The organism is Roseomonas sp. AR75 (assembly GCF_005222815.1).
Taxonomy (GTDB): domain Bacteria; phylum Pseudomonadota; class Alphaproteobacteria; order Acetobacterales; family Acetobacteraceae; genus Falsiroseomonas.
On sequence record NZ_STGB01000004.1, the window covers coordinates 718234 to 938840 of the forward strand.

Below are 220607 nucleotides of genomic sequence, written 5' to 3' on the forward strand. Positions count from 1 at the left end.
CATCACCGGAAGGCCGGCGAGGTAGTGCTCCATGATGGCGCTCAGCACCCGCGGGCGGAGCGCCTGCCAGTCGGCGTCCTCGGTCTTGGTGACCGTGACGAAGTCGTTGCCCAGGAAGACCCGGGCGACCTCGCCCACGCCGAAGACGCGCGCGGCAAGCGCGCTGCGGCCCTCGGCTTCGGCCGCCATGGTGAAGTCGGCGGTGCCGCGGCCGCCCATGACATCGCGCCCGGGCAGGAACTTCAGCGTGGCCGGGTTGGGCGTGCCTTCCGTCTCGATGAACATCGTCTTTGGTGATCCGCGTGCTGGTTCTGGATACCAGACCTATGTGGTCCTTTATGACCCTCCACGCAATCTCGGCGTCCCATCGTCCCATGCGGGCCAGGGGCGCGTGGCACTCCGGCGGACGGCCTCAGAGACCGTTTGAGAATGCCGGCGGCTGAGGGGCCGCAGGGGATTTTTCGTTCCTGCAAGGCGGACGGTGCGGCCGATGCTGGTTGCATCGGCAAGCCGGCCAACGCCGCAGGGGCGGAAAAGACCCGCGGAACCGACCCGTCCGGTGTTCTCAAACGGTCTCTCAGGTCAGCCGGTCCAGCTCCTCGTCGGTGATGGCGCCGGGCACGATCGTCATCGGCACGCTCAGCTTGGCGGCGTAGCGCCCGGCGAGTGCGGAGATCAGCGGGCCGGGGCCGGAGCCGCCGGGCGCCGCGGCCAGCACCAGGATCGAGATGCGCGGATCCTCCTCCAGCAGGGCCAGCAGCTCGTCGCGCGGGTCGCCTTCGCGGATCAGCAGGATGGGGATGCCGCCGGTGATCTCGTTCACCTCCGCGGCGAGGCCGGAGAGCAGCTTCTCGGCCTCCTGGCGGCGTTCCTCGGCCAGCATGGCGCCGACGCCGGCCCATTCCACCTGGCCCGCGGGCTCGATCACCCGCAGCAGGGCGACCCGGCCGCCGCTCTTCAACGCGCGCAGGCAGGCGTAGCGAAGCGCCACGCGCCGCTCCGTGCTGTCGTCCACCACGACGAGGAAGACGCGATCCCGCCGTGCCTGTGCCGCTGCTGCCTCGCTCATCAACCCCTCCGGAACAGCACGCTGCCGAGCCATCCCGCGAAGGCCGCAAGCAGGATGGCGGAGAGGGCATACAGCACCGGCAGGTCGCGCGCGACATAGGCGATGCTGGCTGCCGTGCCGACGCGCTCGACCTGCAGCGAAAGCTCCTGCCGCGCCACCACGCGCCCTTCGCGCGCGAGCATGATCTGCACGCGATAGACCCCGGTGGCGACCGTGGAGGGCACCGGCAGGCGCGCATGGAACAGCCGCCCGCCCGAAACGTCGATCGGCCGCGTCTGGTCCACCCAGAGGCCCTGGCGCTGCTTCAGCTCGCGCAGCGCACGGCGGAATTGCGGGCCGGTGGATCCGATCTGCGGCAGTTGCAGCAGGTCCAGGCCGAGCCGCAGGTCGGTGCGTTCCGTCGGGCCGAACATCAGCTCCACCGGCTGCGTCGCCGCCAGCGCCCAATAGGAGGGGATGCCGTTGAAGCGCGCGGAGGGGCCGTTGATCCAGAAGCCCAGCACGTCGATCTTCTGCCGCACGACGAGCGAGGTCGGCGGGCCCGTGACGAGCACCACGATCTCGTCGCCATCGCCGCCGATCAGCCGATCCGTCGCGCCGAAGACCAGGATCTCGCCGCCGGTGAAGGCGGTGGTCACCTCGATCCGCCGCGTCGAGAGCTCCGCGGCGAGGGAGGGCGTCGCGCCCGGCTGCGCCTTGAGCGGCGCGGCGGCGAGCAGCCCCGCCAGCAACAGGACCAATGGCAGCAGGACGCGCAGCGCGCGCCTCACGGCGCGGGTCCGATGACGAAGAGCTGCGCGGGCACGCGCAGCAGGTCCCACAACAGCGCGCCGGCCACGGACAGCACCAGCGCGCCGAGCAGCGCGCGCGTCTCCTCGCCGCGCAGCTTCGTGCCCATCTGGGCGCCGAACTGCGCACCGATGACGCCGCCGGCGAGCAGCAGCAGGGTCAGCACGATGTCCACGCTGCCGACCTGCACCGCCTGCAGGAAGGTCACGTTGGCGGTGACGAAGACGACCTGGAACAGCGAGGTGCCGATCACCACCGAGGTCGGCATGCCCAGCAGGTAGATCATCGCCGGCACCAGCATGAAGCCGCCGCCCACGCCCATCACGGCGGAGAGCACGCCGATGGCGAAGCCGATCGCCAGAGGCGGGATGACGGAGATGTAGAGCCGCGACTTGCGGAACCGCATCTTCAGCGGCAGGCCGTGGATCCACAGATGCTCGTGCAGCCGCGCCGGCCGCGCCTTGCGTCGCCGCAGGATGGCGCCGAGGCTCTCGCGCACCATCAGCGCGCCGACCGTGCCGAGCACGACGACGTAGAAAATGGCGACCGCCAGGTCGACCTGGCCCGCACGGCGGAGCCAGGCAAAGAGCTGCACGCCCGCCGCGGAGCCGACGAAGCCGCCGATCAGCAGCACCACGCCCATGCGCACATCCACATTGCCGCGGCGCCATTGCGCCATCAGGCCGGAGACGGAGGCGCCGAGGGTCTGGTTCGCACCCGAACCGACCGCGACGGGGGCCGGGATGCCGATCAGGATGAGCAGCGGCGTCAGCAGGAAGCCGCCGCCGACGCCGAACAGGCCCGAGAGCCAGCCCACGCCGAAGCCGATGCCGAGCAGGAGCAGGGCATCCACCGACATCTCGGCGATCGGCAGATACACCTGCATCGCGTCGGGTGGTCTTCCACGGTGGCGTGGCTGGAATGCGGCGGGATGCACCCGAATCGCGCGCGCCGCAACCCGTGGACCGGAATTTCTCGCGTGCGCAGGAACGGTTTCGCGGCCGGCCTACGCCGTATCGGCAACGCGTCGCTGCAGCGCCAGGCCGAGCAGGCCGATCGCGAACAGCCCGAGCGAGGAAGGCGCGGGAACGAAGATGACATAGCCGGACCACTGCACCTCGCTCACCATGGTCCAAGGCGCCGCGGGATCCTGCACGAAGCGGAGCGTGGCGTAGGGCCCGCGATTGTCGAAGCCGCTTATCTCGACCGGGCCGAAGCTGCCCGGGGAAGGCGGCACGAAGGGAAGCGGCACGCCATCGACGAGGATCTCGCGCGGCGCGCCGACGCCGCCGACGCCGCTGTTGTCGAGCCAGATCGTCACCCCCTGGATGTGCAGCCAGCAGCGGCAGGTCGGCATCAGGAAGACGAAGCGGATTTCGGGATTTGTCGCCGATCCCAGCCGCCACCCGACATGCGGGCCAAGCCCTGCGCTGTCGGAGACCAGGAACCAGGGCTGCTGCGCGACCACGCCGTCGGTAAGCTTGCCCCTGCCGAACCGCAACGGCGCGGCATCGCGCGTCACATCGCCCACGCCGTCATAGATCGCGTCCCAGTAGTTCCAGGTGCCGCCCGCGGCGACGCCGTCGCCATTCGGCATGTCGTAGTAGCCGATGGGATAGGCGGTGAAGGCCACGCCGGCGGCGGCCGGCATGGCCAGAAGGGCCGCCGCCATCGCCGCGGCGCCGATGATCGCGATGCGCCCCATGGCTTGCCGATCCTTTGTCGCCGCGAGAGGGTGCACCGCGCCCTTTCATCATGCAAACAATTGCATATTCGATCGCCAAGCTGTGAACTTCTCCGGTCCAACTGCGTTGCCCCGCCGTCTTTCCGCCTCTGGGGCAAGGAGAACTCCCGCATGCAAGCCCGTGTCGCGACCGCCGAGCATCCCGGCGTCGCCGCTGTCGCGCGCCCTGAAGGGGAGCCGAGCTTCCCGCCACGGGTATCCTGGGGTGCCGTCTTCGCCGGCGGCGTCGCCGCGGTCGGGATCGGCGCCATGCTCAACGTTCTCGGCCTGGCGATCGGCGCGACCACGATCGATCCGGCGACGCCGGGCGAGACGCCTTCCGCCGACACGCTGGCGCTGGCCGCGGGCGGCTGGCTGCTGCTGGCCAACCTGATCGCGCTGGCCGGCGGCGGCTGGGTGGCGGCGCGGCTCTCCGGCACGGCGGACGAGACGGACGGCATGCTGCATGGCTTCGCGGTCTGGGCGGTGGCGTTCCTGGTCTCCTTCGTGCTGCTGGGCAATGTCGTGGCGGGCACGGCGAGCACGGCGGTGCGCGGTGCCTCGGCGGTGGTCGGCGGCGCGGCGCAGGGCCTGGGCCAGGCGGCCGGCCAGGCCGCGCAGGCGGTGGCGCCGCAGTTGCAGGGCGGGCTCGACCCGCAGGCGCTGGCGGAGCGGCTGCAGCAGTCGCTGCAGGAAGGCGGCGAGCCCGGCGCGATGAGCGCCGACGCGCGCCGCGCCGAGATCGCGCGCATCCTGGGCGAGCGCGCGCGGCAGGGCAGCTTCGAGGAGGGCGCGCGCGAACGCCTGGTGCAGCTCGCCGCCGCCGAGTTCGGCATTGCGCCCGAGGCAGCCGAGGAGCGCATCCGTGCGCTGGAAGCGCGCGCCCAGCAACTCGCCACCGAGGCCGAGGCCCAGGCGCGGCAGGCGGCCGAGACCGCCTCCAACGCCGCGGCAACGGGCGCCTACTGGATCTTCGCGGCGATGCTGCTGGGTGCGGCCGCTGCGGCGGTGGGCGGGCGGATCGGGACGCGGCGGACGACCCACGTCCCGGCGTACTGATCCGGCCCTCTCATTCCCGGCGCACGAAGGTCCGACCTGCGGCCGGCGCAGCCGGCCGAGGCCGCGAATGCGGCCCGCCGCAAGTGCGTCATGCGAACAGCATGCCTTCGGCATGGCGAGCCAAGCGCAGCGCCGGCGATCGAGGGCATGAAGGTGAAACCTTCATGCGCCCGATTTCAGTCCCGGTGCGACAGGTAGTGCGCCAGGGCGAGGATCTCGGCATCGGGCATTCCCGCCACGGCGCCGTTCATCTGCGGATCGGCGCCGACCCGGTTGCCGTCGCGGTATTCCTTCAGCGTTCGCGCGAGGAAGTCCTCGCGCTGGTCGGTGATGCGCGGCACCTGCTCCCGCCCGGCCAGGCTCGGCAGGTGGCAGACCGCGCAGTTGCGCGGGCCGATCAGCGCCTCGCCGGCCGCGAACAGCGCGGGGTCGCGCGGGCGGCGATCCTCCGCCGGCCCGGGCGGCAGGCTGGCGAAATAGGCGGCAAGGTCCTCGATGTCCTTGTCGGGCATGTTCTGGGCGAAGGCCTGCATCGCCGGCACCTGGCGGATGCCCTCGCGGAACAGGATCATCTGGATCGTGATGTAGCCCGGCTGCTGGCCGGCGAGGGAGGGGATGTCCTCCATCCGGCTGCGGCCATCGGTGCCGTGGCAGTTCGTGCAGTGCAGCCGGGCCGCGAGATCTTCGCCGCGGCGCGCATCCTGCGCCGCCGCGGCCGTGGAAAGGGCGGCGGCAACCACGGCCGCCGCCAGCACGCGCACTGGCCTCACTGGCGATAGGTGATGCGGTAGATCGCACCCATCTGCTCGCCGGCGACGAGCAGCGAGCCGTCGCGCATCACATGCACGTCCACCGGACGGTCCAGGAAGCGCTGGTTCGCGTCGTCGCGCAGGCCGGTCAGGAAGTCCTCGATGAACATCACGTTGCCCTGCGGGTCGAGATGCGCGACCACCACGTCGAAGCCGGAAAGCTGCTCGCGGTTCCAGGAGCCGCGGCGGGCGATGAAGATCTGGTTGCGATACCGCTCGGGGAACATCGTGCCGGTGTAGAAGCGCAGGCCGAGCGCGGCGGTGTGCGGGCCCAGTAGCGCGGCAGGCTGGACGAAGCCGCTGCAGAGATGCCCTGCATTGTGCTGCGGATCGGCCGCGCCGGCGGAGCAGAACGGGAAGCCGTGGTCCTCGCCGCTCTGGCGCACGCGATGCAGCGTGTCCTGCGGCCAGTTGTTGCCGGCCCAGTCGCGGCCGTTGTTGGTGGCGTAGAGCTCCCGCGTGACGGGGTGGTGCGTCATGCCCACGCTGTTGCGGATGCCCCGCGCCTCGATGCGCCGGCCGCTGCCATCCGGATTGAACGAGACGAGAAGGGCGAACTTGTCGCGGTCGGTCTGGCACACGTTGCAGTTGACGCCGACATTCGTATAGATCCGGCCGTCCGGCCCCAGCGTCGCGAATTTCCAGTGGTGGTTGCCGCCATGCTCCTGCTCCGTGGGCAGCGCGAAGGCGGCGGTGAGGTCCACGGGCTGCGGCACGTTGTCGAGGTTCGCCTCGATGTTGTCGTAGCGCAGCACGCGATTGACCGCGAGCACGTAGAGGCTGTTGCCCACCATCACCAGGCCGTTCGGTTGGGGGAGGCCCTGTGCGATCACGCGCGTCCGGGTGGTGCCGTCGGGGTTGCGGCTGACCGCATAGACGCGGCCGATGGCGCGGGTGCCGGCGAAGATCGTGCCGTTCGGCCCCTCGGTCATCATGCGCACCCCGGGCATGCCATGCGCATAGACCTCGGCGGTGAACCCCGCCGGCAGGCGCAGCGCGCCGACCGGCACCTGGTCGAGCGGCGTTACGGTCAGGCGCGGGGCATGCGGCGCCAGGGTGGAGCCTTCCGGCCGGCCGACGGCCCAGCCGGGCACCGGGGCGGCAGGGGCCTGCGCGTAGGCGGGCAGGGCGGTGGCGGCAGCCAGCAGGCCGGCCGCAAGGGTGTGGCGGATCATGGAAGCGTCTCTCCCGCATGCGCCGCGTGTTGCCCGCGGCGAGCGGCGGGAGCATGTCGGATGGGCGAGCGCCGCGCAACGGGCGGTTGTCGCGCGACGGTCACAGCGTCGCGCATGACAGCGGCACGGCGCTCATGCAGGATCGCGCCATGCCCGCCTTACGCCGCCGCACCCTTCTCTCCGCCGCGCTCGCGCTGCCGGCGCTCCGCCCCGCACGGGGCGAGACCGCCAGCCGCGTCAGCCTGCTGCACCTCAACGACTTCCACAGCCGGCACGAGGGCGGGCAGGCGAGCGGGGCGAATTGCCGGCCGGACGCCGCCTGCCTCGGCGGCAGCGCGCGGCTTGTCGCTGCCATGAAGGCCAGCCGCGCGGCGGCGGAGGCGGCGGGGCGCGCCACGCTGGCGCTCGATGCCGGCGACCAGTTCATGGGCAGCCTGTTCTACACCTATCACCGCGGCCTGGCGGAGGCGGCGATCCAACAAGCCTGGGGCTGCGAGGCCATGGCGCTGGGCAACCACGAATTCGACAACGGGCCGGCGAATGCGGCGCGCTACATCCGCGCGCTCGGCGTGCCGGTGCTGTCCGCGAATGTGGACACCGCGGCGGAGCCCGCGCTGGATGGGCTGGTGCGGCCCCTTGCCGCCTTCGTGCGCGGCGGCGCGCGCATCGTGGTGATCGGGCTGACCACGGAGGAGACGCCGTTCACGGCCTCTCCCGGACCGAAGCTGCGCTTCCGCGACTCGGAGGAAGCGGCGGAACGGGCCATCGCCGCCGCGCGCGCGGAAGGGCCGGCGACGGTCGTGTTGCTCTCGCATCGTGGCCTGCCGGCCGACATGCGGCTTGCGGAGCGGCTGCCCGGCGTGGACGTGATCGTCGGCGGGCATTCGCACACGGTCCTGGCGAACCGCCCCGACGCCGCGGGGCCGGCGCCGACGCTGGTGGAGGGGCGGGATCGCACGGTGCGTATCGTGCAGGCCGGCGCGTTCGGGCGCTTCGTCGGCCGGCTCGACCTCGACCTGGATGCGGCGGGGCGCGTTGTCGCGCATCGCGGCGAGGCGGAGGAGATCACGCCGACGATGCCGGAGGATGCCGGCGCCGCCGCGCTGGTCGCGCGCTTCGCCGCGCCGCTGGCGGAACTGCGCGCGCGGCCGGTGGCGCAGTCGGCGGCCGAACTCGACAACGCCGCATGCCGCACGGGCGAATGCGCGCTGGGCAACCTGATCGCGGAGGCGATGCTGGCGGCAGCGCCCGGCGCGGATATCGCGCTGCAGAATGGCGGCGGCATCCGCACGCGCCTGCCGGGGGGGACCATCACCTATGGCGACGTGCTGGCGGTGCTGCCCTTCGGCAACACGCTGGCCACTGCCACCATCCGCGGCGCGACGCTGCTGGCGGCGCTGGAGAACGGGCTCTCGCAGCCCGGCGCCGGGCGCTTCCCGCAGATCGCGGGGTTGCGGATCGAGGCCGACCTGAAGGCGCCGGCGGGTAGCCGGCTGGTCTCGGCCGAGGTGCTGCGCGGCGAGCGCGCCGGACGGGTGGACCCGGAGCGCGCTTATCGGCTGGTGACCAACAACTTCCTGCGCCTGGGCGGCGACGGTTATGCGATGTTGCGCGACGCGGCACTCGAATCCTACGACACGGGCCCGCTGCTGGAGGAGGTGTTCGCCGCGCATCTCGCCACGCAGCAGCCCGTTGCGCCGCGCACGGACGGCCGGATCGGGCTGCGATGAGCGAAGACGTCCGGATCGTCGCGCCGGCCGCGGCGCGCAACCGCGATCCCATCCTGACGGTGCTGCGGCGCGTGCTGCCCGAGTCGGGCCTGGTGCTGGAAGTGGCGAGCGGCAGCGGCGAGCATTGCGCGCATTTCGCCGCCGCGCTGCCGGGACTGCTGTTCCAGCCGAGCGATCCCTCGGCGGAGGCGCTGGCAAGCTGCGATGCCTGGTGCGCTGGGCTGCCGAACGTACGGCCGGCGCTGGCGCTGGATGCGGCGGCGGAGGGTTGGCCCGTGGATCGCGCCGATGCCGTGCTGAACATCAACATGGTCCACATCTCGCCCTGGGCCGCGACGCTGGGGCTGCTGCGCGGCGCGGCGCGTCTGCTGCCCACCGGCGCGAAGCTGGTGCTCTACGGTCCCTGGATCAGGCCGGGGGTCGAGACGGCGCCGAGCAACCTGCAGTTCGACGCAAGCCTGCGCGCGCGGAATCCGGAATGGGGCCTGCGGCGGCTCGATGATGTTTCGGCCGTCGCGGCGGCGGCGTTCGACGCGCCGGAGGTGATCGAGATGCCGGCGAACAACGTGATGCTGGTGCTGCGGAGACGGTAGCGCTGTTCCCTCCCCCCGCACGCCAAGACCCTCCCCCGCACGCGGGGGAGGGTCGGGGTGGGTTGGGAAGTGCTCCGGCTACCCCTGCCGCGCGGCGAGCATCTGCTTGATCTCGCCAATCGCCTGCGCCGGGTTCAGCCCCTTCGGGCAGGTGCGGGCGCAGTTCATGATGGTGTGGCAGCGATAGAGCTTGAACGGATCCTCCAGCGCATCCAGCCGCTCGCCCGTGGCCTCGTCGCGGCTGTCGGCGATCCAGCGATAGGCCTGCAGCAGCACCGCGGGGCCGAGATAGCGGTCGCCGTTCCACCAGTAGGACGGGCAGGCGGTGGTGCAGCAGAAGCACAGGATGCACTCCCACAGCCCGTCGAGCTTCGAGCGCTCCTCCTTCGACTGCAGCCGCTCGCCATCTGGCGGGGGCGGCGTGTCGGATTTCAGCCAGGGCTCCACGCTGCGAAGCTGCGCGTAGATCTGGCTGAGGTCGGGCACCAGGTCCTTCACCACCGGCATGTGCGGCAGCGGGCTGATCTTCACGTCGCCCTTCACATCCTCGATCGGCTTGAGGCAGGCGAGGGTGTTCAGCCCGTCGATGTTCATCGAGCAGGAGCCGCAGATGCCCTCCCGGCAGGAGCGGCGGAAGGTGAGGGAGGAATCGACCTCGTTCTTGATCTTGATCAGCGCGTCCAGGACCATCGGGCCGCACTGGTCGAGATCGATCTCATAGGTGTCGGTTCGCGGGTTGTCGCCGGAATCCGGATCCCAGCGGTAGATCTTGAACGCCTTGACGTTCTTCGCGCCGGCAGGGGCGGGATGGCGCCTGCCCTCGGTGATCGTGCTGTTCTTGGGAAGTGTGAAGGTGGCCATGGGTCGCCTCAGTACACCCGCGCCTTGGGCGGGAAGACCTGAACTTCGTTCGTCAGGGTGCGCATCTTCACCCCGCGGTAGTCGAGGCGCACGTTGCCGTCGCCATCGCACCAGGCGAGCGTATGCTTCATCCAGTTCTCGTCGTCGCGCTCGGGGAAGTCCTCCTGCGCGTGGGCGCCGCGGCTCTCCTTGCGGGCGTCGGCGCTGACGATCGTCGTCATCGCGTTGCCCAGCAGGTTGTCCAGCTCCAGCGCCTCCATCAGGTCGCTGTTCCAGATCAGGCCGCGATCGGCAACCTTCAGGTCGCTCATCCCGCCCCAGATCCTGCGCATCTTCTCCACGCCTTCCTTCAGGCTGGCGCTGTCGCGGAACACCGCGGCGTGGGTCTGCATCGCACGCTGCATCTGCACGCGCAGTTCGCTGGTCGGCGTGCCGCCCTTGGCGTTGCGGATGCGGTCGAACCGGTCGAGGTCGCGCTCCCCGGCATTGGCCGGCAGCGGCGCCTGGCTCGCACCCGGCTTGATCGTCTCGGCGGCACGATGCGCCGCGGCGCGGCCGAACACCACCAGGTCGAGCAGCGAGTTGGTGCCGAGCCGGTTCGCGCCATGCACGGAGACACAGGCCGCCTCGCCCACCGCCATCAGGCCGGGCACCACCGCGTCCTCGTTGTCCCTGGTGGGGCGCAGGACTTCCGTGTGGATGTTCGTGGGGATGCCGCCCATGTTGTAGTGGACGGTCGGCAGGATCGGGATCGGCTCCTTCGTCACGTCCACGCCGGCGAAGATCTTGGCGGTCTCGCTGATGCCGGGCAGGCGCTCATGCAGCAGCTCGGCGCCGAGATGCTCGAGATGCAGCAGGATGTGGTCCTTATGCTGGCCGACGCCGCGGCCTTCGCGGATCTCCACGCTCATCGCGCGGCTGACCACGTCGCGGCTGGCCAGGTCCTTGGCGGTCGGCGCGTAGCGCTCCATGAAGCGCTCGCCCTCGGAATTGGTGAGGTAGCCGCCCTCGCCGCGCGCGCCTTCGGTGATCAGGCAGCCCGCGCCATAGATGCCGGTCGGGTGGAACTGCACGAATTCCTGGTCCTGCAGCGGCAGGCCCGCGCGCAGCACCATCGCATTGCCGTCGCCCGTGCAGGTGTGCGCCGAGGTGCAGGACAGGTAGGCGCGACCATAGCCGCCCGTCGCCATCACGACGGTCTGCGCGCGGAAGCGGTGGATCGATCCGTCTTCCAGGCACCAGGCGGTCACGCCACGGCAGACGCCCTCGTCGTCCATGATGAGGTCGAGGGCGAAATACTCCACGAAGAACTCGCAGCCATGCTTCAGGCTCTGCTGGTAGAGCGTGTGCAGGATGGCGTGGCCGGTGCGGTCGGCGGCGGCGCAGGCGCGCATCGCCGGCGTCTTGCCGTAATGCTGCATGTGGCCGCCGAAGGGCCGCTGGTAGATCTTGCCGTCCTCGGTGCGGCTGAACGGCACGCCGTAATGCTCGAGCTCGATGACGGCCGGGATCGCCTCGCGGCACATGTATTCGATAGCGTCCTGGTCGCCGAGCCAGTCCGACCCCTTCACGGTGTCGTACATGTGCCAGCGCCAATCGTCCTCGCCCATGTTGCCGAGCGCGGCGCCGACGCCGCCCTGGGCCGCCACGGTGTGGCTGCGCGTGGGGAAGACCTTCGTGATGCAGGCCGTTTTCAGGCCGGCCGCGCCCATGCCGAAGGTGGCGCGCAGCCCCGCGCCGCCGGCGCCCACCACCACGACGTCATAGGTGTGGTCGACGATCCGATAGGCCCCGCGCGAGGGTTTGGAGATGGCGTTCATCCTGCCGTCCGTTCGTGTCGCCGGCGCCGGAATGGGCGTCGGCAGGTCATGCGAATAGCTGGTGCCTCAGACCGCGATGCGAAGCACCGCGAGCGCCGCGGCGATGGCGAGCAGCCAGGAAAGCCCCTTGGTCGCCAGGACCAGCCCGATCTTGAGCCCTTCCTGGTGCGCGTAGTCCTCGATGATCACCTGCAGCCCGGCGGCGATGTGGTGGAAGGTGAGCCCGATCAGCGCCAGCAGCAGCACGGCGTTCAGCGGCTGCCCGATCCAGAGCATCGCCTCCGCATGGCTCATGCCGGCCGATGTCGCCAGCGAGAGGATGAACCAGATCGTCAGCGGCAGCAGCGCGATGGAGGTGACGCGCTGCATCCACCAGTGATGCGCGCCGGACTTGGCCGAGCCCATGCCGCGGACGCGGCCGAGCGGGCTGCGGAGCGTGGCCTGGCGCGGCGGCTGGCCTGATGTGGTGTGCGACATGCTCAGCCCCTCACCAGGAAATCAGCAGCATCAGCCAGGTGAGGCCCGTCAGCACGCCGGTGCCCAGCAGCACGGCGCGCCCGGTCTTGTAGACCGTCGGGATGTCGTATCCCCAGCCCGCGTCCCAGGCGAGGTGGCGGATGCCCGCCAGCGTGTGGAACCATGCCGCTGCCGTGACGCCCATCAGGAACAGGACGCCCAGGAAGGAACTGAGGAACCACTGCACATTCGCAAAGGCGAGGGGGCCGGAGGCGGCGGCCACCAGCCACCACACCATCACCACCGCGCCGGCGGTCCAGATCATCCCTGTGATGCGATGCGAGATCGAGAGCGCGCTGGTCATCTGCAGCATGTCATAGGCCTGCAGGTGCGGCGACAGCGGCCTGCGCACGAGCGTGCCATCCGACCGGCGACCGATCATGGTCGCCTCCCGGGAATCCTGCATGGTGGACATACGCTAACGCTCCCCATGACGCGCCGGTAACATCGTCTCGGCGCGCACCTTCCTCGCAGTTACCTTTATGGTGCAGCGCGCCAGAGCGTCAACGCAGGGTGGGGACATGGTCTGCACGGCTTTTTGTGCATGCCCCGGGCGATAGGAATGTTATCCTTCGCTCATGCCCGCTCTCAGGCCGATTCGCACAAGCCGTCGCCCGCGTCCCACGCCCTGCACGGTGCAGCGGTTCCTCGACGTGGTGCACAAGCTGCTCACCGCCGCCGCGGCCCTCGCGATGCTGATCAGGGTGCTGCTCGGCTGAGCGGCGGCATGGCCCGGCGGCCGGGGGTCGGCCGCCGGGCGAGGCGCCTCATCGGCGGGAGCGACCGAGTCCGATCCATTGCAGCACCGCGAAGGCCGCGACCGCGAGCGCCTGCGCCGCCACGAAGGCGGTGCCGAGGCCGGTCGGCGCCACCCAGCCCGAGGCGAGCAGCAGCAGGCTGTCCACGACCCAGACGGCGTTGAGCGCGATCACCGTCCAGACCGCCCAGGCCGGCAGGCTCGGGCGTCCCGCCATCCAGACGAGCGCCGCGATATAGGGCAGGCAGACCAGCCCCGCGCCGCGCAGCAGCCCCGCCGGCAAGCCAAGCGATCCGGCGAGCGCGGGGGCGGCGAGCAGGAGCGGCAGCGCCAGCGCGGCGCTGCCCGCGGCATCGAGCCGCAGGGCGAAGCGCAGCAGCGGCGAGGGGATGAGCGCGGCGGGGCGCTCGGCGAGGGTGGCGTCCATGTCCAGAAGAATCCTCCGGCGCGGGCGGCTGCCGGGATGGCCTGCCTTCCTGGCCCGCCGCGGCAGGATGGGCAGCGGCCTGTCGCGGAGCGATGACCTCGGAGGTAATCGAAACCGCGCGCCATCGGCGGCATGATCCGGCCATGGCGACGATGACGCGCGAGGTCGGTGGGCTGATCCGCGAATGGCGGCGGCGAAGGCGGCTCAGCCAGCTCGACCTGGCGAGCGAGGCGGCGATCTCGCAGCGCCATCTGAGCTTCCTCGAATCCGGCCGGTCGCGGCCGAGCCGGGACATGCTGCTGCATCTCGCCGAGCAGCTCGACGTGCCGCTGCGCGAGCGCAACCTGCTGCTGGTCGCGGCCGGCTTCGCGCCGCACTACCCCGAGCGCGGCTATGACGACCCCGCCATGGCCGCCGCGCGAGCGATGGTCGCGCGCGTGCTGGCGGCGCAGGAGCCCTTTCCGGCGCTGGCGGTGGATCGGCACTGGACCCTGGTGGATGCCAACCGCGCCCTCGCCCCGCTGCTGGCTGACGTGGCGCCGTGGCTGCTCCGCCCGCCCGTGAACGTGCTGCGGCTGGCGCTGCACCCGGAGGGCGTCGCGCCGCGCATCGCCAACCTGCCGGAGGTCCGTGCCCACATGCTGGACCGCCTGCGCCGCCAGGCCGAGCAGACCGCCGATACCGCGCTGGTTGCCTTGCTGGCGGAGCTGCGGGCGCTTCCGGGCGGTGCGCCGCCTCGCGTGGACCACGCCGCGGGCGCGGTCGCCATCCCGCTGCGCCTGCGCACGGAAGCGGGCGAGCTTTCCTTCATCAGCACGATCACGGTGTTCGGGACACCGATGGACGTCACGCTCTCCGAACTCGCGATCGAGACCTTCCTGCCGGCCGACGCGGCGACGGCGGAGGCGCTGCGGCGGGCCGCTACTCCACCAGCTTGAGGCGCACCAGTTCTTCCGCCACCTGCACCGCGTTCAGCGCGGCGCCCTTGCGCAGGGTGTCGGTCACGCACCAGAACGCCAGGCCGTGCGGCACGGTCAGGTCGCGGCGCAGGCGGCTGACATAGACCGCGTCCTCTCCGGCGACCTCGGACGGCGTCACGTAGCCGGCCTCCTCGCGCCGATCCAGCAGGATGATGCCGGGCGCCTCGCGCAGCGCGGCCCAGGCCTGCTTCTCCTCGACCGGGCGATCGAAGGCGACGGTCACGCTCGCGGCATCGCCGATGAAGACCGGCACGCGCACGCTGGTGACGATCGCTGCCAGATCGGGGTCGATCAGCTTGCGCAACTCCGCCGCCGCGCCGCGCTCCTCGGTGGTGTAGCCATCATCGCCGATGTCGCCGACCTGCGGGATCAGGTTGAAGGCGATCGTCTTCGGGAACTGCTCGGCCGGCGGCGCCTCGTTCACATAGACGCCGCGGGTCTGCGCCCAGAGCTCGTCCATCGCCTCCTTCCCCGCGCCGGCAACCGCGTGGAAACCGGTGATCACGGCGCGCCGGGCCTTGCCGATGGCGTGCAGCGGCTTCAGTGCCACCGCGACGGTTGCGGCCAGCGCGGAGGGGCAGGCCACGATCCGGCGCTTGCGGGCGCGCGTCAGCGTCGCGGCATTGGCTTCCGGCACCACCAGCGGCACATCCGGCTCCAGCCGGAAGCGGGGGGAGAGGTCGATCACCATCGCGCCGGCTTCGGCGGCGCGCTGCGCCTCCGCCGCGCTGGCCGCCTCGCCGGCGGCGAAGAAGACCAGGTCCGTGTCGCGGAAATCATGCCCTTCCAGGCCGCGCACCCGCAGCACCTGCTCCTCGCCATAGGAGACTTCCTGCCCGCCGCCGCGCCCCGGCGAGAGGGCGGCGACCTCGGCTGCCGGGAATGCGCGCTCCGCGAGGGTGCGAAGAATCTCGCGCCCGACCTGGCCGGTGGCACCGACCACCGCGACCTTGATGCCCATCTGCCCTGTCCGATGCTGTCCCCGCGCAGGTAGGCGCAAGCGGGTCCCAGGGCAACCGGACGCAGCGAGTTGCTACATCGCGCGCACCGCGTGCAGGAAGCCCGCGGCCTTCTCGCGCAGCGTCGCCGCCTGGCCGGCCAGCGCGCTGCTGTCCTCATGCATGGCGCCCGCTGACTGGCCGGTGCTCTCCGCCGCGGCGCGCACGCCGGCGATGCGGCCGGCGACCACCTGCGTCGCTTCCGCCACCTGCGCGGCGCTGCGCGCGATCTCCTGCGTCGCGGCGCCCTGTTCCTCCACGGCGGCGGCGATGGCGGTGGCGATCTCGCTGGTGCGCTCCACGGTTGCGCCGATGCCGCGGATTGCGCCCACCGCCTGGTTGGTGGCGGCCTGCATCTCCGCGATCTGGCGGCCGATCTCCTCGGTCGCCTTCGCGGTCTGCCCGGCCAGCGACTTCACCTCGCTCGCGACCACGGCGAAGCCCTTGCCGGCTTCCCCGGCGCGCGCCGCCTCGATCGTGGCGTTCAGGGCCAGCAGGTTGGTCTGGCCGGCGATGTCGCCGATCAGGCGGACCACGTCGCCGATGCGCGCGGCCGCCTCCGACAGGCCCTGCACGGTGCCATCCGTCGCGCGCGCCTCCGCCACCGCGCGGCCCGCCACCTCCGCGGCTTCGCCCACGCGGCGGGCGATCTCCGTCACGCTCGCCGCCATCTGCTCCGCCGCCGCGGCAACGGACTGCACGTCGCCATGCGCGCGGTCGCCGGCCTGCGCCACGGCCGAGGCCTCCTCGCCCGAGGTCGCCGCACTCGCCGTCAGCGCGCGCGAGGAGGCCTGCAGCCGCTCGGCGGATGCGGCGACGGCTTCCACCACCTGCCCGACCTCGCGTTCGAAGGTGTCGGCCAGCCGCGCCTTCTCCGTCATCGGCGTCCAGCTCAGCATGGTGCCGGCATAGCCGCCGGCCGCATCGCGGATTGCGGAGGCGCGCAACTCCACGACCTCCTCGCCGAAATGCAGGTGGCTGCTGTGCGGCAGGCGCTCCGGCTCGGACAGGATGGCGCGGACGCGCTGCGGATCGCGATGGAAGATGTCCATGCTGCTGCCCGCCACCGCATCCGGCGGCACCGGCAGATGCGATCCCAGGCGTTCCATCAGGCGGCGCGCTTCGGCATTGAGGTAGGTGATGCGGAAATCGTCGCGCGGATCGGCGCTCATCACGCCGCTCGGCATCTGTTCGAGCATCTGGCTCTGCGCGAAGGCCTGACGGACCGTTCCGCGCAGCGATTCCAGCGCCTCGGCGATGATGCCGATCTCGTCGCGGCGACCACGATCCGGCACGGCGACCTCCGCATCGCCCGCCGCGATCGCCCGCATCGCCCCGGCCAGCCGGCGCAGCGGGGCGCCGACCCAGCGGGCCATCAGCACGGAGGAGAGCAGCAGCAGGCCCGCGACGGCCAGCCCGGCCCAGAGCGTCGCATTGCGCATCTCCTCCGCCGCCGCGATCAGGCCTTCGCGTCGCGCCGCGGTGATCTGCGCCCCGCCTTCCGCCAGGGATTGCAGCCTGGCGAACAGGGCAGCGCGGGCGGGCTGCACGCGCTCCTCGCGGATCTTCGCCACGGCCTCGCCGGCGTTCAGCACTTCCTCGGCCGCCTGGGCGAGGGTGATGGCGCCTTCGGCGAGCCGGCCGAAATCGTCCCGCAGGCGCTGCGGCCCCGCGGTGATGCCGGCAAGCCCGCGGCCATGCACGCGCACCTGAGCGATGCCGCGCCGCACCCGGCGCACCTGGGTCGCGTCGCCGGTCGCCAGAAGCTGCTGCACGCCCAGCCGCACGTCGTTGACCGCGCCATGCACCGTCATCACGCGCTGACGCACCTCCTCGAGCGCTTCTGGCGGCAGGTCGAAGGCGAGGCTGCCATTGACCATCTCGAAGGCGGATTCATACGTCGCCGCCTGGCCGAACAGCCTGGCGTCGCGTGCCTCCACCAGCCGCGCGCGCTCCTCGGCGAGGGCGGTGAGCGCCGCCCGATATGCGGCGCCGGCTTCGCGCAGGGCGCTCGCCTGGCGCGACATGTCGCCGCTGCCATAGCCGGCGATGCCGGCCTCCACCCCGGCCAGCCCCTCATCCAGCCGCTGCAGCATGCGGTCGCGGGCGGCGTCCTGGCCGGCCGCATCGGGGGTCATCAGCAGGTCGAGTTCGAGCGCCGCGACCTCCCGCAGCGCCGTGGCGCCTGCCTCGATCCGCTCAAGCACGCGCTCCGTGCGGGCCTGGGCGTGCTGCGAGTCCACCACCGCCTTGCTCTGCACCCAGACCAGCACGACGAGTCCGGACAGAAGCAGGACCGCAAGCAGGGCGGAGAGACCCAGCTTGCGCGCGACCGGCAGGTTGAGCAGCAGCGACATGGCGAGCGTCCTGGAAGGGGTCGATCCCCTTCTGCCTATCCGCCTCGCCTTGACAGGCCGTGAATCCCTCGGCTGCGGCGAAGGGCCTGGCCCTTCGCCGCAGCCTGTGCGTCAGGCCGCGACCAGCCGGTCCGGCACCTGCTGTCCCACCTCGCGCAGATAGCGCGCGGCACCGGGGTGGAAGGGCAGGAAGGTGTTCTTCGTCCAGTTCTCCGCCACCGTGTCCACCCCCGCGGCGATCGCCGCCTTCAGGCGGGCGTTCTGGCCGAGCACCGACTTGGCGATCTCATAGACGAGGTCGTCCGGCAGGCTCTTATGCGCGATGGCGAAGTTGTACATGCCCACGATCTTCAGCGGCCGCGTCTGCTTGCGGTAGGTGCCCATCGGCAGCGTGCCCGCCGCAAGCTCCGGGAACTTCGCCGTGAGCTTGGCAATCTCGGCGTCGGTGAAGTCGAGGAAGTTGACGTCGGCCTGCACTTCGAGCTCGCTGAAGGCCGGCACCGGCACGCCGGAGGCGAAGGCGAAGGCGTCGAGCAGCCGGTCCTGCAACTGCCCCGCCATGTCCGAGGCCGAGCCGTAGCGGATCGCCGAAGGCGTCGCGCCGATCTCGTTCAGGATCAGCGGGTAGTAGGTGCCCGGCGTGCCGCCGCGCGGGCCGACGCCGACATTCTTGCCCGCGAGCTGGGCATGGCCGGTGATGCCGGAGCTTTTCAGCGCGATGCCGTGGAAGGGCGTGTCGTACATCGGGAAGATTGCCCGGATGTCCTGGAACTTGTTGCCCTGCGTCCAGGCGCCCGTGCCGTTCCAGGCCTGCAGGGCGACGCCCATCGTCACCATGCCCAGCTCCACCTCCTTGCGCTGGACCAGGATGATGTTCTGGTTCGGGCCCTGCGTGGTGCGGTAAGAGATCTGCACGCCGGTCGCTTCCTGGGCGAGCTGGCCCCAGGCCGGGCCATACAGCGCATAGGTGCCGCCCGGCGCAGCGGTGCCCATGTTGAGCGCCCGCGGCCAGGCGGGGTTCTTCGGCTGCGCGGCAGCGGGGCGGAGGCCCAGAAGGGCGGGTGCGGCTGCGCCCATGGCTCCGATGATGATGCGACGATGCATGAATTTCCTCCCTGGCGGCTCGTTGCAGCCTGCTGCGTTACCCAATGGCAACCTGCTTCGCAACCCGCTGCCGGCTGAAAGGGGCTTGCGCGGACTCGGCCGGTTGCCACATCGCTGTCGTCGCATGTTGCACATCATCAAGCTTTGCGTCGGCGTGAAGGAAGTGGCGGAGCTTGCCGAGTGGCAGGCGAAGCGCAGCCGCCTCGATCCGCCGCTGCGCCACCAGACCCGCATGATGCCGAAGCGCGTGGCGGAGATCCTGGATGGCGGCTCGCTGTATTGGGTGATCGGCGGCTTCGTGCGGGTACGCCAGCGCATCCTGGATGTGCGCGAGGAGAGCTGGGACGACGGCACGGCCTGCTGCGGCCTGGTGCTGCACAAGGAACTGGTTCCCGTGGAACTCAGGCCTCAGAAGCCGTTCCAGGGCTGGCGCTATCTCGACCCCCCCGCGGCACCGGCCGACCTGCCGCGCGGCGCGGTCGCGGCGGCAGGGCTGGAGAAGCTGCCGCCGGCGCTGCGCAAGGAGCTGGCGGCGCTCTGCCTGATCTGAGCGGAACGGTCTAGGCTGCCCCCAACCAACCCAGGGGATCCGCCGATGTCATCGCCACAGCATGCCGCCCTGTTCGACCTGACCGGTCGCGTCGCGCTCGTCACCGGCGGCTCGCGCGGGCTCGGTGCCGCGATGGCCGTGGGCTTCGCCCGGGCGGGCGCCGAGGTCATCCTGAACGGCCGCGACCAGGCCGCGCTGGACCGCCAGGCGGAAGCGATGCGGGCCGAGGGGCTGAAGGTCCGCACGGCGGTGTTCGACGTCTGCGACCGCGCCGCGATGGATGCCGTGGTGCCCGGCCTCGGGCCGATCGACATCCTGATGCACAATGCCGGGCACCAGCATCGCGGCCCGGTCGAGGAGCTGAGCGACGAGGGCTGGTACGGCGTGCTGGACACGCACCTGACCGCGCTGTTCCGCCTGTCCCGGCTGCTGGTGCCGGGGATGAAGCAGCGGCGGCGGGGCAAGATCCTGGCGATCGGTAGTCTGGCGAGCGACCTCGGCCGCGGCACCATCACGCCCTATGCCGCGGCGAAGGGCGGGCTGAAGATGTTCATCCGGGCCCTCGCGGTGGAGCTCGGGCCGCACAACGTGCAGTGCAATGCGATCGGGCCCGGCTGGTTCGACACCGAGATCAACAAGCCGCTGCTGAACAACCCGGAATGGCTCGCCACGGTGAAGCGCCGCTGCCCCGCCGGGCGCTATGCGCAGCCGGAGGAGATCACGGGCACGGCGGTGTTCCTCGCCTCGCCGGCCAGCGACTTCGTCTCCGGCCAGCTCATCTTCGTGGATGGCGGCGTCACCGCGAACATGATGTAGCCGCTACGGCGACAGCGCCGCCGCGACCAGGGCGGCGTTGTCCGGCGCCGTGCTGCCATCGGGCAGTTCCGCTACATCCTCCAGCCCGATGCGCAGCATCAGCCCGAGTGCGGCGCCGCGGCGGGCCAGCGGCCAGGCGCTGCGGCCGGAGCCGTGCAATTGCTGCTCCGGGCCGGCGGTGCCAAGGCGCGCGAGGATCGCCTCGGCCAGGCCAAGCGCGGCATCGGGCGGCATGTCGTCGATCTCGACCAGCACGCGGCGGCATGAGGGCAGCAGGCCGAGGGCGAGCAGGCGCTCGGCGTCGGCAAGGGTGGCAAGCCCGGCCTCCACGCCAATGCCGGCTGCGTGCAGCGCGGCGATCACCGCAGGCGCGTCCGCTTCCGAGAGGTTCACCGAGGCCTCGTCCGGCCGCGCGGCGTCCGGCAGGGCGGCCCAGCCGCGGATGCAGGCGCGCCTTCTTGCATCGTCACCGGTGATCCATGCGCCGGTGCTGACGGATATGTGAAGCGCGGGGGCGGCGTTGCGCACCGCGGCGACGGCCGCGCCGATATCGGCGGGGTCCAGCGTCTCGGCGCCCGAGGCATCACGCGGGTGCAGGTGCAGCGCGACGGCACCGGCGTCCGCGCAGGCTGCCGCGTCGGCCGCCAGGGCGGCGGGTGTCAGCGGCAGGCGTGGGTGGAAGCCTTGCGGCCTTGCGCCGTTGAGGCAGGCCTGGATGCGGCGCGCGTCGGTCATGGCGGCGGGATAGCATCCATTGGCGAGGTCGCGCGGCCCCCGCCCCATCCCTCCCCCCGCCCTGCGGGGGAGGGAGAAGCGGACAGCCTTGCGCCGTGCTCCCGCAAGCGACCATATCGGCCGCATGGATCTCGATTTCACCGAGGACGAGCTGCGGCGCTACTCCCGCCACATCCTGCTGGCGGAAGTCGGCGCGATCGGGCAGGCGAAGCTGCGCGCCGCGCGCGTGCTGATCGTCGGCGCCGGCGGGCTCGGCTCGCCGCTGGCGCTGTACCTCGCCGCGGCCGGTGTCGGCACGCTCGGGCTGGTGGATCACGACACGCTCGAACTCTCGAACCTGCAGCGCCAGGTCGCGCATGTCACCGCGCGGATCGGCCGCAACAAGGCCGAGAGCGCCGCGGAAACGCTGGCCGCGCTGAACCCCGACACCAGGGTCGAGATCCACGCCCGCCGCATGGACGCCGAGGCCGCGCGCGACCTGATCCCGCGCTACGACATCGTCTGCGACGGCACCGACAACTTCGCCACGCGCTTCCTGCTGGGCGATGCCTGCCACCTGCTCGGCAAGCCGCTGGTCTCCGCCGCGGTGCTGCGCTTCGAGGGGCAGCTTTCGGTATTCCAGGGCCATCGCGGCGCACCGCACCCCTGCCATCGCTGCCTGCACCCGGAACCGCCACCGGAGGGCCTGGTGCCCACCTGCTCGGAAGCCGGCGTGCTGGGCGCGGTCACAGGCGTCATGGGCACGTTACAGGCGACCGAGGTACTGAAGCTCATTCTCGGCATCGGCGAGACGCTGACCGGGCGGCTGTTGCTGTGGGACGCGCTGGACGCACGGTTCCGCACCGTGAAGCTCGCCCGCGACCCGGCCTGTGCGTTGTGCGGCGAGGCGGCCACGATCCGCGACCTTTCCGCGCATGAGCACGCGCCGGCGCCGGCCTGCGTGACGTGAGCGCGTCCGATCGCCGCAGGGCGCAGCGGCCGGAGGCCGCGAGCACCGGAGGCGTGAATCGGCCGCGCCAGGCGCCCCCGCTGGGCATCCTGCTGATCTCCGGCGGCCACGAACGCGCGCATTACGCGCTGGTGCTGGCCACCGGCGGCGCGGCGATCGGGCGCGAGGTCGTGCTCTTCGCCACCAACGCCGGCTGCCGCCTGTTCGACGCCGCCCGCCCGCTGGAATCCGACCCGCGCGAGGCGCGGCTGGCGGAACGCGGCGTCGCGGGCATCGCCACCCTGCTGGACGCGGCGCAGGAGCTTGGCGTGACGCGCATCGCCTGCGAGGCCGGCTTGCGCGCCGAGGCGATGGCGCCCGAGTCGCTGCAGCCGGGCGTCGAGCTTGCCGGCGTGGTCACCTTTCTCGGCGCCGTCCGGGCCGGGCAGATCGTCAGTCTCTGAGCCCGTCTTGACCCGGCGCGCAAAACTGTCGGAGGGAACGGGGATGCGCGTGTTCCTTCCGTTGCTGGTGGCGCTGCTGACGCTGCACGCCGGCACGGCGTCGCCGCAGACGGTGGCCCCCGGCAGCCTCCCGCCGCCGCGCCCGCTGAATGCGCCGCCCGCCGCCCCGGCGCCGAGCCCCCCGCCGGCCCAGAGCGCCCCGGCCTCGCGGCCGGCTGCCTCCGTACCGGCACAGCCCACCGCCCGCCCGGCGCCGCCGCGCGCGAGCCAGCCGGCCGCGTCGTCGCGCAGCCAATCCGGTTCGGCAACGCAAGGCCGGGCGGCGCGGCCCGCCCCGCCTCCCACTGTCGGCAACCGCACGCCGCCGCAGAACCGCCGCCCCGGCGCGGCGGCCGGCGCCGCTGCGGGGGCTGCGGCCGGGGCTGCCGCCGCCGGCGCCGCCAGCGCCGCGAACCGCCCGCCCGAGCCGCCCGCCGCGGCCACGCCCGCGCCGCCGCCGCCGCCGAGCGTCGGGCCGGTGAGCGGCTTCCCGCTGCCGCGGTTCGCCTCGCTGCGGTCGGACCAGGTGAATATGCGGGTCGGGCCGAACACGACCTTCCCGATCGAATGGACCTTCCAGCGCCGCGACCTGCCGGTGATGATCATCGGCGAGTTCCAGGTCTGGCGTCGAATCCGCGATGCCGAGGGCGCGGAAGGCTGGGTCCATCAATCCACCCTGCAGGGCCGCCGCACCGTGTTGGTGCGTCCGCCGGCGAATGCGCGGGAGGTGACGCTGCATCGCGACGCCTCCGCCGAGTCCGGCGCGGCCGCCCGGCTGCGCCCCGGCGTGATCGCCCGCGTGCGCGAATGCGAGGCTTCGAGCGCCTGGTGCGAGGTGCAGGTCGCCGGTCATCGCGGCTATCTCCGCCGCGGCGATGTCTGGGGCCTCATGCCGGACGAGGAGGTGAAGTAGGCCGCGATTGAGCGCGACGCCCGCCCGCCTTAACCTGCCGCGCCATGGACGAGACGCCCCCGCCCGCCACCCATGACCTCGGCGGCGCGCCGCGCTTCCGCTGCACGCCGGTGGACCCGGATGACGAGGCGCCGCCCGACGCCTTCGGCAAGCGGGTGGACGCGATCCGCCAGCTCCTTGCCCGCAAGGGCCTGCTGACGGTGGACGAGATGCGCCGCGGCATCGAGGCGCTGCCCGAGGCCGAGTATCACGCCCTCGGCTATTACGAGCGCTGGCTGCGCTCGATCAGCGGCATCATGGCGGAGAAGGGCGTGGTTGCGGCGGAGGAGCTTCGGCCATGACCTTCCAGCCCGGCCAGCCTGTGCGCGTGAAGCGCGATTTCCCCGAATTGCGCGGCCCCTGCCACATCCGCACGCCGCACTACCTGCGCGGCCTGGGGGGCACCATCGAGCGGCCGCTCGGCAGCTTCGCCAACCCGGAGGACCTGGCCTATTCGCGCCCGGCGGCGAAGGTGCCGCTGTACCATGTGCGCTTCGACCAGCCCGCGCTGTTCAACGAGGGCGCCAAGGGCGACACGCTGCTCGTGGAAATTTTCGAGCACTGGCTCGAACCGCGGGAGGCGAATTGATGGCAGCGCCACCGAACGCAGAAAGCATCGCCCTGCTGGAACGCTTCGTCGCCGCCCTCGCGGCACGCGGCATCGTCAGCGAGGAGGAGATCGCGTCGCAGATCGAGCGCACCGACCGCGCCAGCCCCGAGATCGGTGCCCGCATGGTCGCCCGCGCCTGGACCGATCCCACCTATCACGCGCTGCTGCTGCGCGACGGCACGGAGGCGGCGGAGCAGATGGGCGTCTCCATGGCCGGCGCGCCGCCGCTTGGCGTGCTCGCCGACACCGACCGCGTGCATCACCTGGTCGTCTGCACGCTGTGCTCCTGCTATCCGCGCATGGTGCTCGGCTATCCGCCGCATTGGTACAAGTCGGCCGCGTATCGTGCGCGCGCGGTGCGCGACCCGCGCGGCGTGCTGGCCGAATGGGGCACGGTGCTGCCGCAGGGTGTCGAGGTGCGCGTGGTCGATTCCACCGCCGACTATCGCTGGATGGTGCTGCCGCAGCGCCCCGCCGGGACCGAGGGCTGGGACGAGGCGCGGCTCGCCGCCATCGTCACGCGCGACCATCTGGTGGGCGTCTCGCTGCCGGCGGCGGCCTAGCGCGGTGAAGGGCATCGTCGTCTGCCCGCAGCCGCGCGCGGCGGATGTCGGCGCGGACATTCTGCGGCGCGGCGGCACCGCCTTCGACGCGGCGCTCGCCACGGCCTTCTGCCAGATGCTGCAGGACCCCTTCATGTGCGGCCTCGGCGGCATGGGCACGCTGCAGTACCGGGATGCGCGCAGCGGCCGCCAGGGCATGATCGACTTCCACGCGCGCGCCGGCGCGAAGGTCACGCCCGACATGTGGGCGGCCGACAGCAAGGGCCGCTCCGCCATCTCCGGCTACGCGCTGTTCGAGGATCATCGCGCGGAACTCGGCTACACCGCGATCATGACGCCCGGCACCGTCGCCGGCCTGGCGCGGTTTCACGCCACGCTGTGTTCCTGGGATTGGGCCGATCTGCTGGCGCCGGCGATCCGCATGGCGAAGGAGGGCATCACCGTCACGCCCTTCTTCGCCGATTTTCTTGTTCGCCCGCCGCAGCCCGGCCTGCCCACCGGGATGCAGCGCGTGACCAAGACGCCGGCCTGCGCCGCGCTGTATCTGAAGGACGGCGCGCTGCACCAGGTGGGCGACGTCATCCGCCATCCGCAGATGGCCGACACGCTGGACCGGCTCGCGGCGAAGGGCGCCGCCGACTTCTACACCGGGGAGATCGCCGGGCGCATCGCAGAGGACTTCGCAAGCCACGGCGCCTTTGTCACGGCCAGCGACCTCGCTTCCTACCACCCGGTGGAATCGCCGCCGGTGATCGGCAGCTATCGCGGCTTCGAGATCGCCTCCAATCCGCCGCCGGGATCGGGCGCGGTGCTGATCGCGATGCTCAACATCCTCGAGAATTTCGACTTCGTCGGCGTGCATCCCGGCAGCGTGCGGCACCTGGATCTTGTCGCGCGCGCCATGGCGGCGGCGCATGAGGATCGCGAGCATTGGCTCGGCGATCCCGCCTTCGTGGAGGTGCCGGTGGAGACGATGATCTCCAAGGCCCGCGCCGCGGAGTGGGCGCGAAAGATCCGGGATGGCTGGCTGCCCGGCGGCCGGATCGGCGCGCCGCCCTCCTGCACCACGCATCTCTCCGTCTGGGATGCGGCGGGCAATTGCGTCTCCCTCACGCACACCCTCGGCACCGGCGCGGGCGTGGTGACCGAAGGCCTTGGCTTCAACTGGAACAACGCCATGAAGCTGTTCGACATGCGGCCCGGCCGCGCGAACAGCATGGCGCCGGGCAAGGCGCGCACCACCGGCATGGTGCCCACCATCGTATCCAAGGATGGCGAGCCCTGGATGGTGGTGGGCGCGCCCGGCGGCAGCGTCATCATCTCCTCCGTACTCACCACCATCGTCAACGCCATCGACTTCGGCATGACGGCGGTGGAGGCGGTCTCCTTCCCGCGCATCCATTGCGAGGGCGGCCCGGTCTTCTGCGAGGCGCGCGTGCAGGGCGACGTGGTGGAGGGGTTGCGCGCGCTTGGCCACGAGGTGCGGCACTCGCCCATCTCCTACGATCCCACGATGAGCCGCGCGCATGCCATCCTGCTGCGCGACGGCAAGCCTTCGGGTGCTGCCGATCCGCGCGGCGGCGGGGGCGTTGCCATCGCCTGGTGACGGGCGGCGCCCGGCGCAGGTCCGGGCGCAACGTTGGGCCTTCCCGGCCGTTGGCGCCGAGGCGCGACGCGCCAAGCTGAACAAAGCCGGGAGTTCATGCGTGTCCGACTTCATCGTCTCGCCCACGCTACAGGCCTGGGCGCCGAGAATGCTGAGCGTGCTGCGCATTGTCGCCGCGCTGATCTTCTTCCTGCATGGATCGCAGAAGCTGCTGGGCTTTCCGCCGATGGCGAATGGTGGCCCGGGTCCCGAGGTCTTCACCCTCTCCTGGATTGCCGGCGCGCTCGAACTGGTGCTGGGCGCGCTGCTGATCCTGGGGTTGTTCACGCGGCCTGCGGCCTTCGTGGCCTCGGGCGAGATGGCCTTCGCCTACTTCCTGGGACATGCCCCGCGCGACCTGTTCCCGACCCTGAACGGCGGCGACGCGGCAATCCTCTACTGCTTCGTCTTCCTCTACATCGCCGTCGCCGGGCCGGGTCCGTGGAGCCTGGACGCCGCGCTGCGCCGCCGGGGCTGACGCTGCGTCAGAGACGGCGGAGCAGCTCGGCGTGGTCGCGCGGGCGCATCTCCGCTGCGCCGCGCGACGGTGCGAAGGCCTGCCCCGCCAGCGCCGCGATGCGGAACTCCCGTGGGGAGCAGCCGAATTCACGCCGGAAGATGCGGCTGAAGGAGGAGTGGTCGAAGAAACCCACATCCTCCGCGATGCTCGCGATCTCTCGCGTGTCGGCGGCATCGCCGAGCGCGCGGGCGGCGGCGCGCAGGCGCTCCGTCTGGATGTAATGCGCCACGCCGCCCTGCGGCTCGAACAGCCGATAGAGCTGGGAGCGGGAGACGCCGGCAAGCTTCGCCAGGCGGTCGGGTCCGAGCATCGCGGACCGCAGGTGCTGGCGGATCAGGGCCTTGATGCGGGAGATCAGCACCTGCTCCAGCGGTGCCCGCGCCGCCGCCATCGTGCCGGCCCCCGGCGCGATGGATGCGGCGATCATCGCGCGCGTGGACTCCACGACGCGTGGCAGTTCCGCGGCGCCGAGCGCCGGCATCTCGGCGGCGAGCTGCAGGATATAGGCGGCGAGCAGCCGCCCCATGGCGCTGTCGAGCGGCGCGTCGCGCGAGGCATGCAGCGCCGCGCCGAGTTCCGGCAGCACCTCGCGCGGCACGAAGAGGCAGAGCCAATCGATGTCGGAGCGGTCGGAGACGAAGACGTCATCCAGCGACCCCACGCTGACCGCCCCGGCCGACAGCATCAGGCAGGTGTCGCCGCTGCGGATGCGCCGCTCGCCGCGCCGCGCGACGCTGATCATCCAGTGGTCCAGCCCGTTGCGCCGCGACTGGGCGAGGCTGCGCGACAGCCGCGCCGCCGGCGCCTGCATCGTCGCGAGCGCCAGCGGTCCGAAACGCCACACCTCGCGCCGCGCGGGAAAGCCCGCCGCCGCATCCCGCAGCGGCGCAGTGTCCACCGTGCCGGCGCTGGACTCGTGCCAGGCGGCGAATTGCTCGGCCGGTGGCAAATCCAGGGTCGAGAAGGCGAGCGGCGCGCGGCGTGCCGCAGGCAGTACGTCGCCGGCGTTGCCCAGCCTCACCCGCTCGGCGGTATCGTCGAGGCGCGGCGAGGACAACCGGTGAGCTCCGCAATTCAGTTTCGCGGACGACCCTAGCCGCCTTCGGGCATGGAAAGCCAATCAAGCCGTGCGCAAATGGTCATTGGTAGGGGGCGAAGGCCGCCGCTGCCGCCGCCTGCCCGCCATTGCCGCGCAGTGCCAGGCCCAGCAGCAGCCTTGCCTTGGCCCCGGTGAGGCAACCGGCCGCGATCAGGCCGTGCCGCAGCAGGGCCGGGCGGGCGCCGCCCACCTCTCCGCCCGGCGCGACCATGACCTCGTCGCGGCTGCGCGCGGCGAGCACCACGGGCATGCGCGCCGCCAGCGTCGCGAGGCGCGGCACCGCCTCCTGCGGCACATGGCCCGCGCCCAGGCCCTCGATGACGGCCCCGGCGTAGCCGAGCATCGGAAGGGACGCGAGCCGCACGCCGTCATCGCCCATCGCCCAGCCCATCAGCGCCACGGGACGCGGCGGGCCACCATAGGAGGGCAGCACGGGCAGCCGCGCCGCGCGCACCCAGAAACGCGGCCGGTCGTCGAGCAAGGCGCCGATCGGTCCGAAGAGTTCGGAGCGTAGCCAGGCGGCGGCGCCGCTGCCGACATCCCGCACGAAGCGGGCCGCATGGATGCGGCCCTGCGCCACCACGAGCGTGCCGAGGTCGCGCGCTTCCTCCGATGCGGCGACGCGCGCCGCGGCCAGCAGGCTGCCGGCGATCGGTGCGCCAGACAGGGCGGTGCCGCGCGGGATGGGCGTGACCACCACCGGCTTCGGCCCGCCCACCAGCAGGTCGAGGAGGAAGGCGGATTCCTCGATGGTCTCGGCGCCCTGCACCACGATCGCGCCATCGCAGCCCGCCGCCAGCGCATCCTCGATCCGCTGCGCGACATCCACCAGATGGTCAGGGGAGAGCGAGGCGCCGGGCAGGTCCGGCAGCGCATGGAGCATGATGTCCACCGCGCCGGACAGTTCGGGCAGGGCAGTCACGCCCTCCGCGCAGGGCGCAGGGGCGTTCGCGCCCGGCCCGGCCGCCGAGGCAGCCTCGTCGCGCCCGAGCCAGACGAGCAGAAGCCGCTTGCGGCCCAAGCTTCTGTCCAAGGCTGGCGCCACCCTTCCTCCGGACGTTGCCGTTCCGATCAGGCTATCCGGGCGAGCCGGCGCGGCGATGCGCCGGGAATCCTCCGAGTGTTCGCTGCGTTCCGCCCGGGACGCCGCGCGCCGATTCCCACGTTGCGGTCTCCTTCCAAGCCTGGGATGCTGAGCGGCGAGCCATCGGGCAGCCATGGACCGGAGCACGGCGTGCAAAGGAGCGTTGCCACGCGGCATCTCGGCGCCAGTCCGGATGGGGAGTCCTTCGCCATCGGGAAGGTCGGCTGCGCGCCGGGCATGCTGCTCGACGACAGCGCCGCCGAGCGCGAGCGCTGGGTGCTCGGGGCCATGGCGCTGCATCGCGTCGTGGCGCGCCGCGCCCGCTACGACCGCACGCCGGACCAGATCCGCGGGGACCTGCTCGACCACGCCGTCTTCTGCCTGGCGACGCGCGGCAGCCACGCGCTGCGGGCATCAGGCTTCGACGGCGCGGTGCCACTCGGCGTGCCGGCGCTGCTGTCCCTGGCCGAGCCTTTCCAGGGCGCGCTGCACGACGCGGAGTTCCTCTGCCTTGTCGTCCCGCGCGACAGCGTCGCCGATCTCGGCCCCGCCCTGGACCGGTGCCGGCCGGGACCGCTCGATTCCGTTTCCGGCCGGCTGCTGGGACGGTTCCTGGATCAACTTGCCGCCGAACTCCCGACCATGCGGCAGGCCGAGATGCCCCGCGCGGTGGAGGCGATCCGCGCCCTGCTGGGCGCCGCCCTGGCCGCCGGCGCCACGGCCGAGCCGGTGGACAAGGCCCTGGTGCAGGCCGCGCGACTGTCCCGCCTGCGCGGCCTCATCCATGAGCATCTCCGCTCGCCGGAACTGACGGCGGAGCTGCTGTGCCGCCTGTCGGGCATGTCGCGCTCTCAGCTCTACCGCCTGTTCGAGCCGGTCGGCGGCGTCGCGCGGGAGATCCAGCGTGAAAGGCTGCGCCGGGTGCACCGCGCCATTGCCGATCCGCAGGACCGCCGCGCCATCCAGGACATCGCGCAGGAATTCGGCTTCGCCGAGCCGACCACCTTCAGCCGCGCGTTCCGCCGCGAGTTCGGCTACGCACCGGGCGCCGCGCGGCCGCAGGCGCCGGGGGTGCGATAGGCCGGCCAACCGCCAGCAACGCATGCCCCGCCGATCCCGCCCATCATGCTGTATTGCACATCGTATGGCACCGATACGCAGGGGCAGGACTGGAATGGCAGGACGCCGGGAGCTGATCTCCGTCGTCGCGGGCGGGCTTGCGCTGCCCATGCCTTCGGTCCGCGCGTCGGGCGTTGCGGCGCGCCGGCTGCGCTTCGTGCCGCAGGCGGATCTCGCGGTGCTCGATCCCGTCGTGACCACCGCCTATGTCACGCGCAACCACGCGCTGATGGTCTACGACACGCTGTACGGCCTGGACGCCGCGCTGCGGCCGGTGCCGCAGATGGCAGAGGGCCATCGTGTCGAGGATGACGGCCGGCGCTGGACCTTCCGGCTGCGCGAAGGGCTGCGCTTCCACGACGGCGAGCCGGTGCGCGCGCGCGATTGCGTCGCCTCCATCCAGCGCTGGTGGCAGCGCGATCCGCTCGGGCGGCTGATGGCCGCGCGGGTGGAGGAGATCGCGGCGACGGACGACCGCAGCTTCGTCATCCGCCTCTCGCGCCCCTTCGGCCCGATGCTCGACGCACTGGGCAAGCTCGCCTCGCCGATCTGCGCCATCATGCCGGAACGCCTGGCACGGACGGATCCGGCGCGTGCCGTGACGGAGGTGGTCGGCTCCGGCCCCTTCCGCTTCCGCGCGGAGGAGCGCGTGCCGGGCGCGCTGGCGGTCTATGAGCGGTTCGAGGACTATGTCCCGCGCGCCGATGGCACGCCCGAATGGACCGCGGGGCCGAAGCGCGTCCATCTCGACCGCGTCGAATGGCACACGCTGCCGGACCCCGCCACGGCCGCTGCCGCCTTGCAGCGCGGGGAGATGGACTGGTGGGAGCAGCCCGCCTTCGACCTGCTGCCGCTGCTCCGCCGGCGCGACGACATCGCCGTGGTGACCACGGAGCTGCTCGGCTCGATCAGCCTGTGCCGCTTCAACCACCTGCATCCGCCCTTCGACAATCCCGCGCTGCGCCGCGCGTTGCTGCATGCGGTGAATCAGGCCGATTTCATGACTGCGGTGGCGGGCGCCGAGCCCGGCGCCTGGCGCGACGGCGTCGGCATCTGGCCGCCGGGTTCGCCGCTGGCGAGCGAGGCCGGCATGGAAGCGATCACCGGTCCGCACGACCTGGAACGCTCTCGGCGGGAGATCCGCGAATCCGGCTATCGCGGCGAGCGCATCGTGGCGCTGGTCTCGACCGACTTCCCGACCGGGAAGGCGGCCGGCGAGGTCGGCACCGACCTGTTCCGCCGGCTCGGCCTGAACGTGGACCATGTCGCGGCGGATTGGGGCACGGTGGTGCAGCGCCGCGCCAGCCGGGAGCCGGTGGAACGCGGCGGCTGGTCCTGCTTCTACAGCGGCTTCGCCACGCTCGACCTGCTCGATCCCGGCCTGCACCAGCCATTGCGCGGCAGCGGGCAGGATGGCTGGTTCGGCTGGCCCACGATCCCGCGCATGGAGACGCTCGCCGCTGCCTGGATCGACGCGCCCGATCTGGCCGCGCAGCGGGCGATCGCGGCCGAGATGCAGCGCCTCGCCTTCGAGGAGGTGCCCTATCTGCCGCTCGGCCAGTATTTCCAGCCGACCGCCTATCGCCGCCGCCTCACCGGCGTGCTGCGCGGCCCGCCGCTGTTCTGGAATCTGCGCCAGGCGGCGTAGGCGACAGGTCCCGGCCTACACGCCTTCGAGTTCCGCGATCGCGATGCCGCTCTCGCCGGCGACCGCGTAGAGCAGGAAGACGCGGCCGCCTTCCTCGAAGATGGCGGGGTCGCGAAGCTGATTGACCGGGTGATTGATGGCACCGCGCCAGGAGCCCGCGACCGGCAGCGCCGCACCTTCCCATTCCGTCTCCGGGCGCAGCAGCAGTTCGGGCGGTCCGGCGCGCCACTCGCGCCAGTCGCCGCGGAGGTCCACGCGGGACAGCAGCAGGCTTTCGGGCGCATCGCCCACGCGGCTCCAGATCACCCAGAGCGTGTCGCCGCGCGGCAGCAGCGCGACATGGCGCTGGTTCGGATCGCCGAACAGGTCCGGGCCGGGCTCGAAGGGGCCGAAGGGATCGGCGGCGCGGTACAACACGCCCGGCATGGCGAGCGCATAGGTCGCGCCGCCATGCGCGAAGACGCGGAAATAGGACGGGCCGAGCAGCGGCGCGCGCGGCGTGAAGACCAGCCCGTCCGGCGAGGTCGCGACGCGCGTGCGCTGCTCGCGCCAGGCCGAGAGGCCGTGGAAATACATCACGATGCGCCGGTTCTCCTGGTCCACATGGACATCCGGGGAGGCGATGTGCGGCGTCGTCGCGTCCTCCTCCGGATCCGGCACGCCGGCCGTTCCGGGCGGTGCCTCGTTCGGGCGCGGCGGGCGTTGCGAAGGCGTCGCCGGGCGGGGCGGCGGCGCGGTCGGGAACAGCGAGTCGGCCAGCGCCAGCGCGCCCGGATCGTGGATGCGCCACGGGCCTTCCGGCGCATCGGCGAAGGCGAGGCGGATGTGGTCGCCCTTGTGGTCGGCGAAATAGAGGTAGTAGCGGCCGAGCGGCGCCTTCACCCAATCCGGCACGCGGATCAGGCTCGGCCCCTGGATGTTGGTGCCGATGCGCGCGCCCATGCCCGGACGGATGATCGGGGCGTCGCCGAGGCGGCGGATGCGGCAGGGGATCGGCATCGCTCAGCCGGCCCTGAGGCCGAGCTCGCGCACCAGCGCGCCGAAGCGGGCGTTGTCGGAGCGGATCCGCGCCGCCGTCTCCTCCCGCGACAGCACCAGCGCGTCGGAGCCCTGCGGCAGGCGCCGCGCGAAGTCGGGATCGGCGACGAGGGCGGCGACATCGGCGGCGATGCGCGCCGCGATCTCCTCCGGCAGGCCGCGCGGGCCATGCACGGACTGCCAGGCGCTCGGCAGGTCGAGGCCGGGCGAGGCCTCCGCCAGGGCCGGCACCTCGGGCAGTTGCGGCAGGCGTTCGGCGCCGGTGGCGAAGAGGGCGCGGAGCCGCCCTGCCTCGATATGCGGCAGCGTCACCGTGATGCCGTCCAGCGCCATCTGCACGCGGCCGGCAACGAGGTCCGCGGTGGCCGCGCCGGCCGTGCGGTAAGGCACGTGATGCGCGGGGAAGGCCAGGGCGCGCGCCAGCATTTCCATGTTCAGGTGCGGGATGGTGCCGATGCCGGGCGACGAGAAGAACAGCGGATCGCCGCTGCGCTGCCGCGCCAGCGCGACCAGCTCCGCGAGGGTGTTCACCGGCAGCGAGGGATGCACCACCAGCGCGGAACGCGAGACCGTCACCGCGCCGAGCGGTGCGAGGTCGGTCAGCGGATCATAAGGTGCGGCCTGGATGTGCGGCGTGATGGCGAGGGCCGCGATGGCGATCAGCCCGATCGTGTAGCCGTCGGGCGCCGCGCGCGCGATCTGCGCCACGCCGATCGCGCCGCCCGCGCCCGGCAGGTTCTCCACCACCAGCCTCTGGCCCCAGCGCGCGGCAAGCGCATCGGCCAGCACGCGCGCCACCTGGTCGGCCTGGTTGCCAGCGCCATAGGGCACCACGAAGCGGACCGGGCGCGAGGGCCAGGCCTGGGCGCGCGCGACGGAGGGCGCGGCGAGCAGCGCGCCGAGCGAGAGAACGGCGCGGCGACCTGGCCGGGCGATGCGCGACGGGGGCATGGCGTTGCTTCCTTCCTCGGACGGCGGGGAAGCAGAGCAGATCGGCGCGTGCGAATCACGCCCCGGCTATTCGGCCCCCGGCTATTCGGCCGCGCGCGCCATGGCGCCGCTCAGCACCGAGGAAAGCTGCGCCAGGCTGTAGGGCTTGGACAGGCGTGGCGGTGCGCCGGGTTCCTCCTGCCCGCCGCCGGCATAGCCGGTGGCCAGGATCACCGGCAGGCCCGGATGGTCCACGCGCAGCCGTGCCGCCAGGGCCGCGCCCGTCATCCCCGGCATGGCGTGGTCCGTCAGCACCGCAGTGACGTCGCGGCGCGCATCGAGCAGCGCGAGCGCCGCCTCGCCGCTCTCGGCCGGCACGGGTTCGTAGCCCAGCTCCTCCAGCATCGCGGCAGTGCTCTCCAGCACCAGTGGCTCGTCGTCCACTACCAGCACCGCGCCGCGGCCGCGCAGCGTCGCCTCGGCGGCGTGGAGCGGCTCCGGCGCCACGGGCACGCGGCTTGTCGCGGGCAGCCAGAGCGTCGCGGTGGTGCCGTGCCCCGGCGCGCTATCCAGCACCAGCGCGCCCCCCGACTGGGCGGCGAGGCCATGCACCATCGAGAGGCCGAGGCCGGTCCCCTGCCCGGCGGCCTTGGTGGTGAAGAAGGGCTCCACGGCGCGCGCCAGCGTCGCCTCGTCCATGCCGCTGCCGGTGTCGCTGACCGCCACCGTCAGCCAGCGCCCGGCGGGCAGCCGGCCCGGCGCCGGCCCATCCACCAGCGCGAGCCTGATGCGCACCTTGCCGCCCTCGGGCATGGCATCGCGCGCATTCACCGCCAGGTTCACCAGCGCGAGTTCCAGCGCATGCGGGTCCACCAGGGCCGGCGGAAGGTCCTCCGGCGCGTCCAGTTCCAGCGCGACCAGCGGGCCAGCGGAGCGGCGCAGCAGCGCCTCCACGCCCATCAGCAGGTCTTGCAGGTCCACCGGCATCGGCTTCAGGTCCTGCCGGCGCGCGAATGCCAGCAGCCGCTGCGTCAGCGTCGCGCCGCGCTCCGCCGCCTGCACCGCGGAATCGAGCTGGCGCAGCAATTCCGGCGCGGTCACCTCCGCCCGCCGTCGCGCGATGCCGAGATTGCCGAGCACGGCCATCAGCAGGTTGTTGAAGTCATGCGCCACGCCGCCGGTGAGCTGGCCGAGCGTATCCATCTTCTGCGCCTCGTGCAGCAGCGCCTGCGCCGCCTTCAGCGCGGAGATGTCGCGCGCTTCCGCCACCAGCAGGGAGACCTGGCCGTCCTCGCCGCGCACCGGCGTGACGGAGAAGTCCACTGCCACATCCTGGCCCTCGGCGTTGCGCATCGAGGTCTCGCAGCGCGCGAAGCGGCCGGATGCAGCGTCCTCGATGGCGTCGCAGAGCTGGGCCTGGGTCGCCGCGTCCTGTGGCCACCAGGGCGCCGCCCAATAGGGCCGGCCGATCACCTGGCCCGCCGTGACGCCGCCGAGACGCAGCATTGCCGCATTGGCCTCCAGCACCGTGCCGTCGGGCGAGAGCAGGCCGATGAACTGGAAGGTCGCGTTGAACAGGCCGCGGAAGCGCGCCTCGCCCTCGCGCAGCCGGGCATTCGCTTCGGCCAGCGCGCCGGTGCGCTCCGCGACGCGGCGTTCCAGCGTCAGCCGCGCCTCCTCCATCGCCTGCTGCGCGCGGCGCTCGGCGGTGACGTCGCGGGCGATGCCGAGCAGGCGGCGCGGCCTGCCCTCTCCGGCGGGGCGCGCCTCGGCCTTCACGCCGATCCAGCGCGGCGGCCGGGCGCCGGCGAGGCGGAATTCCGCATCGAGCGGCGCGCCGCGTCGCACGGCGTCGGCGACCGCAGCCACCACGGTGCCGCGGTCGTCGGGATGCATGGCCCGCAGCAGCGCGCGCACGGGAACGCTGCGGAAGCCGCGCACCTCGGCGCCGGGCAGGCCCCATTCGCCGAACACCTCGCCCGCCAGCGCGATGCGGGACGTCTCGAGGTCGAGGTCCCAGAGCCCGATGCCGCCGGATTGCTGCGCGAGCCGGAGCCGCGCCTCGCCTTCCTGCAGCGAGGCCAGCAGATGCAGGCGGTCCGACAGCGCCTCGGCCAGCGCCGTGCCGCGCTCGACCGTGGTGCGGATCGCATCCGCCTCGCGCCGGCCGGCACGCAGCGCCGCGATGCCCAGGCTGCCGGCAAGCAGGAAGGAGAGGCAGAACAACAGGCCATTGCGCGTCAGCCGGTGCCGGAAGGGCGCCAGCACGTCGTCCAGCGAGATCCCGACCACCGCCACGGCAGGCACCGTGACGGAAGCGCGCCAGGCGACGAGCCGGTCCACGCCATCGGCGCCGGTCTCCTGGTCGTGCCCCGACTCGCCCGTGCGCGGCTCCTCCGGCGGCACGGGCGGGCTCGGCGGAAGCGGCCAGCGCAGCAGCACAGCGCCATCCGCGCGCAGCAGCCGGACCTGCGCGGCGGGCCCCAGCGAAAGGCGCTCGATCACGCGGCTGAACTCGCTGACATGGATCGCCGCATGCACGGCGCCGATGAACACGCCTTGCGCATACAGCGGGCGCATCCAGCCGAAGTTCCAGACCCGCGTTTCCGGCGAGAGATCCAGCCGGGCCAGGTGCTCGCCCGCGCCGGCAGCCACCGCCAGGAAGCATTCCTCGCGCGAGAGGTCGAGCGGGGGCGGATCGGGGCGCAGCGAGGTCGCGACCAGCTCGCCCCGCGCATCGGTCACCCAGATGGCGCCGATCTCCTGCGCCAGCGCGTCCAGCGCGGCCAGATCGGGCCAGCTCCGGTCGCGCAGCGCCTCCAGCCCGTTGCGGTCGACCAGCTCCGCGACATTGGCCGTGGTGAGCTCGGCGATGCGCAAGGCGCTCTCGGCGGTTTCCGCCAGCAGCGTCGCGGCATTCTCCGCCACGGTGCGGCCCTGCGCGAGCGTCGCGTCGCGATCGGCGATGCTGGCGGCGGTGAAGAGGCCGGTGGCGATCAGCGCGAAGGCGACCAACGCCAGGCGCAGCCGCTGCCATGCCGGCCCCGTGCTCTCCACGCCGTGTCGGGCGCCGGCCATCCCGCTCCCTTCGCAGTCGATCCCCCGGGGACTATCTAACCCGAACTCGGCGAACGAAACATCTGGCTGCGCGCGGCGCGCGGGGGAGAGGAAGGCATGGCGGGATCGGCGACGCCGGCGGCCGGCACGCCGGAGACGGCCTGGCAGGCCGTGCGGGCGCTGGCGGCGCGGCCCGATGGGGCGGCGGTGCGGGCCCGGCTGGATGCCGACCCCGGCCGCTTCGCCCGGTTCAGCCATCGCGGCGCGGGGCTGCTGCTGGATCTTTCCCGCACCGCGCTGACCGAGGCGGTGCTCGACGCGCTGCTCGGCTTCGCCCGCGCCCGCGGCGTGCTGGCGTTCCGCGATGCGATGGCGCGGGGCGAGGCGGTGAACGTGACGGAAGGCCGGGCGGCGCTGCACATGGCGCTGCGCGGGCCGCCGGGCGCCTTCACGGCGGATGGCGAGGATGCCTCGGCGGCGGTGCATGCGACGCTGGCGGCGATGCGCGGCTTCACCGAGGCGGTGCATGCCGGCCGCATCGTCGCGACCGACGGCGCGCCCTTCACCGATGTGCTGAACATCGGCATCGGCGGCTCCGACCTCGGCCCCGCGATGGTGACGCGGGCGCTGTGGCGGCCGGGCGCGGCGCTGCGCGCGCACTACCTCTCCAACGTGGATGCGCATGCCTGGGACGAGCTGCGCGCGCGCCTGGATCCCCGGCGCACGCTGGTGCTGGTGGCCTCCAAGACCTTCACCACGCAGGAGACCATGACCAATGCGCGGCTGGTCCGCGCCTGGCTGGCGGAGGCGCTGGGCGAGGACAGGGCGGGCGCGCAGATGGCGGCGCTCTCCACCAACCTTGTGGCGACTGCGGCCTTCGGCATCCCGGCGGAGCGCGTCTTCGGCTTCCGCGACTGGGTCGGCGGGCGTTTCTCGCTGTGGTCGGCGGTCGGCCTTTCCGTCGCGCTGGCCTGCGGCTGGGATGGGTTCGCCCGGCTGCTTGCAGGCGCGCGCGCGATGGACGCGCATTTCCTGGAGGCGCCGGAGGCGGAGAACCTGCCGCTGCTGCTGGCCGCGACCGAGATCTGGCACGTCGATGCGCTCGGCTACCCCGCGCGCGCGGTGCTGCCCTATGACGAGCGCCTGGCCCGGCTGCCGGCGCATCTGCAGCAGCTCGAGATGGAATCGCTCGGCAAGCGCGTGACGTTGGCGGGCGCGCCCGTGGCGATGCCGACCGGGCCGGTGGTGTTCGGCGAGCCCGGCACGAATGCGCAGCATTCCTTCATGCAGCTGATCCACCAGGGTACCACGCCCGTCCCGGTGGATTTCGTGCTGGTCGCGCGGCCGGACCATGGCCATGCGGAAAGCCATCGCATCCTGCTGGCCAATGCGCTGGCCCAGGCCGAGGCCTTGGCCCGCGGCCGCAGCGAGGCGGAGGCGCGGGCGGAGATGAAGAAATCCGGCCTGCCGGTGGCGGAGGTGGACCGGCTTGCGCCGCACCGGACCTTCCCCGGCGACCGCCCCAGCATCTCCATCCTGCTGCCGGCGCTGACGCCGGAGTCGCTGGGCGCGCTGGTGGCGCTCTACGAGCACAAAGTCGCCTGCCTCGGCGCCTTCTGGAGCATCAACCCCTTCGACCAATGGGGCGTCGAGCTGGGCAAGCAGCTTGCCGGCGGCATCCTGCCTGTGCTGTCGGGCAATGCCGGGGCATCGGATGCCGCCACGGCGGCGATGATCGCGGAGATCCGGCAGCGATGGCGCTGACGCAGAAACCCTATCGCACCAATGTCGGCGCGCTGCTGTTCAACGCGGCGGGGCTGGTGCTCGTGGCGCGCCGCGCCGACCTGCCGAACGCGGAGGGCGCGGCCGGCGGTTGGCAGTTGCCGCAGGGCGGCGTCGATGAAGGGGAGGATCTGCGCGTCGCCGTGCTGCGCGAACTGGCGGAGGAGGTCGGCACCGCCCGGGCGGAGATCCTGGAGGAGTATCCGGGCTGGCTGACCTACGACTTCCCGCTCGACCTGGCGGCGCGCGGCTTCCGCATCGCGCAGCGCTATCGCGGCCAGCGGCAGAAATGGTTCGCGCTGCGCTTCACCGGCGTGGATGCCGACATCCGGCTGGACGCAGACCAGCATCCGGAATTCGACGCCTGGCGCTGGGCGCGGCTGGCGGAACTGCCAGGCCTGGCCGTGGCCTTCAAGCGCGACATCTATGCGGAGCTGGCGCGCGCCTTCGCCCATCTCGCCGCGCGCGACTGAGCGCGCGCGGCGTCGTCTTCAGTCCGTCATGCGCACGCTGGCGAGCTGCGCAGCGACCTGGGTGAACACGGTCTGCAGCTGCGAGGCGGTCGGGCTTTCCAGGTAGTGGTCGGGCGTCGTCGCGCAGTTGCGCAGCATGGTGCGATGCGCGGAATTCACCTGGAAGCCGATGACGTAGACGGTGATGTTCACGCCCGGCGCCTTCATGGCGTTGCAGACCGCCGTGAATCGCTGGTCCAGCCGCGTATCCGCGTTCGACTGCGTCACCGGGCTGATGCGCGCACTGGGGAACATGGCGTTGTAATCGGAGACATGACCATAGGCATTGTAGTTCAGCTCCGTGCCTGAGGCGGTGGAGCACACGCCACGGCTGCTGGATCCGCAGCTTGCGCCATAGGGATCCTGCCAGTTGTTGTCGCCATCGGTCAGGATCACCACGACCTTGCGCATGTTCGGCGTGTTGTAGGGAAGCGGCAGCGTCGGGGTGTTCGGGATGCCGCTGTTCGGATCCTGCCAATAGCCCTGCCAGTTCGGGCTGAGCGTGTACCACGCACCCTGCAGGCCGACGGCGGTGGTGGTGCCGCCGCTCTTGATCGGCGCCAGGATGCGGGACAGGGCGGTGTTCACGGCCGTGCGGCTGGCGGTCAGCGGCTGGATGGGGCTCATCGCGCAGAGCAGGTTCGGCCCGACCGCTTCCGCATGCGGCATGCCCTGGTCGCGGAGATAGTCGTACATGTAGTTGCCGTTGAGCTGCGACTGGGTGGGCGCCCCGTTGGTATTCGGCCAGTCGTTGTCGCCATGGCAGAAGCGGTTGTTGTTGTTGCTGCCCGAATAGGCGTTGGTCGAGACGCAGCGGCCGGAGCCGACCGTGCCCACCTTGCGGTAGGTGCTCTCCCAGAAATACGGCCGGAAGCGCGCGGCGCCGGTGGGTGCGGCATCGGTGGTGTCGTGCCCGTTGCGCCGCGCCTCCACGCAGCCGCTCCAGTTGCCGAGATCCCAGCCGGAGGGCATGCCGCTGGTGTCGAGCATCGCGGAGTTGCCCGTGCCGATGTTGATGGTGCGCGCGAAGGGCACGACGGAGACGAACAGGTTCTGCTGCGTGTCGCGGCCGCCATAGAGGACGTCGAGCATGGTGTGGATGGCAGCGCGCGCGGCATCCAGCTTGGTGCCGCCCATGCCGTTGCCTGCCGCCTCGCGCATGGAGGAGGTGTGGTCCACCACCAGCGCCAGCTCGATCCCGCTGCCGCCGCGCTGCACCGTCGCGCGCTCGATTCGGACGACATTGCTTTCGGACAGCACGCCGAAGAGGGTGGTGCCGATCGTGGCGCTGGCAGAGACGCTGAGCGAGGCCGCGTCCCCCGGCGTGATCGTCGGCTCCGAGATGGTGGCGCCGAGATAGCCGCGCGAGCCGTCGAGCTGGGTGAAATGCGACCAGAAGACCGAGGTCGCCTGCGCGTCCCGGCTTGGGTCGGTCATGCGGCGCGCCGCGGTCAGCGCGGCGGCGTCCACCGCCGTTCGCAGCCGGGTCTCCACCAGCCAGATGCGCGTGCTGTCGACGGCCAGACCGGCCGCGCCGATCAGCGTCGCCATCATCATGGCGGTCAGGGCCGCGGTCGTGCCGCGCTTGTCCATCGCCGGTCTCCCTCAGCCGGTGCAGTCGGGCTGGTTGCTGGTCTGCGGCGTGAGCTGGAGCGAGGCGGCATCGGGGGCGCGCGTCACGAAATAGGTCACGCCGCGAAGGGTCTGCTGCGTCCAGGGGGCCATGAAGATGGCGCCGAGCGACCAGGGGTCCTGCGGCAGGTAGACCTCCGTGACGAACAGCGTGGTGCCCTGCGGCACGGTGAAGCCGCCGGGCAGCGTGGCCGGGCCTGGCCCGGAGCCGACGGCGCTGGCCTGCGTGCTGACGCCGCTGCGGTGCTGCCACACGACCTCGCTCGCGCCGTCGCGCAGCGCGACCGCCGTCAGGATGATCGCGCCGCTCGCATTCGCGCCGGTGATGTTGCCGAGATTGCCGACGATGCGCTGCGCGTAGCTCCAGAACTGGTCCGTGTCGCCCGGGCTGGAGATGCGGTTGCACTGGGTGACGAGCTGGCCGACCTGAAGCGCCGCGGAATCGAGGCGCATCTGCGCGCGCATGAAGTTCACCAGGTCGGTCGCGCCGAGGGCGAGCAGCAACAGGCCCGGCATCAGCAGGCCGAACTCGACGCTGGCGCTGCCGCGCCGATCGAGGCTAGCAGACGGCATTGTCGAAGGCCTCGTTCTTCACCACGACGGCGGCGTGATGCACGAGCTGCGCCGGCCCGCCGAGGATGTTGAGCCACGCGCCGGTGAGGAAGGGCTCCGTGTAGGTCACGTTGTAGGTGACCACCTGGCCGCCGGTGCCGTCGCCGGGCGTGGCCGTGCCGTTCAGGTCGGAAGGGCTGTCCACGGCGGCCGTCGTCACCAGGATCCGCTCGGGCGTCAGGATGCTGCCGGTGGCGTTGGCGACCAGCCAGCGGATGGTCTGCGAACGGCAGGTGATGTCGGCTGGGGTGTTGGGGCGCGTCGCCTGGCCGGTGATGCCGAAGCGGCTGGCGCGCAGTGTCGCGCGATCCAGCGCCGCGGCGACGGTGGACTGCCAGGTCACTTCCACCAGGCCGATGATCACGGCGAGGATCGCCAGGAATATGAAGCTGAACTCGGCGGCGACCATGCCGCCGCGATCACGCTTCGCATCCGATGCCACCCGGGAGGCTCGCGCCTGCAGTGTGCGAGGCCGCTTCATGCGCCGATCCGATCTCCATGCGGGCTTGCCCGCAACGAAGACGGGTAGACGCTGCCGGAATAATCCTCAAATCAGGTTTTGTCGGACTTGGTATGATTCTGTCTGAACCGCTGCGGCGGGCGCGCCGTGCTCACCGGGGATTCACGGTCCATTCCGCCGTCGGCGCGGGCGGCGACGGCTCAATCCACCATCCGGATGCTTGCGAGCTGGGCGCCGACCTGGCGGAACACCGCCTGCAGTTCGGCCGCCGTCGGGCTCTGGAAGTAGTGGTCGCGGCTGGTTGCGCAGTCACGCAGCAGGTCCTGATGGCCCGAGGCGACCTCGAACCCAACGACATAGACGGTGATGTTCACGCCAGGCGCCTTCATCGCCTCGCAGACCGCGCTGAACCGCTGGTCGAGCCGGGTATCCGCATTGGCGGACGTCACCGGTTCGATCCGCGCGCTGGGAAAGGCTGCATTGTAGTCGGCGACGCGGCCATAGGCGTTGTAGTTCAGCTCCGTCTGGCCGGGCGTCGGCGTGGAGCAGACGCTGTCATTGGCAGAGCCGCAGCTTGCGCCATAGGGCGCCTGCCAGTTGTTGTCGCCATCGGTCAGGATCACGACGACCTTGCGCATGTTGGGCGTGTTGTAGGGCAGCGGCAGGGTCGGCGTGTTCGGGATGCCGCTGTTCGGATCCTGCCAGTGGCCACGCCAGTTCGGGCTGAGCGTGTACCACGCACCCTGCAGGCCCACGGCGGTGGTGGTGCCGCCGCTTTTGATCGGCGCCTCGATCGCGGCGAGCGCGGCATTCACCGCGGTGCGGCTCGCGGTCAGCGGCTGGATCGGCGTCAGCGCGCAGAGCAGGTTCGGGCCCGCGGACTGCGCCGCGGTCATGCCGGCATTCCGCAGGTATGCATACATGGCGTTGTCATTCAGCTGGCTCGCGGTCGGCGCGCCGAAGGTGTTCGGCCAGTCATTGTCGCCGTGGCAATGGCTCACGCTGCTGCTGCCGCCGCTGGAATACGCGTTGCCGGGCAGGCAGCGGCCGGCGGCGACGGTGCCGACGCGGCGATAGGTGCTCTGCCAGAAATAGGGCCGGAAGCGCGCGGCGCCGGTGGGCGCGGCATCGGTGGTGTCGTGACCGTTGCGCCGCGCCTCGACACAGCCGCTCCAGTTCGCGAGGTTCCAGCCGGCGGGCATTCCGGCGGTGTCGAGCATCGCGGAATTGCCGGTGCCGATGTTGATGGTGCGGGAGAAGGGCACGACGGAGACATACAGGTTCTGCTGCGTGTCGCTGCCGGCATAGAGCACGTCCAGCATCGCGTGGATGGCCGTGCGCGCCGCGTCCAGCTTGGTCGTCGCGCCGCCGCTGCCACTGCCGCTGCCACTGCTTCCGCCGCCGCGCCCGCTGCTGCCGCTGCTGCCGGAGGCGGATTCGCGCATCGAGGCGGTCTGGTCCACCACGATCGCCAGTTCGAGCCCTTGCCCGCCGCGCTGCACCGTCGCGCTGCCGGTGCGCTGCATCGTGCCATCCGACAGGAAGCGGAACAACGAAGTCGGCACGGAGGCGGTGGCATCCACGCGGATGCGCGACGCCTGCGCCGGATCGGGCGTGATCACCGGCCCTTCGATCGTGGCGCCGAGATAGCCGAGCGCGCCGTTGCGCTGCGTGAAGTGCGACCAGAACACCGCGGTGGCCTCCGCGTCGCGCGAGGCATCGGTGATGCGGCGCGCGGCTGTCAGCGCGGCGGCATCCACCGCGGTGCGCAGCTTCTGCTCGACCAGCCAGAGCCGCGTGGAATCCACCGCCAGGCCGGCGGCGCCGATCATGCCCGTCATCATCATCGCGGTGAGCACCGCGGTCGTGCCGCGGCGGTCGCCGAGGATCCCGCCGGCGGTGCGGCGGCCGCGCAGCAGGCGCCAGGGGCTGCGCGCGCCGGCGACGCGCCAGATGCCGCCGGCATCCGCGGAATCCACCACCGCGGCGTCGCGCCGCAGGCGGGACTGCGGCACCAGATGCATGGGGCGGAACAGGCCCGCTCCGCCCCGGATGGCCGCGGGACCCTTAGCAGATCGCATTGTCGAAGGCCTCGTTCTTCACGACGATCGTCGCGTGGTGGACCAGGTGCTCGGGACCGCCGATCAGCCGCAGCCAGACGCCGCTCATGAACGGCTCGGTGTAGGTGACCTCGTAGGTGACGACCTGGCGGCCGGTGCCGGCGCCGGCGGTGGGCGTGCCGCCCATGCCCGAGGCGCTGCCATAGGCATTGGTGGTGACCTGCAGCCGCGCGGGATCGAGCAGGCGGTTCGCCGTGTTGGTGATGATCCAGGGGATGGTCTGCGACCGGCAGGTGAGCTCCGCCGGTGCACCCGCGCGCGTGGCCTGGCCAGTGACGCCGAAGCGGCTGGCCTTGGACACGGCCCGGTCGAGGGCGGAGGCGATGGAGAGCTGCCAGCCGACCTCCACGATCCCGACCGCCACCATCAGGAAGGCGGGCAGCAGCACCGCGAACTCGACGCCGGAGGTGCCGCGGCGGCAGCGCCGCACCTTGTGCAGCGTCGTGCCGGGTTTGGGCTTCTGTCGCGACAGGATGGAACGCATCGGGCGACAACCTCACGGATTGAACCAAATCACGAGCGAATAATAAAAAATGAGGCGACAATGTCAAGTTCCTTAGAGGGTTTTACATTGTCCATAAGTGTCAGTCTTGGTTTGTATGCGGGCCTGTGTCAGATCAGGAAAAGTAACGCACTGTTCGTTACGATCTATACAATGTGTTAGATCACCTGACATTGCTCACAATGGCTGACAAATGCCACACGGCATAGTTGTATTCCGGTCGGCATGTCAGGTTGTGCAGGGCGCGTTGAGCGGCAGCCACGCAGGCGCATGGCGCCGAGCCGCATCAAATGCTGCCGAACGATATCGCGGCGCGAGACGCGTCGCGCCGGATCAGCCTGTGCCGGCTCCCGTGGGACGCAGCGTCAGGCGCATCCGCTGTTCCAGCACCTCAGCGCCCCAGCCGCTGTCCCTCGCCGCATGCTCCTCGCGGAAGCCTGCCGTTTCGTAGAGCCGGCGCGCGGCATCCAGCCCGGCGAAGGTGGTCAGCCAGACCGAGGCGAAGCCGCGGCTACGGCAGAATCCGAGGGCAGCGTCGAGCAGCTCCCTGCCGGTTCCACCACGCAGCGCCGCGTCCAGGAAGAACCAGCGGAGCCGTGCCTGTGGCCGGGCACGCCCGTCGATGGCGATGCCGCCGAGAACCCCGGCCTCGCGGCGCACCAGCCAGCAGCGGCAATCCGCATGCGGCAGTGCCGCGGCGAAGGCGCCGATCTCCGCCTCGAGCTGCGCGCGGAAGGCGGAACCGAAGCCCCAGTGCCGCGCATACCAGTCGGCCTGCAGGCGGACCATGGTCGCGATGTCGTCCGGGGAGAGCGTCTCCGCCGGCTGCATGCGCTCAGAAGCGGCGCAGCAGCCGGTCGATGTATTCCAGCTCGTCCTGCGGCCGCTCGCGCTCGGCGCCGCGCTTGCGCAGCTCCTCCTGCAGGCGGCGGGTGCGCAGCAGCTCCGCCTCGTCCGGCACGCGGGTGTCGCTGCCGGCGTCCTGCGCGCCCGGCGCCTCCCGCGTGCGGCGGCCCAGCGGGTCGCGGCCGTCGCCCTGGTCCTGCGCCTGGTCCTGGCCTTCGCCCTGGCCCTGGCCCTGGCCCATCATCTCGCCGCCTTCCTCGCCCTCGCCTTCGCCCTCGCCTTCCTGCTGGCCGAACTGGCGCTGCATCTGCTGCGCCATCTGGCGGGCGCCTTCCACCAGCTCGCGGATCGCGCGCTGCTGGGCGTCGCGCGCATCCTCGCCCTGCAGAAGCGCCTCCTGCGCCTCCCGCATGGCCTGGTCGGCACGGCCGAGCTGGGGCGGCACCTCGCCGGTGAGGTCGCCGAATTGCTGCATCACCTCACCCAGCGCGCGGCGCAGCGCGCGCTGGGTGCGCGCCTCGCGCTGCGCCTCGGCCTGCGCCTGCTGCTCGGCCTCGGCGCGCTGCTGCTGCTGTTGCTGCTGCTGCTCGGGCGTCTGGCGGTTCCAGGGCGTGCGACGCTGCTGCTGCTCCGCGCGGCGCTCGGCCTCCCGGCGCTGCGTCTCCGCCTCGGCGCGGCGGTGGCCGCTGTCGAGCATGCGGGCCTCGCGCTGCACCATGTCCTGCACCACGCCCATCTGCTGCTCGCCGCGCTGGCGCTGCTGGCGGCGGCGTTCCTGCTGCTCGTTGCGGGCGGAGCGGCCTTCCTCCAGCGCGCGCAGCATCTCCTCGAGCTCGGCGAGCTCGCGCTCGGCCTCCTCCGGGCGGTCCTGGCGGTTGGCCTCGCGCATGCGGTCGGTGCGGCGATCGAGGTCACGGCGATCCATCAGCCGGTTCTGCGGATCATAGGGCATCGCCTCCGCATTCTCCTGCTGAAGGCGCTCGGCGAGCGCCTCCAGGTGGCGGCGGATGGCGTCGCGCAATTCCTGGATGCGCCGCTCGGTCTCGCTGCGCTGCTCGGCGTTGCGCTCGGTGCGCTCGCCGTTGCGCTGCTCCTCCATCTGGCGCTGCGCTTCCTGAAGGGCTTGGCGCAGCTCCTCGCGCGCCTGCTGCAACGCGCGCGCGGTGCGCTCGGCGCGGCCTTCCTCCAGCGCCAGCGCCGTCTCCCACATGATCTCCTGCGCTTCGGAAACGGCTTCGGGCCGGCGGTCGCGGGTCAGCCGGTGGCGCGCGGCGCGCAGTGCGAGATAGGTGGTCGTGTCATGCTCGAAGGCCTCCGGCGCGGCTGCCAGGCGGTCGAGCGCGACCCGTGCCTCGCGCCGCGCGTTGGGCTCGAGCGAGAGCGCCTTGCGCAGCGCGATCAGCGCCTGCGCGACGGGATGGGTGAAGCTGCGCTCCGGCAGTGTCAGCGCGGCGGCGGCGGAGACGCCGTCCTGCTCGGCGCCGTCGCGGGCGCGCAGCACGATCTCCACGTCCAGCCCGGCCCAGGGATGGGCGGAGAGATCCGGGCCGGAGACGCCGCGCGCCTGGCGCGCCTGCGCGGGCAGCGGGATCTCCACGACATGCGGCGGGGCGTCCGGCCGCGCCTTCAGGCGGATCTCGGCAACCAGCGCCACGGCGCCCCAATCATCCTCCACCTCCCAGGGCAGGCGGATGCCGAGGCCGCGCGTGGCGCGGCCCGGCGCTTCGGTGAAGCGCGTGCGGGGCGGCTGGTCGGCCTGCACGGTCAGCGTCCAGGCCGCGACCTCCGTCGCATCGCGCCGGATCACCAGGCGCGCGCCCTGGTCGAGCATCGCTTCGGCGCCGAAGGATCGATTGTCGAGCGCGCGGAAGGCCGTGGCCGACTGGCCGATCTGCAACGCGGGCACGCCGCCCGTGCCGCCGGACAGCGCCACCTGCAGCCGGCTGCCGGCGGGCACCGAGACCTCGCCGCCGGCGGGGTCGAGGAAGATCGGCGCCGCGGCGGTGTAGGCCGGCGGCGTGATCCAGGCTTCCAGCCGCATGGCCGGCGGGGCGGCGGGCATCGCCACCTCGCCGGCAAAGGCGCGGCGCAACCGTTCCGGCGCCTCCGGCCCCGCGATGATCAGCGCGGCGAACAGAGACAGGCCGAGCGCCGCGCGCAACGCAACCGGGTCGCGCTTTGCCAGGCCCGGCCGCGGCAGGCCCACCTGCAGCCGGCGCACGGAGGACAGCACGCGGTCGCGATGCACCGCCCAGACCGCCTGCGCCACCGGGTCGTCCGTCGCGGGCCTGTCGGTCAGCGCGGCGAGCGGGCGGTGCTCCAGGCCGGAGTCCCGTTCCAGCCGCCGGTCTGCCGGATCGTTGCCGGGCCAGCGGAAGCCGCGCAGCCCCTGGCGCAGCGCGAAGCCCGCCGCGACCGCGAAGCCGAGGGCGACCAGCATGCGCAGCCAGCCCGGCAGCAGCAGCGGCAGGCCGAGCAGCGCATAGGTGAGGAAAAGGCCGACCACGCCGAGCGCGGGCCAGATGGCGGGCCAGATCGCCTCCCAGGCCAGGGCGAGGCGGGCAAGAAGCCGTCGCCGTGCAAGCGGCGCGAGGGAGGGGGGCGTCGTCACGTGGCGTACCAGGCGGGAAGGCGCTGGCCGGCCAGCAGCGCGTCGAGCGATTGGCGTTCGCGCACCACCGCGAAGCGGGCGCCATCCACCAGGACCTCGGCCGCCAGGGGCCGCGCATTGTAGGTGCTGCTCATCGCGGCTCCGTACGCTCCCGCATCGAGGAACGCGACGAGGCTAGCCGGTTCCAGGGCGGGAAGGCCACGGTTTCGCGCGAAGGTGTCGCCGGTCTCGCAGACGGGACCGACGATGTCGCAGGGGGAGAGCGGCGCGACCAGATCGGTCGCCGAAACTGGCAGGATGCCGTGCCAGGCCTCGTACATCGCGGGCCGCACCAGGTCGTTCATCGCGGCGTCGAGGATCACGAAGCGGCGGCTGCCGTTGCGCTTCGACAGGATCACGGACGCCAGCAGCACGCCGGCCGGCCCGGCGATCCAGCGCCCCGGCTCGACCATCAGCTTCACGCCGAGATTGCCGAGCGTCGCCTTGATGGCGCCGGCGAGCGCGGCGGGGCTGGGGGCGGGCTCGTCGCGATAGGGGATGCCGAGGCCGCCGCCGCAATCCACCCGCTCCACCGGCAGACCCTGGGCGCGCAGCGTGCGCACGAGGTCGGCGAGGGCGCGATAGGCGGTGGAATAGGCGCTCATCCCCGCGGTGATCTGGCTGCCGATATGGGTGGCGATGCCGACCGGGCGGACGCCGGGCGTCTGCGCCATGCTGGCATAGAGCGCGGGCGCATCGGCCATGGCGACGCCGAACTTGTTCTCGCTTTTCCCTGTGGTGATCTTGGCGTGGGTGCGCGGGTCCACATCCGGGTTGACGCGGATCGCGACATCGACGGTGCGGCCAAGCGCGGTCGCCGCGGCGGAGATCATGGCGATCTCCTCGACGCTCTCCGCATTGATCTGGCCGACGCCCTGGCCGATGGCGAAGCGCAACTCGGCCATCGTCTTGCCGACGCCGGAGAAGACGACGTGATCCGGCACGATGCCGGCGGCGAGCGCGAGGCGCAGCTCGCCTTCGGAGACGATGTCGGCGCCCGCGCCTTCGCGCGCGAGGGTGCGGAGCACGGCCAGGTTGGGGTTGGCCTTGACGGCGAAATGGACCTCGCAGTCGAGCGCGGCGTCGCGCAGCGCATCCCGCAGTGCGCCGAAGCGGCGGCGCAGGGAGCCGGCGGAGTAGACCCAGGTGGGTGTGCCGACCTCGGCCGCGATCCGGGCGAGCGGCACCTCCTCGATCGTCAGCCCGTCCTGGGCGTTCGCGGTGAGGTGCGGGCGGCCGGCCAGAAGCTCGGCGAAGGAGGGATCGGCGTCGTCGGCGGAGAGCGCGGGGGCGGGGGCGGCCATGACCTCAGAATGGGGCTGGCTCGGCAGTTGGGGAAGATGAGAGGCGCCCCTTCTCCCTCCCCCGCAGTGCGGGGGAGGGCAGGGACGGGGGCAAGACCGGACTACAGCTGCCTCAGGCCTTCCGCTCGCGGTTCGCCATGAAGCGCTCGAACTCCTCCTGGTCCTTCGCGCGGCGGAGCTGCTTCACGAACTCCGAGAACTCCGTGGCCTGCGCGTCGAGCTGGCGGCGCTCCTCCTCGAGCCGGGCCAGGACGTTCTGGCGGTACTCGTCGAAGGCGACATTGCCGGTGCTGCCGAGGCCCGGCACATGCTCGCGCACGCGCTCACGCATGCGGTCCTTCCAGGGGCTCATCCACGCGGCGAAGGGCGCAGCATTGCAGGACATGGCGGGTCTCCAGAAGAAGAAGAAGGCGAGCAGGGCGAGGCCGACCGGCCACCACAGGATGAATCCCAGAATCATCACCGGCAGGCGCCAGCCGCGCAGCGGATGGCCGCCCCAGGGCGCCCAGCGGGCGGCTCGGGCCTCCCGGCGCGCCTGCTTGAGCTGCTGCTTGTGCCAGCGCCAGGCCAGGTCGGGCGGCAGGTCGGCAGGCACCGCGGAGGAAGCGGCGGTCATCGTTGGTCGGCTCCTTTGCGTGTCTATGTGACGCACATTCACATACGAGACCGGCCGGGTGATGTCAAAGGCGTTTACATTACGACACACGCAGCAGCCGGCTGACGGCGTCCTCCAGCACCGCCTCGGGCGGCGGCGCGCCGGAGCCGGGCGGCGGCATGCCCGCGCGTTCCAGCCCCGCCAGCCCGTGCGAAATCGCCCAGACCTCCAGCGCCAGCAGGCGGGCGCGGGCAGGGTCGCCGCCATCCGGCAGCACGCGGGCGATGGCACCGACCAGGGCGGCAAAGGGGCCGTCCTGGTCGGAGTCGCTGGGCGGGGCGTTGGGATCGCGCCAGGCGAACATGACGCCGTAGTAGCCGGGCTCCTCGCGCGCGAAGGCGAGATAGGCGTGGCCCATGGCCATCAGCCCCTCCCGCACGCCGCGGCCGATGGCGGCGTCCTTCAGCCGGGCGCCGAAGGCCTCGAAGCCGCGCTTGCAGAGTTCCGCCAGAAGCGCGTCCTTGTCGCGGAAGTGTCGGTAGGGGGCGGAGGGCGAGACGCCGGCGAGCCTCGCCGCCTCGACCAGGGTGAAGCCATGCGGGCCGCGCTCCGCGGCAAGCTGCCGGGCGGCCTCGATCAGGGCTTCCTTGAGGTTGCCGTGGTGATAGCCGCGGCGGCAGAAGCCGAAGGGCTCGGCGCCCTCCGGCCTCTCCTCGGTGCGGCGCGCCCAGGGGTTCCGCGATGTGTGCCAGCGTGACATTGGGGCGATATGGCACGCCCCGCGCGGATTCCCTACGGCCTCGCTTTCGCCGGCCGCGTCAGCGCGCCGGATAGACCCGCGGGAAGGTGATCTGGTCGGGGGGGCCAGGGGCGCGGATGTCGCCGGTGCGGCCGCAGGCGGCGAGCAGCAGCGCGAGCGCGCCGAGCGTCAGGATGCGCCTCATGCCAGCTTCTCCTTCCACGCCGCCGCCATCGCCGCGACATTCGCCGGCGCGGTGCCGCCATAGCTGGTGCGGGAGCGGACGGAGGCGCCGACGCTCAGCACGTCGAACACGCCCTGGGTGATGCGCGGCTCCACCGCCTGCATCTCCGCCAGCGTCAGGCCGGAAAGGTCCACGCCCTTCCCTTCCGCCATCGCCACCAGCTTCCCCGTCACGTGATGCGCGTCCCGAAAGGGCATCCGCAACTCGCGCACCAGCCAGTCGGCGAGGTCCGTCGCGGTGGAGAAGCCGGCGCCTGCCGCCGCCTCCAGCCGCGCCGTCTGCGGCTGCATGTCCCGCACCATGCCGCCGATGGCCGCCAGCGCCAGCGCCAGGTTCTCGGCGGCGTCGAAGACCGGTTCCTTGTCCTCCTGCATGTCCTTGAAATAGGTGAGCGCCAGGCCCTTCATCACCGTCAGCATGGCGACGAGGTTGCCGATCATCCGCCCGGTCTTGCCGCGCACCAGCTCCGCCGCGTCCGGGTTTCTTTTCTGTGGCATGATGGAGCTGCCGGTGGTGAAGGCATCCGTCAGCTTGACGAAGCCGAAATAGGGGTTGGTCCAGATCACGATCTCCTCCGCGAAGCGGCTGAGATGCGTGGCGCACATCGCGCAGGCGAACAGGAATTCCGCGGCGAAGTCGCGGCTGGCGACCGCATCCAGGCTGTTGCGCATCGGCCCGTCGAAGCCGAGCGCCTGCGCGGTCATGTGGCGGTCGATCGGGAAGCCGGTGCCGCAGAGCGCGGCGGCGCCGAGCGGGCTTTCGTTCAGCCGGGCGCGGCAATCGGCGAGGCGTCCGCGATCCCGGGAAAGCATCTCGACATAGGCCAGCAGATGGTGGCCGAAGGTGGTGGGCTGGGCGGGCTGCAGATGGGTGAAGCCGGGCATCACCGTGCCGGCATGCTCGGCCGCGCGGTCCACCAGCGCGCGCATCACCGCCGCGACCTGCGCGTCCAACCCGTCGATGGCGTCGCGTACCCAGAGGCGCACATCCAGCGCCACCTGGTCGTTGCGGCTGCGGCCGGTGTGCAGGCGCTTGCCGGCCTCCCCGATGCGCTCGGTCAGCCGTGCCTCGATATTCATGTGGATATCTTCCAGCGCCTCGGACCAGGCGAAGCCGCCGGCCTCGATCTCCTTGGCGATGTCGGCGAGGCCCTGCCGGATCGCGGCCTCGTCCTCGCTTGAGATGATGCCGACATGCGACAACATCTTCGCGTGGGCGAGGCTGCCGAAAATGTCCTGGCGCCACATCTTGCGGTCGAAGCCGATGCTGGCATTGATCTCCCGCATGATGGCGCCGGGGCCCTCGGCATAGCGCCCGCCCCAGAGGGTGTTCGATTGGGAGTTTTGCGTCGTGTTCGTCTCGTCGCCCACGGAGGGTCCCGTCCTGTGCTGATGCGCCGCAAGCTGTTCGCCGCGTTGGGCGGGACGCTGGCCACGGCCGCCACGGCGCGTCAAGCCGCGGCCGCCGCGGGTCCGGAGAAGCTGCGGGAGACGCCGGAAGGCCGGCCTTTGCCGGAGAACCTGGTGTTCCAGGATGCGGATGGCCGCGAGACGCGCTTCGACGCCTTCCGCGGCAAGGGTCTCGTGGTGAATTTCTGGGCCACCTGGTGCCCGCCCTGCGTCGCGGAGATGCCGGCGCTGGACCGCGCCCAGGCCGCCCTGTCGCCGCAGGGGATCGAGGTGCTGGCGCTGTCCTCGGACCGCGCCGGCCGCGGGGTGGTGGAGCCCTTCTACCGGCGCACGGAATTGCAGCACCTGAAGATGTGGTTCGACGCGCGCGGCGCCACGGGTCGTGCCCTGGGCATCCGTGGCCTGCCGACCACCCTCATCCTCGACCGCGGCGGGCGGGAGGTCGCGCGGCTGGAAGGCGAGGCCGCCTGGGACTCGCCCGCGATGCTCGCCGCGATCCGCCGCCTGGTCGGCGGCGCCGCGCCTGCTTCCACCACCAGCAGCACCTGACAGGACACGACCATGCCGGATGACGCGATGCCCGCCACGGGCTTCGAGGCGAAGCTCGACAGGCTCGCCGCCCTGGCCGTGCGCGTGGGGCTGAACCTGCGCCCCGGCCAGGAAGTGGTGATGACGGCGCCGATCGAGGCGATGCCGCTCGTGCGCCGCATCGTGGAGCACGCCTACAAGGCCGGCGCCACGCTGGTGACGCCGCTGGTCTCCGACGACGCGGTGGCGCTGGCGCGTTACCGCCACGCGCATCCGCCGGAAGCCTTCGACGTCGCGCCGGGCTGGCTGTTCAACGCCATGGCCGAGGCCTTCCGAGGCGGCGCCGCGAGGCTGGCGGTGGTTGGCGACGACCCGACGCTGCTCTCGGCCGAGGACCCGGAGAAGGTGGCGCGCGCCAACAAGGCCCGCAGCATCGCGTATCGCCCGGCGCTGGAACTGATCACCAGCTTCTCGATCAACTGGAACCTGGTGCCGGCCGCGACGCCGGGCTGGGCGCGCCAGGTTTTTCCGTCCTTGCCCGATGACCAGGCGGTCGATCGGCTGTGGGATGCGATCTTCGCGGCCTGCCGCGTGGACGTGGCCGATCCCGTCGCCGAATGGGCGCGGCACAACGCGACCCTGCATGCGCGCACGGCCTTCCTCAACGGCAAGGATTTTTCCGCGCTGCATTTCCGCGGCCCTGGCACCGACCTGCGCGTGGGTCTCGCGGACGGGCATCTCTGGGCGGGCGGGGCGGAGCCGGCGAAGAACGGCATCACCTGCAACCCGAACATCCCGACGGAGGAAGTCTTCACCACGCCGCACCGCCTGCGCGTGGACGGCACGGTGCGCTCGACCAAGCCGCTCGCCTACCAGGGCACGCTGATCGAAGACATCGCCGTGCGCTTCGAAGGCGGCCGCATTGTCGAGGCCAACGCGTCGAAGGGCGCGGAGGTGCTGCGCAAGGTGCTGACCACGGACGAGGGCGCGGCGCGGCTGGGCGAGGTGGCGCTGGTGCCGCATTCCTCGCCGATCTCGAAGTCGGGCCTGCTGTTCCGCAACACGCTGTTCGACGAGAACGCCGCCAGCCACATCGCGCTCGGCCAGGCCTACACCACCTGCCTGCGCGACGCCGCCGGCGTGCCGATGGAGAGGCTTGCGGAGCGCGGCGCGAACGCCTCGCTGATCCATATCGACTGGATGATCGGCAGCGGCCAGGTGGACCTGGACGGCATCACGAAGGATGGCGCGGCGCAGCCACTGATGCGCAAGGGCGAGTTCGTCGCGGGGCCGGTGTAGCGCGGACGGCGCTCAGGCGCGCCCGCTCGCTTCCCGATCGGGCACGGGGTTGGGCGCGACGAACAGGCCGAGGCACCAGCCGATGTAGAAGCGCAGGTCGTCGCCCGCGGCCTCGGTGGAGTAGAAATCCAGGCTCGGCCCGCCGAGCCGGATGATGATCGCATCCGCGACCCAGGCAAGCACGAGCCAGCCGAAGGTGATCATCGCCGTCAGCCGCGCCAGCGCCGGGATCGTCTCCCGGTCCCAGCGGCGCAGCACACGGCGGGTGCCGAGAACCGCCAGCAGGCAGCAGGGGATCGCGCTGGTCGTCACCACCTGCCACCCCCACTCGTAGAGGATGCCGGCGGCGACGATCCAGACACAGGTCAGCACGGTGGCCGGCACCGCCAGGCGCGGCCAGGTGCCGGCGACGAACCAGGCGGCCGTGACCGCCGCGGGGATCGAGGCCCATTGCAGCGCCTGGTCCACCGCCCCCGACAGCCGTTCCAGCTTCTCCGCGTCGCCGCCATGCGCCGTGCCGACATAGGCGGCGATCGCCTCATGCAGGCAGACCACGAAGAAGCCGAAGCCAACCGAGACCAGCGCGCCGAGCAGCACGCCGCGACCTTCCTCGTGCGGCAGGCGCCACCGCGCCGCCTTCACGCGTTCCATCAGCGGCTCCACGAAGAAGGCGAAGAGCACGCCGATGAACAGGGCGGAGGCCGCCTGGGCATAGCCGAAATGGCCCTGCAGCAGCACGAAGCCCTGCCAGATCAGCTCCGGCGCAAAGGAGCAGACCGAGACCCACAGCGTGAAGGCCGCATATTCGAAGCCACGGACCAGGCGCATGGCTCCCCCCGGCTTCCGAACGGCGTCCACGCGCGACGCCGGATCAGTCGGCGAACTGGCCCGTGGCTTCCAGCAGCGGCTTCCAGCGCGCGATCTCCGCCTGCCAGAACGCCTTCGCGCCCTCGGGCGTGGTGCGCTCACCGCTGGCCGGCAGGCTGCCGAGCTCGACCATGCGCTGGCGCACCGCCTGGTCCTGCAGCATGGCAAGCAGCGCCTGGTTCAGCCGGTCGATGATCGGGCGCGGCGTGCCGGCCGGGGCGAACAGCATGTTCCAGCCGGACATGCGCATGGCCGGCAGCCCCGCCTCCGCCGTGGTCGGGATGTCCGGCAGGGCGGAGACGCGGGAATCCGTGGTGATCGCATAGCCGCGGATCGCGCCGGCGCGGATCTGCCCGGAATTGTTCGTCGTCTGGTCGCAGCCGAGGTCGAGCCGGCCCGCCAGCAGGTCGTTCATCGCCGGCCCGGTGCCGCGATAGGGCACCAGAGTCACGGCCGTGCCGATGGATTGCTGCAGCAGCAGGCTGCAGAGATGGCTGGTGCCGCCGACGCCGGAATTGCCGAGGTTCAGGTTCCGCCCCTCACGCCGCACCACCGCGACCAGCTCCGCCAGCGTCTCCGCCGGGAAGCCCGGGCGCGCGATGATGGACATCGGCACCTCGTTCACCATGCCGATCGGCTCCATCGCCGTGGGATTGAAGCTCAGGCGGCGATAGAGGGTGGGGATCGTCGCCTGCGCGAGGCTGCCGAACAGGATCGTGTAGCCATCCGGCCGCGCGGCGGCGACGCGCCCCTGGCCGATCGAGCCGCCGGCGCCGGAGACGTTCTCCACCACCACGTTCTGGCCGAGATTGGCGCCGAGCGCCGGCGCGATCAGCCGCGCGACAGTGTCGGCCGGTCCGCCCGGCGCGAAGCCGACCACCATGCTGATCGGGCGCGTGGGATAGGCCGGCGCCTGCGCGAGCGCCGCGGCCGTGCTGCCAAGCGCGAGGGCCATGCCCAGAACGCTGCGTCGGACGATCCCGGACATCACACTCTCCCTTTCGTATCAGCCCAGATACGGTCTGCATGGCGCACGCCGCAAGGGCGCCGCGCCACCGCGTCATTCCATGGGGATGTTGTGCGCGCGGATGACGGCGCCGTACTGCGTCACCGTCTCCGCCATCAGCGCGGCGAGCGCCTCCGGCGTGGAGGAGACGGCGCCGGCGCCGGTGCCTTCCACCGCCGTGCGGTATTCGGGGGAGGCCACGGCCTCCACCACCAGCCGGTTCACGCGCTCCACCACCGCGCGCGGGATCCCCGCGCCGCCGCAGATGCCAAGCCAGCCATAGGCCACCAGGTCCATCCCCTGCTCGACCAGCGTGGGGTAGTCCGGCCCGACGGACAGCCGTTCGGGGCTCGTCATGCCGATCACCCGCACCTGCCCGGCCTGCGCCAGCGGCATGGTGTTGACCAGCGGCCCGACGAAGAATTGCAGCCGCCCCGCGATCAGGTCCTGCAGTACCGGCGGCGTGCCGCGATAGGGCACCTCCACCATGCGGATGCCGGCCTTGCCTTCGAACATGCGGGCCACGAGGTTCGGCATCGAGGCCGCGCCGACATGGCCAAAGGAAAGCCCCTCCGGCCGCGCCTTTGCCAGTGCGACGAAGGCCGCAAGGTCCTGCGCCGGCAGGTCCTTCGGCACGACGATGGCGTAGTAGGCGCGGGTGATCTGCGAGATCGGCGCAAGTTCGCTCAGCGCATACGGACGGCTCGCGCTCATCGAGTTCAGCGCGTCGATATAGGTGCAGACCAGCAGCGTGTGGCCGTCGCGCGGCTGCGACAGCACATGGTCCATCGCGATGCGTCCGCCCGCGCCGGTGCGGTTCTCCACCACCACCGGCTGCGGAAGCTGCGTGCGCATGCGCTCGGCGATGATGCGGGCGGGGATGTCGGTGGGACCGCCCGCGGGAAAGCCGACGACGAGGCGCACGGGCCGGCTCGGCCAGGTGTCCTGTGCGACGGCGGGCAGGCCCGCCAGCAACAGCCCCGCCGCGATCGTCAGGCCCGTCCAGGTCATCCGCGCCATCCCGCTTCCTCCTCCTGCCGCTGCAAGGCGGCGACGCTCAGGTCTCGGCGCCGCCATTCACCTGGAGCATCTGGCCGTTCACATAGGCGCCGCCCTCGCTGACCAGCATGCTGACCACCGTCGCGATCTCCGCCGGCGTGCCCATGCGGCCGAGCGGCACCTTCGCGACATAGCCCTGCCGGTCGTTGGGTGCGCCCGGCACGTCGTCATCCGCGGCGATGGGACCGGGCGAGATGGCGTTCACCGTGATGCCCTTCGGCCCGAATTCCTTGCCCATCGACTTGGTCAGTCCCCAGAGCCCGTGCTTGGCGACGGAGACCGGCGCGCGGCCGGAATAGCCGTGGATCGCGTTCATGCCGGTGAAGTTGACGATGCGGCCCCAGCCGCGCTCGATCATCGCCGGCAGGCACGCCTTGGACAGCCAGATCGCGGCCTCCATGTCCACCGCCAGCACGCGGCGCCAATCGGCGACGTCATTCTCCAGGAAGGGCTTGCGCGGGCGCAGCGCCGCGTTGTTGACCAGCACGTCCACCGCGCTGAAGGCCGCGATCGCCTCGCCCGCGATGCGCGCGCATTCCTCGGGGCTGCCGACATCGCCCATGACGACCTCGGCCCGCACGCCGAAGCCGCGCGCCTCGGCGGCGACGGACTCCGCCGCGGCGCGGTTCGTGGAGCCGTTGATCACCACGTTGAATCCGTCCTGCGCCAGGCGAAGGGCGACGGCGCGGCCGATATTGCGGCCCGCGCCGGTGATCAGCGCGGTCTTGCGAGCGGACATGTCTTGTTCTCCGGCGTTCAGGCAGCGCGGCGCAGGAACTCCGCGCAACGCTCGCCCACCATCAGGGCGGCGGGCTGGATATTCGGGGACGGGATCAAGGGGAAGACGCTGGCATCGGCGACGCGCAGCCCCTCCACCCCACGCACCCGCAATTCGGGATCGAGCACGGCGCGGTCGTCGCTGCCCATGCGCGCGGTGCCGCAGGGATGGAACACCGTGTTCGCGGTGGCGCGGATGTTCCGCTCCAGCGCCGCGTCGTCCACGCCATCGGGGCCGGGGCGCAGCTCCTCCTCGATCAGGTCGCGCAGCGGCGATTGCTGCGCGATGCGCCGGCAGACCGCGGCGGCGCCGAGCATGACGCGGAGGTCGTTGGGATGGTCCAGATAGTTCGGACGGATCACCGGCGCATCGGCGGGGTCTGGGCTGCGCAGCGTCAGCGTGCCGCGGCTGTCCGGGCGACAGGCGCCGTAGTTCAGCATCAGCCCGGGGAAGGGCGTGAGGCCCTGGCGGTAGTCGAAGGTGGCGAAGTTGATGAAGAGAAGCTGCGCCTCGGCTTCCTCGGCGCCGGGCGTGACGCGGATGAAGGCGCTGGCCTCGCCGGCGCCGATCGCCATGGGCCCCGATTTGCGCAGCAGCCAGTCGAGCCCCATCGCCGCCTGCTTCATGCGGCTGGCGAGAATCTCGTTCAGCGTGCCGCACGGCTTCACGCGCCAGATGAACTTCGCGATCAGGTGGTCCTGCAGGTTGCGCCCGACATCGGGGCTGTGCGCGACGACGGGAATGCCCAGCGCGCCCAGCGCATCGCCCTCGCCGATGCCGGAGAGCATCAGCAGCTTCGGCGTCTCCAGCGCGCCGCAGGAGACCACAACGCTGCGCCGTGCCCGGAACTCGCCCTGCGCCGTCGCGACGCCGATGCAGCGCTTTCCTTCGAAGAGCAGCCGATGCACCTGGATTCCGGTGCGGACCTCGAGGTTCGGCCGCTTCATCGCCGGCCGCAGATAGGTCCGCGCGGAGGAGGAGCGGAAGCGGCCATCCACGTTGAGCTGCACCGGGCCGACGCCCTCGATGCTGCCGCCGTCGTTCACGTCCTTCACGCGGCGCAGGCCCGCGGCGACGGCGGCATCCACGAAGGCCTGCGTCGCCGGCGCCAGTCGGCGCGGCTCCATCACCCGGATCGGGCCGCGGTCGCCGCGCTCCGGCGAGGGCGGGCCGAGCCAGGTCTCCATGCGGCGGAAGGCCGGCGCGCAATCCTCATAGGACCAGCCGCGCGCCCCGGCCTGCGCCCAGCGGTCGTAGTCGTGCGGGCTGCCGCGCAGGAAGACCAGGCCGTTGACGCTGCCGGAGCCGCCGAGCACGCGGCCGCGCGGCCAGTGGATAGCGCGATCGTTCAGCGCAGCCTCGGGTTCGGTGTTGAACTTCGGGTCGTAGATCTGGCTGCCGAACAGCTTCGCGTAGCCGGCGGGCAGGCCGACCCAGGGGCTGGCATCCGGCGGGCCGGCTTCCAGCAGCAGCACGCGCGTGCCCGCTTCCTCCGACATCCGCGCGGCGACGACGCAGCCCGCGGACCCACCCCCGACGACGACGATGTCCGCTTCGACCGGCTGCATGCGCTTCCTCTTCAACCCCGCCAGCCTTGCGCCCGTCGGCGCGGCTGTCCAGCGGTCAGATCCGCCGGATCGGCACGCGTTCCGTGCGCAGCCAGTCGGGCCAGCCGACCAGCTCCTCGATCGCGACGATCACCGCGACGAGGATCAGCGTGACCACGGCGATCCGGACCCAGCGGCGCGAGGGCGGGTTGCGGTGCCACTGCGCCAGCCGGATGAGGATGCGGGTCAGCGGGTCCACGTCGCCGCGGGCTCAGTTCGGCTCCACCACGCCAAGGCGCCGGGCTACCTGGCGGATGCCTTCCCAGGTGTCGGGCTGCAGCGGCACGCCGTTCGCCAGCCTGTCCGCGCGCGTCGCGGCTTCCTTGTCGCCGGGCGCGAGCACCGGCTCATCGGGCTTCGCGCGATTCGCCGCCAGCACCCAGTCCACATAGGCGCGGCCGGTGGCGTGGAACTCGGCCTCCGTGCCGAAATGGCTCGGCGAGACGTAGAAGCTCAGCATGCCGTTGGCGATGCGCGTGCGTGCCGTGATCGGCCCGCTGGTGCCGCCGCCGGTCAGCGCGCCGCCCAGCATCTCGCACATGAAGGCCAGGCCCGATCCCTTGTGCTCGCCGAAGGCGCGGATCGCGCCGCTGCCCTTCGTCACGTCGCGCGGGCCGACCTTGTCGTAGGGGCCGTAGAGCGTGTGCGGGTCGCCGGAGAGGCTGCCATCCGGCTCGATCAGCGCATCCGCCGGCAGCGCCTTGCCGCCATTCGAGGCGACCATGACCTTGCCCTCGGCGACCAGCGAGGTGGCGAAATCCAGCACCAGCGGGCGGCCGGGCAGCGGCACGCCGACGCTGAAGGGCGCGGTCGAGAAGCGGCGATCCGTCGCGCCGAAGGGCGCGACCAGCACGCTGCCCGCCACATTGACGAAGTGCACCGAGATCAGCCCGGCGCGGATCGCCGTCTCGGCATAGTCGCCGACGCGGCCGATATGGCCGGCATTGCGCAGCCCGACCACCGCGATGCCGTGCTGCTGCGCGCGCGCGATGCCGAGTTCCACCGCCTGCGGCGCGACCGTCTGGCCGAAGCCGAACTTGCCGTCGAGCAGGGCGAAGCAGCCGCCATCGGTGACGACCTCCGCCGCCTGGCCCTTCAGCACGTAGCCGGCCTCGCACCATTCGACGTAGCGCGGCACGCGCGCGACGCCGTGGCTGTCATGGCCGGCAAGATTGGCGCCAAGCAGATGGGTGGAGATGCGGCCGGCTTCCGCCGCATCGCATCCTATGGCGCGGAAGATGGCGGCGACGAAGCCATCGAGCTTCGCGGCCTCGACGAGGACCTGGTCAACGGGCATGGCGTGTTCCGTGTGAACTGACGGGCCGCAGCATCAGGCCCAGGGCCGGGCGCGGCAAGACGGCGGGGTCAGCGCGACGGCGCGGCGACGCTTCCGGCGGGGTGGCTCTGTGCGACGCCGCCCTGGGCCGCGAGCTGCCGCAGGGCGCGCAACTGGCGTTCCGCCTCCAGCGCGGCCGCGGCAAGCTCCGCGTACCCGTCCTCGGCGTGGCGCAGCAGATGGTCCACCGCGGCGGCGGTCGGCGCGATGAGCAGGACGCGCGCATCCTCCGGCGCGGGGCGGCGGGTCACAAGGCCGCGCAATTCCGCACGGTCCAGCGCGCGGGTCACGGTGGCAGGGCTGATCACGCCGCTGGCGAGCGCCGCGAGGTCCTTGTGGGTGAGCCGCTGGCCGTGGAACGAGGCGTTCAGCGCCTCCGCGACGCACCAGGCCACCTCGCGGGACCGCACGCTCGGCTGGCCGGCAACGCGGATGGCGACCATGCCGCGGCGCTGGGCGAGGGCATACATCTCGCTCAGCGCGGCGGCCCGGATCATCCGCTCGGCGGTCGGGGGGCCGATATCAGGCGGTGGAGGCGGGGGCTTTCGCACCCGCCGAGATTACGTCGCAACGCGACCGGATCAAAGCTCCAGCCCATAGTATTTTCTGGCTTCGTCCAGCAGCATCTGCCGTGCCTCGCGCAGCAGCAGGAAGGACTGCTCCAGCCCGTGATCCGCGGCCTCCTCCGCCACGCTGCTGAGGATCAGGGCCAGGCTGCGGAGCTTGCCCTCGATTTCCGGGGTGAGGACCTGCCGCGCGGGCATCTTGCTGATCATTGGCTGAATCCGGTCGTGCGAAAATGAGCGCGCGACCTAGACCCATCGGACCGGCACCGCCACGAGTTTCGGGTTCAGTCTGAAACCGAGGCGGATCGCGGCTTTCCGGCGCAGGAACCCCGTCCATAAGACGTTAATTGCGCAATGTGATGTCCAAAAACGGACCCGGACGGACATGATCCATCCGGGCGCGATCGGGCCTGTCGGGGCTGGGCGGCGCTACAGGACGCGGCCGCTCTGCGGGTCGATCAGGTGCATATGGTTGAGATCCGCGGCCACCTGCATCGGGCGGCCAGGTTCGGCCGGCGTGGTCGGGTCGATGCGGCTGCAGACCTCGGCGCCCTGCAGCCAGAGATGCACCAGCGTCTCCATGCCCATCGGCTCGATCACCTCGGGCGTCAGTTCGAAGGTCGCGATGTTGTCGCGGTCGAGGTTCTTCGGTTCGGTGAGATGTTCCGGGCGGATCCCGAAGATCATCTCCTTCCCCGCGGCGGCGCCGTAGCGGGCGGTGCGGTCGGCGGGCACCGGCAGCACGATGCCGTTCGGCAGGTTGAGCCGGAGCGCGCCGGAGCCGTTCTCGACCCGGGCGGGGATGAAGTTCATCGCGGGGCTGCCGATGAAGCCCGCGACGAAGCGCGTGGCCGGGCGGTGATAGAGTTCCTGCGGCGGGCCGACCTGCTCGATGATGCCGTGGTTCATCACCACCACGCGGTCGGCGAGCGTCATCGCCTCCACCTGGTCGTGGGTGACGTAGACCGTGGTGGTCTTCACGGTCTGGTGGACCTTCTTGATCTCGGTGCGCATCTGCACGCGCAGCTTGGCATCCAGGTTGGACAGCGGTTCGTCGAACAGGAACACCTTGGGGTCGCGCACGATCGCCCGGCCCATCGCCACGCGCTGGCGCTGGCCGCCGGACAGCGCCTTCGGCTTGCGCTCCAGCAGCGGCGTGATGTCGAGGATGCGCGCGGCATTGTCGACGCGGCGCTTGATCTCGTCCTTCGGGAACTTCCGCAGCGTGAGGCCGAAGGCCATGTTCTCGAACACGCTCATATGCGGATAGAGCGCGTAGTTCTGGAACACCATGGCGATGTCGCGGTCGCGCGGCGGAATGTCGTTCACCACCGTGCCGCCGATCGCGATCTCGCCGGAGGTGATCTCCTCCAGCCCCGCGACCATGCGCAGCGTGGTGGACTTGCCGCAGCCGGAGGGGCCGACCAGCACGACGAATTCGTGGTCGGCGATCTCGAGATCGATGCCCTTCACCGCCTGTACGCCGCCTTCATAGGCCTTGACGACGTTGCGGATGGAGACCTGCGCCATTGCGTTATCCCTTGGTCGCGCCGGCGGTGAGGCCGGCGATGTAGTAGTCCATGAGGAAGGCGTAGACGAGCAGCGGCGGCGCGGCGGCCATCAGCGCGCCGGCCATGATCTTCCCCCACTGGAAGGTGTCGCCGCGGATCAGGTCCGAGACGATGCCGACCGTCAGCACCATGTTCTCCGAGCTGACCAGGAAGGCCATCGGATACAGGAACTGCGCCCAGGAGACGGTGAATGCGAAGATCGTCGCCGCCAGGATTCCCGGCAGCGCCACGGGGATGAAGATCTTCCACAGCATCTGGAAGTGGTTGGCGCCGTCGATCAGCGCCGCCTCGTCCAGTTCCTTCGGTATGGAGGCGAAGTAGCCGATCATGATCCAGGTGCAGAAGGGCACCGTCAGCGTCGGATAGATCAGGATCATCGCGAGCAGGTTGTTGTAGAGGCCCATGCCGCCGATGATCTGGAACAGCGGGATGAACAGCAGCGTCTCCGGCACCAGGTAGGTGAGGAAGACGCCGGTGGCGAGCGCCGCGCTGCCCCAGAACCGCATGCGCGCCAGCGCGAAGGCCGCGAGCGTGCTGATCACCATGGTGATCGCAACCACCGCGATCGTCACGATCACCGAGTTGCGGAAGTGCAGCACGTAGTTGCCGTTGGTCAGCAGGTCCCGGTAGTTCTCCAGCGTGGGCGAGCGCACGATCCAGGGATTGCCCTGCAGGTCGGCGATCTCCGCGCTGCTCTTCAGGCTGGTGATCAGCATGTGGAAGGGCGGGAACATGAAGAACACCACGAACACCGCCAGCGCGATGTAGGCGCCGATCAGCGCCCAGCGCCGTTCCCGCTTGATGCTGCCTGCCTTGTGATAGAGGCCAAGGGCGGCGTTCTCGCCGCCCGCGATGCTCGCCCCACTCATCCCGCCATCTCCCTGGACCGGCGCGTCACGCCGCGCAGCACGAACACCGCGAAGATCGCGAGGATCGGGAACATGAAGAGCGACACCGCGGAGCCGAGCGGCAGGTCGCCGGACTGGATGCCCACCTGGAAGGCGTAGGTGCCGAAGATGTGCGTCTTGTCCTGCGGGCCGCCATTGGTGAGGATCCGCACGATGTCGAAATTGGCGAAGGTGACGATCAGGCTGAACAGCACGGTGATGGCGATGATGTTCTTCATCATCGGCACGGTCACGTGGATCAGCTTCTGCCACCCTGTCGCGCCGTCGATCGCCGCGGCCTCATAGAGCTGGTCGGGCACCGACTTCAGCGCGGCGAGATACATGATCATGAAGAAGGGCGCGCCGTACCAGACGTTGACCAGGATGACGGAGAACCGCGCCCAGCTCGGCTCACCGAGCCAGGCCACCGGCGGCACGCCGATCGCGGTGATCACCCAGTTCAGCGCCGAGTAGGAGGGATCGAACAGCCACCACCAGGCCAGCGTCGAGATCGCCGGCGGGATGACCCAGGGCACCAGCAGCATGCCGCGCCATTTCCGCTGGCCCTTGGCCGGCAGCGCGTGCAGCACATGCGCCAGGATGAAGCCGATCAGCGCCTTGGCGATCACTGCGCCGACGGCGAACAGCACGCTCTGCCAGATGACGCCCTGGAAGGTCTCGCGGCTGAGCAGGAAGGTGTAGTTCTCGAGGCCGATGAAGCGCGTCATGCGCTTGTTCAGCATGGAGAGGTAGAGCGCGTAGAAGAACGGATAGGCCACCAGCCCGCCGATCACCACCAGCAGGGGCAGCGTCATCACGAAGGCGAGCGTCGACTTCCGCCGCGCGATCTTCTGCAGCGTTCCCGTCCGCGGCGGAGCGACCGCGGCGGGGACGCCGGGCGCCGTCACGACATTTCCATCGGCCACGCGATTGCCTCCCTGGCCGTTCTTGGTTGGTGCCGCGCGGCCTGCGGGCACCGTCCCCGCGGTGCCGGCCAGGGCCGGTACCGCGGGCGTCAGCCGCAGGCCGCGCGGGAAGCGGTCAGCCGCGCTTGAAGCCTTCGACTTCCTGCGTGGCCCAGGTCAGCACGCGGTCCATCGACTCGTTGTTCTGGACCAGGCGCGCGATCATCTTCGCCTGGATGCCCTGGTTGTAGATCTGCACCGCGATCTCCGCCGGGGCCGGGGCGATCGCGACGCTCGGCGTCGCCTTGTGATGCGCGCGCACCGGGTAGTTGTAGACGGTGCCCGTCGGCGGATCGACCGTGCGCCAGGTGGTGATGTCGTCGAACATGCTGGCGAAGGCGGGGATGTCGTAGCCCGAGGAGGCGTCGACCATCTTCTGCACCTGCTCGATCTGCGTCAGATGCTCGAGCAGCGCCTTGCCGGCCGACTTGTTGCGGCTGAAGCTCCACATGCCGAAGAAATACGGCAGGTGCGGCACCGGATGCCCCGCGGGTCCCATCGGCGAGGGGAAGTGCCAGACATTGCGCGCGACGTCCGGCGCGTCGCGCTTCGCCACCGCCCAGGCCGAGGGCGGGTTGAAGATCAGCGCCGAGCGGCCGGAAATCAGCGCGCGGTTGTTCGTGGCGTCGTCGGCCGCGAACATCTCGTTCGGGATGTGCTGGAACAGCCGCTTCGAGTAGTCCAGCGCCTGGCGGAGCTTGTCGTTGTTGCGGATGGTGATGTTGCCGTTGGCATCCACCAGGTGCGCGCCGAAGCCCGCGAACATCGCGCCGATCCAGTCGGTGGCGTCGGTGAAGGTGCCGGCCGGCAGGGCGAAGGGGAAGCCTGCCTTGTTGCACTTGTCGGCCGCCGTCAGGAAGGTCTCCCAGTTCCACTGGTCGGCGCCGGGGCCGAGGCGGTTCTCGGCCGGGTACATCGCCTGCACGTCGATGCCCGCATGCTGCTTCATCAGGTCGATACGCGCGGCGGAGCCCTTGAACTGGCTGCCCGTGGTCTGCGGCACGGCGTACCAGCGGCCGCCGATCTTCGCGAGGTATTCGGACGCCGCGTTCACCTGGCCGTATTTCTGCGTCAGCCGGCCCATGACGTCGTCCATGGGCTCCAGCATGTCCTTGTTCGCGTGGATCTCCCAGGTCGGGAAGGACAGGATGTCGTGGCCCTGGCGCGCCTGGCGCTCCGCCGCGATGGTGATCAGGTTCTTGTTGCCGACGGAGGTGATGAAGTCGAGCACGATCTCGACGCGGTTCTGCCGGCCCCATTCCATCACGATGTTGCGGAAGGCCTCGTTCGCGGCTGCGCCGACCCAGTGGTCCCAGATGCCCAGAGCCAGGCGGCCACCCGACGACTGACCGAGCACCGTCGGTGCTGCCAGGGTCGAGGCCGCCACGCCGGCGACGCCGGCCTGCAATACGCCACGCCTGCCAATTCCCTTGGCCATCCCCGTTCCTCCTTGAAATAGCGACCGGCCTTTTCTGGCCGTGCCTGGTTGCAGCACGGGAAAGGTAGTCGCGGCCAGCCGAACACTGCAAGTCCAGCGCGAATGAAGCTTTGTCAGGACATGCGGAGCCCGCGGAGTCACGATCGCGGGAAGGGTCTGCGGGAGCAGGGGTGTCGCCCAATCTGCAGGCAATCGGCCGTGCGGCCGTGGCTGGACAGAGAGCTTCGACCATGAAACGAATCGTCAGCGCCATCTTCGACACGCGGGCGGAGGCGGAAAGGGCGCGGGCGGGGCTGCGCGCGCTCGGGGTGCCGGCCGGCGCTATCGCGCTCCACACAAGGGCGGACCATGACGCGACGCCCGCGAGTGCGGCCGCGCCCGGCAGCGAACCCTGGCTGCCCGATCTGCTCGACCTGTTCTTCCGTCCCGAGCCCGGCTTCGCGCAGCATCACGCGGCGCTGGAGCGCGGCGGCGTGGCCCTGACCGCGCGCGTGGAGCGTGATGTGGCGGATGCGGCCGCGCGCGCCCTTGACCAGGCCGGCGGACGCTACACGCGGAACGCGACGCTGCCGGTCGTGCCGACCTCGTAGCCGCCCAGCCGCTTGGCGCGCGCGCGGAAGCCCTCGGTGCGCACGAAGGCGAGCAGGGTCTGAAGCGGCGGCTCGAACCAGTCGCGCGGCCGTGCCACCAGGTCGAAGCGCTCCATGATGAGCGGCACGAAGACCAGGCCGCGCAGCGTCGCCTCGGCGCGGATGCCGAAGCCGACATCGGCGCGGCCGTCTGCAACCGCCGCGGCGACCTCGTCCTCGCTCGCTGCCGGCTTCGCCATGAAGCGCAGCGCATCCAGCCGCAGCCCGGCTTCGTTCAGCAGATGCAGCAAAAGAAGGTGGCTGCCGGCGCGGGTCTGCCGGCCGGCAACGAGCACGCCCGGCCGGGCGATGTCCGCCAGGCACTGCATGCCGCGGGGATTGCCGGGGGGCAGGATCAGCCCCTGCTCGCGGCTGGCCCAGACGAGGCCCACGAGCGGTTCGCCCGGCAGTTCCGCACGGCAGGCCGCCTCGTTGAAGCCGCCGGTGTCGGGGTCTGGTACATGCACCGCCGCCGCCAGCGCCTCCCGTGCCGCCAGCGCCGCGAGGCCATCCAGGCTGCCGCCGGTGCGCAGCGCCAGGCCGCAGCCGGATTGCCGCACTGCCCAGTCCAGCAGCGGATCGTGGCTGCCGGCCAGGATCGGCGGCGGCGCCTGACGGCCTTCCGGCGCCTCGGCCTGGCGGGTCAGCCACAGCATGAGTTCGGTCCGCGGGAACAGCCATTTGCCGCCGAGTTGCACGGAAGGCAGCCGCCGGCCGCGGGCGAGGTCATACAGGGCACGCTCCGACAGGCGCAGCAGCGTCGCGGCTTCCTTCAGCGTCAGGATCTCATGCAATGCGGCAAACCTTGGCAAATGATGGCAGATTTCACGAGGACGTCTGATCCGGCATGATGTACGACGACAGATGCCGGGACCAGGGCCAAGAAGCGGATGAACGATCTGGGATCAGCGATGATGCTGGCCGCCGGCCTGATCGCCACGGGCGACCAGGCGCTGCTGCAGATCGTCGGCCTGTCGCTGCGCGTGTCCCTGACCGCGGTTGCGGCCGCCGCGGCGGTGGGCTTGCCGCTCGGCGCGCTGTTGGCGGTGACGCGCTTCCCCGGCCGGCAGGGCATCGTGGTGGCGCTGAACGCGCTGATGGGCCTGCCGCCGGTGGTGGCGGGCCTGCTGATCTATCTGCTGCTGTCGCGCAGCGGGCCGCTCGGTGCCATGGGGCTGCTGTTCACCCCCGGCGCCATGATCATCGCCCAGGCCGTGCTGATCGCGCCGATCATCGCCGCGCTGACCCGGCAGACCCTGGAAATGCTGTGGGAGGAATATGCCGAGCAGCTTCGCTCCTTCGGCGCCGGTGTCGGCCGGGCTGTGCCGACGCTGCTCTGGGATGGCCGCTTCGCGCTGCTGACGGTGCTGCTCGCCGGCTTCGGCCGGGCGAGTGCCGAGGTCGGCGCGGTGATGATCGTCGGCGGCAACATCGAGGGCTTCACCCGCGTGATGACCACCGCCATCGCGCTGGAAACCAGCAAGGGAGACCTGCCGCTGGCCCTTGCGCTCGGCGTGATCCTGATGGCGATCGTGCTGGCGGTGAATGCGCTGGCGCAGGCGGTGCGCGACCTCGCCGACTGGCGCGGGGCCTGAGCAATGCGGCAGGAGGCAACCGCGCTGCCGCTGCGCGTGGACGGGCTGCGCTTCGCCGCGGGCGGCGTCGAGATCCTGCGCGGCCTGGATTTTGCGCTCGTTGCCGGCGCGCCGACCGTGATCATGGGGCCGAACGGCGCCGGAAAATCCGTGCTGCTGCGCCTGCTGCATGGTCTGCTGGAGCCGACCGGCGGCACGCTGCACTGGTCGTTGCCGCGCGACGAGGCGCGAAGGCGGCAGGCGATGGTGTTCCAGCGCCCGGTGATGCTGCGGCGGAGCGTGTTGGCCAATGCGCTCTATCCGCTGCGCCTCGCCGGCGCGCCCCGGGCGGAGCAGGCGGCGCGCGACGCGCTGGAGCGCGTGGGGCTCGCCGCGCTGGCGGATCGGCCTGCGCGAAAGCTTTCGGGCGGCGAGCAGCAGCGACTGGCGCTGGCGCGCGCCTGGGCGCTGCGTCCGGAGATCCTGTTCCTGGACGAACCGACCGCGGCCCTTGATCCCGCGGCGACGCGGCAGGTGGAGGAGATCATCGGCGCCATAGCCGCCTCCGGCACGAAGATCGTCATGACGACGCATCACCTGGGTCAGGCGCGGCGGATCGCGGGCGAGGCCATGCTGCTGCTGGACGGGCGGCTGAACGCGCAGGCGCCGGCCGCGTCGTTCTTCGATGCGCCGCCGACGCCGGAAGCCGCCGCCTTCCTGCGCGGGGACCTGCTTTGGTGAGGGGAGACACGCGATGCGCCGCATCCTGCCGCTGCTGGCGGCCCTGCTCATGACGACGCCCGCGGCCGCGCAGGACCCGCTGCGCCTGCTCGCCGCGGGATCGCTGCGCGCCGCGCTGGAGGAAGTCGCGCAGGCCTTCCGCGAGGCGGGCGGCGGCGCGGTGACGACGGTGTTCGCGCCTTCCGGCCTGCTGCGCGACCGGATCGCGGGCGGCGAGGCGGCGGATGTCTTCGCCTCGGCCAACATGGCGCATCCGCTGGCGCTGGCGCGGGCACGCGGCCTGCCGGTGGTGCTGTTCGCACGCAACCGGCTCTGCGCCCTGGCGCGTCCGCACCTGGTGCTGACGCCCGACACGCTGCTGGAGGCGATGCTCAATCCCACCGTGCGGCTCGGCATCTCCACGCCGCGCGCCGATCCTTCGGGCGACTATGCCGTGGCAAGCTTCGCGCGCGCGAATGCGCTCCTGCCCGGTGCCGAGGAGGCGCTGCTGGCCAAGGCGCTGCGCCTGACGGGCGGCCCGGACAGCCCGGCGCCGCCGGCCGGGCGGAACCTCTACGCCTGGGTGCTGGAGAACCAGGCCGACCTGTTCCTGACCTATTGCACCAACGCCGTGGCCGCCGCGTCCGAATCTCCCGGCGCGCGCATCGTGCCGCTGCCGGAGGCGCTGGCGGTGGGCGCCGACTACGGCCTGGTGGTGCTGGGCGATCGCCCGGCGGCGGCACGGCTGGGCCTGTTCATTCTCTCGCCGCAAGGGCAGATCGTCCTCGCCCGCCACGGCTTCGAAGCGCCGACCCTGCCGAAGGAACCCCTGCCATGAAGCTGTCCGCCCGCAACGTGCTGCCCGGCACCGTCGTCGAGGTGATCAAGGGCCAGACCACCGCGCATGTCCGCATCAAGCTCTCGGGCGGCGAGGTGGTGACCTCCGCCATCACCAACGAGGCGGTGGACGCGCTGGGGCTGAAGGTCGGCGAGAAGGCCTATGCCGTGGTGAAGGCCTCCGACGTGATGGTGGGCAAGGATTGATGCGCCGCCGCGCGCTGCTCGCCGCGCCCGCGGTCCTGCTCGCCGAGGAAGCGCGGGTGGCACGCGAGGTGGCGGATGCCACCGGCCGGCGCATCGCCGTGCCGGACCGCGTGACGCGCGTGTTCCCGGCCGGACCGCCGGCGGCCATCCTGACCTACACGCTGGCGCCGGAGGTGCTGGCGGGCTGGCCCGCACGGCCGCCGCGGCAGCATGAGGCGATCTTCATGGAGCCGCGCGCCGCGGCGCTGCCGGAGATCGGGCGGCTGACCGGGCGCGACAACACCGCGAACCTGGAGGCCGTGCTGGCCGCGCGCCCGGACCTGGTGCTGGACTACGGCTCCGTCGCGCCCGTGTACGTGCAGCTCGCAGAGCGCGTGCAGGCGCAGACCGGCGTCCCGACTCTGCTGCTGGATGGCGGGCTGGCGAAGATCCCGGAGACCTATCTGCAACTCGGCGCGATCCTGGGGCGCGAGCCCGCCGGCGAGGAACGCGCCAACATCGCCGACATGATCCTGACCGAAGCGCGGCAGGCTGCTGCAAGGCTTGAGGCGCGGGGACGCCCGCGCGTGTTCTACGCGCGCGGCCCGCGCGGCACGCAGACCGGCCTGCGCGGCTCGATCAACACCGAGATCATCGAATTCGCCGGCGCGGAGAACGTCGCGGCGGGACCACCGGGCGCGCGGGGCCTCGCACAGATCTCGCCGGAGCAGGTGCTGGTCTGGGACCCGGACTGGGTGATCTCGATCGACCCGGCCTTCATCCGGCATGCCAAGTCCGACCCGATCTGGAGAACCCTGCGCGCGGTGCGCGAGGGACGCATCGTGCAGGCGCCGAACACGCCCTTCGGCTGGGTCGATTTCCCGCCCGCGGTGAACCGCCTGCTCGGGCTGATGTGGCTGCCGGCGCTGTTCGGCGTGGAGCCCGGCGACACGCTCGCCGCGCGCGTCGAGGCCTTCCATGCGCTGTTCTACCATCGGCGCCCGACCGCGGCGCAGGTGAAGGAACTGCTGGCGAGCGCCTTCCCGACCGCATGAGGGGCGTGCTCGCCTGGGGGCTGGCGTTGGGGGCGCTGCTGCTGGCGGTGCTGGGCGCGCTCTCGGTCGGCCGCTTCCCGATCTCGGCGGGCGATTTTCTGCGCCTGCTGGGAGGCGGCGGCGCGGGCGTGGATCCCGCGGCCGCGGCGGTGTTCTGGAACATCCGTGCGCCGCGCGTCGCGGGCGCGATGCTGGTGGGCGCGGCGCTGGCCGGCGCCGGCGCGGCCTTCCAGGCAATGTTCCGCAACCCGCTCGCCTCGCCCGACCTGCTCGGCGTCTCGGCCGGCGCGTCGCTCGGCGCGGTGCTCGGCATCTTCCTCGGCCTGCCGGTAGCGGGCGTGCAGGGCGCGGCCTTCGCGGGCGGGCTGGCGGCGGTGGCGGGCGTGGCGGCGCTGGCGCGGAGCGTGCGCGCGGAAGGCGGCGATCCGCTGCTGGTGCTGGTGCTGGCCGGCATCGCGCTGGGCGCGCTGGTCGGTGCGATGATCAGCCTGCTGAAGGTCTTCGCCGATCCCTACAACGAATTGCCGGCGATCACCTTCTGGCTGCTCGGCACGCTGTCGGGCGCGAATGCGGGCGACGTGCTGGCGGCGGGAGGGCCGGCGCTGGCCGGCGTGGCGCTGCTGGTTGCGCTGCGCTGGCGGCTGAACCTGCTGACCCTGTCGGAGGACGAGGCGCGCGCGCTCGGCGTGGCGACCGGGCCATTGCGCGCCGCGGCAATCGGCGGCGCGACGCTGGCGACGGCGGCGGTGACGGCGCTGGCCGGGGCGGTGGGCTGGATCGGGCTGGTCGTGCCGCATGCGGCGCGGCTGCTCGGCGGGCCGGAGTTGTCGCGGCTGATCCCGCTCTCGATGCTGTTGGGCGCGGCCTTCCTGCTGGCCGTGGACACGCTGGCGCGCAACGCGGCGCGCACCGAGGTGCCGCTCGGCATCCTGACGGCGATGCTGGGGACGCCGCTGTTCATCTGGCTGCTGGCGACGGCGAGCCGGCGGGGGGCGGGATGAGCCCGCTCGCCTGCGAGGGCCTCGCCATCGGCCATGGTCGGCGCGTGGTAGCGCGGGACGTGACGCTGGCGCTGGAACGCGGGACGGTCACGGTGCTGCTCGGGCCGAATGGCGGCGGCAAGACGACGCTGCTGCGGACGCTGCTCGGGCTGATCCGGCCGCTCGCCGGGCGGGTGACGCTGGATGGCGTGGACCTTGCCGCGCTGTCGCGCACCGAGGTCGCGCGACGCATCGCCTATGTGCCACAGGCCGCACCGGGCGGCTTCGCCTATCGCGTGCTGGATGCCGTCGCGATGGGGCGTGCCGCGCATCTGCCGCTGCTCGCCGCACCTGGCCCGCGCGACTTCGAGGCGGCGCGCGCGGCGCTGGCGAGGCTCGGGATGGAGTCCTTCGCCGAGCGCAAGGTCACGCAGCTCTCCGGCGGTGAGCGCCAGAAGGTGCTGATCGCGCGCGCGCTGGCGCAGGCGGCGCCGGTGCTGGTCATGGACGAGCCGGCGGCGAGCCTCGACTTCGGCAACCAGGCGCTCCTGCTGCGCGAGGCGCGGCGGCTGGCGGAAGGCGGCCATGCGGTGCTGATGACCACGCACCATCCCGACCACGCCTTCCTCGTCGCCGATCGCGTCGCGCTGCTGCACGAGGGCGGGTTGGACGGCCCTGCCCCGCCGGCCGAGCTCATCACGGAAGCTCGGCTGCGCGCCATCTACGGCGTGCCGGCGGCCATCGGCACGCTGGCGACGCCGGCCGGCGCGCGGGTGGTCTGCGCGCCGCTGCTGGGGGATGGTTGACCCGCCCCGCAAGGCAGCCGAACCATGCGCGGCATGGAGACTCAGGATTTCGACGCGATCGTCATCGGCGCCGGCATGGCCGGGGCCACCACGGCGGCGCATCTCGCCACGAGCCATCGCGTGGCCTTGCTGGAAGCCGAGGAGAGCGCGGGCTATCACTCCACCGGCCGTTCCGCCGCGCTGTGGATCGGCAATTACGGCGGGCCGGATGCGCGCGCGCTGACGCTGGCCTCCCGCGCCTTCTTCGAGAACCCCTGGCCCGGCTTCGCCGCCGCGCCGCTGCTGGCGCCGCGCCCGGTGATCAACCTGGCGCCGGAGAGCCAGCGCGCGCATCTGGAAGCGATGATCGCGGAGGGCACGGGCATCGAGCCCATCCCGGTCGAAGAGGTGGCGCGCATGGTGCCCGCGCTGCGGCGCGGTTACGCCGTCGCCGCCTCCATCGAGCGCGACGCCTTCGAGATCGACGTCGCCAACCTCCACCAAGGCTTTTTGAACGTTGTCCGCAAGTCCGGAGGCGTGCTCGCGCTGCGCAATCGCGCAGGGCGGATCGAGCGGCGCAGCGGCGCGTGGGAGGCGGAGACGTCCTCCGGCGCTGTGTTCCGCGCGCCGGTGGTGGTGGACGCCGCCGGCGCCTGGGGCGACGAGGTCGCGGCGATCGCGGGCGTCGGGCGCATCGGACTGCAGCCGAAGCGACGCACCGCGCTGATCGTCGATCCCGGTCAATACGACTGCACGACCTGGCCGCTGCTCGGCGACGCCGACCACACCTGGTACGTGCGCGCGGAGGCACGGCGAAAGCTGATGGTCTCGCCCGCCGACGAGACGGACATGGACCCGCACGACGTGCAGCCGGACGAACTCGACATCGCCATCGCCGTCGAGCGCATGCAGGAAGCGCTGGACATCCCCGTGAACCGCATCGAGCATCGCTGGGCAGGACTGCGCAGCTTCACGCCGGACCGCTCGCTGGCGATCGGGGCGGATGCCGGGGCGCCGGGCTTTTTCTGGATGATCGGCCAGGGCGGCTTCGGCATCCAGACCTCGCCGGCGGCCGGCGCGCTGATCGCTTCGCTGGTGCGCGGCGACGATCCAGGTCCGCTGGCGCCTGTCGTGCCGATGGTGGATCCCAACCGCTTCCGGAGAACCCGCGCATGACGCTGCCGAGCCATGACGATGTGCGCGAAGCCGCCGCGCGCATCGCGCCGCACATCATCCGCACGCCGATGCTGCGCCACCGCCTGCTGGACGAGATCGCAGGCGGCACCATCCTGGTGAAGCCGGAGCCGCTGCAGCGCACCGGCAGCTTCAAGCTGCGCGGTGCGACGAACGCCGCGCTGAAGCTCGACCCCGCGCTGCGCGCCGCCGGCGTCGTCACGCATTCCTCGGGCAATCACGGCCAGGCGACGGCCTGCGCCGCGGCGATGCTGGGCATGCCCGCGCTGATCGCGATGCCGATGGATGCGCCCGCGATCAAGGTGGAGAGCACGAAACGCTGGGGTGCGGAGATCACCTTCTTCGACCGCAAGACCACCGACCGCGAGACGCTGGCGCAGAGGCTCGCGGCCGAGCGCGGCGGCACCGTGCTGCCGCCTTTCGACCACCCCGACGTCATCGCAGGCCAGGGCACGTTGGCGCTTGAATTGTTCGAGGATGCCGCCGCGGCGGGGTTCACGCTGGACGCGCTGGCTGTCTGCACCGGCGGTGGCGGGCTGATCGCCGGCTGCGCGCTGGCCGCGGAGGGCGCCTCGCCCGGCACGCAGGTCTGGGCGGTGGAGCCGGAGGGCTGGGACGACACGAAGCGGAGCCTGGAAGCCGGCGCGCGCATCGCCAATGACGGGCAGGGCGAGACGATCTGCGACGCGCTGCTCTCGCTGCGGCCGGGCGAGATCACCTTCGCGGTAAACCGCCCGCGCCTGACCGGCGGCGTTGTCGTCACGCGCGCCGAGGTGTTCCGCGCGATGCGCTTCGCCTTCGAGCACCTGAAGATCGTGGCCGAGCCAGGCGGCGCGGTGGCGCTGGCCGCGGTGCTGGCCGGCAGACTGGATACGAAAGACCGTACGGTCGGCGTGGTCGTCAGTGGCGGCAACGTGGACCCGGCGGTCTTCGCCGAGGCGCTCGCCGCCTGAACACCGCACAATGTCCGACCGACGGAGTTCTGTGCGGATTTGTAAGGACGGTACGATTACAACCATTGCTCGATTGAACACACGCGCAGATTTTTGAACCTTGGGCCCGCGCGGATCGAAGGGCGCGCGAGGCGAGGCAGGGCATGCGTGACAGGCGTTGGTCGAAGTCGTACCCCGCACAGGGGCTGGGTTTGACGGGCGAGGAGATCGAGACGGTACTGCGGATGTATCGACTCCCGCCGGAAGAACTCGGGGCCGATGACCTCTCGGCCGGCTCGGCACCCTTCGAGAGGCTGCTACTCGAGGAACACCACAGGTTGCATATCTGGGCGCTCGGCGTTCTGGACGCCGAGCGTACCGGGCCAGTGATGCGGTAGCCGCACTCCGCTACCGCAGATCTGACGACGGCGGCGGGGCATCACCCCGCCGCCGTCCGCTTTTTCAGGGACCGGCCATCCCTCCGCGCTCGCTGCACGCCCAGCCATGGCCGTGCACCAGTCCGTCGTCATGCGCTTCCTCGATGATGCGCGTGGCCTCGCGCGGCGCCAGGCCGCGCAGGATGTCGCCGACCGAGGGCGGCGGCTCCGTCGCCCAGCCGTGCGAATGCACCAGGCCGTCATCGTGCTGGTCGTGGTTCATGGCGTCGTTCCTTCTGCCGGACGTGGTCAGTGGGCGTGCTCGAACTGCGCGGCCTCGGTGGAGGTCGCGAGCGCGGTGGTGCTGGCGGTGCCGCCGGAGGCCGCAGTCGCCACCGCATCGAAATAGCCGACGCCGACCTCGCGCTGGTGGCGCACGGCGGTGAAGCCCTCGGCCTCGGCGCCGAATTCCGCCTGCTGCAACTCGGAGTAGGCGCCCATGCCGCGCTCGGCATAGCCGCGCGCCAGCTTGAACATGCTGAGGTTCAGGCTGTGGAAGCCGGCCAACGTGACGAACTGGAACTTGTAGCCCATCGCGCCGAGCTCGCGCTGGAACCGCGTGGCGGCGTCCACGCCCATCTTGCGCTGCCAGTTGAAGCTGGGCGAGCAGTTGTAGGCGAGCATCTTGCCCGGGAAGTCGCGCTGGACCGCCTCGGCGAAGTCGCGCGCATCCCGCAGGTCGGGGTCCGACGTCTCCCACCACAGCAGGTCGGCATAGGGCGCATAAGCCAGGCTGCGGGCGATGGCGTATTGCTTGCCCATGCCGGGCCGGATGCGGAAGAAGCCCTCGGACGTGCGCTCACCCGTCAGGAATCGGCGGTCGCGCTCGTCCACGTCGGCCGTGAGGAGCTGCGCGCTTTCCGCATCGGTGCGGCACAGAAGCACGGTCGGCACGCCCTCCACGTCGGCGGCGAGCCGCGCGGCGTTCAGCGTGCGGATGTGCTGCTGGATCGGCACCAGCACCTTGCCGCCGAGATGGCCGCACTTCTTCTCCGACGAGAGCTGGTCCTCGAAATGCACGCCGGCGGCGCCGGCCTCGATCATGTGGCGCATCAGCTCGAAGGCGTTGAGCGCACCGCCGAAGCCGGCCTCCGCATCGGCCACGATCGGCGCCATCCAGTGGGTCTGGTCGCCCTTGCCTTCCTGCACCGCGATCTGGTCGCAGCGGCGCAGCGCGTTGTTGATGCGGCGCACGACGTTGGGCACGGAATCGACGGGGTAGAGCGACTGGTCCGGATACATCTCGCCGCCGGTGTTCGCATCCGCCGCGACCTGCCAGCCGGAGAGGTAGATCGCCTTCAGCCCGGCCTTCACCTGCTGCACCGCCTGCATGCCGGTGAGCGCGCCGAGCGTGTTCAAGAAGGGCTCGGTCTTGAGCAGCTGCCACAGGCGGCGCGCGCCCATGTCGGCCAGCGTGTGCTGCACGCGGAAACTGCCCGCGAGGCGCGCGACGTCCTCCGGCGTGTAGTCGCGGCGGATGCCGTCGAAGCGGCCCGGCATGGGCGCGCCGCCGCCGAAACCGGCACCATCGGGGGCAAGAAGGGGAGAAGGCGTGTGACGGGTCATTGGTGCTCCTTGCCGCGCTTCCTCGTCCGCGGCTCTCGTCAATAATTCACATTGCGCTGCCGAAGTTCAGGGGGAATCCTGGGTGCGGAGCGGCAAGCCTGTGACGGTTTTCACAGACGCCGGCCGCGAAACTGTAAAGGATGACACATGGCGCGACCCCTGATCGGCCGCACCGTCCGTCGCCTGCGCATGGAACGCGGCCTGACGCAGCAGGCGCTGGCGGCCCGTCTCGGCATCTCCGCCAGCTACCTGAACCTGATCGAGCATGACCAGCGCAGCGTCACCGCCAGCATCCTGATGAAGCTGGGCGAGACGCTCTCCGTGGATCTCGCCGCGCTCTCGGGCAACCGCGAGCGCCAGGCCGAGGCCGGTCTGCGGGAGGTGCTGTCGGACCCGCTGCTCGGCCTGGACGAGGTGCCGGAGATGGAGGTTGCGACGCTCGCCGCCTCCGCGCCGAACGCCGCGCGCGCGATGCTGGCGCTCTATCGCGCCTGGCGCGTTGCGAAGGAGGACGCGTCGGGCATCGCACTGCCGACCGGCCGGCGCATTCTGCTGCCGACCGAGGAAGCGCGCGACTTCTTCCACGACCATGCCAACCACTTCCCCGCGCTGGAGACGGTGGCCGAGCGCCTGGGAACGGAGCTGCGCGCCACGCCGGCGGAGATGAACCACGCCATCGCCGAGCGGCTGCGGCACACCCATGGCGTGACCGTCGCGGTGGGTCCGCTGGAAGGCTCGCTGCGGCGTTACGACCCGGCGCTGCGGCGGCTCGACCTCTCGGAATCGCTGCCGCGGGAAAGCCGCGGCTTCCAGATGGCCTTCCAGCTCATGCTGCTGGAAGCGCGCGAGGCGGTCGAGGCGGTGGTCGCGCCCGCGGAACCCTCCACGCCCGAAGCCGCCGCGATCATCCGGCTGGGGTTGCTGAACTACGCGGCGGCGGCGCTGCTGATGCCCTATGCGCCGTTCCTGCACGCCGCGCGCGCGCTGCGGCACGAGGTGGAGGCGCTGGCGGCGCGCTTCGGCGTTTCCTTCGAGCAGGCGGCGCACCGCCTCTCCACCCTGCAACGGGACGGCGCGCGGGGCGTGCCGTTCTTCTTCCTGCGGCTCGACCCCGCCGGCAACGTGGACAAGCGCTTCAGCGCCGCGGGGTTTCCCTTCGCGCGCTTCGGCGGGTCCTGCCCGAAATGGATCGTGCACCGCGCCTTCGCCTATCCCGGCGAGACGCAGGTGCAGGTGGCGCAGTTGCCCGATGGCGCCACCTTCCTGACCTTCGCCCGCGCCATCGCCGCGCCGACCACCCGCTGGGGCGAGCCGGCGCCGATGCATGTGGTGGCGATGGGCTGCGACATCGCGCGTGCGGACGAGCTGGCCTATGCCGATGCGCTGGACATCCCGCGCGCGGCGGTCGGCATCGGCCTGTCCTGCCGGCTCTGCGACCGCACGGATTGCCGCAGCCGCGCCTTCCCGCCGCTGGAACACCGGCTGACGCTGGACCCGAACGAGGACAGTGCCGCGCCCTGGCGCTTCGAGAAGGCGAAGCCGCGCGGGTGATCGGCGCGGCATTTGCCGCCCCTTAACCCGCTTCCCCCGATACCTCCGCCGCAGGCGTTTGGCGCGGGCGGATGGCAAAGGGCGGTAACGGGGCGACGATCGTCCTGAAGAAGGTCGAGGAAGGCGGGCACGGGCACCATGGCGGCGCCTGGAAGGTGGCCTATGCCGACTTTGTCACCGCCATGATGGCGTTCTTCCTGCTGATGTGGCTGCTGAACGCCACCACCGAGGAACAGCGCGCCGGCATCGCCGACTACTTCGCACCCACCAATGTGATGGGCCGCACCAGCACGGGCTCGGGCGAGCCCTTCGGTGGTCGCACGCCGCATGCCTCGGAGCAGATGACGCAGGACACCGGTGCGGTGCGCGTGGAACGCGGGCCGCTGCCGGTGCTGCCGGATGTCGAGACCGAGGATGACAGCGCCGTGGTCGCCCGTCCCGTGCCGATGCGCGCCGGGCCGGAGGGCGAGGACGAGGAGAACGACCCCCGCCGCGTCCGCACCGCGCGCGCCGATGCCGCGCCGGGCGACCAGGACCCGCGCGAGCGCCTCGCCGAAGGCACCGGCGAGGCCACGGATCCGCGCACCCTGTCGGATGCCGAGCTCCGCGCCGAGCACGAACGCCGCGAGCGCGCCGCCTTCGAACGTGCCGCCGAAGAGATCCGGCGCGTCGTGGAATCGGACCCGGCGCTGGCCGATCTCGGCCGGCAATTGCTGATCGAGCAGGCGCCGGAAGGGCTGCGCATCCAGCTTCTCGATGCCGAGCGCCAGCCGATGTTCGCACTGGGCGGCGCGGCGCCCAACGAGCGTGCGCGGGCGCTGATCGCGCGCGTCGCGCAGGTGGCGGCGCGGTTGAACAACGCCATCGCCATCACCGGCCACACCGACGCCACGCCGTTCCGCGGCGGTGGCGAGCGGTCCAACTGGGATCTCTCGGCGGAGCGCGCCAACGCCACGCGCCGCCTGCTGACCGAGGCCGGCGTGCCCGATGCGCGCATCCAGTCCGTGGCTGGCCAGGCGGAGCGCCAGCCGCTGCTGCCGGATCGGCCCAACGATGCCGCCAACCGCCGGGTCGCGATCACGCTGCTGCGCGGCGCGCCTGAAGGCAGGGAGGCCGCGGCCGCCGTCGTCCCGCGCCAGCAGGCCGAGGCGCCGCGCCGGAGGGAGACCGCGACGCCATGATGGCCATCGGCGGCTTCGTCTTCCTGCTGGTGATGGTGTTCGGGGGCTACCTGATCGCCGGCGGCAAGTTCGCCATCATCTTCTCGACCCTCGCCTTCGAATTCATGATGATCGGCGGCGCGGCGGTCGGCGCCTTCATCATGTCGAACTCGATGCACGACGTGAAGCACACGCTCGGCGGCTTCGGGAAGATCATGAAGGGGGCGAAGTACCACAAGTCAGACTATGTAGAGATCCTGTCGCTGCTCTACTGGTTCGTGCGGCTGGCGCAGCAGAAGGGCGCGATGGCGCTGGAAGCGCATATCGAGCGGCCGCAGGAATCCGCCGCCTTCCAGAAATTCCCGAAGATCGCAGCGGACCACCACGTCGTCTCGCTGATCTGCGACTACCTGCGCATGGTCGGCATGAATGCGGACGACCCGCACCAGATCGAGGACGTGATGGCGCGGGAGCTGAAGAAGCTGAAGGAGGAGGAGCTGCACCCCTCCCACGCGCTGCAGAACATGGCCGATGCGCTGCCGGCGCTCGGCATCGTCGCGGCGGTGCTCGGCGTCATCAAGACAATGGGCTCCATCGACCAGCCGCCGGCGGTGCTGGGCAAGATGATCGGCGGCGCGCTGGTCGGCACCTTCCTCGGCGTGCTGCTGGCCTATGGGCTGATGGGTCCGCTGGCGACGCGGCTGAAGGGCATCGTCGAGGAGGAGCAGAAGTATTTCGAGGTGATCCGCGCCGTGCTGGTCGCGCATCTGCACGGCAATGCGCCGCAGGTGGCGGTGGAGACCGGCCGCAAGATGGCGCCGAGCCATTCCATGCCGACCTTCCAGGAGCTTGAGGAGCAGTTGCAGAACCTGGCGATCGGCGGCTGAGCCGGGCGGCGCAGGCATGCTTGACGCTGCGGCGCGCCGGCGGCACGGGTCGCGCATGACCGATGCCCCGCTCGACCCCGACAACGCCCCCTTCCACGACCTGCTCGGGCTGGAACTCGTCGAATGGCGCGATGGCTTCGCCCGCGTCGCCTGCACCGCGGGGCCGCAGCACGCCAACCGATCCGGCATCACGCATGGCGGGGTGATGCTCTCGCTGATCGACCAGGCGGCGGCCTATGCGGGGTTGTGGTGCAGCGTGCCCGGCAACATCCGCCGCGCCGTCACGCTCGACCTCGATTGCCGCTTCACCGGGCAGGTTTCGGGCGGGCGGCTGGTCGCGGAAGGCCGCGTGGTCACGCGCGGGCGCAACATCTTCTTCTGCCGGACGGAGGTCTTCGACGCTTCCGGCGCGATGGTGGCCTTCGGTGCCTCCACGCATCGCTGGCGGGCCGGCAGCGAAGGGGTGGAAGGTCAGCCCCGCGGCAGGGACTGACGCGCCGGCCCGCGCCACAGCGCGCGGCAGAGTGCCAGCACCGGCGCGGCGCTCGCGGCCGGAAGCCCGGCTTCCTCCCAGCCCGGCGGCACGGCCGGCAGGCCCGCCGCGGCGGCCAGCGGCCACAGCCGGGCGCCGAGCCGCGCCACCATGGCCTGGTCGGCCATGGTGCGGCCGAGCGAGGCGGCTTCGATTTCCTCGGCCACCGGGCCGATCGCCACGCGCACCGCCTCCCCGATCGGGGAGAGGGCGTTGCGCGGGATTTCGATGGGGGTGCGCGTCCAGGCTTCCGGCGGCACAAGCGCCGGTTCCAGCGGCACCGCCAGCAGCCGCGTGAAGCGCATCGGCCGGTTCAGCCGCAGATCCTTCAGCCGCGGCCGCGCGGCCTGCAACAGCGCATCCGCCACACCGCGTTCCTGCAGCGAATCCAGCATGCCGACGATGCGGCCCAGCTTGTCGGGCGGCGCGGCGGCCAGCGCCAGGCGCATCGCGTGATCCGGCTCCTGCGGCATGGCGGCAACGTGGCGCCGGAGCGGTGGAGAAAGGGTTAGCGGCCGCGGAACACCGGCTTGCGCTTCTCCAGAAAGGCGCGCGTCGCCTCGCGGAAGTCCTCGGTGTAGGCGAAGTCGCTGACGGCGCCGAGCTCCGCCTCGGTCAGCGGCAGGGGGCCGCGCAGGCGCTGCAGCATCGCCTTGTGGTAGCGGTTCGACAGCGGTGCGCCCTGCACGATGCGCCGCGCCAGCGCCATCGCCTCGGCCTTCACCTGATCATCGGGCACCAGGCGGGTGAGCAAGCCCTTCTGGAAGGCCTCCTCCCCGGTGAAGACGCGACCTTCGATCAGCAATTCGCAGGTGACCGCATAGCCCACGGATTGCAGCAACGGGTCCAGCTCGCCCGGATGGTAGAAGATCGAGAGATTGCGCGCTGGGATGGACATGCGCGTGCCGGGCCCGCCGACGCGGAAATCGGACATGGTGGCGATGCCGCAGCCGCCGCCCATCGTGTAGCCGCGGCAGGCCGCGACCACCGGATGCACGCACCGCCGGATGGACTGGAATGAGCGCGAGATCTCGCGGCCATACACCGCTTCCCGCTCCGGCGTGCCGCGTTCCTGCTCGAAGGCGCCGATGTCGGCGCCGGCGCTGAAGGCATCCTCGCCCGCGCCCTGGATGAGCACGCAGCGCACGCTGTCGTCGGCGGAGGCGGCCTCCATCGCCTCGGCCAGCGCGATCCACATCGGCAGGTCGAGGGCGTTGCGCTTGGCGGGGCGGTCGATGGTGACGACGGCGACCTCGCCGTCACGCTCGGAGCGGATCATCGGATGCGGCATGGCGGCAGCGTGTTAGCCGACAGGCGCGCGGCCCGCCAGGACCCTTGGGGGAAGAATGCCTGGCTTTCCACCGTTCGGCCGCAGCGCCCCTGTTCCGCCGGAACCGCACCGCTGCCCGGCCGTTGCGGCCTGCGACAGCCAGGAGGGACATCGAATGGTCCAGACGCGCACCGACCAGGAAGCCCGCGACAAGGTCTGGGAGCTGATCCGCGAAGTGAAGGTTGCCATGCTCGTGACGATGGACGAGGACGGCCATATGCGCGGCCGCCCGATGCGCGCCGTCGAGGCAAAGCAGTTCACCGGCACGCTGTGGTTCTTCACCGCGCAGCCCAGCCCGAAGGCCGAGGAGATCGGGCACGATTCGCGCGTGCTGCTGGCCTATTCCGACCCCTCCGCGCAGAACTACGTCGCGATTTCCGGCACCGCCCAGGTCGTGCGCGATCCCGCCAAGCAGAAGGAGCTGTGGTCGGAGCCGCTGCGCACCTGGTTTCCCGGCGGGGCGGAGGATCCGGAAGCGGCGCTGCTGAAGGTGGAGGCGGAAGGCGCCGAATACTGGGATTCGCCATCCTCCACCTTCGTGCATGCCTACGGCTATGTGAAGTCGCGGCTGACCGGCGAGCCGCCGCAGATGGGCGACAACGACAAGGTGGCGTTCAAGCGGCCGGCCTGAGCCGGGCTGCCGCCCGCCCTGCTCAATACTCGTCGTCGGGGATGTTGAGCAGGGCGCCGCAGGCCTTGCAGTGCACAGCGTCCGGCTCGTGCCGGCCGAGGCCGCAGGCATGGCAGCGGAAGCGCACCTTGTTCGGCCGGAACAGCGCCTGTGCCAGGCGCAGGAACAGCGTGACGCCGGCCAGCATGATCACCACCGAGATCAGCCGGCCGGTCGTGCCCGGCAGGGTGATGTCGCCGAAGCCGGTCGTGGTCAGCGCCGTCACGGTGAAATAGAGCGCGTCCGCCCAGTTGGTGATGTCCGGGTTGCTCCAATGCTGCGTCGCATGGACGATGCCGGTCATCACGATGATGAAGACCAGCAGGTCGGCGGCGGCGACGAAGGCTTCCTGGTTGCGGCGGAACACCGGCAGATCGGCGCGCAGATGCGCCACCAGCCGCGCCGAGCGCAGCAGTCGCAGCGTGCGCAGGCTGCGCAGGAACCCCCATCCCGCGAAGAACGGCGCCAGCAGGAAGGAGATCACGGCGAGCAGGTCCGCGATGCCCGCGGGGTGCAGCAGTTCCTTGCGGGCGGAAGGCGAACTGCGCAGCCGGACCACCAGCTCGCCCGCCAGCACCAGCCCGAAGGCGATGTCGATGGCGAAGACGACGTTGTTCTCCGGCAGGAAGGATTCCGCGATCACCCAGCCGAGCGCGACCAGGTCCAGTGCCAGCAGGCCATAGGCCGAGCGCGCGCCTGGCCGCCCGCCCGCGCGGAAGAAGGCGCCGATCCCGTCGGACGCCTCCTCCGGCTGTTTGCCCGGCTCAGCGGGTCGGTTTCGGCGGGTTCGTCGCGTAGTCGTAGAAGCCACGGCCGCTCTTCCGGCCGAGCCAGCCGGCCTCCACATACTTCCGAAGGAGCGGCGCGGGGCGGTATTTCGAATCGCCAAGCCCCGCCTGCATCACCTCCATCACGGCCAGGCACACATCCAGGCCGACGAAGTCGCCGAGTTCCAGCGGGCCCATCGGGTGGTTGCAGCCGAGCTTCATGCCGGCGTCGATGGACACCACGTCGCCGACGCCTTCCTGCAGCGCGAAGACCGCCTCGTTGATCATCGGCACCAGGATGCGGTTGACGATGAAGGCCGGGTAGTCGGCGGCATAGGCCACCGTCTTGCCCATCCGTTCCGCAAGCTGCGCCACCGTCTGCACCGTGGTGTCCTCGGTCGCGAGGCCGCGGATCACCTCGACCAGCTTCATCATCGGCACGGGATTGAAGAAATGCATGCCGACGAAGCGGCCCGGGCGGTCCGTGGCGGTGGCCAGCCGGGTGATCGGGATGGAGGAGGTGTTGGTGGCGACCAGCGCATCGGCCTTCAGATGCGGCGTCAGCGTGGCGAAGATCTTGCGCTTGATGTCCTCGCGCTCGGTCGCGGCCTCGATCACCAGGTCGCAAGTGTCGAACGCGGCGTAGTCGGTGGTGGTGGCGATGCGGCCGAGTGCCGCGTCCTTGTCGGCCGCTGTCAGCGTGCCCTTCTGAACCTGGCGGTCCATGTTCTTCGTGATGGTGGCGCGCGCCTTGGCCAGCGCCTCCTCCGCCACGTCCAGCATGACGACGGAAAGGCCGGATTGCGCGGCGACATGGGCGATGCCGTTGCCCATGGCGCCGGCGCCGATCACGCCGAGTTTTTCGATCATGGGTTCTATTTCCCCTCAGCGCCGGGCGAGCGGCTTCCCCCCACCCCGACCCTCCCCGGTGAACGGGAGAGGGAGCGATCGGCGCCGGGGGGATCCGCGCAAACTACTTCTTGTCGAGCTCGCTCTCGAGCTCCGGGATCACCTTGAACACGTCGCCGACAAGGCCGTAGTCGGCCACCTGAAAGATCGGCGCCTCCTCGTCCTTGTTCACGGCGACGATCACCTTGCTGTCCTTCATGCCCGCCAGGTGCTGGATCGCGCCGGAGATTCCGAAGGCGATGTAGAGCTCGGGCGCGACGATCTTGCCGGTCTGGCCGACCTGCATGTCGTTCGGCGCATAGCCCGCATCCACCGCGGCGCGGCTTGCGCCGATGGCGGCGCCGAGGCGGTCCGCCACGCCTTCCAGGATCTTGAAGTTGTCGGACGAGCCCATCGCGCGGCCACCCGAGACGACCACGCGCGCCGCGGTCAGCTCCGGCCGCTCGAGCTTGGCGATCTCCGCGCCGACGAAGCGGGAGACGCCCGGATCGGCCGCCGCCGGCGCGTCCTCCACGGAAGCCGACCCGCCCTCGGCGGGGACGGGATCGAAGCTCGCCGCGCGCACCGTCAGCACCTTCGTCGCGTCGGAGGTCTTCACCGTGGCCAGCGCGTTGCCGGCATAGATGAAGCGGCGGAAGGTGTCGGCGCCCTCGACGCCCGCGACGTCGCTGATCACCTGCATGTCGAGCAGGGCGGCGACGCGCGGCATGATGTTCTTGCCCATCGCCGAGCCCGGCGCGAGCAGGTGCGAATAGCCCGGCGCCAGCGCGACGATCAGGGCCGCGACCGGCTCGGCCAGCGCGGCCTCAAGGCCTTCGCCCTTCGCGACCAGCACCTTGGCGACGCCCGGCAGCTTCGCGGCCGCCTCGGCGCCCTCGGCGCCCAGCACCAGCAGATGCACATCGCCGCCGATCTTCTGCGCGGCCGCCACCGCGCTGCGGGTGGGCTGGGAGACGGAAGCGCCGGAACGGTCGGCGAGAACAAGCACGGCCATCGTCAGATCACCTTCGCCTCGTTGCGGAGCTTCTGGACCAGCTCCTGCACGGAGCCCACCTTCACGCCCGCCTGGCGCTTCGGCGGCTCCTCCACCTTCAGCACGGTCAGGCGGGGCGTGACGTCCACGCCCAGGTCGCCCGGCTTCACCGTCTCGATCGGCTTCTTGCGCGCCTTCATGATGTTGGGCAGCGAGGCATAGCGCGGCTCGTTCAGGCGCAGGTCGGCGGTGACGATGGCCGGCAAGGTCAGCGCCACCGTCTCCAGCCCGCCATCCACCTCGCGCGTCACCTTCGCGCTGCCATCGGCGATCTCGACCTTGCTGGCGAAGGTGCCCTGGCCCCAGCCCAGCAGGGCCGCCAGCATCTGGCCGGTGGCGTTCATGTCGTCGTCGATGGCCTGCTTGCCCATCAGCACGATCTGCGGCGATTCCTTCGCCACCAGCGCCTTCAGGATCTTCGCGACGGCGAGGGGTTCGACCGTCCCCTCGGCCTCCACCAGGATGCCGCGGTCGGCACCCATCGCCAGCGCGGTGCGGATCTGCTCGGCCGCGGCGGCGGGGCCCACGGAGACGGCGACGATTTCGGTCGCCACGCCCTTCTCCTTCAGGCGGACGGCTTCCTCGACCGCGATCTCGTCGAAGGGGTTCATGGACATCTTGACGTTCGCCGTCTCGACGCCCGTCCCGTCCGACTTCACCCGAACCTTCACGTTGTAGTCCACCACCCGCTTCACGGGGACGAGGATCTTCATCGGTCAACGGATCCCTTGGTCATGCGGGCAGGAGCCACCGGCGTGCCGGGCCTGCCGCCGGCCGCAGGGGCGGCCGCGAAACGGCCGGACCATAGGTCCGGGAACCCGGCCGGGCAAGGCAGGGTGGCCTCAGCCGCGCATCGCCAGCAGCAGCAGGGCAAACAGGATGATGGTGAGGAACTGCAGCCCCACCCGCCATCGCATCAGCAGGTTGGACCGGGCGCCGCCGCCATGCTCGCTGCGCACCAGGCCGGCCATGCCAGCGAGCATCACACCGAGCGTGGCCAGCATGGAGACCACGACAAGAGCCTTGAGGACCGTCACCATGCCCGAAAGATGGCAGGTTCGCGCCGGGCGGCAACCCGCGCTCAGCGCCGGGGCGAGGTGGCGATGGCGAAGGCCCCGCCCAGCGTGGCGACCACGCAGAGCAGGAAGCCCGCCGAATAGCCCCCGGTCAGGGCCACCAATCCCGTGAAGGCGGGCGGCGCCACCAGCATGGTCACGCCGAAGGCGAAGGACAGCGCCGCGGTGGCGGCACCCACCTGGCCGGGCGGCGCGATCCGTGCGGCCTCGGCCAGCATCACCCCGTTCCAGCCGACCGCCGTCGCCCCCATCACGATGCCTGCCAGCACCACCGGCAGCACCGGCCAGCCGGGGCCGGACGCCGCCAGCACCAGCCCCGCCATCGCGGCCAGCAGGCCGCAGGCCAGCAGCACCGGGCGCGCCCCGTGGCGGTCGGCGAGCAGCGCCCAGGCGATGCGGCCCACCACCCCCGCAGCCTGGGCCAGCGCCAGCCGCAGCCCGGCCTCGGCCAGCGGCGTGCCGAGCGTCGCGACCTGGAACACGACGAAGAAGGTCAGGAAGCAGAACTGGGCCACCCCGAAGCCGCAGGACATCAGCGTCAGATGCCGCAGCGCGGCGTCCCGCCGCAGCATCCAGACCGAGCCCGATGCCTCCCGCGCCAGGGCCCCCAGGCCGCCCGCGCCGGCGCCCCGGTCGCGCCCGGAATCCAGCCCGGCGCGCAGCGGTTGCAGGCAGGCCGCGACGAGGAAGGCGGCGGTCGCGATGGTCAGCACGCCGGCCCGCCAGCCGCCGATCGCGGCGGCCGCCGGCGCGACGGCGGCCACCATCATGGCGCCGGCCGGCACCCCCGCCTGCTTCAGGCTGAATACCAGGGCGCGGCGCCGCGGCGGGGTGCGCGCGGCGATCAGGTGGCTGCTGCCGGGCGTGATCGGGCCGTGGCCCATCCCCGCCACGAAGGCGGACAGTGCCAGCGCCCAGGGCTGCCCGATCGTGGCCAGCGCGATGCCGCAGCCCACCACCAGCAGACCGCACTGCAGCACCCGGACGCCGCCATGGCGCCGTACAAGCGGTCCGGTCAGCGGCGCGGAGACCAGCGTCCCGGCATAGGCCAGCGCGGTATGGAAGCCGGCCAGACTCGCCGGGAGGCCGGTCTCGGCAGCAATGGCGGGCGCCAGCACCGGCACGGTCAGGAAGGCGCCCATGCCGGCCAGATGGACTGACAGCAGCGCCAACATCAGCGTGAGGAGGGAGGGGCCGCCGGCTTGCACGGCCTTGATCCTGTGGCCGGTCTTGCTGCGCTGCAACAGGGAGTCCCGCGCGCCAGGGTTGACCCGGTGGGGCTGGCGCGGTTCACCCCGGCGTTGATGGCCCTCCTCCGCTTCCTGCTGCTCCTGCTGGCCGTATCGGCCGCGCCGGCGCTTGCCCAGGTCCCGACGCCGGAGGCGGCGAATGCTGCCGACCCGGCCGCGCCGGCTGCCCCTGCCGCGTCGCGGCCGTCCGACCTCGACCGGCTGATCGAGGTGCTGCGCGACGATGCGCGGCGGGCGGAGTTCCTTCGCGCGCTGGATGCGGCGCGGGCCGCGCCGGCAGCGGCCGCGCAGGACGGGACCGCCCCGGCCGCCGCCGCCCCGGCCGCTCCGCCCGCCGCTGCCGAGCAGCCCGCGCCGGCGGTGGATCCCGCGATCCTTGCGCCCAATACGCTGGGCGCGCAGTTGCTGATGGGCGCGCAGCAGCGGCTCCAGGCACTGACGGAGAGCCTGGTCGCGACCGCGGAGGCGCTGACGGATATCCAGGGCGTGGCGGTCTGGGCGTCCGGCATGGTGCGCGACCCCGTCACCCAGGCCCGGATCCTCGACGCCGCGTGGAAGCTGGCGCTGGTGTTCGGCCTCGGCCTCCTCGCCGAATGGTTGATGGGTCGCGCGCTGCGCCGCTGGTCCGACCGGCTGGACGCCATGGCGCCGGAATCCGGCAATGTCTGGACCTGGATGCGCCGCATCCCGCTGGTGATGGCGCGCTTCGTGCTGGACCTCATCCCGGTCGCCGCCTTCGTGGTCGTCTCCTACGGGATGATCGGCTATGTGCGGCCGCTGCCGACGACCGAGCTCGTGCTGCTCACCGCCAACAACGCCTACATGGCGCTGCGCGTGATCATGGCCGGGTCGCGGATGCTGTTCTCGCCGGCATCCACGCATCTGCGGCTGGTGCAGGTGCAGGACGAGACCGCCGCCTACATCACCATCTGGGTGCGGCGGGTCGTGGTGGTCGCGCTGCTCGGCTACGCCATTGCCGAATCCGGGCTGCTCTTCGGCCTGCCCTGGAGCGCCTATGACGCGATCCTGCGGGTCTCGCTGCTGATCGTCTCGATCCTGCTGCTCATCGTCATCCTGCAGAATCGCCAGCCCGTGGCGGATGCGCTGCGCGCCAAGCCGTTGAACGAGGGCGAGACGGCGGATCGCACCCGGCGACTGCTGCGCGGCCTGCGCGACCGGCTGGCCGAGGTCTGGCACCTTCTGGCGATCCTGTGGCTGTTCGCGCTCTGGGGTGTCTGGGCGCTCGAGATCCGCGACGGCTTCGAGCGGCTGATCCGCGGTTCCGTCCTGACCGTCGTGATCCTGGGGCTGGCGAAGCTGGCGGATGTGCTGGTGCGCCGCCTGGTGACCCGCGGATTCCGCATCGGACCCGACATGGCGCGGCGCTATCCGGGGCTGGAGGCGCGGGCGAACCGCTACCTGCCGATGCTCAAGGGTTTCGCGAGCGGCTTCATCGGCTGCGTCGCGCTGCTCTTCCTGCTGGAGGCCTGGGGCCTGGAGGCGTTCTCCTGGTTCGGGCGCGGCCAGCTCGGCGCGCGGCTGCTGGGCTCGCTGGTGTCCATGACGCTGACCATCGTGGTGGCGGTGGCGATCTGGGAATTCTCCAACGCCGCGATCCAGCGCCACCTGACGAAGCTGTCGCGCGATGCGCAGGCGGCGCGATCGGCCCGCGTGCGCACGCTGCTGCCGATGCTGCGCACGCTGCTCTCGGCCACCATCATCGTCTTCGTCGCGCTGAACATCCTGACCGAGATCGGGGTGAACGTCGCGCCGCTGATCGCGGGCGCCGGCGTGATCGGCCTCGCGATCGGCTTCGGTTCGCAGACCCTGGTGCGCGACGTCATCACCGGCATCTTCCTGCTGTTCGAGGATGCGGTCGCGGTGGGCGACGTGGTGCAGCTTTCCGGCCTGTCGGGCGTGGTGGAGCAGCTCTCGATCCGCTCCATCAAGCTGCGCGCGATGGATGGCAGCGTGCACATCATCCCCTTCAGCGCCGTCACCACGGTGACGAACATGACGCGGGACTTCGGCTTCGCCGTGCTCGACGTCAGCGTCGCCTATGGCGAGGACACCGACCGCGTCACCGAGGTGCTGCGCGAAATCGCGACGGAGATCCGCACCGACGCGAGGCTCGGTCCGCAGATCCGCGACGACCTGGAGGTGCTGGGCGTGGAGCGCCTGGCGGATTCCGGCGTGGTGATCCGCGCGCGGATCAAGACCGATCCCTCCGCCCGCTGGAGCGTGGGGCGCGAGTTCAACCGGCGGATCAAGCAGCGCTTCGACAAGCTCGGCATCGAGATCCCCTATCCGCACCAGAAGCTGGTGATCGAGGGCGGCAAGCATCCGGCGACGGAGGACTTTCCCGAGACGCCGGGCCGCGCTAAGGAAGACGGGTGATGCATTTCCGGATCCTCACGGGTCGAATTAGCGGCCCGGCCGCCTGACACGCAGCGCCCTGCGGGGTGCGGCCGAACGCGGCCGGGTGCCTGCCAGTCCCGTCACACAGATCCGGAACCCCCGCCATGTCCGATGCCTTCGAGGAGCCGCTTGTCGCGGCCCGCTTCACCGTCACCGCCGAGGCCTCGCCCGGCCTGCTCTCCCGCGTGCTGGAGCCCTTCGCCAAGCGCGACCTGACGCCCGACAGCGTGCGCGCCACACGCGACGGGGAGGCGATGCGCGCGGAGGTCGCGCTCACCGCCATGCCGCTCGGCATGGTGCATCTCGTGGCCGGCAATCTGGGCCAGATCATCGGGGTGCGGCGGGTGGAGGCGATGGAAGGCCGGGTGGTGCGCCTAGCCGCCTGAGGCGGCGCGTCACGCCACGATGACCACGCGCTGACCGCCCGCCCGCGCAGGGCGCGGCAGCACCGGCGGCCTCCGAGCCTTGCGGGAGCCGCCGATTGGCTTTCGGGCGTTTTCATTCTGGGCGCGATCGCGCTGATGCTGCACGCCGCGCTTGGGCGGTGACATTGAATCGCGGACATGCCGAGGCCATCTGCATGGCATGTCGTACCTCCTCGCAATCGTGCTGCCGCCGCTGGCGATCCTGCTGCAGGGGCGCCCGTTCCAGGCGGTGTTCAACGGCCTGCTCTGGCTCGGCGGGCTGCTCTTCATCCTGCTGCCCTTCGTGGCCGGCCAGGCCGCCTGGCTGATCGCCGTGATCTGGGCTGTCGCGGTGGTCTATAACCGCCGCCAGGATGCGCGTGACCGCCGCCTCATCAATGAGGCGCTGCGCCAGCGCGGATAGGCTCGGCAGGCACAGGAAGGGCTGCCAGCGGCAGGATCGCCGGGCAACCGGACGCCGCCGGCAGCACCTCCGCCTCCACGGCATAGACCTCCGCCAGGGTGGCGGCCGTCAGCACCGCGGCCGGCGTACCGATGGCCGCCAGCCGACCTGCCGCGAGCAGCGCGACCCGGTCGGCGAAGCGCGCGGCCAGGTTGAGGTCGTGCAGCGCCACCAGCACGCCCGCGCCCTCCTCCGCCGCCAGGCGCCGCAGCAGCGCGAGCAGCGCAAGCTGGTTGCGCAGGTCCAGCGCGCTCGTCGGCTCGTCCAGCAGCAGCAGCCCCGGCTCTCCGCAGAGACGCTGCGCGAGGAAGACAAGCTGCCTTTGCCCGCCCGACAGTTCCGAGAGCAGCCGCGGCGCAAGCTGCGCGATGCCGAGCCGGTCCAGCGCCGCCGCGGCGCGCGCCACCTCCTCCGCCGGCACACGCAGGCCGAGCCGGCGCAGCCGCCCGAGCAGCACGGTCTCCAGCACCGTCAGCGCGCTGCGCGCGGCGTTGTCCTGCGGCATGAAGCCGAGCCGCGTGCCCGGCTGCAGCGCCACGCTGCCCGCATGCCGCTGCAGCCCCGCCACCGCGCGCATCAGCGTGGACTTGCCGGATCCGTTCGGGCCGAGCAGCGCCACCACCTCCCCCGCGGCGACGGAGAAGGAGACGTCCGCGAGCGCCGGATGCGCGCCGTAGCGGACGCCGACGCCCGCCAGCGCCAGGCGCGGGGTCATGCCAAGCTGGCCACCCAGCTTCCGTCGAGCGGCACGGGCAGCCAGTCGCGGTGCCACCGCGCCAACTCGGCGACGGGATCGAGGTTGCCGAACAGGTCGGGATGGATCTGGCGTGCGATGAACTGCATGCCGATGAAGTCCATCAGGCTGCGCGCAAGGCCCGATTCCGCGACCGCGATGCGCCTGTCGCGCACTGCCGGCAGCCCTGCCCAGCCCGGCCGCGCCATGTAGGGACGCAGCGAGCCCTGCGCCTCGGCCTCGCTTACGCCGTAGCCGGCGCGCGCGGAGCCGGGACGGTTCGCCCAGGTTGCGCCGACGATCAGCACCTGCTCCGGCGCGGCCGCCAGCACCGCTTCCGCGGGGAGCGGCGCGAAGCCCGGCGGGATGCGGCCCTCGGCTATGTTCAGGCCGCCGACGAACTGCACCATCCGGCCCCACATCGTGCCGGCGTAGCTGTTGCCGATTGTGCCGGGCCCGCCGCTGCCGATCTCGACATAGACGGACGGGCGGCGCGTGGCGCGCGCGGCGCGGACGAGCAGGTCCTGCAGCCGCGCGTCGTACAGCGCGGCCAGCGCCTCCGCCCGTTCGCCCTGCCCGGTGGCGGCGCCGAGCGCGAGCGTGCTGGTGCGATGCAGCTCCGCCGTCTGCGCGTTGTAGTCGACGGCCAGGATGGCGACACCCGCGGCTTCCAGCTTCGCCATCACGTCGGGCTGCGCGCGCATGCCGAAGCTGTGGATCACGAACAGGTCGGGCCGCAGCGCCAGGATGCGCTCGGCCGAGAGGCTCTGGTTCTCCGCCGCGCCGATGTCGGGCAGGCTCTCGAGCCCCGGGATTACAGGCAGGTAGTGGCGCCACACCGCGGGGCGGTTGATCGCCCATTGCCGGCGGTTGAAGCCGACCACGCGGTCCCAGGCACCGGGGCCGGCGACCGCGGTGTACTCCTCGAAGTTGAAGCCGAGCACGATACGCTCGGCGGGGCGCGCCAGGCTCACGCGGCGTCCGGCCGCATCGGTGAGGGCGATGGCGGCGCGCGCGGGCAGCCCCGGCGCAGCGAGCGCGGCGGCCAGCAGAAAACGGCGGGCGATGCGCATGGCGTTGGTCTCCTCCTGTGTCACCAATGTCGCCGCCGCGAGGCCAAGATCAGCCAGGCGAAGAAGGGCACGCCGATCAGCGCGGTGACGATGCCGATGGGGAACAGCGCGCCGGGCGAGACGGTCTTGCTCGCGACCGAGGCGGCGGAGAGCAGCACCGCGCCGGCCAGCGCCGCGCCGGGCAGCAGCACGCGCTGGTCCTCGCCGAGAAGCATGCGCGCGACATGCGGCGCGACCAGGCCCACGAAGCCGATGGTGCCGACGAAGGCCACCGCGACGCCGGTCGCGACCGAGACGAAGACGAAGCCGCGCAGCCGCACCGCGCGCACCTTGACGCCGAGCGCCGCGGCGCGCTCGTCGCCGAGGCGCATCGCCGTCAGCGCCCAGGCATCGCGCAGCATCAGCGGCGTCGCCACCGCCAGCACCGCGGCGACGAGGCCGAGCTTCGGCCAGGTGGCGCGCTGCAGGCTGCCGAACAGCCAGAACACCACCTGCTGCAGCGCCTCCGGCGAGGCGACGAATTGCAGCAGGGCGAGCAGCGCCTGGAACAGGAACATCAGCGCGATGCCGGCAAGCACCAGCGTCTCCGCCGTCGCGCCGCGCAGGCCGCCGAGCGCCCACACCGCCATGCAGGCCAGCCCCGCGAACAGGAATGCGGAAGCCGGCACGGCATAGGCTTCCGCGATCGGCAGCCCGGCGCCCAGCACGATCACCAGCGCCGCGCCGAATCCGGCGCCGGCGGAGACGCCGAGCGTGTAGCTCGATGCCAGCGGATTGTTCAGGATGGTCTGCATCACTGCGCCGGTGAGGCCCAGCGCGGCGCCGACGAGCAGCGCCATCAGCGCAACCGGCAGGCGGATCGTCCAGACGATGGCATCCACCATCGGATCGCGCACGGTGCCGAACAGCGAGGCGGCGACCACGCCCGGGCGCAGCATCGCCGGCCCCGTCGCGATGTCCGCGATCAGCGTGACGCCGAGCGCGAGCAGCCCCGCCGCGAGCATGGCGGTGCGGCGCGCCGCGAGGCGGCCCCAGGCGGCCTGCGCCTCCGCGGCGGTGGCGGCAAAAGCGGGCGCCCCGGCGTTCACGCGGCGCGCGCCCCGGTGGTGCGGGAATCGTTGGCGGCATCCTGCGCGCGCCGCGCCGGTTCGCGATGCTGCACATCGGTCTGCGCCGCCCACCAGGTCAGGGCGATGATCGCCACGAAGGCGAGCGGGATCAGCGCGAGCACCGCCCAGAACAGCACCCAGGGCGTCCAGTAGTAGGCCAGCAGCACCAGCGCCATGGCGATGTTCGCGATGCTCAGCAGGATGGTGTGGGCCGCGTCGTCCTCGCGCCCCGGCCTGGCTTCGGCGTGCGGCGCGGCGCGGATCTCGCCCGGTTCCACCGGAGCGCGTGCGACGAGACGGGCGAAGCCCGCCATCACCAGCGTGCCCGCCAGCGCGAGGCTGGGCTCAAGGAAGCCTTCTCCGCGTTCGATCAGCCAGGCGATGCCGGCGCCGCCCACCAGCAGGATCGCCAACGGCAGCAGCGCGGCAAGACGCGCGGCGACGCCGAAGCGCGAGGGCGCGCCCATGGAATCGCCGAGCTGGCGCAGGTTCTGGATCCAGAACAGCCCGGCCAGCGGCAGCGACGCGGCGAGCAGCACGGCGCCCACGCCCACGGGCATGCCGGCCAGCCCACCGCCGGGGCCGAGCAGCGCCATCCCACCCCACAGGACGAAGGGCGTCAGCATGAAGATGGCGATGGCGAAGGGAACCCAGCGGCTCATCGTGCGGCGTGCTCCTCCTGCGGCGCCGTCCAGGGATCGGACCAGCGCGGATCGGTGGTGACGGCGTGGTCCGTCAGGCTCTCGAGGAAGGCGATCAGGTCGGCCCGCTCGCGCGGCGAGAGCCTGAAGCCTGCCAGCAAGGGTGAGGTGTGCGGCCCGCGTCGGCGTCCGCCGCGCTCGTAGTGGCGGATCACCGCGTCCAGCGTCGCCATGCTGCCGTCATGCATGTAGGGCGCGGTCAGCGTCACGTTGCGTAGCGAGGGCGTGCGGAACGCGCCCATCTGGCGCGGATCGCCGGTTTGTTCGCCGATGCCGCCGCTGCGCGCCACGCCGGTGTCGTGGAAGCCGCGCTCCGGCGCCATCAGGCCGGCGTGCATGACGTTGTCGCTGAACAGCAAGCCGCCATGGCAGTGGTAGCATTCCAATCGCTCACCGAAGAACAGCCGCTCGCCGCGTTTCGCCGCGGCGCTGATGGCGCTGGGCTCGCCGCCCCAGCGGTAGCGGTCATAGGGGCTGTCGAAGGCGGCGATGGAACGCTGGAAGGCCGCCAGCGCGCGCGTCACCGTCTCCAGCGTGATCGCGCCGGCGCGGTCGGGAAACGTCGCGGCAAAGAGCGGCGGATAGCGCGGCTCGGCAGCCAGGCGCGCGAAGAGCATCTCCTCCCGCCCGGACATGCCCATCTCCACGGGATGGTCGCCGAAGATCGGGATCAGCGCATGCGTCTCGAGCCGCGTCTGGCCCGGATTGGCCCAGGTCAGCACCGGTGCCCAGGCAAGGTTCACCAGGCTCATCGGGTTCTTCTGCCCGGGAGATCCGTCCACGCCGGGCATGGTCGCGCGATCAACGGTGAAGGCGCGCGCCTGCTCGTGGCAGGTCGCGCAGGACATGGTGCCGTCGCGCGACAGGCGCGCGTCGTGGAACAGATGCCGGCCGAGCTCGACCTCCGCCGCGGTCAGCGCGCGGTCGAGCGCGGGCGGCGGCACCCAGGCCGGCACGCGCCATTCCCACAGCGTGGTGGTGGCGGTGCCGGCCCAGGTGGCGCACAGCAGTGAGGCCGCCGCGAGGATGGCCGCGATACGCATCAGCGCGCCGCCTGACGCACCGGTTGGCTGCGGAAGAAGCGCTGCTCGCCGGCCGGCACATCCATGTAGGGCAGGCCGAGCGCGGGCAGCACGGTGCGGCATTCCGGATCGTTCAGGAAGGACATGCAGCCGGGCGGCGTGCCCTGCGTGTTGCGCGCGATGTCCACCTGCGCGAGTACCGGCGCGACATCCGCGATCACCGGCATGCTCAGCGGATCGAAGCCGGTCAGCGTGACGACCGGGCGGTTCGGGTTGCGGCAGTCGCGCCCGGGCTGGGTCGGCGCGGCAGCCGCGCATTGGGTGCTGCCGAGATGCAGCGCGAAGCCGCCTTCGCCCGCCGCGCCGCCATGCGAAGCAGAGCCCGGCGCCGCCGGCATCGTGCCGCCGACCTGAAGGTCCACCTTCACGAATTTGTAGCCGTTCTGCCAGTTCCAGAACATCGCCGTCAGGTTGAAGGGGCTCGGCGCGACCGTGGCGTCCTGGTGGTTGTGGCGTTCGGGAACGCCCAGGGTGAAGCGGATGCCGGTGTAGCTGCCGGCCGGCACCGTGCCGCGCACCGCCTCGTTCACCGGGGCGTTGCCGCCCTGCGCGCAGGGGCCCTGGCCGTTCTCGAAATCCAGCAGCGCGACGCCGTCGCGCTGCCAGGGGCTTTCGCTCATCGCCAGCTTCGCGGCGCTGCCATCGGCGCGCAGCAGCTCCACGTCATGCACGTAGAAGCGGTAATCCATCGGCGTCGCGGTGGCGCGCGTGCTGCCGAGGCCGGGATAGCTCTGGCCGCAGGCGAAGGCGGCGCCGTTCACCTGGGCGGCGAAGCGGATCGCCACCTCCTGCTGCGCCAGCGCGGGCGTCGCGCCGAGCATCAGGATGGCGAGCGCGGAGGTACGGATCATGGCGGTCCTCCGTCTCGCTCAGTGATGATGGCTGCCGCTGGCGCCGGCAGATTCGATGGCGAGCATCACGTTCACCTCGCCCGCGCGCTCGAAGCGCAGCGTCAGCGGCACTTCCTGGCCCTGGCGCAGCGGCTCGTTCAGGCCGATCAGCATCACATGCAGCCCGCCGGGCCGCAGCCGCACGGTCTGCCCGGCCGGCACGGGAATGTCGGCGACCGGGCGCATGCGCATCACGTCGCCGTCGCGCACATGGGTGTGCAACTCCACCACGCGGGCGATCGGCGTGCTGGCGGAGAGCAGCTTGTCCGCCTGCCCGCCGGTGTTGCGGATGGTCATGAAGCCGGCGCCATTGCCGTTGGCGCCGGCGGCGCGGGTCCAGGGATGGCCGATGCGCAGGTCGCCGGCGGTGTAGTCATGCGCGAACGCTGGCGCGGCGATGGTGGCAAGGCTCGCGCCGAGCAGCGTACGGCGGGTCAGGGTGGACATGGCGTCTTCCTTTTCTGGTGATGGGTTCAGAGGGTGCTGGCGGGGCGCGCGCCGCGCGCCTCGATTCGGCCGGCGAGGCGCGCGATCTCCACGGCCTGCCGCGCGCCGGCGACCGGGTCGCCGACATCGCAGGCATCCCCCGCGGCCAGGATCGCCGCGGCAATGGCCCGTGCTTCGTCGGCGGTCGCCTGCGGCAGCGCGGCGCGCGCGATCGCTGCCGCGGGATCCACCGCGGCGCGGCAGATCGCCGTGATCTCGGCTTCCATCGCTTCCGGGTCGCAGGCGCGCGCCAGTGGCGGCGCGGCGACCAACAGGGCTGCGAGCACGATGGCGCGGTGCATGGCGGTCATCCTTTCGTAGCGTCGGGTGGCTCGGGGTGCGCGGACGTGGCTCAGCCGCGCCAGGGCAGCATCCAGGTGCCGGAGAAGGGCACCGGCAGGTAGCGCGCGTGGTATTCCGCCAGCGCCGCCACCGGATCGGCATCCTCGAAGGCGCCGGGCCAGAGCCGCTTGGCGATGTAGAGCGTCGCGGTGTCGTCGAAGAGCGTGCGGCACAGGCCGTGTTCCACGGCGTGCAGCTCGTTGTTGCGGATCGCCGCGAGGCCCTGCCAGGCCGGGCGCTGCGCATAGGGCGCGAGCGAAGCGCGCGTGACCTCCGGCGGCATGTCGTAGCCGGTCTTCACCGCTTGTGGCCGGTTCACCCAGGAGGAGCCGGCGATGAAGACGAAGTCCGGGTTCGCCGCCAGCACCGTCTCCGCCGCCAGCGGGCCCCAGGGTCCCGCCAGCTTGCCGTCGGCGATGTTGTCCGCGCCGATGGTGGTGGCGAGCTTGCCCCACATCGTGCCGGAATAGCTGTTGCCGATCGTGCCGGCGCCGGCCTGGCCCAGCTCGAAATGCACCTTCGGCTTCGTCGCGCCGCGCACGCGCGCGATGCGCTCCTGCATGCCTTCCATGTTCCGGCGGTAGCGCTCGGCCAGTGCCTCGGCGCGGTCCGGCGTGCCCATCGCGGCGCCCAGCGCGCGGGTGGAGGCGACGTGCCGTTCGATGGTCTGGGCGTTGTAGTCGATGACGAGGATCGGGATGCCCGCGCCCTCGATCTGCGCACGCGCCGTCTCCGCCGCGACCCAGGACCAGTATGGCATCACCAGCAGATCGGGCCGCAGCGCGATCACCTTCTCGGCGGCGAAGGTGCCCTCATCGGTGCTGCCGACATCGGGCATCGCGCCGAGGTTCGGGATCAGCGGGCGGTAGCGGCTGAAGATCGCCGGGCGCCAGCCTTCCCAGACGTAGCGGTTCATGCCGACCACGCGCTGCCAGCCCTCCAGGCCAGCGACGGCGGTGAATTCCTCGTAGTTGAACATCACCACGACGCGCCGCGGCGCGGCGGCAATGGGCACCTCTCGGCCCAGCGCATCGGTCACGCGGCGGGCCTGGGCGAAGGCGGGAAGCGGGATCGTGGCGGCCAGCGCCGCGCCAAGCAGGCGGCGGCGCGTGGCGCGCGCAGTGAAGGCGGATGACATGCGCAACATCTCCTGGACGAACGGACACACCCCGCGCCGAAGCCGGCGCGGGGCGAGGACGGGACGTCAGGAGAGGGCGGGTGGTCCGGTTGGCCGATAGGGCGGCGCGCGCGCCGGCGGCGGCGGCGCGGCGACGATCCGCAGTTCCGGCACCGGCGCCGGAAGCACCTGCGGCAGGGGAAGCTCCGGCGGCGCCGCGAGCACGAATTGCGCGGGCGCCAGGCAGGCCGGGCAGGTGACCGGCCCGTCGGCGTGATCGTGATCCGTCGTGCCGTCGTGATGGCCGAGATCGACGGAAACCAGCCCGTCCGCGGTGCAGATCAGCACCTCGAAGCTCGCCGAGGCGCGCGCCAGCACAAGGCAATGCGCCATCGCAAGGCTGCTCTGCAGGCAGAGCGCCAGTGCGATCAGCAGCCGCAGGATGGGGCGGTTCAGCGCCATGGGCGGACCGGTCGTGGCACGACCGGCCGTTCCGGGCAAGGGCTGTCGCGGGTCAGCCCAGCTTGGGCCGCGTCTTCACCACGCTCGGGCGGGCGTTCATCTTCTCCCACCAGGCGGAGAGCTTGGGCCTGGCGGCGAAGGCGGCGCCGCCTTCCTTCGTCATGCGCAGATAGTCCACGACGGGCACCAGGTGCAGGTCGGCCAGCGTGACCGCGCCGCCGCAGAGCAGGTCGCCCGCGGCGAGCCCCTCCAGCACGTCCAGCGCCTTCTTCGCGCCGGCCAGCCCTTCGGCGGCGATCTCGGCATTCGGCGTGCCGCCCTGCATCGGCACGACCACCTCCTGCCAGACCAGCTTCCCGAGCATCATGGGATAGGCGTAGCTGTCCACGATGCCGCAGATCTGCGTCATGCGCGCGCGCGCCTTCACGTCAGCGGGCTGCAGCGCCGGGCCGGGAAATGCCTCGTCGATGTAGCGGGTGATGGCCAGCGTCTCGAACAGCGCGAAGCCGTCATGCTCGAAGGCCGGCACCTTGCCCCAGGGCTGCCGCGCCAGATGCTCGGGCGCCTGCCCCTTGCCGGTGAACAGGTCCACGTCCTGCTGCTGGTAGGCGACGCCCTTCTCCTCCAGCGCGAGCAGCGCGGTGCGGGCATAGGTGGAATAGCCGGGGCCATACAGGATCACGGGCATGGAGATGTCCTCTGCAGGGAGGCCGGCGCGGCCCCCACCCAACCCTCCCCCGCACCGCGGGGGAGGGCAAGGTCACAGGAAGCCCACCGGGTCCACGTCGATCTGCACCCGGACGGAATTCGGCAGTTCGACGCGGGACATCCAGTCGCGCAGCAGCGGCTGCACCGGCACGTCGCGCCGCGCCTTCAGCAGCAGGCGGCGGCGGTGCCGCCCGCGCAGCAGGGCCAGGGGCGCCGGCGCCGGACCCAGCACCTCCACCCCGTCGCCGCGCGGCGCGGCCAGCCCCAGGTCGCGCGCGGCGCGGTCCGCCTCGCGCTCGTCCTCGGCGCTGACGATCAGCGCGGCGAGCCTGCCGAAGGGCGGCCAGTGGCCGGGGCGGCGACCCGCCGCTTCCTCCGCCATGAAAGCGGCGACGTCGCCCGAGACCAGCGCGCGCATCACCGGGTGATCGGGCGAGAAGGTCTGCAGCAGCACCTTGCCCGGCGCCTCCGCGCGGCCGGCGCGACCCGAGACCTGGTGCAGCACCTGCAGCGTGCGTTCGGCGGCGCGCAGGTCGCCGCCGGCGAGACCCAGATCGGCATCGACCACGCCGACCAGCGTGAGGTGCGGGAAGTGCCAGCCCTTGGCGACGATCTGCGTGCCGATGATCAGGTCCACCTGGCGCGTCGCGATCGCCTCCGCCGCCGCGGCCGCGGCCGCCGGGCCGGGGATGGTGTCGGACGCCATGACGATGCGCCGCGCATCGGGGAACAGAAGCTGCACCTCCTCCAGCACGCGCTCCACGCCGGGGCCGACCGGCGTCAGGCTGCCCAGCGCCTTGCATTCCGGGCATTGCGCCGGGATCGGCTCGGCATGGCCGCAATGGTGGCATTGCAGGCGGCGCTGCGCGCGATGCTCCACCAGCCAGGCGGTGCAGTTCGGGCAGCGCATGCGGTGGCCGCAGGCGCGGCAGAGCGTCAGCGGCGCGTAGCCGCGGCGGTTGAGGAACAGCATGGCCTGCTCGCCGCGCGCCAGCGTGTCCTGCACGGCTTCGATCAGCGGCGGCGAGAGGAACCGCCCGCGCTCGGGCGGGTGCTTGCGCAGGTCGATCGCCTCCACCGCCGGCAGCCCGGCGCTGCCGTGGCGCTCGGCCAGGTGCAGGTGCTCGTAGCGCCCGGTCTCCGCGTTGTTCAGCGTCTCGAGCGAGGGCGTGGCGGAGACCAGCACGCAGGCAGCCTGCGCAAAGCGCGCCCGCACCACCGCCATGTCGCGCGCGTGGTAGATCACGCCGTCTTCCTGCTTGAAGGCGGTCTCGTGCTCCTCGTCGACGATGATCAGGCCGAGGTCGGGATAGGGCAGGAACAGCGCCGACCGCGCGCCCACCAGCACCGGCGCCGCGCCCTCCGCCACCGCGCGCCAGGTGTCGCGCCGCGTGCGGGACGACAATTCGGAATGCCACAGCGCCGGGTCCACGCCGAAGCGCCGCCGGAAGCGCTCCAGCCACTGCGCACTCAAGGCAATCTCCGGCAGCAGCACCAACGCCTGCCGCCCCTGCCGCAGGCATTCGGCCACGGCATCGAGATACACCTCGGTCTTGCCGGAGCCGGTGACGCCCGTGAGCAGCGTCACGCCGAACGTCTTCGCCGCGACCTTCGCGCGGAGCGCCGTCGCCGCCTCCGCCTGGTCGGGCGCGAGCCTCGGGCCGGGATGATCGGGGTCGGGCAGCGGGAAGGCGGCGCCCTTGGGCAAGAGTCCCGGCACCAGCAATCCGGCATCGGCCAGCCCGCGCACGACGCCGGGCGAGACGCCGGCGGCCTCTGCCAGGTCGGTGCCGCCGCGCACCTCGCCGGGCTGCAGATGATGCAGCACGCGCTGCCGCGCCGGGGTTAGGCGGACGCCGTCCCGCAGCGCGTCCGGCGCCAATTGCCAGCCGGCCTTGTTCGGCGCGGGCTCCAGGGCGGCCGGCGCGCTCATCGCCATGCGCAGCACGGCGCCAGGCGCCGTGACGGTGTAGGCGGCGACCCAGTCCACGAAGCGGCGCAGGCTCTCGCCCATCGGCGGCGCGTCCAGCACGCCGCGCACATCCTTCAGGCGATGCGCCGGCAGCGCGGGATCGGGTTCCCCGTCCCAGGCGACGCCAACCACCTCCCGACCCCCGAGCGGCACCACCACGAAACTGCCGGCCGGTGCCTCCATCCCCGGCGGCAACCGGTAGTCATAGGCGCCGGCGGTCAGGGGCAACGGCAGCAGCACGCGAATCCGTGGCGCGGCGGCAACGCCCGGTGGTTGGTTCGATGCCAGCGACTTCCGCCTCGGCTCACGCATCCTGTATGCTTGCCTCACTCCAAGCGGGGAAGGTCGTCCCAGGCGGGGACGCATTCCGGGGAAGATATAGGATGAAATTCTTCGTGGACACCGCCGAGGTGTCCGAGATCCGCACCCTCGCCGAGGCCGGGCTGGTGGATGGTGTCACCACCAACCCCAGCCTCATCGCCAAGTCCGGCCGGAAGATGGCCGAGGTGATCGCGGAGATCTGCGCGATCACCCCGGGGCCCGTCAGTGCCGAGGTCACCGCGACGGATTTCGAGACGATGCTGGCCGAGGGCCGGTATCTGCGGGGCATTGCCGGCAATGTGGCGGTGAAGGTGCCGCTGACGGAAGCCGGGCTGCGCACCTGTCGCGCCTTGGCGAATGAGGGCACGCCGGTCAACGTCACGCTCTGCTTCTCCGCGGCGCAGGCACTGCTGGCGGCCAAGGCGGGGGCTGCCTTCATCTCGCCCTTCGTCGGGCGGCTGGACGACATCTCCACCGACGGGATGGGGCTGATCGCGGACATCGTGCAGATCTACCGCAACTATCCGCATCTGAAGACCGAGGTGCTGGTGGCGTCCGTCCGCCACCCGATGCACCTGGTCCAGGCGGCGAAGCTCGGCGCGCATGTGGCCACCCTGCCGCCCGCGGTGATCCGCCAGCTTCTGAAGCATCCGCTGACCGACAGCGGCCTGTCGGCCTTCCTGGCCGACTGGAAGAAGACAGGACAATCCATCCTGTGAAGAACGCGGCCGCGCCCCTCCTCGACCAAGACCCGTTGGCCGAGGAGGTCGCGGCCTTCCTCGTTGCGAATCCGGATTTCCTGGCCCGTCGGCCGGAGCTCTACCGCGCGCTGACGCCGCCGCGGCGTGTGCATGGCGAGAACTTGGCCGACCACATGGCCGCCATGGTCAGCGTGGAACGCGCCCGGTATCGCGCGCTGGAGGCCGAAATCCAGGCGGCGGTGGCGGAGGGCCGGGCCGGCAACGGGCTTGCGCTGCGCGTGCGGCTGGCGGTGCTCGCGCTGATGCGCGCGCGCGACGTGCCCGACACCGTCACCCAGGAATGGCCGCCCGCGCTGCGGCTCGAGACTTGCACGCTGCTCGCCGAGCCGCGGCCGCTGCGCGCGATCTTCAACGGGCGGGCGGAGACGGCGGTGCCGCGCCACGGCGTGCGCCCGCTGCCGGAAGGCACGGTCGCGCGGCTGATCGGCCCCGGCCGTGATGCGCGGGTGCGCATCGAGGTGACGGATGCCGAGCTGCTGCATGCCGAGGCCGCGCCGCTGGTCAGTCGCGATGCGCTGGTGAAGGTGCCGCTGTGGTGCGGCACGCCCTGCATGCTGGCGCTCGGCGCGCGCGACGGCATCGCGCTGCCCACGCGGCAATCGGTGCAGACGCTGGCCTTCCTCGGACGCGCCGTGGCCGCCGCGCTGGCGCGGTGATGGACGGCGCCGCCGCCGTCGCCGAGTGGCTCGACATCCTCGCGCGCGAGCGGCGCGCGAGTGGAAACACGATCGAGGCATACCGGTCGGACCTCGGCCTGTTCCTCGGCTTCTTGGCGCGTCATCTCGGCGAGGAACCGGACCGCGCCGCGCTGGGTGCGCTGCGCCCGGCCGAGTTGCGGGCCTTCCTGGCGGAACGTGCGGGGCAGGGCGATTCGAATGCGACCCGGGCGCGGCGCCTTGCCGCGATCCGGGGCTTCCTGCGCCACCTCGCCCGTCGGCATGGCGGCGACACCGCGGCGCTCGCCGGCCTGCGCGGGCCGCGGGCCAAGGCACCGGTGCCGCGGGCGCTGACGCCAGAGGCGGCGAAGGAGGTCGCGCGCGGCATCGGCGCCGTGCACGACCCCGAGCGTGCGATGCAGCCGGCGATGCAGGCCGCGCGCGACGTGGCGCTGTTCACGCTGCTCTATGGCTGCGGGCTGCGCATCGCGGAGGCGCTGGCGCTGGATGTGCGCGACGCGCCGCTGCCGGGCGCGGAGGGCGGTCTGCGCGTGCGCGGCAAGGGCGGCAAGGAGCGGATTGTGCCGGTGCTGCCCACGGTGCGCCAGGCCGTCGCCGCCTGGCTGGCGCAGCACCCCGAGCCGCTTCCGGACCAGCCGCTGTTCCTGGGCGCGCGGGGGGCGCGACTCGACCCCGCCGTGGCGCAGCGCGCCCTGCGCACCTATCGCCGGCTGGCCGGCCTGCCGGAGCACGCGACGCCGCATGCGCTGCGCCATTCCTTCGCCACCCATCTGCTGGGCGGCGGCGCCGACCTGCGCGCGATCCAGGAATTGCTGGGCCATGCGAGTCTCTCCACCACCCAGCGCTACACGCGCGTGGACGCTGCAGCGCTGCTGGAGACGTGGCGGCAGGCGCATCCCAGGGCCGATTGAGGCGTGGAGTGCGGCAGGCGGGCCGCAATCCCGCATTTTCCGGCACTTTCTGGCGCTCTGGACAGTTGCGGCCGTCCTTTTGCTCTCTTATCGAGGAGCCGCGCCCTGCGGGACTCGGGGCGGTGCCGGCCGGGGGCCGGCCTTCCGGTCCGGGCGTGCAACCATTGAGAGGAAACCAGATGGCGAAGCAGGCGAGCAGCAAGGCCCCGGCCCCGAAGGCCGCTCCTCCGGCGGCCAAGGCCAAGGCTGCGGGTCCCAGCACGGTGACGGTGAAGCAGATCGCGGCCGAACTGGCCGAGAAGCACGACATGCCGAAGCGGCAGGTCGAAGCCCTGGTCAACGACCTCGGCGATGCCTTCGCCACGCACCTGAAGAAGGGCAACAAGATCCGCTATTCCGGCATCGGCGTGCTGGAAGTGCGCTCCCGCGCCGCGCGCACGGGCCGCAACCCGGCCACGGGCGCGGAGATCCAGATCCCGGCCTCGAAGAAGATCGCCTTCCGCCCGGCGAAGGAGCTGAAGGAAGCCATCTGAGTCTCGCCGCCTCCATCCCGCGCGGCGCGCCGCGTGGGATGGCAGGTCTGGTTGAATGGCGGAATCGCGCGGCGGGCTATTCCCGCGCGCGCCGCAATGCCGTCAGCGCTTCGCTTCGCACCGGCTCCGGCATGCCATGCATGGCGCCGGCGAGGCCGCGCAGCGCGGCCCTGAGACCGTGAAGCTGGTCCAGCAGGTCCAGCACCACCCCCACACCGGCATCATTCACGCCCATCTCCTCCCGCAGGTCGCGGATCAAGCAGGCGCGGGCGACGTCGAGTTCGGTGTAGCCGCCGGCGTCGCGCCGGATGATCCAGCCCTCGGCCACCCAGGCTTCCAGCGTCCCGGCATCGAGCCGGGCCTGGCGCAGCATCTCCTCCGTCTCCGCCATGGTCAGCGCTCCATGCCCGCGCGGGGGTCCTGTTCCTTGCCCGCCTGCCAGCCCTCGGCAAAGGCCTGCAGCGCGGCGTCCGGCGCATCCGGCAGCACGATGCGCAGCGTGACATAGGCATCGCCGCGCGTGCCATCCGCCTTCGGCACGCCGCGGCCCTTCAAGCGCAGCACGGTGCCGGTGTTGGAGCCCTTCGGAACGTTCACCATCACCGCGCCCGCCGGCGTCGGCACCTCGATCCGGCCGCCCAGAACCGCCTCCGGCAGGGTCACCGGCAGGTCGAGCAGGATGTCGTCGTCCTTGCGCGTGTAGTGGCGGTGCGCGCCGACCTGGATCTCCACCAGCAGGTCGCCCGAAGGCCCACCGCCGAGGCCGGGCGCGCCCTTGCCACGCAGCCGCAGCACCTGCCCGTCGCGGGTGCCGGGCGGGACGGTGACGTCCACCGTCTCGCCTTCCGGCAGCGTCACGCGCTTCTTGGCGCCGTTCACGGCCTCCAGGAAATCGAGCGTCAGGCGGCCATGCAGGTCGCCGCCGCGCATGCGGAAGCTGGCGCTGCCGGCGCCGCGCCCGCCGCGGCCGGCACGCCGGCCGAACAGTTCCGAAAGAATCTCGTCGGCATCGGCCATGTCGGCGAAGCCGGCATCGGAGGCATAGCCCTGCGGCCCGGCGCCTTCCGCGAAGTCGCGGTAGTAGCGCGGCTGGGGCTTTTCCTGGCCGGAGGCGTCGATCTCGCCGCGGTCGAAGCGGGCGCGCTTCTCGGGGTCGGAGAGCAGGTCGTTCGCCGCGCCGATGCGCTTGAACGCCTCCTCGGCGGCCTTGTCGCCGGGGTTCAGGTCGGGATGGTGCTTCCGCGCCAGCGTGCGGTAGGCGCGCCGGATCTCGTCCTGCGTCGCGTCCCGCTTCACGCCGAGCGCGGCGTAGGGGTCGTCGGTCATCTCCACATCCTCGCTCGGAGCAACATGGACGGTTCACGGGCCCCGGATGGGCGCCCGTCGTTTCAACCCGTCAAGTGGGCCGCTGGCGGGGTGGGAACAAGGGCGCCGCCGGCTGGCATCGCAGGTTGGCGGCGCGCAGGGCGCGCCGAGGCCGCGACGGGTTCCCGCCAGCGTTGCTGCGCAACGCGTGCGGGGTCCCGGAACGCGGCCCGCCGCCGGTGCGGCGAAGGCAAGCCGGCGGATGCCGGCGCCCCCAGTCTGCGGGCAATCGACTACGGCGCCGCCAACAACAGGCGGTTCAGCGGCTCCATTGCCTTCACCAGTGCCGCGCGGTCGCGCGCGACCTGCTCGGCGGAGGCGCCGGCGGCCGCCACGTCGGCGACGATCTCCCCCCAGCTCCGCCTTCCATCCACGCGCTGCAGGATCGCACCGGCCAGTCGCGGCAGCGGCACCATGGCGCGCAGCCCATCCCAGGTGACCGGCAGCACGCCATCCGACCGCAGCCCCTTCGCCAGCGCCGCGCCATCCAGCTCCCGCAGCACCGGCACGGCGGCATCGTCTTCCCAGGGCGGCACCGCCACCGGGTCCTCGGCGCGGACGCAATAGGCGATGTGGATGCCCATGTTGCCGCAGATCGCCTCGGTCAGCGCGGCGCGCTGGATCGGGTCCAGCGCCGCCGTGCGGGCGCGCAGCCTGGGGTCGGCCAGCCAGGTGTCCGGGTCGTAGCGCAGCGGCTCCACCAGGCAGGCGATGCGCAGCCCGGCGCCGGCGATCAGCGCGGCGAGCCGGGGCACGGTGAAGGCGACGTCGCGCGGGTTCAGCAGCAGGTCGTACAGGCCCGCATCGCCGCCCTTGATGTGGTCCTCGATCAGCGGGTTGCGGCGCAGCCAGGCCGTCTCCGGCACCTGCTTCCACAGCCGCTTCGCGACGTCGAGGCGCTGTGGCGGAGGATCGGCGGTCGGCGCAAGAAGACGCAGCGCGTCCTGCAGCATGTAGACGCCTGTGCGGCCATGCGGGGCATAGACCATCAGCCCGATGCCGCCGCCCGGCGCCAGCACCGAGACCAGCGCCGCCAGCCCCTCGGCCGGGTCCGGCAGGTGGTGCAGCACGCCGCAGCAGTCGATGTAGTCGAAGGGGCCGAGGCCCGAGCGCGACAGGTCCAGGATCGAGCCTTCCTGGAACAGGATGTTGTCCAGCCCGCGCGCCTCGGCCCGCGCCGTGGCCACCTTGCGCGCATGGGCGGAGCGGTCGAGCCAGGTGACGCGCCCCGGCCGGCCGAGCGAGGTCATCTGCTGCGCCAGCATGATCGTCCCGTCGCCGGAGCCGCCCCCGGCCATCAGCGCGTTGAGCGGGCGGGAAGCCGGGCGCCGTGCGCCGAAGATCCAGTGGTCCACCTCTCGCAGGTGTGAGGGGCTGCCGACGACGAGCCGCTTCGCCTCATCCCGCGGGTCGCGGGCGGGGTAGGGGTACGCCTCGTACTGGGCGGCGAGCTGGAGGTCGGTGCGGTCGGCCATCGCGCCGTGCATAGGCGCGCGGCGCGGCGCGCGGAAGGCGCAAGGTTGTCGCCCCGTGATGCTCGCCGTATCTACCCTGGCATGCTCCGGAACCGTCGCACCCTCGCCGTCCCGGCCTTTGTCGCCGCCCTCCTCCTCGCCGTCCCGGCCGATGCGCAGCAGCGACAGCGACCGGCGCGGCTCGGCGCCTTCCAGGACTGGACCGCGGCAACCCATCAGGAGAGCGGGCAGAAGGTGTGCTACGCCTTCACCCGTGCCTCCCGGAGCGAGGGCGCGCCGCCCAACCGCAGCACGGTCACGCTGACGGTCACGCACCGCCCCGGCGGGCGCGACCAGGTGGCGGTCTCGGTCGGCTATGCGCTGGCACGTGGCGCAGAATCCGTGCTGGCGGTGGGCAGCCAGGAGTTCCGCTCCTACGGCGTGGTCCAGACCAGCGCCTTCTTCCAGGACAGCGACCAGCTCATCCCCGCCTTCAAGGCGGGGCGGGAGGCGTTGACCCGCACGCCGGGTCCGGGCGGCCGCGGCAACGTGACGGACACTTTCTCGCTCAGCGGCTTCACCGCCGCCTATGACGCCATCTCCCGCGAATGCCCGCCGCAGGCCCGGCCGCGCCGGTGAGCCAGGGCGCGCCCCTCGCGGACCTGACGGAGCAGGAGCGCGCGCGCATCCTGGCCAAGGCCGCGCTGTTCGCCCCGCCGGCGGCGACCCTGCCCGATGGCCGCCGCGACCTGGTGGGCCTCTCGCGCGAGGAACTGGCGGCGGAGATGGTCGCGATCGGCGAGAAGCCGTTCCGCGCCAGCCAGCTCTGGCATTGGATCTACCACCAGGGCGAGACCGATTTCTTTCGCATGCCGACCATCGCCAAGCCGATGCAGGCCAAGCTCGCGGAGCGCTTCGTGGTCGGAAGGCCAGAAGTCGCAACCGAGCAGACCAGCGAGGACACGACGCGCAAGTGGCTGTTCCGCTTCCGCGACGGACAGCAGGTGGAGACGGTCTACATCCCCGACCTGAACGAGGATCGCGGCGCGGTCTGCATCTCCACGCAGGTCGGCTGCACGCTCTCCTGCCGCTTCTGCCACACCGGCACGCAGAAGCTGGTGCGCAACCTCGGCGCCGCGGAGATCGTCGGCCAGTTCATGGCGGCGCGCGACAGCTACGGCGAATGGCCGAGCCCGAAGGACGGCACGCCGCGGCTGCTGTCCAACATCGTCGTCATGGGCATGGGCGAGCCGCTCTACAACTACGAGAACACGGCCAAGGCCCTGAAGATCGTGATGGATCACGAGGGCATCGGCCTGTCGCGCCGCCGCATCACGCTGAGCACCTCCGGCGTCGTGCCGATGATGGACCGCTGCGGCGCGGAGCTGAACGTCAACCTCGCCGTCTCGCTGCATGCCGTGACGGACGAACTGCGCGACGAGATCGTCCCGCTGAACCGCAAGTATCCGATCGCCGAGCTGATTGCCGCCTGCCGTCGCTACCCGGGCGCCACCAACGCGCGGCGCATCACCTTCGAATACGTGATGCTGCGCGGCGTGAACGACAGCGAGGCCGAGGCGCGCGAGTTGGTGCGGCTGATCAAGGGCATCCCGGCCAAGGTGAACCTGATCCCGTTCAACCCCTGGCCCGGCAGCCCGTATCTCACCAGCAAGCCCGAGCAGGTGCGGCGCTTCGCGGAGATCGTGGCCGCGGCCGGCTATTCCAGCCCGATCCGGCGCCCGCGCGGCCGCGACATCCTGGCCGCCTGCGGCCAGCTCAAGACCGAGAGCGAGCGCGCGCGCCGCAAGGCCGACGCCGCGTGAGCGGCACGGTCCAGGCCGTCGCCGCCAGCCCGACCCACGGATTCTCCAAGACCCTTCTTCCGCGCATCCGCCTGATTGCCGGGCTCGGCGTGGAAGGCGATGCGCATGCCGGCGTCACGGTGAAGCACCGCTCCCGCGTCGCGCGCGATCCGACGCAGCCGAACCTGCGCCAGCTTCACCTGATCGCGGAGGAGACGCTGGCCGAGCTTGTGGGCGCCGGCTTCCAAGTGGCGCCCGGTGACCTCGGGGAGAATGTGACGACGCGCGGCATCGATCTGCTGGCCTTGCCGCGCGGCGCGAGGCTGCGCCTGGGCCAGGACGCGGTGGCGGAACTCACGGGCCTGCGCAATCCCTGCCACCAGCTCGACGATTTCCAGCCGGGGCTGATGCGCGCGCTGATCGGGCGCGATGCCGACGGCACGCTTCTGCTGAAGGCCGGCGTCATGGCGCTGGTGATCGCGGGCGGCGCGGTGACGCCGGGCGACGCCATCGCCCTCGAACTGCCCGCGGGGCCACACGAACGCCTGCAGCGTGTCTGAGCGTCCGCCCGCTTTGTCCCCACCGGTCTGGCTGATGGCGATGGCGGCCTTCACCGTGGGCTGCGGCATGCGCATCCTCGACCCGCTGCTGCCGATGCTGGCGGGCGAGTTCGGCGTGGGCATCGGCGCGGTGGCGCCGCTGATCGGCGGCTTCGCCATGGCCTATGGGCTGGGCCAGATCGCGGCGGGGCCGATCGGCGATTCGCTCGGCAAGATGCGCGTCGCGGCGGTGGCGATGGCGCTGTACGCAGCGAGCCTGCTCGGCGCGACGCTGGCGCCCGACCTGCTTGCGTTGCTGGTGATGCGGGTGCTGTCGGGGCTGTTCGCCGCGGCGACCATCCCGCTGTTCATGGCGCATATCGGCGACAGCGTCGCCTATGAGCACCGCCAGGCGACGCTCGGGCGCTTCCTGACGGGCATGGTGATGGCGACGCTGCTGGCCGGGCCGATTTCCGGCACGGTGGCGGAGTTCTCGGGCTGGCGCGCCTCCTTCCTGGTGCTGGGCGGGATCGGCGCGGTGATCGCGGCGCTGTTCCTGCTGCTGCTCGGTCCCGCCTGGCGGCAGCGCGGACGTGGCGGCGCGCCAGCGCTCGGCGGCTTCATCCGCCTGCTGCAAAGGCCCGCCGGGCGGAAGCTGATGGCCGTGACGGCGCTGGACGGGATGTTGCTGTTCGGCGGCGCGGTGCCCTTCATCGCCTCCCTGCTGATCGAGCGCTTCGGGATGAGCGCGGCGACGGCAGGGCTGACGGTGGCCGGCTTCGGGCTCGGCGCCTTCGTCTACACCCGCGCCGCGGGCGGGCTGGTGAAGCGCCTGGGCGAGCGGGGCATGGTGCTGTGGGGCGGCGTCGGGCTCGGCGCCGCGCTGACGGCGATGGCGCTGGCGCCGCACTGGTCGGTGGTGGCGTTCGCGCAGGCGCTGCTCGGGCTGCTGTTCTTCATGTTCCACGGCGTGCTGCAGGCGCGGGCGACGGAAGCCCTGCCGGAGGCGCGGGGCACGGCGGTCGCCTGCTTCGCCATGGCGCTGTTCCTCGGCCAGGCGCTGGGCGCGGTGGTGTTCGGCACGATCATCTCGCTCGCCGGCTTCACGCCCGGCTTCCTGCTGGCCGCGGCGGGCACCATCGCGCTCGCGGTGCTGATCCGTCAGCGCGTGCTGCCGCCGGGCTGAGCCGTCGCCCTTGCCGCCTCCGCCTGCCGTCGAGACGCGGGTGGCGTCTCGCCGGCCGGCCAGCCTTCGCGCTGGCGTCGACGGTCCCCGTCGCCCTCCTCGGTCTGGTCGTGCAGCAGCACCATGCGGGTGGGATAGGCGAGGTCCATCTGCGCCTCCCGCAGCGCCGCGCGGACCGTGCTGATGACGCGGCCCTGCGCGGCGACGACCTGGCTGCGCTTTGAATCGGTCCACCAGCGCACCCGGATCACCACGCCGGACTCGCCGAACTCCCAGGCCCGCGCATCCGGTGCCGGGTCTTGCTTGACGCCCTCGACGCGTTCCAGCGCGTGCAGCACCGCCTGGCACGCTGCTTCGGGATCGTCGCCATAGCCGATCAGCACGTCGCACTGGCTGCGGCGCACGGGGAAGCGCGTTCGGACGGTGATGCTGCGCGTGTAGAGGTTGCTGTTGGGGATCACCACGCGCTGCCCGTCATAGGTGCGGATCAGCGTCGCCCGTGCCTCGACATGCTCGACCGTGCCCTCGTAGTCGCCGGAGACGATCTGGTCGCCGACGCGGAAGGGCTGCGCGTAGAGGATCATCAGCCCGGAGAACCAGTTCTGCAGGATGTCGCGGAACGCCAGCCCGACGGCGAGCGAGCCGATGCCGAGCGTCGCCAGCAGGTCGGCCGGCGTGACCGACGGGAAGATGATGGTCGCGACGACCAGGAATCCCGCCAGGATCACCGCCCAGCGCGCCGCCCCGCCGAGCAGGAAGCCGAGATCGACGCGCTTGCGCCGGGCGAAGGCGAAGCTCACCGCCCGGCCGGCGGCGAGGCCGACGAGCCAGAACACCAGCAGCACGGCCAGGCCTATGCCGATGTTCGGCAGCAGCCAGAAGAAGCCCTCCACCATGCCCTGGAGCTTGGTCGTGGCGAGTTCCTCGGGATCCTGCATCGTGCCTCGCGCCTGGGGAGAGGCAGAGAACGCCCGGAGCATGGCAGGGTTGAGGGCAGGGCCGCGAACGAGGTTTGCGGCGCTTCGCGCCCGGGGCAGGATGGCGCGCCACCGCTGCGCGCGGCCTTCCGGGAGACGCCGATGGATCACGTTTCGGATATGCTGCAGGCCGGCCGGGTCGCGGCGGCATGATGCGGCGCGACCTGTTGCTGGCGGCGCCCGCCGCCTCCGCCCTCGCCGCGCCAGCACTGGGGCAGTCCGGCAAGCCGGCGCTCGACCTGTTCCTGCGCATGCAGGTGGAGCAGCACCGCGCCGTGGGCATTGCCGCCCAGGTGGTCCACCGCGACGGCACGCTGGTCTTCGCCGGCGCCGCTGGAAGGCGCGATCCCGATGCGCCGGACCCGATACGGCCCGACACGCTGTTCCGCCTGGCCTCCATGACCAAGCCGATCACGGCGGTCGCGGTGCTCATGCTGGTCGAGGAGGGGCGCATCGGGCTGGAGGATCCGGCCGACCGATTCCTGCCCGAATTCGGCACGCCGCGCGTGCAGACCACGCCGGGGCAGGACGAGCCCGCTTCGCGCGTGCCGACGATCCGCGACCTGCTGCGCCATGTCTCCGGCCTGTCCTATCGCTTCATGAACGTCCCCGGCATCGTCGAGGACTATGCGCGGCGCGGCGTGGATGACGGGCTCGCCGCGCCCGACCTGACCATGGCGGAGAACATGCGGCGGCTGTCCGGCGCGCCGTTGCAGGCGCAGCCCGGCACGCGCTGGGGCTATGGGCTTTCCTTCGATGTCCTTGGCGCCGTCATCGAGCGCGTGGCCGGCGTGCCCTTCGACCGCTTCGTGATCGAGCGCATCGGCCGGCCGCTCGGCATGGACTCACTGGTCTTCCATGTGCCGGAGAGCGAGCGCGGCCGCATGGCGCGGGCGATGATGATGGCCGAAGGCAGCGGCATCCGGCCGATCGCGCGCGGCGACGGCGTGCCCTTCGCGATCACGGGCGGGCGCATCATCAGCGACCCCGAGCGGGCCTTCTCCGCCACCGCCTATCCCTCCGGCGGCGGCGGCGCGACGGCGACGCTCGGCGACTACCTCCGCTTCGCGCGCATGCTGCTGAATGGCGGCGCGCTGGATGGCGTGCGGCTGCTGCGGGAGGAGACGGTGGCGGCGATGGGCGCGCCGCAGACCGGCGACCTGCCGATCAACCTGGCCGGTCCCGGCTTCTCCTTTGGCTATGGCGTGGCGGTGCTGGTGGATCGCGAGGCCGCGAAGTCGCCACAACCCAACGGCGCCTTCGGCTGGAGCGGGGTGTATGGCACCGGCGTCTCCATCGATCCCGCCAGTGGGCTCGCCTTCGTGCTGATGACGCAGACCGCGGTGGAGGGAATGCTGATCGCCGACGAATTCGTCCGCGCCTTCTACACGCAGGGCGGCGCGCGATGACGGACAGCCAGATCGGCGCCATCCGTGCGCTGCTGACCTCCCGCCCTCGCCCGACCGATCTGGCGGAGCGGCGGGCGCGCGTGGACTGGCTCGGCCAGCAGGATCCGCTGCCGGCGGATGTGCATGTGGAGCCGGTGGAGGCGAACGGCGTCGCGGCGGAATGGACCTGGACGCCCGGCGCCGATCCCTCCCGCGTGGTGATGTTCCTGCATGGCGGCGGCTACGTCTCGGGCTCCATCGCCAGCCATCGCGGCACCGTCTCGCAGATGGGGCGGGAGGCGCGGGCGCGCACGCTGGCGCTGGGCTACCGGCTGGCGCCCGAGCATCCCTTCCCCGCCGCGCTGGAGGATGCGCTGGCCGCCTATCGCTTTCTGCTCGCGCAGGGGTTTCGTGCGGAGAACATCGCCATTGGCGGGGAGAGCGCCGGTGGCGGGCTGGCGCTGGCGGCGCTGGCGGCGCTGCGCGACGCCGGCGATCCCCTGCCGGGCTGCGCCTGGTGCGCCTCGCCCTGGGTGGACCTGGAGATGACCGGGGCGACGATGGCGACGAAGGACGCCGAGGACCCGCTGATCCACAAGGCGTATCTGGAGGATCTGGCACGGCAGTACCTGGCCGGCGCCGATCCGCGCGATCCCCGCGCCTCCTCGCTGCATGCCGATCTGCGCGGCCTGCCGCCCTTGCTGATCCAGGTCGGCTCGGCGGAGACGCTGCTGGACGACGCGGTGCGATTGGCAGGCGCGGCGGGGGCCGCGGGCGTGGAGGTCACGCTTCGGGTGTGGCCGGACATGATCCATGCCTGGCATCTTTACTGGCAGCGCCTCGGCGCGGCGCATCGCTCACTGGCGGAGGCGGGGGCGTTCATCCGGGCGAAGCTGCGCTGACCCCCACCCCAACCCCGCTCCGCGAGGGAGGGTGGCTGAGCGCAGCGAAGCCGGGTGGGAGCGCGACCGGCCTTCCAGACTTGCCGCGTTCAGCGAATCCCCAACCTGGCCAGCCGCGTCGCCCGATCCGCGTTCAGCGCCCGCTCCGGCATCTCGCCGCGCGTCAGCGCCGCCACCTGGCGCACCGTGTCCATCGCCTGGTGCTCCGCCGCTTCGGGCGTCAGGCCGCCGACATGGGGCGTCGCCACCACATTCGCGCGCGCGGCCAGCGCCGGGTTCGGACGCTGGTCCGGCGCGCTGCCGACATCCATGGCGAAGCCCGCGACATGGCCGCTGTCCATCGCTGCCGCCAGCGCGTCCTCATCCACCAGCTCGCCGCGCGAGAGATTCACCAGCAGCACGCCACGCTTCATCGCGGCCAGCGAGCGCGCATTCACGATGTGCCGCGTCGCCGGGATCGAGACCGCGAGCGGCATCACCACGTCGCTCTCCGCCCAGACCTTCTCCAAAGGCACGGATTCCACGCCGGCATCGTCCACGGGCGCGTGCGGATCATGCGCGATCACGCGCATGCGCATCGCGAGCGCGATGGCGGCGATGCGCCGCGCGATGCGGCCATAGCCGACCAGCCCCAGCGTGCGGCCTTCGAGCTGCCGCCCCATGCGCGGCTCGATCAGCCGCCCGGCGTGATAGGCTTCCGCGTATTCCGAGACGTTGCGCGCGAGATCCACCATCATGCCGATCGCGAGTTCCGAGACGCTCGCGCCGAAGCCCGGCGTCGCCTGCGTCACCAGCACGCCCTGCGCGGAGGCGGCGGGGATGTCGATGGTGGAGACATCCACCGCCACGCGCAGGAAGGCGACGAGGTCGGGTGCGTTCGCGAAGGTCTCGGCCGTGCCCGGCGTCGCGCGGTCCGCGACGATGGCCTGGCAGCCGGCAGCGGCCTGCGCCAGCGCGGCGCCGGAGAGCGGCGTGTCGCCTTCGTGCAGCACCACCTCAGCCACCTGGCGCAGCGCGGCCAGCGCGCGGTCGGGGTAGTAGTTCACGCGCATCTCGGGTGTGTGGGTCAGCAGCACGCGCATCTCGTTTCCTCCGGCGGTCCCGGCTAGCCTAGACCCTATGGACAGCGACGCCATTCCCTTCACGCGCGGCACCGAGCGGCCGAAGCTGGTCGTTCCGCCCGGTGCGACGGATTGCCATCACCATGTCTACGACGCGGCCGCATCCGTGGCTCCGGGCGCGAAGGCGCACGGCACGGCGACGCTCGCCGACCATGCGCGGCTGATGGCGCGGCTTGGGCTGCAGCGGCACGTGCTGATCCAGCCTTCGACCTACGGCTTCGACAACTCCCTGCATCTCGCAGCGCTGGAGCAGGCGGGGGAGAATGCACGCATGGTCGCGGTGGTGCCGCCCGATGCAGCGCTGGCCGATCTGCGCGCGATGGCCGCGCGCGGGGTGCGCGGCGCCCGCGCCAACCTCGTCTCCGGCCCGCCGCTGACCGCGGCCGATGTCGCGCCGCTGGCCAAACGCCTGGCCGAAGTCGGCTGGCACCTGCAGGTCTTCCTGACCGCAGACATGATCGCGGGCCTCGGCACCGTGCTGCGCGACGCGCCCTGCGACGTGGTGTTCGACCACTTCGCGCTGCTGCCGATCCGCGACTGGGCGGCGCATCCGGCCTGGGGCGTGGTGATGGACCGGCTGCAGGCCGGCACCGGCTGGGTGAAGCTGTCCTCGCCCTACGCGCTGGACCAGGCCTCTCCCTTCGCGGTGCGGGAACTGGCCCGCGCATTGGTGACGGCCGCGCCGGAGCGGATGCTCTGGGGCACCAACTGGCCGCATCCCAACGCGACCACCATTCCCGACGACGCCGCACTGCTCGACGCACTACCCGACTGGGCGCCGGATGCGGGAATACGAACGAAGATACTGACGGAAAACCCGGCGCGCCTCTACGGCTTCAGCCCAGCGCCCACCAGCTGAGCAGCAGGCCGGCAAGGCCGGTCAGCAGCGCCGGCAGCAGCCCGCCGCGGAACAGGCGCCAGCCCAGCGCACCGGCCAGCACGCCGGCGAGGCGTGCGGACCACGGAACCGTCCCCAACAGCCCCGTCGGCATCGCGATCGCCAACACCACGAAGGCGGCGAGCGTCGCGACCGAGACCGCGGCCGCCCAGGCGATCACGGGATGGTCGGGCCGCAGCACGCCGCCCAGCAGCAGCCCCGCGCCGCGCAGCGCCAGCATCGCGGCGACCGTCAGCGCCAGCGCAAGGTCGGCGCCACTCACCGGTGTTCGTCCCGCGCGCCCTTGGCGCGACGCTGCCACAGGAAGGCGGCGGTGCCGCCGCAGAGCCCGGCCGCCAGCAGCCCCCAGGCGGGGCCGAGCCACAGTGCCAGCGGCGCCGCCACCACCCCGCCGATGACCGCCGGGCGCACGCCGGGCCGCGCCAGGTCGGCGGCCAGCAGCAGGCCGAAATAGAGCGGGTTGGTGAACAGCAGCGCGGCACGCAGGTGAGGCGGCAGGTGCGGCGCCAGCCAGTGTCCCGCCGCCGTGGCCGCGAGCGCGGCGCTCCAGGAGGCGATGGCGAAGCCCAGGAACCAGGCCAGGCGCTGGGCTTCGGGCAGGCCCGGGAGCCGTCGCATCGCCGGCGCCCAGGGCGTGATCGCGATGAAGGGCAGCGCCAGAACCCGCCTCCAGCCGCGGCCCAGCAGCGGCGCGATCGCCACCGACATCGGCAGGAAGCGCGCATTGGCGGCGCTCGCGGCGACGACCGCCGGCAGCACCGCCCCGCCCGGCCCCGCGGCCAGGCCCAGCAGCACGATCTGCCCGGCCATGCCATAGACGGTCGCGGTGCACAGCAGCGCCCAGGCAATGGGCAGACCCGCCTCGGCGACCGCGGCGCCGAAGGCGAGGAAGGTGGCGCCCATGGCCAGCGCCGGGGCGCCGAGGGCCTCGGTCAGCCCGACGCGGAAGGGCGACATGGCGTCGCCCCGGCCCGCGTGGCGAGGATCAGGTCTCTTCCTCGCGATCGCTCTCGACCTCGATCTCGTCGCCGAGAGTCTCGTCCGCGTCCTCGAGCTCCTCGGCGTCCTCGATCGCCTCGTCGCCCTCCTCGGCGTCCACTTCCAGCGCTTCGTCGGCGTCCGCCTCCGCGGCGACCGGGCGCTTCTTGACCCGCTCGTCCGGCGGGGCCGGCGCACGCTTCAGCTTCGGCTGCTCCGCCGGCTGCTCGGTGCCGCATTTGGGACAGATCGCGGGCGCGCGCGTCATGTCGTAGAACTTGGTGCCGCAGGCGACGCAGATGCGCTTCAGTCCGAGTTCGGGCTTGGCCATGAATTGCTCTCGCAAAAGGCCCCGCAGCACGCAGGGATCGTTCGGCGCTGCGTGCTGCGGGGCTGAAAAATGACCCGCGCGATTGCCACTTTGCGCCCCCCATGTCAAACGCGCCCCCGATGCACGAAGCCGCCATCGCCCGCCCCATGGCCGCCAGGGCACCCGGCCGGCCGCTTTCGGGCGAGGCAGCCATCCCCGGCGACAAGTCCATGTCGCACCGTGCGCTGATGCTCGGCGCGCTGGCGGTCGGGACCACCGAGATCACCGGTTTGCTGGAGGGCGAGGACGTATTGCGCACCGCCGCCGCGATGCGCGCCCTCGGTGCCGCGGTGGAACGCCGCGATGCAGGGCATTGGCGCGTGGCGGGACGCGGCATCGGCGGCCTGTCGGAACCTTCGGACGTGCTGGACATGGGCAATTCGGGGACGGCGGCGCGGCTGCTCTGCGGGTTGCTCGCCGGGCATCCGGTCTTCGCGGTGATGACCGGCGACGCCAGCCTGCGCAGCCGTCCGATGCGCCGCGTCACGGAACCGCTCTCCGCCACGGGCGCGCGCTTCGCCACCCGCGCCGGGGGCAGGCTGCCCTTGGCCGTGGAAGGCGCCGCCGACCCGCTGCCGCTGGACTACGTCGTGCCGTTGCCCTCGGCGCAGGTGAAGTCGGCCTGCCTGCTCGCCGGCCTCTGTGCGCGCGGGATCACGCGGGTGACGGAGCCGGAGCCGACGCGCGACCACACGGAGACCATGCTGCGTCATTTCGGCGCATCGGTGACCGTGACGCCGCACGGTGCGGGTCGCGTGATCGAGCTGGTCGGCCAGCCGGAACTGGTCGCGGCGGCCTTGGCGGTGCCGGCCGATCCGTCCTCCGCCGCCTTTGCCGTCACCGCCGCGCTGCTGGTTCCGGGGTCGGAGATCCTGCTGCGTGGCGTCGGCATCAATCCGCTGCGCACCGGACTGTTCGTCACCCTGGCCGAGATGGGCGCCGGGATCACGATGGAGAACGAGCGGATCGCTGGCGGGGAGCGGGTCGCCGACCTTCGCGTGAAGGCTGCCGGGCTGCGCGGGGTGGACGTCCCGGCGGATCGGGCGCCGGCGATGATCGACGAAGTCCCGATCCTCGGCATCGCGGCGGCCGCGGCCTCAGGCACCACGCGGATCCGCGGGCTGCGGGAATTGCGCGTGAAGGAAACGGACCGGCTCGCCGCCACGGCGGCGATGCTGCAGGCGAATGGCGTGCGCGTGGCGATCGAGGGCGACGACCTGGTCGTGCACGGCGCGGGCGGCCCGCCGCCCGGTGGCGGCCACGTCGCCACGCGCATGGACCACCGCATCGCGATGAGCGCGCTGGTGCTGGGCATGGCCGCGCGGCATCCCGTGACGGTGGACGACGCCGCCTTCCTCGAAACCTCCTTTCCAGGATTTGCGGATGTGATGAACGGGCTTGCCGGCGGGAAGGCGCTGACCTTCGCATGACGCCGCCGCTCGTCGTCGCGGTGGATGGGCCGGCTGCGGCAGGGAAGGGCACCCTGGCCCGGAAGCTCGCGGCCGCGCTGGGACTGCCCTATCTCGACACCGGCCTGCTGTATCGCGCCGTCGGCCGACGCGTGCTGGATGCGGGCGGCGACCCGCGCGATCCCGCGGCGGCCGTGGCCGCGGCGCGCAGCTTGTCCGCCGCCGATCTCGACCGCGGCGATCTGCGCGGGCCGCAAGCCGACATGGCCGCCTCCGCCGTCGCGACCATTCCCGAAGTGCGCGCCGCCCTGCTCGACTGGCAGCGCGACTTCGGCCGCACGCATGGCGCGGTGATGGACGGGCGCGACATCGGCACCGTGATCTTCCCCGATGCTCCGGCGAAGCTCTTCGTCACCGCGAGCCCCGAGGCGCGGGCGAAGCGTCGCTGGCTGGAGCTGCAGGGCAAGGGCGTGCAGCGCACGCTCGCCGACGTGGAGGCCGAGATGCGCGCCCGCGACGCGCAGGATGCCGGCCGCAGCACCGCGCCGATGAAGCCGGCGGAGGATGCGGTCATTCTCGACACCACGGCGCTCGACGCCGAACACGCCTTCCGGATGGCGCTGGATGTCGTGCGCGCACGGATGGGAGCATGACCATGCAGGAGCTGCCTGCCCGTATCGAGCTGCATCCGGTGCAGACGCTGACGCTCACCGACGCGCAGTTCCTGCGCGGGGAGGCCGATGGCGCGCCGACCACGCTCGCGGTGATGCTGTCCTTCGCGCAAGGTGGCGGGAGGCAGCCTTGCGTGCTGCTGATGCACGGCTCCGGCGGGAACGGGCCGTCCATTCCGCTCTGGGTGCGGCAGATCAACGCGATGGGTTCGGCCGCCTGCGTGCTGGATGGCTTCAGCGGGCGTGGGCTTGCCAGCGTCTCGCAGGACCAGGCGCGGCTCGGCCGGCTGGCCTTCTGCCTCGACATCTATCGCGCGCTGGCGCTGCTGGCGGCGCATCCGCTGCTCGACCCCGCGCGCATCGCCGTGCTCGGCTTCTCCCGCGGCGGGCAGGGCGCTCTCTACGCGGCGATGGCGCGCTTCCACCGCATGTGGAACGCGGATGGCCCGCGCCCGGTCGGCACGCTCGCCTTCTATCCGGATTGCGCGACGCGCTACCTGGAGGATACGGCGATGATCCCAGGCCCGATCCGCGTCTTCCACGGCACGCCGGACGACATGAACCCGCTCTCCCGCGCGCGGGAGCATGTGGAGCGGCTGGCGGCGGCCGGGCATGACGCGGCGCTGCTGGAGTATCCGGGTGGCCATCACGGCTTCGACAACCCGTTGTCCGGTGCGGCTGCCCGCGGCCCGGCGCAGAGCGTGCGCGACTGCCGCATCGAGGAGCGCGAACCCGGCCTGCTGGTGAATGCCGCGACCGGCGCGCCCTTCACCTATGACGATCCCTGCGTCGCGCGCGTGGCGCATGTCGGCGGCAACGCCGAGGCCGGCGCCGCCGCGCGCCGCGATGCGCTGGATTTCCTGCGCGGCCTGTTGGCCCTGGGCTGACGCCCGGCGTCAGCCCGCGCGCAGCACCGTCACGCCCGCGGCGGCATGCGGCAGCGGGCAACCCGTCGCTTGCCGATAGGCGGCGGCGAAGGCGTCCCGTTCCAGCGCCTCGCATTCGTCCAGCCAGCGCAGCAGGCGCCGTTCGGCGCGCGCGCTGCTGCCGGTCTTGCGGCGGAAGGCGCGCCAGAGGATCAGCGCATTGACCGCCCAGGCGTCATAGGCGTGGGCGTGGATCCGGCGGCGGATGGCGGGCGGCAGCGCATCGAAGGCGGCCCAGTCGTCGCCGGGCCAGCGGCGCCACATCCGCTCCCGCTCGGTCACGTCATTGGCGACGATGACCGTGTCCGTTCGCGGCGACGGGATCAATGGCGCTCTCCGGTCAGCGAGACCAGCCGGATGTCGAAGGGCGCGCCGCCCGTCTCGATCACGCGCCGCAGAACGAGCGTCCCGGCATCGTGCAGGCGGATGGCACCCGCGGCCGGGTCGCTCACCGCGACGAGGTCGCCGGCGGCGGAAAGCCGCGCCCGTGCGACGGCGGAGCCGCCTTCCAGGCTGTAGCGGCCGGTGGCCTGCACCTGCGCCTTCGGCGTGCCGTCCAGCGTGGAGAAGGCGTGCAGCACGCCGTCCTCGGTGATCACGTAGCCCGTATCGGCCTGCGCCGGGTTCAGCGCGAAATGGAGCCGGCGCGCGGGCAGCGGCACCACGCGCATCGTCCCCGCGTCGGCGTCGATCACCACCATCGCGTCCGGCCCGAAGTCGCCGAGCAGCAGCCGCCAATCCTCGCCCCCCTCGAGGTTGCGCACCATGCGCGACCCGGCGCCCGCGGGATTGGCCAGTTTGCGGAAGGCGCCGCTGCCCATGTCGAGCAGCAGGACGCCATCGGCGCAACCGAAGGCGATCACCGGGCCGGTGCGCGCCGCGCCGTGCAGCATGGGACAATCGGCGCTGCGTGCCTGCTCGGCGCCGGCGAGGTCGCGCAGGCTGATCCCGTTCGGCCGCGCGCCGGCGGCCGGGGCTTCGCTGATCGCAACGCGCGGGCCGGCGGAGCCGGCGAAGGGGAAGGCGACGCCGTGATGCGGATGCGCGGCGGTGAGGCGCGTCGGGGACGCCTCCTGCCCGAGCTCGATCACCATGGCCGCGCCGTCGCCGTCGAAATATGCGGCGAGGAAGCCGTCGCCGCTGACGATATGGGAAGGGCGCGGCCCGCGCAGCTCGACCGGCAGGCGGGCGGGTGCGGCGACATGCAGGTCGGCGTGGTCGCCATGGCCATCCCGTTCCAGCCCGGTCTCCAGCAGCGTGACCCGGCCGAGCCGCGCTTCGGTGAGCGCGACCTGGCCGGCATGCAGCCCCTCATGCAGGCGGGCGGGCTCGGCGGTTTCGACGCGCAGCAGCGGCGCGCCCGCCTCGTCCAGCACGCTGACCTGCGGCGCGGCGTGGTCTGCCACCACCAGCCGGGTGGCCGTGACGGTCTGGGCCGCGGCCGGCGCAGCGAGGAGAAGCAGGGCGGCAAGGGGTCGCATCATCGGAAGACCTGCGAAGGGCGGTATGATTGACTGTTATCATATAACATAACGTAAACCAGGTCGGCGCGACAAGATGGTGGCCCAGCGCCGCTGCATCGCCTTGCATCTGAAGTTATGTTATCACATAACATCGCACATGCGCAGCATCCTCGCCCCCCGCCCAGCATGCCGGGCCTGACGCTCGAAGCCTTCCCGGCTGCTGGGCGCGATCCCCTGCCGTGTGCTCGGCACCGGGCGATTCGATTTCGCGCAGGCCAGCCAGGCGGCAGGCTGGGCGCAGGCGCTTTCCGGCCAGCACCTTCCGGAGAGCGAGGCGTTCGGCATCGGCAGCTTCGTCTGGCGCGCGCGTCGCCCGCTGCATCCGGCGCGCTTCAAGACGCTGATCGAGAGCGAACTGCCCCGGCGTGGTGCGGGCCAAGGGCTTCTTCTGGCTCGCCACGCGGCTGCCCTGGGCCGGATCCTGGCAGCTTGCCGGCAGCGTGGGCCGGCATGAGGCGGCGGGCTTCTGGTGGGCCGCGCAGCCGGAATCGCGCTGGCCGCAGGACCCGGAATGGCGCCGCACCGTCCTGGCGAACTGGGAGGAACCCTTCGGCGACCGCCGCCAGGCGATCGTCGTCATCGGGATCGGCATGGACGAGCCCCGGCTGCGCCGTCGCTTCGACGCCTGCCTGCTGACCGAGGCCGAGATGCGCGGCGGGCCGAAGGCCTGGGCGAAGCTGCCGGACCCCTTCCCGCGCTGGGCGGCGGGCTGAGCGCGCCTACCAGGTCCGGATGGGCGGCGACTTCACCTCCACCGTCACCGTCTCCTCCAGCGCCTCCATGTGGTGCACGACGCCGGGCCGGTGCTGGAACGCGTCGCCCGGGCCGGCCTCCCAGCTTTGCTCCCCGATGGTCACGCGCATGCGGCCGCGCACCACATAGACGATGCTGTCATGATCGGCATGGGAATGCGGGCGGGAGCCGCCGCCGGCGGCGAAGGTGGTCTCCACCAGCACCATGCTGGGCGTCGCCGCCAGCAGGCGCAGCAGCACCGGCCCGGGCAGCGGGCGGCCCTCCACCTCCGTGATGCGGGTGGTCTCGGCCTCGGCCGAGGCGATGAAGGGCTGGTCGAGCGGCGGCACCAGGCGGCTGGCGGACATCGGCGGCACTCCGGTTCGGGCGGTGCAGCATGCCTCCTGGGCAAGGAACAGCGCCAGCCGGGAGCCGCTTGCGCCACGTTGCGGCCCGATTCCGCTTGACTCCGTTAAGCTTTCGGGCGTAACCGCGCCCCCGAACCGCGTGCCGCAGGGCATCGCGGTGCTCCTGCGCAGGCGACGGGGGAGCGATCCGGGCGACGGCTTCGTCGCCGCCCGTGTCGCGGTCGCCATCCTCGGGGGCCGGTACCGGCGGACCGTCACCCCGCCTTCAGACGAAGGGCCGCCCGGATCCACAGGGGACCGATGCGGTCAGGTCGTGCCCGTGGGCGAGGCCCGCGGGGGCGCATACCCCTTGGCCCAGACCGGGCCTGACCCAGGAACCACCCACCGCATGGCAAGTGCCACCACCCTCGCCCGCGAAGCTGCCAGCTTTGGCGCGGAAGAGGATTTCGCCGCCCTCCTCGACGCCACGCTCGGCGACAACACCGGCTTCGCCGGTTCGGTCATCACCGGCAAGGTCATCCGCGTGGATGACGACTTCGCGGTCGTGGATGTCGGCCTCAAGAGCGAGGGCCGCGTCCCCCTCAAGGAATTCGCGCCCCAGGGCGCCAAGCCGGACGTCAAGCCCGGCGACGTGATCGAGCTCTTCGTCGAGCGCTATGAGGACCGCGACGGCTCCATCGTCCTCAGCCGCGAGAAGGCCCGCCGGGAAGAGGCGTGGACCAACCTCGAGAAGTCCTTCACCGCGCAGCAGCGCGTGAACGGCGTGATCTTCGGCCGCGTCAAGGGCGGCTTCACCGTGGATCTCGGCGGCGCGGTCGCGTTCCTGCCGGGCAGCCAGGTGGACATCCGCCCCGTCCGCGACGTGACGCCGCTGATGGGCAGCCCGCAGCCCTTCCAGATCCTCAAGATGGACCGCGCCCGCGGCAACATCGTCGTCAGCCGCCGCGCCGTGCTGGAAGAGACCCGCGCCGAGCAGCGCGCCGAACTCGTCCAGGGCCTGAAGGAAGGCATGGTGCTCGACGGCGTGGTGAAGAACATCACCGACTACGGCGCCTTCGTGGACCTCGGAGGCGTGGACGGCCTGCTGCACGTGACGGACATCGCCTGGCGCCGGATCAACCACCCGAGCGAGGCGCTGACCATCGGCCAGCAGGTCAAGGTGCAGGTCATCCGCTTCAACCCCGAGACGCAGCGCATCAGCCTCGGCATGAAGCAGCTGATGGCCGACCCGTGGGAGAATGTCGCGACCAAGTATCCGGTCGGCGGCAAGTTCTCCGGCCGCGTCACGAACATCACCGATTACGGCGCCTTCGTGGAGCTGGAGCCGGGCGTCGAGGGCCTCGTGCATGTCAGCGAGATGTCCTGGACGAAGAAGAACGTGCATCCCGGCAAGATCGTCGCGACCAGCCAGGAAGTGGACGTCGTCATCCTCGACGTCGATGGGCCCAAGCGCCGCATCTCCCTCGGCCTCAAGCAGGCCGTGGGCAATCCCTGGGATGTCTTCGCCGAGCAGAACCCGCCCGGCGCCGTCATCGAGGGCGAGATCCGCAACATCACCGAGTTCGGCCTGTTCATCGGCCTCGGCCCGGATCTCGACGGCATGGTGCACATGTCCGACCTCAGCTGGGACGAGCCCGGCGAGGTCGCCATGCAGGCCTACAAGAAGGGCGACATGGTCAAGGCCAAGGTGCTGGACGTCGATGTCGAGAAGGAGCGCATCTCCCTCGGCATCAAGCAGCTCCAGGCCGACCCGGCCGCCGAGGTTCTCGACCGCATCCGCAAGGGCGAGGTCGTGACCTGCATCGTGACCAAGGTCGAGGCCAATGGCATCGAGGTGAAGGTGGACGACGTGCTGACGGGCTTCATCCGTCGCGCCGAGCTCGCCCGCGACCGCCAGGACCAGCGCCCCGAGCGCTTCGCCGTGGGCGAGAAGGTGGATGCGAAGGTCACCGCCGTGGACCGCGCCGGCCGCCGCCTGGCCCTGACCATCAAGGGCAAGGAAGTCGAGGAAGAGCGCCAGGCGATGCAGGAGTACGGGTCGTCCGACTCCGGCGCCTCGCTCGGCGACATCCTGGGCGCCGCGATCCGCCGCCGGAATCAGGGCGGGGACGAGTGATCCCGACGGGCCGCGTCACGCGGCCCGTCAACAAACTTGCCGAGCCCCGGGCAGCAGCGCTGCCCGGGGCTTCTCATTTGCGCCGCGTCAGGCGCTTGGCCGCAAGCGGCCGGAAGGGCATATCCGCGCCATGCCGCTCGATGCAGACCTCCTCTACGACCGCCGCCGGCTGAAGCGGCGGCTCGCGCTCTGGCGCGGCTTCGCCGTGCTGGCCGTCGCGGGGCTCATCGCCCTCGTCGTGGCGCTGCGGCACGATCCCACGGGCCTGCTGCCCGGAGGCGCGCATGTCGCACGGCTCAAGGTGGACGGCTTCATCGGCGACGATCGCCGCCTGGCCGAGGCACTGGAGCGCACGCGTCGCGACGAGTCGGTACGTGCCGTGATCGTCGCCATCGACAGCCCCGGCGGCAGCGTCGCCGGCGGGGAGGCGCTCTACGCCAATCTCGCCCGAATCGCCGAGCGCAAGCCGGTCGTCGCCGTGATGAGCGGCACCGCCGCGTCCGCCGGCTACATGGCCGCGCTGCCCGCGCAGCGGATCTTCGCGCGCGAGGCCACGGTCACCGGTTCGATCGGCGTGCTGCTGCAATCCTTCGATGTTTCGGAGCTGATGAACCAGCTTGGCGTGCGCGCCGAGACCATCGCGTCCGGCCCCTTCAAGGCGCAGCCCAGCCCGTTCCGCCCGCTGACCGAGGAAGGGCGCGATCAGTTGCAGCGGGTGGTGCGCGACCTGCACGACCAGTTCGTCGCCAAGGTGGTGGCAGGCCGCCACATGCCGGTCGAACGCGTTCGGGAGCTTGCCGATGGCCGCATCTTCACCGGGCGGGAAGCCGTCGGTCTCGGCCTGGTCGATGCGATCGGCGGCGAGGCGGAGGCGCGCGCCTGGCTTGCGGAGACGCGCGCGGTTCCCGCTTCGTTGCCGGTGCGCGACATCGAGACGCGCGGATTCGCCGAACGCACCTTCGGTGCCGTGCTCGGCGAGGCGATCCGCGCGACGATTGCGGAATGGCTTGTCGTTGACCGCGTGCGCGCGCTTTGGCAGCCTGCCTTCCGGTAGGGGAAGAGGCTCGCCTTCACCGATGACGCGATCGGAACTGATCGCCCAGCTCGCGGCATCCAACCCGCATCTGCGGCAACCCGATGTCGAGCTGATCGTATCCACGATCTTCGACGAGATCACCGAGGCGCTGGCCCGCGGTGATCGCGTGGAGCTGCGCGGATTTGGCGCCTTCTCCATCAAGCGGCGCGATCCGCGCACCGGGCGCAACCCGCGCACCGGATCGGCGGTGGAGGTGTCCGCGAAGTCGGTGCCCTACTTCAAGCCGGGCAAGGAGCTGCGCGAGCGCGTCAATGGCGGCCCGCTGCAGACCCCCGCGCGCAAGCCCCGCACCCCCACGCCGGTCGGCTGACGCTTCCCGATCGCCCCGGCCCGGCGTAGAGGGGGGGCAGCCTTTGCCTGCCCCTTTCCGCCCGGAGGAATGTCATGCGCTGGGTGCTGTTCGTGCCGCTGGTCATCCTGCTCGCGCTCTTCGCGCTGTCGAACCAGCAAGAGGTGCAGATCCGGCTCTGGCCCTTCGACGTGATCGCGGTCTCCACCTTCGGCATGGCGACGCTGCTGATCGCAGCGGTCGCCTTCCTGGTCGGCGCGCTGGTGGCCTGGAGCGCGGCGCTGCCGGCGCGGCGCCGGGCAGCGCGGCTGGAACAGGCCGCGAAGCTGATGGAGGCGGAACTCGCCGCCTACCACGCGCGGGACGAGCAGGTGCGGCGCGACGCCGCGATGGGACGGGTGCCGGAAGCGTCGCTGGTGCCGGCCTCGGCCATGCTTCCCGCGCCCGCACGCCGATGAGCGCGGCCCTTCGGTGCGGCCTCTGCGTCGCGCTCGACGCGCCGGACCTTGCGACGGCAGAGGCCTGGGCGCGCGCCACGGCGCCGCATGCCGCCCTGCTGAAGGTCGGGCTGGAGCTGTTCTCGGCCGAAGGCGGCGCGGCGGTTCGTGCGATCGGGCGCCATGCGCCGGTCTTCCTCGACCTCAAGCTGCATGACATCCCCAACACCGTCGCCGGAGCGGTGCGCGCGCTGACGCCGCTGCGCCCGGCCTGGCTGACCATCCATGCCGCCGGCGGCCCGCAGATGATCGCCGCGGCGCGGGAGGCGGCCGAGAAGGCCGGCGGGGCCGACCGCATCCGGCTGCTCGCCGTGACGGTGCTGACCAGCATCGACGCGGCGACGCTCGCCGAGACCGGCATCTCCGGCGGTCCGGTGCAGCAGGTGCTGCGGCTCGGCCGGCTGGCGATGGAAGCCGGCGCGGATGGGCTGGTCTGCAGCCCGCGCGAGGTCGCACCGCTGCGCGATGCGCTGGGCGAGGCGCCGGTGCTGGTGGTGCCGGGGGTTCGCCCCGCCGGCAGCGCCGCCGACGACCAGGCCCGCGTCGCGACGCCGGAGGAGATGGCGGAAGCCGGCGCGGACTTCATCGTGGTGGGGCGACCGATCACGAAGGCCGCCGATCCCGGCGCGGCCGCGGCGTCGATCGGCGCCGCGCTTCGCGCGTGACCACCGCGGTCAAGATCTGCGGCATCAACGATCCCGCGGCGATGCGGGCGGCGGTCGCGGCGGGCGCGGATTTCGTGGGCTTCGTGTTCTTCCCGCCGTCGCCGCGCGCGGTGACGCCGGCCGAGGCAGCCGCGCTGGCAATGGAGGGCCCGGCGAAGGTCGGCCTCTTCGTGGATCCGACGGATGAGGCCATTGCGGCGGTGCTCGCGGCGCTGCCATTGGACCTGATCCAGTTGCATGGTGAGGAGACGCCAGCGCGTTGCGCGGCCGTCAAGGCGCGCTTCGGACTGCCGGTAATGAAGGCGCTGGGCATCGCGTCTCGCGCCGATCTCGCCCTGCTGGCCGACTACGCCCCTGCGGTGGATCGCTTCCTGCTGGACGCGAAGGCGCCCCCCGGTGCGACGCTGCCCGGCGGCAATGCCGCACCCTTCGACTGGTCGCTGCTGACCGGCGCCGCGGTGCCGCGCCCGTGGCTGCTGGCGGGCGGGCTGACGCCGGAGAATGTCACCGAGGCAGTCCGCATCGCCGGCGCGCCGGGCGTGGATGTCTCCTCCGGCGTCGAGCGCGCGCGCGGCGTCAAGGATCCGGCACGCATCGCGGCCTTTGTCGCGGCGGCACGCGGTGAGGTGGCATAGCGCGGCGCATTGCACGCATGGCCGGTGTACCGGTCACGCAGTCGTCACGTGCGGAACGATGGACGCACACTTCCTATACAGTCAGTGACGCAGCGCGACCGCCGACATTCCGCCGGTGGTGCCTCGGAATCGGCGGGCCGAACGACATTGAGTATCGCGGAGGGGACGCCGGAAGCCACGCGACGGGAGGGTGTGCTGCCGCCGCCGCCGGGCGGCGCGCACCCGCTGCCGCGCCTGCGCAGCTACCTGATCGCGCTGGTGCTCGCGGTGCTGTTGCCGGCGATGGCCTTCGCCGCCGCCGCGTCCTGGGCTGCGCTGCGCCGACAGGATGCGGCGGCCGAGGCCAGGCTGCTCGACACCGCGCGGGCGCTCGCCGCGGCGGTGGATTCGCAGATCGCCGGGCAGATCGCCGCGCTGGAGGTCCTGGCCGCCGCGCCGGCGGAGGACCCGCTTGCGGATCCCGACGCCTTCCGCGCCCGTGCCGCGACCACCGCCGCGATCTTCGGCGGCTGGGTCGCCGTGTACACGCGCGGCGGCGGCCAGGTGCTGAACACCCAGCGGCCGCCGGGGGCGCCGCTGCCCGGACATGGCGGTGCATCGGGACCCGGGGGCGGCGGCGTCGCCATCGAGCAGGCCTTTGCCACTGGCCGTCCCGTGGTCACCGGGGTCGCGGTCGGGCGGGTCTCGCGCCGCCTTGCCGCCTACATCTTCGTGCCGGTGCGGCATGAGGGCGTCATCCGGCACGTCCTGGGCATGCCGCTGCTGCCGGAGCGCCTTGCGCGCATCCTGGCCGGCCAGGCCGCGGCGGGGCGCGGCGCGGCCGCGCTGACGGACAGCAACGGCGTCTTCGTCGCCCGTTCGCGCGACCAGGATCAGGTCATCGGCCAGCGTCGGCCGCAGCGCAGCGAGCCGCTTCCGGGCGACAGCGGCGTGCTGCGCGGCCGCAGCCTGCCGGATGGCAGCCGGATCCGCACCGCCTATCACAGCCTCGCGACCGCGCCGGGCTGGCACGCCTGGGTGAACGAGCCCGAGGCGTCCTTCCAGGAGGCAAGGCGCGGCCCGATGCTGGCGCTGGCCGGCGGCGGGCTGCTCGCGCTGGTGATCGGCATGGCCAGCGCCGCAGCGCTCAGCCGGCGGTTGCTGCGCCCGGTGGAATCGCTCGCGGCCTGGGCAGGCGAGGTGGCGGAGGAGCCGGGTCGGGGCCGTGCCCTGCCGCCGCCGGTCCCTGCCACGACCCAGGAATTCGAGCGCCTGCGCGCGGCCATCACGGCGGCCGAAGCGGCGCTGCGGCGCGTACAGAGGATCGGCCGCGTCGGCGGCTTCGAGGTGGATCTTCGCCCGGGACACCGCCTGCGCTCGCTCCGCTCGGCCGAGTATGTCGGCATCCACGGCGCCTCGGGGCCGGAGGAGACGCACCAGGACTGGGTGCGCCGCCTGCACCCGGAAGACCGCGAACGCGCCGAACGGGCCTTCTTCGCCGCCGTGGCAGACGGTGCCGGCAGCGACTACGAGCAGGAATACCGAATCCTGGGGCCTCAGGGCGGCGTCCGCTGGATCTATGCCCGCGGCGAGATCGAGCGCGACCCGCAGGGCCGCGCGATCCGCATGGTGGGCGCGCATGTTGACGTCACCGCGCTGAAGAGCGCCGAGGCGGCGCTGCGCGACAGCGAGGAACGGCTTCGCCTGGCGCTGGAGGCGGCGCAGCTCGGCGCCTGGGAGGTGGACCTCGCCAGCGGCAAGGCGCGGCGGACGCCCCGCGCCCTCGCGATCTTCGGCTTCGGGCCAGAGGCGCGGACGGACACCTACCCGTCCTGGCGCGACCGCGTGCATCCGGCGGATCGCAAGCGCCTGGCGGAGGCGGTGGATGCGCTGCGGCTCGGGGAGGCGGAGACCTATCGCCTGGAATACCGGTTCCAGCGCCCGGACGGGCAGTGGATCTGGGTGGAGAGCCATGGCCGCGCGGTGGGAAGGGATCCGCTGACCGGCCTGCCGACCCGGCTGATCGGCACCACCCAGGACATCACCGACCGCAAGCAGGCCGAGGAGCGCCAGGAGGTCCTGGTGCATGAGCTGGACCACCGGGCCAAGAACACGCTGGCCGTGGTGCAGGCGGCGCTTCGGCTGACCCCGCGCGGCAACGCCACGACCTTCGCGCGCGCGGTGGAGGGGCGGGTCAATGCGCTGGCCCGGCTGCACACGCTCCTCGCGCGCAACCGATGGGCCGGCGCCACGCTGCGGGACGTTGCGGAGGACGCGCTCGCGCCCTTCCTTGGGCCGGGATCCCCGGCGGTCACCGTGCAGTTCGACGGCCCCGAGCTGATGCTCGGGTCCGCTGCCGTACAGGCGCTGTCCATGACCCTGCACGAGCTGGCGAGCAACGCCGCCCGCCATGGGGCGCTGGCCAAGGCGGGGGGGCGTGTGGCCGTGGCCTGGGACTTGTCCGACACGGCGACGCTGCACCTCGCCTGGCGGGAGGAGGGCGGGGCGCAGCAGGATGCGTCGGCGGAAGGGCAGGGCTTCGGCTCCGCTTTGATCACCGCCACCGTCACGCGCCAGCTTGGCGGGCGGATCGAGACCGTCTGGGACAGCGCGGGTCTGCGCTGGGAGGCCTGGCTGCCGCTGGATCGCCTGGTCCCGGGGGAGCAGGGCGGGCCGCCGGCCTGGTGGACCATCCCCGCCGGCACGGGCGGCCCCGCCGAGCCCGCGGCACAGGGGTGATTTCACCGCGGCGCATCCTTCTGTAAGACCGGGGCCGAACGAGGACGACGCCCGGTGAACAAGCCCCTCCCCAATTCCCTGCGCCAGGGTCCCGATACGCGTGGCCGCTTCGGTGATTTCGGCGGCCGCTTCGTGGCCGAGACGCTGATGCCGCTGATCCTCGAGGTCGAGAAGGCCTATGAGGCCGCCAAGAAGGACCGCGCCTTCCAGGATGAATGGCGCCGCCTGCTGACGCATTACGTCGGCCGCCCCAGCCCGCTCTGGTTCGCCGAGCGCCTGACCGCGCATCTGCGCAAGGACGCGCTGCCGGGGAAGGGTGCGAAGGTCTATTTCAAGCGCGACGAGCTGAACCACACTGGCGCGCACAAGATCAACGCGGTGCTCGGCCAGATCCTGCTGGCGAAGAAGATGGGCAAGACGCGGATCATCGCGGAGACCGGCGCCGGCCAGCACGGCGTCGCCACCGCCACCGCCTGCGCGCTGATGGACCTGCCCTGCGTGGTCTACATGGGCGCGACCGATGTGGAGCGGCAGCAGCCGAACGTCTTCCGCATGAAGCTTCTGGGGGCGGAGGTGCGCCCCGTCACCTCCGGCGCGGCGACGCTGAAGGACGCGATGAACGAGGGCCTGCGCGACTGGGTCGCGAATGTCCATGACACCTACTACTGCATCGGCACCGTGGCCGGGCCGCACCCCTATCCGCAGATGGTGCGCGACTTCCAGTCCGTGATCGGCGAGGAGGCGAAGGAGCAGATGCGCGCCGCCGAAGGCAGGCTGCCGGATGTGCTCGTTGCGGCGGTGGGCGGCGGGTCCAACGCGATGGGCCTGTTCTTCCCCTTCCTCGACCACAAGGACGTCGCGATGGTCGGCGTCGAGGCCGCCGGGCGCGGGCTGGATACGCCGGAGCATGCGGCGGCGCTGTCGCGCGGGCGGCCGGGCGTGCTGCACGGCAACCGCACCTACCTGCTGCAGGATGGCGACGGGCAGATCACCGAGGCGCATTCGATCAGCGCCGGGCTGGACTATCCCGGCGTCGGTCCCGAGCATTCCTGGCTGCATGAGATCGGCCGCGTGCAATACGTCGCGGCGACGGATGACGAGGCCCTGGCGGCGTTCCAGCTCTGCTCCCGCCAGGAAGGCATCATCCCCGCGCTGGAGCCGGCGCATGCGCTGGCGCATGTGCTGAAGATGGCGCCGGAGATGCCGCGCGATTCGATCATCCTGATGAATCTCTGCGGCCGCGGCGACAAGGACATCTTCACCGTGGCGCGGCACCTGGGCGAGACCATCTGACATGAGCCGGATCGCTACCCGCTTCGCCGCGCTGAAGGCCGAGGGCCGCGGCGCGCTGGTCACCTTCCTCACCGGCTTCGACCCGGACCGCGCGACCTCGCTGACGATCCTGCAGGGCCTGCCCGCGGCCGGCGCCGACGTGATCGAGATCGGCGTGCCCTTCACCGATCCGATGGCCGACGGTCCATCGATCCAGAAGGCCGGTCAGCGCGGGCTGAAGGCCGGCGCCACCGTGCCCGGCATCCTCGACCTGGTGCGCGAGCTGCGCGCAACCGAGCAGGACACGCCCATCGTGCTGATGGGCTACTACAACCCGATCCTGACCTATGGCGTCGAAGCCTTCTGCAAGGCCGCGGCCGAAGCCGGGGTCGACGGCCTGATCATCGTGGACGTCCCGCCCGAGGAGGCCGACGAAGTCGAGCCGCATGCGCGCGCGAACGGGCTCGACCTGATCCGGCTGATCGCCCCGACGACCGACGAGGCGCGGCTGCCCAAGGTGCTCGGCGCGACCACGGGCTTCATCTACTACGTCTCGATCACCGGCATCACCGGCACGCGCAGCGCGGACTATGCCTCGCTCGCGCCCGCCATCGCCGCGCTGAAGCGCCACACCGACCTGCCTGTCGCGATCGGCTTCGGCATCCGCTCGCCCGAGCAGGCGGCGATCGCCGCGCGCACCGCGGATGGCGCTGTGGTCGGAACGGCGCTCGTGGACACGCTCGCCGCCACGCTGGACGCCGAAGGCCGTGCCACGGCGGAGACGGCGCCCAGGGTGCTGGCGCAGGTCAGCGGCCTGGCGCAGGCGATCCGCGCGGCACGGAAGGTCGCCGCCTAACCCAGTCGCTCCACCGTCGGGGCATGCCGCTCGCCCGCGAACCAGCGGGCGAGGGCGGCGGCGAAGGCGGGCTCGTCCGGCGCCACGGCGTTGAACAGCGTGGCGCAGGCGTGGAACTTCATGTCGTCGGGGCTGCCGAGGATATCGCGCAGGCTGCGTCGCTCCACCCGGTTCACCAGCCCCGTACAGTCGATCAGGCGCGGCCCCAGGACGGGATGCCGCAGATAGGCCTCGGCCTCGGCGCGGGAGGCGATGCCGTAGCGCTGCGCCATGGGGCTGTGGCCCAGACCGCGAAGCTGCGGGAAGACGAACCACATCCAATGGGTGCGCTTGCGTCCCTCGGCCAGTTCGCGGGTGACCGTCGCCATCACCGGCGCCTGCGCGGCGACGAAGCGGTCCAGATCGAATGGGTCCGACAAGGCTGCCTCTCCTGCAGCATCCCTCGCGACGCTGCCGTATCGGTTGTCACCGCAGCGGTGTAGCGTGGCGCCCAACGTGCCGCATCTCGCAGAGGTTGCGATCTCGAGCCTCCCCCTCGGCGCCGGCAAGCGCTTGCCATCGGTGGCGCCCGGCTGATGGCGACCGGCACCGCCCACCCCACTGACCCAGACATCCGCACAGCCCAGGTCGCGGAGGTCTACGGCCAGGTGCCGCTGGCGGTCGGCGTCACCATCGTCAATGCCGTGCTGCTGGCGGTGCTGATGCGCGCCGCAGGGCCTGCCCCGGGGGCGGTCACCTGGGTCGGCGGCGTCGTCGCCTTCGGTCTTCTGCGCCTGCTGGTCTGGCAGGCCTGGCGGCGGGCGACTCCGGAAGGACGGGCACGGCGGCGCTGGGCGCTGGCGAGCGTCCTCAGCGCCGCGGCGGCGGGGCTGCTCTGGGGCGGCGGGGCGGTGCTGCTCTGGCCGGACGCACCCGGCGATCGGCTGTTCTGGGTCTTCGTGGTCGGCGGCATGTGCACCGGCGCCGCGGCGCTGCATTTCGCGCATCTGCCGACGGCCCTGTCCTTCATCCTGCCCGCCGGCCTGCCGATCGCGGCGCTCTTCGCACGCGATGGCGGTGACCGCGGGCTGGTCGGCGCGGCGATGATCCTGCTCTACCTGGCGACGCTCGCGCTGGTCAGCGCCCAGTCCAACCTGCACTGGAAGGAGCAGGCGCGGCTGCGGCTGGATCTGCGCCGGCGGGAAGCGGAACTCGACGCCGCGAACGAGAAGCTGCGGCGGGAGATCGCAGAGCACCGCGCCACCGCCGACAGCCTGCATCACGCCCAGAAGCTGGAGGCACTCGGCCAGCTCACCGGCGGCATCGCGCATGACTTCAACAATCTGCTGATGGTCGTGCTGGGCAGCCTCTCCCTGCTGCGCAAACGCGTGCCGGAGGAGGACGCGCGGGCGCGTCGGCTGATCGAGAACGCCGTGCAGGGCGCCGAGCGCGGGGCGGCGCTGACGCAGCGTCTTCTCGCCTTCGGCCGCCGCCAGACCCTGCGGCCGGAGCCCGTTGCCTTCGTCGATCTGCTGGGCGGCATGGGGGACCTGCTGGAACGCTCCATCGGGCCGGGCCACCGGCTGGAGGTCACGCTGCCGCCGGACCTGCCGCCGGCACTGGTGGATCGCAGCCAGCTCGAGCTTGCGCTGCTCAACCTCGTGCTGAATGCGCGCGACGCGATGCCCTCGGGCGGGCCGATCGGTATCACCGCGCGGCCCGACGCGAGCGACGCCGGTGAGGGCCGTGTCGTGCTGGTCGTGTCGGACCAGGGCGTGGGTATGGATGAGGCGACCCTCGCCCGCGCGACGGAGCCGTTCTTCACCACGAAGGGTGTCGGGAAGGGCACCGGGCTCGGCCTGTCCATGGTGCATGGGCTGGCGGAGCAATCGGGCGGACGGCTCGTGCTGATGAGCGTCGAGGGCGCCGGCACCGTGGCCGAGCTGTGGCTGCCGCGCGCCGAGGGCGAAGCGCGTGTTGCGGCCCCGTTGGCGGAGGCCGGCGCCGCCGCTGTGCCGCGCCGTCGGGTGCTGCTGGTGGATGACGACCGGCTGGTGCTGGCCAGCACCGCCGCGATGCTGGAGGACATCGGCCATGCGGTGGTGGAGGCTGATTCCGGCCCGGCAGCCCTGACGAAGCTGGAGGGCCAGCAGGTGGACCTGGTGCTGGCCGACTATGGCATGCCCGGCATGACCGGCATCGCGCTCGCCGCCGAGATCAGGCGGCGCTGGCCGGCGCTGCCGGTGATCCTTGCCACGGGCTATGGCGAGTTGCCGGCCGGCGCGCCTTCCGACCTCGCCACGCTGTCGAAGCCGTTCAGCCAGCAGGCGCTGGGCGCCGCCATCGCGGCGGCGCTGCGCGGGGCGGTCTGAGCCCGCCCCCTATCAGGCCGCGGCTATCAGGCCGTGGCGCGGCGCTTCGCGCCGACCAGGGCGGCCAGGCCGAAGCCGAACAGCGCCAGGGCGCCGGGCGCGGGCACCGGCACGCCCGGCACCGGCGAGGGCGGCGGTGTCAGGTCAGGCGTGAAGGGGCGGCTGTGCAGCTCGCCATTGCCGCCATAGGAATTGGCAAAGAGCGTGCCCTCGATCGGGGTCGCATTCCGCACATGCGCGTTCGGCGCCAGCACCGTGCCGCCCCATTGGCGGTTGAAGGTCAGGCTGGTCGCGTCCACGAAGTTCCAGATCACCTTGTTCGCGACATTCACCGCGTTGTTGTAGTTGGCGTTGCCGGTGTAGCTCGTGCCCGTCACGTTGAAGACGATGCCGTCGCGTCCGTTCAGGTCCACCTGGAAGCTGACCAGGTTGGCCAGGTCGGCGGTGGTGATGCTGAACACCGCCAGGCCCGCGCCTGCCGAGGCCTGGATCGGCGCATTGTTCGGGAAGCCGGGCCAGCTCGTCGGCAGGTAGCTGTTCGCGCTCATTGCGGCCAGGTTCTGCGACAGATCCATCAGCGGCTGGACGAAGGTGGTGTTGAAGTCGGGGAGCGCCGGCACCGGGCTGCCGATGGTCACCGTGCCGCCATTGGCGTTGATGTGGCCGGCATTGGCGCCGGCGATCGCCGCCGAGCCGCCATTGACGTTGATGTTGCCGGTGTTGGCGCCGCCGATGGTCAGGCTGCCGCCGCCATTCATGTTGATGTGGGCGGTGTTCGAGCCCGCGATCGCCGCGCCACCGCCATTGTTCAGGTTCAGATTGCCGTGGCCCACGGTGCCGTAGACCGTCAGGCCGCGGAAGGACGAGGCCTCCGCCGCGCCGGGGTTGTTGAAGAAGGTCGCGCCCTTCGTGACGTTGCCGCCCACGACGGTGCGGCCCTCGACATCGGAGGTCGTAGCGAAGTTGTTGCGGATCACGGCGTTGAACTGGCCGAGGATGTCGGACGCGGTCAGCGGGGCGGCGGAGGCGGGGACGGCGAGCAGGGCCACCGCCATGCCGAGGGCAGCGCGAAGCAGCATGGAATTTCCTGGAGAAGCGTGAGGGGATCTGGACAGGGCTCGTATGCCATATCCATCCAATACGCGCAACCAGAGGTTATTTTTGAGATGGTTTTGTAGCGTCTTGCTGCCCTGCTCCACACGCATGGCGCGTTGTTCGCGCCTTTCACCGGCGCCGCCTTGCACCCGGCCCTCACTCCCGCCTAGACGGACGCGCCGTGCTTGGCGTCGCGCATCCGGCGCAGCCGGGCGGGGCAGGAACGCGCCGCAGGATCGCGGCAGGGATTGCGATGAACTGGATCACCGACTGGGCGCTGCCGAAGATCAAGGGTCTGATCGGCGGGCCGCGCGAAGTGCCGGACAACCTCTGGCACAAATGCCCCGCCTGCGAGCAGATGATCTTCCACCGCGACCTCGAGCGGAACCTGCATGTCTGCCCGAGCTGCGGGCACCACATGCGGCTGTCGGCGCAGGGCCGGATGAAGGCGACGCTCGATGAGGGCTGGTCGCGCATCGAGCTGCCGAAGGCACCGGCCGATCCGCTGCGCTTCCGCGACCAGCGCCGCTATTCCGAACGACTGAAGGACGCCCAGGCGAAGACCGCGATGGACGACGCGGTGGTCGTGGCGCAGGGCACCATCGAGGGCCGGCGCGTGGTCGTCGCGGCCTTCGAGTTCTCCTTCCTCGGCGGCTCCATGGGTGCTGGCGTTGGCGAGGCGCTGGTGACGGCGGCCAAGCTCGCCGTGCTGCAGGACGCGCCGCTGATCGTCTTCACCGCCTCCGGCGGCGCGCGCATGCAGGAAGGCACGATCAGCCTGATGCAGATGCCGCGCACCGTCATCGCGACGCGGCTGGTGAAGGAAGCCGGGCTGCCCTTCATCGTCGTGCTCTGCGACCCGACCACGGGCGGCGTCACGGCGAGCTTCGCGATGCTCGGCGACATCCAGATCGCCGAGCCCGGCGCGCTGATCGGCTTCGCCGGCGCGCGGGTGATCGAGCAGACCGTGCGGGAGAAGCTGCCGGAAGGCTTCCAGCGCGCCGAATACCTGCTGGAGCACGGCATCCTCGACATGGTGGTGAAGCGCCACGACATGCGCGCGACGCTGGCGCGCCTGATCTCCCTGCTGCGGGAGAAGCTGCCGCCGCCCCTGCCCGAGCCGGAGCCGGAACTGCCGGCGCTGCCCGCGCCCGAACCCGCCGAGGCCACGGAGCCGAAGCCGGCCTGATGGGTGTTCCCGCTTCCCGCTCGGAAGCCATCATCGAGCGCCTGCACGCGCTGCATCCGAAGCTGATCGACCTCAGCCTCGGCCGCATGCAGCGCTGCCTGGATGCGCTGGGCAATCCCGAACGCCGACTGCCGCCGGTGATCCATGTGGCGGGCACCAATGGCAAGGGCTCGACCTGCGCCTTCCTGCGCGCCGTCGCGGAAGCCGCGGGGCAGCGCGTGCATGTCTATACCTCGCCGCATCTGGTCCGCTTCCACGAGCGCATCCGGCTGGCGGGCGAGCTGGTCAGCGAACAGGCGCTGTCCGACGCGCTGGAACATGTCGAGCGCGTCAATGCGGGCGCGCCGATCACGGTGTTCGAGATCACCACCGCCGTCGCGCTGCACCTGTTCGCGACGGTGCCGGCCGACCTGCTGGTGCTGGAAGTCGGCCTGGGCGGCCGCTTCGACGCGACCAACGTGATCGAAGCGCCGGTCGCCGCCGCGATCACCTCGATCTCCATGGACCACATGGATTTCCTGGGCGACACGCTGGAAAAAATCGCGTTCGAGAAGGCCGGGATCATCAAGCCGGGCGTGCACTGCGCCACCGGGTTGCAGGAGCCGGAGGCGCTGGCCGTGATCGCGGAGGTCGCCAAGACGCAGGGCGCCCCGCTGCTGGCGCGCGGGCGGGATTGGCAGGTCGAGGCGACGGCGGGCGGGCTGTGCTGGCAGGATGGGCGCGGCGCCGTCGCGCTGCCGCGCCCGGCCCTGCCCGGCCCACATCAGGCGGACAATGCCGGCATCGCGCTGGCGGCCCTGCGCGCCTGGGATCCGCCCTGGCTGACGGAAGCCGCGATGCAGGCGGGCCTGGCGCGCGCCGAATGGCCGGCCCGCATGCAGCGCCTGACGGGCCGCCTCGCCGCGCTGCTACCGAGCGGTTGGGAACTGTGGCTGGATGGTGGGCACAATGCCGGCGCCGGCGTCGCCATCGCCGCGCATCTGGCGGATAACTTCGCGGACCGGCCGGCCCATCTGCTGGTGGGGATGAAGGGCGGCAAGCAATCCGCGGAGTTCCTGGCCTCGATCCTCCCGCATGCCGCGACGCTGTGGGCGGTGCAGGAGCCGGGGCAGCATCTCGCCATGCCGGTCGAGGCGATCATCGCCGCGAGCCACGGCGCCGCGCGCGCCGGCGGCACGGTCGCGCAGGCGCTCCGCGCGCTGCCGAAGGACGGTCCGCCGGCGCGCGTGCTGATCTGCGGGAGCCTCTACCTGGCCGGCGAGGTGCTGAAGCTGGACGCGGCTTGACCTCCATCAGGTCGCGCCGGGGCTGAAGCGGCTATGCTATTGGCGGAATGGAGGTGCCCATGACGCTGACCGTCGCAGATCTCTTTGCCCGTCGCGCTGCCGAAGCCGCGCGCAAGCGGGCCGAGGCCGAAGCCGCCGCCGAGACCGCCCGGGCCGAACGCGCCGCCTATGCCGAGAAGGTGATGAGCTACAAGCTCACCGAGGAGGACGAGGCGCGCGCCATGGCGAAGATCGCCAGGGCCTTCGAGGATGGCGAGCGCGAGGTGATGCTGGCGCATTTCCCCTCCTCGCTCTGCGGGGACAGCGGGCGCCGCATCAACAACCAGCTCGAAGGCTGGCAGGAAACGCTGCCGGGCGCCTTCCACGACGTCTATCGCTGGTGGGAGACCAAGCTGAAGCCCGGCGGCTTCGGTTTCGCCGCCCGCGTCATCAGCTATCCGAACGGCATGCCCGGCGAGGTCGGCATCTTCGTGACCTGGCCGAAGGACCTGGAGGCGTAGGCGAGACCGCGCCGGGCGGACGGCTACGGCGCCAGCCGACGCATGCGGCCGTCGCGCAGGCGGATACGGCGGTCGAAGAGCAGCCTTTCCTCGGCAGAGGGGAAGGCAGGCCGCGAGGGCGATCGGCAGCCGGCGCGTCGTGCGCCGCAGATGGTGGCGCGGCGGGCCAGCGGAAGGCGCCGGCCGCGCCGTGCGGCGCCGCCTCAGCCGAGCTGGCTGGCGACCCAGTCCTTCAGCGCGCTCTTCGGCAGGGCGCCGACCTTCGTGCCTACGGGCTTGCCGTCCTTGAACAGGATCATCGTGGGGATGCCGCGCACCGCATAGTCGTTCGGCGTCATCGGGTTGTCGTCGATGTTGACCTTCGCGATGGTCAGCTTGCCCTCATACTCCTTGGCGATCTCGTCGAGGATCGGGGCCACCATCCTGCAGGGGCCGCACCACTCGGCCCAGAAATCCACCAGCACCGGGCCGGAGGATTCGAGCACGTCCTGCCTGAAGCTGTCGTCGGTCACAGCCTTGGTGAGTTCGCTCATCATCTGTCTCCATCGGCCGGCCCAGGGGGGAGTGTCCGGGGGGTGTCTCGGGACGACCAGGCTCGCGGCAAGATCGTGGCGGGATCACGCCCGGTCAAGCAAGCGCCGTCGCAGGCGGCCGCAGGGCCTCATGCGCCAGGAGCATGGCTATCCAAAAGGTCGCCGGGCAAACGCATGAGTCGCGCGCCGTAGGTCCAGACCAGGGCGCAGTCCACCGCGCGGCCCGGAAAGGCCAGGCGCAGCACGGCGCGGTAGGCGGCCATCTGCCGGAGATAGATCGGCGGGACCGCGTCAAGGGTGCGCGGGGGCGGGCGGTTGGTCTTGTAGTCCAGAACCAGGACGCGGTCCGCCGCGACCAGCAGGCGGTCCACCTGGCCGCTGACCAGCCGTTGGCCGAGCCGCCCGGCGATGGGCGCCTCCGCCAGGCTGCCGGGACCGAGGGCTGCGGCGAGGTCGGGCTCGGCGAGCAGTGCCAGAACTTCCGCCAGGGTTTCCGCCTGTTCGGCCTGGCTCAGCCCGTGGCCCGGGCGGGCGAGGAAGGCGCGCGCGGCGGCCGGCCTTGTCGCCGGGTCCTGCTCCGGCAGGTGCTGCAGCAGGGCATGCACCAGGCGGCCGCGGCGGAAGCGCCGGCCGGTGGGATCGGTGCTGCCATGCGGCGCGGCGGCGGGCGTCTCGTCCTCGGCCGGCACGGCGGAGGGGGCCAGCACCGCGGCGCCCGCCTCGGCCGGGGCGGGGACCAGCGCCCAGGCCGGGAGGTCGGCGGCGGCGGGTGGTGGGGCATCGCGGCCATCCGGCTTCGGTGCCGCCGTCTGTTCGCAGTCCAGGCGCAGCAGCGACGGGCCGGCGAAGCGGCAATCCGGCGGCGCGCCGAACCCGCCGGGCGCAAGAGGCAGTTCCGCGGCGGGGAGGCGGCCAAAGCCCTGCGCCACCAGATCGTACCAGCACCCTTCCGGCCAGGCCCTGTCCTTCGGCCGGCGGCGCTGCCAGCCGCAGACCAGCAGCCGGTCCTCGGCGCGGGTCAGCGCGACATAGAGCAGGCGATGCTCCTCCTCCGCCCTTGCGCGCTTCTCGGCCTCCAGCAGGTCGGTGTAGGCGGGCGCATGCGCCTCCTTGCGCGGCGCCCACAGCGGGATCGGCGCGGCGCCGCCCATGTGCCACCGCACGGAGCGGTCGTCGCGGTCGCGGTTCACCGTGTCCGGCAGGATCACCACGGGCGATTGCAGGCCCTTGGCGTTGTGCACGGTCATCACGCGCACGGCGTCCGCCGCGCCTTCCTGCTCCCGCTTGATCTCCGCCCCACCGCGGCGCAGCCACTGCACGAAGCCCTGCAGGCTCGGCGGGTGGCGCCGCTCATGGTCCAGCGCGGCGTTGAGCAACTCGTCCAGCGGGTCGGCGGCATCGGGGCCGAGCCGCGCGAGCAGCCTTTCGCGCCCGCGATGCTCGCCCAGCACCTCTGCCAGCAGCGTGTGCGGCGTGACGAGATCGGCGCGGCCCATCAGCCGCGCGAGCCAGTCCGCCGCGCGGCCTTCCGGCGTATCGCGCCCGCGTTCCTGCGCGAGGCGCGCCCACAGGCTGCCGATGCGGCCCTGCGCGAGGGCGAACAACTGGTCCTCGTCGAAGCCGATCAGCGGCGACTTCAACAGCGCGGCGAGTTGCAGGTCGTCTTCCGGCAGCAGCAGCACATCGGCCAGCGCCAGCATGTCCTGCACGGCGATCTGCTCGACCAGGCGCAACCGGTCGGCGCCGCCCACGGGCACGCCGCGTTCCTTCAGCGCCTTCAGCAGCCGCGGCACCAGGCCGCCGGTGCGCTTGCGCACCAGCACCAGGATGTCGCCAGGGCGCATCGCGCGGCCGCGCGCCGGCAGCATCTCGCCGCTGGCGAGCCAGTGCTGGATGCGCGCGGCGACGGCATCGGCCAGCATTGCGTCGGGGCCGGCGGTGCGGCTGGGCGCATCCGGCACGTCCCATTCGGGTGGCGGCTCGGTCTCCGCGGCGTCGAGCATCGGCCAGAGCTCGACGGCGCCGGCCTGGCCGATGCGGTCGGCGCGGTGTTCCAGCACGTCGTCGCCTTCCACCACGCCGGCGCGCGCGGCGCCGTCCGCGAAGACCGCATCCACCATCGCGAGGACCGGCGCAGTGGAGCGGAAGGAAACCTTGAGCTGCACGTCGCGCAGCTCCCCATGGATCGCCGCGCAGCGCTCCGCGAAGTGGCGCTTCCACCGCCCGAAGCCGGCGGCGTCGGCGCCCTGGAAGCCGTAGATGGACTGCTTCACGTCGCCGACGGCGAAGATGGTGCGCGTGACCGGCTCGCCCTTCCGCTCGCGGCCCTCGCCCGCGAAGAACTCGTCGGCCAGCGCGGCGGCGATGCCCCATTGCGCGGGGTTGCTGTCCTGCGCCTCGTCGAGCAGGACGTGTTCCAGCCCCCCATCGAGCTTGTAGAGCACCCAGGCGCTCCCGGGATCCTTCAGCACGCCCTCCGCCGCCAGGATCAGGTCGTCGTAATCCATCAGCCCGCGCGCGCGCTTGCGCGCGGCGTAGCCATCCAGCACGGGCTTGCCGAGGCCGAGCAGTGCGCGAGTTGCGGCGAGCAGGCGGCAGGCGCGGCGGCTGCCCTCGATCTGCACCAGTCTTTCGCCCTCGGCCTGCAGGATGGCGAGGCATTCCGCCTGGCGCGCGCCGATCTCCTTGGTGCCGAGGCGCGCGCGCACGGTGCCCTTGTCGGTGAGGAAGATCTCGCACCAGTCGTCCCATTGGGCAGAGCGCGCCACGCCATCCAGTTCCAGCCATGCGAGCAGCTTCGCGCCGCGCGCCTGGTCATTGGCGTTGCGGCTGGCCTGCAACAGGCGGGCCGCGGCGAGGATGTCGCTGGCGGCCGACTGCGCCGCCTCCTCGATAAGCGCCGCTTCGTGCGCGGTGGTTGCGAGCCCGAGCAGCCCGGCGATGGCGGCGCAGAGGCCATCCAGGGTGCCAGCCCCGCGCAGCGCCGCAGCTAGCCTGACGCGGTCGCGCGTGAGCGCCTTCACCAGGTCGGCGAAGGCGTTGGGTGGCACCAGCGCGGCGAGCGCTTCCAGCGCCTCCTTCGGCGTCAGCGGTCCGGCCAGCACCTCCTCCTGCGCATCGGCCAGCAGGGCGGCGGCTTCGGAATCCTCCACCACGCCGAATTGCGGCGAGAGGCCCGCTTCCAGCGGGAAGGCGCGCAGCAGCGACTGGCAGAAGGCGTGGATCGTGCTGATGCGCATGCCGCCCGGCAGTTCCAGCACGTCGCAGAACAGCTTTCGCGCGCGCGTCAGGTCGTCGCGCGCCGGCGCCGTTCCGAGCAGCGCGGCGAGTTCCGCGGCCAGCTTCGATTCCGGCAGCACGGCCCAGGCGCCGAGCCGCGTCGCGAGCCGCGTCGCCATCTCCGCCGCCGCGGCCTTGGTGAAGGTGAGGCAGAGGATCGCATTCGGCCTTGCACCGGGCGCGAGCAGCAGGCGCAGCACGCGATCGGTCAGCACCTTGGTCTTGCCCGACCCCGCCGAGGCCGTCACCCAGGCCGAGGCCGCGGGGTCGGAGCCGCGGCCCTGCTCGTACTCGGCTTCCTGGCGGGGAGTTCGCAGCGCCGTCATCGATGCCACGCAAGACCCTCTCCTCTCCCCCCGACCGGGGGGAGAGGAACGCGCAGGCTTGGCGCGTAGCGCCTAGCCGGAGCCGGTGAGGGGGGCGCGCGCAGCGCTGGATCGGGACAGCGTGGAATGGCGCGCAAGATCGGTCTGCGTTTGGACAGGGGCGATGGTGCCAGCGCTTCGCGCGCCCCCCTCACCCAACCCTCTCCCCCCTCCAGGGGGAGAGGGAAAGAAAGACGGAGCGTCCCGCCCGGACCATCGCTGACGGATGCCACGCCGCTCATTCGCCGTCATCCTCCGCCGCCGCCCATTCCGCGATGCGCGAGAGATGGTCGTAGTCGCCGCCGCGCGGCGCGCGCAGCGGATGCGGGCGCGCCGTGAAGGGCGCCTCGCCCAGCAGGAACTTGTCCACGAGATCGCCGAGCCGCCGCAGCGAATCCTCTGCGAGGTCCGCGATCTCCTGCGCTTCCGTCTCCATCGGCTTGACCGTGCCCGGCTCCTGCCCGCCGGTGAGCTTCCAATAGGTCAGCTCCCGCACCGGCGCGGCCTTCACGCCAGAGAACACGCCGGCCTCCGCCATCGCGGCTTCCAGCGGCAGTTGCGGTGCGTCGCCATTGCGCAGCGAGGCCGGCTTCGGCGGCTCGCCGGTCTTGTAGTCCAGCACCGCGAGCTGGCCATTGGCGAAGCGGTCGATGCGGTCGGCGCGTGCGCGCAGCATGATCTCGCCGCGCGGACGCTTCAGCACATGCAGGCCCTCGCACTCCACGGCACTGGCGGCGATGCCGCTGTCGGCGCGGCGGGCGGCTTCCTGCTCGATCACGAACGCGCCGATCCGCGCCAGGCGCGGGCGCCAGAACGCCGCGAGGCCGGGGCGCGGCCCCTGGTCCTCAAGCGCCTCCGCCGCGGCCTGCTGCCAGATGGCGCGCGCGGCGTCGTCGCCGGGCCAGGCGCCGGCGCCAAGGCCGCGGATGAAGCGGGCAAGCGCGCCATGCACGATCTGCCCGTAGTCGATGGCGCCGACATCGGCGTCGAGATCGTCCAGCCGCCGCAGCCGCAGCATGCGCTTCGCGTAGAAGGCGTAGGGATCGGCCAGCAGGTCGGAGACTTCCGTCACGCTGATCTCGCGCGGACGCAGCGCGGCGGGCGGCGCGGGGCGCGGGCGCTCGACGGGGCGCACGACATCGGGACGGTCCAGCGCGGCCGCCCAGTGCGCCGCCTCGCTCTCCGCAAGCCGCAGGCCCTGGCCGGAGAGGAAGGTGCCGATGCGGGTGAGCCAGCGCGCCGGCACGGTCGGCGCGCCGCCACGCCGCGCGGCGCGCGAGAGCACCGCATCCGGCGCGGCGCAGGCGCTGAGAAAGAAATCTGCGCAGACGCGGCCGATGCGTGCCTCGGGCTCCGGCAGGCCGAACTGCTTGCGCATCGGGCGGCTCATCCAGGGGCCGGGATCGGTGGCCAGCGGCCACACCGTCTCGTCCAGCGCGCCGAGCACGACGCGATCGAAGGCGAGCAGCCGCGCTTCCAGCAGGCCGAGGATTTCGACACGCGGATGCGCCGCGGCGTCGCGGCCGCGCGCGCTGCGCCGGCTGCGCGCGGCGACGCCTTCCAGCGTTGCGTCGAACAGCGCGGGCCAGGCGCGCGGATCCACCGCCGGCAGCTCCGCCATCGCCACGGCGAGGTCCGCCAGATGCGTGGCCAGCAGCTCGCCCTCCTCGGCGGCGTAGAGGCGGATGCCACCGGGCTGCTCCGGCGTTGCGGCCAACGCCTCCGCCGCGGCGAGATGCGCCTGCAGCAGGTCCGCGGCCGGCCGCGCCGCGCCGGAGAGCCGGGCGAAGCCGTCCAGCGCGGACGACAGCGCGTCCAGCAGCGCGACGATGCGCGCCTGCACCGCGGCATCCTGCGCGGGCGAGGCCTCCGCTGCAGCGCGCAGCCCGGCCAGCCCCGCGGGCGGACGCGGGCCGCGCAGCACGCGGCGTTCCAGCAGGCGCAGCGCCGAAAGCCACTCGGCGCGGTCCATCCCCGCAGCGGCGAGCGGATGCTTCAACGCGGCGAGCAGCGGCACGGGCGCGAAATCCTCCGCGACCATGCGCGCGACCAGGCGCAGGAAGGCGCCGGTCGGCGTTGTGCCGAGCGGCTCGCCGGCGCTGTCGTCGGCCAGGATGCCGTGGCGCGTCAGCTCCGCCGAGACGCGCCGCGCCAGGTCGCGATCCGGCGTGACGAGCGCGGCGCGGCTGCCCGGCGTCTCCAGCGCCTCGCGCAGGAGCAGGGCGATGGCCACGGCCTCGGCCTGCCCATCGGGGGCGTGCAGCACGGAAAGGCCCTGCAGCCCGTCGCGCCAGGCTTCCGGCGCGGGCTGCGTCCATTCCTCCAGCGCCTCGGGCGGGCGCAGCGCGACCTCGATCAGGCGGGCGCGCGCTTCCGGGACGCGGCGCGCGGCGATCGCCGCGCAGCCCGGCCAGGGGCGGATGCGCGCGGCGTCCGCATCCATCGCCGTCAGCAGCCGCGCCTGGGAGGCGAAGGGATGCGTCGGCGCGGATTCCACATGCGGCCAGACGCGGCCGAGTGCCGCGCGATCCAGCCCGTGCAGCACCACCGCGCCCTGCGGCAGATCGGCGACGATGCGCAGCAGATCCACCGCGGCGGGGATGGTGCCGCCGATGCCGATGCCCGCGGCGATCACGGGATCGGCGGGCGGGTCGGCGCGCCACGCCTCCGCCTGCGCGCGCAGCGCCAGCACGCGGCGCAGCCCGATATCGAGCAGGTTGCGCTCGGTCAACCAGCCAGCCCACTGGCTGGCGACGCCGCGCAGGAAGGTGGTGGTGATCTGCCAGTGCACCGCCTGTTCCTGCGGCACCAGCGCTTCCAGCCGCGCGAGCCAGGCCTCCGCGAAGCGCAGCGGATCGGCGGCCTGGAGAAGGTCGGAATCCTTCTCCTCCAGCGCCACCTCGTCGAACAGGCGCGCGAGCTCGCCGGCGAGCTGCCAAGCCTGTTCGGGCGTGGTCGGGCCGCCATGGCGCGGCGGCAGGCGGATGACGAAGCCGGTCAGCACCGCCTGGCGCGTCAGCGGCTCGACCGCGGGCGGCAGGTCGAGCAGCGCGGGCAGGGCGAGCTCGTCCGCGTCCTCGGTGGAAAGGCCGGCCAGCGCGCGCATGCGCGGCAGCAGCAGCGCGTTTTCCCGCGCTTCGCGCAGAAAAGCGTCGCGCAGCGCGCGGGCGGAACGGCGCGTCGGCAGCAGGATCGTGGCGCGCGCCAGCGCCTCCGGCGGCGCGTCGCGCAGGTCCTGCAAGATGCCCGCGGCGAGGCAATCCAGGAACGGCAGGTGAGCCGGGATGTCGAACAGCCGCATGCGCTGCGACGCTCAGAACAGCGCCGGCAGGATGCCCGCGCGCAGCATGGTCTCGGCACGCGCGAGGTCGCGCGGCGTGGACAGGTGGAACCACGCGCCGTCATGCACCAGGCCATAGAGCCGGCCATTCTCCATCGCGCGGTCATAGACCAGGTTCAGCGAGAACGGCCCGTCCGGGGTGTCGGCGAACAGCGACGGCGAAAGAATCTGCACGCCGCCGAACAGGTAAGGCGCGATCTCGCGTTCCTTCGGGCGGCGCGCATGGCCCAGCGGGTCGAGCAGGAAATCGCCGCGCCCGGTCTCGCCATCCACATGCGCGGTGCGCACCAGCAGCAGCAGCGCGTCCATCTCCTCGGGCTCGAAGGCGGCTTCCATGCGGCGCAACGCGGAGTTCGGCCCGTCCAGCCAGAAGGCGTCGCCATTCACCACGACGAAGGGTGCCTGGCCGAGGCTCGGCAGCGCGGCCTTCACGCCGCCGCCGGTCTCGAGCAGGTCCGCCTCGCGCAGTACCGTGGGGGGCGGCGTGGCGCCATAGGCCTCGACGGCGTCGGCAATCTGATCGGCGAACCAATGCGCGTTCACCACGACGTTGCCGATGCCGGCGTCGCGGAGGCGGTCCATCGCGTGATGCAGCAGGGAACGTCCTTCGAGCGGCAGCAGCGGCTTCGGGCGGTCGTCGGTAAGCGGGCGCATGCGCGTGCCGAGACCGGCGGCGAGCACCATGGCGTGGGAGGGTGCGATCATGCCGGCTGTTCCTGGAGCGAGGCGGGATTGGCGCGCAGCGCATGCGGTACATGCGCATCGAGGAAGTCACGCAGCGGAAGCGTGGCGGGATGCGCCAGCGCGCGGTCCAGCAGCGCCCAGCAGCGCGGGCCATGGCGCAGGTAGTGCGGCTTGGAATCGCGTCGCGCCAGCCGCGTCCAGAGCGCCGCGACGCGCAGGTGCCGCTGCGCCGCATGCACCGCCATCGCCGCCATGAACTGCTGTTCGTCCAGGTCCGGCCGTGCGGCGAGGTAGCGCGCGATGGTCGCGGCGCGCACATCCGCCGGCACGTCGCGTCGCGCATCCTCGACCAGCGACACCAGGTCGTACGCCGGGTGGCCATAGGCCGCGTCCTGGAAGTCCAGGATGCCGACATGGCGCGGCTTCGCGCGGTCCAACGCCATCAGGTTCGCCGGGAAGAAGTCGCGATGCACGAAGCCGCGCGCGGCGAAGGGTGCGAGCATCGCCAGGATTGCGGTGCGGAAGGCGGCGCGCGCGGGGGCATCCGGCGGCGTGCCCAGCGCCTCCGGCCACCACCAGTCGAGGAAGGTCGCCGCCGCCGTCTCCGCCATGCGGTCCGCGCCCCAATCCGGCAGGCCTTCCGGCGGCGCCGCAGCGTGCAAGGCGGCCAGCGCCTCGGCGGCGGCGCGGTAGAGCGGCAGCGGATCGGCGCCCGCATCCAGGCACGTCGCCATCGTGTCGGCGCCGAGATCCTCGATGACCAGGAAGCCGCGTTCCGTATCCGCGGCGATGATCTCGGGCGCCGACAGGCCGATGCGCGAAAGGTGCCGCGCCACATGCAGGAAGGGCCGCACGTCTTCCTGCGGCGGGGGCGCATCCATCAGCAGCGCCGGACGCGGCCCGCCATGCAGCCGGACATAGCGGCGGAAGGAGGCGTCGGAGGGCAGCGCCTCGCCTCGCGCCGCGCCGAAGCCGGCCTCGCGCAGCAGCGCCTCCGCCCCCTCCCTCATGCCAGGCCCGCCAGGCGGCCGGTCCAGCCGGTGAGGGTTGCGATGCGCTCATCCTCCGCCGCGCCCGCCGCCAGCGCGACGGTCAGCGCGTCGGCCGGCGCGAGCGCGCCGAGTCGGTCGGGCCATTCCACCAGCACGATGCCCTCCCGCGCCTCGTCCCAGCCAAGCTCGGCCAGGTCGGCGGGGCCGTCGAGTCGCCACAGGTCGTAATGGTGCGCCGCCCTGCCGCCGGGCAGGTCGTAGCCCTGTACCAGCGTGAAGGTGGGCGAGGGCACCTCCAGCGCAGGGTCGCCGCTGGCGGCGCGCAGGAAGGCGCGGGCGAGGGTGCTTTTCCCGGCGCCGAGCGGGCCTTCCAGAAGGATGGCGTCGCCGGCGCGGGCGCGGGCGGCGAGGCGCGCGGCCAGCGCCTCGGTCGCCGCGGCGTCGGGCAGGTGGATCGTCACGGGAGCTTGCATGCCGGGTTCGCGGCGCAATCTGCCCCCGGCGGGCCAAGGGGCACAAGCGTTGGACGCAGGCGCGGGGTTCGCGGTTTGATCGCCACGCCGCCAGCCGCTACAGAACCGCGCTTTCGGCAAGGAATGGACGATGCCGGCCAGGGTAGAGACGGATGTCGCGATCATCGGCGCGGGCCCCGTGGGGCTCTTCGCGGTGTTCGAATGCGGCATGCTGCGGATGAAGACCGTCGTCATCGACGCGCTGGACGCGGCCGGTGGGCAGTGCAGCGCGCTCTATCCGGAGAAGCCGATCTTCGACATCCCCGCGCATCCCGAGATCGCGGCCGCCGACCTGATCTCGGCGCTGGAGAAGCAGGCGCGGCCCTTCAATCCGCTGATGCTGCTGTCGCGCCGGGTCGAGAGGATGACCCGAACCGATGGCGGCTTCGAGCTTGCGACCAGCGCAGGCGACACGATTGCCTGCAAGGCGGTGATCATCGCCGCCGGCGCCGGCGCCTTCGGCCCGAACCGCCCGCCGCTGGAGGGGCTGACCGCATACGAGGCGACGGGCGGCGTGCGCTACATGGTGACGCGGCGCGAGGATTTCCGGGCCAAGCGCGTGGTGATCGCCGGCGGCGGCGATTCGGCGGTGGACTGGGCGCTGTCGCTCAAGCAGATCGCGGCGAAGGTCACGGTGGTGCATCGCCGCGACAAGTTCCGCTGCGCACCCGAGAGCGCCGCGCAACTCAAGACCGCCGCGGAACGCGGCGAGATCGAGATGGCGATCCCGTATCAGCTGCACGGGCTGCAGGGCGAGGGCGGCGTCCTCGCGGCCGTGGAAGTGGCGACGTTGAAGGGCGAGGTGAAGGCGATCCCGGCGGATTTCCTGCTGCCCTTCTACGGGCTTTCCATGGAACTCGGCCCCATCGCGGAATGGGGGCTGCAGGTCGAGCACAAGCATGTGCAGGTGAACCCGGCGACCTGCGAGACGAACGTGCCCGGCGTGCACGCCATCGGTGACATCGCCACCTATCCCGGCAAGCTCAAGCTGATCCTGCAAGGCTTCTCCGAGGCCGCGATGGCCGCGCATGCGATCCATCCGCGCGTCTTCCCTGGCGAGGCGCTGCACTTCGAATACAGCACATCGAAAGGCCTGCCCGTGGCCGGCTGAGGTCCTGGATGGAGGGGGCCGGGGACGATCATCGTCCCCGGTTCGGCTTTACCGCTTCATCAGCCCGACGAAGCTCACGCCCGGCGCTGGGATGCTGTCCGCCCCGCTCTCCGCGATCGCGCGCATCGCCCCGGTGAAGTACCGCACGAAGCGGTCTGCGTGTTCGGAGGTGCCGATCGGGTATTGCGCCATGCGCCAGCGATTCGTTGCCGAGCCCTGGTAGCGCACGGAGCCTGCATTGTAGGCGCAGCAGACCAGCGGCGGGTCGAAGCGCGTCGCGCCGGCCTGGCGCCACATATAGGCCATGCCGGCGCGGATCGAGGTGCTGGGGTTCTCCAGCGCAGAGAGGCTCAGCGAGTCGTCGCCCAGCGCCTCCCGCGCGGTGGAGAGCAGGGTCTGCATCAGCCCGACCGAGACGCGGCGCGGCGTGCGGGACGGGTCCTCCAGGTCGCAGCCCGGCTCGAAGCGCTTGGCGTCGGCCCGGCCGCTCGATTCGGTGCAGATCGTCGCGATGGCGAGTTCCGCCGGCACCGGGAAGCGGGCGGAGGCGGTGGCGATGGCGTCCGCGTAGTCGCGCAGCACGCGCGCGGCGAGGTCGGCTTCGGGCTTGCGCGGCTCGGCCAACACGCCATCCACGTCCAGGCCGTGCGGCGTCAGGCGCCAGCGTATGCCATCGGGATAGCGCCCGTGCATCTCGCGCAGCGATGCGAGCGTCGCAGAGTCCAGCACGCTTTCGACGCCGATCTTCAGCGCGGCGCCCGGCTTGCCCTCGCCGGTCAGCGCGGTCCAGGTGACGGGGCCGAGCACGCCGTCCTCCACCAGGCCGCGGCGGCGCTGGAAGGCCTTCACCGCCTCCCGCGTGGCGGCGCCGAACAGGCCGTCGGGCTTCAGCCCGGCGCCGGCGCGGTCGTTCAGCAGGCGCTGCGCCCAGAACACCTCGTCGCCGCGCATCATCGGCTGGGTGAACCACCAGCTTCGGGTGAGTCTTGCGGGGGGAGCGGCCACCTCGGACATCAGGGGCACCTCGGGGTCTGGGCAGCGAGCTGGGTGGCGACGGCGGCGCGCCGCTGTCCGATGCGGTTGCCGAGCGGCGGCAGGCCCGGCGCCTCGGCCGCGCTGGCGGCCTGTTCACGTGCCTCGGCCAGGGCGGCGCAGCGCTCGGCGGCCGGGATGTCGCCGGACTGCACGCGGTTGAGCGTGACGCCTGCGGCGAAGTAGTCGGCATAGCCGTCGCCGGGGCCGCGCGGCGTGGTGCGCAGCGGCGCTATGGCGGCGAGGATGGCCGTATTGTCCGCCTGGCGCTGCGCGCCGATGGCGCGGTCGCGCTGGCGTTCCAGCGCATCGGCCAGGCGGACCGCGGTTTCCAGCCGCTCATCCGCCGTCGCGTCGGCCGGCATCAGCGCGCGGGCGCGGGTGAAGGACTGCACGGCGCAGTCCCGCCGCGCCGGACGCTGCGCCTCCGGCGTCGTCGGCGCCTCCGCCAGGCGGGCACAGGCGGCGCCGCGATGCAGCCACAGCGTGACGCAGGCGCGATCCGCGACGTCGCAGTCGAAGGGCCGGTCGGCCATGGCGTCGCTGCTGCCGGGGGGCGTGCGGCGCAACTCGCCGGCAAGCTGCACGGTCTCGCGCGAGGGCTGCTGGCACGCGGCGAGCAGCAGGATCAGCAGAAGGGCGGCGCGGCGCATCAGCCTGATCCTCCTTCGGCGGGGGCGGTGGAGGCCTGCTCGGCGGCGACGGTCTTGTCATCCGCCTCGGCCTTCGCGCCGCGCAGGAAGTCGGCCGCGGCGAGGCGGGAGGAAACCTGGGCGAGGGTGGCGGGATCCGCCTTGCCGAGCGCCTCGACCATGTAGACCATCCGCTCCAGCTCCGCGGCGACGCGGCTGTCCTGGCGGGCGCTGCGCACGGCGCCGGCCAGGGCCAGGGTGGAGACCTGCGCGCCGCCGACGGTGATCTGCTTGAGGTCGAGGCCCTGCAGCGCCGCCGCGCCGGTCATCGCGGCGCGGTAATCCTCGATCGCATCGGCCAGCGCGTCGGGCGCACCGGCGAAGCTGTTGCGCAGCAGGTCGGCGCCCGGGCCGGCCAGGCCGCCCAGCACCTGCTCGGCCTTTTCCCGCGCCGGCGTCACGCCGCTGCCGGGGGCGACGCCCACCACCTCCCACACGGCGAGGCAGAGCGCGGGCTCGATCGTGCCGCCGGGTGCCAGGCGCTGGGCCAGCAGCGGCGCGCGCATCAGCGCGGCGGTGGCGAGATCGCTGGTCATCACCTGCGGAAGCAGGCCGAGATCGAGCGGCGTATCCAGCATCGCCGCCTTCCAGCGATCGAATTTTTCCTTCTCTTTCACGAGTTGGAGTCCGCCGACGACGACTGCGGCGACCAGACCCGCGGGGCCGGCGACGGCGGCGCCACCGAAGACGCCGCCGAGCACATTGGCGATCGGCGCGCTCTGCTGCGCCACGCGGCCCACCGTGGCCATGGCGTCGGCGACGGCATTGCCGACCGGGCCGAGATCGCCCAGGTCGCGCAGCGCATTGCCGGCTTCCTCGGCAAGCTGGCCCATCGTCTCGGCATTCGCGTTGCCGCCGATGACCGGGCCGATGCGGGTCAGCAGCCCGTCCACGCGCGCAAGCGCCCGGTCGGCGCCGGCCACGGCGCCGGTGCCGACGCCAAGCGTGCCGGCCACGGCGATCAGGCTGCGCAGCGCCTGCAGCTTGCCCTGGGCATCGCGCAGGGTGGCGAGGCGTGATTGCTGTTCCGGCGTGCCGCCGCCGCCCACGCCGGCGACGACCACGGCCGTGCCGGCAGCGCTGCGTGCGGCTGCGCCGGCATCGGTGGCGGCGGCGCTGGCGGTGTCGGCTGCCTGGGTGGCGCGCTGCACCGCTTCCTGCGCGCCGTCGACGATGCGGCGCGACTGCTCGCTGTTGCGGGTGGCGAAGTAGAAGGTGATGACGGTGCCGATGAAGCCGGTCAGCGCCTCGCCGGAGCGCAGGCCCAGCGCGTCCTGGAATGCCAGCAGGACGAAGCCGAAGACGATGATGAAGACCGAGAGCAGCGCACGGATGGAGCCTTCCGGCACGCCGAGCGGCAGATCGAAGTAGCGGCCGGTGAGCGAGCTGGCTTCCGGCGCGAGTCCGTCCGGCGTCTTCGCCTGCGTCTCCTTCGCCAGATGCCGCAGCAGCAGCCAGGAGCCGTAGAGGAAGATGAGGAGGATGCCCGTGACGATCATCCAGGGCATCAGGCGCGTGGCCTGCGCAGCCGCGGTGGGGGCCAGCTTCGTCGTGGTCGGCTCGACACCCGCGGTGGCGGCGACGGGGGCCGGGGCGGCAGGCGTGAGGATGACCGGCGGCGCGGTGGGCGCGGGCGCCTGCACGTCCTGCGCCATGACCGGGGCCTGCGCCAGCAACAGGGGCATGGCGAGGAGCGCCCCACGGATCAGCCTTCCGGCACGCTTGCGCCATGCCTGCATGGGCCGCTCTCCCTCGCACTCGGACAGAGGCTAGGTCGGGCAACTCCATGAAATCAAGTTAGTTTTAGGATTTGTTCCCTATTAGTTCGGGAGTGTGGCTTTCCGGTCGCGCAATTGCGATCACGCCCGCTGCAACAAGCCGCGGATCCGCTCGACGTCCCCCGGCGGCACTGCCAGCCGCAGTTCCGCGCCGTCGATGGACGCTGCCTCGCGGTCGATGGGCGCGTCGCGCACAAGGCTCTCCAGCGCGAGCTTGGCCGCACCCGCATCGGCAAAGTGGCGACGCAGCGTGACGGCGCCGGGTACGGGCGCCGATGCCTCAAGGAGGACCTCGGCCGGCACGGCCCGGGCGGAGCCGCTGGCCATGCTGGCGGGCGGGTCGCTGGCCGGGAAGGTTTCCCGGACGGCCTCGTCCTGGCTGGCGTCGGGCTTGCGGTTGGCGGGCATTGTCGAGGTCCCCCGTTTGGTTGTCGCTCCGGTCTGAACGCGCGGGTCGGGGGAGGGTTCGGCAGAGATCCCGACGCCGGGTCACTCGACCTCGGCGATGGGGCGCAGCGGCCAGGCGACAGGCCAGGGCGCCCAGAGGGAGGGCGCGGGCGGGCGGCCTTCGATCGGCACCGGCGCCTCGCCGGTCCAGACGACGTCCCACAGGTCCACGCGCACCGGAACAAGCAGGATCGGCGGGCCCGCCAGGGTTGGCGGCGACGGGTCTGGGCCGGCGATGGGGGGCGGCGGCGGTTCCGGCGCAGGGCCAGGATCGGGACCGGGGCCGGGCTCGGGGCCAGGATCGGGGCTGGGGCCGGGTCCCGGCGGCGGCGTCTGCCCGCAACTGGCGGCACCCATCGGGCAGGCGTTGAAGAGATAGCCGGCTTCGCTGGTCGAGATGGTGACGAGGGCGGCAGCCTCCTCCCCGCCGACGCCGCCGACCACGCCCACCAGGAAGGCCGAGCCGCCCTGGCCCAGAACGCCGAGTCGCCCAGCTTCCAGCGTGCCGACGGAGGGGGCGCTGTCCAGCAGCAGGAACACCGGGGAGGCGCCGGCCTGGATGGCAAAGGCAGCGCCGCCGGCGGCGGCGCTGCGCGCGAGCCCGAAATCGGCAAGCTGCGTGGGCTGCTGCGCCGCGGGCAGGCCGGGGATGTCGGGCTGCACGAAGCCGGGGATGGCGGTGAGGCCGTCGGTGCGGCGGGTGTCCAGCATCAGCACCGGCAGGCGAGCGGGATCGCGCGGTTCCAGCAGGCTCGGCGCGCCCGCCTCGATGCCTGCGGGCGCGGCGAGCAACACGGCGCTGCCGGCCTGGAAGGTGGCGCCGTCCAGCCGCATCGCGCCGAGCGCCCTCAGCGTGATGCCCTCGCCGGAGATGCCGCCGGCGAGCGTGAGCGGCCCGTCGCTGGCCAGGGCGAAATCGGCGCCGGCATTGCCGGCGACGAGGCGCGGCACCTGGTTGCCGGCGCCGGCCAGCGCGACAGCGCCGGAGGCATGCACCTCGAGGGCGCCGGTGAGGCGCAGCGCCGCGCCGGAGGCGGCCTGGGCGACGTCGCCGGACAGGGCGACCAGCAGCGCCGGGCCGCTCGCCGAGACCGGCGCGAGCAGGCCGATGCTGTCGGCGGAGAGCGCGAGGCTGTCGCCGATCTCCAGCGCGCCGGTGACGGAGAGCGGACCGCCGGCGGCCAGGCGCAGCGCGCCGGCGCGGCCGGAGAGCGCGCCGACGCGATGGCTGGCGCTGTCCAGCAGCACGGCGCCGGCGACATCCAGGCCCAGCACCTCGGCACGCAGCGCGCCGCTTCCCTGGTCCAGGCCGCCGCCAAGGGTCAGGGTCACCTCGGGCGCGGCGATCAGGCTGGCGAGGGCAAGGGGAGCCGTGCCGGTGTCGCGCAGATGCCAGATGCCTGCGGCGCTGCCACCGACGGCGCCGAGACGGTTGGCGCCGTCGAGATCGACGCTGCCGAAGACGGAGCGCGCGGTGAGCCTCGGCGCCCTGATGACGCCGGCGGGCTGGCTCAACGTACCCGCGGCGATCAGGGTCATGGCGCCGCTGACCAGCAGGTCGCCCTCCAGCGTGAGCGGGCCGGAGGTGGAGAGGGCAAGGTCCCCGCCGATCCCGGCGCCGAGGAGGCGCGGCAATGCATTGCCCGGGCTTTCGAGAGTCGCGTTGCCGGCGATGTCGAGGCGCAGCGTGTCGGCCGCGAGGCTTGCGAAGGGAAGCTGCGAGAGGTCGCCGCCCGTCGTGAGGTCCAGCGCGGCGGTGGCGACGGGTTCGGTGAGGCGCAGCGCCGTCGTCGTCCGCAGGGTGAGGCCGCCCGGCGCGGCGACGGCGCCGAGTTCGCGGATGGCATTCGTCGCGGCGCCGAGCGTCACCTGGCCGCCGGAGTCGAGCGCGAGCAGGTCGGTCGCGATGCCCAGTGCCGCGGCGCCCTGGGCGATGGCGCCGCCGGCGCGCAGCGCAATCTCGGGCGCGGCGATGTCGTCCACGACCAGCGCGCCGTCGGTGCGAATGCGGAAGCTCGATCCCGCGTGGCCGGAGAGCGCGGCGATGGCGTTGCCTGCAGCGGCGAGGTTGACGCCATCCGTCGCCTCGGCACGCAGGGTGGAGGCGAGCAGCGTGCCGCCTTCCTGCGCGATGCCACCGGCGACGGTGCGCAGCGTCATATCCGCGGCGGCGAGTGGCGCGGCGAGACGGAGGGCGGCGGCGTCCAGCAGCAGGGCACTGCCGGCATCGAGGCTGCCCGTGACGTTGAGCGCCTGCGTGCTGGCCAGCGCGAAATCCTGCGCGGCGGAGGAGGCGCCGAGCGCGGCGATGGCGTTCGGTTCGGCGAGCCGCACCGACCCGGTCAGCGCATTCACGCGCAGGAACGTGGCCTCGATGCTGCTGCCGGGGTCCTGCAGCAGGCTGCCGGCCGGGGTCAGCGCGATATCGGGCGCGGTCAGGCGGCCGAGCAGCCGCAGCGTGCCGGCGGTGGCGAGGGAGAAGCCGGTGTCGGCTGCGCCCTCGCGCAGCGCGGCGACGGCGTTCAGCGGATCGTTCAGCGCGACACGGCCGCCGATGGCGCGCGCGGAGAGTTCGGGCGTGACGAGCAGCGCATCCGTCACCTGCGTCAGGTCACCCCAGGCGGCGAGGTCGATGCGCGCGGCGACGACCCGGCCTTCCAGCAGCAGCGAACGACCGGCATCCAGCACGAGATCGTCGCGCGCAGTGCCGGAAAGGCGCGAGACGTCGTTGGCACCGGCGTCCAGCCGGACGGAACCGCCGGGGGTCGTGACGTGAAGGCTACCGGCAAGCAGGCGGCCGGCCGCGCCTTGCGTCAGGTCGCCGCTGTCGAGGCCGAGGGTGACAGCCGCGCCGAGGCCATTCAGTACGCCGGCGATCTGCATCGGGCCGGCATTCCGCAGCGCGAGGCCGAAGGGTGCGGTGACGTCTCCAAGGGCGGCAATGCTATTTCCTGCGCCTTGCAGCGCGATGGCGCCGAAGGGCGAGTCCAGCGCGAGCATGCCGGCGCTGAGGCCGGCGCCGAAGCCTTGTTGCGTGACGCCGCCGAGCGCCGCGATCTCCAGCGTGCCGGTCGCCGACAGCGGCGCGTAGAGGGAGATCGCCCCGGGGGTGGACAGGCGCATCTCCGCCGCGCCGATCGGCGCATCCACGGAGAAGGCGAAGGCACTGGCCAAGTCATAGCGCGTGGCGGCGCCGCCGCCGTCGAGGGCGAGGATGCGGTTGCCGGCATGCGCCAGCCGCACCGCGCCGCCGAGGCTGGTCGCGGCCAGCGTGGTGACGTCCAGCGGCGCGGCCTGCGTGATGTCGCCGGCGGAGATCAGGCGCAGGTCGCCGAGGACCGTCAGCGGCGCATTGACAGCAATGCCCTCGCCGGGGGAGGCGGCGGGGTTGGTGGTGAGCAGCATCAGCGGTCCGGCATCGCGGTTGACCGCGGCCTCCACACGGATGCTGCGCTCGGCTTCCAGGATCAGCAGGCCGGGCGTCGTGTTGACGGTGGCGGCGGTGACTTCGGCGGGTTCGGTGGCGCCCGACAGCGTCTCGACGATGCGCAGCGTCTCGGGGTCGAGCAGGACGGTGCCGTCGCGGCCTGCGTCGAGCGACGCATCCAGCGCGAGGGCGGCGCGAGAGGAGATTTCGATGCGGCCGCCCGGCGTGCCGCGCGCACTGGCGCGACCGCGCATCTCCGTGCGCTGCGCGGCGTGGACGATGACCTCGCCACCGGGGCCGGCGCGGCCATCGGCGCGCAGCGTGGCGTTCGGCGCGACGGTGCTGCGGGCGGAGAGCTGCGTCGGCGCGCCGATGCGGCTGGCGGCGCCGGCGCCGATGGTCACGCGGCCGCCCTGCGCGCCGGAGGCATCGAGCAGCGCGCCGCCCGGCACCAGCACGCCGCCGCCGGGCGCGGTGGCCGTGATGGTGCCGGCGGTGATGCTGCCGCCGGCGCTGACGAGCGTCTCCAGCACGCCGGAGGCGGCCTGGGCGCTCAGCAGCACATGGCCGCCCTCGGCCTCGATCACGCCGGTGTTGGTGGCGAGCGCCGCGGCGCCGGATGGGGCGGCGCCGACCTGCCGCGTGACGTCGAAGGACAGCAGGCCGTCGCCGGCGAGATCCAGCGTGAAGGCCTCGGCGCCGGCGATGGCGACGCGGCCGAGGCGGGCGCGGATGGTGCCGGAATTGGCGGCGACGGGGCCGACCAGCGCGGCGAGGCCCTGCTCCCGCACGGTGATCGTGCCGCGATTCTCGACCCGTGCGCCGGGGCGCGGCGCGCGGTCGAAGGCCATGCGCCCGGCCATGAAGGCATTGTTCGTGGTGTCGGAGGCGGTCGCGATCAGCCCGGCCACGTCCACCTGGGCGCCCTGGTGGAAGACGATGCCGTTCGGGTTCACCAGCGCGACGCCGCCATTGGAGGTGAGGCGGCCGGCGATGGCGGAGGGATCGGGCCCGGTCACGCGCTGCAGCGACCAGGAGCCGGCATTGGGCTGCCGGATGTCCACCTGGTGCTGCGCGCCGATATCGAAGCCGCGCCATTCGATGACGGCGCGGTTGCTCGCCTGGTTCACCTGGGTGCGCGACGGCGTCTGGGTGATGCTGGCCTGGCCGGCGACGACGGCGCCGCCCTGCGGGCGCGCGTCGGGGGCCTGGGCACGGGCCGGCGCCGCGGCCAGCAGCGCCGTGGAGGCGAGCAGCAAGGTCTTCCGGGCGCGGCCCATGGCGTCTGTATGCCGTAAGGTTTTCTCAACCTCCAGTCGGAAGTTTCTGCCCATCTCTGCACGCAATGGATGCAGATCTGATCCGACTGCTTGTCGTGTGCGTCAACGCATGCATTGATGCGTGCAATGGCCGATGCGCTCCGCACGTCACGACCCACCGCTGCCGAGGTCGCCTATCAGCGCCTGCGGACGATGATCCTCGACAACCACCTGCCGCCCGGCGCGCAGTGGCTGGAAGCGGAGCTGGCGCTGGAGCTCGGCCTGTCGCGCACGCCCGTGCGGGAAGCGATGCTGCGGTTGCAGCAGGACGGGCTGGTTTCCGTCACGCCGCGTCACGGCATGCGCGTGGCGGCGATCTCGCCGGCGGACATGCGGGACATCTACGACGTGCTGGAGAGCCTGGAGCCGAAGGCGGCCGAGCTGCTCGCCCGGCGCAACCTGCCGGAAGCCGATCTGGCGCCGCTGCTCTCGGCCTGCGACGCAATGGAGACGGCGATCGCGCGGCAGGACCGCGCGGCCTGGGCGCAGGCCGACGAGGGATTCCACCGCGGCCTCGCGGAGCTCTGCGGCAACCGGCGCCTGGCGGCGATGGTGATGCAGGTGTGGGACCAGTCGCATCGCGCGCGGATGTTCACGCTGAACATGCGCCCGCTGCCCGAGCGCTCCACCGCCGAGCATCGCGCGACGCTGGACGCCATCCGCGCCGGCGACGCCGAGAGCGCGCGTGAGATGTATCGCCGGCACCGCCAGCGGGGCGGCGCCGAACTGATTGCCCTGATCGAACGGAGCGGATTGGCATGGCTGTGACCTCCAATGCGGTGCGGATCGCCGTGATGCCCGGGGACGGCATCGGCGTGGAGGTGACCGACGCCGCGATGGCCGTGCTGGGGAAGCTGGTGAAGCGCCACGGCCTTGGCCTCGCGACGGAGACGCTGCGCGCCGGCGCCTTCGCCTACCAGCAGGACGGCGCGGCCATGACGGAGGAGGTGTTCCGGCGCGCCGAGGCCGCCGACGCGATCCTGCTGGGCGCCATGGGCTGGCCGGGCATCCGCTATCCCGACGGGACGGAGATCGCGCCGCAGCTCGATCTGCGCTTCCGCCTGGGTCTCTACGCCGGCGTGCGGCCGATCCGCGCCATCCCCGGCGTGCCGCTGGCACTCGCGCATCCGCGCGCGAAGGAGATCGACCTCGTCATCCTGCGCGAGAGCACCGAAGGGCTGTTCTGGGCGCGCGGCCGCGGCGAGATCATCGAGGATCGCGAGGCGCGCGACACGATGGTGATCACGCGCGCCACCACGGAGCGACTGAGCCGGTTCGCCTTCCGCCTGGCGGAGCGGCGCGCGGCGCGGCTCGGCCGGCCGCAGAAGGTCACGCTGGTGGACAAGGCCAATGTCTTCACCTCGATGGCCTTCATGCGGAAGGTCTTTCGCGAGGTCGCGCAGGAATTCCCACAGGTGCCGTCGGGCGAGCACTACATCGACGCGATGGCGCTCGACCTGGTGCGCCGGCCCTGGGATTTCGACGTGCTGCCGATGGAGAACATGTTCGGCGACATCATCTCCGACCTGGGCGCGGGGCTGATCGGCGGGATGGGCTACGCGCCGAGCGCGGATGTCGGCGACACGCATGCGGTGTTCCAGCCGAGCCACGGCACCGGGCCCGACATCGCGGGCAAGGGCGTGGCCAATCCGACGGCGATGATCCTCTCGGCGGCGCTGATGCTGGACTGGCTCGGCACGCGCGGCGCGGGACAGGCCTGGACCGATGCGGCGGACGAGCTGGAGGCCGCCGTGGACGGCGCCTTCGCAAGCGGGCTGCGTACGGCGGAATTCGGCGGCGTGGGCACGGCCCAGGTGGCGAAGGCCGTGGCCGACCGGATCCCCTGATCTGGCGCCACCCGGCGCGCCGGGCCATGCTGGCGCACCGGGAAGGAACGGCGCGGCGATGGATGTGATCGAGGCGATGACGCAGCGGCGGAGCATCCGCGGCTTCCTGCCCGATCCCGTGCCGCGCGCCACTATCGAGGCGATCCTGGAAGCGGCCGCCCGCGCGCCGTCGGGTTCCAACATCCAGCCCTGGCATGTGCGGGTGACCACCGGCGCCGAGCAGGCGCGGCTTTCCGCCGCTCTGCGCGCCGCGCACGCCGCCGGGGAGCCGGCGGCCCGCGAATACCACTACTATCCGCGGCAATGGCGGGAGCCCTACCTGGCGCGGCGGCGCGCCACCGGATGGGGGCTGTATGGTTTGCTCGGCATCGGCAAGGGCGACCATGCGGCGACAAAGGCGCAGCATGCGCGCAACTACGACTTCTTTGGCGCGCCGGTCGGGCTGTTCTTCAGCATGGACCGGGACATGGAACTCGGCTCCTGGCTCGACTGCGGCATGTTCATCCAGAACGTGATGCTCGCCGCCCGTGGGCACGGGCTCGAGACCTGCGCGCAGGCGGCCTTCTGCGACTACCACGGGATCGTGGAGCGCGAACTCGGCCTGCCGAAGGAGCGCATCCTGATCTGCGGCATGTCGCTTGGCCGGCCCGATCCGGAGGAGCCGGCCAACCGGCTGGTGACGGCGCGCGAGCCGCTTTCCGCCTTCGTCACCTTCGGGCCGGAGGCATGAGTGACGCCCTGATCGATTCGCGTGCGGCCTGGCTGCGGCTTGCGGCGACGGTCGCGCTCGCGACGCTGGGCGGCGTGGGCATGTGGTCGGTGGTTGTCGCGTTGCCGCATGTGCAGGCGGAGTTCGGCGCGACGCGGGCCGGCGCGTCCTTGCCTTACACCCTCACCATGCTGGGTTTCGGCGCCGGCGGCATTCTCATGGGGCGCTTCGCGGACCGCTTCGGCGTGATGATCCCGCTGCTGGTCGCGGCGGTGATGCTCTGTGCCGGGTATGTCGCCGCGTCGCTGGCGCCGAGCCTAACGGTCTATGCGCTGGCGCAGGGGGTGCTGATCGGGATGCTGGGGGCATCCGCCTGCTTCGGGCCGCTGATGGCGGATGCGTCGCTTTGGTTCCGGCGGCGCCGCGGCATCGCGGTGGCGCTGGCGGCATCCGGCAACTACCTGGCGGGGGCGGTGTGGCCGCCGGTGCTCACGGCGTTGATCGGCGCCTATGGCTGGCGCAGCGCGCATCTGATGGTCGGGATCTTCTGCCTGGTGACGATGCTGCCGCTGGCGCTGCTGCTGCGCGCGCGGGCGCCGGGGCAGCGCGGCGGCGCGCCGGCAGCGGCAGGCGGCGCGGATCGGCCGCTCGGCCTGTCTCGCAACGGGCTGACGGTGGTGCTGTGCGCGGCCGGCGTTGCCTGCTGCGTGGCGATGGCAATGCCGCAGGTGCATATCGTCGCCTATTGCGGCGACCTCGGCTACGGCGTCGCGCGGGGGGCGGAGATGCTTTCGCTGATGCTGGCCTGCGGCATCGTCTCCCGCATCGTGTCGGGCTTCATCGCGGACCGCATCGGCGGGCTGCGCACGCTGCTGCTGGGATCGGTGGCGCAGGGATTGTCGCTTTCGCTCTTCCTGTTCTTCGACGGGATGGCCTCGCTCTATGTCCTGTCGGCGCTGTTCGGGCTGATGCAGGGCGGCATCGTGCCGTCCTATGCCGTGGTGGTGCGGGAGCATTTCCCGGCCGCCGAGGTCGGCATGCGCGTGGGCGTGGTGCTGTTCGCCACGCTGATCGGCATGGCCTTCGGAGGCTGGCTGTCCGGCCTGGTCTTCGATCTGACGGGCAGCTACTTCGCGGCGTTCCTCAATGGCGTGGCGTGGAATGCGGTGAACGTGGTCATCGTGACGACGCTGCTGTTGCGGGTGCGCGGCAGGCCGCGCCTGGCGGCGGCGTGACGCGCGCGCGTCACGCCAGCGCGGCGCGGATGGCGGCGGCGCGGTCGGCGACCGCCTCGCCGTAGCGCAGCGGCGTCACCTCCGGCCGCATCGCAGCGGCAAGGTCGAGGCATTCGCCAAACAGGTCGGCCTCCGCGGCGATCAGCGCAACGCGATGCGGCAGCTGCGCCAGGCGCTCCGGCAGCGGCCACGCGATGGCGGCCTGCCAGGCGGGGCCGAAGCTGGCGGGGTTCTTAGCCACCTCGCGGATCTCCTCCTGCAGGCGTTCCGGCTCCAGGCGCGGCTCCGCCTTGCGGGCGCAGGCAAGGGTGCGGTCGAACCAGGGAAACCACAAGCCCATGTCGCGGCGCATGTGCCACATGCGCAGCAGATGCGTTCCGTCCCAGGCGGGCAGCACATCCGGCGCCCAGCGCGGCGCCCATTCGGCGCGCTGGCGTGCGTGCAGGGCGATGGGACCGTCCAGGATCACCGACAGCGCGCGGTCCGGCCGCGCCGCTGCCGCGGCCACAACGGTGGCAGCGCCGGCATTGTGGCCGAGCAGATGTGCCTGGCCGACGCCGAGCGCATCGCAGACGGCCCAGAGCGTCTCCGCCCAGGCTTCGGGCGATTGGGCGCCGTCGGGCAACGGGTCGCTCTCGCCATGGCCGGGCGGATCGAAGGCGACCACGGGGATGTCGGCGCCGAGTGCCACGATCAGCGTTTCGTATCGCGCGGAGGAACCGGGGACATGCGGCGCGATCACCAGCGGCGGCGCGGCGCGCACATCGCCCATCACGCGCACCAGCACCTGCGCGCCGTCGATGTCCAGGTAGTTGGTCGTGCTGCGGCCGGCGATGGGTGTCGCCGGCGGCGCGGGCGGCACGCTGCCGCGCGCGGGATGGCGCAGCAGGATGGCGCGTTCGGCCGCGGCCGCGGCGAGCGGGTCGCGCGGCATCTCCGCCTGCCAAGCCTCGGGCGGATACTGCGCCATGGTGCGGTGCTGGCTGTCGCCCGGCCGGTTGCCGAAGCAGACCGGCACCGTCAGCTCCGGCAGCATGGCGAGACCGGCATGGCGGAAGGCGGCGCTGTAGCCGATGCGATAGCCGTCGCCCGCTTCCAGAAGCTCCACCACGCCGCGATGGTTGAACTCCGCATCGGGCGCGTCGGTGTCGGCGCGGAAGGCCAGGGTCTGGTTGTGCCAGGGCCAGAAGACATGCTGGTCGCGGTAGCGGTACCAGAGCCAGACGAGATGCGTGCCATCCCATTGCGGCACGATCGGCAGAAGGTAGCGCTTCAGCCGCTCCTCGGCGGCCTTGGCGGTGAACACCGGGAAGCCGTCGGTCAATGCCATGGAGCAGCGCGCGGCATGACGGCGCGCGAATTCCACGGCGATGGAAGCGCCGGTGTGGCGGCCATAGGTCGCGGTCTGCCCGACGCCGAGTTCCGTGAGAGCCTCCGCCAGCGCATCGGCGAAATCCTCGATCTCCGGCTGTTCCAGCGGCAGCAGGTCCGACAGGCCGAAGCCGGGCGTGTCGAAAGCGAGCGCGCAGAAGCTGCCCGCAAGAACCTCCTGCGGCTGGCGCAGCACCTTGGCCGAGCAGGGCGAGGCATGCAGCAGGCAGACCGCCGGGCCGTCGCCGGCGCGCGTGTAGTGGACGCGGCGCGTGCCAATGGTGAGGAAATGCCTGGTGACCCTCATGGCTCGCCTCCAAGGCCCAGCGCGCCTGGATTCATCCGGCCGCCGGGATCTAGCATCGTCTTCACGCGGCGCAGCAGGTCAGCGGCGCCCGCATCCATGCGCGGCAGCAGCGCGTAGTGGCGGCCGATCTGTGCATGCACCGCGCCATGCGCATCGAGAACGGCGCACAGCGTCATGCGCGCGGCGCGTACGGCATCGCGTGCTTTCAGATTGGGAGTGCCGCCACCGAAGCGTGCGCGATTCTTCTCCGACAGGTGGCGCAGATGGATCGGGTCCAGCGCATCCCGCCAATAGAACATCGGCTCGATCGTCACATAGGCGCCGAGTGAGGAGATGATGTGGCTGAGGCTGATGCCGTGGCGCTGCAGATCCGGTGTCATCGCCTGCTGCGCGCGCTCCAGCGCGGCGAGGCAGTCGCGCGCGGCGCTGAGCGGCAGCATGCCGTGGACGGGGACCCAGCGCTCGCCATCGGGGCCGACGAAGCCGCGGATCGAATAGGGGCGGGCGCGCAGCGCGCGCGGGATCGCCGCCTCCACCTCCCGCCCGCCGGCCTGCTTGGCGATGCCGCGCGCGGCGGCGATGCCGGCCTCCGCGGCGGCGCTGGTCACGCCCTCGGCCGTGAGGTGAAGCGTCCAGGCGGGCTCGGCGATGGCGACGCGCGCGAGGCCGGCGACATCGCGCACGGCCTGCAGGACGGACCCGGCCTTGCTCGCGACCGCGGCGGCGCTGCGCAACGCCTCGCCGGCCTCTACCTTCGTCGCGCTGCGTCCGCGCACAGGGTCCATCGCCAGCGCACGCGCCACCAGGCCGCGCTGCTGGATCGCGACGAGCGCGGAGATCATCGCGTCGCCGCCTTCGAAGGCGAAGGAGGCGAAGGCAGCGTCGCGTTCCGGGACCAGGCGCAGAGCAATCTCGGTCTTGACGCCGAAGGCACCGCAATCGCCGAGGAACAGGCCCGTGAGATCGGGACCCATGTGGCGCCAGAATGGCGGTGCATCCGTCAGAGCCAGCGCGCCGGTGCGCACGACCTCGCCATCGGCCAGCACGGCGGCGAGGCCGAGGATGCCGTCCATGCTGCCGGGGATGTTCTGGGACGCGACGCCGCCGACGGTGCTGACCGCGCCCGAGATCGGCGAGGTCTGGGCGCAGCGCATGCCGTGCGGCGCCAGCGCATCCAGCAGCGCCTGCCAGGTGACACCGGCGCCGACGACGGCGGTGAGGTTGCCGGCGTCGATGCTGATCGCGTCGAGCCGGGTGGTGTCCACCGCGATGGTCGGCGCATGCGGCACGACGCCGGCGGTATAGGACATCCCCGCGCCGCGCGGCACGACTGCGCTGCCCTCCGCCGCGATCACCCGCAGTGCGGCGGTGGCTTCGGCGGTATTGCCGGGACGGATGACGAGATCCGGCGGCACCGCGCCGGGCCAGTCGAACAGGTCGGCGCCGGCCAGCGCGCGGCTTGCCGCATCGGTCGCGACATGGGCCGCACCGAGCAGCGCCGCGAGCCGGCCGGCCAGGTCGCTCATGCCGGCTTGTCGGCCAGGTTGAAGATGCGGATCGCGTTGTTGCGCAAAATCTTCTTCAGCGGCTCGGGGCGGAAGTTCAGCTCCATCATCTCGTCCATCGCGCGCTCCGGGTCGATCACCGACCAGTCCGTGCCGAACAGGAATTTGTCCTGGCCGTAGGTGTTGGCGTAGTGCACCGCCTGCGGCGGCCAGTGCTTCGGCGCATAGGCATCGCCGGCCATGTAGACATTCGGATGCTTGGTGCAGCAGGAGATCATCTCGTCCGTCCAGGGATAGCCGAGATGGATGCCGATGATGGTCAGTTCCGGAAAATGGATCGCCACCTTGTCCAGCGTCATCGGCCGGCCGACGGTCGGCAGGCGGCGGTCCTGCTGGTACACGAGGCAGTGGCCGACCTGCATCATGATGGGCACGCCAAGCTCCGCGCATCGCGCGTAATAGGGATAGTAGATGGCGGAATCCGGCGCCTCGCTGAACCAGTGCGGATAGAGATGGCCGCCGACGAAGCCGTACTGCTTGATGGCGACGTCCAGCTCCTTCAGCCCCTTGATGCCGCGTGTGGGGTCGATGCCGGCGAGGCCCGAGAAGCGGTCGGGATACTTCGCGCAGATGTCGCGCACCCACTCATAGGGGATCTCGACGGAGCCCTTCACGCGCAAGTCGCCGCAGCGCACGGCAATCAGGAAGGACCGCTCGATGCCGGCGCGATCCATCTTGCGCAGATAGTCCTCGATGGAGACGCCGCGGCGGTCCTCCTGCTTCGTGCGCACCTGCTCGCGGAAGCGGCTGTCGGTGGGGATGCGGCCTTCGGCGAAGGCTTCCGGCGTGAAGACGTTCACGACGATGTCGATGGTGCCGTAGCCGGTGCGGGTGGCCTTGGGGTCGAAGGCGGTCATGGCGTTCCCTCGGGTTGGGCGAGCAGGTTGCTGCCATCGGCGATGCGCAGGCAGGCGGCGTGATGGCCCGGCTCGACAGCGAGCATTGCGGGCGTGGCCTGCGTGCAGGCGGGCAGGGCAATCGGGCAGCGGCCGGCGAAGAAGCAGCCGGGCGGAAGGCGGAGGGGCGAGGGGATCTCGCCCACGACCTCATGCCGTGCGAGCGGCACGGCGGGATCGGGCGGCAGATGCGCGGAGAGCAGCGTCTGCGTGTAGGGATGCGCGGGACTGGCGAAGAGCTGCGCCGCGGCCGCCTGCTCCGCGATGCGGCCGAGATACAGAACGATCACGCGATGCGAGACCAGGCGCACCGTCTCCAGGTCGTGGCTGATGAACAGCATGGCGATGCCGGTCTCGCGCTGCAGCTCGTCGAGCAATTGCAGGATGCCGGCGCGGACCGAGAGGTCGAGCGAGGAGGTCGGCTCGTCCAGCACCACCAGTTTCGGCCGGTTGGCGATGGCGCGCGCGATGGAGACACGCTGGAGCTGGCCACCGGAAAGCTCGTGCGGATAGCGCGCCAGTGCAGCCTCCGGCAGGCGCACGCGATCCGCCAGGCGGCGCGCCTCGGCAGTGCGTTCGGCGGCATTCTGTCTCGCGTGCAGCAGCAGCGGCTCCTCCAGCAGGCGGCCGATGGTCATGCGCGGGTTCAGCGCGCCCCACGGGTCCTGGAAGACGATCTGCAGCCTCGCGCGCAACGGCCGCAGCGTGGCGGCGGAGGCGCGGGTAATGTCCTCGCCATCGAAGGCGATGCTGCCGCCGGTCGGCGACAGCAGGCGGGTGACGAGCAGGCCGATGGTGGACTTGCCCGAGCCCGATTCGCCGACCAGCCCCAGCGTCTCGCCCGGCGCGATGTCGAAGGATACGTCGTTCACCGCATGCACGGCGCCGTTCGTCGCGGGGAAGCGGTGCACCAGGTTGCGCACGGAGAGGACGGGCGCGGTCATGCCGCCTCGCCCGCGAAGTGGCAGGCGGCGCCGTGGGCCGGGCCGATCTCGCGCCGCGGCGGCGCGACCAGGCAGGCGGGCGCGGCGCGCAGGCAGCGGTCGCGATACAGGCAGCCTTCGGGCAGGTTGTAGAGATCGGGCGGCGTGCCGCCGGTGACCGTCCAGCCGAGCTGCGCGATCCGGCCGGGCGTGCTGGCGATCAGCGCCTGGGTGTAGGGATGCGCGGGGCGGGCGAAGACCTCCCGCACCGGACCGTCCTCCACGATGCGACCGGCGAACATCACCGCGACGCGCTGGCAGTAATGCGCGACGACGCCAAGATCATGCGTGATGACCAGCGCGCCGAGGCCGCGTTCGCGCACCAGGTCGCGCAACGTGTCCAGGACCTGCGCCTGCACCGTCACGTCGAGGCCCGTGGTCGGTTCATCGGCGATGACGAGCGCGGGGTCGTTCACCAGCGCCATGGCGATCAGCACGCGCTGCGCCATGCCGCCGGAGAGTTCATGCGGCCAGGCCTGCATGCGGCGTTTCGGGTCGGGGATGCGCACCGCCGCGAGCATCGCCTCGGCCTTGGCGCGCGCCTCCGCGCGGCTGGCCGAGCCGTGCACGCGCTGCATGCGGATGAGCTGGTCGCCGATGCGCTTCAGCGGATCGAGCGAGGTCAGCGGCGACTGCACGATCATCGTCATCCGCCGGCCACGGATGCGCGCCATCGCACTGTCCGGCAGGCCGATCAGCGGGCGGCCCTCGAAGCGGATGGCACCGCGGGGGATGCGGGCCGGCGGGCGCAGCAGGCCCATGGCGGCGAGCGCGGTCAGCGATTTGCCGGCGCCGGTCTCGCCGACCAGGCCCAGCACCTCCCCGGCTTCGACCTTGAAGGAGACGCCATTGAGCGCGGAGGCCACGCGCACGCGGTTGTCGAGCCCGCGCGCGGCGAACTCCACATGCAGGTCGTCCACCTCCAGCAACGTCACTTGCCGCTCGCGCGCCGCTTCGGGTCGAGCAGGTCGGAAAGCCCGTCGCCCGCCAGGTTCAGGCCCAGCACCATGCCGATCAGTGCCAGCCCGGGGAACAGCGCGACCCACCACTCGCCGGAGATCACGTATTCCGCGCCCTGGCGGATCATTGCGCCCCATTCCGGCGCCGGCGCCTGCACGCCGATGCCGATGAAGGCGAGGGTGGCGGAGATGCGCACGGCCCAGGCCATGCGCAGCGGCAATTGCGCCGTCGCGCCCAGGATCACGTTGGGCAGGATGTGCACCAGCAGCACGCGCCATTCCGGATTGCCCGCCGCGACGGCGGCGCGGACGAAGGTGGCGTTGCGCAGCGCCAGCACCTCCGCCCGCACGATGCGGGCAAAGATCGGGCTGTCCAGGAAGCCGATCACAAGGATCACGTTCAGGAATCCTGGCCCCATGGCGGCGACCACGGCCATGGCCAGGATGATGGTGGGGAAGGCGCGCAGCACATCCAGCACGCGCAGCAGCACTTCGTCGAGCCAGCCGCCCTTCCACCCCGCGAGCAGGCCGAGCGGGATGCCGACCACCACCATGATGATGCCCGCCGGCACGGCAATGCCGAAGGCGTAGCGCGCGCCGTAGATGGTGCGGGAGAGCACGTCCATGCCATTGCCATCCGTACCCAGGATGAACTGGCCGGTGCCGGGCGGCTTCAGCGTCTCGTAGGGAAAGGAGAGGGTCGGCGGCAGCGGCGCAAGCAGATCGGCGAAGGCGGCAAGTGCGGCGTAGAAGAGCAGGATCGCGAAGCCGATCGCGAAGGTGGGGCTGCGGCGCAGCACGCCCACGACGCGATCCATGGCCGATGGCGCGGGCAGCGTCACGCTCATCCGCGGGCCTGCGCCCGCGGCTCCAGCAGCAGCACCGCGAGGTCGACGAGGATGAAGACCAGGACGGATGCGATGGCGAGCGTCAGGACATAGCCCTGCACAGCCGCGAAGTCGCCGAGCAGGATGGCGTTCAGACCCCAATGGCCAAGGCCGCCCCAGGCGAAGACGAATTCGATCAGGCTGGCGGCGGCGAGCAGCGAGGTGAACTCCGCGCCGATGAAGGTCAGCACCGGCACCAGCGCGGCGCGCATGGCGATGCGCCGGATCACGCGCGGCGGGAAGCCGCAGGCGCGCGCATAGCGGATGTAGTCGGAGCCCATCACCTCGATGGCGATGGCGCGGGTCTGCTTGATGATGGGCGCGGTGGCGACCAGGGTGAAGCAGCCCACCGGCAGGACGAGCTGCGACGCGGCCGACCAGGCGGCTTCCCAGTTGCGGGCGAGCAGGCTGTCGATGAGCACGGAGCCCGTCACCGGGTCCGGCGGCGTCACCATCATGGAGATGCGACCCATCGGCGCCGGCGCCCAGCCAAGCAGGAAGAAGAAGACGAAGATCGCCATCAGCCCGAGCCAGTAGGTCGGCAGCGAGAAGCCGAACAGCGAGCCGAAGCGGGAGAATTGGTCGAACCAGCCATTCGGCCGCTGCGCCGCATGCAGGCCGATCGGCACGCCGATCAGCGTGCCGAGCCCGACGGCAAGCGTGACGAGTTCCAGGGTGGCCGGCAGGTGCTCCGCGATCTCATGCGTGACCGCGGCATTGCCCTGCCAGGACATGCCGAGGTCGCCCTGGGCGGCGCGCTGGATATAGGCCCAGAACTGCGTCAGCAGAGGCTGGTCGAGCATCAGCTCAGCCCGGATGCGGTCGAGCATCGGCGCATCCGCCATCGGACCCGCCAGCATGGCGACCGGATCCTGGTCGCCGACGCGGATCAGCATGAAGGCTACGAAGAGGATGCCGAGCGCGACCGGGATGGCGACCAGCAGGCGCCTGGCGAGGAATCGTGCGACCGTCACCGCCGGCAGGACAGGTTCTTCCAGACCAGTCGATTGTGCGGCAGCCAGAGATAGCCCTCCATGCAGGCGGTGAAGACCTCGTGCGTCCCAGGCAGGAAGGTCTCGATGAAGGTTGCGCTTTCCGCCTGGCTGCGCTGCGCCTGCGCCACGATCTCGCGCCAGCGGGCGTCGTCGCGCTCGCCGACGGAGGCGTCAATCAGCCGATCCAGCTCCTCGTTGTTGTTGCCGTTCACGTTGGAGCCGCCGCGCGAATGCGCGGTGAGGAACATGTTGTAGGAGGGGTCCGGCACGAAGGAGGAGGTGAGGTGCGTCATGAAAGGCAGTGACCAGACGCGCACCGCGCGCCGCGCTGTCATCTCCGTGGCCGGAATGCGCTTCGGCGTGACGCGGATGCCGGCGCGGGCGAGGCTCGCCTGCATCTGCAGCACCAGCGGCTCCTCCCACCACCAGTTGGTGCTGTACTCGAGCGTGACGTCGATGCCATCGGGGTGTCCGGCCTCGCGCAGCAATTGGCGCGCGCGGTCGTAGTCGGTCTCATACAGGTAGGAATCGACGGCGCCGGGGATTGGCGGGTTCAGGACGGAGCGGCTGCGCGTGCCGAGGCCGAGGAACACCGCCTCCCCGATCGCCTTGTAGTCGGTTGCATAAGCCACCGCCTGACGGACGCGCACATCGTCGAAGGGCGGCGTGCGCGGGTTCATGCGCACCGTCGCGCTGCCCGGAGAGGCGGTGCTTTCCACGCGCACGTTGCGGTCGCGGCGGAGGTCTGCGATCTGCTGGAGCGGAATCTGCTCGGCGTATTGCACCTGGCCGGTGCGCACCAGGGCAACGCGCGTTGCGGCGGAGGGCACCTGGCGCCATACGACGCGCGTGAAGTGCGGCCGGCCGAGCTGGTAGCCCTGGTTGAAGACGAACACGGCCTGCTGGCCGGCCTGCACGCTCTCCGCGTGATACGGGCCGAAGCCCGCGGTGTTGGCGGCGAGCCAGCGCGCGGCGAAGGGGTCATCCGCCGTCGCGTGCTTGCGCGCTTCCGTGCTGTCGAACAGCGCGGGGATGTGCAGCGTCATGACGCTGAGGAAGATGCGGTTCGCCTGCGTCAGGCGGAAGCGGACCTCATATTTCGAGACCGCCTCCACGCTGTCGATCAGGGCAACGTTGCGGATGAAGAGCCCGGTGCGGCGCTGCGCGTTCGACTTCTCGAAGGTCCAGACCACGTCGGCCGAGGTCAGCTCGTTGCCGAAGGGGCTCAGCATGCCCGGGCGGATGCGGAAGAGGTATTCCTTGCCGTCCTCGGAGACGGTCCAGGATTCCGCCAGATGCGGCTCGATGCGGCCGGGATCGACCTCCAGCCTGCCATCGGCGGCACGGCGCGTGGCGAAGCGCGTGAGCCCCTCATAGACGTTGACCGAACTCTCGATCTGGCCGGGAACCCAGATGTCGGGATCGAAGCCGCGCGGCGTGGTCACCATGGCCATGACCATGGTGCGGTCCTGCGCGGCGGCGCCTCCGGCACCGAGGCCGAGCGCCCCGGCCAGGACGGCGGTGGCCAACAGCAACCGGCGTGGGATGGTCATGGGCTCCTCCTGGACGCGATGCCGTACAGGGAGGCTAGCGTTCAACTTGCATCCCAGTCAACGCGCAGTGTTCAGCAGCGCGGCGGCCGCGGCCAGGGGCGCGCCATCAACGGCGCGAGGTCCGCAGGCAGGATGGGCTTGTGCGCAGGCGTCCAGGTGAAGGGCTGGTCCGGATCCTCCCACTCCGTCGTCTGCGGTCCGCCGACGGAACGGAAGATCAGCAGCGTGCCGGTCCAGGATCCGTACGGCGCGTGCTTGAACATCGGCGGACGCCAGCAATAGGCGCCGGCCTGCATCACGCCAAGCTCGCCGGCCAGTTCGCCGGAGAGCAGGAAGAACTCCTGCACTACCGGATGGCGCTCGCTGCGCTCGCCCTGGCGGAAGGGCATTGTGGCTGTCAGGTAGGTGATCTCGCCCGTGTCGGGGTCCTTGCGGAGCGTGCGCATGCGCGCGGTCGCCTGCATGGATTGCAGGCCCATGGAGGCAAAGTCGCCGTCCCAGATGTTGTCCGCCGCGGCGATGCGGCGCACCAGGCGCCGCGCGTCATAGCCGGTTCCGGCATCGGCCTGCGCGACCGGCGTGGCGGAGAAGAAAGTCAGCACGGTCGCGCCCTGCCTGGATGCGAAGCTGCTGCGTGGCATGGCGCGCGGCAGATGCGCATAGGTGTGTTCGCCATAGGCGACGCCATCCACCGCGATGTCGCCGTCGAGGACCCAGAATTCCTCATCGGCCTGGAGGCACTCGGCGCCGCGCGCATAGCCGGCCGGGTATCGGATGATGCAGGTGAGCGCACCGGTCGCCTCGTCGCGCGAGAGGACCTTCGCCTCCGTGCCCGGACGTGCCGGGATGACGTCGCGCTGCCAGGGCAAGGCCTGGGCCTGGATCCATTCGATGTGCGGGCGTGCCATGGACCGCATCGCATCCTTCGCGCGCGACGGAGTCAAGCGGCGCGGATTGACAGCGCCCCAGCGCGGCCGTGAACCTCGCCGCATGCCCGACTTCCTCCGCCGCGGCGCCGCGCGCCACATGCTGATCTCCGACGGGATCCGCGCCTCAGCCGGACGCACGCCCGACAAGGTGGCGATCCGCGAGAGCGGGCGCGAGCTGACCTATGCGCGGCTGGCGGCGCGCATCGCGCGCGTCGCCAACCTGGTGCATGCGGGGCTCGGGCTGCGGCATGGCGAACGCGCGGCGGTGTTCAGCGCGAATTGCCTGGAATACATGGAGATCGTCTGCGGCATGGCGGAAGCAGGCGTGGCTGCCGCAACCATCGGGCCGGCCGCCTCCGGCCCGGAAATCCGCTTCATCTGCGAAGACAGCGGCGCGCGGGTGATGTTCGTCTCCGCCGCGCTGGAGCAGGCCGCGCGCGCCGCGGCGCCGCCGACGGTCACGCGCTTCGTGGTGATCGGCAAGGACTACGAGGACCTTCTGGCGCAGGCGGCGGAGACGCCCTGCCCGGTGGAGGTGACCGAGCACGACATCTTCTCCGTGCCCTATACCTCCGGCGCGACGGGGCGGCCGAAGGGCGTGCAGCTTGCGCATCGCGGCCGGGTGCTCTCGGCCTTCGCGATGGCGGCGGAACATCGCTGCTACACCAACACCGACAGCGCCGTGGCGACGACGCCGATGTTCCACGGCGCCGGCTTCCTGATGGCGCTGACGCCGATCTGGTTCGGTGGCCAGGTGGAGATCCTGCCGCGCTTCGACATCGAGTCGCTGATGGCCACCATCGCGCGCAACGGCGCGACCAGCGCCTACATCGTGCCGGCGCATTTCGCCGCGCTGTTCGCCTTGCCGGAGGCGAAGCGCGCGCAATGGGACATGCGATCGATGAAGGCCGCGATCTCCGGCACGGCGCCGCTGCCGCAATCGGTGAAGGAGCGGATCGTCGGCTATTTCGGCGCGGGCAAGCTGTTCGAGCGCTACGGCACGACGGAGACCTCCATCGCCACCTCCCTCGCGCCGCGCGACCAGCTTCGCAAGATCGCCTGTGTCGGCCTGCCCTATCCGGCGACGCAGGTGCGAGTCTGCGATGCGGAGGGCAAGGAGGTTGCGCGCGGCGAAGTGGGCGAACTGTGGGTTTCCTCGCCCTTCCTGTTCTCCGGCTATCTGAACCTGCCGGAGGCGACGGCCGCCGGCACGCGCGGCGACTGGTTCGTGACCGGCGACCTCGCCCGGCAGGATGAGGAAGGCTACGTCTACCTGGTCGATCGCAAGAACGACATGATCATCTCCGGCGGCGAGAACATCTATCCGCGCGAGGTGGAGGAAGTGATCCTGGCGCATCCCGCGGTGGCCGAATGCGGGGTGGCGGGCGCACCGCATCCTTATTGGGGCGAGGCTGTCACCGCCTTCGTGGTACTGCGCCCCGGCATGAGCGCGACGTCGGAGGAACTGACGGGGCGCTGCCGGGATGCGCTGTCGCGCTACAAGGTGCCGAAGGAGATCCGCTTCGTGCCGTCCCTGCCGCGCAACAGCATGGGCAAGGTGCTGCGTCGGGAGCTGAAGGCGCAGCTTGCCGCCCAGGGCTGACGCTGGGATACATCTTGTGTGCGAAGCGGCGCGGCTGCTAGCTTTCCGCTGGCAGCCCGCGGAGCCTGTGCATGAAGCCCTGGGACGGAATCATCCCCGAGGACGAGCAGCGCGCCTACAACGCCGCTGGCTTCGGCCGTGCCTCCGGCCTCGGGCGGCGTCCCGCGCTGCTGATCATCGATGTCCAGTACCGCACGGTCGGCACACGCCCGATGCCCTTCTGGGAGGCGATCAAGGAATTCCCGACCTCCTGCGGCGAATGGGGCTGGCAGGCCGTGGCGCGGATCGAGAAGCTGCTGACGCTGTTCCGCGCGCGGGGCTGGCCGGTGCTGTATCCGCATGTGTCGCCGAAGGAGAGCTTCGACCAGGGCCGCCTGGCGGAGAAGGTGCCGGCGCTGATGACGGTAGCGCGCAACGGCTATGACTTCGTCGAGGAGGTGAAGCCGCGTGGGCCGGACATCCTGCTGCCGAAGAAGCACCCCAGCGCGTTCTTCGGAACACCGCTGGCCAGCTACCTGATCGACCTCGGCGCCGACACGCTGGTGGTCACGGGCTGCACCACCAGCGGCTGCGTGCGCGGCTCCGTCGTGGACGGCTTCGCCTACAACTTCAAGGTCGTCGTGCCGCATGACGCGGTGTACGACCGCAGCCGCGTCTCCCATGCCGTGAACCTGTTCGACATGGCGTCGAAGTATGCGGATGTGATGACCACCGAGGAATGCATCGCTGCGCTGCAGACGGCGCGCGCGGCGGCGTGACGCGCATGGCCTTCGACCTGCTGCTCCGCGGCGGGCAGGTGGTGCTGCCCGGTAGCGATGCGCCGAATGCTTGCGACATCGCCGTTTCCGCCGGTCGGATCGCGGCGCTGCTCGCCCCTGGCGCGCAGGCCGAAGCGACGGAAACCGTGGCGCTCCGCGGGCTTGTGGTGCTGCCCGGCGCGATCGACGCGCATCTGCACCTCGGCCACGGGAAGGACATCTCCCGCCCGCGCGCGACGCAGGACGCCGAACAGGAAAGCGGCGCGGCGGCGGCCGGCGGCATCACCTGCTTCATTCCCTATCTGATGGCGACCGAGCCCTTCGCGGAGATCCTGGACGGCGTCATCGGAGTGACCGAAGCCGGGTCGCGCATCGATTTTAGCTACCACCCCATCGTGTCCACCGAGGCGCAGCTTGCCGAAGTGCCGATGCTGGCGCGGGAGAAGGGCGCACCGAGCTTCAAGATCTTCATGAATAACCGCGGCGGCGAGGGGAAGCGGCTCGGCCTGCCGGACATCGATGACGGCTTCCTGCTGCGGCTGTGCGAAGCCGCGGCGGCGCATGGTGGCATGGTCTGCCCGCATCCCGAGACGATCGAACTCGCCTGGGTGCTGCGCGAGCGTGTGATGCGGGCCGATCCGGATGGGAAGGGTGGGCTCGCCGCGTGGAATGCCACGCGGCCGCCCTTCGTGGAGGCAGATGCGGTGCAGCGCGCCTGCTACGTGGCGCATGTCGCGGGCGCGCCGCTCTACGTCGTGCATTGCTCATCGGACGAGGCGCTGCAGGCCGCGCTGCGGCACCGCGCCGCCGGCGCCCGCGTGTTCATCGAGACCTGCCCGCATTACCTGACGCATGACACCGGCTGGGGCGGCGGCGTCACCGGCAAGATCAACCCGCCGCTGCGTGAACCCGCGGACCGGGAAGCGTTGTGGCGCGGCTTGTTGGATGGCAGCGTGGACACGGTCGCGACGGACCATGTGCATCGCGACGCCGCCTCGAAGGAGGGCGGCATCTGGAACGCCTCGCCCGGCTGCCCAGGCATGGAGACCATGCTGCCGGTGCTGCTGAGCGAGGGACATGCAAAGCGCGGGCTGAGCCTGGCACGCATCGCCGCGCTGACTGCCACCAATCCGGCGCGGATCATGGGCCTTTGCCATGCGAAGGGCCGGATCGCGCCCGGGCTGGATGCGGATTTCGCGATCGTGGATCCGCAGGCGCGCTGGACCATGACGCGGGAGGGCGTGATCTCCTCGGCAGGCTATTCGATCTACGAAGGCTGGGAACTCACCGGGCGTGTGTTGCACACGCTGGTGCGCGGGCGCTTCGCATTGCGCGAGGGCGCGCTGCAGGACGATGCCGTCGGCACCGGACGCTATGTACCGCGCAGGCTGGACCATGGCGCGCGCGCCTAAGGTCGCCGGCAATCTGCGGGAGCAGGCGTTGGCGACGATCCGGCAGCGCATCCTGGACCTGCAGTATCCGCCCGGCAGCCTGCTGTCGGAGAACCAGCTGGCCGAGGAATTGGGCATCAGCCGCACGCCGATCCGCGAAGCGCTGCGGGAACTCGCGGCGGGTGGGCTGCTGCGCATACTCCCGCAGCGCGGCATCGTCGTGGCCGAGCCTTCGGTGCAGGACATCGTGGAGGTCTATCAGCTGCGCGAGCAGCTCGAATGCTTCGCGGCGCGCCAGGCGGCGGAGCGGCTGACGCCCGCCGACGCCCAGGCCTTCGTCGACGACCACGCCGAGGCGGTCGCGCATCTGCGGGCCGGGCGGCGCCGCCAGGCCTATGACGCTTCCATCCGGCTGCACGGGCGCATCATCGCGCTCGCGCGCAACGGACGGCTGACCCAGTTCATGAACCAGCTTGCCGACCAGGTGCACCGCTTCGGCCTGATGACATTGCGCCACGGCCGCGCCGAGCAGGCGCTGCAGGAGCATGGCGCCATCATCGAGGCGATCCTCGCCCGCGACGGTGCGCGGGCCGAGGCGCTGATGCGCGAGCATCTGCGGGCCGACCGTGACATGGCGCTGCGCATCACCCTGCCCACGGGCTTCACCGCGGCCGAGACGGCGGCCTGAGCGGCCGCCGGCCCGAAGGCGGCGCTATTTCTCCTTCGCCGCAATGATGCCGCCAGCCAGGCTGGCGGGGATGCGGTTGCGCCAGGCGCCGCCATCCACCTGCGTCACGAAGTCCAGAACCGCGCGGTTGAAGGCGTCCGGGTCTTCCAGATTCATCGTATGCCCGCATTTCGGCATGACCAGCAGCGCACTGCTTGGGATCGTGCGCTTAAGGTAGATGCTGGCCTCCAGCGTCGGATCGTCCTCGTCCCCGGCGATGATGAAGGTGGGCACGGTCATCCGTGCGAAGCCGTCCTTCAGATCGAACAGGTTCGGGCGGCGGCGCTGCACGCCATTCATCGTCAGCGCGGAGCCTTCCGTGCTGTGCTCGCAGAGCTGCTGCACGAATTCGGCGTAGCCGCGCGGATCCTTCTCCTCGAAGACCAGGCGCGTCGGGCCGCGGCCATAGGTCTTGCCGAACACGGCCATCGTCTCCGACCGGATGCGGGCGATGGCGGCGTCGGTCTCGGCATGGAACTGGGCGGTCTTGCCGGGCGCGGCGCCGTAGCCGACGCCGGCAGCGACGAGGCTGCGGCAAAGGTCGGGGTGGCGCAGGCCCATATGCAGCGTCGCGAAGCCGCCCATCGACAGCCCGACCACATGGGTCTTGCCGAGGTTCAGGCCCCTGATCACCGCGGCGATGTCGTCGGTGGCGCGATCCTGGCTGTATTTCTCGGGGTCCGAAGGCACGTCGGATGGCGGGTAGCCGCGGGCGGCGAAGGCGATGCAGCGATAACGCCGGGCGAAGAAGCGCAGCTGCATCTCCCAGCTGCGGTGGTCGCCGGCATATTCGTGCACGAACACCATCGGGATGCCGGTGCCGGCTTCCTCGTAGTGGAGGTTCACCCCGTCATCGGTGCGGACCGTCGGCATGTTCTTCCCCGTCCTGTGGCCGCCGGCACCATGGCGGGGCCGTGACGAGGCGGCAAGAAGGCCCGCGGACAATCCGGGCGGTCCTTGACGTTCCGGAAGCCAGGACGCATCTAGCAATCCGGACCAATCAGGTCCGCTTTAACAAGCCGGGAGGGTCCGCGTGCTGCGGGTCTCGAAGCTGACGGATTACGCGGTGGTGGTGCTGAGCCGGCTGGAGGCGGAGGGCGGTGTGCAGACCGCCCCGGGTCTTTCGGCGGGAACCGGCATTGCGGAGCCGACCGTTGCCAAAGTGCTGAAGATGCTGTCGCAGGCCGGATTGGTAGAGGGCCAGCGCGGTCCGCGCGGTGGTTATCGCCTGCTGCGGCCACTGGCCGAACTGCCGCTCTCCGAAGTGATCGTGGCCGTTGACGGGCCGATCGCGCTGACCGCCTGCGTCGATGGCGGCTTCGGCCTGTGCGAGGCCGAGAGGATCTGCCCGGTGCGCGGCCGCTGGGATCCGGTGAACGCCGCGATCCGCGATGCGCTGTCCGGGATCAAGGTCGCCGAGATCGCCGCCCCGAAGCCGTTCTTCGAGCCGTTGCCCGCAGCGGCCGCCGAATAGGAAACGGAACACCAATGCCAGCCGTCACCGAGACACTCGAGACCGTCCAGTCCGTCACCGACTCCGGCTACAAGTGGGGGTTCGAGACGGACATCGAGATGGAGTTCGCCCCGAAGGGGCTGAACGAGGACATCGTCCGCTTCATCAGCGCGAAGAAGAACGAACCCGCCTGGCTGCTGGAATGGCGGCTGAAGGCGTTCGCGATGTGGCAGAAGATGAAGGAGCCGACCTGGGCGGCGGTGAAGTATCCGCCGATCGACTACCAGGACGCGTACTACTATGCCGCGCCCGTGCAGAAGGTGAAGCCGAAGTCGCTGGACGAGGTGGATCCCGAGCTGCTGCGCACCTATGCAAAGCTCGGCATCCCGCTTAAGGAGCAGGCGATCCTGGCGGGCGTGGAGGGCGCGGGGGACAGCCCGTCCGATTCCGGCCGCATGCCCGTTGCCGTGGATGCGGTGTTCGACAGCGTCTCCGTTGCGACGTCCTACAAGGAGCGGCTGGCGAAGGAAGGCATCATCTTCTGCTCGATCAGCGAGGCGGTGCAGGACCACCCCGAGCTGGTGAAGCAGTATCTCGGCTCCGTCGTGCCGCAGGGCGACAATTTCTATGCGGCGCTGAACAGCGCGGTCTTTACGGATGGCAGCTTCGTCTACATCCCGAAGGGCGTGCGCTGCCCGATGGAACTGTCCACCTATTTCCGCATCAATGCGAAGAGCACCGGCCAGTTCGAGCGAACGCTGATCATCGCCGACGAGCGCAGCCATGTCAGCTACCTGGAAGGCTGCACGGCGCCGATGCGCGACGAGAACCAGCTGCATGCCGCGGTGGTGGAACTGGTGGCGCTGGACGATGCGACGATCAAGTACAGCACGGTGCAGAACTGGTATCCGGGCGACAGCGAGGGCCGCGGCGGCATCTACAACTTCGTGACCAAGCGCGGCGCCTGCCGCGGGGCGCGTTCGAAGATCTCGTGGACGCAGGTGGAGACGGGTTCCGCCATCACCTGGAAGTATCCCTCCTGCATCCTGCAGGGCGACGACAGCGTGGGCGAGTTCTACTCGGTGGCCATCACCAACAACCACCAGCAGGCCGATACCGGCACGAAGATGTTCCATATCGGGAAGAACACGCGCAGCACGATCGTCTCGAAGGGCATCAGCGCCGGCCAGGGACAGAACACCTACCGGGGCCTGGTGAAGATCAGCCCGAAGGCGCATGGCGCGCGCAACTTCACGCAGTGCGACAGCCTGCTGATCGGCGACAAGTGCGGCGCGCACACGGTGCCCTATATCGAGAACCGCTGCATGACCGCGAAGGTGGAGCATGAGGCGACCACCAGCCGCATCGCCGAGGACCAGCTCTTCTACTGCCGCCAGCGCGGCCTCAACGAGGAGGAGGCGGTCGGCATGATCGTCAACGGCTTCGCGCGGGAAGTGCTGAAGGAGCTGCCGATGGAATTCGCGGTGGAAGCGCAGAAGCTGCTGGCCATCAGCCTCGAAGGCTCGGTGGGCTGACGGACAGGCGCGAGGACGACGGAAGAACAATGCTGAAGATCGAGAACCTGCACGCCACCGTTGACGGCAAGCAGATCCTGAACGGGCTGACGCTGGAGATCCCCTCCGGCGAGGTCCACGCCATCATGGGCCCCAACGGCTCGGGCAAATCCACGCTGAGCTACGTGCTCGCCGGCCGCGAGGGCTATGAGGTGACGGAGGGCTCCGTGAGCTTGAACGGCGTGGACCTTCTGGCGATGGAGCCGGAGGAGCGGGCTGTCGCCGGCATGTTCCTGGCCTTCCAGGCGCCGGTGGAACTGCCGGGCGTCGGCAATGCCAACTTCCTGCGCACCGCGCTCAATGCCATCCGCCGCGCGCGCGGCGAGGCGGAGATCGACGCGATGCAGTTCCTCAAGCTGGCGCGCGCCCGCATGAAGGAGCTGCACATGCCGGAGGAGATGCTGAAGCGACCGGTGAATGTCGGCTTCTCCGGCGGCGAGAAGAAGCGGAACGAGATGCTGCAGCTCGCGCTGCTCGCGCCGAGATTCGCGGTGTTGGACGAGACGGATTCCGGCCTCGACATCGATGCGCTGAAGCTGGTGTCCGATACGGTGAACAGCCTGCGCGGGCCTGATTTCTCGGCGCTGGTGATTACGCACTACCAGCGGCTGCTGAACCACATCGTGCCGGATCGCGTGCATGTCCTTTCGGCCGGGCGGATCATCAAGAGCGGCGGCCCGGAACTGGCGCAGGAGCTGGAGGCCGCAGGCTATGCGGGCGTCCAGGCGGCGGCATGACGGCGGTGTCGGGCACGGGCGCGGCCGCTTTCCTCGCTCGCTACGAAGGGCTTCGTACGCGCCTGCCCGGCGCGCGCGTGGCATGGGTGGAGGCGTTGCGGGACAAGGCCGCTGACGCCTTCCGCGCGAAAGGGTTCCCGACGCGCCGGACGGAGGCGTGGAAATACACGGATCTTGCCGCGGTCGCCGGCGCTGCCTTCGGGGAGCCGCTGACCAGCGTGGACGATTCGCCGGCGTTGCCGCCAGCGACACATCCGCGCGCGGTGTTCGTGGACGGCCGCTTCCGTCCCGACCTCTCGACGCTGGACGGCGTGGCCGCGCAGGTTGAGAGCCTGGGCGCGGCGCTGCCAAGGCTGGAAGGGCGCATCGGCGCGCTCGCGCGGCCGGAGAACGAGCCGCTCGCCGCGCTGAACACCATGCTGTTCGAGGACGGGCTGGTGGTGGAGGTCGCCGCAGGCGCCGCGGCCGGCACGCTGGAGATCCTGTCGCTCGCCGCCGAGAGCGAGCGCGCCCCAGCCTTCCATCCGCGCCACCTGGTGCGGCTCGGCGCCGGCGCGACGCTGACCATCATCGAGACCGCGACCGGCCCCGCCGCGGCGCGCTACCTGCACAACCCGGTCTTCGAGATCGAGGTGGCGGAGGGCGCCCGCCTGGCGCATGGGCGGCTGCAGCAGGAAGGCCACGAAGGCATCTTTCTGTCCACCGTCTATGCGCATGTCGCGGCGGGCGGAGTGTATGACAACTTCACGCTGAACGCCGGCGCGAAGCTGGCACGCAACGAGATCCATGTCGCGCTCACCGGCCCGAAGGCGGAAGCGCACATGAACGGCGTGCAGATGGCCGGCGACGGCCAGCACGTGGACACGACCACGTCGCTCGATCACGCCGCGCCGGATTGCAGCAGCCGCCAGACCTACAAGACCGTGCTGGCCGGCCGTTCGCGCGGCGTGTTCCAGGGCAAGATCCATGTCCACCAGGTCGCGCAGAAGACCGACGGCTACCAGATGAACCAGGCGCTGCTGCTGAGCCCGGATGCGGAGATCGACAGCAAGCCGCAGCTCGAGATCTACGCCGACGACGTGAAGTGCAGCCACGGCGCGACGGTGGGCGAGCTGGATGCAGACCATCTGTTCTTCCTGCGCAGCCGCGGCATCCCCGAGGCGCAGGCGAAGGCGATGCTGGTGGAGGCGTTCCTGACGGAAGCCGTGGAGGCCGTGGCGGACGAGCCGATCCGCACGGCGCTGGAACAGGGCGTCGCCGGCTGGTGGCAGCGCCAGGGCGTGGCTGCGTGATGGACGGGCACCTTCCCGCGCTCGATCTGCGCCGGATCCGGCACGACTTCCCGATCCTGTCGGAGACGGTGCGCGGCAAGCCCTTCACCTTCCTCGACAGCGGCGCCTCGGCGCAGAAGCCTCGGCAGGTGATCGGCGCGATGGTGCGGATGATGGAAACGGCCTACGCCAACGTCCATCGCGGCGCCTATCACATGAGCGAGGTGGCGACGGAAGCCTATGAGGCCGCGCGCGGCGCGGTGGCGCGCTTCCTCAACGCCGACGACGTGCGTGAGATCGTCTTCACCAAGTCCAGCACGGAGGCGATCAACCTCGTTGCACACAGCTACGGCCGCGGTGTGCTGAAGCCGGGCCAGGCGGTGGTGATCAGCGAGATGGAGCACCACGCCAATATCGTGCCCTGGCAGATGGCGCGCGATGCTCATGGCATAGAGCTGCGCGTCTGCCGCATCACCGATGCGGGCGAACTCGACATGCAGGACCTTGCGGCAAAGCTGGCCGACGGGAAGGTCGGGCTGGTCGCGGTGACGCACATGTCGAACGTGCTCGGCACCGTCACGCCGGCCGAGCGCATCGCCCGCATGGCGCATGAGGCGGGCGCGAAAGTGCTGTTCGACGGCAGCCAGGCCGCGGTGCATCGGCGCGTGGACGTGCAGGCGCTGGACGCGGATTTCTACGTCTTCACCGGACACAAGCTGTACGGCCCGACGGGCATCGGCGTGCTCTACGCCAAGGCCGCATTGCTCGAAGCCATGCCGCCCTTCCTCGGCGGTGGCGACATGATTTCCGAAGTGACCTTCGAGCGCTCCGTCTGGGCGCCGATCCCGGCGAAATTCGAGGCCGGCACGCCGCCGATCGTGGAGGCCATCGGCCTGCACGCCGCGATCGACTACGTGCAGTCCATCGGCATGGCGGCGATCGAGGCGCATGAGCGCGCGCTGGTGGACCGCGCGATGGCGAAGCTGCCGCATGTGGAGGGGCTGACGCTGCTCGGCCGCGCGCAGGATCGCGGCGGCGTCTTCGCCTTCGCGCTCGACACCGCGCATGCGCATGACATCGCGACGCTTCTCGATCGCGCCGGCATCGCAGTGCGCTCCGGCCGCCACTGCGCCGAGCCGCTGCATGAGCGCTTCGGCGTGGAGAGCACCTGCCGCGCGTCCTTCGGGCTGTACACGACGCCGGAGGAGGTGGACCTGCTGGCGGAAGCCTTGCGCCAGGCGCGGGAGTTCTTTCAGTGACCGACCTCTTCGGCGATCTGCGCGACCTGTACCAGGAAGTAATCCTGGATCACGGCCGCAAGCCGCGGAACTTCAGGCGGCTGGGCGACGCGACCCTGACGGCGCGTGGCGACAACCCGATGTGCGGCGACCGGATGGAGTTGTTCCTCAAGACGGCCCCGGACGGTCACATCGAAGATGCGGCCTTCCAGGGTCGCGGCTGCGCCATCTCGATGGCCTCGGCCTCACTGATGACGGAGACCGTGAAAGGCAAGACGCCGGCGCAGGCGAAGCAGATGGGCGAAGCCTTCCGCGAGCTTGCAATGACGGGCACCTGCCCGCATTGCGGCGCCGACATCGCCGATGACGTGGAGCGGCTGACGCCGCTCTCCGGCGTGCATGAATTTCCGAGCCGGGTGAAATGCGCCACGCTCGCATGGCACACGCTGAATGCCGCATTGGACGGCGCGAAGGAGGCAAGCAGTGAGTGAGACTCCGACTGCCCCGCCCGAGCCGGTACATGGCACCTGGACGCCGGAAGGCGCCACGGAGCCGCCGGTGCGTGTCAGCGAGGACGGCGTCATTGCGGTGATCAAGACGGTCTTCGACCCTGAGATCCCCGTCGACATCTACGAGCTTGGCCTGATCTATGCGGTCGAGATCGGCGACGATGGCCATGTGAAGGTGGAGATGACGCTCACCACGCCATCCTGCCCCTCGGCGCAGGAGTTGCCGAGCCAGGTGGAGGAGGCGGTCCGCGCCGTTCCCGGCGTGACCGATGTCACGGTCGAAGTCGTCTGGGATCCCCCCTGGGACCAGAGCAGGATGAGCGAGGATGCTCGCCTCGCCCTCAACATGTACTGATTGCGGGAGCGAATGCGATGAGCACGACCGCCGAGCCGCCTGTCCGCCCCAAGCGTGCGCTGCCGCCGCTGATGCAGCTGTCCGATGTCGCAGCGGAGCGGCTGCGCAGCCTGTACGAGAAGGGCGAGCAGGGCAGGCTGCTGCGCATCAGCGTGAAGACGAAGGGCTGCTCTGGCCTGTCCTATGACCTTTCCTGGGTGGACGCGGCAGGGCCGGGCGACGAGACGGTGACGGACAAGGGTGTGACGGTGCTGGTGGACCGCAAGGCCACGCTGTTCCTGATCGGCACGGTGATGGATTACGAGGTGAAGCAGATGTCCGCCGGCTTCACCTTCACCAACCCGAACGAGAAGGGCCGCTGCGGCTGCGGCGAGAGCTTCCACGTCTGACACGAAGGCCCGTTGTCCGATCTGGCATATGTCAGCATTATCTGGCATACCCCTGCACTGTAACGACCCACTATAGATGAAGGGGCGAGCCTATTCGTCGCCGCGACGAAGTTTGCATAGGCTCGCCTAAAATCACCAGCAGGGACACCGGCCCCATAGCCGAGTGATGTCTCCGTATTGGGGTTCGTCAATGCTGTGAGGTTCGCAAAATCTATACTTGGCCTCGCCGCTTAGTCGAGAATCTCTTGCCCCTCCCTTTCGGTCCCGGTTTCATCCTCTCGGACGAAACCTGACGGACCCCATGCCCCCAGCAGACCGCCATTCCGAGGAACTGCCCACCGATGCCGAGGCGGCGGTCCGGCTCCTGGGCCGGGCAGCACGCGCCTACCGCGTCCGGCTGTTCGGGTTCGATATCCCTGTCCTCTTCACCGAGGGCTGGGCGGACTACCTGCTGACGGAGCCGGACATCCTCGCCGACGTGTCCGGGGACATGGCCGAGGAGGTGCTCGACGACGGCATCTTCAACGGGTTCGACCTGACGCCCGAGGCGCCCATCCTGGTGGCGGCGTCCTACCCCGAGCGGCTGGTGTGGGAGGTCGCATCGGCGCGCCGTCGACGCGACGGCAACATCCAGCTTCACTACTGCCGATACCTCTCTGCCATGCGTTCGGCGGCGTTAGGATGAGGAGAATACGCCTCCAGCAAAGCGAACGGAAAACAGCGTCATGATGGTCGTCCATCCTCCGGTCTCGGAAGTCCACATTTACAACATCCTCAACGAGGAGGGTGTCGATATCGAGAGTGAGGGGGGGATCACGAGGGCCAAGGAGATCTTGGATTCGCTGGACACGGATCGGATCCTCGCGGTCGGCAGGGATGCCAACGAGAACACGAAGGGGCTGATCGCGTTCGTGTTCATGCCCGACTTGCCGATCGGCGCCTCCATGCGCGCCGAGATAGTGCGTCAGCTGAGTGAGTCCGGCCACCTGCCCTCTGCGCCCCGGCCGTGAGGGGCTGGACGCACGATGACGCGGGGCGCGACCCCAAATAGCGGCTACGTGGACTTTATCCTGCGCCGCTAGGCACCGGAATCGTCTCTCGATCCGTCCGCTCGCTTTCGATAGGGCTTGCCGAAGCGCGACTGGTCGTCGATGGGATGCGTGCGCGCGGCGCCGCCGTCGTGGTCCGCACCAGACCGGACGGCGTTCTTCCCCTTCTTGTTCCAAAGAGGGTGCTCACCCGCGCGGCCCTCCGGAGCCCTTTCCCGCCTGGGGATTGCCAATGCAAGGGTATGCCGGAATTCACCCCCCTCAATGCAGGGGTATGCCAGATTCAATGCCGGGGTATGCCGGAACGGGTCTCGGAATTCCGCGGGTTTCCGGCGTGTTCAATGCTGAGGTATGCCAGATCGGACAGCCCGAGCAATGATCGGCGGCCCCGCACCGTGAGGTGCAGGGCCGTTCGCGTCAGAGGATGAAGTCGGCCGCGGTCAGCGCGTGCAGGCCGGCCAGCTTGATGACCATGTCCGGTGCGCCGCCGCTGCCGTCGTCGATCTGCACGATTGTGTCGACGGCATTCTGTCGAACCCGCAGAGAGGCGACGCCGCCACCGATGAAGGCGCCGGTCACGAAGGCAAGCGGATCGGCTGAGAGGGCAGAGAGGTCGATCAGGTCGCCCTCCTCGAAGTCGGCGATCTTGTCGGGCCCCGTCGCGGCGCTGTCGGCGAAGGCGAGGTAGCGGAAGAGGTCCGCGCCGGCGCCCCCGAGCAGGACATCGATGCCGGCGCCACCGGTCAGGGTGTCCGCGCCGGCCTCGCCGGAGAGCACGTCGTTGCCTTGGCCGCCGTCCAGCATGTCATTGCCGTCGCCGGCGAGCAGCCTGTCGTTGTCGGCGCCGCCGTTCATCACGTCGTTGCCGGTGCCGCCGAACAGCAGGTCGTCGCCGCCATCGCCGTCAAGGCTGTCGTTGCCATTGTCGCCGAGGATGCGGTCCTTGCCCTCGCCGCCCCAGGCACGGTCGTTGCCGTAGCCGGCGATGATGCGGTCATCATCCGCGCCGCCGTCGAGGCTGTCGGCGCCGAAGCCGCCGAGCAGCGCATCGTCGCCGCCCTCGCCCACGAGGCTGTCGTCGCCGCTGCGGCCGACAAGCCGGTCCGCATCGCCATCGCCCGTCAGGGTCTTGCCGTCGAGGTAGTCGAGGTTCTGGATCCGGCGATCCTCGGCAACCGGCGTGTCCGCCTCGTCGAAGGCGGTCTCCGGCGTGGCGTGGAGGGCCTGCAGGAACTCCTTGAGCGACTGCTGCTCGCCGAGCGCGTTTGCCGGCGTCTGGGCGACGAGGTCGAGCGTCTCGTCCAGCACCGGCCCGAGCGTGCCGTCGTTCAGCAGGTAGCGGAAGCTCTCGCCATTCGCCTTCACCGGGTAGCCGTCGCCGCCATTGGCCAGGAAGTTCAGCGTCACCACGCTGATCTTGGTCGGTGCGGCCGCGTTCAGCAGGCCGTTCTGCACGAGGCGCGCCATGATGTTGCCGTCGGCGTCGATCAGCGACAGGTCGGAGATGCGCTCGCCCGGGATCGCCGCCGGATCATAGGCGGCGCTCACGCCGCCGATCTGCGGGAAGCGGCCCTGGTTGCCGAGCGCGGCGAAGCCGTGCTCCAGGATCGCGCGCAGTCCGGCCGGCGTCGTCTCGAAGGTGATCAGCTTGTTGTCGAAGCGCAGCGAGTTCTCGATGTCGAGGGTCGAGACCTCGCCGTCTTGCTTGCCGGCATCCGGGTTCGCGATCGGCGGCAGCTTGTCGCCGCTGGCGACCTCCACCGCGCCGATCGAAGTGCGGATCCCGCCGCCGTTCTTGAGCGAGACGACGAAGGCGCCGTCCTCCAGCGCCTCCTGCGCGGCCAGCAGGTTGGCGTCGGCGCTGAGGTTGCCGAGGTTGGTCTCCTGATTGCGCACCAGGTTGCGCTCGCCTTCCAGGTAGACGTCGGTGTAGCCCCAGGTCTCGCCGTCCTTCGCCAGGATCACGGCCTGCACCGCCTCGGTGATGTCGGCGACCGCGGCGCCCTTGGTGCCGTCCGCGAAGGCGGTGGTGGCGAGGTCGGCCTCGTCGACACCCCAGGCCGCGGCGACATTGGCGGCGGTCGACGCATAGGCGCCGCTGACCGCCGGATCGAGGCTGTCGGTGATGATGTTCCCGTCCGCGTCGAACTGCACCACAAGGCGGCCGAGATAGGTGTATTCGTTGTCCGTATTGACGATCAGCGTGGTGCCGCCATCGGCGGCCGTGGCCAGGATGGGGTAGGTGTCGGCGAAATCCGCGGCGTGGCCTGGGAAGGCCGCGGGCACGTCGTCGGCGTCGCCGAGCCGCGTGTTGGAGCCGGCGGCCAGGATGATGTCCACGCCTTCCAGCAGCGGCGCCAGTTCGATCTCGAAGGCGATCTGCTGCAGATGCGCCATCAGGATGATCTTGTTGACGCCCTGGTCGCGCAGGTCGTCGATCACGACCTGCAGCTGCGCGGCGAGCAGCACCATGTCGTTGGCCTCGCTGCCGTCGCCCGCGAAGCCCTTCACCTCCACGCCGCCGGTGGAGGAGATGGTCTCCAGGATCTGCGTGGTGGCGCCGACCAGGCCGATCCTCTCGCCGCCCTTGTCGACGACCGCGGAGGGCACGATCCTGCGCGCGAGCGTCGCCGCATCCTCAAGTCCGCCGACGCCCACCGTCTCCAGGTAGCGCGCGGCGATGTCGCTGTCGCCGGCGAAGGACAGGTTGGCCGAGAGATAGGGGAACTGCGCGTCGTTGATGGCGTCGCTGAACACGCGCGTGCCGAAGTCGAACTCGTGGTTGCCGATCGTGGATGCCTCGACGCCGATCCGGTTGTGGATCTCGATGTCGGCGGCGCCGGGATTGTCGCCCTTGTTGTGCGTGGCGGCGACGGAAGGATCGGTGCCGGCGGCGAAGAAGGGGCCGGGGATGTAGTTGTCGCCGCCCGCCAGGATCAGGGTGTTGGCATAGTCCTCCTCGAAGGCATCCACCAGGGCCGCCAGGTAGGGCGCCGTCTCGCTGGCCAGCAGGCCCGCCTCGCCGTCGGAGAAGTGCAGAAGCTGCAGCGTGAAGGTTTCCTCGATCGCGTAGACCGAGACGGTGCTGCTCACCTCGTTGCTGACGACGAACAGCGCCTTGCCGGTCGGGCTGTCGCCGGCGGCGATGAAGATCCCGCCCTCCGGGCTGACGTCGCCGGACCGGCGCACCATCGCGGTGTAGGTCACGTCGGTCACGTCGGTGATGTCGAAGACGAGGTTGGCGTTGGCCCGCTCCAGGCCGACGAAGGCGTAGGTCCTGCCGCCGATGGTGGCGATCTCGATGCTCTCCGGCTCCGGCCCCTTGTTGTCGGAGCGGCCGTCGAAGTCGGCGAGGCCAAGCAGGCCGTCCTCCACCATCTCCGCCGCGATGCGCTCCAGGATGTCGCCGCTGTCGAAGACGATCGCGCCGGTCGCGTCGAGGATCGAGAAGGATCGCGCGCCGAGCATCTGGATACGGTCGATGTCGCCGTCTCCGTCGGTGTCGCCGCTCACGCCGGCATTGGTTACCGTCAGGCGACCGAGATTGGCGTTCTGCTTCAGCGTCGCCTCGTTCGGGAAGGCGGCGTCGTCAAGGTCGAGGCTACCCGCGCGCACGGTCTCGTCCGGCGTGATGAAGTCGTCGCGGTCGTCGCCCTCGTTGGCGATCACGAAGTAGGTGCTGCCGCCCGATTCGTAGCTGTCGATGGCATCGGGCATGTACATGCCGGACACCGGCATGCCGGTGACGAGCTTGACGAGGTTGCTGTTGCCTGCGCCGTCGCGATCGCTGAAATCGGCGAGCTGCGTCGAGAAATCCTTGAAGCCGAGCGGGACGATGTCCGTGATGGTCGCCGTCGTGATGTCGAGCAGGGCGACCGCATTCGCCTCCTGCAGCGTCACCATGGCCTTGCTGCCGTCGGCGGAGATGGCGATGTATTCCGGCTCCACGTCGTCGGAGACCGAGACGCCGGCGAAGATGCGAACACCTGCGGTGCGGAGCGCATCCTCCTGGCCGTCGAAGGCTGTGAAGCCCGCGGTCTGAACCGTGGCGGCGCCAGGGCCGCCGGAGAGATCGATGATCGAGATCGAGCCCTTGCCGCCGGGCGTGCCATCGTTGAGGTATTCGCCTTCGTTCGCGACCAGGATCTTCATGCCGTCCGGCGTGAAGGTCACCATGTCCGGATGCACGCCGACATCCACCATCCCAAGCAGGTTGCCGGTCGCCGCCTCGATCAGGACGACCTTGCCCGGATCGGCCTTGTCCGCCGCGAGTACCGCGGCGGCGACGACGCCGCCCTTCGCCGCCACGCTCGTCACGTCCGTCGACGCGAGATTGAACGGGGCGGCGGTCAGGTCGATCGTCGCGATGAGCGACGGCGCTGCGGGGTTGGCGAGATCGACCACCTGCAGCCCGCCATTCGACGTGACGAAAAGCCGGTCGCTGGCCGGGTCGAAGGCCGAGATCTCCGCTCCTGCCAGTCCCAGCGAGCCCAGATGTTGGATGGAAAGCGCGTTGGTCGGCGTGGTCGAGAGCGACATCGGCGGATTCTCCCTGGCGGCGATCCGCCGCGCATGGCTGCCCGCCCGCCGCGATGCGCGGCAGCGTGGGCAGCGACATGGGCGCGGCGGGCGTGGGATATGGTCCTCGGATGACAGAGCGATGACGGAACGCCTGCGGATCGGTGAAGACGTTCCCGCCGCCACCAGGCGGGCCGGCACGATAGAAGCGTGACGGCCCCGCTCAGCCGCCGGTCTGGTTGCGCAGGAGGTACAGCACCGCAATGCCGCCGGCGTAGCAGATCAGGGCCGCCAGGCTGTCCCAGCCCATGCGCAGCACGGTGCGGTCGCGCCGTTCAACGAGGCCGGCCATGAACAGGGCGGTCAGCACCGCGCCGAGCAGAGCGCCGAAGGCCGAGAAGGCGCCGACGCGGCCGAGCACCGGCGCGCCGCTGGACAGCGCATCGGTGACGAAGATCAGCGCGGCGTTGAACAGGTTGGTGCCGAAGATGTCGCCGAGCGCCATCTCATAGCGCTTCAGCCGCACCGCCCCGAGCATCGTGCTGATCTCCGGCAGCGATGTCGCGACGGCGACGAAGGTGGCGCCGAAAAAGGCGGAGCCGAGACCCGTCCTGGCAGCGGCGGCGGATCCGGCCTGGCTCAGCAGGTAGCCGGCAACCAGGATCGCGGCTGCTGCGGCGGTGGTGCGCAGCACCAGCGCGCGCGTGCTGCGCTCGTCCTCGTTGTCGTGCCCGGAGGGTGCCGCAGGCGTCGCGGCCTGCTCGCTGTCCTGCTCCGGCGGCACCATCCAGGTGATTCGCCCTTCGTAGCCGGACAGCGCCCAGATCGAGGCGAGATAGCCCAGCAGCAGCACCAGGCTCCAGAGGCCGAAGGGACCGATGGCGACATCGCCTGTCGTGATCGCGGCGGCGACGAGCGCCAGCAGGATGATGTTGAGCGCGGCCTGCAGCAGCACGACGGGCTGCACGACGACGGAGGTCAGTGCCTCCCGTCCGATCGCGGCGTCCGCCATTGCCAGCAGCGCCACCTGCGCCGCCACGCTGCCAAGCAGATTGTTGACCGCAAGCACCTCCTCGCCGGTGAAGGAGGAGGTGACGGAGACCGCGACCTCCGGCAGGGAGGTGATGCCGCCGAGCAGCACGAGCCCCGCGAAACCCTTGCCCATGCCGGTGCGATCGCTGATCTGGTCCACATATCCGGCGAGCCGCGACCCGGCGACCCACACCACCGCGGCAGCGCCTGCGAAAACGGCGGCAAGCAGCCAGAGTGGCCAGGATTCGAAGTTCAGCATCGCGCCCCGTCAGCCGCAGGGCGGCAGGATCAGCACCGGCACCGCTTCCCAGAGGATGGCGAGCGAAGACAGCAGGGCCACCGCGACGGTGAGCCAGGTGAGGAAGTGCGGCTCGTGCTCGCCTGCCCGGGCCGTCATGCCGTCGGCCAGCCGGCGCCAGGCTGCGATGCCGACAGCCGCCACGGCGAGCAATGCGAACGCGGTCAGCCCGAGCACCAGGGCCGGTACCAGATCATGGCCGAGCAATGTGGCGTCCGGCGCGGCACGCATGCAGGCCGTGGCCTGCGCGCAGTAGATCGCGAGAAAGTGGATCGCCCAGATGATGAGCGCGCCGATCGCACCGATCAGCGGAAACAGGCCGCGGCCGCGCATCAGCCCGTTCCCGCAAGCCGTGGAAAGAGATGGGTCAGCGCCAGCCCGGCGAGGGCCTGCGCCGTGGCGTAGAACCAGAAGATGCGGACATTGTCGAAGGTGACGCGGCGCACCGGGTCGATCAGCCCGGCAAAGGCGCGGGCCGCGGTGTAGAGCGCCATCAGCGCCAGCAGGGCGGCGTGGAAGCCCTGCCAGAACTGGTTGGCAAAGACCGACGCGGCGAAGGCATGCGCAGTCGGCCGCAGCCCCGAATCCCACCACGCCCCCAGGTCGAGCGCGACGCCCGAGACGAAGAGCACCAGCGCGCCCAGCAACAGCACCGCCATCACGCGCGGCCGTGTGCGCCGCAAGGCCAGGTCGGACAGCCACACCGCGACGGCACCACCGGCGACCAGCACGGCGGCGGCGGCGGGCTGCAGCAGGTCCGGCAGCACGGTGCCATCCGGCGGCCAGCCTGGCTGCGCTTGCGACAGCCAGAGGAAGGCGTGGGTGAAGATCAGGCAGCCGAAGGTGGTGGCGTCCACCAGGATCAGCACCACCATCGCCCACCAGCCGACGCTGTCGCTGCCGGTGATGTACACCGGCAGGCGCAGGCCGCCGCCGATCTCCGCCTTATCGATGACCGGGCCCAGATCCGTGCCCGTCCAAAGCCACCAGATCACGGCCGCCAGCGCGACGACGCCGAACACCGCAGCCAGCCACACCAGCTGCACCGTCAGCGACAGGAAGAAGCCGGCCGTGCCGATGGCGGCGATCACGTGGCCCCAGCCCGGGCCAGGGATGATGGCGACGTATTGCGGCCGCGCTTCCACCGGGCTCGTCACGATGGTCTCGCGCAGGCCGGTCACGGTGCCTGGAAGAAAATGCCGCCCCTGCTCCACCTCTTCCGAGAGGTTGGGGTTGTCCCACAGCGGCTCGCGGCTGTGGATGCGCGGTATGCTGCGCGCGGCGTAGTTGCCCTGCGGAAGCCATTCCAGCGTGCCGCCCTTGTACGGGTTGCCCTCCGCATCGTTGGAGATGCGGAAGTGCAGCACGAGGTCCACGATCAGCAGGACAACGCCCAGGGCGGCGATCCCCGCGCCGATGGTGGAGGCCATGTTCCACGGATCCAGACCCATGCCTTCCGGATAGGTCCAGACACGTCGCGGCATGCCCATCAGGCCGCTGACATGCATCGGGAAGAAGGTCAGGTTCACGCCGATGAAGAGCAGCCAGAACACCCAGGTGCCGAGCTTCTCCGACATGCGCCGGCCGCTTGCGGACGCTGCCCAGTAGTAGATGCCGGCGATCAGCGGGAAGACCATGCCGCCGATCAGCACGTAATGCAGATGCGCCACGATGAAGTAGGTGTCGTGCGCCTGCCAGTCGAAGGGCACGACCGCCACCATCACGCCGGTGAGCCCGCCGAGCACGAAGATGAAGAGGAAGCCGAAGACGAACAGCATCGGCACTTTCAGGCTGGGTCGTCCGGTGGCGATGGTGGCGATCCAGGCGAAGACCTGGATGCCGGTCGGCACCGACACCGCGAAGGACGCCGCGGAGAAGAAGCCCAGCGAAAGCGAGGGAATGCCGGTGGCGAACATGTGGTGCACCCACAGCCCGAAGCTCAGGAAGCCGGTGCCCACCAGCGCCATCGCCACCAGCCCGTAGCCCACCATGCGCGCCTGCACCATGGCCGGGATGATCATGGAAACCGCGCCCGCGGCGGGCAGGAAGATGATGTAGACCTCGGGGTGGCCGAAGAACCAGAACAGGTGCTGCCACAGCAGCGGATCGCCGCCGCGGTCGGCCAGGAAGAAGGGCCAGTCGAAGGCACGCTCCAGTTCCAGAAGCACCGTCGCCCAGATCACGGCCGGGAAGGCGAAGACGATCATCACCGCGAAGACCAGCATCGCCCAGGCAAAGAGAGGCATCCGACCCAGGCTCATGCCCGGCGCGCGATTGCGCAGGATGCCCACGATGATCTCGATGGCGCCGGCGATCGCGGAGATCTCGATGAAGCCTATGCCGAGCAGCCAGAAATCCTGGTTGATGCCGGGCGAGTAGGCCTTGCTGGTCAGCGGGGGATACATGAACCAGCCGCCATCGGGTGCGAGATCGAAGAACAGCGAGCAGAAGAACGCCGTGCCGCCGATCGCGTAGGCCCAGAAGGCGAAGGCGGAGAGGCGCGGGAAGGGCAGGTCGCGCGCGGCGAGCATCGCCGGCAGCAGATAGACGCCGAGCGCTTCCACCGCCGGCACGGCAAACAGGAACATCATCGCCGTGCCATGCACGGTGAAGAACTGGTTGTACCGGTTGGCGTCCAGGAAGTCGTTGCCGGGCACGGCAAGCTGCGTGCGCATCAGCAGCGAGAGGATGATCGCGAAGACGCAGAACAGCCCGGCGGTGCCGAGATAGAGCGTGCCGATCCAGTTGTTGTTGACCACGGTGACGAAGCGCCACCCACGCGGGCGACGCCAGACCCGCTCCAGCTCCTCCAGCTCGCCCGCCGGCCGCGGCAGGTCGTTCGGCAGCGGCGCCTCCGCGGAAAGCGGATCGAGCGGGCGGCCCGGCGGCGTCACTTCAGGCTCTCCAGCCAGGCAGCGACGGCGCGAAGCTGCGGCCCCTCGAGGACGGCGGCGAAGGACGGCATGGCATTCCCCGGCTTGAGGTCCTGCGCGCCGGCGATCCAGCCCGCCATCGTGCCGCGATGGTTGTCGAGCAATCCTGCGGCGAGCGAGAGGCGGCTGCCGACATGCGTCAGCTCCGGCCCCAATCGCCCCGCCCATTCCGTACCGCGCACGGTGTGGCACGCACCGCAACCGACCTCGCCGAAGGCCCGCCGGCCCATGGCGAGGAACGGGTCGTCCGGCTCCACGGCCGGGCTGCGTTGGCGTTGCAGCCATGCCTCGTATTGCTCCGGCGTCTCCGCGACGACGAAGAAGGCCATCAACGCGTGCTGCACGCCGCAATACTCGGTGCACTGCCCGCGCATGATGCCGGTTCGGTCGGCGCGGATCACGCGCCGGTTCACGCGGCCGGGGATCATGTCGATCTTGCCGTGCAGCGCCGGGATCCAGACGGAGTGGATCACGTCGGCGGACGACACCTCCAGCACCACGTCGCGCCCCGTGGGGATGCGGATCTCGTTGGCGGTGACGAAGGCGGCACCGGTCTCCGTCGCCGGATAGCGCAGCTCCCACCAGAACTGGTGGCCGATCATCTCGATGCGCAGCGGCGGCGGGCCGCCGGGCAGCGGCAGGCTCACCGTGCGCCCGACCAGCAGCGCATGCACCAGCAGGGCGCTGAGCACCACCACGGGAAACCCGACCCCCGCCGCCAGGATGAAGCGGTGAGATCCGAGTGTGGCGCGCGTACGCGGCCCTGCCATCATCGCGAGCAGCACGAACAGCGCGACCGCGCCGAATATGATGGCCGCGCCGCCGAACAGCAGCCAGGCGAGATCAGAGAGTTGCGTGCCGTAGGGTCCGGCAGGCGCCAGGACGGATTGCCGATTCATCTCAGAGTCGCGAGGAAGGCGGTGATGTGGCGTGCCTCGGCCTCGTCCAAGCCAAGGCGCGGCATGGCCGTGCCGGGCGCGATGGCGGGCGGATCGCGCAGCCAGCGCCGCATGTTCTGCGGGGTGTTCGGCAGGATGCCCGCGATGTAGCGCCCGGCGCCCACGCCGCGCAGCGGCGGCCCGACATGACTGCGCGGCCCGCGCAGCCCGGGCACGACATGGCAGGCGGTGCAGCCATGCATGGCGACCAGCCGCCGCCCGAGCGCGGGATCGCCCTGGGCAACGGCCTGCCCGGCGGTGGCGAGCAGGACGATGGCGGCGCAGGTCACGCGCGCGACGATCACAAGGCAGCCACGTCCGGGCGCGGCCGCGGCAGTGCGGCGAGCGCGGCGACCATCACGGCGGCGAAGAGCAGGCCCCCCGGCACCCACATCACAAGTCCGCCAAGCTGCTGGTCCTCCAACGGGGTCAGCCCCCAGGACAGCGTCACGGCGGGGACGTGCGGCGCGTAGAGCGCGCGGGGCGCGAAGGTCAGCAATGCACCGAGGGCGCCCATCTGCAGACCCGTCACGAGCCCTGCCAGCGCCGACGCGATTGGCCGCGCGCTGCGGGCGCCGAGGATTGCGGCCCAGAGCCAGGTCGCCGAGACGGCCAGCGTCGCATGCATCCACCACCAGGCGATGCCGTCGGGGTGAAAGCTGGCGGCGTAGGGGCGCGGCAAGTGCCAAAGCCAGAACAGCGCTGCAAAAAGCGCGGCGGCGGGCAGTGGCGCTGGCGCGACCAAGCCGGTTCGCGCCAACGCCCTGCCGAGCAGCGGCGCCGCGACCAGGACGATCAGCAGGTGCTGCAGCACGCGGGCCCCGAAGAGCGCCACGGCGAGATTGCAGAGCGGCGATACCAGCGCCAGCGCGAGCACGAGCCAGCCCAGTGCCGCAGCGGCACGCGCGGCACCGCCGCGGCAGGCGGCGGCGAGCCCGAGCGCAACGAGCCCGAGGATACCGAGCAGCAGCGGGTCCATGTTCCATGCCACGCCGCCAGGCAGGGGCGGGGCGCCGCAATAGGGCAGCCCCGTCATCACCGCCCGTCCTGAGGCACCGGCGCCTTCGCGACGATCGCATCGGCGGCAGCGACACCGGCCGCCAGGGCGATGCGTACCGCCTCCGGCAGGCTGCGCGCGCCCAGCTTCGTCATCAGCTTGCCGCGATGGATTTCCACCGTGCGGGGGCTGATGCCGAGATCCTGCGCGATCACCTTGTTCTGCCTTCCGGCGACGAGGCCCTGCAGCACCTGCGTCTCGCGTGCCGACAGCGTGGCGACGCGGGCCTCCGCTTCCGCAACACGCCGGACCTCCTCCAGCGCTTGGTCTGCGCGGCGGAGGGCATCCGCCACGGCGCGCAGCACGTCGTCCGGGCAGAACGGCTTCTCGATCACGTCGCAGGCGCCCGCCTTCATCGCGCGCACGGCCATGCCCACATCGCCGTGCGCGGCGATCACGATCACCGGATGCGCCATGCGCTGTTCGGCCAGCGCATGCTGCACCGCGGGGCCATCCACCCCGGCCATGCGCAGGTTGAGGAGGACGCAGCCGAAAGGCAGGCCTTCCTGCGCGGCGCGCAGGAAGGCCGCTGCGCTGGGGAACGTCTCAACGCCGAAGCCCGCCGCTTCGAGCATGGTCGCGAGAGGCCTCGGAACGGATGTCTCGTCGTCGACAACATGCGTGATGCGGACATCGGCCGACGACATCATGGCCTCCCTTGCGCGATTTGCGGTGGCGCCGATCATGGCGGCAATGAGGCAACACCTGTGCCGGCCGCGGGTTCATCCCAGGCCTGCGCGTCAGCGACGATGCGCGCCCCTGCCACGCGCATCGAACGCGCCGATGCGTATCGGTTTCCCTCCGTTGCGTAGGTAGCAGCACGGAGTCCCCCCGCGCTGCCTGCGCCTCCAAGTCCCGTCGTCGAGTGCGTCGCCATCTCCGCCCGCTGGATCGCCGGCCGGCCGAGGTGCATGCGACGCACGCCCGAACGAAGGAGACAGGGAATGACGAAGACGGAACGAACCACGCTGCGCAGCACGTCGCGGCACGGGCTGGCGAGTGGCGTTGCGGCGCTGGCGCTCTTGCTGGGCGCGCCTGCCCTCGCTCAGCCGCAGCCGCCGCAACGCGCGCAGTCCGCGCAGCCGGCGCAGGGAGTCCAGGGACAGGCCGGCCAGGCGCCGAGCCAGCAGGCCGGGAGCAACCAGCCTGCCGTCATGGGGCAGATGCGGACGGCGGAGCAGTCGTTGCGCGTGGCGCAGCAGCAGCTCTCAAGCGGCCAGAATGCGAACATTCCGCAGGCGCGCACGGCGGTGACTGCAGGCATGACCGTGATCGGCCGCGTGCCGAACGACGTGCAGCAGGGTGAGGAATTCCGTACGGCGCGCGAGCAGCTGACCGAGGCGAACCAGGCCCTGCAGGGGCAGCAGCCCGATGCGCGGCAGGCGGCCAACCAGCTCGGCGAGGCGGCCGATGCGCTGGCCGCGCTGGCCCGGCGCATGGGCAACACGGCGGATGCGGGCCAGTTGGGGCAGCGCACGAGCCAGCAGGCGCAGGGTCAGCAGGCGCAGGGCCAGCCAGCCCAGGGTCAGCAGACGCAGGGTCAGCAGACGCAGGGTCAGCAGACGCAGGGTCAGCAGGCACAGGGTCAGGCCGGCCGCGGCGCGCAGATCGCGGTGCAGCAGCCGGCGCCGCAGGTCACGGTCCAGCAGCCGCAGCCGCAGGTGACGGTGCAGCAGCCCGCGCCGCAGGTGACCGTGCAGCAGCCGCAGCCGCAGGTGACGGTGCAGCAGCCGCGGCCCGAGGTCACCGTCCGCCAGGCGCAGCCCGAGGTGAGGGTGCAGCAGGCCGAGCCTCAGGTGACAGTGCAGCGCCAGGGCGAACCGCAGGTGACCGTGCAGCGTCAGGGCGAGGCCCAGGTGACGGTGCAGCGCCAGGGCGAGCCGCAGGTCACCGTGCAGCCCGAGGGGCAGGCGCAGGTTGAGACCCGCCAGCAGAGCCAGGCCCAGGCAACGCAGCAGCGCGAGCAGCGGGCGCAGCCGCAGGCCGACCAGCGCACCGGCGCGGCCACCACGCCGGCACCGGCGCAGTCGGCCGGCTCGCAGGCGCAGCAGGCTGCCGCTTCGCCGGCCGCGGGCGTGCCGCTGCAGAGCGTGCAGCGCCTGATCGGCACCAATGTCTACAGCAGCAACGGCCGGGAATCGGGCGAGGTGCGCAACCTGCTGCTCGACCGCGAGGGCCGTGTGCGGGCCGCGGTGATCGAGTGGGGCGGCTTCCTCGGCATCGGCGAGAAGGAGGCGCTGGTTCCGATCGAGCGGCTGCGCCTCGGCGAAGCCGGCAACGACCGCGTCACGATGACGATGACACGGGAGGAGCTGGAGGCGCTGCCGCGCTACGACCGCAACAATGTCGCCGCCTATGGTCGGGATCGTGGCTGGGGCGACGGCGCGCGGATGTATCGCTGATCCGGTGCGCCGCCTGGCCTCCGCGGGTCAGGCGGCGCGCGCGAGACTGGCGGCGAGGGTGGCATGCCCTTCGGCATGCCGCTCCGCCGCGGCGGCGCGTACGGTCTGGTCCTGGCTGCCGCGCAGGGCGGCGTCCCGCGCCAGGTCCAGATGTCGGCGCAGCACCGCCAGCCGCGCCGGATCCTTCTCAACCGCTGCGACGGCGCCGATCACTTCCAGCAGCCGGATGCTCACAGCGGGCTCGGATTCGCCGGCCTGGCGAAGCATGTGGAACATCGCATCAGCGAGGCCCGCGTAGTCCGTGACGGGCCGCTGCAGCCGAAGCACGCCATCTCGCCAAATACGGCCGTCCGGCAGCCGGCGCGCGGCGGTCTCGCACAGCGCTGCCCCGAGCTGGTCCAGGACGTTCACCGCCGTGAAGGGGTCCCGCGTGCCGGCCGAGAGCGCGCGCATGCCCACCTCCACGAGCTGCCGCACCGCGTATTCCAGGTCCTGTTCGACATTGCGCGTGGCACCGAGCGACAGCGCGTCATTCAGCGCGGCCTCTGCTTCGTGGTGCAGCGTCGCCGGCATCACCTCCGCCACGGCGCTGCCAGGGAAGATGAACCCGCCGGGACGGACGAAGAGACGGATGCAGGCATCGTGCCCGGCCGCCCAATCCGCCAGCGCATCCTCGTTCAGCACGCGCATGTAGCCGCCGCCGGAGACATGCAGCCGGGCCGTCTCGTCGTGGCGCGTGGGCGATGCGGGCGGGCTGGGTTCATCGTCGTCGTCCCGCCTCGGCAGCGCACGCAGAGCATGCACGAGATCGTCCTGCACCAGGGCCACCACGCGATCCACATTGATGGAATTGGCGACGTGGTGCAGAAACCAGACCAGAACCCCGACGCAGGCGAAGGCCAGCAGCAGCGCGCCGGAGACGGCAAGCTGCGGCACGAAGGCGCCCTCCTCCGCCTCCCGCACCGAACGCAGCGCGACCAGCGCGAAGGCGAAGGTGGCGACGAAGGTGCCGAGCGCGTACTGGTTGCCGGCATCGCGGGTGAAGTTCTGCAGCAGCCTCGGCCCCATCTGGCTGCTCGCCAGGCTGAGCGCCGCGACGGTGATGGAGAAGGTCGTGCCGGCGACGCCGATCGTGGCGCCGGCCACCGTGCCGAGTACGTCCCGTGCCCCCGCGACGCCACCGGCATAGAGCCAGGCGGCGGCCCAGCGCGGCAGTTCGATCCGGCCATCGAGCGCCACCAGGGCAGCGGAGAGGAGTGCGCCTGACAGCGTCATGATCGCCGGGCGCAGCCAGAACTGCGCCCGCAGGTCGGACACGAACTGGCGGAGCCATGCTCCGTTCGCGAAGCTCCGGATCATTCGCGCCCGTTCTCCCCCTTGCTGCGCAGGGGTAACGTAACAGGCGTGGTGCGGTTCGCGCGCCGCGCCGGCGGTCAGGCGGCGGGCGCCACCGAAAGGCCGCGCACCCCATGCTTCGCAATCAGTCGCGCCACCAGGCCGGAGGCCTTCGCCTCCTCCACGAAGTCGCGCAGGAAGGTGGCGCCCGCTGCGTTCGGCTTCGCCGTGCCGACCGCCTGCTGCACCGCCATGAACTGCCCTTCCAGCACGCGCGCGCCCGGCAGCTTCGCAACCTCCTCCAGCAGCTTGGGCCGGAGTCCGGCCAGCGCCTCCATCTTCTCGGCGCGGAACAGGTCGAAGGACCCGTCCAGGCTCGGGGCCCGGTGCAGGCTGGCCGCCCGGATGTTCCGCTCCAGCCAGAGGTCGTAGGCCGCGCGGGCGGCGACGGCGATCCGGTTGCCGGGCCGGTCCACCTCCTCGATCGCGGTGATCGCCGAGCCCGGTGGCACGAGGTAGGTCGCCTGGATCTCGCAATAGGCGGGGGAGAAGGTGATTCTCTCGGCGCGCTGCGGCTCGGCGCCGATGAGGCCGATGTCCCAGCTGTCGGTGCCGGCCGCATCCGCCAGTTCGCCCGGGCGGGGGTAGGGCACGTAGCGCACGGGCACGCCCAGGCGGTCCGCGATGGCCCGCGCCATGTCCGGCGCGACGCCCTCGGGGTCGCCGGACGGCGAGCGACCGCTGACGAGAAGGAAGTTGCTGAGATTGATCCCTGCGCGCAGCACGCCGGTGGGGGCGAGCTGGGCGACGATCTCGGGCGACATGCGGCAGTTCCCTGGCGGTCTCTCTGTCAGGATGGTGCGCCGGCCAGCCGATCCCAGCAATCGTCGCGGCCGGGGGACAGGCGATGCTTCATGATCCGCTGGCTCGGCGTGCGCTCGAACTCCGAAACGATGGCGATGAAGCGCGGCTGCTGGTAGCGGGCAAGCCGGGTGGCGAGCCACGCGCCGAGTTCCGGCGGTGTCAGCCGCGCGCCGGGGCGCAGTGCGACGAAGAGCTTGATCTCCTGCTCGCCGAGCTCCGCGGGGATGCCGAGCATGGCGCAATCCGCGACATCCGGATGCTGTGCGGCGACGCTCTCCACCTCCCAGGCGCTCACATTCTCGCCGCGCACGCGGGCGCTGTCGGTCAGGCGCCCGTGGAAGAACAGGTTGCCGGCAGCGTCCAGGCTGCCCGCATCGCCCGTGTGCAGCGCGCCGTCGCGCAGCGCGCGTGCGGTGGCGGAGGGGTTGTCGAGATAGCCGCGCGTGAGGGCGAGTGCGTCATGCGCGCGCACCACGATCTCGCCGCGCAGGCCTTGCGGCACGGGGCGGCCCTCGGCGTCGCAGATCGCCACGTCGAGCCAGGGCATCGGGCGGCCGACCGCTCCGGCTGGTCCGCCGGCATTGAAGGTGGTGAAGCTCGACGCCTCGGTCATGCCGTAGCACTCGCGCAGCGTGACGCCGAAGCGCTGCTGCACGGCGTCCCGGATCTCCGCCGGGCAGCCGCCGCCCCAGGCGACCCGCACGCCATGCGCGCGGTCCGAAGGCGCCGGCGGCTGCTTCAGCAGGATCTGCAGGATGCCGCCGAGATAGTGGATATGCGTGGCGCCGGCCTCCGCTGCCTCCTGCCAGAAGCGACTGGCGCTGAAGCGCGGCACCATGTGCAGATGCACGCGCCGCAGCAGCGGCAGCACGGCCATCTGTGCGCCGCCGATGTGATAGAGCGGTTCCCACATCAGCATCGCGTCGCCGTCGCGCGCATCGGCGACCAGCGCGGCGCCCTCGCCGGCCAGGCGCAGCATGCGATGGGAGACGCGCACGCCCTTGGGCGGGCCGGTGGTGCCGGACGTATAGCAGATCGCGAAATCCGCGGCGGGATCGGGCGTGTGCCCCGGCGGCGGCGCCGTGCCCCGCGCGAGGCCGGCAAGGTCGGTCTCGGTCAGGATGGCGGCGGCGCCCGCTTCCTGCAGGGCGGCGACCACGGAATCGGCGGCGACGACCAGCTCCGGGGTGCTGTGGCGGAGGATGTAGCGCAGCCCCTCGCCGACGGCCTGCATGTTGAGCGGCACCCAGACCAGGCCGGCCTTCGCCAGCGCATGGATCAGCGCCAGCGGCAAGGCGCCGTTCGGCAGCATGCTGGCCACCCTGTCGCCCGGCGCGGCGCCTGCGGCGCAGAGTGCCGCGGCGATGGCATCGCTGCGCCGGTCCAGAAGAGCGAAGGTGAGGTCATCACCCCCGCAGCGGGCATAGAGACGGCCGGGCTCCACCGCGGCGATGGCGCGGAACAACTCGACGAAGCCGCCAGGTGGCGGCAGGGATGGCATCGTCATGATGTACCGGTTGGTTGCCACGGCAGGAGCCGACCCGGAAAGGCAATAATCGCCGGCGCGCAGGATGAGGACAGCTACGATCGCATGGCAGTACGTGTTATCGTGAGACTGTGTGCGTCCAGCCGCATCGCCTGTCAACGCAGAGGACCAGAGCCCGTGTCCGCCACAGCCCGGAAGCAGCTGCCCCCGCCCGCGGAGGATGCGCTCTATGTCCAGTCCGTGGAGAAGGCGTTCCGTGTGCTCGCCGCCATCGGGCGCGGGCGCGCCGGCATGGGGCTCACCGAGCTCGCCGCCACCTCCGGTCTCGACCGCAGCGCGGCGCAGCGCTTCTCCCACACGCTGGAGCGGCTGGGCTACCTGAAGAAGGATCCGCGCACCCGCCGTTATGAACTGACGCCGCGGACGCTCGACATGGGCGCGATGTATATCCGCTCGTCCACGCTGGTGGACCGGGCGCTGCCCTGCCTGATCGAGCTGAGCCGCCGCACCGGGGAGGCGGTGAACCTGACGGTGCTGGACGGCACCGAGATCGTCTATCTCGCAAGGCTGCTGAGCCGCAGCGCGATGCATGCCAACATCACCATCGGCAGCCGCCTGCCGGCCTTCTGCACCGCGCCGGGCACCGCGATGCTGGCGGCGCTGCCGCGGCCCCAAGCGTTGAGCATACTCGAGGGATCGGAACGGCGCGCCTTCACGCGACAGACCGTGACGGAGTTGCCAACGCTGCTCAAGCGGCTGGATGAGGCGGCGCGCCGCGGCTACGCGCTGCTGGACGAGCAGATCTTCGTGCACGACGTCTCCATTGCGGCGCCGATCCTCGGCGGTGCGGGCGAGCCGGTCGCCGCGGTGAACATCGCCGTTTCCCGCCTGCGCTGCCCGCCGGAGGAGGCCGAGGCCCGCTACGCCCCCCTGGTGACCGACGCCGCGGCGGCGATGTCGCGCACCCTGCCGGGGACGGATTGAGCGCCGCTTCGGCGCGATCCGGCGGCTTGACGCCACTCGATGCGGGGTGGACGCTGGCGATGATCATCATCGCATCGCGATGGAATCGCCCGAAGCAGTCGCGCGGGAGGAGGGATGGCCGCAGCCCCGAGTGACCCGCCGCGGCAGCGCCTGCTGCGGGTCGCCGCCTGCACCGGTCCGGAGGTCGCGCTGGTCGTGGACGGGCAGGCGGTGACCGCGCGGGAGGGGGAGAGCGTGCTCTCCGCGGTGCTTGGCGTCGTGGATCATCTGCGCCTGCACGAGGTGAGCGGCGAACTCCGTGCCGGTTTCTGCCTGATGGGCGCCTGCCAGGATTGCTGGGTGTGGTTCGCCGACGCGCCGCGCGGCCGTGCCTGCACCACGCCGGTTCGGGAAGGCATGCAGGTGTTCACGCGCCCGCCGCCAGGGCTGCTGCCGTGACCCGCATCGTCGTTGTCGGCGCCGGTCCTGCCGGCGTGGCCGCGGCCACCTTGCTGGTCGAACGCGGCGCCGATGTGACGCTGATCGAGGAGCGGGCGCAGCCCGGCGGCCAGGTCTGGCGGGCGCCGGCACCCGGCCTCGCGCTCGACATGGATCGGCTGCTGCGCGGCGATTCGGAGGGTTTCAGGCGGTTCCATGCAGGCTTCGCCGTTCTCCGGCCGCGCATCGATTGGCGGCCGGAGACGCTGGTGTGGAACGTGCATGGCGGCACGGTTCAGATCGTCGCGGGCGGCGCGCAGCAGGCGCTGCCCTATGACGCGCTGCTGTTGGCCACCGGCGCGACCGACCGCATCGCGCCGATACCTGGCTGGACGCTGCCGGGCGTTTTTGCGCTGGGCGGCGCGCAGGCGGTGCTGAAGGACCAGGGCTGCCTCATTGGCCGCGAGGTGGTGTTCTGCGGCAGTTCGCCGCTGCTTTTCCTGGCCGCGGTGCAGTATGCGCGCTTCGGCGCGGCGGTGACGGTCCTGGACACCACGCCGCTCGGCGCGAAGATTTCAGCCGTGCCGGGGCTCGCCGCTTCGGCTCCGCGCCAACTGGCCAAGGGCATAGGGTTGATGGCGGCGCTGCGGCGGCAGGGCCGGCCGATGCATCTCGGCGTGACCTTGCTCGGCTTCGAGGGCTCAGGCGGTGTGACCGGCGTGCGCTGGCGCGACGCGCGCGGCGTCGAGCGTGTCACCGCCTGCGATGCCGTCGCCTATGGCCATGGGTTGCGGCCGGAGAGCCAACTTGCCGAGATCGCCGGCGCGTCCCTGCGCTTCGACCGGCTGCGCCGCTTCCATGCGCCGGAAGCCGATGCGCTTGGGCGTTGCGGCAACGGGCTCTATGTCGCCGGCGACGGCGCCGCGATCGGCGGCGCAGAGGCTGCCGAGGTCTCGGGCCGGCTGGCGGCGATGGCGCTGCTCGCCGATCGTGGCGAGTCGGTCGAGTTCGGCGCGCTGCCGGAGCGGCTGGCGCGCCTGCGCCGCTTCCAGGACGGGCTGGCGCGCGCCTTCGCCTGGCCGCATGCGCAGGTGGCTGCGCTGGCGGACGGCGTGACCGTCTGCCGTTGCGAGCAGATCACCGCCGGCGAAGTGCGAGCCGTGCTGGCGCCGCAGCTGGGCGCTGCCGAGGTCAACCGCATGAAGGCTGCGACGCGCTGCGGCATGGGGCGATGCCAGGGCCGCTATTGCGGCCATGCCGCGGCCGAGATCACCGCCGCCGCGCTGGGCCGCGCCGATGCACCGCTGGATCGGCTGCGCGCGCAGCCGCCGGTGAAGCCGCTGCCCATCGCCTCCGCCCTGGTGGAGGACGACTGGCCATGAGCAGCGTCACCGCGGATGTCGGCATCATCGGCGGCGGGCTTACCGGCTGCGCCACCGCCTATCATCTGGCCAGGCGCGGCGCGCGCGTGGTGCTGCTGGAGCGGGGCTTCGTCGGCGCGCAATCCTCCGGCGTGAATTTCGGCAATCTCCGCCTGCAGGGGCGCTACCTGCGGCAATTGCCTCTGGCGCTCCGCGCGCAACGCCTGTGGGAGGAACTGGAGGCGGAGATCGGCGAGAGCGTGGAGTTCTCGCAGACCGGCCATGTGCTGGCGGCGGTGACGCCGGCGCATGTGGCGGAAATCGAGACGCACGCCGTGGACTGCAAGCCCTACGGGCTGGACGTCGAGATCCTGGATCGGCGGGAGACTCTGCGCCGCTGGCCCTTCTTGGGCGAGATCGTGATCGGTTCCTCCTGGTCGCCGCGCGACGCCACGGTGAATTCGCGCCTGGTCTGCCCGGCGTTGGCGCGTGCGGCACGACGCCATGGCGCCGACATCCGCGAGCAGGTCAGCGTGACGGCGGTGGAGCAGGCCGCGGGCGGCGCCTTCCGCGTCGTCACGGACCAGGGCTTCGTGCTGGACTGCGGGCATCTGGTGAACGCGGCCGGCGCCTGGGCGGCGCCGCTCGCGGCGCAGTTCGGCGAGGAGGTGCCGGCCTTCGCCGCGGGTCCCGTGCAGATGGTGACGGAGCCGCTGCCGCGCTTCCTCGATCCGGTGATCCACGCCGTGGATGGCGGCATCCTGTTCCGCCAGACCGCGCGCGGCAACGTGCTGATCGCCGGCCATCCGCGCGTGCCCGTGGATGCGGAGAGCCGCCGCACCCGGGTGCCGCCGCAGAAGGCGACGATCAACATGGCGCGGCTGGCGAAGATCGCGCCCTTCCTCCGCACGCAGAACATCATCCGCATGTGGACGGGGATCGAGGGCTACCTGCCGGACATGCTGCCCGTGTTCGGCCCCAGCCGCACGACACCGGGTCTGCTGCACGCCTTCGCCTTCTGCGGGCACGGGCTGCAGATCGGCCCAGCGGTGGGCGCGGTGCTGGCGGAACTGATCCTGGATGGCGGCACGCAGACGCCGATCGGCGACTTCGCCATCGACCGCTTCCGCACGCCGATGGCGGCCGACAAGGCGAAGCTGAAGCACGAATTCGACATGGAGATCCTGGATCGCAAGATGCCGAACTGAACCTATGCGGGTTCGGCCTGCAGGCGCGCGCGCAGCGCCTGCATCGCGGCATAGGCTTCGTCGAGATCGCGCACCGCGAAGCCGCCGGCCAGGTCCGGGCTGACGCTGCGCAGCACCTGCTCCACCGTGCCGGTGTAGCGCGCCGTGCCATTCTCGATGACGAGGCCGCTGCGCCGTTCGAAGGCGTCGTTCCAGGCAATGGCTTCGGTTTCGGTCAGCCCCGGCGGCAGGTCGAGCCGCAGCGCGCCATGCTCGAAGGCCACGGGATAGCCACCTGGCAGGCCGTGCGGTCCAGGCACATGGCCGCGCCAGCTGGTGCCGCCGGCGATCGCATGCAGCAGCGGGACCGCGGCGGCGCCGGAGATGTCGATCACCGGTTCCGGCGTCAACTGCACGTCGGCGAATCGTGCTGCGACGTCCTGCAACTCGCTTGTCCCGAGCCACACGCGTGGCGGCGGCGCGACACCCGCGCGCTGGTCGGGCGGTAGCCGGAACGGCGCGATGGTGCGGTACTGCGCCAGCACACGGAGATCGCGCGCATCCTCGCCCAGCATGCCGCCGAAGGCGTTGGCGAGGATAGCGACATTGCCGATGCCGCAGGTGATCGGCAGGCCGAGCGCCGCGATGATCCCGTTCGCGACATCCGGGTAGCAGCAATTGATGAAGAGGCTCTCCGGCGACCTTGCCGCGACGGCGCGCGACGCGAGTACGGAAAGCCGCGCCTGGAATACAGCCGTCAGGCTGAGCCCGGCTGCGGCGACCAGCGTGCCCCACCGATTGGCGCGCCCGGCGATGACGCCGCCGGCCTGTGCCGAGGCGGCCTGCAGCACGACCTTGGGCCGCAGCGTCGCGACAAGCGCGGCGGCCTGCTCCGACCGTTCGAGGTCGAGGTCACGCAAGGTGACAGCAACGCGGCGCCCGAACATCGCCGCGCGGGCCAATGCGGCGGTGCGCATCCAGGCAAGCCGCGCGGCATTGCGCCCCGCCAGCGCCACCGAGACGGGCCGGGGCGCGGTCGCAGCGAGGTCGAACAGGATGCGGGCGGCGAAACTGCCCGTGCCGCAGAGAAGGATATCGGCACGCTCGACCAAGACGATGTCCCTTCGGATGGAATGCGCGCGGCATTGCGCGCATCGTCGTTGACACCGTCCGGCGCTGCCTTCACGCTGTCAATAACGCGTATCGGATCGCGATTATTGATCGCCCCAGGAACAACAGCCTTGCTGCCTGCACCGCTTCCGCGTCGCCCAGCTTCCGTTGCGTCGCGGTCCGCGCGTGCTCAACCATGAAGAAGACGGAGGCGAGTCCATGAGACGACGCGACCTGACGGCGCTTGGCGCCGCATCCTTCCTGGCGCTCGGCAAGGGGCGAGAGGCGGTGGCGCAGGCCACCGGCGCGCGACTGCTGACGATTGCGGTGCCGATCGACCCGCAGAACCTCGATCCGTCCACCAACACCGCGAATGTGGTGGCGATCATCAACCAGAATGTCTTCGAGCCGCTCTACACCTATGACGGCGAGTGGCGCGTGCAGCCCATGCTGGCGGCGGGGATGCCGGTCTATGCCGATGGCGGCAAGCTCATGACCATTCCGCTGCGTTCGGGCGTGCGCTTCCACAATGGTGCGACGATGACGGCCGATGACGTGGTCGCTTCGCTCGAACGCTGGCAGAAGCTGTCGATCCGCGGGCGCCTCGCGGCGCAGACCATCGAGAGCGTCACTGCGACAGGTCCGCTGGAAGTGCAGATCAAGCTGAAGGCGCCCTTCGCCACGCTGCTGCACATGTTCGCCTTCTTCAACGCAGCGATGGCTGTCATGCCGGCCTCCATCGCGCGCGAGACGACGGGCGGGCCGCTGGGCAATGTGGAGCAGTTTGTCGGCACCGGCCCTTTCCGCCTGACGGAGCGCCGGCCTGACCAGTATGTGCGGCTGCAGAAGTTCGACGAATACACGCCATCCTCGCTGCCCTTCTCCGGCTATGCCGGCCGGCGCGAAGCGATGGTGCAGGAACTGCGCTTCATCCCCGTGCCGAATGCCGGCACGCGGCTGCAATCCATCCTCTCCGGCCAGTACGACGTGGCCGACAATGTGCCGACCGAATTCGTCAGCCGCATCCGCCGCAGCCAGAACGCCGAGGCGCTGGTGGTGAAATGGAGCGGCTGGATCCAGATGGTGATGAACACGCGCCAGGGTCCCACGCAGAACGTGCTGGTGCGTCGCGCCGTGCAGGCGGCGCTGGATCCGACCGCCATCATGACGGCGGGCTTCGGCAACCCGGAGTTCTTCGGGATCGGCGGCAGCCTGTATCCCGAAGGCGCCCCGCTGCACTCCACGGCCGGCATCGAGCTCTACAACCAGCGCAATCCCGCGAAGGCGCGACAATTGCTGGCGGAGGCGGGCTATTCCGGCCAGCCCTTCCGCTTCATCACCAGCCAGCAATACGACTTCGTCTACAAATCCGTGCTGGTGGCCGCGGACAATCTCCGTGCGGCGGGCATGACCGTGGAAGTGGTGCTGATGGACTGGGCCAGCGTGCTGCAGCGGCGCAACAACCCGGAGATCTGGGAGGCGTATTTCACCTTCCACAACTTCGTGCCGGAGCCGAGCCTCATCACCTTCATGAACCCGAGCTTCCCGGGCTGGTGGGACACGCCGCAGAAGCGCGAGGCGTTGGCCGCCTTCACCGGCACGCTGGTCGAGGCGGAGCGCGTGGCAGCCTGGCACAAGCTGCAGCAGGTGATGATGGAGGACGCGCAGACCATCACGGTCGGCAGCTACTACGGCCTGATGGCGCATAACCGCAGCGTGCGCGGCCTGCAGCCCTTCCTGCAGACGCCGTATTTCAACGTGTCGAAGGGGCGCTGAGCAGGAGTGTTCGCCTACGGCCTGCTGCGCAAGCTGGGCAGCGTCGTCGCGGTGATGTTCATCGTCGCGACGACGGTCTTCGTGATCTCCCGCGTCATACCGGGCGACCCGGCGGGGGTGATGCTGGGTGCCGCGGCGACGCCCGAGGAGATCGCGCGGCTGCGCGTGGAACTCGGCCTCGATCGGCCGCTGCCGGTCCAATACGTGGAGTTCATGGGCCAACTGCTGCGGCTGGATCTCGGGCAGTCCATCTTCCTGGGCCAGCCGGTGCTGGAAGCGATCATCGAACGCTCCGGGCTGACCTTCGCGCTCTGCGCCTTCGCCACCACGCTGTCCGTGCTGATCGGATTGCCGCTGGGCATCGTCGCCGGCGTCTGGCGCGGCAGTTGGGTGGATCGCGCAGCATCGGGCTTCGCCTTGCTGGGCGCGAGCCTGCCCTCCTTCTGGATCGCGCTGGTGCTCATCCGCTACCTGGCCGCCGAAACCGGCTGGTTTCCCGTGTCGGGCTGGGGCGGGCCGGACGCCACCATGCCGGAGCGGCTGCACCACCTGATCCTGCCGGCGATCGTGCTCGCGCTCCCACCGGGCGTGCTGCTGCTGCGGACCACACGCGCCGGCATGATGGACGTTCTTTCGCAGGACTATGTGCGCACGGCGCGCGCGAAGGGGCTTGCACCCTGGACGGTGGTGATGAAGCACGCGCTGCGCAACACCATGCTGCCCCTGGTGACCGTGATCGGGCTCACCGTCGCCATGCTGGTCGGGCGGACAGTGGTGACGGAGACGGTGTTCGGATTGCCCGGCATCGGGAACATGGTGATCGCCGGCGTGCAGCGGCGGGACTATCCGGTGATCCAGGGCGTGCTCATGGTGATCTCCGGCTTCTACGTGCTGCTGAACCTGTTCGTGGACATCCTCTACACGCGGCTCGATCCGCGGCTGCGCGGCCGCTTCGCGTGAGCCGGGTGAAGCCTTTCGTGGCGATCGGCCTGCTGGTGCTGGCGGTGCTGTTCGTCTCGCCCTGGATGACGAGTGTCGATCCGCTGAAGCTGTCGGTCATGGATCGCCTGAAGCCGCCATCGGCGCTGCATCCCTTCGGCACCGACGATTTCGGTCGCGACGTCTTCGCGCGCGTCGCGCACGGCGCGCGGCTGTCGCTGATCATCGGCTTCCTGGTAACGGCGGTGGCCACGCTGCTGGGCACGGCGATCGGCCTTGCCGCGGGCTTCTTCCGCCGCGCGGATCCCTTCCTCGCACGGCTGCTGGACGCGATGATGGCCTTTCCGGACATCCTGCTCGCGGTCGCGCTGATGGCGGCCTTCGGGCAGAACCTGGGCAATGTCGTCATCGCGCTCGGGCTGGTCTATGCGCCGCGTGTCGCGCGCGTGGTGCGCGCCTCCACCCTCGCGCAGCGGGGCATGCTGTTCGTGGAGGCAGCGGAATCGATGGGTGCGGGGCGGCTGCGCATCCTGCTGCTGCATGTGCTACCGAACATCCTCCCGGTGCTGTTCGTCCAGGCCACCTTCGTCTTCGCCTATGCGCTGCTGACGGAATCGGCGCTGTCCTTCCTGGGCGTCGGCGTGCCGCCGGAAGTGCCGACGCTCGGCAACATGATCGCCGCCGCCCAGCTCTATTTTGACGACGCTGCCTGGCTGATCCTGTTCCCCGGCGCCGCCATCGCGCTGGCGGTGCTCTGCCTGCAGATGGTGGGCGACGGCCTGCGCGACGCGCTGGACCCGATCCTGCGCGGCGCCGAATGAGCACACCGCTGCTCGAGGTGCGCAACCTCTCCGTCGAGTTCCGCCAGCGGGGCGGTGCAGTCCGCGCGGTGCAGGATGTGGGGTTCGCGCTGCAGGCCGGGCGCACCTTCGCGCTGGTCGGCGAATCCGGCTCCGGCAAGTCGGTGACAAGCCTGGCCATCATGCGCCTGCTGGCGGCGCCGGCGGGGCGCATCACCGGTGGCGCGGTGTTGCTGCACGCGGAGGGACGAACGCTCGATCTGGTGCAACTGTCGGAACGTGAGATGCGCCGCGTGCGCGGTCGGCTGGCAGCGATGGTGTTCCAGGAGCCGATGACCAGCCTCAACCCGGTGCTGCCGGTGGGCGAGCAGATCGCCGAGGTGCTGCGCCTGCATCTGGGGATGGATCACGGCGCGGCGGCGAAGCAGGCGGTGCATCTGCTTGACCGCGTCGGCATCCCCGACGCGCCGCGCCGCGCGCGCGAGTATCCGCATGAGCTGTCCGGGGGCATGCGACAGCGCGTGATGATCGCCATCGCGCTGGCCTGCAAGCCGCTGCTGATGATCGCGGACGAGCCGACCACGGCGCTGGACGTCACAATCCAGGCACAGATGCTGGCGCTGATCCGCGAGTTGCAGGACGAGACCGGCATGGCCGTGCTGTTCATCACGCACAATCTGGGCGTGGTCGCGGAGATCGCCGATGATGTCGCCGTGATGTACGGTGGACAGTTCGTCGAGACGGGCGCCACGGCCGATGTGCTGGCACGGCCGCGGCATCCCTACACGTCCGCTCTGCTCGACAGCCTGCCGCCGGAGATCGGCAGCCAGGCACCGCCGCGTCAGCCGCTGCGCGCCATTCCCGGCGGCGTCGTGAACCTGCGCGCGCCGCCGCAGGGCTGCCGCTTCGCGGAACGCTGCGCGTTGCGCATCGACGCCTGCGAGGCCGCTCCGGTGCCGCTGCGCGTCCTTGATGATGGCGCCGTGCGCTGCATCCGCGCCGGTGCCGCATGACGGTGCTGCTGGATGTCGCGGCACTGACGAAGGAGTTTCCGCTGCCCGGCGGGCGCGTGTTCCGCGCCGTCGAAGACGTCGCCTTCCGCCTGGGTCACGGCGAGATCCTGGGGCTTGTCGGGGAGTCCGGCAGCGGGAAGACCACGGTCGGTCGCTGCCTGCTGCGCCTGACGGAGCCGACGCGCGGGCAACTGGTGTTCGACGGGACGGACCTGATGACACTGCCGCGCGAGGCGCTGCGACGTATGCGCCGGCGCATCCAGATGGTGTTCCAGGACCCCTTCGCGAGCCTCAATCCGCGCCTGACGGTCGGCCGCATCGTGGCGGAGCCGATGGAAATCCATCGGCTGCACGATGGTCGCGCTGCGCGCCAGGGCAAGGTGCGCGCGCTGCTGGAGGAGGTCGGCCTGCCGGGCGACGCCGCCACGCGATACCCGCACCAGTTCTCCGGCGGGCAGCGCCAGCGCATCGGCATCGCGCGCGCCCTGGCCGCGGAGCCGGACCTCATCGTGGCGGACGAGCCCGTGTCCGCGCTGGATGTCTCGGTGCAGGCGCAGGTGCTGAACCTGCTGGCCGACCTGCAGCGCAGGCGCGGCCTCGCGATGCTGTTCATCTCGCACGACCTGGAAGTGGTGCGGCATTTCTGCGACCGGATCGTGGTGATGTACGCTGGCCGGGTGATGGAACAGGGCCCGGGATCGGTCGTGGTCGGCGCACCCGTGCATCCCTACACGCGCGCGCTGATCGCCGCCGTGCCGCGGCGCGACCCGTTGCAGCGCCGCCTGCACGCACCGATCGGCGGCGAGGTGCCGAACCCCATGTCGCTGCCGGAAGGCTGCGTGTTCCACACACGTTGCCCGCATGTGGTGCGCGCCTGCCTGGAAGCCCGCCCGCGCCTGGAAGCGGTCGGCGCCGATCATCTCGCCGCCTGCTCCAACCCGGCGGCACGCATTGCATTGAAGGACATGACCGATGCTGGTGATTGACGACGCCGCGCGCAAGGCGGCCGAGGGCCATGTGCTGGCCACGATGGACGGCGCAATCCTCGTGATCACGCTGAACCGGCCGGAGCGCCTGAACGCCTGGAACGCCGCGATGCGCGCCCGCCTGGTGGAACTGCTGCAGGATGCGAATGCGGACGACGCCATCAAGGGCGTGGTGCTGACCGGCGCCGGCGACCGCGCCTTCTGCGCCGGCCAGGACCTGAACGAGGGCAAGACCTTCGACGGCGCGCGTGCCGAGGAATGGATCGAGGAATGGCGCCGCCTTTATGGCACGATGCGCCGCTTCGAGAAGCCTCTGGTGATCGCACTGAACGGTCTGGCGGCAGGCTCCGCCTTCCAGGTCGCGCTGCTGGGCGACATCCGCGTCGGCCATGCCGGATCGAAGATGGGGCAACCGGAGATCAATTCGGGCATCGTCAGCGCAACGGGCTTCTGGATCATCCGGGAGATGCTGGGCCTGTCGCGCGCGATCGAGATGATCCTGACGGGCCGCATGGCGGAGGCAGAGGAATGCCACCGCGTCGGCCTGATGCACCACCTGGTGCCGGCGGATCAGGTGCGCGCCAAGGCGCTGGAGATTGCGCGCGAGCTCGCCGCGAAGCCGCCGCTGGCCTTCAAGCTGAACAAGCAGCGCTTCTGCGCTGCCACGCAGGCCGGCTTCGACGAGACTTTCGAGGCCGCGCGCATCATCCACCGTCACGCCTTCGACGCCGGCGAGCCGCAGCGCGTCATGGAAGCCTTCCTCGGCAAGAACAAGGGCGCCTGATCATGGCCATCCAGGACGGACCGATGAAGACGGAAGGGCTGCTGCCCGCCATCGACGAGCGCTTCGGCTACGAGGAGGCAGACGCGATCGCGACCATCACCATCCGTCGCCCGCAGAAGCTGAACGCGCTGCTGCCGGACATGATCATCGCCTTCGCCGACCTGCTGGAACGCGCGCGCCGCAACCGCGCCATCCGCTGCGTGGTGATCGCGGGTGAAGGGCGCGCCTTCTGCGCCGGCGACGACCTGGCGCCGGAGGACCGCTTCGCCTATGGCCCGCCCGACCTGCATACGCGGCTGGTGATGGGCTATCCGCGGCTGCTCACGCAGATCATGGCGCTGCGCAAGCCGGTGATCGCGATGGTGCAGGGCTACGCCGTCGGCGCCGGCTTCGACCTGGCGCTGGCCTGCGACTTCCGTATCGTCGCGAGGGGAACGAAGCTTGGCGCGGTCTATGTGCAGCGCGGGCTTGGCGGCGGCGGGTCCTATCTGCTGCCGCGCTATGTCGGCTTCGGCAAGGCGACAGAGATGCTGCTGCTCGGCGACATGCTGAGCGCCGAGGAGTGCCTGGCGCTGCACCTCGTCACCAAGGTGGTGGAGCCGGAGTCGTTGCGCGGCACCACATATGCGCTGGCGGAGCGCTTGGCGAGGGGGCCGACACAGGCCTATGGCGCGGTGAAGCACGCGCGCAACCAGGGGCTCGGCTGCGATCCGGTAAAGGGCATCGAATTCCAGATCGGCTGCAACGTGGAGCTGATGTTCCACCGTGACGCCCGCATCGGCCCGCGCGCCTTCGCGCAGAAGCAGCAGCCCGACTTCACCGGCGAGTGGATCGACCTGCAATACGACGAATTCGATCCCGACTACCGATGATCCGGCTTCTGGAGCACGAGGGCAAGGCGCTGCTGGCGCGCCACGGCATCGCCATCCCGCCTGGCGCGCTGTTCCCCGCGCTGCCGGCGGCAGGCCCCTTCATGGTGAAGGCGCAGGTGTTCCAGGGCGGTCGCGGCAAGGCGGGCGGCATCCGCCCGGCCGAGGACGCGGCCGGGGCACGGCAGGCAGCGGCCGCGATCGGCGCGCTCGCCATCGGCGGCGAGCGCGTTCGCGCCGTCTATGTCGAGCAGAGGCTGGCGGTCGCGCGAGAGCTGTACCTCGCGCTGCAGCTCGACCGCGATCTCGGCCAGGTGGTGATCCTCGCCTGCGAGGAGGGCGGCGTGGAGATCGAGGCGATCCCGCACGAGCGCATCCGCCGCTTCCCGGTCGATCCGCTGATCGGCCTTCAGGGCCACACGATCGCGGCCGTCGCGCGCGTGCTGGGCGGTGGCGGCACCGCCGATGCCGCCATCGCCGACATCCTGCGTCGCGCCTACAACGCCCTGATCGCCGAGGATGCGGAGCTCATCGAGATCAACCCGCTGGTCATCACGGCGGATGGCGTCGTGATCGCGGCGGATGCCAAGGTGCTGCTGGACGAGGACGCCGCGTTCCGCCACCCCGGCCGCAAGTCGATCCCAGACGGCACGGCCTTCGAGGAAGCAGCGCGCGCCCTTGGCGTCATCGGCATCGAGTTCCAGGGTGACATCGCCGCGATGATGAACGGCGCCGGCATGACGATGGCGACGCTGGACCAGGTGATCGCGCGCGGCGGCAGCATCCGCGCGCTGGTCGAACTGCATGGCGCCATGGCGCGCGGGCCCGCGCATCTGGCCGAAATCGTCGGCCTTATGCTGACGCTGCGGCCGAGGGTCTTGCTGTTCAACGCCTATTTCCAGTTCCGCAACCTGGAGACGGTGGCGGAGGGCATCGCCATCGCGCTGCGTGCGGTGCGGGATGCGCCGCCCGCGGTGGTGCGCCTGCGCGGCGTCAATGCCGAAGGTGCACGGCGTATCCTGCATCCTTTGGGCCTGTTCGTGACCGAGGATTTCGACATGGCCTGCCTCCGGGCCATTGCACTCGCCAGGGGTGACGCCTGATGGCGATCCTCGTCGGGCATGAATCGCGCATCCTGATTCAGGGCATCACCGGCGGCACCGGCCGCAGCTATGCCGAGCGCATGGTCCGCCACGGCACGCCGCTGGTCGGGGGCGTGGCGCCCGGACGCGGCGGGCAGACCGTGGCAGGCGTGCCGGTGTTCGACACGGTGGCGGAGGCGGTGGAGGCGACCGGCGCCGATTGCGCGCTCAGCGCGGTGCGCGCGGAACTCGCGCTGGACGCGATGTTCGAGGCGTTCGCGGCGCGCATCCGGCTGGCAGTGCTCTACACCGAGGGCGTGCCGGTGCATGACGCGGTCCGCATGCGGGCGTTTGCGCGCGCGAAGGGCGGGCTGCTGTTCGGGCCGAACTCGGCCGGCGTCATCAGCCCCGGCCGAGCAAACCTGGCCGATATCGCCGACACCGCCGTGCAGCCCGGCCGGATCGGCATCGTCTCCAAGAGTGGCACCCTGACCTATGAGGCAATCGATAGCCTCGCCGCGCAGGGGCTCGGCGTCAGCACCGTCGCGTGCCTCGGCGGCGATCCCGTGGTCGGCGTCGGCTATGCCGAGGTGCTGGCGTTGTTCGAGGCCGATGCGGGGACGGACGCGGTGGTGCTGATCGGCGAGCCCGGCGGCCGCATGGAGTATGCGGGCCTGGAGCAGGCACGGCGCATGGGGAAGCCGGTGGTCGCCTACATCACCGGCCAGCACGCGCCGGCGGAGAAGCGCATGGGCCACGCCGGTGCCATCGCGGGTGGCGCGGATGTCTCGGCGCCCGCCAAGCTCGCCGCCTTCCGCGCGGCCGGCTTTGTCGGGTGCGATCTGGTGACGGATCTCGGGGAAGCCGTGGCGCGGCTAGTCTAGCCACCGCCCCGCCACCCGGTCCCAACACCCCGCGCGCGGGTCGCTGGATTCGGCGATCAGCGCCGGCTTCTGCGGCTTGCCGCTGGTCGAGCGCGGCAGGGGCGTGTCGCGATAGCGCAGGAAGCGCGGCACCTTGAAGGCGGCCAGCCGCTCCGCGCAATGCGCCAGGATGCGCTCCGGCGGCAGCATCGCCGGCGTCGTGCCCGCATCCAGCACAACGAAGGCCTTCACCTCCTCGCCGCGGGTCTCGTCCGGCACCGGCACCACCGCGGCCTCCGCGATGCCGGGCAGCGACAGCAACGCGTTCTCCACCTCCGTCGCCGAGATGTTCTCGTTCGACCGCCGTACCATCTCCTTGATGCGGCCGACGATGGTGACGAAGCCGCGTGCATCCATCGTCGCCAGGTCGCCGCTGCGGAACCACTCGCCATGGAAGGCGTCGCGCGTCGACTCGGGCTTGTTGTGGTAGCCCAGCAGCATCCCCGGCCCGCGGAACAGCAGTTCGCCCGGGGTATCGGGCGGCAGGGTGTTGCCGTGAAGGTCGGCGATGCGCGCTTCCCGGAAGGGCGCCGCCATGCCGCAGGAGCCGCTGCCCACCATCTCCGCCGCGCCGATCGGCGTGAACAGGCCGAGGCCGATCTCCGTCATGCCGAAGCTGCTGCGCGCGGGGAAGCCGAAGCGCTGCTCCAGTTCCGCATGCAGTTCCTTGCGGTGGATCGAGAGGTTGGCGCGGATCACGCCGTTCTCGCGCTCGCGCGGATCGGCCGGCGTGCGCGCGACGATGTCCATCGGGAAGAAGCAGAACTCGATGCGATGGTCGCGCAGCCAGTCGACGAAATGCGTCAGGCTGAGATGCGGCGCGACGAACAGCGTGCCGCGACGGTGGAAGGCCATCAGCATCAGCCATTGCGGCGTCATGTAGAAGAAGGGATTGGGCGACAGGATGCGTTTCAGCACCAGCCCGTCGCAATGCGCATAGGCCTGCGCGCAGGTCAGCCAGTAGCGCTGGGTCAGCAGGCAGCCCTTCGGCAGCCCCGTGGTGCCGGAGGTGTACTGGATGTTCATCAGGTCATCGAGCACCGGCTCCCGCGCGGGCTTCGCCGGCGACGGCGCGGCGTCCAGCAGGGACTGCCACGCCACCTCGCCCGCGCGCGGCGTGCCGGCGACGACCACCCGGTCCAGCACAGGGCGGGGCGAGACGCCGTCCAGCACGGGTAGGTAGTCCTCATGCAGCACGAGGTGGCGTGCGCCGCTGTCCTCCAGCAGGTAGCGCAGCTCATGTGCGGTGTAGCGGACATTCACCGGCGCCATCACGGCGCCCAGCCGGGCCAGGGCCAGCCATGTGACCGGCATCTCCCGCACATTGGGCAGCATCACCGCGACGACGCTGCCATGCCCGACGCCGAGCGCCCGCAGCGCGGCGGCCATCCGATCCATCTGATCGCGCAGAACAGCGTAGGTCAGCGTGGTGCCATCGGCGATGAAGTGCAGCGCGGTTGCCTCCGGCGTATCGTCCGCCGCCTCGTCCAGCAGCGCGCCGATGTTGCGCGGCAGGGGCATCGCCTCCACCCGGCGGATCTGCGCAAGGGCGGCGGGGCGCCAGTCCGGTTCGCTCATGCCGCAACTCCAGGCGAGGCGCGGCTTGCGCGCAAGAGGGGCGGAACGCATGGCCCCTCGCGCTGCCTTCCGCTTGACTGGCGCGACACGGGTGGAGAAGGGATGATGGCCGGCACGCGCGAAGCTCCCGCTGCCGATGGCGGAAGGCTGGCGCCGGATCGCAGCCGTGCTCGAAGCGGCGGGTCGCCGGCGCACGGCCTTCTGCGCCTGTGAACTGCGCTCTCCCGCGCTCTTCACCGAGGACGGTTTCCGCAGCTTCAACGGCGCCTATGCGGCGGTACTGAAGGAGTGGGGCATCCTGCTGCTGCAGGCCTATACCGTGCACGAGATCCATCGCGGCCTGGCCGAGGAGATCGTCGCACGCGGCGCGGCGCGACACGGCCTGACCTGGCATGATTGTCGCCCGCCGGTGCAGGGACTGGACTACGAGATGGACTGCCGCGGCATGCCGGTCGAGCGCGTGCTGGCCTAACCGCCGGCCTGCACAGCGCGCAATGCGCGCCGCAGCTTGGCGATGCCGCTGCGCACATGACCGGTGTCGCAGAGGCGCCGCCCGTCCTCCGCCATGATCGCCGTTTCCTCGGCGCGTGGGCCCGGCTGCGCGGCGAAGCGCGTCGCGAGCTCGGCACAATACGCCGAACTGTCGGTGGTGACGCGCACCGGCACTTCATCGGCCCAGCCCGCAGAGGTGGCGAAGATGACAAGCAAAGGCCCGGCCCACAGCATGGGGCCGAGTGTGGCGCGACGATCCGATCGTGTCCGTGGCGAGATGGTGAAAGCGGGGTCATCCGCGTCCGGGGGCGCGGCCGGCCGGCGCGGGCCGCAGGTCGTCCCTCCGTCTGCCGGGCATCAAGCGGTC

219 protein-coding genes (2 of these 219 only partly in view) are annotated in these 220607 nt (G+C 71.4%); 101 read left to right on the forward strand and 118 right to left on the reverse strand.

Translation table 11 applies throughout. The annotated features are described in order from the left end of the window. The 5 genes from E4T13_RS17435 to E4T13_RS17455 form a co-directional block, all read right to left on the reverse strand. Positions 1-285 carry the 5' portion of a NifU family protein gene (locus E4T13_RS17435; RefSeq protein WP_137179557.1) on the reverse strand. It extends 282 nt beyond the left edge of the window, so 285 of the gene's 567 nt are visible here — the first part of the coding sequence; it begins with the start codon at positions 283-285; its stop codon lies beyond the left edge, outside the window. Positions 286-577: 292 nt separating this feature from the next. After that, complete coding sequence (locus tag E4T13_RS17440) at positions 578-1069, reverse strand: universal stress protein (RefSeq protein WP_137179558.1); 492 nt, start codon at positions 1067-1069, stop codon at positions 578-580. Beyond that, a complete protein-coding gene (locus tag E4T13_RS17445) occupies positions 1069-1839 on the reverse strand; it encodes a TIGR02186 family protein (RefSeq protein ID WP_170985048.1) in 771 nt (256 codons plus the stop codon). The genes E4T13_RS17440 and E4T13_RS17445 overlap by 1 nt, the downstream gene beginning before the upstream one ends. Further along, positions 1836-2744: a sulfite exporter TauE/SafE family protein gene (locus E4T13_RS17450; RefSeq protein WP_137179560.1), complete on the reverse strand. Its 909-nt coding sequence runs from the start codon at positions 2742-2744 to the stop codon at positions 1836-1838. The genes E4T13_RS17445 and E4T13_RS17450 overlap by 4 nt, the downstream gene beginning before the upstream one ends. Positions 2745-2864: 120 nt before the next feature. Next, positions 2865-3563 carry a PEP-CTERM sorting domain-containing protein gene (locus E4T13_RS17455; protein ID WP_137179561.1) on the reverse strand — a complete coding sequence of 233 codons (699 nt, stop codon included), beginning with the start codon at positions 3561-3563 and terminating at the stop codon, positions 2865-2867. A gap of 150 nt (positions 3564-3713) precedes the next feature. Between E4T13_RS17455 and E4T13_RS17460 the strand changes: the two genes are divergently transcribed. After that, positions 3714-4640, forward strand: a complete 927-nt coding sequence (locus E4T13_RS17460; protein ID WP_137179562.1) for a hypothetical protein — start codon at positions 3714-3716, stop codon at positions 4638-4640. Between the two features lie 176 nt (positions 4641-4816). On the opposite strand, the gene E4T13_RS17465 is transcribed toward E4T13_RS17460, so the two are convergent. Then, a complete protein-coding gene (locus E4T13_RS17465) occupies positions 4817-5395 on the reverse strand; it encodes a c-type cytochrome (protein ID WP_170985049.1) in 579 nt (192 codons plus the stop codon). Positions 5396-5406: 11 nt separating this feature from the next. After that, positions 5407-6624 (reverse strand): sorbosone dehydrogenase family protein, encoded by a 1218-nt coding sequence (locus E4T13_RS17470; protein ID WP_137179564.1) that lies wholly within the window; start codon positions 6622-6624, stop codon positions 5407-5409. Positions 6625-6773: 149 nt separating this feature from the next. On the opposite strand from E4T13_RS17470, the gene E4T13_RS17475 reads away from it, so the two are divergent. Both E4T13_RS17475 and E4T13_RS17480 read left to right on the forward strand, forming a co-directional pair. Continuing rightward, positions 6774-8354 carry a bifunctional UDP-sugar hydrolase/5'-nucleotidase gene (locus tag E4T13_RS17475; protein ID WP_137179565.1) on the forward strand — a complete coding sequence of 527 codons (1581 nt, stop codon included), beginning with the start codon at positions 6774-6776 and terminating at the stop codon, positions 8352-8354. Beyond that, complete coding sequence (locus E4T13_RS17480; RefSeq protein ID WP_137179566.1) at positions 8351-8947, forward strand: DUF938 domain-containing protein; 597 nt, start codon at positions 8351-8353, stop codon at positions 8945-8947. The genes E4T13_RS17475 and E4T13_RS17480 overlap by 4 nt, the downstream gene beginning before the upstream one ends. A 78-nt stretch (positions 8948-9025) precedes the next feature. Here E4T13_RS17480 and E4T13_RS17485 read toward each other — a convergent pair whose 3' ends face one another. The 4 genes from E4T13_RS17485 to sdhC all read right to left on the reverse strand — a co-directional run bounded on the left by E4T13_RS17485 (position 9026) and on the right by sdhC (position 12526). Then, complete coding sequence (locus tag E4T13_RS17485; protein WP_137179567.1) at positions 9026-9808, reverse strand: succinate dehydrogenase iron-sulfur subunit; 783 nt, start codon at positions 9806-9808, stop codon at positions 9026-9028. Positions 9809-9816: 8 nt separating this feature from the next. After that, entirely contained in the window at positions 9817-11628 is a 1812-nt protein-coding gene (sdhA, locus tag E4T13_RS17490) for a succinate dehydrogenase flavoprotein subunit (protein ID WP_137179568.1), read from the reverse strand. Between the two features lie 66 nt (positions 11629-11694). Beyond that, positions 11695-12105, reverse strand: a complete 411-nt coding sequence (sdhD, locus tag E4T13_RS17495; protein WP_137179569.1) for a succinate dehydrogenase, hydrophobic membrane anchor protein — start codon at positions 12103-12105, stop codon at positions 11695-11697. Between the two features lie 10 nt (positions 12106-12115). Continuing rightward, positions 12116-12526, reverse strand: a complete 411-nt coding sequence (gene sdhC, locus E4T13_RS17500; RefSeq protein ID WP_240791176.1) for a succinate dehydrogenase, cytochrome b556 subunit — start codon at positions 12524-12526, stop codon at positions 12116-12118. A gap of 196 nt (positions 12527-12722) precedes the next feature. On the opposite strand from sdhC, the gene E4T13_RS29940 reads away from it, so the two are divergent. Then, positions 12723-12863 carry a hypothetical protein gene (locus E4T13_RS29940; protein WP_170985050.1) on the forward strand — a complete coding sequence of 47 codons (141 nt, stop codon included), beginning with the start codon at positions 12723-12725 and terminating at the stop codon, positions 12861-12863. 48 nt (positions 12864-12911) lie between these two features. On the opposite strand, the gene E4T13_RS17505 is transcribed toward E4T13_RS29940, so the two are convergent. Continuing rightward, positions 12912-13328, reverse strand: coding sequence for a hypothetical protein (locus E4T13_RS17505; protein ID WP_137179571.1), 417 nt, complete (start codon positions 13326-13328; stop codon positions 12912-12914). 143 nt (positions 13329-13471) lie between these two features. On the opposite strand from E4T13_RS17505, the gene E4T13_RS17510 reads away from it, so the two are divergent. Next, on the forward strand, positions 13472-14266 hold the full coding sequence (locus tag E4T13_RS17510) for a helix-turn-helix domain-containing protein (protein ID WP_137179572.1): 795 nt from the start codon (positions 13472-13474) through the stop codon (positions 14264-14266). Here E4T13_RS17510 and E4T13_RS17515 read toward each other — a convergent pair. From E4T13_RS17515 to E4T13_RS17525, 3 genes are all read right to left on the reverse strand, one after another. Continuing rightward, positions 14250-15269: an aspartate-semialdehyde dehydrogenase gene (locus tag E4T13_RS17515; RefSeq protein WP_137179573.1), complete on the reverse strand. Its 1020-nt coding sequence runs from the start codon at positions 15267-15269 to the stop codon at positions 14250-14252. The genes E4T13_RS17510 and E4T13_RS17515 overlap by 17 nt on opposite strands. A gap of 72 nt (positions 15270-15341) precedes the next feature. After that, a complete protein-coding gene (locus E4T13_RS29945; RefSeq protein ID WP_170985051.1) occupies positions 15342-17663 on the reverse strand; it encodes a HAMP domain-containing methyl-accepting chemotaxis protein in 2322 nt (773 codons plus the stop codon). Positions 17664-17774: 111 nt separating this feature from the next. Next, entirely contained in the window at positions 17775-18767 is a 993-nt protein-coding gene (locus E4T13_RS17525) for a TAXI family TRAP transporter solute-binding subunit (protein WP_170985052.1), read from the reverse strand. A 124-nt stretch (positions 18768-18891) separates the two neighbouring features. On the opposite strand from E4T13_RS17525, the gene E4T13_RS17530 reads away from it, so the two are divergent. Then, positions 18892-19317: a DUF1489 family protein gene (locus tag E4T13_RS17530; RefSeq protein WP_137179575.1), complete on the forward strand. Its 426-nt coding sequence runs from the start codon at positions 18892-18894 to the stop codon at positions 19315-19317. A gap of 45 nt (positions 19318-19362) precedes the next feature. Beyond that, on the forward strand, positions 19363-20133 hold the full coding sequence (locus tag E4T13_RS17535) for an SDR family oxidoreductase (RefSeq protein ID WP_137179576.1): 771 nt from the start codon (positions 19363-19365) through the stop codon (positions 20131-20133). A 3-nt stretch (positions 20134-20136) separates the two neighbouring features. Here the strand turns inward: E4T13_RS17535 and E4T13_RS17540 are convergent, their stop codons facing one another. Then, positions 20137-20868, reverse strand: coding sequence for a 3-keto-5-aminohexanoate cleavage protein (locus E4T13_RS17540; RefSeq protein WP_137179577.1), 732 nt, complete (start codon positions 20866-20868; stop codon positions 20137-20139). 124 nt (positions 20869-20992) lie between these two features. Here E4T13_RS17540 and E4T13_RS17545 point away from each other — a divergent pair, with 124 nt between their 5' ends. The 8 genes from E4T13_RS17545 (at position 20993) to E4T13_RS17580 (ending at position 26547) form a co-directional block, all read left to right on the forward strand. Further along, positions 20993-21817 (forward strand): molybdopterin-synthase adenylyltransferase MoeB, encoded by an 825-nt coding sequence (locus E4T13_RS17545; protein ID WP_137179578.1) that lies wholly within the window; start codon positions 20993-20995, stop codon positions 21815-21817. A 53-nt stretch (positions 21818-21870) separates the two neighbouring features. Beyond that, entirely contained in the window at positions 21871-22260 is a 390-nt protein-coding gene (locus E4T13_RS17550) for a DsrE family protein (RefSeq protein ID WP_137179579.1), read from the forward strand. A 43-nt stretch (positions 22261-22303) separates the two neighbouring features. Continuing rightward, entirely contained in the window at positions 22304-23212 is a 909-nt protein-coding gene (locus tag E4T13_RS17555; RefSeq protein ID WP_137179580.1) for an SH3 domain-containing protein, read from the forward strand. A 44-nt stretch (positions 23213-23256) separates the two neighbouring features. Beyond that, on the forward strand, positions 23257-23553 hold the full coding sequence (locus tag E4T13_RS31010) for an SH3-like domain-containing protein (RefSeq protein ID WP_137179581.1): 297 nt from the start codon (positions 23257-23259) through the stop codon (positions 23551-23553). Next, positions 23550-23840, forward strand: a complete 291-nt coding sequence (locus E4T13_RS31015; protein WP_137179582.1) for an SH3-like domain-containing protein — start codon at positions 23550-23552, stop codon at positions 23838-23840. Before E4T13_RS31010 ends, E4T13_RS31015 begins: the two co-directional genes overlap by 4 nt. After that, positions 23840-24424 carry a nitrile hydratase subunit alpha gene (locus tag E4T13_RS17570; RefSeq protein WP_137179583.1) on the forward strand — a complete coding sequence of 195 codons (585 nt, stop codon included), beginning with the start codon at positions 23840-23842 and terminating at the stop codon, positions 24422-24424. The genes E4T13_RS31015 and E4T13_RS17570 overlap by 1 nt, the downstream gene beginning before the upstream one ends. Before the next feature lie 4 nt (positions 24425-24428). Continuing rightward, positions 24429-26030: a gamma-glutamyltransferase gene (gene ggt / locus E4T13_RS17575; RefSeq protein WP_170985053.1), complete on the forward strand. Its 1602-nt coding sequence runs from the start codon at positions 24429-24431 to the stop codon at positions 26028-26030. 100 nt (positions 26031-26130) lie between these two features. Then, positions 26131-26547, forward strand: coding sequence for a DoxX family protein (locus E4T13_RS17580; RefSeq protein WP_240791177.1), 417 nt, complete (start codon positions 26131-26133; stop codon positions 26545-26547). Between the two features lie 7 nt (positions 26548-26554). Here the strand turns inward: E4T13_RS17580 and E4T13_RS17585 are convergent, their stop codons facing one another. Next, positions 26555-27646 (reverse strand): helix-turn-helix domain-containing protein, encoded by a 1092-nt coding sequence (locus E4T13_RS17585; protein WP_170985054.1) that lies wholly within the window; start codon positions 27644-27646, stop codon positions 26555-26557. Between the two features lie 82 nt (positions 27647-27728). After that, complete coding sequence (locus E4T13_RS17590) at positions 27729-28721, reverse strand: asparaginase domain-containing protein (RefSeq protein ID WP_170985055.1); 993 nt, start codon at positions 28719-28721, stop codon at positions 27729-27731. 201 nt (positions 28722-28922) lie between these two features. Here E4T13_RS17590 and E4T13_RS17595 point away from each other — a divergent pair, with 201 nt between their 5' ends. Further along, complete coding sequence (locus tag E4T13_RS17595; protein WP_170985056.1) at positions 28923-29852, forward strand: helix-turn-helix domain-containing protein; 930 nt, start codon at positions 28923-28925, stop codon at positions 29850-29852. A 94-nt stretch (positions 29853-29946) separates the two neighbouring features. Beyond that, a complete protein-coding gene (locus E4T13_RS17600; RefSeq protein WP_137179587.1) occupies positions 29947-31539 on the forward strand; it encodes an ABC transporter substrate-binding protein in 1593 nt (530 codons plus the stop codon). A 15-nt stretch (positions 31540-31554) separates the two neighbouring features. Here the strand turns inward: E4T13_RS17600 and E4T13_RS17605 are convergent, their stop codons facing one another. The 3 genes from E4T13_RS17605 to E4T13_RS17615 form a co-directional block, all read right to left on the reverse strand. After that, on the reverse strand, positions 31555-32538 hold the full coding sequence (locus E4T13_RS17605; RefSeq protein WP_206030202.1) for a hypothetical protein: 984 nt from the start codon (positions 32536-32538) through the stop codon (positions 31555-31557). Between the two features lie 3 nt (positions 32539-32541). After that, positions 32542-33528 (reverse strand): tripartite tricarboxylate transporter substrate binding protein, encoded by a 987-nt coding sequence (locus E4T13_RS17610; RefSeq protein ID WP_137179588.1) that lies wholly within the window; start codon positions 33526-33528, stop codon positions 32542-32544. A gap of 81 nt (positions 33529-33609) precedes the next feature. Beyond that, positions 33610-36585, reverse strand: coding sequence for a hybrid sensor histidine kinase/response regulator (locus tag E4T13_RS17615; protein ID WP_137179589.1), 2976 nt, complete (start codon positions 36583-36585; stop codon positions 33610-33612). 96 nt (positions 36586-36681) lie between these two features. Between E4T13_RS17615 and pgi the strand changes: the two genes are divergently transcribed. Together pgi and E4T13_RS17625 are read left to right on the forward strand one after the other, a co-directional pair. Then, complete coding sequence (pgi, locus tag E4T13_RS17620; RefSeq protein WP_137179590.1) at positions 36682-38328, forward strand: glucose-6-phosphate isomerase; 1647 nt, start codon at positions 36682-36684, stop codon at positions 38326-38328. Then, the gene (locus tag E4T13_RS17625; RefSeq protein WP_137179591.1) at positions 38319-38819 is read left to right on the forward strand and encodes an RNA pyrophosphohydrolase; all 501 of its coding nucleotides are present in this window, start codon (positions 38319-38321) and stop codon (positions 38817-38819) included. Before pgi ends, E4T13_RS17625 begins: the two co-directional genes overlap by 10 nt. Before the next feature lie 18 nt (positions 38820-38837). Here E4T13_RS17625 and E4T13_RS17630 read toward each other — a convergent pair whose 3' ends face one another. From E4T13_RS17630 to argH, 12 genes are all read right to left on the reverse strand, one after another. Continuing rightward, on the reverse strand, positions 38838-40451 hold the full coding sequence (locus tag E4T13_RS17630) for a pilus assembly protein TadG-related protein (protein ID WP_137179592.1): 1614 nt from the start codon (positions 40449-40451) through the stop codon (positions 38838-38840). Positions 40452-40463: 12 nt separating this feature from the next. Then, complete coding sequence (locus E4T13_RS30905) at positions 40464-41063, reverse strand: TadE/TadG family type IV pilus assembly protein (protein ID WP_137179593.1); 600 nt, start codon at positions 41061-41063, stop codon at positions 40464-40466. Further along, positions 41050-41583, reverse strand: coding sequence for a TadE/TadG family type IV pilus assembly protein (locus E4T13_RS17640; protein WP_137179594.1), 534 nt, complete (start codon positions 41581-41583; stop codon positions 41050-41052). The genes E4T13_RS30905 and E4T13_RS17640 overlap by 14 nt, the downstream gene beginning before the upstream one ends. Before the next feature lie 179 nt (positions 41584-41762). Then, positions 41763-43643, reverse strand: coding sequence for a pilus assembly protein TadG-related protein (locus E4T13_RS17645; RefSeq protein WP_137179595.1), 1881 nt, complete (start codon positions 43641-43643; stop codon positions 41763-41765). Then, positions 43630-44166, reverse strand: a complete 537-nt coding sequence (locus tag E4T13_RS17650; protein ID WP_137179596.1) for a TadE/TadG family type IV pilus assembly protein — start codon at positions 44164-44166, stop codon at positions 43630-43632. The genes E4T13_RS17645 and E4T13_RS17650 overlap by 14 nt, the downstream gene beginning before the upstream one ends. Before the next feature lie 351 nt (positions 44167-44517). Then, the gene (locus E4T13_RS17655) at positions 44518-45015 is read right to left on the reverse strand and encodes a GNAT family N-acetyltransferase (RefSeq protein WP_137179597.1); all 498 of its coding nucleotides are present in this window, start codon (positions 45013-45015) and stop codon (positions 44518-44520) included. Positions 45016-45019: 4 nt separating this feature from the next. Beyond that, positions 45020-47641 carry a DUF4175 domain-containing protein gene (locus E4T13_RS17660; RefSeq protein WP_170985057.1) on the reverse strand — a complete coding sequence of 874 codons (2622 nt, stop codon included), beginning with the start codon at positions 47639-47641 and terminating at the stop codon, positions 45020-45022. Beyond that, positions 47638-48984, reverse strand: coding sequence for a diaminopimelate decarboxylase (lysA, locus tag E4T13_RS17665; protein ID WP_137179599.1), 1347 nt, complete (start codon positions 48982-48984; stop codon positions 47638-47640). Before lysA ends, E4T13_RS17660 begins: the two co-directional genes overlap by 4 nt. A 112-nt stretch (positions 48985-49096) precedes the next feature. After that, entirely contained in the window at positions 49097-49600 is a 504-nt protein-coding gene (locus E4T13_RS17670; protein ID WP_137179600.1) for a DUF2852 domain-containing protein, read from the reverse strand. A gap of 79 nt (positions 49601-49679) precedes the next feature. Further along, positions 49680-50339, reverse strand: coding sequence for a TetR/AcrR family transcriptional regulator (locus E4T13_RS17675; protein WP_137179601.1), 660 nt, complete (start codon positions 50337-50339; stop codon positions 49680-49682). 58 nt (positions 50340-50397) lie between these two features. Next, positions 50398-50523: an LPS translocon maturation chaperone LptM gene (gene lptM, locus E4T13_RS30575; protein WP_240791178.1), complete on the reverse strand. Its 126-nt coding sequence runs from the start codon at positions 50521-50523 to the stop codon at positions 50398-50400. Beyond that, on the reverse strand, positions 50520-51932 hold the full coding sequence (argH, locus tag E4T13_RS17680) for an argininosuccinate lyase (protein WP_137179602.1): 1413 nt from the start codon (positions 51930-51932) through the stop codon (positions 50520-50522). Before argH ends, lptM begins: the two co-directional genes overlap by 4 nt. 21 nt (positions 51933-51953) lie before the next feature. Between argH and E4T13_RS17685 the strand changes: the two genes are divergently transcribed. Both E4T13_RS17685 and E4T13_RS17690 read left to right on the forward strand, forming a co-directional pair. Next, positions 51954-52520 (forward strand): TlpA disulfide reductase family protein, encoded by a 567-nt coding sequence (locus tag E4T13_RS17685; protein ID WP_137180015.1) that lies wholly within the window; start codon positions 51954-51956, stop codon positions 52518-52520. Positions 52521-52532: 12 nt separating this feature from the next. Next, a complete protein-coding gene (locus tag E4T13_RS17690) occupies positions 52533-53798 on the forward strand; it encodes an aminopeptidase (RefSeq protein WP_137179603.1) in 1266 nt (421 codons plus the stop codon). Between the two features lie 12 nt (positions 53799-53810). On the opposite strand, the gene E4T13_RS17695 is transcribed toward E4T13_RS17690, so the two are convergent. The 13 genes from E4T13_RS17695 to E4T13_RS17755 all read right to left on the reverse strand — a co-directional run bounded on the left by E4T13_RS17695 (position 53811) and on the right by E4T13_RS17755 (position 65878). Continuing rightward, positions 53811-54626, reverse strand: a complete 816-nt coding sequence (locus E4T13_RS17695) for a hypothetical protein (RefSeq protein WP_137179604.1) — start codon at positions 54624-54626, stop codon at positions 53811-53813. A 43-nt stretch (positions 54627-54669) separates the two neighbouring features. Continuing rightward, positions 54670-55653 (reverse strand): tripartite tricarboxylate transporter substrate-binding protein, encoded by a 984-nt coding sequence (locus E4T13_RS17700; protein ID WP_137179605.1) that lies wholly within the window; start codon positions 55651-55653, stop codon positions 54670-54672. A 72-nt stretch (positions 55654-55725) separates the two neighbouring features. Next, a complete protein-coding gene (locus E4T13_RS17705; RefSeq protein ID WP_170985058.1) occupies positions 55726-56682 on the reverse strand; it encodes a tripartite tricarboxylate transporter substrate binding protein in 957 nt (318 codons plus the stop codon). Positions 56683-56728: 46 nt separating this feature from the next. After that, positions 56729-57469 (reverse strand): SDR family NAD(P)-dependent oxidoreductase, encoded by a 741-nt coding sequence (locus E4T13_RS17710; protein WP_137179607.1) that lies wholly within the window; start codon positions 57467-57469, stop codon positions 56729-56731. Between the two features lie 17 nt (positions 57470-57486). Next, entirely contained in the window at positions 57487-59076 is a 1590-nt protein-coding gene (locus E4T13_RS17715; RefSeq protein ID WP_137179608.1) for a GMC family oxidoreductase, read from the reverse strand. 55 nt (positions 59077-59131) lie between these two features. After that, positions 59132-59314, reverse strand: coding sequence for a hypothetical protein (locus tag E4T13_RS17720; RefSeq protein WP_137179609.1), 183 nt, complete (start codon positions 59312-59314; stop codon positions 59132-59134). Positions 59315-59326: 12 nt separating this feature from the next. Then, entirely contained in the window at positions 59327-60412 is a 1086-nt protein-coding gene (locus E4T13_RS17725; RefSeq protein ID WP_137179610.1) for a malate/lactate/ureidoglycolate dehydrogenase, read from the reverse strand. Between the two features lie 68 nt (positions 60413-60480). After that, a complete protein-coding gene (locus tag E4T13_RS17730; protein ID WP_206030203.1) occupies positions 60481-60948 on the reverse strand; it encodes a MarR family transcriptional regulator in 468 nt (155 codons plus the stop codon). 84 nt (positions 60949-61032) lie between these two features. Beyond that, complete coding sequence (locus E4T13_RS17735) at positions 61033-61227, reverse strand: hypothetical protein (protein WP_137179611.1); 195 nt, start codon at positions 61225-61227, stop codon at positions 61033-61035. A gap of 219 nt (positions 61228-61446) precedes the next feature. Then, entirely contained in the window at positions 61447-62547 is a 1101-nt protein-coding gene (locus E4T13_RS17740) for an ABC transporter ATP-binding protein (protein ID WP_137179612.1), read from the reverse strand. A gap of 4 nt (positions 62548-62551) precedes the next feature. Then, positions 62552-63457, reverse strand: coding sequence for a carbohydrate ABC transporter permease (locus E4T13_RS17745; RefSeq protein ID WP_137179613.1), 906 nt, complete (start codon positions 63455-63457; stop codon positions 62552-62554). Next, positions 63454-64401 (reverse strand): carbohydrate ABC transporter permease, encoded by a 948-nt coding sequence (locus tag E4T13_RS17750; RefSeq protein ID WP_240791179.1) that lies wholly within the window; start codon positions 64399-64401, stop codon positions 63454-63456. The genes E4T13_RS17745 and E4T13_RS17750 overlap by 4 nt, the downstream gene beginning before the upstream one ends. A 115-nt stretch (positions 64402-64516) precedes the next feature. Continuing rightward, a complete protein-coding gene (locus tag E4T13_RS17755; RefSeq protein ID WP_137179614.1) occupies positions 64517-65878 on the reverse strand; it encodes an ABC transporter substrate-binding protein in 1362 nt (453 codons plus the stop codon). A 230-nt stretch (positions 65879-66108) separates the two neighbouring features. On the opposite strand from E4T13_RS17755, the gene E4T13_RS17760 reads away from it, so the two are divergent. Then, the gene (locus E4T13_RS17760) at positions 66109-66468 is read left to right on the forward strand and encodes a hypothetical protein (protein ID WP_137179615.1); all 360 of its coding nucleotides are present in this window, start codon (positions 66109-66111) and stop codon (positions 66466-66468) included. Here E4T13_RS17760 and E4T13_RS17765 read toward each other — a convergent pair. Beyond that, complete coding sequence (locus tag E4T13_RS17765) at positions 66426-67301, reverse strand: helix-turn-helix transcriptional regulator (protein ID WP_137179616.1); 876 nt, start codon at positions 67299-67301, stop codon at positions 66426-66428. The two genes, E4T13_RS17760 and E4T13_RS17765, sit on opposite strands and share 43 nt — an antisense overlap. A 117-nt stretch (positions 67302-67418) precedes the next feature. Between E4T13_RS17765 and E4T13_RS17770 the strand changes: the two genes are divergently transcribed. Genes E4T13_RS17770 through E4T13_RS17810 form a run of 9 tightly spaced genes read left to right on the forward strand, consistent with a single transcriptional unit; the run spans position 67419 to position 74791 of the window. After that, positions 67419-68102, forward strand: coding sequence for an ABC transporter permease (locus tag E4T13_RS17770; RefSeq protein WP_240791180.1), 684 nt, complete (start codon positions 67419-67421; stop codon positions 68100-68102). 3 nt (positions 68103-68105) lie between these two features. Further along, entirely contained in the window at positions 68106-68822 is a 717-nt protein-coding gene (locus E4T13_RS17775; protein ID WP_137179618.1) for an ATP-binding cassette domain-containing protein, read from the forward strand. Between the two features lie 13 nt (positions 68823-68835). Next, entirely contained in the window at positions 68836-69639 is an 804-nt protein-coding gene (locus tag E4T13_RS17780; RefSeq protein WP_137179619.1) for a molybdate ABC transporter substrate-binding protein, read from the forward strand. Beyond that, positions 69636-69845: a molybdopterin-binding protein gene (locus E4T13_RS17785; protein WP_137179620.1), complete on the forward strand. Its 210-nt coding sequence runs from the start codon at positions 69636-69638 to the stop codon at positions 69843-69845. The genes E4T13_RS17780 and E4T13_RS17785 overlap by 4 nt, the downstream gene beginning before the upstream one ends. Next, positions 69845-70879, forward strand: a complete 1035-nt coding sequence (locus E4T13_RS17790; RefSeq protein WP_137179621.1) for an ABC transporter substrate-binding protein — start codon at positions 69845-69847, stop codon at positions 70877-70879. Before E4T13_RS17785 ends, E4T13_RS17790 begins: the two co-directional genes overlap by 1 nt. After that, the gene (locus E4T13_RS17795; RefSeq protein WP_137179622.1) at positions 70876-71880 is read left to right on the forward strand and encodes an iron ABC transporter permease; all 1005 of its coding nucleotides are present in this window, start codon (positions 70876-70878) and stop codon (positions 71878-71880) included. Before E4T13_RS17790 ends, E4T13_RS17795 begins: the two co-directional genes overlap by 4 nt. Next, the gene (locus tag E4T13_RS17800) at positions 71877-72665 is read left to right on the forward strand and encodes an ABC transporter ATP-binding protein (RefSeq protein WP_137179623.1); all 789 of its coding nucleotides are present in this window, start codon (positions 71877-71879) and stop codon (positions 72663-72665) included. The genes E4T13_RS17795 and E4T13_RS17800 overlap by 4 nt, the downstream gene beginning before the upstream one ends. A gap of 24 nt (positions 72666-72689) precedes the next feature. Then, positions 72690-73820 (forward strand): FAD-binding oxidoreductase, encoded by a 1131-nt coding sequence (locus tag E4T13_RS17805; protein ID WP_137179624.1) that lies wholly within the window; start codon positions 72690-72692, stop codon positions 73818-73820. After that, the gene (locus tag E4T13_RS17810; RefSeq protein WP_137179625.1) at positions 73817-74791 is read left to right on the forward strand and encodes a threonine/serine dehydratase; all 975 of its coding nucleotides are present in this window, start codon (positions 73817-73819) and stop codon (positions 74789-74791) included. The genes E4T13_RS17805 and E4T13_RS17810 overlap by 4 nt, the downstream gene beginning before the upstream one ends. A 441-nt stretch (positions 74792-75232) precedes the next feature. Here the strand turns inward: E4T13_RS17810 and E4T13_RS17815 are convergent, their stop codons facing one another. Beyond that, the gene (locus E4T13_RS17815) at positions 75233-75430 is read right to left on the reverse strand and encodes a hypothetical protein (protein ID WP_137179626.1); all 198 of its coding nucleotides are present in this window, start codon (positions 75428-75430) and stop codon (positions 75233-75235) included. Positions 75431-75456: 26 nt separating this feature from the next. Next, a complete protein-coding gene (aceA, locus tag E4T13_RS17820) occupies positions 75457-76707 on the reverse strand; it encodes an isocitrate lyase (protein WP_137180018.1) in 1251 nt (416 codons plus the stop codon). Positions 76708-76920: 213 nt separating this feature from the next. On the opposite strand from aceA, the gene E4T13_RS17825 reads away from it, so the two are divergent. The 4 genes from E4T13_RS17825 to E4T13_RS17840 all read left to right on the forward strand — a co-directional run bounded on the left by E4T13_RS17825 (position 76921) and on the right by E4T13_RS17840 (position 80864). Next, the gene (locus E4T13_RS17825) at positions 76921-78324 is read left to right on the forward strand and encodes a short-chain fatty acyl-CoA regulator family protein (protein ID WP_137179627.1); all 1404 of its coding nucleotides are present in this window, start codon (positions 76921-76923) and stop codon (positions 78322-78324) included. Positions 78325-78395: 71 nt separating this feature from the next. Then, positions 78396-79505 (forward strand): flagellar motor protein MotB, encoded by a 1110-nt coding sequence (locus tag E4T13_RS17830; protein WP_137179628.1) that lies wholly within the window; start codon positions 78396-78398, stop codon positions 79503-79505. Continuing rightward, positions 79502-80371: a flagellar motor stator protein MotA gene (gene motA / locus E4T13_RS17835; protein WP_137179629.1), complete on the forward strand. Its 870-nt coding sequence runs from the start codon at positions 79502-79504 to the stop codon at positions 80369-80371. The genes E4T13_RS17830 and motA overlap by 4 nt, the downstream gene beginning before the upstream one ends. 55 nt (positions 80372-80426) lie before the next feature. Beyond that, positions 80427-80864, forward strand: a complete 438-nt coding sequence (locus E4T13_RS17840) for a PaaI family thioesterase (protein WP_137179630.1) — start codon at positions 80427-80429, stop codon at positions 80862-80864. On the opposite strand, the gene E4T13_RS17845 is transcribed toward E4T13_RS17840, so the two are convergent. Both E4T13_RS17845 and E4T13_RS17850 read right to left on the reverse strand, forming a co-directional pair. Beyond that, entirely contained in the window at positions 80843-81376 is a 534-nt protein-coding gene (locus tag E4T13_RS17845; RefSeq protein ID WP_137179631.1) for a hypothetical protein, read from the reverse strand. The genes E4T13_RS17840 and E4T13_RS17845 overlap by 22 nt on opposite strands. A gap of 35 nt (positions 81377-81411) precedes the next feature. After that, positions 81412-82194 (reverse strand): enoyl-CoA hydratase/isomerase family protein, encoded by a 783-nt coding sequence (locus tag E4T13_RS17850; protein ID WP_137179632.1) that lies wholly within the window; start codon positions 82192-82194, stop codon positions 81412-81414. 154 nt (positions 82195-82348) lie between these two features. Between E4T13_RS17850 and E4T13_RS17855 the strand changes: the two genes are divergently transcribed. After that, positions 82349-82864 (forward strand): pyridoxamine 5'-phosphate oxidase family protein, encoded by a 516-nt coding sequence (locus E4T13_RS17855; RefSeq protein ID WP_137179633.1) that lies wholly within the window; start codon positions 82349-82351, stop codon positions 82862-82864. Positions 82865-82886: 22 nt separating this feature from the next. Here the strand turns inward: E4T13_RS17855 and E4T13_RS17860 are convergent, their stop codons facing one another. The 6 genes from E4T13_RS17860 to E4T13_RS17885 form a co-directional block, all read right to left on the reverse strand. After that, positions 82887-83714, reverse strand: a complete 828-nt coding sequence (locus tag E4T13_RS17860; protein WP_206030204.1) for a potassium channel family protein — start codon at positions 83712-83714, stop codon at positions 82887-82889. Continuing rightward, a complete protein-coding gene (locus E4T13_RS17865; protein WP_137179635.1) occupies positions 83668-84540 on the reverse strand; it encodes a 3-hydroxybutyryl-CoA dehydrogenase in 873 nt (290 codons plus the stop codon). The genes E4T13_RS17860 and E4T13_RS17865 overlap by 47 nt, the downstream gene beginning before the upstream one ends. A gap of 103 nt (positions 84541-84643) precedes the next feature. Then, complete coding sequence (locus E4T13_RS17870; protein WP_137179636.1) at positions 84644-85573, reverse strand: electron transfer flavoprotein subunit alpha/FixB family protein; 930 nt, start codon at positions 85571-85573, stop codon at positions 84644-84646. 2 nt (positions 85574-85575) lie between these two features. Further along, the gene (locus E4T13_RS17875; RefSeq protein ID WP_137179637.1) at positions 85576-86325 is read right to left on the reverse strand and encodes an electron transfer flavoprotein subunit beta/FixA family protein; all 750 of its coding nucleotides are present in this window, start codon (positions 86323-86325) and stop codon (positions 85576-85578) included. A 129-nt stretch (positions 86326-86454) separates the two neighbouring features. Then, a complete protein-coding gene (locus E4T13_RS17880; RefSeq protein ID WP_137179638.1) occupies positions 86455-86652 on the reverse strand; it encodes a twin transmembrane helix small protein in 198 nt (65 codons plus the stop codon). Between the two features lie 41 nt (positions 86653-86693). After that, positions 86694-87896: an MFS transporter gene (locus E4T13_RS17885; RefSeq protein WP_137179639.1), complete on the reverse strand. Its 1203-nt coding sequence runs from the start codon at positions 87894-87896 to the stop codon at positions 86694-86696. Between the two features lie 96 nt (positions 87897-87992). Between E4T13_RS17885 and E4T13_RS17890 the strand changes: the two genes are divergently transcribed. From E4T13_RS17890 to E4T13_RS17900, 3 genes are all read left to right on the forward strand, one after another. After that, a complete protein-coding gene (locus E4T13_RS17890) occupies positions 87993-90335 on the forward strand; it encodes a mechanosensitive ion channel family protein (RefSeq protein ID WP_137180019.1) in 2343 nt (780 codons plus the stop codon). Positions 90336-90460: 125 nt separating this feature from the next. Further along, positions 90461-90742, forward strand: a complete 282-nt coding sequence (locus E4T13_RS17895; protein WP_137179640.1) for a hypothetical protein — start codon at positions 90461-90463, stop codon at positions 90740-90742. A gap of 199 nt (positions 90743-90941) precedes the next feature. Next, positions 90942-91184, forward strand: coding sequence for a YqaE/Pmp3 family membrane protein (locus tag E4T13_RS17900; RefSeq protein WP_137179641.1), 243 nt, complete (start codon positions 90942-90944; stop codon positions 91182-91184). Here E4T13_RS17900 and E4T13_RS17905 read toward each other — a convergent pair. From E4T13_RS17905 to E4T13_RS17960, 12 genes are all read right to left on the reverse strand, one after another. Next, the gene (locus E4T13_RS17905) at positions 91156-91938 is read right to left on the reverse strand and encodes an ABC transporter ATP-binding protein (protein ID WP_137179642.1); all 783 of its coding nucleotides are present in this window, start codon (positions 91936-91938) and stop codon (positions 91156-91158) included. The genes E4T13_RS17900 and E4T13_RS17905 overlap by 29 nt on opposite strands. Continuing rightward, positions 91935-93029 (reverse strand): ABC transporter substrate-binding protein, encoded by a 1095-nt coding sequence (locus E4T13_RS17910; RefSeq protein WP_137179643.1) that lies wholly within the window; start codon positions 93027-93029, stop codon positions 91935-91937. The genes E4T13_RS17905 and E4T13_RS17910 overlap by 4 nt, the downstream gene beginning before the upstream one ends. Before the next feature lie 20 nt (positions 93030-93049). Further along, on the reverse strand, positions 93050-94117 hold the full coding sequence (locus E4T13_RS17915) for an iron ABC transporter permease (RefSeq protein WP_240791181.1): 1068 nt from the start codon (positions 94115-94117) through the stop codon (positions 93050-93052). After that, entirely contained in the window at positions 94114-94800 is a 687-nt protein-coding gene (locus E4T13_RS17920; protein WP_137179644.1) for a hypothetical protein, read from the reverse strand. The genes E4T13_RS17915 and E4T13_RS17920 overlap by 4 nt, the downstream gene beginning before the upstream one ends. Beyond that, a complete protein-coding gene (locus tag E4T13_RS17925; protein WP_170985059.1) occupies positions 94797-95882 on the reverse strand; it encodes an MbnH family di-heme enzyme in 1086 nt (361 codons plus the stop codon). Before E4T13_RS17925 ends, E4T13_RS17920 begins: the two co-directional genes overlap by 4 nt. Next, on the reverse strand, positions 95882-96772 hold the full coding sequence (locus E4T13_RS17930) for an MbnP family copper-binding protein (protein WP_137179646.1): 891 nt from the start codon (positions 96770-96772) through the stop codon (positions 95882-95884). Before E4T13_RS17930 ends, E4T13_RS17925 begins: the two co-directional genes overlap by 1 nt. A gap of 18 nt (positions 96773-96790) precedes the next feature. Continuing rightward, positions 96791-97258 (reverse strand): copper chaperone PCu(A)C, encoded by a 468-nt coding sequence (locus E4T13_RS17935; RefSeq protein WP_137179647.1) that lies wholly within the window; start codon positions 97256-97258, stop codon positions 96791-96793. A 26-nt stretch (positions 97259-97284) separates the two neighbouring features. Then, positions 97285-97599, reverse strand: a complete 315-nt coding sequence (locus E4T13_RS17940) for a hypothetical protein (RefSeq protein WP_137179648.1) — start codon at positions 97597-97599, stop codon at positions 97285-97287. Positions 97600-97649: 50 nt separating this feature from the next. Then, positions 97650-98777 (reverse strand): ABC transporter substrate-binding protein, encoded by a 1128-nt coding sequence (locus tag E4T13_RS17945; protein WP_137179649.1) that lies wholly within the window; start codon positions 98775-98777, stop codon positions 97650-97652. Positions 98778-98843: 66 nt separating this feature from the next. Continuing rightward, positions 98844-99218 carry a DUF2946 family protein gene (locus tag E4T13_RS17950; RefSeq protein ID WP_137179650.1) on the reverse strand — a complete coding sequence of 125 codons (375 nt, stop codon included), beginning with the start codon at positions 99216-99218 and terminating at the stop codon, positions 98844-98846. Positions 99219-99270: 52 nt separating this feature from the next. After that, entirely contained in the window at positions 99271-99906 is a 636-nt protein-coding gene (locus tag E4T13_RS17955) for a glutathione S-transferase family protein (protein WP_137179651.1), read from the reverse strand. A gap of 72 nt (positions 99907-99978) precedes the next feature. After that, positions 99979-102210, reverse strand: coding sequence for a primosomal protein N' (locus E4T13_RS17960; protein WP_137179652.1), 2232 nt, complete (start codon positions 102208-102210; stop codon positions 99979-99981). A 71-nt stretch (positions 102211-102281) separates the two neighbouring features. Between E4T13_RS17960 and fsa the strand changes: the two genes are divergently transcribed. From fsa to E4T13_RS17980, 4 genes are all read left to right on the forward strand, one after another. Beyond that, complete coding sequence (fsa, locus tag E4T13_RS17965) at positions 102282-102938, forward strand: fructose-6-phosphate aldolase (RefSeq protein ID WP_137179653.1); 657 nt, start codon at positions 102282-102284, stop codon at positions 102936-102938. Further along, entirely contained in the window at positions 102935-103636 is a 702-nt protein-coding gene (locus E4T13_RS17970; RefSeq protein WP_170985061.1) for a DUF484 family protein, read from the forward strand. Before fsa ends, E4T13_RS17970 begins: the two co-directional genes overlap by 4 nt. Next, positions 103636-104568, forward strand: coding sequence for a tyrosine recombinase XerC (locus tag E4T13_RS17975; protein ID WP_137179655.1), 933 nt, complete (start codon positions 103636-103638; stop codon positions 104566-104568). The genes E4T13_RS17970 and E4T13_RS17975 overlap by 1 nt, the downstream gene beginning before the upstream one ends. Before the next feature lie 179 nt (positions 104569-104747). Beyond that, positions 104748-105101 carry an HU family DNA-binding protein gene (locus E4T13_RS17980; protein ID WP_137179656.1) on the forward strand — a complete coding sequence of 118 codons (354 nt, stop codon included), beginning with the start codon at positions 104748-104750 and terminating at the stop codon, positions 105099-105101. A 76-nt stretch (positions 105102-105177) separates the two neighbouring features. Here E4T13_RS17980 and E4T13_RS17985 read toward each other — a convergent pair whose 3' ends face one another. The 3 genes from E4T13_RS17985 to E4T13_RS17995 all read right to left on the reverse strand — a co-directional run bounded on the left by E4T13_RS17985 (position 105178) and on the right by E4T13_RS17995 (position 107941). Continuing rightward, positions 105178-105492: a chaperone modulator CbpM gene (locus E4T13_RS17985; protein ID WP_206030205.1), complete on the reverse strand. Its 315-nt coding sequence runs from the start codon at positions 105490-105492 to the stop codon at positions 105178-105180. A gap of 2 nt (positions 105493-105494) precedes the next feature. Then, positions 105495-106427, reverse strand: coding sequence for a DnaJ C-terminal domain-containing protein (locus E4T13_RS17990; protein ID WP_137179657.1), 933 nt, complete (start codon positions 106425-106427; stop codon positions 105495-105497). A 272-nt stretch (positions 106428-106699) separates the two neighbouring features. Then, positions 106700-107941, reverse strand: coding sequence for a methyltransferase (locus E4T13_RS17995; RefSeq protein WP_137179658.1), 1242 nt, complete (start codon positions 107939-107941; stop codon positions 106700-106702). Between the two features lie 81 nt (positions 107942-108022). On the opposite strand from E4T13_RS17995, the gene E4T13_RS18000 reads away from it, so the two are divergent. Genes E4T13_RS18000 through E4T13_RS18015 form a run of 4 tightly spaced genes read left to right on the forward strand, consistent with a single transcriptional unit; the run spans position 108023 to position 111447 of the window. Beyond that, a complete protein-coding gene (locus tag E4T13_RS18000; RefSeq protein ID WP_137179659.1) occupies positions 108023-108559 on the forward strand; it encodes an invasion associated locus B family protein in 537 nt (178 codons plus the stop codon). After that, positions 108529-109743: a 23S rRNA (adenine(2503)-C(2))-methyltransferase RlmN gene (gene rlmN, locus E4T13_RS18005; RefSeq protein ID WP_137179660.1), complete on the forward strand. Its 1215-nt coding sequence runs from the start codon at positions 108529-108531 to the stop codon at positions 109741-109743. Before E4T13_RS18000 ends, rlmN begins: the two co-directional genes overlap by 31 nt. Beyond that, the gene (locus tag E4T13_RS18010; RefSeq protein ID WP_137179661.1) at positions 109740-110282 is read left to right on the forward strand and encodes an MOSC domain-containing protein; all 543 of its coding nucleotides are present in this window, start codon (positions 109740-109742) and stop codon (positions 110280-110282) included. The genes rlmN and E4T13_RS18010 overlap by 4 nt, the downstream gene beginning before the upstream one ends. After that, positions 110275-111447, forward strand: a complete 1173-nt coding sequence (locus tag E4T13_RS18015) for an MFS transporter (protein ID WP_137179662.1) — start codon at positions 110275-110277, stop codon at positions 111445-111447. Before E4T13_RS18010 ends, E4T13_RS18015 begins: the two co-directional genes overlap by 8 nt. Here the strand turns inward: E4T13_RS18015 and E4T13_RS18020 are convergent. Beyond that, positions 111423-112385, reverse strand: a complete 963-nt coding sequence (locus tag E4T13_RS18020; protein ID WP_137179663.1) for a mechanosensitive ion channel family protein — start codon at positions 112383-112385, stop codon at positions 111423-111425. The two genes, E4T13_RS18015 and E4T13_RS18020, sit on opposite strands and share 25 nt — an antisense overlap. A 188-nt stretch (positions 112386-112573) precedes the next feature. On the opposite strand from E4T13_RS18020, the gene E4T13_RS18025 reads away from it, so the two are divergent. Both E4T13_RS18025 and E4T13_RS18030 read left to right on the forward strand, forming a co-directional pair. Continuing rightward, a complete protein-coding gene (locus E4T13_RS18025; protein WP_137179664.1) occupies positions 112574-113833 on the forward strand; it encodes a serine hydrolase in 1260 nt (419 codons plus the stop codon). Next, complete coding sequence (locus E4T13_RS18030; protein WP_137179665.1) at positions 113830-114714, forward strand: alpha/beta hydrolase; 885 nt, start codon at positions 113830-113832, stop codon at positions 114712-114714. The genes E4T13_RS18025 and E4T13_RS18030 overlap by 4 nt, the downstream gene beginning before the upstream one ends. 89 nt (positions 114715-114803) lie before the next feature. On the opposite strand, the gene E4T13_RS18035 is transcribed toward E4T13_RS18030, so the two are convergent. After that, complete coding sequence (locus E4T13_RS18035) at positions 114804-115796, reverse strand: NAD(P)-dependent oxidoreductase (RefSeq protein ID WP_137179666.1); 993 nt, start codon at positions 115794-115796, stop codon at positions 114804-114806. Between the two features lie 37 nt (positions 115797-115833). Here E4T13_RS18035 and E4T13_RS18040 point away from each other — a divergent pair, with 37 nt between their 5' ends. Then, the gene (locus tag E4T13_RS18040; RefSeq protein WP_137179667.1) at positions 115834-116694 is read left to right on the forward strand and encodes an amidohydrolase family protein; all 861 of its coding nucleotides are present in this window, start codon (positions 115834-115836) and stop codon (positions 116692-116694) included. Here E4T13_RS18040 and E4T13_RS18045 read toward each other — a convergent pair. Genes E4T13_RS18045 through E4T13_RS18055 form a run of 3 tightly spaced genes read right to left on the reverse strand, consistent with a single transcriptional unit; the run spans position 116672 to position 118042 of the window. Further along, positions 116672-116995 (reverse strand): hypothetical protein, encoded by a 324-nt coding sequence (locus E4T13_RS18045; RefSeq protein ID WP_137179668.1) that lies wholly within the window; start codon positions 116993-116995, stop codon positions 116672-116674. The genes E4T13_RS18040 and E4T13_RS18045 overlap by 23 nt on opposite strands. Beyond that, on the reverse strand, positions 116992-117690 hold the full coding sequence (locus tag E4T13_RS18050) for an AzlC family ABC transporter permease (RefSeq protein WP_137179669.1): 699 nt from the start codon (positions 117688-117690) through the stop codon (positions 116992-116994). The genes E4T13_RS18045 and E4T13_RS18050 overlap by 4 nt, the downstream gene beginning before the upstream one ends. A 28-nt stretch (positions 117691-117718) precedes the next feature. Then, a complete protein-coding gene (locus E4T13_RS18055) occupies positions 117719-118042 on the reverse strand; it encodes a TIGR02300 family protein (RefSeq protein ID WP_137179670.1) in 324 nt (107 codons plus the stop codon). A gap of 119 nt (positions 118043-118161) precedes the next feature. Here E4T13_RS18055 and aroA point away from each other — a divergent pair, with 119 nt between their 5' ends. The 3 genes from aroA to E4T13_RS18070 are packed head-to-tail and all read left to right on the forward strand — an operon-like array spanning position 118162 to position 121048. Beyond that, positions 118162-119511: a 3-phosphoshikimate 1-carboxyvinyltransferase gene (aroA, locus tag E4T13_RS18060; RefSeq protein WP_137179671.1), complete on the forward strand. Its 1350-nt coding sequence runs from the start codon at positions 118162-118164 to the stop codon at positions 119509-119511. Further along, entirely contained in the window at positions 119508-120143 is a 636-nt protein-coding gene (gene cmk / locus E4T13_RS18065; protein ID WP_137179672.1) for a (d)CMP kinase, read from the forward strand. Before aroA ends, cmk begins: the two co-directional genes overlap by 4 nt. Then, the gene (locus tag E4T13_RS18070; RefSeq protein WP_240791182.1) at positions 120140-121048 is read left to right on the forward strand and encodes a dienelactone hydrolase family protein; all 909 of its coding nucleotides are present in this window, start codon (positions 120140-120142) and stop codon (positions 121046-121048) included. Before cmk ends, E4T13_RS18070 begins: the two co-directional genes overlap by 4 nt. A gap of 9 nt (positions 121049-121057) precedes the next feature. On the opposite strand, the gene E4T13_RS18075 is transcribed toward E4T13_RS18070, so the two are convergent. After that, positions 121058-121414 (reverse strand): DUF6525 family protein, encoded by a 357-nt coding sequence (locus tag E4T13_RS18075; RefSeq protein ID WP_240791183.1) that lies wholly within the window; start codon positions 121412-121414, stop codon positions 121058-121060. Further along, positions 121411-122571, reverse strand: a complete 1161-nt coding sequence (locus tag E4T13_RS18080) for a hypothetical protein (protein WP_137179673.1) — start codon at positions 122569-122571, stop codon at positions 121411-121413. Before E4T13_RS18080 ends, E4T13_RS18075 begins: the two co-directional genes overlap by 4 nt. A gap of 404 nt (positions 122572-122975) precedes the next feature. Between E4T13_RS18080 and E4T13_RS30580 the strand changes: the two genes are divergently transcribed. After that, positions 122976-123323: a GTP-binding protein gene (locus E4T13_RS30580; RefSeq protein ID WP_240791184.1), complete on the forward strand. Its 348-nt coding sequence runs from the start codon at positions 122976-122978 to the stop codon at positions 123321-123323. Positions 123324-123329: 6 nt separating this feature from the next. Here E4T13_RS30580 and E4T13_RS29950 read toward each other — a convergent pair whose 3' ends face one another. Then, positions 123330-123710, reverse strand: coding sequence for a cupin domain-containing protein (locus E4T13_RS29950; RefSeq protein WP_170985062.1), 381 nt, complete (start codon positions 123708-123710; stop codon positions 123330-123332). Positions 123711-124098: 388 nt separating this feature from the next. Here E4T13_RS29950 and rpsA point away from each other — a divergent pair, with 388 nt between their 5' ends. From rpsA to trpA, 9 genes are all read left to right on the forward strand, one after another. After that, a complete protein-coding gene (rpsA, locus tag E4T13_RS18095) occupies positions 124099-125826 on the forward strand; it encodes a 30S ribosomal protein S1 (RefSeq protein WP_137179675.1) in 1728 nt (575 codons plus the stop codon). Positions 125827-125956: 130 nt separating this feature from the next. Continuing rightward, positions 125957-126880 (forward strand): signal peptide peptidase SppA, encoded by a 924-nt coding sequence (gene sppA / locus E4T13_RS18100; protein WP_137179676.1) that lies wholly within the window; start codon positions 125957-125959, stop codon positions 126878-126880. 22 nt (positions 126881-126902) lie between these two features. Beyond that, positions 126903-127232 (forward strand): integration host factor subunit beta, encoded by a 330-nt coding sequence (ihfB, locus tag E4T13_RS18105; protein WP_137179677.1) that lies wholly within the window; start codon positions 126903-126905, stop codon positions 127230-127232. Positions 127233-127306: 74 nt separating this feature from the next. Further along, entirely contained in the window at positions 127307-127669 is a 363-nt protein-coding gene (locus E4T13_RS18110; RefSeq protein ID WP_137179678.1) for a lipopolysaccharide assembly protein LapA domain-containing protein, read from the forward strand. Continuing rightward, positions 127666-128373, forward strand: a complete 708-nt coding sequence (gene pyrF, locus E4T13_RS18115) for an orotidine-5'-phosphate decarboxylase (protein WP_137179679.1) — start codon at positions 127666-127668, stop codon at positions 128371-128373. The genes E4T13_RS18110 and pyrF overlap by 4 nt, the downstream gene beginning before the upstream one ends. Next, entirely contained in the window at positions 128370-129008 is a 639-nt protein-coding gene (locus E4T13_RS18120) for a phosphoribosylanthranilate isomerase (protein ID WP_137179680.1), read from the forward strand. The genes pyrF and E4T13_RS18120 overlap by 4 nt, the downstream gene beginning before the upstream one ends. Positions 129009-129155: 147 nt before the next feature. Continuing rightward, positions 129156-131726, forward strand: coding sequence for a sensor histidine kinase (locus tag E4T13_RS18125; protein WP_137179681.1), 2571 nt, complete (start codon positions 129156-129158; stop codon positions 131724-131726). Positions 131727-131780: 54 nt separating this feature from the next. Next, positions 131781-133019, forward strand: a complete 1239-nt coding sequence (gene trpB, locus E4T13_RS18130) for a tryptophan synthase subunit beta (protein ID WP_137179682.1) — start codon at positions 131781-131783, stop codon at positions 133017-133019. 1 nt (position 133020) lies between these two features. Next, positions 133021-133854, forward strand: a complete 834-nt coding sequence (gene trpA / locus E4T13_RS18135; RefSeq protein ID WP_137179683.1) for a tryptophan synthase subunit alpha — start codon at positions 133021-133023, stop codon at positions 133852-133854. Here trpA and E4T13_RS30585 read toward each other — a convergent pair. After that, positions 133851-134273: a DUF1810 domain-containing protein gene (locus E4T13_RS30585; protein ID WP_137179684.1), complete on the reverse strand. Its 423-nt coding sequence runs from the start codon at positions 134271-134273 to the stop codon at positions 133851-133853. The genes trpA and E4T13_RS30585 overlap by 4 nt on opposite strands. A 156-nt stretch (positions 134274-134429) precedes the next feature. On the opposite strand from E4T13_RS30585, the gene E4T13_RS18145 reads away from it, so the two are divergent. Beyond that, complete coding sequence (locus E4T13_RS18145) at positions 134430-136205, forward strand: ATP-binding protein (protein ID WP_240791185.1); 1776 nt, start codon at positions 134430-134432, stop codon at positions 136203-136205. 26 nt (positions 136206-136231) lie between these two features. Here E4T13_RS18145 and E4T13_RS18150 read toward each other — a convergent pair whose 3' ends face one another. Beyond that, the gene (locus tag E4T13_RS18150) at positions 136232-137284 is read right to left on the reverse strand and encodes a choice-of-anchor A family protein (protein ID WP_170985063.1); all 1053 of its coding nucleotides are present in this window, start codon (positions 137282-137284) and stop codon (positions 136232-136234) included. Between the two features lie 269 nt (positions 137285-137553). Between E4T13_RS18150 and accD the strand changes: the two genes are divergently transcribed. From accD to E4T13_RS18165, 3 genes are read left to right on the forward strand one after another with little or no spacing between them, the layout of a single operon-like run. Further along, on the forward strand, positions 137554-138489 hold the full coding sequence (gene accD / locus E4T13_RS18155; protein WP_137179686.1) for an acetyl-CoA carboxylase, carboxyltransferase subunit beta: 936 nt from the start codon (positions 137554-137556) through the stop codon (positions 138487-138489). After that, positions 138489-139775 (forward strand): folylpolyglutamate synthase/dihydrofolate synthase family protein, encoded by a 1287-nt coding sequence (locus E4T13_RS18160; RefSeq protein ID WP_137179687.1) that lies wholly within the window; start codon positions 138489-138491, stop codon positions 139773-139775. The genes accD and E4T13_RS18160 overlap by 1 nt, the downstream gene beginning before the upstream one ends. A gap of 59 nt (positions 139776-139834) precedes the next feature. Next, the gene (locus E4T13_RS18165) at positions 139835-140275 is read left to right on the forward strand and encodes a hypothetical protein (protein ID WP_137179688.1); all 441 of its coding nucleotides are present in this window, start codon (positions 139835-139837) and stop codon (positions 140273-140275) included. Between the two features lie 203 nt (positions 140276-140478). On the opposite strand, the gene trxA is transcribed toward E4T13_RS18165, so the two are convergent. The 6 genes from trxA to tsaE all read right to left on the reverse strand — a co-directional run bounded on the left by trxA (position 140479) and on the right by tsaE (position 149941). After that, positions 140479-140808, reverse strand: coding sequence for a thioredoxin TrxA (gene trxA / locus E4T13_RS18170; RefSeq protein ID WP_137179689.1), 330 nt, complete (start codon positions 140806-140808; stop codon positions 140479-140481). Between the two features lie 128 nt (positions 140809-140936). Further along, positions 140937-144413, reverse strand: coding sequence for a double-strand break repair helicase AddA (addA, locus tag E4T13_RS18175; protein ID WP_137180024.1), 3477 nt, complete (start codon positions 144411-144413; stop codon positions 140937-140939). 277 nt (positions 144414-144690) lie between these two features. Then, entirely contained in the window at positions 144691-147753 is a 3063-nt protein-coding gene (addB, locus tag E4T13_RS18180; protein WP_137179690.1) for a double-strand break repair protein AddB, read from the reverse strand. 12 nt (positions 147754-147765) lie between these two features. Further along, positions 147766-148497 (reverse strand): nucleotidyltransferase family protein, encoded by a 732-nt coding sequence (locus E4T13_RS18185; RefSeq protein WP_137179691.1) that lies wholly within the window; start codon positions 148495-148497, stop codon positions 147766-147768. Next, positions 148494-149486, reverse strand: a complete 993-nt coding sequence (locus E4T13_RS18190) for an aminoglycoside phosphotransferase family protein (RefSeq protein WP_137179692.1) — start codon at positions 149484-149486, stop codon at positions 148494-148496. Before E4T13_RS18190 ends, E4T13_RS18185 begins: the two co-directional genes overlap by 4 nt. Continuing rightward, on the reverse strand, positions 149483-149941 hold the full coding sequence (tsaE, locus tag E4T13_RS18195) for a tRNA (adenosine(37)-N6)-threonylcarbamoyltransferase complex ATPase subunit type 1 TsaE (RefSeq protein ID WP_137179693.1): 459 nt from the start codon (positions 149939-149941) through the stop codon (positions 149483-149485). The genes E4T13_RS18190 and tsaE overlap by 4 nt, the downstream gene beginning before the upstream one ends. Positions 149942-150071: 130 nt before the next feature. Between tsaE and E4T13_RS18200 the strand changes: the two genes are divergently transcribed. Then, positions 150072-151091: an NAD(P)/FAD-dependent oxidoreductase gene (locus E4T13_RS18200; protein ID WP_137179694.1), complete on the forward strand. Its 1020-nt coding sequence runs from the start codon at positions 150072-150074 to the stop codon at positions 151089-151091. A 48-nt stretch (positions 151092-151139) separates the two neighbouring features. Here the strand turns inward: E4T13_RS18200 and E4T13_RS18205 are convergent, their stop codons facing one another. The 5 genes from E4T13_RS18205 to E4T13_RS18230 all read right to left on the reverse strand — a co-directional run bounded on the left by E4T13_RS18205 (position 151140) and on the right by E4T13_RS18230 (position 159747). After that, on the reverse strand, positions 151140-152105 hold the full coding sequence (locus E4T13_RS18205) for a peptidoglycan-binding protein (protein ID WP_137179695.1): 966 nt from the start codon (positions 152103-152105) through the stop codon (positions 151140-151142). After that, a complete protein-coding gene (locus E4T13_RS18210; RefSeq protein ID WP_137179696.1) occupies positions 152105-152776 on the reverse strand; it encodes a hypothetical protein in 672 nt (223 codons plus the stop codon). The genes E4T13_RS18205 and E4T13_RS18210 overlap by 1 nt, the downstream gene beginning before the upstream one ends. After that, a complete protein-coding gene (locus E4T13_RS18215; protein ID WP_170985064.1) occupies positions 152776-154554 on the reverse strand; it encodes a hypothetical protein in 1779 nt (592 codons plus the stop codon). Before E4T13_RS18215 ends, E4T13_RS18210 begins: the two co-directional genes overlap by 1 nt. 120 nt (positions 154555-154674) lie before the next feature. Further along, positions 154675-155001, reverse strand: a complete 327-nt coding sequence (locus E4T13_RS18225) for a hypothetical protein (RefSeq protein WP_137179699.1) — start codon at positions 154999-155001, stop codon at positions 154675-154677. 81 nt (positions 155002-155082) lie between these two features. Further along, positions 155083-159747 (reverse strand): filamentous hemagglutinin N-terminal domain-containing protein, encoded by a 4665-nt coding sequence (locus tag E4T13_RS18230; RefSeq protein ID WP_170985065.1) that lies wholly within the window; start codon positions 159745-159747, stop codon positions 155083-155085. A gap of 126 nt (positions 159748-159873) precedes the next feature. Here E4T13_RS18230 and E4T13_RS18235 point away from each other — a divergent pair, with 126 nt between their 5' ends. The 4 genes from E4T13_RS18235 to E4T13_RS18250 are packed head-to-tail and all read left to right on the forward strand — an operon-like array spanning position 159874 to position 163577. After that, positions 159874-160554, forward strand: coding sequence for a GntR family transcriptional regulator (locus E4T13_RS18235; protein WP_137179701.1), 681 nt, complete (start codon positions 159874-159876; stop codon positions 160552-160554). Further along, the gene (locus tag E4T13_RS18240) at positions 160545-161633 is read left to right on the forward strand and encodes an isocitrate/isopropylmalate dehydrogenase family protein (RefSeq protein WP_137179702.1); all 1089 of its coding nucleotides are present in this window, start codon (positions 160545-160547) and stop codon (positions 161631-161633) included. The genes E4T13_RS18235 and E4T13_RS18240 overlap by 10 nt, the downstream gene beginning before the upstream one ends. A 58-nt stretch (positions 161634-161691) precedes the next feature. Next, positions 161692-162363, forward strand: coding sequence for a nitroreductase (locus E4T13_RS18245; protein WP_137179703.1), 672 nt, complete (start codon positions 161692-161694; stop codon positions 162361-162363). Then, entirely contained in the window at positions 162360-163577 is a 1218-nt protein-coding gene (locus E4T13_RS18250) for an MFS transporter (RefSeq protein WP_137179704.1), read from the forward strand. Before E4T13_RS18245 ends, E4T13_RS18250 begins: the two co-directional genes overlap by 4 nt. 10 nt (positions 163578-163587) lie before the next feature. Here the strand turns inward: E4T13_RS18250 and E4T13_RS18255 are convergent, their stop codons facing one another. From E4T13_RS18255 to E4T13_RS18295, 9 genes are all read right to left on the reverse strand, one after another. Beyond that, positions 163588-165255, reverse strand: coding sequence for an alpha/beta fold hydrolase (locus E4T13_RS18255; protein WP_137179705.1), 1668 nt, complete (start codon positions 165253-165255; stop codon positions 163588-163590). Beyond that, a complete protein-coding gene (locus E4T13_RS18260) occupies positions 165252-166781 on the reverse strand; it encodes an FAD-binding oxidoreductase (protein WP_137179706.1) in 1530 nt (509 codons plus the stop codon). The genes E4T13_RS18255 and E4T13_RS18260 overlap by 4 nt, the downstream gene beginning before the upstream one ends. Continuing rightward, the gene (locus E4T13_RS18265) at positions 166778-167677 is read right to left on the reverse strand and encodes an amidohydrolase family protein (protein ID WP_137179707.1); all 900 of its coding nucleotides are present in this window, start codon (positions 167675-167677) and stop codon (positions 166778-166780) included. The genes E4T13_RS18260 and E4T13_RS18265 overlap by 4 nt, the downstream gene beginning before the upstream one ends. Further along, positions 167674-168660, reverse strand: a complete 987-nt coding sequence (locus E4T13_RS18270) for an ABC transporter ATP-binding protein (protein ID WP_137179708.1) — start codon at positions 168658-168660, stop codon at positions 167674-167676. Before E4T13_RS18270 ends, E4T13_RS18265 begins: the two co-directional genes overlap by 4 nt. Further along, positions 168657-169634 (reverse strand): ABC transporter ATP-binding protein, encoded by a 978-nt coding sequence (locus tag E4T13_RS18275; RefSeq protein ID WP_206030210.1) that lies wholly within the window; start codon positions 169632-169634, stop codon positions 168657-168659. The genes E4T13_RS18270 and E4T13_RS18275 overlap by 4 nt, the downstream gene beginning before the upstream one ends. Further along, the gene (locus E4T13_RS18280; protein ID WP_137179709.1) at positions 169631-170506 is read right to left on the reverse strand and encodes an ABC transporter permease; all 876 of its coding nucleotides are present in this window, start codon (positions 170504-170506) and stop codon (positions 169631-169633) included. Before E4T13_RS18280 ends, E4T13_RS18275 begins: the two co-directional genes overlap by 4 nt. Beyond that, on the reverse strand, positions 170503-171519 hold the full coding sequence (locus E4T13_RS18285; protein ID WP_137179710.1) for an ABC transporter permease: 1017 nt from the start codon (positions 171517-171519) through the stop codon (positions 170503-170505). Before E4T13_RS18285 ends, E4T13_RS18280 begins: the two co-directional genes overlap by 4 nt. Further along, positions 171516-173093, reverse strand: a complete 1578-nt coding sequence (locus E4T13_RS18290) for an ABC transporter substrate-binding protein (protein ID WP_137179711.1) — start codon at positions 173091-173093, stop codon at positions 171516-171518. The genes E4T13_RS18285 and E4T13_RS18290 overlap by 4 nt, the downstream gene beginning before the upstream one ends. Positions 173094-173164: 71 nt before the next feature. Then, positions 173165-174001 (reverse strand): cupin domain-containing protein, encoded by an 837-nt coding sequence (locus E4T13_RS18295; RefSeq protein ID WP_170985066.1) that lies wholly within the window; start codon positions 173999-174001, stop codon positions 173165-173167. A gap of 82 nt (positions 174002-174083) precedes the next feature. Between E4T13_RS18295 and E4T13_RS18300 the strand changes: the two genes are divergently transcribed. The 4 genes from E4T13_RS18300 to E4T13_RS18315 all read left to right on the forward strand — a co-directional run bounded on the left by E4T13_RS18300 (position 174084) and on the right by E4T13_RS18315 (position 178462). After that, positions 174084-175625: a class I adenylate-forming enzyme family protein gene (locus tag E4T13_RS18300; RefSeq protein ID WP_170985067.1), complete on the forward strand. Its 1542-nt coding sequence runs from the start codon at positions 174084-174086 to the stop codon at positions 175623-175625. Between the two features lie 71 nt (positions 175626-175696). Then, complete coding sequence (locus tag E4T13_RS18305) at positions 175697-176383, forward strand: isochorismatase family protein (protein WP_137179714.1); 687 nt, start codon at positions 175697-175699, stop codon at positions 176381-176383. Between the two features lie 5 nt (positions 176384-176388). Continuing rightward, complete coding sequence (locus E4T13_RS18310) at positions 176389-177795, forward strand: dihydroorotase family protein (protein WP_137179715.1); 1407 nt, start codon at positions 176389-176391, stop codon at positions 177793-177795. Continuing rightward, entirely contained in the window at positions 177779-178462 is a 684-nt protein-coding gene (locus tag E4T13_RS18315) for a GntR family transcriptional regulator (protein WP_170985068.1), read from the forward strand. Before E4T13_RS18310 ends, E4T13_RS18315 begins: the two co-directional genes overlap by 17 nt. 24 nt (positions 178463-178486) lie before the next feature. Here the strand turns inward: E4T13_RS18315 and E4T13_RS18320 are convergent, their stop codons facing one another. After that, positions 178487-179374, reverse strand: a complete 888-nt coding sequence (locus tag E4T13_RS18320; RefSeq protein WP_137179717.1) for an alpha/beta fold hydrolase — start codon at positions 179372-179374, stop codon at positions 178487-178489. Between the two features lie 160 nt (positions 179375-179534). On the opposite strand from E4T13_RS18320, the gene E4T13_RS18325 reads away from it, so the two are divergent. From E4T13_RS18325 to E4T13_RS18370, 10 genes are all read left to right on the forward strand, one after another. Then, a complete protein-coding gene (locus E4T13_RS18325) occupies positions 179535-179975 on the forward strand; it encodes an SUF system Fe-S cluster assembly regulator (protein ID WP_137179718.1) in 441 nt (146 codons plus the stop codon). Positions 179976-179989: 14 nt separating this feature from the next. Next, on the forward strand, positions 179990-181489 hold the full coding sequence (sufB, locus tag E4T13_RS18330; RefSeq protein WP_137179719.1) for a Fe-S cluster assembly protein SufB: 1500 nt from the start codon (positions 179990-179992) through the stop codon (positions 181487-181489). A gap of 29 nt (positions 181490-181518) precedes the next feature. Continuing rightward, positions 181519-182265, forward strand: coding sequence for a Fe-S cluster assembly ATPase SufC (gene sufC, locus E4T13_RS18335; RefSeq protein ID WP_137179720.1), 747 nt, complete (start codon positions 181519-181521; stop codon positions 182263-182265). Next, positions 182262-183557, forward strand: coding sequence for a Fe-S cluster assembly protein SufD (sufD, locus tag E4T13_RS18340; protein ID WP_137179721.1), 1296 nt, complete (start codon positions 182262-182264; stop codon positions 183555-183557). Before sufC ends, sufD begins: the two co-directional genes overlap by 4 nt. Beyond that, entirely contained in the window at positions 183557-184795 is a 1239-nt protein-coding gene (locus tag E4T13_RS18345; protein ID WP_137179722.1) for an aminotransferase class V-fold PLP-dependent enzyme, read from the forward strand. The genes sufD and E4T13_RS18345 overlap by 1 nt, the downstream gene beginning before the upstream one ends. Then, positions 184792-185265, forward strand: coding sequence for a Fe-S cluster assembly sulfur transfer protein SufU (gene sufU, locus E4T13_RS18350; protein WP_137179723.1), 474 nt, complete (start codon positions 184792-184794; stop codon positions 185263-185265). The genes E4T13_RS18345 and sufU overlap by 4 nt, the downstream gene beginning before the upstream one ends. Next, positions 185225-185638 (forward strand): SUF system Fe-S cluster assembly protein, encoded by a 414-nt coding sequence (locus E4T13_RS18355; RefSeq protein ID WP_137179724.1) that lies wholly within the window; start codon positions 185225-185227, stop codon positions 185636-185638. Before sufU ends, E4T13_RS18355 begins: the two co-directional genes overlap by 41 nt. 17 nt (positions 185639-185655) lie before the next feature. Then, positions 185656-186027, forward strand: a complete 372-nt coding sequence (locus E4T13_RS18360; RefSeq protein ID WP_137179725.1) for an iron-sulfur cluster assembly accessory protein — start codon at positions 185656-185658, stop codon at positions 186025-186027. A 301-nt stretch (positions 186028-186328) separates the two neighbouring features. Then, positions 186329-186712 carry a hypothetical protein gene (locus tag E4T13_RS18365; protein ID WP_137179726.1) on the forward strand — a complete coding sequence of 128 codons (384 nt, stop codon included), beginning with the start codon at positions 186329-186331 and terminating at the stop codon, positions 186710-186712. Between the two features lie 40 nt (positions 186713-186752). Next, on the forward strand, positions 186753-187037 hold the full coding sequence (locus tag E4T13_RS18370) for a hypothetical protein (protein ID WP_137179727.1): 285 nt from the start codon (positions 186753-186755) through the stop codon (positions 187035-187037). Between the two features lie 456 nt (positions 187038-187493). Here E4T13_RS18370 and E4T13_RS18375 read toward each other — a convergent pair whose 3' ends face one another. From E4T13_RS18375 to E4T13_RS18410, 8 genes are all read right to left on the reverse strand, one after another. Beyond that, complete coding sequence (locus E4T13_RS18375; RefSeq protein ID WP_137179728.1) at positions 187494-191615, reverse strand: choice-of-anchor I family protein; 4122 nt, start codon at positions 191613-191615, stop codon at positions 187494-187496. Positions 191616-191817: 202 nt separating this feature from the next. After that, positions 191818-192885 carry a sodium:calcium antiporter gene (locus tag E4T13_RS18380; RefSeq protein WP_137179729.1) on the reverse strand — a complete coding sequence of 356 codons (1068 nt, stop codon included), beginning with the start codon at positions 192883-192885 and terminating at the stop codon, positions 191818-191820. Between the two features lie 9 nt (positions 192886-192894). Further along, positions 192895-193257: a hypothetical protein gene (locus tag E4T13_RS18385; protein WP_137179730.1), complete on the reverse strand. Its 363-nt coding sequence runs from the start codon at positions 193255-193257 to the stop codon at positions 192895-192897. Next, a complete protein-coding gene (locus tag E4T13_RS18390) occupies positions 193257-195818 on the reverse strand; it encodes a cbb3-type cytochrome c oxidase subunit I (RefSeq protein ID WP_137179731.1) in 2562 nt (853 codons plus the stop codon). The genes E4T13_RS18385 and E4T13_RS18390 overlap by 1 nt, the downstream gene beginning before the upstream one ends. Then, positions 195815-196756, reverse strand: a complete 942-nt coding sequence (locus E4T13_RS18395; protein ID WP_137179732.1) for a cytochrome c oxidase subunit II — start codon at positions 196754-196756, stop codon at positions 195815-195817. Before E4T13_RS18395 ends, E4T13_RS18390 begins: the two co-directional genes overlap by 4 nt. Then, complete coding sequence (locus E4T13_RS18400; protein ID WP_206030211.1) at positions 196753-197100, reverse strand: cytochrome c family protein; 348 nt, start codon at positions 197098-197100, stop codon at positions 196753-196755. Before E4T13_RS18400 ends, E4T13_RS18395 begins: the two co-directional genes overlap by 4 nt. Continuing rightward, positions 197097-197831: a cytochrome c oxidase assembly protein gene (locus E4T13_RS18405; RefSeq protein ID WP_137179733.1), complete on the reverse strand. Its 735-nt coding sequence runs from the start codon at positions 197829-197831 to the stop codon at positions 197097-197099. Before E4T13_RS18405 ends, E4T13_RS18400 begins: the two co-directional genes overlap by 4 nt. Next, positions 197831-198499 (reverse strand): response regulator transcription factor, encoded by a 669-nt coding sequence (locus E4T13_RS18410; RefSeq protein ID WP_137179734.1) that lies wholly within the window; start codon positions 198497-198499, stop codon positions 197831-197833. Before E4T13_RS18410 ends, E4T13_RS18405 begins: the two co-directional genes overlap by 1 nt. 297 nt (positions 198500-198796) lie before the next feature. Between E4T13_RS18410 and E4T13_RS18415 the strand changes: the two genes are divergently transcribed. Further along, positions 198797-200254 (forward strand): PRC-barrel domain-containing protein, encoded by a 1458-nt coding sequence (locus E4T13_RS18415; protein WP_137179735.1) that lies wholly within the window; start codon positions 198797-198799, stop codon positions 200252-200254. A 27-nt stretch (positions 200255-200281) separates the two neighbouring features. On the opposite strand, the gene E4T13_RS18420 is transcribed toward E4T13_RS18415, so the two are convergent. The 3 genes from E4T13_RS18420 to E4T13_RS18430 all read right to left on the reverse strand — a co-directional run bounded on the left by E4T13_RS18420 (position 200282) and on the right by E4T13_RS18430 (position 203960). Beyond that, a complete protein-coding gene (locus tag E4T13_RS18420; RefSeq protein WP_137179736.1) occupies positions 200282-201613 on the reverse strand; it encodes a DUF2254 domain-containing protein in 1332 nt (443 codons plus the stop codon). 74 nt (positions 201614-201687) lie between these two features. Then, on the reverse strand, positions 201688-202413 hold the full coding sequence (locus E4T13_RS18425) for a transporter substrate-binding domain-containing protein (RefSeq protein WP_137179737.1): 726 nt from the start codon (positions 202411-202413) through the stop codon (positions 201688-201690). Positions 202414-202439: 26 nt separating this feature from the next. Beyond that, positions 202440-203960 carry an AMP-binding protein gene (locus tag E4T13_RS18430; RefSeq protein WP_206030213.1) on the reverse strand — a complete coding sequence of 507 codons (1521 nt, stop codon included), beginning with the start codon at positions 203958-203960 and terminating at the stop codon, positions 202440-202442. Between the two features lie 156 nt (positions 203961-204116). Here E4T13_RS18430 and E4T13_RS18435 point away from each other — a divergent pair, with 156 nt between their 5' ends. The 4 genes from E4T13_RS18435 to E4T13_RS18450 all read left to right on the forward strand — a co-directional run bounded on the left by E4T13_RS18435 (position 204117) and on the right by E4T13_RS18450 (position 207909). Further along, positions 204117-204923, forward strand: coding sequence for an IclR family transcriptional regulator (locus E4T13_RS18435; protein ID WP_206030214.1), 807 nt, complete (start codon positions 204117-204119; stop codon positions 204921-204923). Positions 204924-205037: 114 nt separating this feature from the next. Next, complete coding sequence (locus E4T13_RS18440) at positions 205038-205361, forward strand: (2Fe-2S)-binding protein (protein WP_137179739.1); 324 nt, start codon at positions 205038-205040, stop codon at positions 205359-205361. Further along, complete coding sequence (locus tag E4T13_RS18445) at positions 205358-206722, forward strand: NAD(P)/FAD-dependent oxidoreductase (RefSeq protein WP_137179740.1); 1365 nt, start codon at positions 205358-205360, stop codon at positions 206720-206722. Before E4T13_RS18440 ends, E4T13_RS18445 begins: the two co-directional genes overlap by 4 nt. Further along, positions 206719-207909, forward strand: a complete 1191-nt coding sequence (locus E4T13_RS18450; RefSeq protein WP_137179741.1) for an FAD-binding oxidoreductase — start codon at positions 206719-206721, stop codon at positions 207907-207909. Before E4T13_RS18445 ends, E4T13_RS18450 begins: the two co-directional genes overlap by 4 nt. A gap of 2 nt (positions 207910-207911) precedes the next feature. Here the strand turns inward: E4T13_RS18450 and E4T13_RS18455 are convergent, their stop codons facing one another. Beyond that, positions 207912-209000 (reverse strand): hypothetical protein, encoded by a 1089-nt coding sequence (locus E4T13_RS18455; RefSeq protein WP_206030215.1) that lies wholly within the window; start codon positions 208998-209000, stop codon positions 207912-207914. Positions 209001-209217: 217 nt separating this feature from the next. Between E4T13_RS18455 and E4T13_RS18460 the strand changes: the two genes are divergently transcribed. Genes E4T13_RS18460 through E4T13_RS18500 form a run of 9 tightly spaced genes read left to right on the forward strand, consistent with a single transcriptional unit; the run spans position 209218 to position 218131 of the window. Continuing rightward, a complete protein-coding gene (locus E4T13_RS18460; RefSeq protein ID WP_137179743.1) occupies positions 209218-210774 on the forward strand; it encodes an ABC transporter substrate-binding protein in 1557 nt (518 codons plus the stop codon). Positions 210775-210780: 6 nt separating this feature from the next. Beyond that, complete coding sequence (locus E4T13_RS18465) at positions 210781-211734, forward strand: ABC transporter permease (RefSeq protein WP_206030216.1); 954 nt, start codon at positions 210781-210783, stop codon at positions 211732-211734. Beyond that, positions 211731-212534 (forward strand): ABC transporter permease, encoded by an 804-nt coding sequence (locus E4T13_RS18470; RefSeq protein ID WP_240791187.1) that lies wholly within the window; start codon positions 211731-211733, stop codon positions 212532-212534. Before E4T13_RS18465 ends, E4T13_RS18470 begins: the two co-directional genes overlap by 4 nt. Continuing rightward, positions 212531-213526 carry an ABC transporter ATP-binding protein gene (locus E4T13_RS18475; RefSeq protein ID WP_137179744.1) on the forward strand — a complete coding sequence of 332 codons (996 nt, stop codon included), beginning with the start codon at positions 212531-212533 and terminating at the stop codon, positions 213524-213526. The genes E4T13_RS18470 and E4T13_RS18475 overlap by 4 nt, the downstream gene beginning before the upstream one ends. Further along, complete coding sequence (locus E4T13_RS18480; protein WP_137179745.1) at positions 213523-214512, forward strand: ABC transporter ATP-binding protein; 990 nt, start codon at positions 213523-213525, stop codon at positions 214510-214512. Before E4T13_RS18475 ends, E4T13_RS18480 begins: the two co-directional genes overlap by 4 nt. Then, a complete protein-coding gene (locus tag E4T13_RS18485; RefSeq protein ID WP_137179746.1) occupies positions 214499-215296 on the forward strand; it encodes an enoyl-CoA hydratase/isomerase family protein in 798 nt (265 codons plus the stop codon). Before E4T13_RS18480 ends, E4T13_RS18485 begins: the two co-directional genes overlap by 14 nt. Before the next feature lie 2 nt (positions 215297-215298). Next, positions 215299-216168, forward strand: coding sequence for an enoyl-CoA hydratase/isomerase family protein (locus E4T13_RS18490; RefSeq protein WP_137179747.1), 870 nt, complete (start codon positions 215299-215301; stop codon positions 216166-216168). Beyond that, the gene (locus tag E4T13_RS18495; RefSeq protein WP_137179748.1) at positions 216165-217268 is read left to right on the forward strand and encodes an ATP-grasp domain-containing protein; all 1104 of its coding nucleotides are present in this window, start codon (positions 216165-216167) and stop codon (positions 217266-217268) included. The genes E4T13_RS18490 and E4T13_RS18495 overlap by 4 nt, the downstream gene beginning before the upstream one ends. After that, positions 217268-218131 (forward strand): succinate--CoA ligase subunit alpha, encoded by an 864-nt coding sequence (locus tag E4T13_RS18500; RefSeq protein WP_137179749.1) that lies wholly within the window; start codon positions 217268-217270, stop codon positions 218129-218131. Before E4T13_RS18495 ends, E4T13_RS18500 begins: the two co-directional genes overlap by 1 nt. Here the strand turns inward: E4T13_RS18500 and E4T13_RS18505 are convergent. Next, complete coding sequence (locus E4T13_RS18505) at positions 218123-219748, reverse strand: class I adenylate-forming enzyme family protein (protein WP_170985069.1); 1626 nt, start codon at positions 219746-219748, stop codon at positions 218123-218125. The genes E4T13_RS18500 and E4T13_RS18505 overlap by 9 nt on opposite strands. Positions 219749-219914: 166 nt before the next feature. Between E4T13_RS18505 and E4T13_RS18510 the strand changes: the two genes are divergently transcribed. Beyond that, complete coding sequence (locus tag E4T13_RS18510) at positions 219915-220220, forward strand: hypothetical protein (RefSeq protein ID WP_206030217.1); 306 nt, start codon at positions 219915-219917, stop codon at positions 220218-220220. Here E4T13_RS18510 and E4T13_RS18515 read toward each other — a convergent pair. Both E4T13_RS18515 and E4T13_RS18520 read right to left on the reverse strand, forming a co-directional pair. Beyond that, entirely contained in the window at positions 220217-220408 is a 192-nt protein-coding gene (locus E4T13_RS18515) for a hypothetical protein (protein ID WP_137179752.1), read from the reverse strand. The genes E4T13_RS18510 and E4T13_RS18515 overlap by 4 nt on opposite strands. Before the next feature lie 189 nt (positions 220409-220597). Further along, on the reverse strand, positions 220598-220607 hold the final stretch of the coding sequence (locus E4T13_RS18520; RefSeq protein ID WP_240791188.1) for a HAMP domain-containing sensor histidine kinase. Its footprint extends 1274 nt past the window's final position; only the last 10 of its 1284 coding nucleotides appear in the window; its start codon lies beyond the right edge, outside the window — the gene reads right to left on this strand; the stop codon is at positions 220598-220600.

Excerpts from the sequence above, each read along its gene's own strand:
- addA (WP_137180024.1), bottom strand. The coding sequence starts at position 144,413 with ATGACGGCGCTGCGAACTCCCCGCCAGGAAGCCGAGTACGAGCAGGGC.
- E4T13_RS17960 (WP_137179652.1), bottom strand. The coding sequence starts at position 102,210 with ATGCGTGAGCCGAGGCGGAAGTCGCTGGCATCGAACCAACCACCGGGC.
- E4T13_RS17910 (WP_137179643.1), bottom strand. The coding sequence starts at position 93,029 with ATGCGCATCGCCCGCCGTTTTCTGCTGGCCGCCGCGCTCGCTGCGCCG.
- E4T13_RS17845 (WP_137179631.1), bottom strand. The coding sequence starts at position 81,376 with ATGCCGCAGGAGCCGGATCACGCGATGCGCCTGGCGCTGGCCGCCGCG.
- E4T13_RS18025 (WP_137179664.1), top strand. The coding sequence starts at position 112,574 with ATGATGCGGCGCGACCTGTTGCTGGCGGCGCCCGCCGCCTCCGCCCTC.
- E4T13_RS17855 (WP_137179633.1), top strand. The coding sequence starts at position 82,349 with ATGGTCCAGACGCGCACCGACCAGGAAGCCCGCGACAAGGTCTGGGAG.
- E4T13_RS17510 (WP_137179572.1), top strand. The coding sequence starts at position 13,472 with ATGGCGACGATGACGCGCGAGGTCGGTGGGCTGATCCGCGAATGGCGG.
- E4T13_RS17695 (WP_137179604.1), bottom strand. The coding sequence starts at position 54,626 with ATGCGCCTGGTCCGTGGCTTCGAATATGCGGCCTTCACGCTGTGGGTC.
- E4T13_RS17655 (WP_137179597.1), bottom strand. The coding sequence starts at position 45,015 with ATGCAGCCGGCGGAGACGCTCTCCCCGGACGACATCGCGACCATGGTC.
- E4T13_RS18215 (WP_170985064.1), bottom strand. The coding sequence starts at position 154,554 with ATGCAGGCATGGCGCAAGCGTGCCGGAAGGCTGATCCGTGGGGCGCTC.
- E4T13_RS18080 (WP_137179673.1), bottom strand. The coding sequence starts at position 122,571 with ATGATGCGACCCCTTGCCGCCCTGCTTCTCCTCGCTGCGCCGGCCGCG.
- E4T13_RS17610 (WP_137179588.1), bottom strand. The coding sequence starts at position 33,528 with ATGCCCCCGTCGCGCATCGCCCGGCCAGGTCGCCGCGCCGTTCTCTCG.
- sufB (WP_137179719.1), top strand. The coding sequence starts at position 179,990 with ATGCCAGCCGTCACCGAGACACTCGAGACCGTCCAGTCCGTCACCGAC.
- E4T13_RS18205 (WP_137179695.1), bottom strand. The coding sequence starts at position 152,105 with ATGTCCGAGGTGGCCGCTCCCCCCGCAAGACTCACCCGAAGCTGGTGG.
- E4T13_RS17600 (WP_137179587.1), top strand. The coding sequence starts at position 29,947 with ATGGCAGGACGCCGGGAGCTGATCTCCGTCGTCGCGGGCGGGCTTGCG.
- ihfB (WP_137179677.1), top strand. The coding sequence starts at position 126,903 with ATGACGCGATCGGAACTGATCGCCCAGCTCGCGGCATCCAACCCGCAT.
- E4T13_RS18305 (WP_137179714.1), top strand. The coding sequence starts at position 175,697 with ATGAAGCCCTGGGACGGAATCATCCCCGAGGACGAGCAGCGCGCCTAC.
- E4T13_RS17940 (WP_137179648.1), bottom strand. The coding sequence starts at position 97,599 with ATGCACCGCGCCATCGTGCTCGCAGCCCTGTTGGTCGCCGCGCCGCCA.
- E4T13_RS17785 (WP_137179620.1), top strand. The coding sequence starts at position 69,636 with ATGAAGCTGTCCGCCCGCAACGTGCTGCCCGGCACCGTCGTCGAGGTG.
- E4T13_RS18410 (WP_137179734.1), bottom strand. The coding sequence starts at position 198,499 with ATGTCGTCGGCCGATGTCCGCATCACGCATGTTGTCGACGACGAGACA.
- E4T13_RS18480 (WP_137179745.1), top strand. The coding sequence starts at position 213,523 with ATGACGGTGCTGCTGGATGTCGCGGCACTGACGAAGGAGTTTCCGCTG.
- E4T13_RS17840 (WP_137179630.1), top strand. The coding sequence starts at position 80,427 with ATGACCGATGCCCCGCTCGACCCCGACAACGCCCCCTTCCACGACCTG.
- E4T13_RS17890 (WP_137180019.1), top strand. The coding sequence starts at position 87,993 with ATGGCCCTCCTCCGCTTCCTGCTGCTCCTGCTGGCCGTATCGGCCGCG.
- E4T13_RS18355 (WP_137179724.1), top strand. The coding sequence starts at position 185,225 with ATGCCGCATTGGACGGCGCGAAGGAGGCAAGCAGTGAGTGAGACTCCG.
- E4T13_RS18200 (WP_137179694.1), top strand. The coding sequence starts at position 150,072 with ATGCCGGCCAGGGTAGAGACGGATGTCGCGATCATCGGCGCGGGCCCC.
- E4T13_RS18500 (WP_137179749.1), top strand. The coding sequence starts at position 217,268 with ATGGCGATCCTCGTCGGGCATGAATCGCGCATCCTGATTCAGGGCATC.
- E4T13_RS18385 (WP_137179730.1), bottom strand. The coding sequence starts at position 193,257 with ATGCGCGGCCGCGGCCTGTTTCCGCTGATCGGTGCGATCGGCGCGCTC.
- E4T13_RS17725 (WP_137179610.1), bottom strand. The coding sequence starts at position 60,412 with ATGCCCGTTGACCAGGTCCTCGTCGAGGCCGCGAAGCTCGATGGCTTC.
- E4T13_RS18300 (WP_170985067.1), top strand. The coding sequence starts at position 174,084 with ATGCCCGACTTCCTCCGCCGCGGCGCCGCGCGCCACATGCTGATCTCC.
- E4T13_RS17995 (WP_137179658.1), bottom strand. The coding sequence starts at position 107,941 with ATGGCCGACCGCACCGACCTCCAGCTCGCCGCCCAGTACGAGGCGTAC.
- E4T13_RS17945 (WP_137179649.1), bottom strand. The coding sequence starts at position 98,777 with ATGTCATCCGCCTTCACTGCGCGCGCCACGCGCCGCCGCCTGCTTGGC.
- E4T13_RS17850 (WP_137179632.1), bottom strand. The coding sequence starts at position 82,194 with ATGCCGCATCCGATGATCCGCTCCGAGCGTGACGGCGAGGTCGCCGTC.
- E4T13_RS17645 (WP_137179595.1), bottom strand. The coding sequence starts at position 43,643 with ATGCGATCTGCTAAGGGTCCCGCGGCCATCCGGGGCGGAGCGGGCCTG.
- E4T13_RS18020 (WP_137179663.1), bottom strand. The coding sequence starts at position 112,385 with ATGCAGGATCCCGAGGAACTCGCCACGACCAAGCTCCAGGGCATGGTG.
- E4T13_RS17485 (WP_137179567.1), bottom strand. The coding sequence starts at position 9,808 with ATGGCCACCTTCACACTTCCCAAGAACAGCACGATCACCGAGGGCAGG.
- lysA (WP_137179599.1), bottom strand. The coding sequence starts at position 48,984 with ATGGCCGCCCCCGCCCCCGCGCTCTCCGCCGACGACGCCGATCCCTCC.
- E4T13_RS18225 (WP_137179699.1), bottom strand. The coding sequence starts at position 155,001 with ATGCCCGCCAACCGCAAGCCCGACGCCAGCCAGGACGAGGCCGTCCGG.
- E4T13_RS29950 (WP_170985062.1), bottom strand. The coding sequence starts at position 123,710 with ATGTCCGCCAGCCGCCTGGTGCCGCCGCTCGACCAGCCCTTCATCGCC.
- E4T13_RS17745 (WP_137179613.1), bottom strand. The coding sequence starts at position 63,457 with ATGAGTGGGGCGAGCATCGCGGGCGGCGAGAACGCCGCCCTTGGCCTC.
- E4T13_RS18365 (WP_137179726.1), top strand. The coding sequence starts at position 186,329 with ATGCCCCCAGCAGACCGCCATTCCGAGGAACTGCCCACCGATGCCGAG.
- E4T13_RS17760 (WP_137179615.1), top strand. The coding sequence starts at position 66,109 with ATGAAACGAATCGTCAGCGCCATCTTCGACACGCGGGCGGAGGCGGAA.
- E4T13_RS31010 (WP_137179581.1), top strand. The coding sequence starts at position 23,257 with ATGGACGAGACGCCCCCGCCCGCCACCCATGACCTCGGCGGCGCGCCG.
- E4T13_RS18265 (WP_137179707.1), bottom strand. The coding sequence starts at position 167,677 with ATGACCGCCTTCGACCCCAAGGCCACCCGCACCGGCTACGGCACCATC.
- E4T13_RS18490 (WP_137179747.1), top strand. The coding sequence starts at position 215,299 with ATGGCCATCCAGGACGGACCGATGAAGACGGAAGGGCTGCTGCCCGCC.
- sdhC (WP_240791176.1), bottom strand. The coding sequence starts at position 12,526 with ATGATCGGTCGCCGGTCGGATGGCACGCTCGTGCGCAGGCCGCTGTCG.
- E4T13_RS17875 (WP_137179637.1), bottom strand. The coding sequence starts at position 86,325 with ATGAAGATCCTCGTCCCCGTGAAGCGGGTGGTGGACTACAACGTGAAG.
- E4T13_RS17555 (WP_137179580.1), top strand. The coding sequence starts at position 22,304 with ATGCGCGTGTTCCTTCCGTTGCTGGTGGCGCTGCTGACGCTGCACGCC.
- E4T13_RS17700 (WP_137179605.1), bottom strand. The coding sequence starts at position 55,653 with ATGTCCGGGATCGTCCGACGCAGCGTTCTGGGCATGGCCCTCGCGCTT.
- E4T13_RS18150 (WP_170985063.1), bottom strand. The coding sequence starts at position 137,284 with ATGCTGCTTCGCGCTGCCCTCGGCATGGCGGTGGCCCTGCTCGCCGTC.
- E4T13_RS18235 (WP_137179701.1), top strand. The coding sequence starts at position 159,874 with ATGGCCGATGCGCTCCGCACGTCACGACCCACCGCTGCCGAGGTCGCC.
- E4T13_RS18495 (WP_137179748.1), top strand. The coding sequence starts at position 216,165 with ATGATCCGGCTTCTGGAGCACGAGGGCAAGGCGCTGCTGGCGCGCCAC.
- E4T13_RS17755 (WP_137179614.1), bottom strand. The coding sequence starts at position 65,878 with ATGGCCAAGGGAATTGGCAGGCGTGGCGTATTGCAGGCCGGCGTCGCC.
- sufC (WP_137179720.1), top strand. The coding sequence starts at position 181,519 with ATGCTGAAGATCGAGAACCTGCACGCCACCGTTGACGGCAAGCAGATC.
- motA (WP_137179629.1), top strand. The coding sequence starts at position 79,502 with ATGATGGCCATCGGCGGCTTCGTCTTCCTGCTGGTGATGGTGTTCGGG.
- E4T13_RS17825 (WP_137179627.1), top strand. The coding sequence starts at position 76,921 with ATGGCGCGACCCCTGATCGGCCGCACCGTCCGTCGCCTGCGCATGGAA.
- E4T13_RS29945 (WP_170985051.1), bottom strand. The coding sequence starts at position 17,663 with ATGTCGCTGCTGCTCAACCTGCCGGTCGCGCGCAAGCTGGGTCTCTCC.
- E4T13_RS18370 (WP_137179727.1), top strand. The coding sequence starts at position 186,753 with ATGATGGTCGTCCATCCTCCGGTCTCGGAAGTCCACATTTACAACATC.
- E4T13_RS18070 (WP_240791182.1), top strand. The coding sequence starts at position 120,140 with ATGACCATGCAGGAGCTGCCTGCCCGTATCGAGCTGCATCCGGTGCAG.
- E4T13_RS31015 (WP_137179582.1), top strand. The coding sequence starts at position 23,550 with ATGACCTTCCAGCCCGGCCAGCCTGTGCGCGTGAAGCGCGATTTCCCC.
- E4T13_RS17540 (WP_137179577.1), bottom strand. The coding sequence starts at position 20,868 with ATGACCGACGCGCGCCGCATCCAGGCCTGCCTCAACGGCGCAAGGCCG.
- E4T13_RS18160 (WP_137179687.1), top strand. The coding sequence starts at position 138,489 with ATGGGTGTTCCCGCTTCCCGCTCGGAAGCCATCATCGAGCGCCTGCAC.
- E4T13_RS17455 (WP_137179561.1), bottom strand. The coding sequence starts at position 3,563 with ATGGGGCGCATCGCGATCATCGGCGCCGCGGCGATGGCGGCGGCCCTT.
- E4T13_RS17450 (WP_137179560.1), bottom strand. The coding sequence starts at position 2,744 with ATGCAGGTGTATCTGCCGATCGCCGAGATGTCGGTGGATGCCCTGCTC.
- sppA (WP_137179676.1), top strand. The coding sequence starts at position 125,957 with ATGCCGCTCGATGCAGACCTCCTCTACGACCGCCGCCGGCTGAAGCGG.
- rpsA (WP_137179675.1), top strand. The coding sequence starts at position 124,099 with ATGGCAAGTGCCACCACCCTCGCCCGCGAAGCTGCCAGCTTTGGCGCG.
- E4T13_RS17605 (WP_206030202.1), bottom strand. The coding sequence starts at position 32,538 with ATGCCGATCCCCTGCCGCATCCGCCGCCTCGGCGACGCCCCGATCATC.
- E4T13_RS17830 (WP_137179628.1), top strand. The coding sequence starts at position 78,396 with ATGGCAAAGGGCGGTAACGGGGCGACGATCGTCCTGAAGAAGGTCGAG.
- E4T13_RS17810 (WP_137179625.1), top strand. The coding sequence starts at position 73,817 with ATGACGCTGCCGAGCCATGACGATGTGCGCGAAGCCGCCGCGCGCATC.
- E4T13_RS17780 (WP_137179619.1), top strand. The coding sequence starts at position 68,836 with ATGCGCCGCATCCTGCCGCTGCTGGCGGCCCTGCTCATGACGACGCCC.
- E4T13_RS17515 (WP_137179573.1), bottom strand. The coding sequence starts at position 15,269 with ATGGGCATCAAGGTCGCGGTGGTCGGTGCCACCGGCCAGGTCGGGCGC.
- E4T13_RS18320 (WP_137179717.1), bottom strand. The coding sequence starts at position 179,374 with ATGCCGACGGTCCGCACCGATGACGGGGTGAACCTCCACTACGAGGAA.
- E4T13_RS17675 (WP_137179601.1), bottom strand. The coding sequence starts at position 50,339 with ATGTCACGCTGGCACACATCGCGGAACCCCTGGGCGCGCCGCACCGAG.
- E4T13_RS18250 (WP_137179704.1), top strand. The coding sequence starts at position 162,360 with ATGAGTGACGCCCTGATCGATTCGCGTGCGGCCTGGCTGCGGCTTGCG.
- E4T13_RS30905 (WP_137179593.1), bottom strand. The coding sequence starts at position 41,063 with ATGCCGTCTGCTAGCCTCGATCGGCGCGGCAGCGCCAGCGTCGAGTTC.
- E4T13_RS17790 (WP_137179621.1), top strand. The coding sequence starts at position 69,845 with ATGCGCCGCCGCGCGCTGCTCGCCGCGCCCGCGGTCCTGCTCGCCGAG.
- E4T13_RS18315 (WP_170985068.1), top strand. The coding sequence starts at position 177,779 with ATGGCGCGCGCGCCTAAGGTCGCCGGCAATCTGCGGGAGCAGGCGTTG.
- E4T13_RS17980 (WP_137179656.1), top strand. The coding sequence starts at position 104,748 with ATGGCGAAGCAGGCGAGCAGCAAGGCCCCGGCCCCGAAGGCCGCTCCT.
- pgi (WP_137179590.1), top strand. The coding sequence starts at position 36,682 with ATGGCGGGATCGGCGACGCCGGCGGCCGGCACGCCGGAGACGGCCTGG.
- E4T13_RS18310 (WP_137179715.1), top strand. The coding sequence starts at position 176,389 with ATGGCCTTCGACCTGCTGCTCCGCGGCGGGCAGGTGGTGCTGCCCGGT.
- E4T13_RS17690 (WP_137179603.1), top strand. The coding sequence starts at position 52,533 with ATGCCGGATGACGCGATGCCCGCCACGGGCTTCGAGGCGAAGCTCGAC.
- E4T13_RS17640 (WP_137179594.1), bottom strand. The coding sequence starts at position 41,583 with ATGAAGCGGCCTCGCACACTGCAGGCGCGAGCCTCCCGGGTGGCATCG.
- E4T13_RS18030 (WP_137179665.1), top strand. The coding sequence starts at position 113,830 with ATGACGGACAGCCAGATCGGCGCCATCCGTGCGCTGCTGACCTCCCGC.
- E4T13_RS17950 (WP_137179650.1), bottom strand. The coding sequence starts at position 99,218 with ATGGCGCTGAACCGCCCCATCCTGCGGCTGCTGATCGCACTGGCGCTC.
- E4T13_RS18345 (WP_137179722.1), top strand. The coding sequence starts at position 183,557 with ATGGACGGGCACCTTCCCGCGCTCGATCTGCGCCGGATCCGGCACGAC.
- E4T13_RS17570 (WP_137179583.1), top strand. The coding sequence starts at position 23,840 with ATGGCAGCGCCACCGAACGCAGAAAGCATCGCCCTGCTGGAACGCTTC.
- E4T13_RS18395 (WP_137179732.1), bottom strand. The coding sequence starts at position 196,756 with ATGAATCGGCAATCCGTCCTGGCGCCTGCCGGACCCTACGGCACGCAA.
- E4T13_RS18460 (WP_137179743.1), top strand. The coding sequence starts at position 209,218 with ATGAGACGACGCGACCTGACGGCGCTTGGCGCCGCATCCTTCCTGGCG.
- E4T13_RS17730 (WP_206030203.1), bottom strand. The coding sequence starts at position 60,948 with ATGATCCGGGCCGCCGCGCTGAGCGAGATGTATGCCCTCGCCCAGCGC.
- E4T13_RS18485 (WP_137179746.1), top strand. The coding sequence starts at position 214,499 with ATGCTGGTGATTGACGACGCCGCGCGCAAGGCGGCCGAGGGCCATGTG.
- E4T13_RS17920 (WP_137179644.1), bottom strand. The coding sequence starts at position 94,800 with ATGAGCCGCTGGGTTCCCTTCGCCATCGCCATCTTCATGCTGACGCCC.
- E4T13_RS17775 (WP_137179618.1), top strand. The coding sequence starts at position 68,106 with ATGCGGCAGGAGGCAACCGCGCTGCCGCTGCGCGTGGACGGGCTGCGC.
- E4T13_RS18450 (WP_137179741.1), top strand. The coding sequence starts at position 206,719 with ATGAGCAGCGTCACCGCGGATGTCGGCATCATCGGCGGCGGGCTTACC.
- E4T13_RS29940 (WP_170985050.1), top strand. The coding sequence starts at position 12,723 with ATGCCCGCTCTCAGGCCGATTCGCACAAGCCGTCGCCCGCGTCCCACG.
- E4T13_RS18055 (WP_137179670.1), bottom strand. The coding sequence starts at position 118,042 with ATGGCCAAGCCCGAACTCGGACTGAAGCGCATCTGCGTCGCCTGCGGC.
- E4T13_RS18425 (WP_137179737.1), bottom strand. The coding sequence starts at position 202,413 with ATGTCGCCCGAGATCGTCGCCCAGCTCGCCCCCACCGGCGTGCTGCGC.
- E4T13_RS17880 (WP_137179638.1), bottom strand. The coding sequence starts at position 86,652 with ATGGTGACGGTCCTCAAGGCTCTTGTCGTGGTCTCCATGCTGGCCACG.
- E4T13_RS17870 (WP_137179636.1), bottom strand. The coding sequence starts at position 85,573 with ATGGCCGTGCTTGTTCTCGCCGACCGTTCCGGCGCTTCCGTCTCCCAG.
- sdhA (WP_137179568.1), bottom strand. The coding sequence starts at position 11,628 with ATGAACGCCATCTCCAAACCCTCGCGCGGGGCCTATCGGATCGTCGAC.
- E4T13_RS18040 (WP_137179667.1), top strand. The coding sequence starts at position 115,834 with ATGGACAGCGACGCCATTCCCTTCACGCGCGGCACCGAGCGGCCGAAG.
- E4T13_RS17480 (WP_137179566.1), top strand. The coding sequence starts at position 8,351 with ATGAGCGAAGACGTCCGGATCGTCGCGCCGGCCGCGGCGCGCAACCGC.
- E4T13_RS18260 (WP_137179706.1), bottom strand. The coding sequence starts at position 166,781 with ATGAGCGACCTGGCCGGCCGGCTCGCGGCGCTGCTCGGTGCGGCCCAT.
- E4T13_RS17800 (WP_137179623.1), top strand. The coding sequence starts at position 71,877 with ATGAGCCCGCTCGCCTGCGAGGGCCTCGCCATCGGCCATGGTCGGCGC.
- E4T13_RS17985 (WP_206030205.1), bottom strand. The coding sequence starts at position 105,492 with ATGGCGGAGACGGAGGAGATGCTGCGCCAGGCCCGGCTCGATGCCGGG.
- E4T13_RS17865 (WP_137179635.1), bottom strand. The coding sequence starts at position 84,540 with ATGATCGAAAAACTCGGCGTGATCGGCGCCGGCGCCATGGGCAACGGC.
- E4T13_RS18185 (WP_137179691.1), bottom strand. The coding sequence starts at position 148,497 with ATGATCGCACCCTCCCACGCCATGGTGCTCGCCGCCGGTCTCGGCACG.
- E4T13_RS18255 (WP_137179705.1), bottom strand. The coding sequence starts at position 165,255 with ATGAGGGTCACCAGGCATTTCCTCACCATTGGCACGCGCCGCGTCCAC.
- cmk (WP_137179672.1), top strand. The coding sequence starts at position 119,508 with ATGACGCCGCCGCTCGTCGTCGCGGTGGATGGGCCGGCTGCGGCAGGG.
- E4T13_RS17955 (WP_137179651.1), bottom strand. The coding sequence starts at position 99,906 with ATGCCCGTGATCCTGTATGGCCCCGGCTATTCCACCTATGCCCGCACC.
- E4T13_RS17905 (WP_137179642.1), bottom strand. The coding sequence starts at position 91,938 with ATGACCCCGCGCCTGGCGCTGGCGGGCGTCGGCGTCCGCTACGGCGCG.
- E4T13_RS17460 (WP_137179562.1), top strand. The coding sequence starts at position 3,714 with ATGCAAGCCCGTGTCGCGACCGCCGAGCATCCCGGCGTCGCCGCTGTC.
- lptM (WP_240791178.1), bottom strand. The coding sequence starts at position 50,523 with ATGAGGCGCATCCTGACGCTCGGCGCGCTCGCGCTGCTGCTCGCCGCC.
- E4T13_RS18360 (WP_137179725.1), top strand. The coding sequence starts at position 185,656 with ATGAGCACGACCGCCGAGCCGCCTGTCCGCCCCAAGCGTGCGCTGCCG.
- addB (WP_137179690.1), bottom strand. The coding sequence starts at position 147,753 with ATGCGGCTGTTCGACATCCCGGCTCACCTGCCGTTCCTGGATTGCCTC.
- E4T13_RS17815 (WP_137179626.1), bottom strand. The coding sequence starts at position 75,430 with ATGAACCACGACCAGCACGATGACGGCCTGGTGCATTCGCACGGCTGG.
- trpA (WP_137179683.1), top strand. The coding sequence starts at position 133,021 with ATGAGCCGGATCGCTACCCGCTTCGCCGCGCTGAAGGCCGAGGGCCGC.
- E4T13_RS18230 (WP_170985065.1), bottom strand. The coding sequence starts at position 159,747 with ATGGGCCGCGCCCGGAAGACCTTGCTGCTCGCCTCCACGGCGCTGCTG.
- E4T13_RS17630 (WP_137179592.1), bottom strand. The coding sequence starts at position 40,451 with ATGGACAAGCGCGGCACGACCGCGGCCCTGACCGCCATGATGATGGCG.
- aceA (WP_137180018.1), bottom strand. The coding sequence starts at position 76,707 with ATGCCGGGCCGCTTCGACGGCATCCGCCGCGACTACACGCCGGAGGAC.
- E4T13_RS17990 (WP_137179657.1), bottom strand. The coding sequence starts at position 106,427 with ATGACCGACGACCCCTACGCCGCGCTCGGCGTGAAGCGGGACGCGACG.
- E4T13_RS17625 (WP_137179591.1), top strand. The coding sequence starts at position 38,319 with ATGGCGCTGACGCAGAAACCCTATCGCACCAATGTCGGCGCGCTGCTG.
- E4T13_RS17715 (WP_137179608.1), bottom strand. The coding sequence starts at position 59,076 with ATGCAGCCGGTCGAAGCGGACATCGTCGTCGTCGGGGGTGGGTCCGCG.
- E4T13_RS17705 (WP_170985058.1), bottom strand. The coding sequence starts at position 56,682 with ATGACCTGGACGGGCCTGACGATCGCGGCGGGGCTGTTGCTGGCGGGC.
- E4T13_RS18405 (WP_137179733.1), bottom strand. The coding sequence starts at position 197,831 with ATGACGGGGCTGCCCTATTGCGGCGCCCCGCCCCTGCCTGGCGGCGTG.
- E4T13_RS17685 (WP_137180015.1), top strand. The coding sequence starts at position 51,954 with ATGCGCCGCAAGCTGTTCGCCGCGTTGGGCGGGACGCTGGCCACGGCC.
- E4T13_RS17670 (WP_137179600.1), bottom strand. The coding sequence starts at position 49,600 with ATGACCGCCGCTTCCTCCGCGGTGCCTGCCGACCTGCCGCCCGACCTG.
- E4T13_RS17650 (WP_137179596.1), bottom strand. The coding sequence starts at position 44,166 with ATGCGTTCCATCCTGTCGCGACAGAAGCCCAAACCCGGCACGACGCTG.
- fsa (WP_137179653.1), top strand. The coding sequence starts at position 102,282 with ATGAAATTCTTCGTGGACACCGCCGAGGTGTCCGAGATCCGCACCCTC.
- E4T13_RS18430 (WP_206030213.1), bottom strand. The coding sequence starts at position 203,960 with ATGACGATGCCATCCCTGCCGCCACCTGGCGGCTTCGTCGAGTTGTTC.
- E4T13_RS18440 (WP_137179739.1), top strand. The coding sequence starts at position 205,038 with ATGGCCGCAGCCCCGAGTGACCCGCCGCGGCAGCGCCTGCTGCGGGTC.
- E4T13_RS18190 (WP_137179692.1), bottom strand. The coding sequence starts at position 149,486 with ATGAGGGAGGGGGCGGAGGCGCTGCTGCGCGAGGCCGGCTTCGGCGCG.
- accD (WP_137179686.1), top strand. The coding sequence starts at position 137,554 with ATGAACTGGATCACCGACTGGGCGCTGCCGAAGATCAAGGGTCTGATC.
- sdhD (WP_137179569.1), bottom strand. The coding sequence starts at position 12,105 with ATGTCGCACACCACATCAGGCCAGCCGCCGCGCCAGGCCACGCTCCGC.
- E4T13_RS17475 (WP_137179565.1), top strand. The coding sequence starts at position 6,774 with ATGCCCGCCTTACGCCGCCGCACCCTTCTCTCCGCCGCGCTCGCGCTG.
- E4T13_RS17900 (WP_137179641.1), top strand. The coding sequence starts at position 90,942 with ATGTCGTACCTCCTCGCAATCGTGCTGCCGCCGCTGGCGATCCTGCTG.
- E4T13_RS18295 (WP_170985066.1), bottom strand. The coding sequence starts at position 174,001 with ATGGCACGCCCGCACATCGAATGGATCCAGGCCCAGGCCTTGCCCTGG.
- E4T13_RS17440 (WP_137179558.1), bottom strand. The coding sequence starts at position 1,069 with ATGAGCGAGGCAGCAGCGGCACAGGCACGGCGGGATCGCGTCTTCCTC.
- E4T13_RS17795 (WP_137179622.1), top strand. The coding sequence starts at position 70,876 with ATGAGGGGCGTGCTCGCCTGGGGGCTGGCGTTGGGGGCGCTGCTGCTG.
- E4T13_RS18380 (WP_137179729.1), bottom strand. The coding sequence starts at position 192,885 with ATGCTGAACTTCGAATCCTGGCCACTCTGGCTGCTTGCCGCCGTTTTC.
- E4T13_RS17470 (WP_137179564.1), bottom strand. The coding sequence starts at position 6,624 with ATGATCCGCCACACCCTTGCGGCCGGCCTGCTGGCTGCCGCCACCGCC.
- E4T13_RS17925 (WP_170985059.1), bottom strand. The coding sequence starts at position 95,882 with ATGCGTATCGCGGCCATCCTCGCGGCGGCCTCACTGCTGTGCGCCACC.
- E4T13_RS17530 (WP_137179575.1), top strand. The coding sequence starts at position 18,892 with ATGTTGCACATCATCAAGCTTTGCGTCGGCGTGAAGGAAGTGGCGGAG.
- E4T13_RS18165 (WP_137179688.1), top strand. The coding sequence starts at position 139,835 with ATGACGCTGACCGTCGCAGATCTCTTTGCCCGTCGCGCTGCCGAAGCC.
- E4T13_RS17975 (WP_137179655.1), top strand. The coding sequence starts at position 103,636 with ATGGACGGCGCCGCCGCCGTCGCCGAGTGGCTCGACATCCTCGCGCGC.
- sufD (WP_137179721.1), top strand. The coding sequence starts at position 182,262 with ATGACGGCGGTGTCGGGCACGGGCGCGGCCGCTTTCCTCGCTCGCTAC.
- E4T13_RS18270 (WP_137179708.1), bottom strand. The coding sequence starts at position 168,660 with ATGACCGCGCCCGTCCTCTCCGTGCGCAACCTGGTGCACCGCTTCCCC.
- E4T13_RS18210 (WP_137179696.1), bottom strand. The coding sequence starts at position 152,776 with ATGCGCCGCGCCGCCCTTCTGCTGATCCTGCTGCTCGCCGCGTGCCAG.
- E4T13_RS18110 (WP_137179678.1), top strand. The coding sequence starts at position 127,307 with ATGCGCTGGGTGCTGTTCGTGCCGCTGGTCATCCTGCTCGCGCTCTTC.
- E4T13_RS17935 (WP_137179647.1), bottom strand. The coding sequence starts at position 97,258 with ATGTCCACCCTGACCCGCCGTACGCTGCTCGGCGCGAGCCTTGCCACC.
- E4T13_RS18000 (WP_137179659.1), top strand. The coding sequence starts at position 108,023 with ATGCTCCGGAACCGTCGCACCCTCGCCGTCCCGGCCTTTGTCGCCGCC.
- E4T13_RS18505 (WP_170985069.1), bottom strand. The coding sequence starts at position 219,748 with ATGAGCGAACCGGACTGGCGCCCCGCCGCCCTTGCGCAGATCCGCCGG.
- E4T13_RS17615 (WP_137179589.1), bottom strand. The coding sequence starts at position 36,585 with ATGGCCGGCGCCCGACACGGCGTGGAGAGCACGGGGCCGGCATGGCAG.
- E4T13_RS18415 (WP_137179735.1), top strand. The coding sequence starts at position 198,797 with ATGACGAAGACGGAACGAACCACGCTGCGCAGCACGTCGCGGCACGGG.
- E4T13_RS17770 (WP_240791180.1), top strand. The coding sequence starts at position 67,419 with ATGATGCTGGCCGCCGGCCTGATCGCCACGGGCGACCAGGCGCTGCTG.
- E4T13_RS17525 (WP_170985052.1), bottom strand. The coding sequence starts at position 18,767 with ATGCATCGTCGCATCATCATCGGAGCCATGGGCGCAGCCGCACCCGCC.
- tsaE (WP_137179693.1), bottom strand. The coding sequence starts at position 149,941 with ATGCAAGCTCCCGTGACGATCCACCTGCCCGACGCCGCGGCGACCGAG.
- E4T13_RS18280 (WP_137179709.1), bottom strand. The coding sequence starts at position 170,506 with ATGAGCGTGACGCTGCCCGCGCCATCGGCCATGGATCGCGTCGTGGGC.
- E4T13_RS18240 (WP_137179702.1), top strand. The coding sequence starts at position 160,545 with ATGGCTGTGACCTCCAATGCGGTGCGGATCGCCGTGATGCCCGGGGAC.
- E4T13_RS17710 (WP_137179607.1), bottom strand. The coding sequence starts at position 57,469 with ATGTCCGCTCGCAAGACCGCGCTGATCACCGGCGCGGGCCGCAATATC.
- E4T13_RS17535 (WP_137179576.1), top strand. The coding sequence starts at position 19,363 with ATGTCATCGCCACAGCATGCCGCCCTGTTCGACCTGACCGGTCGCGTC.
- pyrF (WP_137179679.1), top strand. The coding sequence starts at position 127,666 with ATGAGCGCGGCCCTTCGGTGCGGCCTCTGCGTCGCGCTCGACGCGCCG.
- E4T13_RS18475 (WP_137179744.1), top strand. The coding sequence starts at position 212,531 with ATGAGCACACCGCTGCTCGAGGTGCGCAACCTCTCCGTCGAGTTCCGC.
- E4T13_RS18375 (WP_137179728.1), bottom strand. The coding sequence starts at position 191,615 with ATGTCGCTCTCGACCACGCCGACCAACGCGCTTTCCATCCAACATCTG.
- E4T13_RS18050 (WP_137179669.1), bottom strand. The coding sequence starts at position 117,690 with ATGTCGCCCTTCCGCGTCGGGCTGACCGAGGCCCTCGGCGCCCCGGCG.
- E4T13_RS17735 (WP_137179611.1), bottom strand. The coding sequence starts at position 61,227 with ATGATCAGCAAGATGCCCGCGCGGCAGGTCCTCACCCCGGAAATCGAG.
- rlmN (WP_137179660.1), top strand. The coding sequence starts at position 108,529 with ATGCCCGCCGCAGGCCCGGCCGCGCCGGTGAGCCAGGGCGCGCCCCTC.
- E4T13_RS17505 (WP_137179571.1), bottom strand. The coding sequence starts at position 13,328 with ATGGACGCCACCCTCGCCGAGCGCCCCGCCGCGCTCATCCCCTCGCCG.
- E4T13_RS18035 (WP_137179666.1), bottom strand. The coding sequence starts at position 115,796 with ATGCGCGTGCTGCTGACCCACACACCCGAGATGCGCGTGAACTACTAC.
- E4T13_RS17930 (WP_137179646.1), bottom strand. The coding sequence starts at position 96,772 with ATGATCCGTACCTCCGCGCTCGCCATCCTGATGCTCGGCGCGACGCCC.
- E4T13_RS17545 (WP_137179578.1), top strand. The coding sequence starts at position 20,993 with ATGGATCTCGATTTCACCGAGGACGAGCTGCGGCGCTACTCCCGCCAC.
- E4T13_RS17740 (WP_137179612.1), bottom strand. The coding sequence starts at position 62,547 with ATGGCGCAGGTCTCCATCCGCAACGTCGTCAAGGCCTATGAAGGCGGC.
- trxA (WP_137179689.1), bottom strand. The coding sequence starts at position 140,808 with ATGAGCGAACTCACCAAGGCTGTGACCGACGACAGCTTCAGGCAGGAC.
- aroA (WP_137179671.1), top strand. The coding sequence starts at position 118,162 with ATGCACGAAGCCGCCATCGCCCGCCCCATGGCCGCCAGGGCACCCGGC.
- E4T13_RS18420 (WP_137179736.1), bottom strand. The coding sequence starts at position 201,613 with ATGATCCGGAGCTTCGCGAACGGAGCATGGCTCCGCCAGTTCGTGTCC.
- E4T13_RS17805 (WP_137179624.1), top strand. The coding sequence starts at position 72,690 with ATGCGCGGCATGGAGACTCAGGATTTCGACGCGATCGTCATCGGCGCC.
- E4T13_RS18145 (WP_240791185.1), top strand. The coding sequence starts at position 134,430 with ATGGCGACCGGCACCGCCCACCCCACTGACCCAGACATCCGCACAGCC.
- E4T13_RS18290 (WP_137179711.1), bottom strand. The coding sequence starts at position 173,093 with ATGACCATCCCACGCCGGTTGCTGTTGGCCACCGCCGTCCTGGCCGGG.
- E4T13_RS18245 (WP_137179703.1), top strand. The coding sequence starts at position 161,692 with ATGGATGTGATCGAGGCGATGACGCAGCGGCGGAGCATCCGCGGCTTC.
- E4T13_RS17895 (WP_137179640.1), top strand. The coding sequence starts at position 90,461 with ATGTCCGATGCCTTCGAGGAGCCGCTTGTCGCGGCCCGCTTCACCGTC.